Below are 222635 nucleotides of genomic sequence, written 5' to 3' on the forward strand. Positions count from 1 at the left end.
CCCCTTCAGCGTCAGCGCGAGGGAGGCGATCGCGGTCGGGTCGTCGAGGGACGTCGAGAGGCTCATGTTCTCGACGGCCGCGCGCGCGATGCCGTAGAGCTTCGCGGGGTTGGTGAGCGTGTCGGTGCTGGTGATCGTCCGGACCAGCGCGCTGAGGAACACCTGCTGGTTGCTGATGCGGTCGATGTCGCTGTGGTCGCCGATGCCGTAGCGGGTGCGGAGGAACTGCACGGCGGTCTCGCCCTGCAGCACCTGCGGGCCGGCGCCCAGGTCCAGATCGGTCCTCTTGTCTTTGATCGGGTTCGCCAGGCAGACGGTGACGCCGCCCACGGCGTTCGACATGGCGACGACGCCGTTGAACTGGACGACGCCGCCGTAGGGGATGTCGAGTCCCGTGATGGACTCCACCGTGCGCACGACGCAGTCCAGCCCGCCCTTCGACAGCGCCGAGTTCATCTCCGCACCGCTATCGGCGGCTCCTCCCGGCGAGGTGCCGGATGCGGGGCACGCCGGGCGATCGATCAGCATGTCGCGGGGGAACGACACGACGGTGGCGCGCGAGTGGTCCTTGCTGATGTGCAGGAGCATCGTCACGTCGTTGTTGTTCGCCCCTCCGACCTTCCTCAGGTCGCCGTACCCGTCCCCCTGGTCCTTCCGGCTGTCGCTGCCGACCAGCAGGATGTTCGCCCCGCCGTCGATCCCCCCGATGGACGGCGGCGGCGCCTTCCCGTCCGAGATGTCGACCGAGTTCGCCTGCACCGTGCGCGCCAGGTCCCATGCGGCGAACGCGGCGACGGATCCCGTGCTCGCGATCACCACGGCCGTCACCGCGGCGAGGGCCTTCACCGCGGTGCGCACGCCGCTCGGCCTCCGCAGCCGGCCGTGCCGGGCGATGCCGTGCGCGAGGCGCCGGTCGGGTCGCGTCTCGTCGGACATGCGGGCTCCTCGGCGTGGGGCAGGGGCCGTCCGGGTCGGATCGGCGGTGCCTGCCACCATACGGACGTGGCGGCGCGAGCGGTTCCCCCGAGCGATGTAGATCCGCACCCCCGAACCGGGCCGCCGACGCGGAACGGCCCGACCCCCTGCGCGGGGATCGGGCCGTCCGGATGGAGCGGGACCTACGGGGCGAGCCGGTTCGGCCCGCGGAAGAGGTAGGTGACCTCACGCAGGTTCGACTGGTGCAGCAGGAGCATCAGCACGCGGTTGAGGCCCATGCCGAACCCGCCGTGCGGCGGCACGCCGTAGCGGAAGAAGTCGAGGTACGAGCCGAGCTCCTCGGGGTCGAGGCCCTTCTCTCGGGCCTGCGCCTCGAGCACGTCGACGCGGTGCTCGCGCTGCGCGCCCGTGGTGATCTCGACGCCGTTCCAGATGAGGTCGTAGCTGTTCGTGATCGTCGGGTCCTCGGCGTTCCTCATGTGGTAGAACGGCCGGATCGTCGACGGGTAGTCGGTGAGGAACACGAACTCGTGGCCGGACTCCTCCATCACGTGCGCCGCGATCTGGCGCTCGCCCTCGGGGTCGAGGTCGTCGTCGGCGCGGTCGATCACGTGGCCGCGCTTCGCGACGATGTCCTTGGCCTCGAGCAGCGGGATCCGCGGGAACGGGATGCTCGGCACGGTCACCTCCACGTCGAACAGCTCGCGGATCTCGTCGCCGTGCTTCTCCTTCACCGCGGTGAGCGCGGCGACGATGAGCTCCTCCTGGAGGCGGGCGACGTCCTCGTGGCTCTCGACCCAGCTGATCTCCGCGTCCACCGAGGTGAACTCGGTCGCGTGGCGCGAGGTGAAGGAGGGGTCGGCGCGGAACGCCGGGCCGACCTCGAACATCTTGCCGAAGCCCGCGGACTGCGCCATCTGCTTGAAGAACTGCGGGCTCTGCGCGAGGTACGCGACGCCGTCGAAGTAGTCGACCTTGAACAGCTCGGCGTTCGACTCGGAGGGCGTGGCCATGAGCTTGGGGGAGAAGACCTCGATGAAGTCGTGCTCGACCCAGTAGGTGCGCAGCGCGTGGACCAGCGTGGTCTGCACGCGGAAGATGAGCGAGTTGCGCGGCGCGCGCAGGTCGATGAAGCGCCAGTCGAGGCGCTTGTCGATGGAGGAGTCGGCCGCGATGGGCGTCTCCGGGATGGCCGCGGCCGCGACCTCGATGCCGGACAGGCCGATCTCCAGGCCGCCGAGCTTCACGCGCTCGTCGTGCTTGAGCGTGCCGGTGGCGGTGAGGAAGGTGCCCGCCGCGAGGCCCGAGATGGTGTCGGCGGTCGCGTCCTCGTCACCCTGGCGCTTGTAGGTGAGCTGCACCGCGCCGGACTCGTCGCGGAGGATCACGAACTGGATCTTCTTCTGATCCCGGACGGTCTCGACCCAGCCGGAGACGGCCACGTCCCCGTCGTCGAGGGCGGCCAGGTTCTTGATGAGAGTTCGGGTGGTCACGGTCGTCGAGTCTATCCGCGCCGCTGTCGGGCCGGTCGCCCCGCGGGCCGCTTAGCCTGGTGGGGACGGCCTCGCGGCGAGCGGTGGCCGCGCCCGGTGCAGGGGAGACGCCATGCAGATCGACCTCAACAGCGACCTGGCCGAGTCCTTCGGCCGCTGGACCCTCGGCGACGACGACGCGATGCTCGACGTCGTCTCGAGCGCCAACGTGGCCTGCGGCTTCCACGCGGGGGATCCGCTCGTGATGCTGCACGCGCTCGAGCGCGCGGCGCGGAACGGCGTCGCGGTCGGCGCGCACGTCGCCTACCGCGACCTCCAGGGCTTCGGGCGCCGCGACCTCGACGCATCGCCCGCCGAGCTCACGGGCGACGTGCTCTACCAGCTGGCGGCGATCTCCGGCATGGCCCGTACCGTCGGCGCCCGCGTCTCCTACATCAAGCCGCACGGCGCGCTCTACAACCGCATCGCGCACGATCCCGTGCAGGCGCAGGCCGTGGTGGACGCGGTCGTGGCGCTGGATCCGACGCTGCCGGTGCTGGGGCTGCCGGGCTCCGAGATCCTCCGGCTCGCGGCGGCGGCGGGCCTGCCGACGCGCGTCGAGGCGTTCACCGACCGCGCGTACACGTCCGAGGGCGCCCTCGTGTCGCGGCGGCAGGAGGGCGCGGTGATCCACGACCCGGCCGAGGTCGCGGCCCGCTCCGTGCGCATGGCGACGGAGGGCACGGTCGTCGCGATCGACGGATCCGTCGTGCGGCTCGACCCCGACTCCCTCTGCCTGCACAGCGACACCCCAGGAGCCGTGGGGCTGGCCCGCGCGGTGCGCGACGCGCTCGAGGCGGCGGGCGTCGAGATCCGGCCGGTGCCGGACGCGACGGGCGCCGACGCGGCATCCTTCCCGGAGCACCGCGTCCTCCCCGCCCGCGACCGGCGCGCCCTGTGACCCTCCGGCCCCTGCCGTGCGGCGACGCCGCCGTCATGCTCGACCTCGACTCGCTCGACGAGGTGCTCCGCCTGCAGCCGGTCCTCGACGCGACGCGACCGCGCGGCGTCGTCGACATCGTGCCGGGCGCGCGCAGCATCCTCGTCACGGTGGATCCGCACGTGCTCCCGCTCGCCGCCGCCCGCTCCTGGGCGCTCGCCGCGCGTCCTGCCGACGAGGCCGGCGCCCGCGGCGGCGCGCCCGTCGAGATCGACGTGGTCTACGACGGCGAGGACCTCGCCGACGTGGCCGTGCTCCTCGGCATCGGCGTGCGCGAGGTCGTGGAGCGGCACACCTCCGGCACCTGGACGGTCGCGTTCGGCGGCTTCGCCCCCGGCTTTGGCTACCTCGCGGGCGTCCCCGGCCTCGAGGTGCCGCGCCGCACGTCGCCGCGGCCACGGGTCCCGGCCGGCGCCGTCGCGCTCGCGGGCGAGTTCAGCGGGATCTACCCGCGCGTCTCGCCGGGCGGCTGGCAGCTCATCGGCACGACGCGGGCGGTGCTGTGGGATCCGGGGCGCGAGCCGGCGGCGCTGCTGCAGCCCGGATCCGCCGTGCGCTTCCGCGAGGTCGACGCGTGAGCGGCGCGGCCGCCCCTCGCCGCGGACGCCGTGCCGAGGCGACCGCCGCGGCCGGCCTCGTCGTCGAGCGCACCGGCCCGCTCATGCTGGTGCAGGATGAGGGCCGACCCGGCCACGGCGGCATCGGCGTCTCGCCGTCCGGCGCCCTGGATCCGCGTGCCCTCGCCGACGCGAACCTCCTCGTCGGCAACGAACAGGGCGCGGCGGGCCTCGAGATCGTGCTCGGCGGCGCGGTGCTCCGCGCGACCGCCGCCGTGTTGGTCGCCGTGACGGGCGCGGTCGGACCGCTCGTGCGCACGGTGGGCCGGAGGTCGCGGCCCGCGCCGTACGCCGCCGCCGTGCTGCTCGACGCCGGTGACGCGCTCGAGATCGGCGCGGCCGTCGCCGGGATCCGCTGGTACGTCGCGGTGCGCGGCGGGATCGACGTCGCGCCCGTCCTCGGCTCGCGCGCCACCGACCTGCTCTCCCGCGTGGGACCCGCGCCCGTCGCGGTCGGCGACGTGCTGCCCGTCGGATCCGCGCCCGCTCGGCCCGTGCCGCCGGTGGACTCGCTCGCCGTCTCCGCGCCCGCGGAGGGCGAGGTGCTCCTCCGCGCGACGCCGGGCCCGCGCCTCGACTGGTTCGTCGAAGGATCCTGGGCCGCCCTCCTCGACCGCGCGTGGGAGGTGACGGCCGAGGCCGACCGGGTGGGCGTCCGCCTCGACGGCGCACCGCTCGAGCGGCGGATCCCCGGCGAGCTCCCCAGCGAGGGCGTCGTCACGGGCGCGCTCCAGGTGCCGCCATCGGGCCGGCCGATCCTGTTCCTCGCCGACCACCCGATGACGGGCGGCTACCCGGTGATCGGCGTGGTCGCGCGCGATGACGTGCGGCTGGCCGCGCAGCTGCGCCCCGGCCAGCGCATCCGCTTCGTCTGAGCGGACGCGCCGACCGGGGCGCGGGACGTACGGCGGGCAGGCCGCCTGCGGATCAGAAGCCGCGGGTGCCGTACATCTGCATCGTCGAGGAGACGAGCTCGAAGCCCTTGACGAGCGAGACGAACACCATGATGACGTTCAAGCCGATCCACAGCCAGACGGGCGAGAGCGCGGAGGCCGGCGACCCCTCGATACGGCGGCGGACGACGATCGACCGGCCGATGAGGTAGACACCCCCGGCCACGGGGATGAAGGCCCACGCCCAGTGGAACGGGCGCACGATTCCGCGGCGCAGGAGCGTGCGCCAGTCGAAGTACGCGAGCACGACGGTCCCGGCGTACACGAGGAACTGGACGAGGTTGGTGAGCGCGGACGCGATCGCGACGTCGGCCCGAGGTCCTCGCGGGCCCATGTCGAGGAAGCTCCGGTAGTCGAGGCTCACGGCGATGATGACCGAGATGACGGGCAGGGCAGCGAGGGCCCAGACCTGCCAGGTGAACGGCGACGTGCCGGCCGCCACTGTGGGAGGCGGGGTCGGGGTCGGGTACCCGGCCTGCGCGTACGGCTGCTGGGAGTAGGGCTGCTGCGAATACGGCTGCTGCGCGTACGGCTGCCCGGGCGCCTGCTGTCCGTACGCGGGCGGCACCGCGGCGGGGGTGGCGTGAGCCTCCGGGGCGACGTGGCCGGACGCCGGAGCGGCAGCGTGCTGCTCGGCGGATCCGTGCGCGTCACCCTGCTGCCCCGCGGGCGTCGTCGCGGCGCTCGCCGCCGGCGCGTCCGTCAGGTGGTCGGTCCAGCGCGTGCCGTCCCACCAGCGCAGGCGGTCGGATCCCGCGGGGTCCGCGTACCAGCCCGCGGGCGTGGAGGGTGTACCGGTCGAGTCAGTCACGAGGTGCTCCTAGGAAGAGGTGCCGGATGCCGATGGGCGTCGCACGCGCCGGGGCGCGACCGCCAAGAGGTCACACTACCCACGTCGCGCTGGGCCCGCGCCGTCCCGGGCGCCCGGCCTCACGAGGCGTCGAGCCGCCGCGCGAGGTACGGCGCCGTGCGGCTGCCGGCGGTGTCGGCGACCTCGCGCGGGGTGCCCTGCGCGACGATCCGCCCGCCCTGGTCGCCGCCGGACGGGCCCAGGTCGATCACCCGGTCGGCGTCCGCCACCACGTCCATCTCGTGCTCCACCACGACGACCGTGTTGCCCGCGTCCACGAGCCCCTGCAGCTGGCGGAGGAGGAGCACGACGTCCGCCGGGTGGAGGCCCGTCGTCGGCTCGTCGAGCAGGTAGAGGGTGTGGCCGCGCGGGGCCCGCTGCAGCTCGGTGGCCAGCTTGATCCGCTGCGCCTCTCCGCCCGACAGCTCGGTCGCCGGCTGGCCGAGCCGCAGGTAGCCGAGCCCGACGTCGCGGAGCGTCGCGAGGGCGCGCGCGGCGAGCGGCACGTCCTGGAGGAAGCCGTGCGCCTCGTCCACCGTCATCGCCAGCACGTCGGCGATCGACCGACCGTGGTACTCGATCTCGAGCGTCCCGGGCTCGTACCTCGCGCCGTGGCAGGTGGGGCACGGTCCGTAGGAGCCCGGGAGGAAGAGGAGCTCGACGGTCACGGATCCCTCGCCCTGGCAGGTCTCGCAGCGCCCGCCCGCGACGTTGAAGGAGAACCGCCCGGCGCCGTAGCCGCGGGCGCGCGCCTCGTCGGTGGCGGCATAGGTGCGGCGGACGGCGTCGAAGAGGCCCGTGTAGGTCGCGAGCGTCGAGCGCGGCGTGCGGCCGATGGGGCGCTGGTCCACGGACACGAGCCGGTCCACCGCCTCGGCGCCCTCGACACGTGCGATGCGGGCGGGCCCCGACGCGTCGTCGACCTCGTCCGCCTCATCCGCCTGCTCGATCACCACGCGGTCGGGCGCGAGCGAGGCCCGCAGCAGGTCCGGCAGCACGCGGCTGACGAGCGTCGACTTGCCGGATCCGGAGACGCCCGTCACCGCGACCATCACGCCGAGCGGGATCTCCACGTCGAGGTCCACGAGGTTGTGCAGCGTCACTCCCGTCGCCCGGATGGTCCCGGTCGGCGTCCGCGGCGTGCGCTCCGCCCGGGCCGGCGCGAGGTCGGGGAACAGGTGCGGCCGGGTCGCCGAGGCCTCCACCTCGCGGAGCCCGTCGACGGGACCGCTGTAGACGACGGATCCGCCCGCCTGCCCCGCGCCCGGCCCCACGTCCACGATCCAGTCGGACCGCCGCACGACGTCCATGTCGTGCTCGACCACGAACACCGAGTTGCCGGAGTCGCGCAGCTGCTCGAGCACCTCGAGCAGCGGCTCGGCGTCGGCCGGGTGCAGCCCCGCCGACGGCTCGTCGAGCACGTAGACCACGCCGAAGAGCCCCGACCGCAGCTGCGTCGCGAGCCGGAGCCGCTGCATCTCGCCGGGCGACAGCGTCGTGGTGACGCGGCCGAGGCTGAGGTAGCCGAGCCCGAGGTCCACCAGCACGGCGAGGCGCGCGACGAGGTCGGTCGTGATCGTCACGGCCACGTCGCCCATGCCGTCGGCCGGCGCGATGGCCGTGGCGAGGTCCGCGAGCGTCAGCGCGTTGAGCTGCTGGATGCTGCGGCCCGCGAAGGTCACCGCAAGCGCCTCGGGCGTCAGCCCGCTGCCGCCGCACCGCTCGCACGTGCCCGAGACCATGTGCGCGAGCGCCGCCTCCCGGAGCCGGGGGCTCGCCGAGTCGGCGAGCGTGTGCAGCACGTAGGAGCGCGCGCTCCAGAACCGCCCGTTGTAGGGCTTCGCCACCCGGTCGCGCTGCGGCGTGATCTGCACCACCGGCTGCTCCTCCGTGAAGAGGATCCAGTCCCGTGCCTCCCGCGGCAGCTCCCGCCACGGCACGTCCACGTCGTACCCGAGCGCGATGACGATGTCGCGCAGGTTCTTGCCCTGCCATGCGCCCGGCCACGCGGCGATGGCGCCCTCGCGGATCGTGAGGGACGGATCCGGCACGAGCGAGCCCTCGGTCACGGTGTGCGCGACGCCGAGGCCGTGGCACACCGGGCAGGCACCCGCGGCGGTGTTGGGGGAGAACGCGTCGGAGTCGAGCCTGCCCTGGCCCGCGGGGTAGGTGCCGGCCCGCGACATCAGCATCCGCAGCGAGTTGGACAGCGTGGTCACGGTGCCGACGGTCGAGCGCGTGCTCGGCGCACCGCGTCGCTGCTGCAGCGCGACGGCGGGCGGCAGCCCGGTGATGCTCTCGACGTGCGGCGTCTGCTCCTGCCGGATCAGCCGGCGCGCGTAGGGCGCGACCGACTCGAAGAACCGGCGCTGGGCCTCGGCGTAGACGGTGCCGAACGCGAGCGACGACTTGCCGGATCCCGAGACGCCCGTGAAGGCGACGATCCGGTCGCGCGGGATGTCGACGTCCACGTCGCGCAGCGTGTTCTCGGACGCACCCCGCACGCGGACGAAGCCGTCGGAGCGGTCGTCGGGGGATGCTGCGGTCGGGCGGATCTCGGAGGAAGGCACCTGCTCGACCCTAGGCCTGCGCACGCGGCATCGTCGATCCGGTGCGTGCGCACCCGCGAGGTGCTACGGGTCACGGGCGGGTGGGCGCCTCGCCCGCCCGCGGGCCGGATCAGCCGAGCGCGGCGCGCGCCTCCTGGAGCGTGGGGAAGTCCCCGACGTCGCGGCCGAGGCGGTCGGTGACATGGAAGCCCGCGCCCCACCTCTCCTCGCTCATGCCGGCGAACTCGTCGCCGCGTCGGGCGACCCAGAGCCCCGCCGCGACGGGGGACCAGCTGATCCCGGGGATGTCGGTCTTACCGGGTGCGGTCTGCGTGAGAGCCATCGCTCCCCTTCTCCGCGGCTCGTCGTCGAGCCGCGTGCTGTCGCCGTCGTCGTGGATGCGCGTCGTCGGCGTCTCTCGGATGGTGGACCTCGACTGTATGCGCACTAATGACTAGTGGACACCCTTCTGAGGGGATCCGCAGATTCACGAGATCCGTCCGCGCGTCAGGCGACCCGCGCGCACGACGGAGGGCCGCCCGCGCGTGGCGGACGGCCCTCGACGGATGCGGCGGGATCAGCCGCGGATGTACGTCTCCAGCTCCGGGATGCGGAGCTTCGCGAGCACCTTCTTCTCGATCTGGCGCACGCGCTCGCGCGTCACGCCGAGCTGCTGGCTCACGAAGGCGAGCGAGCGCGGCTCGAGACCAGCCAGTCCGAAGCGCATCCGCACGACCTCGGCGTCGCGCTCGGCGAGCCCGTCGATGAGGCGCGTGACGTGCGCAGCCATGAGCTGCTGCGTCACCACGTCGATGGGCTGCGTGACGTCCGCGTCCTCGATGAGGTCGGCCATCTCGGTGTCGCCGTCGCCTCCGCTGCCGCCCACCAGGACCTGCAGCGACATGGGCTCCTGCGCGCGGTCGAGCAGGTAGCGCACCTTGGTGACGGGCGTGTCCGACTCGCGTGCGATCTCCTCCATGGAGGGGTCGCGGCCGAGCTCCACGGCGAGCTCGCGCTGCACTGCGTTGATGCGGTTGATGTGCTCGACGGTGTGCACGGGGATGCGGATGGTGCGGCTCGTGTCGGCCATGCCGCGCGTGATCGACTGCTTGATCCACCACGACGCGTAGGTCGAGAACTTGAAGCCGGCCTGGTAGTCGAACTTCTCGACGGCGCGGACGAGGCCCATGTTCCCCTCCTGGATGAGGTCCAGGAACGGCAGGCCGCGGCCCGTGTAGCGCTTGGCGATGCTGACGACGAGCCGCAGGTTGGCGTTCACGAGGTGCTGCTTGGCGCGCATCCCGTCCTGGGCGAGCGTCTGGTACTCCCGGCGCTCCGCGGGCGTGAGGTCGGTGCGCGTGTCGAGCACCTCCTGCGACAGGACGCCCACCTCGATGCGACGGGCGACGCTCACCTCCAGCTCGGCGGTGAGCAGCGGCACGCGGCCGATCTGGCGCAGGTAGTCCTTGACGGCGTCGGTGCTGGCGCCCGGGGTGACGAGCGAGGGCTCGGGGAGGTCGGAGTCCGCGTACGGATCGACGGGGCTGACGGACTCGACCTGGTCGAGCGCGGTGTCGGTGGTGGTGTCTGCGGCCGTGGGCCGGGTCGGTGTCATCGTCATGGTGCCCGTTCCTTCCGTGCCGTCGCGGACGGCATCGTCATGCGGGCCCGCGTCCGTTCGACGGGGGTCTCTGCGGGGTCCCGTGCTCCACGGGGCTCCCGCCCGAGACCGGATCACGGCCTCGAGCGCCTAACTTAGCGCGCGATTCCTTTGGGGCCCAAACGTTCGTATACGCACGTAACATCCGGTCGGCACCGGTCCCGAGAGGCCGGCCCCCACCGGTGCACCCGATCGTATTGGGGACGAATGATTAGCGCAGGGGGTTGCGCCCGATCCTCGGCGGTTGTACATCTCCTCGCCACCTACACTTGACGGGTGGTCGCCTCACGAATCCATCTCGTCCGTCACGGCGAGGTGCACAACCCGCACGGAGTCCTCTACGGACGGATCCCGGGGTACGGCCTCTCCGAGCTCGGCCACCGCATGGCGGACGCCGCGGCGCGCGCGCTCGAGGAGGAGGGCGCTCCGGTCAACCGCGTCATCGCCTCCCCTCTGCAGCGCGCGCAGGAGTCCGCCGCCCCGTGGGCCGAGCGCTTCGCCCTCGAGGTCGCCACCGACGAGCGCGTCATCGAGCCCACCAACCGCTTCGAGGGATCCAAGTTCCCCTCGCCCGCGCGCATCGCGCGCTCGCCGCGCCTCTGGCCGCTGGTCGTCGATCCGGTGAAGCCCAGCTGGGGCGAGTCCTACCGCTCCATCGCCGCGCGCATGGCGGAGGCCGTGAAGGCCGCGTATCGCTCCGTGCCCGACGGCGACGTCGTCATCGTGAGCCACCAGCTGCCCATCTGGATGGTGCACCTCTCCCTCGCGGGCGAGCGCCTCTTCCACGACCCGCGCCAGCGCCGCTGCGCCCTGTCGAGCATCACCACGGTCGAGCGCGTCGGCGACCGCTTCGTCGAGACGGGCTACATCGACGCGGCCGCGGGGCTCGCCGCGGACGCCGTCGATCAGGGGGCGGTGTGATGCCCGGCGTCAGCCGTCGCAGCATCCTCGCCGCCGCCGCGTCCTCCGTGCTGGCCGCTGTCGCCCTCTCGGGCTGCACCGAGGATCCGCTGGCCGCCGAGTTCAAGGCCGGCGACAACAAGCGATACATCGCCGGCGACGGCACGTTCACCGAGATCCCGCTCGCCGAGCGCGCGGCCCCCGTCGACTTCTCCGGCACGCTGTCGGACGGCACGGAGATCACCTCCGCCGACTACCGGGGATCCGTCACGGTCCTCAACTTCTGGTACGCCGAGTGCCCGCCCTGCCGTCTCGAGGCGAAGGACCTGCAGGCCGCGAGCGAGGAGCACGCGGCGGACGGCGTGAAGTTCCTCGGCGTCAACACCCGCGACCAGCGCCCGAACGTCGACTCCTTCGACAAGACGTACGGCATCACCTACCCGTCCGTCCTCGACGTCGAGGACACCTCCATGCAGCTCGCGTTCGCCGGCACCATCGCGCCGAACGCCGTGCCCGCCACCCTCGTGCTCGACCGCCAGGGGCGGGTCGCGTCGCGCGTGCTCGGGAAGATCGACCCCGGGGTGCTCCGCACGCTGGTCAAGGACACCGTCGCCGAGGCGGCGGGGTAGGTGGACCAGATCCAGAGCGTCCTCTCCGGCCAGCTCCTCGTCGCGGTGCCGCTCGCGCTGCTCGCGGGCCTGGTCTCGTTCGCGTCGCCCTGCGTGCTGCCGCTCGTGCCCGGCTACCTCGGGTACATCGGCGGCATGGCGGAGGCCAAGGGCGGATCCGCGACGCGTCGTCGCCTGCTCCTCGGCACGGCGCTGTTCGTGCTCGGCTTCTCGGCGGTGTTCATCGTGACGACGCTCGTCTCCGCCACGGCCGGGTTCTGGCTCATGCGCTGGCAGGACGTCATCACGCGGATCCTCGGGGTCGTCCTCATCGTGATGGGCCTCGTCTTCTCGGGCCGGCTCGGGTTCCTGCAGCGGCAGGTGAAGAGCTCGTGGCGCCCGGCGACCGGGCTCGCGGGCGCTCCGCTGCTCGGGATCGTGTTCGGCGTCGGCTGGGCTCCCTGCATCGGCCCGACCCTCGCCGTCGTCATCTCCATGAGCCTCACCTCGGCCGACGCGGGCCGCGGCGTGCTGCTCGGCGTCGCCTACTGCATCGGGCTCGGCGTGCCGTTCCTCCTCGTGGCCCTCGGCCTCGGCTGGATGACGCGCACCGTCGGGTTCCTCCGCCGCCACATCCGCACCGTCAATCTCGTCGGGGGAGCGCTCCTGGTCGTCACCGGCGTGCTCATGGTCTCCGGACTCTGGTCGGCGTGGATGCTCCAGCTCCAGGGGGTGATCGCCACGTATGTCCCGGCCATCTGACCACGTCGACTCCCCGCGGCAGGCGCCGCGCGAGGGTGCGCCCATCACGCAGCCGAAGCTCGGCTTCCTCGGCACGCTGCGCTGGTTCTGGCGGCAGCTCACGAGCATGCGCACGGCGCTGTTCCTGCTGCTGCTGCTCGCGTTCGCGGCGATCCCCGGATCCCTCGTGCCGCAGCGCAGCTCCGACCCGAACGGCGTCACGCAGTTCCGCGCCGACAACCCGGACCTCTACCCGGTCCTCGACAAGCTCCAGGTGTTCGACACCTACAGCTCGGTGTGGTTCTCCTCCATCTACCTGCTGCTGTTCATCAGCCTCATCGGCTGCGTCGTGCCGCGCGCCAAGCACCACTTCGACGCGCTCCGCCAGGCGCCGCCCAAGACGCCGGCCCGGCTCTCCCGCCTCGCCGGGTACACGACGCGCACCACCACCGCGGATCCGGTCGACGCCATCCGCCAGGCCCGCGCGCTGCTCAAGCGCCAGCGGTACCGCACGGTCCTCGTCGACGACGCGTCGGCCGCGGGCGGCGTGCTCTCGGTCTCGGCCGAGCGCGGCTACCTGCGCGAGACCGGCAACCTCGTCTTCCACTCGGCGCTCGTCGGGATCCTCATCACCGTCGGCATCGGCGGCGGCTTCGGCTACTCCGGGCAGAAGGTGCTCGTGGAGGGCCAGTCGTTCGTCAACACGCTCTCGACGTTCGACTCGTTCAACCCGGGCCGCTTCTTCGACGACTCGTCTCTCACCCCGTACCGGGTCAAGCTCGACGCGCTGCACGTGCAGTACGAGCAGCAGAACCCGAACGCCATCGGCCAGCCGCTCGACTTCACGGCCGACGTGACGGCGGACGTGCCCGGCGGCCAGCCGCAGGACCGCGAGGTCAAGGTCAACGACCCGCTCGCCATCGGCGGCACCGACATGTACCTGCTCGGCAACGGCTACGCGCCGCACGTGACGGTGCGGGATCCCGCGGGCACCGTCGTCTACAGCGCCGACGTGCCGTTCCTCCCGCAGGACGCGAAGCTCACCTCGCTCGGCGTGGTCAAGGTGCCGGACGGCCTCCGCGAGCAGGTCGGCATGCTGGGGTTCTTCTACCCGACGCAGGGCGCGGAGAAGGCGCCGTTCTTCTCCTCCTACCCGGACCTCGACAACCCGCTGCTGACGCTCAACGTCTACACGGGGGACCTCGGAATCGACGGCGGCGTGCCCACCTCGGTGTACACGCTCGACACGGGGAACCTGACGCAGCTCACCGGCGGCAAGACCGGCGTGCAGTCCATCGAGCTCGCCCCCGGCCAGACGATGGACCTGCCCGACGGGCTCGGCAGCGTGAGCCTCGATGCCGTGCCGCGCTTCGTCTCGTTCGACGTGCACCACGACCCGACGCAGCGCTGGGTGCTGCTGTTCGCGATCCTCATCCTCGGCGGTCTCCTCACATCGCTCTTCGTGCCGCGCCGGCGCGTGTGGGTGAAGGCGGTCCCGCAGGCAGACGGATCCACGACCCTCGAGTACGCGGGGCTCGCCCGCGGCGAGGACCCCACGCTGGAGGCCGCCGTCGCGGCCCTGGCGGACAAGCACGCGGCCGGCCTCGCGCCGGGCGCGGTGTCAGATGCAGAAGTTAGGCTCCACTCGTGAACACGGCCATGCTCGACGACGTCTCCCTCATCGCGCTCCTCGTCGCGATGGGGCTCTACGCGGCCGCGTTCATCGCGTTCGCCCTCGACCTCGCGCGGCGGTCCGCGCTCGTGGCGGACGCGGCCACCGCCGCGGCACGCCAGCCCTCCGCGGTCGGCGCCACAGCGGCCCGCCGCGGCGGCACCGCCACCATGGAGCGCGAGCCCGCGTCGTCGGGTCGCGACGGCGTCGCCTCCGGGCCGGACGCGCCCGTCGCCGCCGGCCGCTCGCTCAGCCTCAACGTGGCCATGGTGCTGCTCGTCGTCGGATTCGTCGCCCACGCCGTCGCCACCGTGCTCCGGGGCCTCGCCGCATCGCGCGTGCCGTGGGCCAACATGTACGAGTTCGCCATGACGGGCACGCTGCTCATCCTCAGCGTCTACCTCATCGTGCTCACGCGCCGCGACCTGCGCTTCCTCGGCACCTTCGTCACCGGGCTCATCCTCATCCTGCTGGGCATCGCCGTGGTCCAGTACCGCGTCGAGGTGGCGCCGCTGCCGCCGTCGCTGCAGTCGTACTGGCTCGTGATCCACGTCTTCGTGGCGGCGCTCGGCACGGGCTTCTTCGCCCTCGCCTTCGCGCTGTCCGGCGTGCAGCTGCTGCAATTCCGGCGCGAGTCGCTCGCCGCCGACGCCCAGGCCGCGAAGATGCGCTTCCTCGCCACGCTGCCCGACTCCGTCACGCTCGAGTCGATGGCGTACCGCCTCAACATCGTGGGCTTCATCTTCTGGACCTTCACGCTCATGGCCGGCGCCATCTGGGCCGAGCGCGCGTGGGGACGCTACTGGGGGTGGGACACCAAGGAGGTCTGGACCTTCATCATCTGGGTGCTCTACGCCGGGTACATCCACGCGCGGGCCACGCGCGGCTGGCGCGGATCGCGGTCGGCGTGGCTGGCCATCATCGGATTCTCCGCCGTCATGTTCAACTTCGGCGTCGTGAACGTGTTCTTCAAGGGCCTGCACACCTACAGCGGTCTGTAGGCCGCGCTCGGCCGGCTGACGTCCGCCGCCTCAGGCGCGGGCGAGCACGGCGTGCGTTCGGCGGATCCGGTCGAGCCACCACTCGCGGCGTTCCGCGTCCGCGGCGTGCGCGTCGAGGAGCCGGGCGTCGGGCGTGACGCGCCGCACGGGGATCCGGCCGTCGACCGGAACGAGCGGCTCGGTCATCACGTCCTCGACGAAGAGCGAGACCGTGCCGAGGCCGCAGTCGTGCGGCAGGTCGGGGATCGCGGCCGCGAGGTACGCAGCCATGGAGATGCCCACGCTCGTGTCGAGCGCGCTCGAGACCACGACGGGCAGGCCGGCCTCCTGGGTGATCCGCAGCGCGCGGTGGATCCCGCCGAGCGGCTGCGCCTTGATCACGAGCAGGTCGGCGGCGCCGGCACGGGCGACCCGGAGCGGGTCCTCGGCCTTGCGCACGCTCTCGTCGGCGGCGATCGGCACGCCCAGGTGGCGGATCCGCGCGCGCAGCTCGGCGAGCTCCTCCACCGACGCGCACGGCTGCTCCACGTACTCGAGGTCGTGCTCGGCGAGGGCGTGGATCGCGTGCTCGGCCTCGTCGACGTTCCAGGCCGCGTTCGCGTCGATCCGCACCCGGCCCTCGGGGCCGAGCAGGCGGCGGACCTCGGCGACGCGCGCCACGTCGTCCGCGAGCGTCGTGCCGCGCTCGGCGACCTTGACCTTCGCCGTGCGGCAGCCGGGGAACCGCGCCAGGACCTCGGCGACGCGGGCGGCCTCGACGGCCGGGATCGTCGCGTTCACGAGCACGTGGTCGCGGAGCGGCGCGGGCGGATCCGTCCAGCCGAAGTCGATCGCGGCCGCGAGCCAAGCCGCGGACTCGGCGTCGTCGTACTCGACGAACGGCGAGAACTCCGTCCAGCCGAGCGGGCCCTCGATCAGCGCGGCCTCGCGCACGTCGAGGCCGCGGAAGCGCGTGCGGAGCGGGAGGGCGACGACGCGTGCGGTGGCGAGGAGGTCGTCCAGGGCGGGGAGCATGGATCCAGCCTCGCACCCGCGGGCGGCCGAGCAGTGGGTAAGCCCGCTGTGTCCGTGGTCCTAGGTAGAGTTCAGGCATGCATGACCACACCAACGTCACCTCCATCTTGGCGTCCCGACCCAGGGCGCTGGAGTTCTTTGCGGGAGTGGGGTTGGCACGTATGGGGCTTGAGCAGGCGGGTTTTCGAGTGGTCTGGGCCAATGACTACGAGCCAGACAAGAAGATGATGTACGCCGCTCACTTCCGTGACGAAGAGCAGCACCCTGATCATGCATACGAGCTAGGCGACGTGTTCGACGTCGATCCTGACACGTTGCCCGTCGGTACCTCTATCGCATGGGGGTCTTCACCGTGCACGGACTTGTCGCTGGCGGGTAGCCGTGGCGGCATTCGTGCGGGCGAGTCTAATGCGTTCTGGGGGTACATTAAAGCGTTAGATGCGCTCGGGCAGGGGCGTCCGCCCGTCGTAGTGCTGGAGAACGTCGTTGGCCTAGCAACGAGCCACGGCGGCGACGATTTGGCGGCCGCGATACGGGCATTCAACGAACTCGGTTACTCGGTCGACGTACTCATGATCGATGCTCGCCGGTTCATTCCGCAATCGCGCCCTCGTCTGTTCTTGGTAGGCGCGATGACACCGCCGCAGGAGACCGACAGCTCCGTGTCGATGCTGCGTCCGCCCGCCATCTCGTGGGTATTCGAGGACGTCTCCCTCAGAACCCACCGCGCAGCATTGCCCACTCCGCCCGATCTCTTGGCGTCCGGCCTCGCGGATGTCGTGGAGACGCTGTCGGACGACGATGATCGCTGGTGGGACGAGCAGCGCACGCAGGCATTCGTCAAATCCCTATCCGCTATCCAGGCTTCCAGGGTGGAGACGCTTCTCAACAGTCGGGCCACGACATATAGAACCGCCTACCGGCGCACGAGGAATGGGGTGGCGATATGGGAGGTCCGCCCTGATGAGATTGCCGGGTGCCTACGGACGGCTCGTGGTGGATCATCCAAGCAGGCTGTTGTGCAGATCAGCGGCAATGGTATCCGCGTTCGTTGGATGACTCCTCTCGAGTATGCCCGGCTCATGGGGGCGGGGGAGTACAACATCGCGGGAATCCGGGACAACAAGGTCCTCTTCGCTTTCGGTGACGCCGTAGCGGTACCGGCCGTGGCGTGGTTGGGGAAGAACTACCTCATGCCCCTCGTTCGCGCGCAGGCAGTCCGCGAAGAAGTCGGGATCTCTCTTGCCCAGTGATGTCCCTGATCGGGCACTTACTTCTCGTCCGGCGAAGAGGTCGCTCCCCGCGAGCGACGTGCGTGAGTTCCGCGAATCACTTGACAGGTTCCAAGGGGCCAGGGATGTCCAGAGCAGGCGATGGGCGGACGCCAAATGGGGAGTGTATGCGTTCTACGACTACGACGGCGAGCCGATCTATGTCGGGCAAACGAACGAACAGCTGCGTACGCGGATTCGTAGGCATTTGACGAATCAGCGAACCGACGCGGTGGCCATGAGAATTCTCGATGTGTTCGAGGTCGCCGAGGTGGAGATCTGGCCGCTCTGGGAGCTTCAAAGCACTCGAGGCGGCGATGCGGAGGCCAAACAGCTCCTCAACTCGCTCGAGTACAGCGTATATCTGACTGCAATCGAGAAGTCTCGATTCCACGCGATTCTCAACGAGAAGATCCCGCCTGTCTCGCCGAGGGTGGAGGTCCCGAGTTCCCTGCGGTGGCAACTGGTGGATGCGAAGATGCGGCAGGAGCGCGGCCATCCAGACATTCGACTCGCGCGCCGGGCGGAGACCATCGCGCGCTTGGCAGCCGTGTCTCGGGAACGCGGAGAGGTGACGGCCGGACTGCGTCGAGTGTTGGTGATCCAAGCTGTTCGTTTGGCTTACATCGCTGCGGCTCGTCTCTCGGAGGCAGAAGGGCGGCAGCTTCCGAGCCCTTCAGCGATCGACATGGATGCGCTGGTAGGCAACGTCCTCGCGGAATCTGACGACAGCGACCTCGACGAGGAAGGCCTGTAGGGAGTCCTATCGCGATCGACCCAGCCCAAGGTGGCTCTCGTAGGACGGTCGTCTCGCTCGCACCCGCGGGCGGCCGGCGGGGCGCCGCCTAGGCTGGACGCATGGTGAAGCAGGTCTCCGACATCCACGATCCCACCCGCTGGCGCGACGTCCCCCTCGCGGAGGGCTTCACCGACATCACGTACCACCACGACCTCACGGGCCGCATCGCGCGCATCGCGTTCGACCGGCCGGAGGTGCGCAACGCCTTCCGCCCGCGCACGGTCGACGAGCTGTACCAGGCGCTCGACGACGCCCGGCAGGATCCGCGCATCGGCGTCGTGCTCCTCACCGGCAACGGCCCGAGCCCGAAGGACGGCGGCTGGGCGTTCTGCAGCGGCGGCGACCAGCGGATCCGCGGGCGCGACGGCTACAAGTACGCGGAGGGCGAGACCGCGGAGGGCGTCGACCCGGCGCGCGCCGGACGGCTCCACATCCTCGAGGTGCAGCGGCTCATCCGCTTCATGCCGAAGGTCGTCATCGCGGTCGTCCCCGGTTGGGCTGCGGGCGGCGGGCACTCGCTGCACGTCGTGTGCGACCTCACGATCGCGTCCGCCGAGCACGGCCGCTTCAAGCAGACCGACGCCGACGTCGGCTCGTTCGACGGCGGGTACGGATCCGCGTACTTCGCCCGCCAGGTCGGCCAGAAGGCGGCACGCGAGGTGTTCTTCCTCGCCGAGGAGCACAGCGCCCAGCGCATGTACGAGATGGGCGCCGTGAACCGCGTCGTTCCGCACGCCGAGCTCGAGGCGACCGCGCTGGACTGGGCCGAGACGATCCTCGGCAAGTCGCCCACGGCGATCCGCATGCTCAAGTTCGCCTTCAACGCGGTCGACGACGGCATGGTCGGCCAGCAGGTGTTCGCGGGGGAGGCCACGCGCCTCGCCTACGGCACCGACGAGGCCGTCGAGGGGCGCGATTCCTTCCTCGAGAAGCGCGCGCCCGACTGGTCGCCGTTCCCGTGGCAGTTCTGATCCGCGTGAGCGTCCGCCCGTGAGGCGGCTCGAGCGGCTGACCGCGTCCGGCGCCGACGTCCTGCCGCTCCTCCGCGCGGCGCTCGCGGGCGACGGCCCGGCCCTGCTCGCGCGGCCGGTGGACGCTCCCGTCGCCGCCGGGGATCCGCCGCCGCCCGCCGAGGTCGAGCGCCGCGTCGCGCTCGTGGTCGAGACGTCGGGCACCACCTCCCGGCCCAAGCGCGTCGCGCTGTCGTCGGACGCGCTGCTGGCCAGCGCCGCCGCGTCGCAGGCGGCGCTCGGGGCGCCCGGGCAGTGGATCCTCGCGCTCCCCACCCACTACATCGCGGGCCTGCAGGTGCTCGTCCGCTCGATCGCGGCGGGCACGGCGCCCGCGGTCCTCGCGCCGGGGAGCTTCGACCCGCGCGCGTTCGCCGAGCTGGCCGCGTCGCTGGACGCGCGCGTCGCCCGCTACACGTCGCTGGTGCCGACCCAGCTGCACCGGCTGGTCGAGGCAGCGGAGGGCAGCGCGGGGGACGACGCCCGCCGCGTCCGCGACGCCGTCCGACGCCTCGACGCCATCCTCGTCGGCGGCCAGGCCACGCCCCCGCACCTGGTCGACCGCGCGGCCGCGCTGGGCTGGCGCGTCGTGCGCACCTACGGATCCAGTGAGACCGCGGGCGGCTGCGTGTACGACGGCGTGCCGGTCGCCACGGCCGAGGTCGCGGTCGTCGACGGCCAGGTCGAGCTCGCCGGCCCGATGCTCGCGGAGGGCTACCTCGGCGACCCGGGAGCGACGGACGCGGCGTTCGGCGAGCACGACGGCCGCCGCTGGTACCGCACGGGCGACGGCGGCGAGGTCGTCGACGGCGTGCTGCGGATCACCGGGCGGCTCGACGACGTCGTCATCTCCGGCGGCGAGAAGCTGCGGCTGGCCGCGGTCGAGGAGGCGGTGCGGTCGCTCGCCGCGTGGGAGCCGCGCCTCGGTGAGGCCGTGGCGGTGCCGGGCGAGCATGCGGGCTGGGGGCAGCGGCCGGTCGTCTTCGTGCCGGGACGCGTGGGTGCGGAGCTCGCGGAGCGCGTCCGGCGTGAGCTCGCCGCGCGCCTCGGCCGCGTGGCGGGATCCGCCGTCGTCCGCGGGATCGACGCCATGCCGACGCTGCCGTCCGGCAAGCCCGACCGCCGGGCGCTGCGGGCGCTGGCCGACGCGGATCCGGTCGCCTGAGCCGCCACGCCCGGCCCGGTCCCCGGGCATGACGAAGGGCCGGGTGCTCGGCACCCGGCCCTTCGCCTCTCGGGACGGACGTCCCTGGAGGAAGTCCTACTTCCTGAAGACGTCCTTCACGTTCTCGCCGGCCTGCTTGGCGCTTGCCCCGGCCTGCTTCGCTTCGCCCTCGGCGACCTTGCTGTCGTCGCCGGTCAGCTTCCCGAAGGCCTCCTCGGCCTTCCCCGCGAGCTTCTCGCCGGTGTTCTGGGCCTTGTCATCCGCACTCATATGCGCTCCTTCGTTCGGTGGATGGGACGCCTCCGACGCTACGCCCACGCGCGTCCGGCGTCACCCCCTCGCACCGGACGCACGGGCGGGCGCCACCCGGGGAAGCGCCGCCGCCCGTGGGAGGATGGGCGCATGGCCACCCGCACGCCCGACGCCCGCGCCAAGGGCCTGCTGTCTTGGCTCATCCTCGCGGTCGGGCTCGTCATCGCCGCGTTCACCGTCGCGATCCTCGTGGCCGCCGTGCAGGTCGACGGCGTCGGCGAGGTGACCGGCACGCTCGTCGCGGGCGGCATCGCGACCGTGGTGGCCGCCGTCGCGTTCGTCGACCAGCGCCGCAAGGTCCGCACGACGCGAGCGGCCGAGCTGGCCGCCGGACTCCGCGCGACCGCCGAGGACGCCGCCGTGCCCCCGGCCGATGCCCCGACCCCCGGGGACGACGCCGTCAGTCGATGAGCCGGAGCGCCACGAGGCGCTCCAGCGCGGCCTGGCCGGCGGGCGGGCAGCGGTCAGCGTCCGCGGATCCCACGAGCTCGACCTCGGCCACCTCGCCCGACGGCACCGGCTCCTGGCTCGTGCCCTCGCGCGGTTCCGCGCGATAGACGGTCATGCTCACGAGGCGTCCCGCGTGCACGCCGTGCGCGTCGGCCAGGACGGTGAAGAGGTCCTCGATCGTGGCGGGGTCGATGTCGAGCCCCACCTCCTCGGCGGCCTCGCGCACGAGCGCCTGCCGTGCTCCCTCGCCCGGCTCGATCTTGCCGCCGGGCAGGTAGAGCACGTCGTGCCCGGCGACGCGCACCATCAGCACGCGGCGGTCGCGGATGAGGGCGAGCGCGGCCACGCGCAGCGGCCGCTCGTCGGGGCCGCGACGCAGGGCCGCGTCCCCGGGTCCGTCGAGGTCGAGCCCGTCCAGCTCGTCGAGGTCGTCGTCATCGTCGTCGTCGATGACCGGGACGACGGGGCGTCCTGCCGGGTCGGGGGTCGATGTCACGCGGTCCTCCTACAGCCCGTCGAGGCTCGTGCGAGCCGCCCACTCCACGTCGAGCAGGGCGACGACAACGGTATCGGCCCACGCCCCGCCGACCCACCTGTCGTGCACCATGAGCCCCTCCCGCCGCATGCCGAGGCGCTCGGCCAACCCGAGCGCGGTCGCGTCCGCCGCGTCGACCCGGCACGCGACGCGGTGCACGCCCACCTCGGCGAAGGCGAGCTCGAGGATCCGGTCCGCCGCCTCCGCCGCGAGGCCGGCGCCCCGCACGTCCTCGTGCATGACCACGCCGAGCTCGGCCTGCCGTGCCCCGGGATCGCGCAGCAGCAGGTGCACCTCGCCGACCACGCGCGCCCACCGCTGGCCCTGCGCGGGCAGCTCGATCGCGAGGGCGAGCCGGTCGCCCACCTCCGCCAGCCGGGTCCAGCCGAGGCGGTCGGCGAGCATGCGCCCGGGGTCGGACGCGGATCCGGCGAGGTGAGGCCGCGCGCCCGGGGACGCCGCGTAGGCCTCGATCGCGACCACGTCGTCCGGCGCGAACGGCCGCAGCACGAGCCGGGCCGTGCGGACGGGACCGCGCACCTCGACCGGGTCGAGCGCGGGCAGGTCGCCGTCCACGGGGATCCGCCGGTCAGGTGGCGGCGGGCGTCATCGTCGCCCACTCGTCGGCCAGCACGGCGTAGTAGAGGCTGTCGACCCACTCGCCCTTCACGAGGTGCTCCTCGCGGAAGTGCCCCTCGCGGCGCATGCCGAGGCGCTCGGCCATGCGGGCGGACGAGGTGTTGCGGGCGTCGAGCTGCGCGAGGACGCGGTGGGCGCCCGCGCGCTGGAAGGCGATGTCGAGCATGGCGCGGCTGGCCTCGGTGGCGTAGCCGCGGCCTGCGAAGTCCGGGTTCATGACCCAGCCGATCTCGAGCTGGCGCGAGGCCGCGTTGCGGAGGAGGAGGGAAACGTCGCCGACGACGCGGCCGGATCCCGCGCGCGGGTTGAGGCTCGGCTCGTCCGGCAGCTCCACGGCGAGCCCGAGGAAGTCGTTGGACTGCTCGAGCCGGGTCTTCCGGCGGCGGGCGGCGAGGTGGCGCTTCGACGCCTCGCGGTCGCGGAGGGGCCAGAACATGTACTCGACCACGTCGGGTCGGCGCTGGATGTCGGCGTAGTCGTCCAGGTCGTCCGCCGTGTAGGGCCGGATCACCAGGCGCTCGGTGCGCACGGGCTCCGTCATCCTGAGCGGCGCGTCGAGGCGCGGACCGCGGAGGATGCGTGGCCTCACGACGCCTGGCCCGCCTCGGCCGTGCGCGGGAGCGCGACGGCGACGGGGGAGGACACCGCGGCGGGCATCTCCACGTCGAGGCCGAAGAGCGCCTGGACGGCGTCCACCACGCGGGCGCCCTCGCCCTGGCGCGCGAGCTCGCGGGCGCGCACGGAGGGCTGGTGGACGAGGACGCTCACGAGGTGCCGGAGCGCCTTCTCGGTGGCGTCGGAGGAGTCGCCGCGCTTGCGCACGCGCTCCAGCTCGCCCTCGAGCACGTCGAAGATGTGGGTGCGGAGCGCCACCACGGCGGGGGCCACCTCGTCCTCGGCGCTGGCGGCGCGGAACTCGGCGGCGGCGGTGCTGACGATCTCGCGCGCGTCGTCCGTGGCGGTGAGGTCGCGCAGCGGCGCGTGCAGGCTGATGGTCTCGAGGTCGAGCAGCTCGACGCCATCGACCGTGACGACGTCCGGATCCACGTTGCGGGGGAGCCCGAGGTCGATGACGAGGCGGCGGCGTCCGTCGCCCGACACCGCTGCCGCGCCCTGCATGTGGTGCGCGGCGAGCACGGCGGTGGGCGCAGTGCTGCAGGTGACGACCATGTCGGACGCGGCGAGCGCCTTCAGCAGGTCGCGGCCCTCGACGGCGGGGATCCCGTGCGGGCCCGCGAACTTCTGCGCGCGGCCCGAGGGGGAGTAGACGTGCACGTCGACGACGCCGCGGTCGCGGAGCGCGGCGAGGCTCGCGCCCGCGTACGCGCCCGTGCCGACGAGGAGGACGCGGGTGGCCGACCAGTCGGCGATGCGGCTCTCGGCGAGATCCAGCGCGAGGCGCACCATGGACCGCCCCGCGCTCTGCAGGCCCGTGCGGGTCTTGACGCCGCGCGACGTGTTGGACGCGGTCTGGAAGAGGCGCTCGAGGCCGGTGCTCGTGGTGCCGCCGGTGCGGGCGCCCTCGAGCGCCCGGCGGACCTGGCCCGCGATCTCGCCCTCGCCGACGACGACCGACTCGAGGCCCGAGGAGACGGCGAAGAGGTGCTCGGCGACCGCGTCGCCGCACTTCACGTCGACGCTGCTGCGGACGTCGTCCCGGGCGATGCCGCTGGCGCCGCTGACCACGTCGACGGTGGCCTCCACGGCCAGCGCGCGGGCCGCGGTGAGGGGCTCCTCCACGTCGAGGTAGGCCTCGAAGCGGTTGCAGGTCGCGAGGACGACGGCTCCCGCGATGAAGTCGTTCTGCTCCATGAGCGCGCCGGCGACGGAGGGTGCGGCCACGGACAGCTTCTCGAGGACCTCGAAGCTGGCGTTGTGATGACTCGCCGTCAGACATATGAGCACGCTCCATGGTAAACCTCCCCGCCGTGTGCTCCGGGTCGGTGAGGGCACCCTGACTACGAGCGGCCAGCCTCCCCAGCCGAGCGGGCGCGCAGGCGGGGGATGCGATGATCTCCTCCGTGATCACGCCCATCTCCGCCGCCGCCTCCGCGCCCTCGTCCGCCGTCGTCCCGCTCCCCGCGGAGCATCCGCTCAACACGCGCACCGCGTCGTCGCTCCTCGTCGAGGCCTACCGCGGCCATCGCGGCGAGCGCGCCCCCGTGTGGTTCATGCGCCAGGCCGGCCGGTCGCTGCCCGAGTACCGCGAGCTGCGCGTGGGCACGCGCATGCTCGACGCGTGCCTCGACCCGGAGATGGCCAGCGAGATCACGCTGCAGCCGGTGCGCCGCCACCACGTGGACGCGGGCATCTTCTTCAGCGACATCGTCATCCCGCTGAAGCTCGCGGGCGTCGGCGTCGACATCGTCGCAGGCCGCGGGCCGGTGCTCGAGAAGCCCGTCCGCACCGCGGCCGACGTGGCCGCGCTGCCGTCGCTGGACCCGGCCGCCCTCGAGCCCATCCGCCAGGCCGTCGCGCGCACGGTCGCCGAGCTCGGCGACACCCCCCTCATCGGCTTCGCGGGCGCGCCGTTCACGCTCGCCGCGTACCTCGTGGAGGGCGGCCCGAGCAAGGACCACATCGCGGCGCGCGGCCTCATGCACGCGGATCCCGACGCCTGGGACGCCCTCATGCGCTGGTGCGCCGAGATCACGGGCGTCTTCCTGCACGCGCAGGTCATGGCCGGCGCCAGCGCCGCGCAGCTCTTCGACTCGTGGGCCGGCGGCCTCTCGCTCGCCGACTACACGCAGCGCGTCGCGCCGGCGTCCGCCCTCGCGCTCGACCACGTGCGGACCATCACCGCCGCCGACGGCCGCACGGTGCCGCTCGTCCACTTCGGCGTCGGCACGGGGGAGCTGCTCGGCGCGATGCACGACGTGGGCGTCGACGCGGTGGGCGTCGACTGGCGCATCCCGCTCGACGAGGCGTCGCGCCGGCTCGGCGGATCCGTCCCCGTCCAGGGCAACGTCGACCCGGCGCTCCTCGCGGCCCCGTGGCCCATCCTCGAGGCGCACGTCCGCGACGTGCTCGAGCGCGGGAAGGCGGCGCCCGCGCACATCCTGAACCTCGGCCACGGCGTGCCGCCCGAGACCGACCCGACCGTGCTCACCCGCATCGTGGAGCTCGTCCGTGAGTAGCGACCCGAGGCAGGCGGCCGGCGAGGTCGACCCGACCGACGTCGTCGTGATCGGCGGCGGCATGGGCGGCCTCATCGCCGCCCGCGCCTGCGCCCTCGCCGGGAAGCGCGTGATCCTCGTGGAGGCGTCGCCCGCGCTCGGCGGCACCGTCGGCTCCCACGTGGTCGACGGCCTCCGCCTCGACAGCGGCGCCGAGAGCTTCGCCACCCGCCGCGGCACCGTCGCCGCGTTCGTGGGCGAGCTGGGCCTGGCGGACCTGATCGTGCAGCCGAACCCGGACGGCGCGTGGGTGCAGCTCGCCGAACGCGCCATCCAGCTACCGCGCACGGGACTGCTCGGGATCCCCGCGCACCCGTTCGACGCCACCATCGCCACCGCGATCGGCCGGGCCGGCGTCGCCCGCGCCAAGGCCGACCTCGTCCTCCCCGCCTCCGTCGGGGCGAAGGAGCGCACGCTCGGCGGCCTGGTGAGGGCGCGCATGGGCGACCGCGTCGTCGACCGGCTGGTCGCGCCCATCGTCTCCGGCGTCCACAGCGCCCACCCCGACGAGGTCGACGCCGACGCGGTCGCGCCCGGCCTCCGCGCGGGGCTCGCGGAGCAGGGGTCGCTGGGGCGCGCGGTCGCGTCGATGCGCGCGGCGTCTCCTGCGGGATCCGCCGTCAGCGGCGTCGTCGGCGGCGTGCACCTGCTGGTCGACGCGCTGGTCGCCGACCTCGCGCGCCTCGGCGTCGACGTCCGCACGTCGCTCGCGGTCGAGTCCGTGCACCGGCACCGCTCCCACGAGGGCGCGGCCGCGTACGACGACTGGCACGTCGAGCTCGCCGACGGCCGCGGCGTCGACGCCGCGGGCGTCATCCTCGCCATCCCCGCGGCGGGCCTCATCCACCTCTTCTCCGGGCTCGCGCCGCGCGCCGTCACGGAGGGCTGGCCCGCGCCGTCCTCCGTCGAGCTGGTCACGCTCGTCGTGCGCGCGCCCGAGCTCGACGCCGCTCCCCGCGGCACCGGCGTGCTCGTCGCGGCCGACGCCCCGGGGATCCGCGCCAAGGCCCTCACGCACGCCACCGCCAAGTGGCCGTGGCTGAAGGAGCAGGCGGGCGACCGCCACGTGCTGCGCCTCTCCTACGGGCGCGCGGGCGGCGACGACGACACCGCGGGCGTCCCCGACGACGAGCTCACCGCGATCGCCGTGCACGACGCGTCGGCGCTACTCGGGGTCGACCTCTCCGGCCGCGTCACCGGGTCAGCCCGCGTGCGCTGGACGAACGCCCTCCCGTTCGCCGCATCCGGCCACCGCGAGCGCGTGCAGGCCGTGCGCGACGAGGCGGCCGAGCACCCGGGGCTCGAGATCACCGGGTCCGCCGTCGCGGGCACCGGGCTCGCCTCCGTGGTGGCCGACGCCCAGGCCGCCGCGGCGCGCCTCCTGGCCCGCTGATGCGCGGTCGGGGCCCCGCATGGCCGGGCACCGACCACCCCGCGGCCACCGACCACGCGTCCACGCCGGAGGGATACGCTGGACCGACGTGTGCTGCACGTGCCCCCTCAACGATCGGAGATCTCCCATGAAAGGCAAGCTTCTCTTCGTCGCCGGAGCCGGTGTCGGCTACGTCCTCGGCGCCCGCGCCGGTCGCAAGCGCTACGAGCAGATCCGCACGAACGCCAAGAAGGTCTGGGACGACCCGAAGGTCCAGCGCCAGGTCGACAACGCGGCCGGCTTCGTGAAGGACCACACCCCCGACGTCGCGCACGCGGTCGTGGGCGGCGCCAAGAAGGTCGTCGGCACCGTCACCGGAGGCAAGAAGGACTCCGCGAGCGGGTCCACCCCCTCGAGCGCCTCGGGCACGCACTACCCGACCATGGACCCCGCCTCGCCCGAGCCGAACGGCTCCGGCACCTCCCGCTGACCCGCCCGCCCATCCCCAGGAGGGAACCCCGCATGACGGATCAGGATCTCAATCCGAAGAGCAAGCGCTCGCTCGTCCGGCTCGTCGCCGACCTGCCGACGCTCATCGTCCAGCTGATCAAGGACGAGATCGAGTCGTTCAAGAACGAGCTCGTCTCCAAGCTCAAGCACGCGGGGATCGGTGCCGGCTTCCTCGTCGTGGCGCTGTTCTTCGCGCTCATCGCGTTCCTGGTGCTCGTCGCCGCCGCGATCCTCGGCCTGTCCGAGGCGTTCTCGCCGTGGCTCTCCGCGCTCATCGTCGCGGGCGTCTTCCTCCTCATCACGGTGGTGCTGGCGCTGCTCGGCATCCGCTGGATCAAGAAGGGCGTCCCGCCGACGCCCGAGGAGACGGTGGACAGCCTCAAGGAGGACGTCGACGCGGTGAAGGGGACCGGCAAGTATGACCACTGACCGCCCCCGCCCCACGGGACCCCGGTCCCGCACCGAGCTGAAGCTCGACATCCAGCACACCCGCGAGGAGATCTCCGCGACGCTCGACGCCCTCGAGGCCAAGCTGAACGTCCGCCGCCGGGCGAAGGACGGCATCGCCGACCTGCGCCGCCGCATCCGCCGCACGGCCGACGAGGACCCGCTGCTCCTCGTGGCCGTCGGGGTGGGCGCGGTCGTCGTGGTCGGCGGAGTGGTCTGGGCCGTGGCCCGCGCCGCGCGCCGCTGACCCGCCGGTCGAGCGTCCGTCATGGCCGAGGGGGAGTCCGTGCGTCCGCGCCGCCGCGAGGCACGTGATCCGGGATCCCTGGGGGCGCACCCGCTGCTGCTGCCCGGGATCGTCGGGCTGGTCGGCTCGCTCCTCCTCCTCGCGGCCTCGTTCGTCGTCGGCCACGCGCCGGCCGAGTCGGAGCTGTCCCGCACCCCGGTGATCGGCGCCCTCCGCGTCTCGCCCGTCGGGACGAGCGTCGGGTCCGTCGCGGTCGTCGTGGGCGGGCTCATGCTCACCGCCGCGTGGCTCCTCCTGGGCGCGCTGCTCCCGCGGCTCGGCCCGGCGGGCCTGCGCGCCACCCTGCGGCTCGCGGTCATCTGGACGGCCCCGCTCCTGGTGAGCGCGCCGCTGTTCAGCCGCGACATCTACTCGTACATCGCCCAGGGCCGCGTGCTCGGCGCCGGCCTCTCGCCGTACGAGCACGGGCCCGCCGTGCTGCCCGACTGGCGGAGCACGGGCGTCGACCCGCTGTGGGCCCACAACCCCGCGCCCTACGGCCCGCTGTTCCTCGCCATCGAGCGCGTCATCGGCGCGATCGACGACGCCCTCGGCGTCGAGGTCGCGGTCCTCGCGGCGCGCGGCGTCGCCGTCGTCGGCGTCGTCCTGATGGTCGCGTGCGGCCTCCGCATCGCCCGCCGACGCCGGATCGACCCCGTGCGCACCGCGTGGTTCCTCGCCGCCAGCCCGCTCATCAGCTTCAACTTCGTGGTGGCCGCGCACAACGACGCGCTGATGATGGGCCTGCTGGTCGCCGGCCTCCTCGCCGCCATCGACTCGCGGCCCGTGCTCGGCGTCCTGCTCGTCACGTGCGCGGTGGCGGTCAAGCCCATCGCGCTCGTCGCCCTTCCCATCATCGCGATCGTGCACGCGGAGATGCGCGCCCGTCGCGTGGACGACCGTGCGCCGGAGGGCGTGGCCGTCGACGGGTCGGCCGGCGGGGTCGTCGGCCTCCGCCCGCCCACGCGCGACCCGCGGGTCTGGGCGGCGTGGACCGCGTCCGGCCTCGCCGCCATGGGCCTCCTCGCGCTCGGCGGTGAGCTGCTCGGCGTCGGCCTGGGCTGGATCTCCGCGCTGTCGAGCCCCGTCTCCGTCGTCTCGTGGTTCATGCCGTTCGGCGTGGCCGCGGGCGCGTTCGGCCCGCTGGTGGATGCGTTCGGCGGACCGGGGGACGCGGTCGAGGGCGGCATCAAGACCGCGGGCATCCTGCTGGGCTTCGCGGGCGCCGCCTGGTGCATCCTCACGACCCGCACGCTCTCCGGCGAGGCCCGCCTCGCGCTGGCGTTCGCGTGCATCGTCGCGATGTCGCCCGTCGTCTACCCCTGGTACGGCCTGTGGGTGCTCGTGATCCTCGCCGTCGTCGGCATCGCGGACGGCGCGGCCATGTCGCTCGCGGTCTCGGCGACCGTGTTCCTCGTCGGCGTGAACCTGCTGGAGCCCATGGCCGTCGTGCACTCCGTCGCGTCCGGCTGGCCGCGCCTGCTTGTCGTCGTCGTGGCGGTCGTGGGGGTCCTCGGGATCCTCGCGCCGGGGCTGCAGGGGCTCGCGGGCACGGATCCGTTCCGGGCGCTCCGCGCGCCGCGCCACCACTTCTCGGCCGCACGGCAGCCCCCGGCCTGATCCGCGCTCCCGCGCCGCCGAGGCGCGCGGGAATGCGGGCGAGGGCCGCCGACGTTCCCCGAGCACACCACCGACGGGAGCTCGACCATGGACACCGACCTCGACTGGCACGACCTGATCCGCCGGGCCCACGGCGGCTTCGCCGACCGCCTCGCCGCCGTCACCGACTGGACGGCGCCCACGCCCGACGTCGAGTGGGACGTCCGCGAGCTCGTGGCGCACGTCATCGAGGAGCAGCAGTGGGTGCCGCTCCTCCTCGCCGGCCACACCGTGCAGACCGGCCAGTCGCTCATCCGCGACCTCGACGACGACCTCGTGGCCGAGTGGGGCCGCTACTCCCGCGAGGCGCTCGCGGCGTGGGAGGGCGTCGACCCGGAGCGTCCCGTCCTGCTGTCGACCGACCGCGTGCCCGCCCGGGAGTACCTGCGCGAGCAGCTGTCCGACGTCGTGATCCACGGCTGGGACCTCGCGCGCGCGGTCGGCGCCGACGAGCGCATCGACGACGAGCTCGTGCGCGCCACGTGGACGGTGTTCGCCCCGCAGAAGGACACGCTCGAGGCCAGCGGGCTGTTCGCGTCGCCCGTGCCGGTCGCCGAGGACGCGCCGCTGCAGGTGCGGCTGCTCGCGCTCACGGGCCGCGACGCCCGGTAGCCCGCGAATGATCTGACGGCCGTCCGTCCGATGCAGGGGAGGGGTCCCCGCGAGACGTACCATGGAGATCATGAGCATCCCGGCTGCCGAGTCGGCGGCATCTCAGGTCCCCCCGATCGAGTCCCCCGGAGAGGCCCGTCCTGATGACGGGCCCACCCCCGAGGCATCCCCCAGCGGCTACGCCCTCTGGGCCGTCCTCCGCCGCGATCCCGCCCGCCCCGACGACCTCGACGGTCGCGAGGTCCCCGGGGCCGTCGACGAGCTCGACGGCATCGTCCACATCGTGGAGGCGGAGGGCGTCAGCGTCCGCGGCTTCTACGACGTCTCGGGCATGCGCGCCGACGCCGACCTCATGGTCTGGATCCACGGCCCCCAGATGGAGACCCTCCAGTGGGCCTTCCGCGAGATCCGCCGCGCGCGCCTCATCCGCGCCCTCATCCCGTCGTGGAGCGCCGCGGGCGTCCACCGCGACGCCGAGTTCAACCGCAGCCACGTGCCCGGCTTCCTCCGGGGCGAGGAGCCGCGCGACTGGCTCTGCGTCTACCCCTTCGTCCGCTCCTACGAGTGGTACCTGCTGCCGCCCGAGGAGCGCGGGCGCATGCTCGCCCAGCACGGCCGCCAGGGCGCTGCCTTCCGCAGCGTCGTCGCCAACACGGTCTCGTCGTTCGGCCTCGGCGACTACGAGTGGATCCTGCCGCTCGAGTCGAACGAGCTCGTCGACCTGGTCGACATGATGCGCGACCTGCGCAACACGGACGCGCGCCGTCATGTGCGCGAGGAGGTCCCGTTCTACACGGGCCGCCGCATCAGCACCGCCGAGCTCGTGGAGGTCCTCCAGTAATGGCCGCAGTCAACCTGGGTCGCAAGCCCGCCCCCGCCACCGACGCCCCCCGGGCGCCCGGCGCCCTCGTCTCCGCCGCGAGCGAGGCCGCGAAGATGGGCCCCGCCCACGTGGAGGAGCCCGTCGCGTACGACGCGATCCTGCTCGCGTCCTTCGGCGGCCCCGAGGGCCAGGACGACGTCATCCCGTTCCTCCGCAACGTCACCGCCGGTCGCGGGATCCCGGAGGAGCGCCTCGAGGAGGTCGCCCACCACTACCGCGCGTTCGGCGGGATCAGCCCCATCAACGAGCAGAACCGCGAGCTGAAGGCGGCCCTCGAGGCGCGCCTCGCCGAGCGCGGCATCGACCTGCCCGTGCTGTGGGGCAACCGCAACTGGGGCCCCTACCTCAACGACGCGCTGCGCGAGGCCGAGGAGAAGGGCTACCGCCAGCTCATCGCCGTCGCCACGAGCGCGTACAGCTCGTACTCCTCCTGCCGCCAGTACCGCGAGGACTTCGCGGACGCGCTCGAGGACACGCAGCTGCAGGGCGTCGTCCGCATCGACAAGGTGCGCCAGTTCTTCGACCACCCGGGCTTCGTCACGCCGTTCATCGAGGGCACGCGCGACGGGATCCGCGACGTCATCGCGCACTTCGAGGCCGAGGGCGCGCCCGTCGACCTGTCGACGGACGTCGAGATCCTGTTCTCCACGCACTCCATCCCGTCGTCGGACGCCTCCAAGTCCGGACCCGCCGAGCGCGGATTCGACGAGGACGGCGCGTACGCCGCGCAGCACCTGGCCGTCGCCGAGGTCGTGATGCACGAGGTGAAGGAGGAGCTCGGCATCGACCAGGACGTGCCGTGGCAGCTCGTCTACCAGTCGCGCTCCGGCCCGCCCTCGATGCCGTGGCTCGAGCCCGACGTGAACGACGCGATCGGCGAGCTGCCCGCGCAGGGCCGTCGCGCCGTCGTGATCGTGCCGCTCGGGTTCGTGAGCGACCACATGGAGGTCAAGTGGGACCTCGACAACGAGGCCACCGAGTCCGCCCAGGAGAACGGCCTGTACTCGGTGCGCGTGCCCACGCCGGGCGTGCACGCCGCGTACGTGGACGGCCTCATCGACCTCGTGCTGGAGCGCCGCGACGGCATGAAGGCGGCCGACCGCCCCCACATGACCGACCTCGGACCCTGGTACGACGTGTGCCGGCCCGGCTGCTGCGAGAACGTGCGGCTGGGCTTCAAGCCCGCCGTCTCCGGGCTCGCACCGTGACGGACGGTCCCACGACGTCGGCTCCGACGACCACGCTCCGCATCGGGACCCGGGGGAGCGCGCTCGCCCTGGCCCAGACGCGGGCGATCGCCGCGGAGATCACCGGCGCGTCGGGACTCGAGGTCGAGCTCGTGCCCGTGACCACGCACGGCGACACGTCGCGCGAGTCCCTGTCGAGCCTCGGCGGAACGGGCGTGTTCGCCAGCGCGCTCCGCGAGTCGCTCCTCCGCGGCGAGTGCGACCTCGTGGTGCACTCGCTGAAGGACCTGCCGACGGCGCCGTACGCGGGCCTCACGGTCGCGTCGGTGCCGGTGCGAGAGGATCCGCGCGACGTGCTGTGCGCGCGCGACGGCCTCACGCTCGCGACCCTGCCGCGCGGCGCGCGCGTCGGCACCGGATCCCCGCGCCGCCGCGCGCAGATCCTCGCCGAGCGCCCGGACCTCGACGTGGTCGACATCCGCGGCAACATCGACACCCGCCTCTCCCGCGTGACCGCGGGCGACCTCGACGCCGTCGTGCTCGCCGCGGCCGGCCTCGAGCGGATCGGCCGCATCGACGCCGCCACCGAGCACCTCGAGCTCGACCGCTGGCCGACCGCGCCCGGCCAGGGCGCGCTGGCGCTGGAGATCCGCGCGGAGGACGCCGAGACGCAGTCGGTGGTCGGCCGCGCCGTCGAGGCCGTCGACGACCCGTTCACGCACGCCGCCGTCCTCGCGGAGCGCGGCGTGCTGGCAGCGCTCGAGGCCGGGTGCGCCGCGCCCATCGGCGCCTGGGCGACCGTCACGAGCGCCCGCCTCGCCCTCACCGCCGTGGTCTACCGGCCCGACGGCACGCAGCGCATGGCCGCGAGCCACGAGCTCGACACGGCGGGGCTCGACCTCGCGCACCTGGGCGCATCCGCCTCCGCGCTCTCGGGGCCCGTGTCCCGCGAGCTCCTCGACGCCGGAGCGGCCGATCTCGCGCCGCTGGGAGGGACCCGATGACCTCGACAGACCAGAAGCCCCTGAAGGGCTGGCGCGTCCTCGTGCCCCGCGGCGGACCGTGGGGCGACGGCGTCGCGTACGACCTCCGCGCGCAGGGCGCCACGCCCGTCGTCGCGCCCATGATCAACTTCGCCGCGACGCAGGACGCCCAGGCGCTCGAGTCGGCGCTCGCCGACCTGGCCGCGGGATCCTTCGACTGGCTCACCGTCACGAGCGCCACCACGGTCGACGTGCTCGCCTCGCATCGCGCCGTCGTCCCCGAGGGCACGCGCATCGCGGCCGTCGGCGAGACCACGGCCGCCGCGCTCGTCGCCGCGGGCTACACCGTCGACTTCGTGCCGTCCATCGACTCGTCGGCCACCGCGCTCCTCGAGGAGTGGACGGAGATGGCCGCCGGGTCCCCGCGCCACCGCGTGCTCACGCTCCGGTCCGAGATCGCGAAGCCGACGCTCACCGACGGCCTCATCGCGCGCGGCCATGACGTGCGCTCGGTCGTCGCCTACCGCACGGTCGGCGTGCCCGTCAGCGACCGGATCCGCCAGGACGTCTCCTCCGGCCGCGTCCGCGCGATCCTCGTCACCTCGGGCAGCGTCGCGGAGCAGGTGCACGAGCAGCTCGGCGACGTGCCCGACGGCGTGCTCATCGCCTGCATCGGCCCGCGCACCGCGAAGGACGCCCGCCGCTCCGGCGTGCGCGTCGACGTGGTCGCGTCGGAGCGCTCGGCCGCGTCGCTCATCCAGTCCCTGGTCGAGATCGCCCGCCACGAGGAGCCGCGTCCCGACACGGCGGGGCTCACCGGCCTCGCCGACCTCCTCGATCGGAGCACCACCGAATGACCTCCCCCTACTACCGCCCGCGTCGCCTGCGCACCTCGCCGGCGATGCGCCGGCTCACCGCCGAGACGCGCCTGCACGCCGCCGACCTGGTGCTGCCGATGTTCGTGCGCGAGGGCCTCACGGAGGCCTCGCCCATCACGTCCATGCCCGGCGTCTCCCAGCACTCGCTCGACAGCCTGCGCCGCGCGCTCGTCGAGGCGGCCGAGGCGGGCATCGGCGGCGTGATGCTGTTCGGCGTCCCCGAGGTGCACGACGCCGAGGGCTCCGGCGCGAGCGACCCCGACGGCATCCTCAACGTCGCCACGCGCGTCGCGGTCGAGGAGGTCGGCGACGCCCTCGTCGTGCAGACCGACCTGTGCCTCGACGAGTTCACGGACCACGGCCACTGCGGCGTGCTCGATGCGCACGGCGTGGTCGACAACGACCGCACCCTCGACCGCTACCGCGCCATGGGCCTCGCCCAGGCCGAGGCGGGATCCCACCTGATCGGCCTCAGCGGCATGATGGACGGCCAGGTCGGCGCCGTCCGCGAGGCCCTCGACGACGCCGGTCACCACGACGTCGCGATCCTCGCCTACGCAGCCAAGTACGCGAGCGCGTTCTACGGCCCCTTCCGCGAGGCCGTCGACTCCCAGCTGAAGGGCGACCGCCGCACGTACCAGATGGACAACGGCAACCGCCGCGAGGCCCTGCGCGAGGTGGAGCTCGACATCGAGGAGGGCGCCGACATCGTCATGGTGAAGCCCGCCATGAGCTACCTCGACATCCTCGCCGACGTCGCCGCGACGAGCAGCGTCCCCGTCTGGGCGTACCAGGTCTCCGGCGAGCACGCGATGATCGAGGCCGCCGCGCGGAACGGCTGGATCGACCGGGAGCGCGCCATCGACGAGAGCGTCCTCGGCATCAAGCGGGCCGGCGCCGACGCGATCCTCACCTACTGGGCCGTCGAGCTCGCCGAGCGTCTCGCCCGGCGCTGAGCCGCCCACCTCCCTCCTCCTCGCCGGACGCGTCCGGCCCACCTTCCGAGCGGATCCCCGCCCGGCACCGAAGGACATCACCGTGACCCACTCCCAGGACCTCTTCGACCGCGCCCGCGACGTCATCCCCGGGGGAGTGAACTCGCCCGTCCGCGCGTTCGGCTCCGTCGGCGGCACCCCGCGCATGATGGTGAAGGCGGCCGGCCCCTACGTGACCGACGCCGACGGCGTCGAGTACGTCGACCTCGTCAACTCGTGGGGCCCCGCGATCCTCGGCCACGCCCGTCCCGAGGTCGTGCGGGCCGTGCAGGACGCCGCCGCCCTCGGTCTCGGCTTCGGCGCGACGACGCCCGCGGAGACGGAGCTCGCCGAGCTCGTCACCGAGCGCGTGCGGGTCGCGGGCGTCGACGGATCCCCGGACCGTCGCCCCATCGAGAAGCTCCGCCTCGTGTCCACGGGCACCGAGGCCACCATGACCGCGATCCGCCTGGCGCGCGGGTTCACCGGCCGCGACCTGCTCGTGAAGTTCGCCGGCCACTACCACGGCCACTCCGACAGCCTCCTCGCCGAGGCGGGCTCGGGCGTCGCCACGCTCGCGCTGCCCGGCTCCGCGGGCATCCCCGAGGCCATCGCCGCGCAGACCATCGTGGTGCCGTACAACGACCTCGACGCCGTGCGCGCCGTCTTCGCCGAGCACGGCCCGCGCATCGCCGCCGTGATCACCGAGGCCGCCGCCGCCAACATGGGCGTCGTGCCGCCGCTGCCCGGCTTCACCGCCGAGCTCGCGCGCATCGCCCACGAGAACGGATCCCTCCTCATCTCCGACGAGGTCCTCACGGGCTTCCGCGTGCACCCGGCCGGCTACTGGGGTCTCGACAACGCCGGCCTCGCGGCCGACCACGCCGACGCCTGGACGCCCGACCTCGTCACGTACGGCAAGGTCATCGGCGGCGGCCTCCCGGTCGCCGCGCTCGGCGGCCGGGCCGACGTGATGGATCACCTCGCGCCCCTCGGCCCCGTCTACCAGGCGGGCACGCTCTCCGGGAACCCGGTCGCCGTCGCGGCGGGCCTCACCACGCTCCGCCTCGCCGACGCCGGCGTCTACCGCGCGCTCGACATCGCCGCCGACATCCTGATCTACGCGGTCGAGCTCGCCTTCGACCGCGCCGGCCTCGCCTACTCGGTGCAGCGCGCGGGCAGCCTCTTCAGCTTCACGTTCGGCACGCCGCCGGAGCACGGGATCACCGACTACGCCACCGTGCAGGCGCAGGAGACCTGGCGCTACCCGGCCTTCTTCCACTCCATGCTCGACCAGGGCGTGAGCCTGCCGCCGTCGGTCTTCGAGGCGTGGTTCGTCTCGGCCGCCATGGACGAGGCGTCGCTCGACCGCGTGATCCGCGCCCTCCCGGCCGCCGCACGCGCGGCCGCCGCGGCGACCCCGCCCGCGTAGTCCCCTCGCGCACGAGGACGGGCCCGGCCGGTCGGCCGGGCCCGTCCTCGTCGTGCCGGGTGCTGTTCCTCAGAGCGTGATCGCCGCGAACCGCTCCAGCTCGACCCAGCCGTCGCGGCCGTCCGCGGGGGTTCCGGCCCGCGCGGTCGCGGGCACGCCGAGCCTGTCGGCCGCCGCGAGCTGCGCCACGTCGAAGCCCGTCAGCGCGCCGATCTCCGACACCGCCACCTGGTAGGTGCGGTAGGGCCCGAGCTCGGGCGCGTCCGCGGTCGCTGACTGCCGGTCGAGGTCGCCGAGCTCCGGCGCCTGGTCGAGCAGGTACGCGGTCGCCGCGAGCTCGTCCCCGGATGCCCAGGCCGCGATCTTCCAGAACATGAGCGGGATCCGCACGCCACGGTAGATCGGGTCGTCGTCCGAGAACACGGGCCCGGTGAGGACCGTCATGCGCCGGTCGCCGAGGTCGGCGTTGTCGAGCACGTAGTCCTCGAGGCCGAGCCACAGCTCCTTGGACTGGTTGAACTCCGCCGCCTGCGGGGCCGCGTTCGTGTAGGCGAACGTGTCGGCGCTGGCGCGCGCGGCCTCCGCGATGCCGCCCCACACCGGATCCCGCCGCCGCACCAGGTGCCCGCGGTCGATGTCGTTGCGGGCGTACAGCTCGGGGCCGCACTGCTGGTCGGCCGGGAGGCGCGGATCCAGGTGCCAGTCGTCGGAGCGCTCCACGTCCACGAGGCGCGCGCCGTCGATGTTCACGGCAGTGAGGGCGGCGAGGCGCCGGTCGGTGTCCATGAGCACCGTGAAGTGCAGGTAGTCGAGCCGCACGGGCTGGGCGTCGGCCGGAGCCTCCAGCAGCGGGAGGGCGATGGGCAGGAAGTCGAGGTCGTAGCCGTCCATGTCCGGAGCCTATGCCCGGCCTCGGACGCTCGGGCGGGGGCCGGGTGGACGCGCAGCGGACCGCGGGCGACGGGAGGGTCGGATCAGGCCAGACGGAGGGGAGCCGTGGCGCGCCCGCGTGCGAGCTCGGCGAACACGTCCGTGGTGAGCCGGTACGCGTTCTCGACCTCGGCGACGACGCGGGCGCGCTCGGCGTCATCCCACGGCGCCTGGTCGAGCGCCTCGCGGTAGGTGCTGCAGAAGCGTCGGGGCTCGGCGATCTCCGCGAAGAGGTAGAGGCCCACGCCGTTCGTGTCGAAGCCGAACTGGCGCTGCAGGAGCGAGCGCAGGAGGCGCCCGCCGGACAGGTCGCCGAGGTACCGCGTGTAGTGGTGCGCGATGAAGCCGCCGACCCAGACCGAGGCGACCTGCTCGATCCGCTCGACGTACGCGGCCGTGCTCGCGAGCGGCCGCACGACGTCGCGCCAGCCGTGCCCGACGAGGTAGTCGAGGTCGGCCTCGATGGCGGGCAGGCGCGTGAGGCGGGGGCTGATGAAGCGCGCGGCCACGGGATCCGCCGCCATGCGCTCGGTCGCCGCCTCGATGGCGCGGTAGACGAAGTAGTGCTGGGCGACGAGCGCGACGTAGTCGTCGCGGCAGCCGCGGCCGGTGACGAGCGCGGTCATGAACTCGTCCGCGTCGGTCGCCTCGGCACGCGGTCGTGCCCGGTCGCGGAGGGCCTCGGTGAGGGGGACGACGTTCATGATGTAGGTGAGCCTAACCTCATCTGCCGCTCGCGCGGAAGAGGGCGGCGGGCCGGATCGCGGCGCTCACGCGCCGCGGTCGCGCGGCCGCGACTCAGGAGGCGGCGGCGAAGAAGACGAGGCCGAGCAGCGGCGGCACGCCCTGGATCAGCGCGGGGACGAGGTACTTCTTTCCCGTGCTCGCGATGATGATCGACGCCAGCACCATGCACGCGGTCGTGAACAGCACGAGCGTGAGGCCGGCGGGCACGTTGCCGACGAAGTAGAGGATCAGCCCGAGGCCGGCGCCGAGCGCCAGGAAGAGGTTGTAGAAGCCCTGGTTGTAGGCCCACGGCTTGATGATGAGGGCCTTCTCCTGGTCGGCGACGCCGAAGCGCTTCCAGGCGAACGGCTTCTCGAACCAGACGCTCTCCAGGAGGAAGAAGAACACGTGCAGCAGCGCCGCGAGTCCGACGAAGATGGTGCCGGTGGTAGCGACTGCGGTCATGATCCCTCACTCCGGCGGCACGGTGCCGCACGGGGCCCAGGGTAGCGCGGGCGTGGTCGCCGCGGTGCCGGGACCGGCGGGTGCTAGGCGCGGACGTCCACCACGACGCGGCCGCTCGAGGTGCCCGCGAGGATCCGCTCGCCCGCGGCGATCGCGCCGTCGAGCGGGACGGTGGTGGTGATCATGTCGAGGAGCGCGGGGTCGAGGTCGCTCGCGAGCCGCGCCCACGCCTCCTCGCGCAGCGCGGCCGGCGCCTCGACGGAGTTGATGCCCGCGAGCGTGACGGCCCGGAGGATGAACGGGAGCACGGTGCCCGGGAGGTCGGGGCCCTGCGCCAGGCCTGCTGCCGTGACGACGCCGCCCCACCGGGTCTGCGCGAGCACGTTGACCAGGGTCGCGCTGCCGACGCTGTCGACCGCGCCCGCCCAGCGGATGCGCTGCAACGGCTTCCCCGGCTCGCCGAGCTCGGAGCGGTCGATCACCTCGGCGGCGCCGAGCGCGCGCAGCCGGTCGCCGAGCTCGTCGACGCGGCCGGTCGACGCGACCACCCGGTGACCGAGGCGCGCGAGGAGCGCGACGGCGATGGACCCGACCCCGCCGCCCGCGCCCGTGACGAGCACGTCGCCGGATCCGGGCTCCACGCCGCCCCGCTCGAGCGCGAGCACCGAGAGCATCGCCGTGAACCCGGCGGTGCCGATGGCGGCGGCGCGCCGGGCGTCGAGGCCCGCGGGCACGCGCACCAGCGACGCGGCCGGCACGCGCACGCGCTCGGCCAGCCCGCCGTCGCGGCTCTCGCCGAGGCCCGCGCCGCCGAGGACGACCAGGTCGCCGGGGGAGAAGGCGTCGGATCCGCTCGCGGCGACCGTGCCCACCGCGTCGATCCCCGCGACGAGCGGGCTGGTGCGCGCGATGCCGGGCCGACCGCCGAGCAGCATGCCGTCCTTGTAGTTGACGCTCGAGTAGAGGACGTCGAGCGCGACCTCTCCGTGGCCGGGCCCGTCGGCGCCGCCCGTCGCCCGCTCGTCGGGGAGGTCGCGCAGCGCGACCTCGATGCCTGTCGTGCCGTCGTCGGCGACGGTCTGCTCGGCCACGAGCGCGCGGTACGTCATGCCGTCACGCTACGCCCGGGGTCGGGCGCGACCTAGCCGAAGAGGATCGCGGCCTCGTCGTAGCGGTGCTGCGGCACGGTCTTGAGGCGGCCGAGCGCCTCCTCGAACCCCACATGCACGATGTCGGTGCCGCGCAGCGCGACCATGCGGCCCCAGTGGCCGTCGCGCACGCTGTCGACCGCGGCCAGGCCGAGGCGGGTGGCGAGCACGCGGTCGTAGGACGACGGGGTGCCGCCGCGCTGGATGTGGCCCAGGGTCGTCGCGCGGGTCTCGATGCCCGTGCGCTCCTCGATGATGGGCGCGAGCTGCTCGCCGATGCCGCCGAGCCGCGGGCGACCGAAGGCGTCGAGCCCGCGCTCGCCGTGCGCGTCGGACGCGTGCTCGGGCACGAAGCCCTCCGCGACGACGACGAGCGGCGCGCGCCCGCGGTCGTAGGCCGAGCGGACCCAGGCGATGATCTCGTCCATCGACGTCTTCTGCTCGGGGATGAGGATCGCGTGCGCGCCCGCGGCCATGCCGGAGTGCAGCGCGATCCAGCCGACGTGGCGGCCCATGACCTCGGCCACCATGCAGCGGCTGTGCGAGTCGCCCGTGGTGCGGAGGCGGTCCATGGCGTCGGTCGCGATCTGCACCGCGGTGTCGAAGCCGAACGTGTAGTCGGTGGCGTCGAGGTCGTTGTCGACCGTCTTGGGGACGCCGACGATCTTCAGCCCCGCGTCGGTGAGGCGCTTGGCCGCCGCGAGCGTGCCCTCGCCGCCGATGGCGAGGATCGCGTCGATGCCGAGGCGGTCGAGGTTCTCCTGGATCCGCTCCACGCCGCCGTCGCCCTCGAACGGGTTCGTGCGGCTCGTGCCGAGGATCGTGCCGCCCTGCTTGCCGATGCCCTGGATGTCGCGGCGCGCGAGCGGCATGACGTCGCCGTCGACGACGCCCCGCCAGCCGTCGCGGAAGCCCACGAACTCCTGCTTGTGGATGGTCGTTCCCTTGAGCACCGCCCCGCGGATGACCGCGTTGAGTCCGGGGCAGTCTCCGCCTGAGGTGAGGATTCCGATGCGCACACGTCCATCATGGGGCACGGGTCCGCGAGACTGGCGGGATGGACTCCGGACCCGACGGCCGCCCGCTTCCCGCACCGCCCGAGACGGGCGACCTCGATGCCCTCGCGCGCCGCGCCATCGGCCTCGTGCGCGACGGGCGCCGGGCGATCCTCGCCATCGCGGGCAGCCCCGGCGCAGGCAAGACGACCCTCGCGCGGGCGCTCGTGGCGCGCGTCGACGAGCTGGCGGGCGACGGCACCGCGGCCTGCGTGCCCATGGACGGCTTCCACCTCGCCAACGCGACGCTCGACCGGCTGGGCCGCCACGACCGCAAGGGCGCGATCGACACGTTCGACGGCTGGGGCGTGCTCGCCCTGGTGCGGCGCCTCCGCGTCGAGACCGACCACGTCGTCTACGCGCCGTCGTTCGACCGGGCGGTCGACGAGGGCGTCGCGGGCGCCGTCGCGGTGGATCCCGGCACCCGCCTCGTCGTGCTGGAGGGCAACTACCTGCTCGTCGACGAGGATCCGTGGGGGCAGCTGGCCGCCGAGCTCGACGAGGCGTGGTTCTGCGCGACGCCCGGGGCAGAGCGCTTCGCCCGGCTGGTGGACCGGCACACGGCCGGCGGGCGCGCGCCGAGCGCGGCCGAGGCCTGGGCCCGCGAGGTGGACGGCGCGAACGCCGCGCTCATCGAGGGGACCCGCGGCCGCGCCGACCTCGTCGTGGACGGCACGGCCGCGGGGGTGCCAGGGGCGATCAGCGGCTAGCGCGCGCGGATCAGAGCTCGACGGTGCCGTGCTCCCCGACGTCCTTCGGGCGCTCGCCCGTGATGGCGGCCTTCGCGTACTTGATCAGCGCGATCGGCTTCGGGGTGTCCTGGTACCAGTACTCGGCGGCGTCGGCGTGCACGCGGATCAGCGCGACCGTCGGGTCGTCCTTCCCGCCCTCGAACCACGCCTCGGCGCCCGCCGACCACAGCTCGTCGACGCGCGCGCGGTCGCGGGTGATCTCCGCGGTCCCGGCGATGGAGAGGAACCCGTCGCCGGACTGCAGCGACACGTTGACCTGGTCGTTCGCGCGGATCTCGGCGGTCTTGTCGCTCGGATCCTGCGTGAAGAACCAGAGGTCGCCGTCGAAGTCGCGCTCCTGGCTGGCGAGCGGGCGGCTGACGAGCTGTCCGTGGGCGTTGACGGTGGTGAGCAGCGCGATGCGAGCGCTCTTCACGAGCTCGGCGACGCGCTCGCGGTCGTCCTGGTGGTCGTTCGTGGTCTCGGTCATGCGGCCGACGCTACGCGCGCCCGGCACGGCCGAGGAGGGTCGGCGGCCGTGCGTACCCTGAGGGGATGGACCAGGGCGGCGCGGAGGTGACGGCTCCCGACGCGCGCACGACCTACCTCCCCGACCGCGAGGTCGACCTCCGGCTCGTGCTGCGCCCGCTGTTCCGCGGCGTCGTGGATCCGACCTGCCGCTGGGACCCGGCCCCGCCCGGATCCCGCCGCGTCGGCGTCTGGCGCACGGCCCGCACGCCGCTCGGCGACGCGTCGCTCCGACTGGATCCGCGAGCGGACGGCGGCGTCGACGCGCGCGCCTGGGGCCCCGGCGCCGAGTGGGTGATCGCGGGCGTGCCCGAGCTCCTCGGCGAGGGCGACGACTGGTCCGACCTCGACGTCTCCGCCCACCCGCTGCTCCGCGACGCGCACCGCCGACTGCCCGCGCTGCGCCTCATGCGCACCAACCACGTCTTCGAGGCCATGGCCTCCGCGGTGCTCGAGCAGAAGGTCACCGGGCTCGAGGCCAGGCGGGCGTGGCGGCAGCTGATCCTCGCGCACGGCGATCCCGCGCCCGGTCCGGCACCGGCCGGCATGCGCGTGCTGCCGTCGCCCGAGCGCTGGCGCCTCGTCCCGTCGTGGGAGTGGCACCGCGCGGGCGTGGACCCGAAGCGGTCGCGCACGCTCATCGCCGTCGCCACCTCTGCGGCCGGCCTCGAGCGCACGCTCGCGCTCGGGCGGGGGAGCGAGGAGATCACGCGGCGGCTGCGCTCGATCCCGGGCGTGGGGATCTGGACGGCGGCGGAGACCACGCAGCGCGCCCACGGGGATCCGGACTCGGTGAGCGTGGGCGACTACCACGTGCACGACATGGTCGGGTGGGCGCTCGCCGGCCACGCGGTCGACGACGACGGGATGCTCGAGCTGCTGGAGCCGTGGCGCGGGCAGCGTCAGCGGGTGATGCGGCTCATCGAGTCGAGCGGGTTCCGGAAGCCGCGGTTCGGCCCGCGCATGACGGTGCAGGACCACCGCGCGCACTGAGCGCCGCGCGGCGGCCGGCGCCCGTGGGATCAGCTGTCGGCCGCGATGCCGTCGGGCAGCTGCGCGCCCGCCTTCGTGAGCGCGTCCACGAGGTCCTGGCCGGCGACGGTCGTGATGATGTCGCCCTGGATGCGCAGCGTCGGCGTGCCCGTGACGCCCGCCGAGGTCGCGTCGGAGGTGTTGCTCGTGATCCACGACGAGTACTTCCCCTCGGCCACGCACGTGCGCGCCGCGTCGGCCGTCACGCCCTGGGTGGTGAGCCAGGTGACGAAGTCGGCGTGGGTCCACGAGTCGGTGATCGTGGAGTGGTTGTCGAACAGGGCCGAGTGCACGGCCGGCCACTTGTCGGGCTCCTCGGCGAGGACGCACGCGGCGGCGCTGCCCGCGACGACCCCGTACTTCGTGACGATCTGGATGGGGTGGTAGACGATGCGCACCTGGCCCGTGGCGGCGATCCGGTCGAGCAGCGGGCCGGTCTCGGCCTCGTACTGCGCGCAGTGGGGGCACGAGTAGTCCTCGTACACGTCCATGGTGACGGGGGCGTCGGCCGCTCCCACGCTGACGCCCGTGGGCTCGGTCGCGATGCGCACCTGGTCGCCCGTGGACAGCGCCGCGGTCGTGTCCTGGGAGGGTCCCGCGGCGCTCGCCGACTGGGACTGGCCGAGGAGGTACACGCCGCCGGCGATGGCCGCGATGACGATGACGAGGCCGCCGGCGACGGAGAACTGGGCGATGAGGCGGCGGCGCTTGCGGCGCCGGTCGTCGAGGGCGCGCTCGATGCGTGCCTTCTCGCGGATCGCGCGTACCTTCTCGTTCTCATGCCGGGCCATGGCCACGATCCTAGGGATCCGCATGCCCGCGGCCCTGGGAGGCGCCACAGCGCCGCGTATGGATAGGCTCGGCGCGTGCCCGACGACGTGACGTACGTACCCCGCCTCCCCACCGGCCAGCAGCACGAGCTCACCGCGGAGGTCGACGGCCGCTTCCAGCGCCTCGTGATCGCCGAGGTCGGCGCCGCGCTCCGCGTGCTGCAGGTCGACGGCACGGACCTCGTGCAGTCCTACCCGGACCACGCGCGGCCGCCGTTCTGCAGCGGCATCGTGCTCGCGCCCTGGCCCAACCGGATCCGCGACGGCATCTGGGAGCAGGACGGCGTCACCCACCAGCTCGACATCACCGAGGTCGACCGCGAGAACGCGATCCACGGTCTGCTCCAGCACTCGCCGTACCGCCTCGCCGAGCGCGACGAGGTCTCCGTCACGCTCGCCGCCGACGTCCACCCGCAGCGCGGCTACCCCTTCGCCCTCGAGACGAGCGTGCGCTACGAGCTCACGGGCTCCGGCGTGCGCGTCACGCACGTGATCCGCAACGTCGGCTCAGCCGACGCGCCCGTCGCCGTGGGCACGCACCCCTTCCTCCGCGTGGGCGACGTGCCCACCGAGGACCTCGAGGTCGTCATCGACGCGCCCACCCACATCGAGGTGGATCCCGTGCGCCTCAACCCCACGGGCGTCCAGGCTCCGGTCGACGGCACCCGCTACGACCTGCGCCAGGGCGTGCGCGTCCGCGACGCGCAGCTCGACGACGCGTGGGCCGACGCCCGCGTGGTCGACGGCGTCACCCGCCACGGCGTGCAGGCGCCCGACGGCCGCCGCACCGAGATCTGGGCCGACGGCGAGTTCACCTACTGGCAGGTCTTCGTCACGCCGTGGTACCCCGTCGCCGACGGGCACGTGTGGGCGGTCGCGGTGGAGCCGATGACGGCGCCGGCCGACGCGTTCAACTCGGGCGACGGCCTCATCACGCTCGCGCCCGGATCCGAGTGGTCGGGCACCTGGGGCATCGACCTGCACGACTGAGCGCGTCGGGTGGCGACCGTCCGGCCGTCCGCCGGGAGCCGTGGTCGGAAACCGAAGCGACCCGGGACGCCCGGCGCGGACCGTCCTAGCGTCGGAGCATGACCGACACCAGCGCGACCACCGCAGCCCTCGACTCCATCACCGGCGTGCACCACGTGCGCCTCTCCGTCACCGACCTCGGCCGCTCGCGCGCCTTCTACGAGGGCGTGCTGGGCCTGACCCCCGCCATCGAGAGCGAGGGCGACGCGAGCGACCCCGCCGTGCGCGAGGATCCCGCCCAGTACTTCGGCGGAGTGATCTACGGCGTCGGCTCGCAGCTGCTCGGCCTCCGTCCCATCGCGGACGGCGGGGCCGCGGACGGTGGGGCCGCGGACGTCGGCGCCGCGTTCGACCCCGCGGCCCGAGGCCTCGACCACGTGAGCCTGCAGGTCGGCTCGCGCGACGACCTCGTGCGCGCGGCCGCGCTGTTCGAGGAGCGCGGCATCGCCCACGGCGAGGTCATCGACTTCCCCACGGGCATGTCGATCCTCTCCGTGCAGGACCCGGACGACATCAACGTCGAGCTCGTCGTCGCGGGCTGATCCGCGACCCTGCCGGCGGCGGTGCGCACGAGCGCGTGCCGACAAGCGCACGACCCGGTCGAGGAGGACACGATGACGACGACGGACCCCCTGGCGCTCGAGAGCCAGGTCTGCTTCCAGGCGGTGGTCGCCGCCCGCACGGTCGTGGCGGTCTACCGGCCGATCCTCGAGCCGCTCGGGCTGACGCACACGCAGTACCTCGTGATGCTCGCGCTGTGGGAGCGGGACGACCGCTCGGTCTCGGACCTCGGATCCGCGCTGCAGCTGGAGCCGGCGACGCTGACGCCGCTGCTGAAGCGCCTGCAGGCCGCCGGCTTCGTCGGCCGGGCCAGGAGCGCCGCGGACGAGCGCGTCGTCGTGGTCTCCCTCACGGAGGCCGGCCGTGAGCTCCGCGGCCGCGCCGTGGACGTGCCCGCGCAGGCGGCCGCGCGCACCGGCCTGACCGTCGCCGAGCTCGAGGCGCTGCGCGACGCGCTCGACGACGTGGTGGGGCGGCTCACGGGCGCGCTCCCGGACGGCGGGGCGGCCTGATCCGCTGCTCCCGTCCGCGGATCAGCCCGTGCCGACGGTCGCCGGGCCCTGGCGGGTGAAACTGAAGACGTCGCCGGAGGACGCGACGAGGTCGGCCTCCACCGAGGCCGGGGCGGCGGGATCGACCGAGACGCTGACGCGGTCGCGGGTGATGTCGACGCCCCATCCCGTGAGCCAGCCCGCGCGTCCCGCCGGGGTCGCGTCGAGGGCGGCACCGATGTCCATGAGCTGCTGCTCGGTGCGCTCCGCGGTCGTGACCCGCAGCGGGTCCGCGCCCGCGATCTCCGCGATCCTCTCCCGGACGTCGGGCCCGACCTCGCCGACGATCGCCACGACCATCACCTGCGGCTCGGCGACCGGGTTCTCGACCCACACGCCGCCGGACGCGCCGAGCGGGGCGAGGATCGCGCGCATCTCCTCGAGCTTCGCCGGCAGCGTCTCCTGGCGCGCGAACTCGGCGGCCTCGGCCGGCGTGAGGCGGAGGCCCGTCCAGTCGCTGGACACGGTGTCGGATGCGGCGGCCACCTTCTCGACGTAGGCGCGATCGGAGCGCAGGGCGAAGATCCGGCGCTTGTCGATCTGCCGGTCGATCGCGTCGGGCTCGGCGGAGGGGGTCGCGGTCGGCGCGGCGGCGGCGGCCTCCCGGACCGCCGGACGCTCCTCCGGCTGCATGGCCGTCGCGACGGCGAGGGTCCCCGTCGCGATGACGGCGGCGGCCGCGACGACGACGACGGCACGGGTCCGGCGCGTGGGCGTGCGGGGCATGGCGGGCGACCTCTCCGCGGAGGGCGCGTCCGCAGGGCGATCCTCCCGCGCGGTCGTGCCCGCGGGCAAGGGCGCCGGGATGGCCTGTCCGCTCAGCGGCCGCCGTCGAACGGTGCCCAGCTCGCGTCGGTCACCCGCGTCGTCCCGTCCACGGCCTCCACGGAGAGGCCGGCGCCGTCGAGGGTCCCGACCGTCGCGCTCGTGAGGACGGCGGCGTCGCCGTCGACGAAGGCCTCGAGCGTGCGGTCGTCGAGGACGAGGTCGAGCGTGACCGGATCCCCGGGCGCCGTGTCGGGCAGCGGCGCGGTCGCGGGCCGGTCGTAGGAGTCCGGCATGATCCCGTCCGGGTCGTCGTCGCGCACGACGAACGCCTGCCGCCTGGCCGCGTCGTACCCGACCGTGACGGTGCCGCCCTCGGGGGAGGCGAGCCGCACGCGGGCCTCGCGCGCGGGATCCGCGGGGTCGGGCATGAGCGTGAGGCGGAGGCGCGAGGGGCCGCGGGGTGCGTCGGCGAGCGGGGTCGCGGCGTCGATCCGCGCGTCCGGGATGGCCCGGGCATCGCCCTCGCGCGCCGCCAGCGCGTCGAGGGGAGCCGAGCGCAGGGCCCAGCCCGCGCCGTCGGGCACGAGCCGCAGCTCCCGCACGAGCGACTGGCCGCCGCCCGCGCCTCCGTCCCGCAGCGGCAGCCGCCCCGCGTAGGCCCAGCTGCTCATCCAGCCCATCGCGTAGCGGCGGGTGGGCGCCGTGCCGTCGGCCGGATCCGCCCAGGTGACCCCCGCGTAGAGGTCGGCGCCCTGGTCGAGCCAGCGCGGGGCGTCGTCGTCGGTCGTGAAGCGCTCGCCGTCAAAGTCGCCGACCCAGTACGCGTAACCCGTGCCGCGGCCCTCGGCGGCGCCGTCCGCGCCGACGCCGAGGACCCAGCGGACGCGGTCGGGATCGCCAGCGCTCGCGATGGGGAACACGTCGGGCGTCTCCATCGTGCCGAGGTCGTCGCGCGCGAAGTCGGAGCGGTAGGTCCAGTGGATGAGGTCGGGCGACGTGTAGAAGCCGATCCGGCGGCCCTCCGCGAGCGCCATGCTCCATCGCCCGTGCTCGCCGTCCCACACCACCTTCGGGTCGCGGAAGTCGGGGCTGCCCGGGTTCTCCATGACGGGGTTGCCCGCGAGCGGCCGGAAGCGGTAGCCGCCGTCGGTCGAGTAGTAGAGGGACTGCCGCTGCACGCCCTCGGACTGCTGCGTGAGGATCGCGATCACCGTGCCCGCGCCGAGCCCGGACGTGTTCCCCGTGTCGACCACGACGCTGCCGGTCTCGGCGTCGCCGAGCGGCGTGTCGTACTTGTCGATGGCGACGCCCTCGTCGTGCCACGTGACGAGGTCGGCGGACGTGTAGTGCCGCCACGAGGATCCGTTGCCGCCCGGGTGGTCGGCGTTGACGAGCGCGTAGGCGTGCCAGACGCCGTCGAGCAGGAAGGGGCGCTGCGGGTCGTTCATGAACTCGCCCGAGGGGCGGATGTGGATGCCGTCGTCGGCGGCGCGGGGCGCGGGCGGCGGGGGCTCGACGGGCCCGCGGTCGGCACCCGTGATGCCGCGCACGGCGACGACGAGGGCGGCGACCAGGAGGATCGCGACGGCCACGACGAGGGCGCGGCGATGGCGGCGGGCGAGCGGCCGGATACGGTCGCGCACGCGTCGCGCGAGCCCGGCAGCAGGCGGGCGGGACGGGGATGCGGTCATGTCGTCGGTCTCCTCGCGGTGGGCGATCGGGGGCAGACGGGTGGCGGAGCGGAGCGGGAGAGCATGCACCGCCGCACGACCGATCCGGCGACCGTACACGGCGAGCCGGGCCGCGTCCACCCCGTTCGGGGGACACGCCCGGGATCCGCCCGCGACCCCGCCCGGGGGCGCGCCGGGACCCCATCACCCCCTAGGCTCCCCGACCGGGGGAGTGTGCACCGCGCGTCGCGATCGGTCTCATCGATACGAGAACGAGAGTGAGAACAGGTGACCAAGAGAATCAGGCGCGGGCTGTCCGCGTCCGCCGCGGCGACCCTGGTGGTGGCGTCCGCGCTGCTCGCCGGCGGATCCGCCCAGGCCGCGGGCACGACGCCGCCCCGGCCCACCGTCCACACGCAGAAGGCGTACGCGCCGGAGGACGACTTCACGGCCCACTGGACCCGCGCGGACGCCAAGCAGATCGCGAAGCTGTCCGATCCGACCGCGCCGCCCCGGACGAACTCCATGCCCGCGGCGCAGACCATGCCGCAGGTGCCGCAGGACTTCCCGACGATGACCGACAAGGCGTTCGTCTGGGACACCTGGCCGCTCACGGACTCGTCCGGCCAGACCTACAGCGTCGACGGCTACGACGTGATCTTCGCGCTCACTGCCCCGCGCACCCTGTCGTTCGACGACCGGCACACGTACGCCAAGATCGGCTACTTCACGCGGCCCACGGGGATCCCGTCGGAGCAGCGCCCGGAGAACGGCGGCTGGACCTACCAGGGCAACGTGTTCGAGGACGGCGTCACGGACGGGATCTTCCCCGACCAGTCGTTCACCCAGCAGGCCGAGTGGTCCGGCTCCGCGCGGATCATGGCCGACGGCACGGTCAAGCTGTTCTTCACCGACGTGGCGTTCTACCGCGACGCGAAGGGCCAGGACGTGAAGCCCGCCGACCCGGTGATCTCGCTCAGCCAGGGGCGCATCGAGAAGACGGACGGCGCGGTGAAGGTCGCCGGCTTCGAGACGGTGACGCCGCTCCTGCGCCCCGACGGGCAGAGGTACCAGACGAACGAGCAGAACTGGTCCACCAACTTCCGCGACCCGTTCACGTTCACGGATCCCGACCACCCGGGCAAGACCTACATGGTGTTCGAGGCCAACGTCGCCGGGAAGCGCGGCGAGCAGGAGTGCGACGAGACCGACCTCGGCTACCGGAAGGGCGACCCCGCGGCGGAGGACCCGAAGGAGGTGACCGCGAGCGGCGCGAACTACCAGATGGCCTCGATCGGCCTGGCGGTCGCGGACGACGCGGACCTCACGAAGTGGCACTTCCTGGATCCGCTGCTCGAGTCGGCCTGCGTCACCGACCAGACCGAGCGGCCCGAGGTGATGATCGAGAACGGCAAGCACTACCTGTTCACGATCAGCCACCGCTCGACGTTCGCGAAGGGCATGGACGGCCCCGAGGGGGTCTACGGCTTCGTGGGGAACGGCCTGCGGAGCGACTACAAGCCGATGAACGGCGGGTCCGGCCTCGTGCTCGGCAACCCGACCAACCTCAACTACGCGGGCGGCACCGCGTACGCGCCCGACTACAACCAGACGCCGGGCGCGTTCCAGGCGTACTCGCACTACATCCTCCCGGGCGGGCTGGTGGAGTCGTTCATCGACGCCGTCGGCACGAAGGAGTCCTTCCGCCGCGGCGGGACGCTTGCGCCGACCGTGAGGCTCGAGTTCGACGGCGACACCTCGGAGCTCGACCGGGGCTACGGCGAGGGCGGGCTCGGCGGGTACGCCGACATCCCGACGACCCGGGTCTTCGACCCGGCGCACCCGCCGCAGTAGGGCGAGGCGCGGCGGCGGCGGTCATCCCGTCGTCGCCGCGTCCTCCCGGGCCGCTCATCTACACTCGCTGTCGATGCCCGCCCCGTCCCCGACCCCGATCCCGCCGCGCGTCCAGCGCGTGATCCGGGGGCTCGCCGCATCCACCACCGCCACGTTCGTGGCCGCCCTCTTCCACGAGGCCGGCGGCGGGGCCGCCCCGTCGTGGGCCGTCGTGGCGTTCGGGCTCGCGCTCGCGTCGCTCGCGGCCATCGCGCTCGCCGGCACGCGCACGTCGCTGTGGCGCCTCGTCGCCGCGGTGGGCGTCAGCCAGCTGCTCTTCCACGGCCTGTTCACCGCAGCGGGCGACGCGACCGGCCAGGCCGTCGCGGCGGATCCGCACGCGGGCATGGGGCACGGCGCGTCGGCGCTCGCGATCCCGGGCCTCGACGCCGCGGCCGGCGACGCCGGCGCGTTCGACCCCGGCATGCTGCTCTCGCACGGCGCGGCCCTCGTCGTCACCGTGCTCGCGCTGCGGCACGGCGAGGCGGCCATCCGCGCGCTCGTCGACGCCTCCGCGCTCCGTGTCGTGCGCGCCCTCGCGATCCCGTTCCTCCGGCCGGAGGGGCGGCGCGACACCGCGCTCGCCCTGGCCGTCCGGGCGCCCCTGGCGCTGCGCGACCTCTGCGCCCGGCTCGGCCGCCTGCGGCACCGCGGCCCGCCGCACCCGCGCGCCCTCCCCGCAGCCTGACGCGCCGGCCGGATCCCGCGACCTGCGGATGCCGGCCCACCGCGCGAGCCCGCTCGCGCCGCGGACGCGATGCCACGCATCGCCCGCCCCCTCTCCTCCCTCACCGGACGCCGGCACCGCCGCGTCCGCTCCCGGGGCCGCCCCGCGCGGCCCGGAACAGGACACCAGCCATGATCACCTCAGCCCCCTCCGCCCCCCGCCGCCGGATCCTCCGCTCGGCCACCGCGCTCGTCGGCGGCATCGCGCTCGCCGTCGCCGTGCCGCTCGCGGCCTCCGCGCACGTGCGCGTCTCGCCCGACCAGGCGGCCGCCGGCAGCTACAGCACGCTGACCTTCAAGGTCCCGACCGAGTCCGCGACCGCGACGACCACGAGCGTCACCGTCGACCTGCCGAAGGACGCCCCCTTCTCGAGCCTCTCCACCGAGCCCGTGCCCGGCTGGACCGCCAAGGTCACGACCGAGAAGCTCGACACCCCGGTGAAGACGGACGACGCGACCATCACGGACGCGCCCGTCGAGGTCACCTGGACCGCCGACGACGGCGTGGGCATCAAGGCAGGCGAGTTCCAGCGCTTCACGGTCTCCGTCGGACCCGTGCCCGACACCGGCAGCATCATGCTCCCGGCGCACCAGGGCTACTCGGACGGATCCGTCGTCGACTGGGACCAGGCGACCCCGGCCTCCGGCGAGGAGCCGGAGCACCCCGCGCCCACGCTCTACGTGGACGACGCCCCGCCCGCCGACTCCATGAGCGCGATGACGACCACGGCGGCGCCCGACGCGACGGTCGCGACGGCGGCCTCGGACACGAGCGCCACGAGCAGCGCGGTCGCGGTCGGCCTCGGCGTGGGCGGCCTCGCCCTCGGCGCGGTGGCCCTCGTGGTCGCGGTCTTCGCGCTCACCCGCGTGCGCCGCGAGGGCGGCGGCCAGGCGTGACGCCCGGAGACCGGATCCCGGCCCGCGCCGGCAGGCGCCCGCTCCGGCGGCTCGCCGCGGCGGTCGCCGGCGCCGCGCTCGCGACCGGAGCGCTCGCGCTCGCCGGGCTCGCGCAGGGGAGCGGTCCCGACGGCGCGCTGTCGGCGTCCGCGCACAACTACCTCGTGTCGAGCTCGCCCGCGGCCGGATCCACGATCGACGCTCCGCCGTCGGAGGTCACGCTGACCTTCAACGACGTGATCCTCGACCTCGCCGCGGCGGGCGGGGGAGGCGGCGACGCGTCGACCGGTTCCGCGCCCGCGGGCGGCTCGTCCGTCGTGCAGGTGACGGGACCCGACGGGCAGGGAACGCACTTCGAGACCGGCTGCGCGACGGACTCCGGGCGCACGGTCTCGGTGCCGGTCGCGCTCGGCGGATCCGGGCAGTACACGGTCACGTGGCGCGTGGTCTCGGCGGACGGGCACCCGGTCTCCGACTCGATCGCGTTCACGTACCAGGCGCCCGCGGGCGCGACGGCCGCGGCGGGCACGCCCGATGGGCCGGGCTGCGCGGCGGCGCAGGAGGGGGCGGCCGGATCCGGCGCGACCTCGTCGGGTGGCGCCGGAGCGTCCGCCGCCGATCCGGGCACCGCAGCCGGCCAGGAGCAGGGCGTCGCGCCCTACCTCGGCGTCATCGTCGGCGTGGGCATCGGGATCGTCGTGCTCGCGGCGGCAGCGGTCGTCCTCATCGTGGTGACCGGTCGGCGGAAGCCGGGCGCGACGGCCGCGACGGCCGCGACGGGTGACGCCGACGCCGTCGGCCCGCGCGAGGGCGGCCCACCCGCCGCCTGACCGCACGCGACTCGCGACGACGGGCCCGGATCCCTGCGGATCCGGGCCCGTCGTCGTCCGCGCGGGGAGCCGGGTCAGCCCGCGCCGGGCCCCATCACCTCGACGGCGCGGGCGAGGGCGTCGCGGCAGGCTCGGATCCCCGGCCGGTCGAGGCTGCCCACGCGCGACGACGTGAACACCGTGCGCCGCGGCGAGCCCGGCAGGCCGATCAGCCGCACGTCGGGCTCGCGGCCGGCCCACACCAGATCCGGCAGCACGGACGCCGCGTGCCCGCCGCGCACCAGGTCGATGTGCGCCTGCAGGTCGGCCGTCACGTACCGGACGTCCGGCTCGAAGCCCGCGACCCGGCACACCTGCTCGGCGAAGTGGCGCGACGCCGTGCCCGCGGGCTCCATCACCCACGGCAGGCGGCGCGCGTCGGAGATGGAGCGGACGTCGTCTCGGCCGGGCGGGAGGCCGAGGCGGAGCGGATCGACGCACAGCTCCTCGCGGTCGAGGTCGGCGGGCCGCGGCGCCGCGTGCGCCGGGTACTGCTCGGCGATGACGAGGTCGTGGTCGCGCGCCCATACGTCGTGCAGGCCCGACTCGGGCTCGCGCATCGTGATCTCGACCCGCAGGTCGGGGTAGTCGTCGCGGAGGATCGTGAGCGCCGGCGGCACGAGCGCGAGCAGCGCCGACTGGAACGCGGCCACGCGGATGGTGCCGGACACGTTCGCGAGCGACGCGTTGACCTCCGTCTCGGCGCGCTCGAGCCGCTCGAGCAGCGCCGTGGTGTGCTCCACGAGGATCTCGGCCTGCGGCGTGAGCACCACCCGCCGGCCGACGCGGCGCAGGAGCGGGACGCCCGCCTCGCGCTCCAGCTGCGCGAGCTGCTGCGACACCGACGACGGGCTGAATGACAGCGCGTCGGCGACCGCGCCGATCGTGCCGCGCAGCTTGAGCTCGCGCAGGAGCCGCAGCCGTCGCATCTCGAGCACGTGCGCCTCCCCGGGATCTCAGGCGAGCGTGGAATCATCGGCAGGGCCGCACGATGATCATCGGAAACGTTCAGCGCATCCGATGAGAGCATGGTCGCACACTGGGAGGACGCGCCCGCAGCGCGGCCGACGCCGGGGCACATCGCCCGACCCGAGACGAAGAGGTTCCCGCATGACCGCCGAGACCGCATCCGCCCCCGAGACCGCACCCGCCTCCGAGACGGCGCAGTTCCCGACGGTCGAGGGCACCGCCGCAGCACCCGACCGCGAGGCGCTCGCCGACCGGTCCGTCGCGCTCGTGCGCACGTGGCTCGCGGAGGCGGCCCAGCACCCCGCGGATCCGTCGGCCGAGCGCCTCGCGGGCGTCCTCAAGGACGAGAACGGCCTCGACTTCACGATCGGCTTCGTCGACCGCGTCGTCCGCCCCGAGGACCTGCCCGTCGCGGGCAACAGCCTCGCCGCGCTCACCGCCAAGACCCCCGGCTTCCTGCCCTGGTACATGCAGGGCGCGATCCGCGCGGGCGGCATCCTCGGCCCCGTCCTCCCGCAGGTCGTCGTCCCCGTCGCGCGGCGCGTGCTGCGCGAGATGGTCGGCCACCTCATCGTCGACGCGACGAGCGAGAAGCTCGGCCCGGCGATCCAGAAGCTGCGCGAGGGCGGATCCCGCCTCAACCTGAACCTGCTCGGCGAGGCCGTGCTGGGCGAGAAGGAGGCCGCGCGCCGCCTCGCCGGCACGCGCGAGCTGCTCGCCCGCGACGACGTCGACTACGTCTCCATCAAGGTGTCGAGCGTCGTCTCGCAGCTGTCGATGTGGGCGTTCGACGAGGCCGTCGACAAGGTCGTCGAGCGGCTCACCCCGCTGTACGAGCTGGCGTCGAAGGCCGCCACCCCGAAGTTCATCAACCTCGACATGGAGGAGTACAAGGACCTCGACCTCACCATCGAGGTGTTCACGCGCGTGCTCGACCAGCCGCAGCTCAAGGACCTCGAGGCCGGCATCGTGCTGCAGGCGTACCTGCCCGACGCGCTCGCGGGGCTCCAGCGGCTGACCGCGTGGGCGCAGGAGCGCCGCGCGGCGGGCGGGGCGCCCATCAAGGTCCGCATCGTCAAGGGCGCGAACCTCGCGATGGAGCAGGTCGACGGCCGCATGCACGACTGGCCCGTCGCCACCTGGGCCACCAAGGAGCAGACCGACACGCACTACAAGCGGATGCTCGAGCACGCGCTCCAGCCCGCCGCGGCCGACGCCGTGAAGATCGGCGTCGCCGGCCACAACCTCTTCGACGTCGCGTACGCGTGGCTGCTCGCCGAGGAGCGCGGCGTCACCGACCGGATCGAGTTCGAGATGCTGCTCGGCATGGCGACCGGCCAGGCCGAGGCCGTGAAGCGCACGGTCGGCGGGCTCCTGCTCTACACGCCCGTGGTGCACCCGACCGAGTTCGACGTGGCCATCTCGTACCTCATCCGCCGCCTGGAGGAGAACGCGAGCCAGGAGAACTTCATGTCGGCGGTGTTCGAGCTGAGCACGTCGTCCGAGCTGTTCGCGCGGGAGGAGTCGCGGTTCCGGGCGTCGCTCCAGGGCGTCGACGACGCGATCCCGGCGCCGAACCGCACGCAGGACCGCCGCTTCCCGCCGGAGCTCGACGACGTGGATCCGCTCGCCGAGCCCGAGACGCCCGAGGAGCCCGAGGAGGAGGTCGACCCGCAGCTCACGAGCGTGGTGCAGGGCTTCACGCGCGGATCCCTGCTGACGCCCGACGCGCTCGTCGACCCCGACGCCTCCGCGACGCCGTTCCACAACGCGGCCGACACGGATCCGGCGCTGCCGACGAACCGCGCCTGGGGCCGCGAGATCCTGTCGCGCGTCGAGGCCTCGCAGCTGGGCGTCGCGACCATCGAGTCCGCGCGCATCGACTCCACCGGGCAGCTGGACGACATCATCGACGGCGTCCGCACCGCCGCGGCCTCCTGGGGCGCCCGACCCGGCGACCAGCGCGCGGCGCTCCTGCACCGCGTCGGCGTCGCGATCGAGCGCAACCGCGCGCGCCTCATCGAGGTGATGGCGTCGGAGACCGGCAAGACCATCGCCGAGGCCGACCCCGAGGTCAGCGAGGCCGTGGACTTCGCGCACTACTACGCCGAGCGCGCCCGCGACCTCGACCGCGTGCAGGGCGCCCGCTTCGTCCCGTCGCGCGTCACCGTCGTGGCGCCGCCGTGGAACTTCCCCGTCGCGATCCCCGCGGGCAGCATGCTCGCGGCCCTCGCATCCGGCAGCGGCGTGGTCGTGAAGCCCGCAGGCCAGGCCCGCCGATCCGGCGCCGTGCTCGTCGAGGCGCTCCGCGAGGCCGGCGTGCCGCGCGAGCTGCTCGCGCTCGTCGACGCCGGCGAGGCCGAGTTCGGCGAGCACCTCATCTCGCACCCGGCCGTCGACCGCGTGATCCTCACGGGCGGCTACGAGACCGCCGAGGTCTTCCGCTCCTGGCGCTCGGACCTCCCGCTCCTCGCGGAGACCAGCGGCAAGAACGCCATCATCGTGACCCCGAGCGCCGACCTCGACCTGGCCGCGGCCGACGTCGTGAAGAGCGCCTTCGGCCACGCCGGCCAGAAGTGCTCGGCGGCGAGCCTCGTGATCCTCGTGGGCTCGGTCGGCAAGTCCCGACGGTTCCTCACGCAGCTCACCGACGCCGTGTCGTCGCTGCGCGTGGGCTACCCGTCGGATCCCACCACGCAGATGGGCCCGATCATCGAGCCCGCCGCCGGCAAGCTCAAGCACGCGCTCACGCAGCTCGGCGTCGGCGAGAAGTGGCTCGTGGAGCCCGAGGCCAAGGACGAGACCGGGCGCCTCTGGTCGCCGGGCGTCCGCGACGGCGTGAAGCCCGGGTCGTACTTCCACCTCACCGAGTTCTTCGGCCCCGTGCTCGGCGTGATGCGCGCCCGCACCCTCGAGGAGGCGATCCGCTTCCAGAACGCCATCCCCTACGGCCTCACCGCGGGCCTGCACAGCCTCGACGCGCGCGAGCTCGAGCAGTGGCTCGAGACCGTGGAGGCGGGCAACCTCTACGTCAACCGCGGGATCACGGGCGCGATCGTGCAGCGCCAGCCGTTCGGCGGGTGGAAGCGCTCCTCGGTCGGATCCGGCACGAAGGCCGGCGGCCCGAACTACCTCATGGGCCTCGGGTCCTGGGTCGCGGACGCGGGCCGGCACTCGAGCTCGCTGCACCTGCGCGGGCTGTCGCCGCGGGTGACGGAGCTCATCGAGTCGGCGCAGCCCGCCATCCGCTACGAGGACTTCGACCTCGTGCGCCGCTCCGCCCTCAGCGACGCGGTCGCGTGGCATGACGAGTTCGGCCAGGTGAAGGACCCGAGCGGGCTCGGCGTGGAGCGGAACCTGTTCCGCTACCGCCCGCTGCCTGTCACGGTGCGGCTCACGGAGTCGGGCGCGCTCGCCGACCTGCTGCGCGTCCTCGCGGCCGGGCGGCTGGCGCGTGCGGAGATGCACGTGTCGGTGCCGGGGATCCTCCCGGCCGGCCTCGGCCAGGTGCTCGACGACCTGCCGAGCGTGCACGTGACCATCGAGACCGACGATGCGTGGCTCGCCCGGGTCGCCGCCGACGGGATCGCGACGGAGCGCGTGCGGCTCGTCGCCGCGCGCGACTCGCGGCTCGTGGAGGCGCGCGCCCTGTCCGACGCGCTCCGCGGCACGCCCGACGTGGCCGTCTTCGCGGACGAGATCACCGCCGCCGGCCGCGTCGAGATGCTCACGTTCCTGCGCGAGCAGGCCATCAGCATCACGGCCCACCGCTTCGGCAACCCGGACGACTGGAGCGAGGCGGTCATCTAGGCGACGGCCATCGAGGTCCGCGCGCTCCAGGCCGCGGAGACGGACGGGACGCGGGCGCAGCGCCGGGGATGATCCGCTCGCGGGCCTCCCGGATCCGCGACCCTGGGCGCATGCAGACATCCGTGGCCGTCGACCGCGCCCGCGCGCTGTGGGACGGCGGCCGGCGGAGGGACGCGATCGTCGAGCTGCGGGCCCGCGTGCGGAAGGAGCCCGGCGACGCGGTCGCGCGACTGCTGCTCGCGTCGTGGTACCGCGAGGTGCGCGCGCCCGACCAGGCCGGACGCTGGGGGATCGCCCTGCCCGGCTGGACCGCCCCGCGCGAGCGCGAGCTGCTGGCGCGGCTGATCGCGTCGTCCGGCGTGCCAGACGACCGCCTCGGGCGCTTCCTCGCGCTGCCCGCGGGCGAGCGGCCCGCCGAGCTCGACGAGGTCATGGCGATCGTGGACGGTCTCCGCGCCCCTGACGGCTGGCGCGGCGCGAAGCCGCTGCGACCGTGCGACCTGCGGAGCCGGATCGCGCATGCCGTCCACGTGCTCGGCTGGCTGCTGCTCTCCGGCGCTCTCCTGATGTCCGGGCTCGTCGCGCTGACCGGCGACGACGCCACGTCCCCCGCGCGCGGCGGCGTCGCGGTGGGGCTCGTCCTGCTCGCTGTGGCCGCTGTCGTGGAGGGCACACGGGCCCGCCGGGGCTGGTGGTGGATCGGCCCGTCGGCGGTGCTGCTCGCCGCTGCCCTGATGGCGGCCGCCGTGACGCTCGTGCGGATGGCGGTCTGACCGCCGCCTAGGGTCGACACGTGATCCCCGCTCCCGCCGTCATGCACGTCGCGGTGGCGCGGGTGGCCGAGACCGCCGACCGCGCGGCCCGCACAGCCGCCGGCCGCGTCGCGCTGCGGACGCTCGTGGCGGGGGTCGCCGGCGCGGATCCCGCCGACGTCACCGTGCGCGCCCGCTGCGCGACCTGCGGCGGAGAGCACGGCCGTCCGGTGCTCGGCGGATCTCGCGCGCTCGACGGACTGCACGCGAGCGTCGCGCACGCGGGCGACGCCGTGGTGGTCGGGGTGTCGACGGACGGCCCGATCGGCATCGACGCCGAGCCGCGCGGTCGCGAGGCGCCGCCCGGGACGACGCTCGCGGAGTGGGTGCGGATCGAGGCGGTGCTGAAGGCCGACGGCCGCGGGCTCGCGGTGGATCCGGCGCGCGTTCGGTTCGCGGGCGACGCGCGCGGGACCGTCGCGTGGATCGACGGCGAGCCCGCGCGCTACCGGGTGGTCGACGCGGAGCTCGGGAGCTGGCTGGTCGTGGCGGTCGCGCGGCGCGGCCTCGGCCAGGTGGTCGTGCGGATCCGGGACCCGGACGGGCCGGGATCCGGCGCCTGACGCCTCAGCGCCGCCCGACCCGCGGCAGCGCAGGCAGCGGCGCGTCCGCGAGCCACGCGCGCAGCAGCGCGCCCGCGTCGCCGGCCGCGCCCACGAGGTCCGCCGTGGTGCGCGGCGCCGTCCACGCCGGATCCGTCCAGCGCAGCAGCAGCTGCCGCCACGCCGCGTCGCCGAGGGTGAGCCGAAGCGCGTGCACCGCGAGGGCGCCTCGCTTGTAGACGACGTCGTCGAACATCGACTCGGGGCCGGGATCGCCGATGCCCATCTGCGTGCCGTAGCGGTCGAGGCGCGCGTGGTGCTGGCGCGCGAGCTGGTCCGCGGTGGGCCCGCCGGACTCCTCCGACCACAGCCACTCGGCGTAGCAGGCGAAGCCCTCGTTGAGCCAGATGTGCTGCCACGACGCGAGGCCCACGGAGTTGCCGAACCACTGGTGCGCGAGCTCGTGGGCGACGAGCCGCTCGGATCCGCCCGTGCCGTCCGCGTGGTTGGAGCCGAGCACGGCCATCGCCTGCGCCTCGAGGGGGATCTCCAGCTCGTCGTCCGTGACCACCACCCGGTACTCGTCGAACGGGTACGGCCCGAACAGCGTCTCGAAGAACGCCATCATGCGGGGCACGAGCGCGAGGTCCTGCAGCACGCGGGCCTCGCGGGGCTTGGGGTACGCGAACACGGCCTGGGTGGATCCGGCGGGCACGCGCTTCTCGGAGTACCGGCCGATCTGCACGGTCGCGAGGTACGGCGCGGTGCGTGCGTCCTGCTCGTACGTCCAGGTCGCGCGGCCCGAGCGCTCGAGGCGGGAGACGAGCCGGCCGCTCGCGATCACGGTGTAGTCGACCTCGCACGCGATGCGGATCCGGAACGCGGCCCGGTCGTCCGGCCGGTCGTTGCAGGGGAACCAGGTGGACGCGCCGCTCGGCTGCGACGCGACGAGCACGCCGTCGCCGAGCTCCTCCCAGCCCAGGTCGCCCCAGACGGTGCGGCGGGGGCCGGGCTCGCCGGAGTAGGCGACGTCGACCGTGAAGGTGGTGCCAGCGGGGATCGGCGCTGCAGGTGTGACGACGAGCCGTCCGCCGCGCTGCACGTGCCGGGTCTCGCGGCGGCCGTCGACGCGCACGTCGCCCGCGCGGAGGCCGGTGAGGTCGAGCTCGAAGCGGGCGAGCGGCTCGCGCGCGACCGCGGTGATGACGGCGCGCGCCTTGAGCCGGTTGCGGGCCACGCGGTAATCGAGATCGAGGTCGTAGCGCTCGACGGCGTACGCGGAGGATCCGACCTCGGGGGTGTAGGCGTCGCCGGACGCGGGGCCGGCCGTGGCCCTCACCGGCGACCGGCGGTCGCGCGCGCGGCGGTGTCGGCGGGAGCGGTGGCGGCGGTGTCCGTGGTCGTCGCGGCGGCGCCAGCGGGCAGGTAGCGGCCGGTCTTCACCTCGCGCCACGGGCCGATCGGGTTGCCGCTCCAGCGGCTGGCCTCGGGCACGAGCTCCCCGCGCATCACGAGGCTCGCGGGCCCCACGGTGGCCTGCGGGCCGATGCGCGCCGCGGGGAGGATGACGCTGTGCGGCCCGAGGGTCGCACCGGCGTCGAGGGTGACGGTGTCCATGCTCATGATCCGATCATGGAACAGATGCGTCTGGACGACACATCCGCGGTTGATCGTGGATGCGTCGCCGAGCGTCACGAGGTCGGCCTCGGGCAGCCAGTGCGAGTCGCACCAGACGCCGGATCCGATGCGCGCTCCGAGGCTCCGCAGCCACCAGACGAGCGCGGGCGTTCCCGCCGCCGACGACGCGAACCAGGGCGCCGCGACCATCTCGGTGAAGACGTCCGACACCTCGCTGCGCCACACGAACGACGACCACAGCGGGTGCTCCTCGGCGCGGATGCGGCCGATGAGGATCCACTTGGCCGCCGTCGAGATCGCCGCCGCCACCGCGCCGGCGACCAGCAGCACCACGCCGCCGAGCAGGAATGCGACGAGCGGACCCCACGCCTCGGTGAGCGCGGCGAGCGTCACGAGGACGGCCAGGCCGATCGCGCAGGTGACGAAGACGGGCACGACGCGGAGCAGCTCCCACAGGATCCGGGCCACGCGCAGCCGGGTCGGCGGCCGGAACGTGCGCGAGTCGTCGGCGGCGGCGACCGTGCGCCGGAGCCGGACGGGCGGGGAGCCGAGCCATGAGGATCCGGACTTCGACTTCGTGGGCGCCGCCGAGAGCACGGCGACGAGGCCGTCCTTCGGCACCTTGTGGCCGGGGCCCGCCATGCCGGAGTTGCCGAGGAACGCGCGCTGGCCGATCTCGGCGCGGGCGACGCGCATCCAGCCGCCGCCGAGCTCGTAGCCCGCCACGAGCGTGTCGTCGGCGAGGAAGGCGCCGTCGCGGATGGTGGTCATCGCGGGGATGAGGAGCACGGTCGACGCCTCGACGTCCTTGCCCACGCGGGCGCCGAGGAGGCGCAGCCACACGGGCGTGAAGAGGCCGGCGTAGAGCGGGAAGAGCACGGTTCGGGCGAGGTCGAGCAGGCGCTCGGTCGTCCACAGCTGCCAGCCGACGCGGCTCCGCACCGCGTGGATGCCCTCGCTGACGCCGAGGCCGAGGAGGCGCACGGATCCGACGACGAGGAGCGCGAGCACGAGGCCGGTCATGAGCACGGCGGGCACGAGCGCGCCGAGGCCGCGCCACCACACGTCGCCGAGGTCGGCGGATCCGCGGATCGCGGCCGCGAGGATCCCGCCGCCCGCGACGAAGCCGACCACCGGCACGAGGGCGGTCGCGACGGAGGCGGCGCCGTACGCCGTGACCCAGCGCGTGTTGCGCGGCGGCCGGTGGTCGGGCCACCAGACGCGGGCCTTGCCCTCGCGCGCGGCCGGGGATCCGGCCCAGCGCTGGCCCGACGGCACCCGGCCGAACACGGCCGAGCCCGGCGCGATCTCCGCGCCCTTGCCGATGCGCGTGCCCGGCAGGAGCGTCGAGCGCGTGCCGACCGTGGACCCCGCGCCGATGCGGACCGCGCCGACGCGCACGGTGTCTCCGTCGATCCAGTACCCGGAGAGGTCGACCTCCGGCTCGACGGACGCGCCCCGGCCGATGCGGAGCATGCCCGTGACCGGCGGCAGCGTGTGCAGGTCGACGTCGTCGGCGATGCGCGCGCCGAGCGCGCGCGCGTAGTACGTGATCCACGGCGCGCCCGCGAGCCCGACCGCGCCGATCTGCTGCGCGATCTGCTCGGCCAGCCAGATCCGCAGGTGCCAGCGGCCGCCGCGCGGGTGGTCGCCCGGCGTGAGGCCGCGGAGGAGGAGGCGCGCGGCGACCGCGGAGATCGCCATGCGGCCGAACGGCGTCGCGAAGAGGAGGAGGCCCGGGATCAGCAGCCACCACGAGACGTCGGGCAGCGCGTCGAAGCCGCCGAGCGGGCGCAGCAGCGCGCTCGCGGTGAGGAGGAGCGCGAGCCAGCGGAGGCTCTGCAGGGCGAGGAGCGGCGCGCCGAGGAGGGTCTGGATCCACTGCGTGCGGCGCGGCGTCGGCGTCACGTCCACGCGCGGCCCGCTGCGCTCCGCCCGCGGCGCGCGACCGGCGATGGCGGCGTGCATCGCGCCCAAGCGCGGGTGGGCGTAGACGTCGGCGACCGTGAACTCCGGGTCGATGGTGCGGATCCGGGCCACGAGCTGCGCGGCCGACAGGGATCCGCCGCCCAGGTCGAAGAAGTTGGCGTCGGCGCTCGCGACGGGCGTGCCGAGCGCGGCCGACCACATCTCGGCGAGCGGGCGCAGCTCGGCGTCGAGGTCGGCGCCGTCGTCGCCCGCGGCGCCCGGGAGCGGCCAGGGCAGCGCGGCCCTGTCGACCTTGCCGGACGTGCGCGTGGGCAGCGACTCGACCACGCCGATGAGCGGCACGAGCGCGGCCGGCAGCGCGACGCGGAGGCGCTGCACGGCGTCCTCGCGGGAGAAGGCGGCGGGATCCCGGGGCACGAGGTAGCCGACGAGCACCTGGTTGCCCGCGCCCGTGGTCTGCACGGCGACGGCCGCGCCCTGCACGTCGTCGAGGCCCTGCAGCGCCGCCTCGATCTCGCCCAGCTCGATGCGGCGGCCGCCGACCTTCACCTGGTCGTCGGCGCGGCCCTGGAAGACGAGGCCCTCCGCCTCGAAGCGCACGAGGTCGCCCGAGCGGTAGGCGCGATCCCAGCCGAGCGCGGGGAACGGGGCGTACTTCTCGGCGTCCTTGGCGGGATCCAGGTAGCGGGCCAGCCCGACGCCGCCGATGATCAGCTCGCCCACGCCGCCCTCGGGCACGCGCGCGCCCTCGGGGTCGACGACCGCGAGGTCCCAGCCGTCGAGCGGCAGGCCGATCCGCACGGGGCCGGGGCCGCCGAGCGGTGCCGCGCACGCGACGACGGTCGCCTCGGTGGGGCCGTACGTGTTCCAGACCTCGCGCCCGTCGGTCGCGAGGCGCTGGCCGAGCTCGGGCGGGCAGGCCTCGCCGCCGAAGATGAGCAGCCGCACGTTCTCGAGCGACTCCGCGGGCCACAGCGCCGCGAGCGTCGGGACGGTGGACACGATCGTCACGCCGTGCGTGGTGAGCCAGGGCCCGAGGTCCATGCCGCTGCGGACGAGGCTGCGCGGCGCGGGCACGAGGCACGCGCCATGGCGCCAGGCCAGCCACATCTCCTCGCAGCTGGCGTCGAACGCGACCGAGAGGCCGGCGAGCACGCGGTCGCCCGGGCCGATCGGCTCCTCCCGGAGGAAGAGGCGCGCCTCCGCGTCGACGAAGGCCGCGGCCGAGCGGTGCGAGACCGCGACGCCCTTGGGGGTGCCGGTGGATCCCGAGGTGAAGATGATCCACGCGTCGTCCTCGGGCGCGGGCGGCGCCACGAGCGGCAGCGCGGAGGTGGAGGCGTGCGCGGCGGCGGCGGGGAGGATGCGGAGCGCGGCGGATGCGGCGGATGCGGCGGCGGCCTCGGCGGTCTCGGCCGTCTCGGCGGCGGTGGCGTCCGCGGCGCGCGGCGTGAACTCGCCCGTGCCCGTCACGACGCCCGCGACGCGCGCCTCGCCGAACACGAGCCGGGCGCGCTCCTCGGGGTCGTCCGCGTCCACCGGCACGTACGCGGCGCCGGCCGCGAGCACGCCGAGCACGGTGACGTAGAGGTCGCGGGATCCGGACGGCATGCGGATCCCGACCCGGTCGCCCTTCCCCACGCCCGCCTCCCGCAGCGACGCCGCGACCTGCACGACGCGCGCCATGAGCTCGCGGTAGCTGAGCGCGCCGTCGCCGTCCTCGATGGCCGACGCGTCGGGATGCGCGGCGACGGTCGCGCGGAGCACGTCGACGAGCGTGCGCGGGGGAGTGACGGCGTCGGCCCGGTCGAGGACGCGCTGCGCGGCGTCGGCGTCGGCGTCGGCGTCGTGCGGCGTCGCCGCGTCCGGGGAGGACTCGGGCATGTGATCTCCGATCGGGACGGGCGGCGTGCGTACTGTCGGGCCTCCGGGTGAACGGGAGGTGGAATCGTGGCGACCCCGGGCCTCCGGAGCCCGCGGCCGGAGTCAGCCGGCCGCGAGCGCCTCGTCCACCAGACGGCGCGCGTCGGCGTCGGAGGCGCCGAGCCGCCGCGCGAGCTGCGCGTAGGCGACGGCGGATGCCCGGAGCGGCGCCGGCACGTCGTCCTGCGCCGCGACGAACGACCCGGCACGCCCGCGCGTCTCGATGACGCCGTCGGCCTCGAGCTCCTTGTACGCGCGCGCCACCGTGTTCACGGCGACACCCGCCTGCTCGGCGAGGGCCCGCACGGTCGGCAGCCGCGCACCGACCGGCAGCTCGCCGTCGGCGGCCCGGCGCGCGACCTCGGCGCGGAGCTGCTCGTAGGGCGGGACCGCGGAGCCCGGGTCGATGCGGTAGCCGGGCGCGGGATCCATGGGCCGAGGCTAGCGAGCCGCGGGCCGCCGCCGGGCGCGACATGCACGGCGACATGCGCGGGGCCGCGGCGCGCGAGAGGATGGGGGAGCGGCACGCCCGGCCGCCGACAGGAGGTCCCGCATGTCCGAGCTCGAGCTGATCACGATGTGGTCGCGCGCCCGCAAGCAGATGATCACGAGCCAGCTCGGCCCGATCTTCCTGCTCACCTCCACCGTGGTCCTGCTCCGCACGGGCCTCGCCGAGGCCGATCTCGGCACGCGCCTCGCGGCCGCGCTCATCCTCCTCGCGACGGGCGCCCTCGGATCCGCCGTGCAGTTCTCCGTCAACTCGCAGGCCATCGCCATCGCCCGCGACCTCCGCGAGTCGGGCGCCTCGTCGCACGCGGCGCGCGTGGTCATTGCCGCCGAGGGCCTCACGAACCTCGTCCGCTACGCGATCCCGGCCCTCTTCGTGGTCATCTACGTCGTGATCCTGGTGGCGCTGTTCGCGTGACCCACGTCCCACCCGGCCGCGGCCGCTGATCCCTCAGGCCGAGACGGCACGCGGGATGCTCGCACGGAGCGCCACGAGCGTCGGCCCCAGCGTCGCCAGCAGGAGGCCGAGGAGGCCGGCGCCGAGGAGCAGCAGCATCGGGACGGCACCCACGGAGAGCTGCGTCTCCGGTGCCGTCCGCCGCAGGGCGTCCAAGACGACGACCGAGGCGACCGTCACGATCACGACGCCGAGCAGGAACGCGGTCCCGGCGTAGACGACGGCCTCCAGCGCCGCGGCCCTGCGCACGAGCCGCGGGGTCGCGCCCGCGGCCTGCACCAGGGCGAACTCGCGGTCCCGGGCCCGCCCCGTCATGAAGACGCTGACGGCGGAGGCGATCAGCGTGAGCACGAGCGGCGCCCCGAAGAGGAGGAGGTCCGCTTCGCGGTCCGGCGCGGCGGCCGGCATCCCGGAGAGGGAGGCCCGCGCGCTCGCGAACATGTCCGTGACGCTCGTGGCCGAGCCCACGAGCACGATGCCCAGGGTGAGCGGCACCACGGCCGAGGTCGACTGGGTGATGCGGTGCGCGCACGCGTGGCGGGCCAGGTACCAGGCGGGCCGTCCGCGTGCGGGGATCAGGGCGGTCCAGGCGCGCAGCACGGGCCGCACCGCCAGGGGGGCGATGGCGGCGAGGGCGACCATCATCGCGAGTCCCACGAAGAGGCCGTTCTGGCCGATGCCCGTGAGTGGGAGGTCCTGCATGCCGACTCCCATGGCGGCGGCGGCGGCGGCCCCCGTCGCCGCCAGGATCCAGCGGAGCACGGTCATCCGGATCCGCGGGTCCTCGGGCGTGCGCAGGGCGGCGATCGGCGGGACCCGGGACGCCTGACGGGCCGCGCGGCGGCCGCCGAGGAGCATCAGGGCGGTGATGAGGACGACGACGGACGCGGCGCTCAGGGGATCCTGGCTCGCGCGCGCGCCCTGCAGCGTCGGCACCCGGGACGTCAGCCAGCCGAACACCGGTTGCGTGAGGGCGGCGCCGATCGCGATGCCCGCCACGGCGGCCGCGACGGCCAGCACGGCGAGGAGCCCGAGGATCGTGCGGCGGACGCGACGCGGGGTCATGCCGGCCAGCTGCCACCTGGCGTGGTCCTGCCGCTGTGCCGCGACGGACAGCTCGGCCGCCCCGCCGACGACGATGATCATGGTGATGCCGCTGAGGAGGACGGGCGTGGCCGTGAAGCCGATCACGCCCTCGAGGTCCGCGTCGGAGATGCGGCCGGCGCCGGCGAGGCGCAGGGCGCTCGACACGATGCCGGCCATGATCGCGAGGATCGCGGCGGCCGCGCCGGCGATGACGGCGGAGCCGATCCAGAGGCGCAGGTCGTGACGCAGCTCGGCGACGACGAGGCGGATCACCGGGCATCCCGGACATGCGCCGGCCGGGCCGCGGCGATCGCCGTCGAGACCTCGTCCGCTGTCGGCCGGATGAGCTCGGCGTGGATCGTCCCGTCCCGCAGGACGAGCACGCGGTCCGCGACCGCCGCCGCCTCCGCGCTGTGGGTGACGAGCACCACGGACCGCGTGCCCGCCGCCATCTCGCGGAGCAGCGCCAGCACGTCCGCGCCGGTCCGGGAGTCCAGGGCCCCCGTCGGCTCGTCGGCGAAGAGCAGCTGGGGCCGGGTCGCCAGGGCGCGGGCCACGGCCACGCGCTGCTGCTGCCCGCCCGACAGCTCGCCGGGCAGGTTCCCGCCGCGGTCCCGGAGCCCCACGGACGCCAGCGCCGCGTCGATCGAGGCGGGATCGACCTTCCTCCCCGCGAGGCGGAGGGGGAGGGCGATGTTCTCCCGCGCGGTCAGCGACGGGACGAGGTTGTACGACTGGAAGACGAACCCCACCTGCTGCTGGCACATGCGCGCGAGGTCCTCGGCGCGGGTCGTGCGGGGGTCGCGGCCGAAGAGGGAGACGGATCCGCCCGTCACCTGCTCCAGGCCCGACAGGCAGTACAGCAGCGTGGACTTCCCCGAACCCGACGGCCCGACGATGGCGACCATCTCCCCGGGACGGATGCCGAGGGATATGCCGTCGAGCACCCGGACCTCGTCCATCTTCCGCGTCCCCGGGAACGCCTTCGTCACCTCGACCGCGCGTACGTGCACCTCATCGCTCATGCCCTCAGCTTGGTGGGCGGCGGCGCCGTGCGCAGTGGGGAGAACCCCACTGTCCTGCGGGTGCCGTTACTCCAGCGTCCGGTTCACCAGCCGCGACAGCACGATGGCGCTGCGCGTGTGGTCGACGTTCGGGGCGAGGCGCACCTTCTCGAGGGCGTCCTCGAGGCTCGGGATGTCGCGGGAGCGGATCCGGACGATGGCGTCCGCGTCGCCCGTGACGGTGCCCGCGTCGACGACCTCGGGGACGCCCTGGAGGATCCGGCGCAGCTCGTCGGGCGCGACCGTCCCGCGGCAGAACAGCTCCACGTAGGCCTCGGTGCTGAGGCCGTCGACCGCGGGGTCGACCTGGATGGTGAAGCCGCGGATCACGCCGTCGGCCACCAGCCGGTCGACCCGCCGCTTCACCGCGCTGGCCGAGAGGCCCACCGTCCCGCCGATGTCGCCGTAGCCGGCCCGCCCGTTCTGGCGGAGGAGGTCGATGATCCGGTGGTCCAGGTTGTCCATGCCCCGAGCCTATGGCGGGATCGTGCGTGGGACCGGGCCCCCACGCGCGGAATCCGCGTCGCACCCTCTCGAACGGGCGCGATGCGCCTGCCAGGCTGTGCGGAAGGCGTCCCCTCGGGGCTCTGGGACATCGTCCGCCTCCACGACCGCGCCGCGAGGCGCGCCGCACGAAGCAGGAGCACCATGCCCTCCACCCTCTCCCGATCCGCGGACACGACCGCCGGCCGCACGCCCGTCGCGAAGCGCGTGCTCATGTGCCGGCCCGACCACTTCGACGTGGTCTACAAGATCAACCCGTGGATGGATCCCGCCGTCCCGACCGACACGTCGCTCGCGGTGCGCCAGTGGCAGACCCTCTACGACACGTACGTGGGCCTCGGCTTCCAGGTCGACCTCATCGACGGGATCGCCGGGCTGCCCGACATGGTCTACGCGGCCAACGGCGGCTTCACGCTCGACGGCATCGCCTACGGCGCCGCCTTCCAGCACGCGGAGCGCCAGCCTGAGGGCCCGGCCTACATGGACTGGTTCCGCGAGGCGGGCTTCGACGTGCGCGTGCCCGAGCAGGTCAACGAGGGCGAGGGCGACATCCTCCTCGTCGGCGACACGATCCTCGCGGGCACCGGCTTCCGCAGCGACAGCACCAGCCACGCCGAGGTGGCCCGGATCTTCGACCGCGAGGTCGTGACCCTCCGCCTCGTGAACCCGTCGTTCTACCACCTGGACACCGCGATCGCCGTGCTCGACGACACCAACATCGCCTACCTGCCGAGCGCGTTCGACGCCGACAGCCTCGACGAGATCGAGCGCCGCTTCCCCGACGCGGTCGAGGTCAGCGAGCAGGACGCCTCGATCCTCGGCCTCAACTCCTACAGCGACGGCTACAACGTGGTCATCGCGGAGAAGGCCGTCGGCTTCGAGGCGTCGCTGCGCGAGCGCGGGTACAACCCCATCGGCGTCGACCTGTCCGAGCTGCTGCTCGGCGGCGGCGGCGTGAAGTGCTGCACGCTCGAGCTGCGGAAGTAGGCCCGCCATGACCGACACCATCGACCGCCCCGCCGCATCCGACGCCGGCGCCCTCGCGATCCACGCCGAGGAGGCGCACGCCGCGCACAACTACCACCCGCTCCCCGTCGTGGTCGCGTCCGGCGAGGGCGCGTGGGTCACCGACCTCGACGGCCGGCGCCTCCTCGACTGCCTCGCCGCGTACTCCGCGGTGAACTTCGGGCACTCGCATCCGGAGCTGGTGCGGGTCGCGACCGAGCAGCTCGGACGGATCACGCTCACGAGCCGCGCGTTCCACAACGACAAGCTGGGCCCGTTCGTCACGGCGCTCGCCGAGCTCGCCGGCAAGGACATGGTCCTGCCGATGAACACGGGCGCCGAGGCCGTGGAGTCCGGGATCAAGGTCGCGCGCGCCTGGGGCTACCGCGTGAAGGGCGTGGCAGCGGGCCGCGCGAAGATCATCGTCATGGCCGGCAACTTCCACGGCCGCACCACCACCATCGTGAGCTTCAGCGACGACGAGGAGGCGCGCGCCGACTTCGGGCCGTTCACGCCCGGCTTCGTCACCGTGCCGTACGGCGACGCCGCGGCGCTCGAGGCCGCGATCGACGCGGACACGGTCGCGGTGCTCGTCGAGCCGATCCAGGGCGAGGCCGGCATCGTCGTGCCGCCCGCGGGGTACCTCGCCGACGTGCGCCGGATCTGCTCGCGCGAGCGGGTGCTGATGATCGCCGACGAGATCCAGTCCGGCCTCGGCCGCACGGGCGCGACCTTCGAGTGCGACAACTCCGACGTCGTGCCCGACCTGTACCTGCTCGGCAAGGCGCTCGGGGGCGGCATCGTGCCCGTCTCCGCGGTCGTCGGGGATGCGGACGTGCTGGGCGTCATCCAGCCGGGGCAGCACGGATCCACGTTCGGCGGCAACCCGCTCGCCGCGGCCGTGGGCCACGCGGTGGTCGACATGCTCGCGACGGGCGAGCCGCAGGAGCGCGCGCGTCGCCTCGGCGCCGTGCTGCACGCCCGGCTGGCGGATCTCGTCGGCCACGGCGTCCTCGAGGTGCGCGGCCGCGGCCTGTGGGCCGGCATCGACATCGACCCGGCGCTCGCCACGGGCCGCGCGGTATGCGAGCGGCTCGCCGAGCGCGGCGTGCTCGCGAAGGACACGCACGGCTCGACGATCCGGCTCGCGCCGCCCATCGTGGTGGAGGAGGAGGACCTCGTCTGGGCCGTCGGCCAGCTCGCCGAGGTGCTCGCGGAGCTCGGGGCGCGCTGACCTCGACACCGCGCTGACCCGATCCGCGCCCGGCCGCCCTACGACGCGGCCGGGCGCGTCCGCGTCCGCGCCCGGGGGCCGCGCGGCCGGCGGGGCGCCGCGGGTCCCGCGGGCGCGCGCGTCGCGATGGCCACGCCCGCCGCGACGCACACGACCACGATCGCCCCGAGCTGGATCGGCGACAGCGACTCCCGCAGCACCATCACGCCGAGGATCGCCGCGACCACCGGGCTGAGGCTCGTGAGCACCGCGAACAGGCGCGGGGTGATGCGGCGGAGGATCACCGTGTCGAGCGAGTACGGCACCGCCGACGACAGCAGGCCGATCGCCACGAGCAGGCCGAGGATCCGCCCGTCGATCGCACCGACGTCGAGCGTGAGGAGCGCCCACGGCACGAGCACGACGAGGCTCACGATGCTGGCGACCGCGATCCCCTGGAAGCCCGGCAGCCGTTCGGCGACCCGGCGCGTGAAGACGATGTAGCCGGCCCAGGTGACCGCGGCGGTCGCGCCGCAGACGAGGCCGAACGCATCGATCCGCCCCTCGAGCCCGGTGAGCACGACGACGCCGGCGGCCGCGACGAGCGCGCACGCGGCGTCGAGCAGGCGGCGCGAGGCGAGCAGCGCGATCGACAGCGGGCCGAGGAACTCGATGGTCGCCGCGATGCCGAGGCCCAGCCGGTCGACGGCCGCGTAGTACGAGAGGTTCATCAGCGAGAGCGCGAGGCCGAGCATCACGGCGGGCACGAGCTGGGCGCGCGTCATGCGGTGGATCCGCGGCCGCGCCACCGGGAGCACGAGCGCCGCCATCATCACCTGCCGCGCGGCGACGACGAGCACGGGGCCGACGACGGGGATCACGAGCCCGGCGAGCGACGACCCGTAGCTGACGCTCACGATCGTGCCGACCTGGAGGGCGGCGCCCGCGGCGGTGCTGCGGGCCCCGTGGGCATCCGTCGCGCCGACGACCGCGCCCTCGACGCCGGCCGGGGTGGTGCCGGGGGCGGATCCGGGGTGCGCGCCCGCGGGCTCGGCGCGGTCCCCGGGGCTGGTCACCTCGCGAGCGTACCGACGCGGGTGAGCGGCGACCGGGTCGCGCGCGCGGGCGTGCGGCGGATCAGCTGACGAGGTCGCCGAACGGCTCGGGCGGCGGGGGCAGCCGACCGGCTGCCGCGAGGACCGCCTCCTCCAGGTGGTCGGCCACGTCCTCCCATCGGTCGTCGCACGCGTCGCAGCCGCAGGGCGGGAATGCCTCGGCCATCCGCTGGTCCACGTGCAGCAGGACGCCGGGGAACGCCGTGAGCTCCAGGGTGAGCGTCGGTCCGGCCCCGTCCCGCGGAGCGATGCGGACGGAGCGGACGGCGTCGGGGTGCGGATCCGCGAGGGCCGGATCCGGGCCTTCCACGACCGTCACCTCGTGCGTCGCGGCGAGGTGCGCCACCAGCGCGTCGGCCACCGCATGCAGCGGCGCGAACCGCTCGAGGTGCGAGGTGCGCGAGTACGCGGCCTCTGGCAGGCCGTCGGCGTCGTCCCACCGCGATCCGTAGGGCACGCCGTCGTCGTCGATCGCGGGCGGCCGGTCGATGGCGGGGCGGACGTAGTGGGGCATGGCGCGGGCGGATCCGCCTAGCGCGGCAGCGCGTTCCCGTCCGCGTCGAGGTGGTCGCGCCAGCTGCGCGTCGGCTCCCAGCCGAGCAGGCGGCGCGCCTTCGCGGTCGAGATGCCCGAGGAGTCGACCCGCTCGATCGCGCGCAGCTCGATGGCGTCGCCGTAGTGGCGGTGCAGCTCGGCGGCGAAGTCGTGGCCGCCCGCGTTGTCGGCGGCCGCGATGTAGAAGACCTCGTGGCCGGGCAGGTCGGACGCGACCGAGAGCACGATCGCGTCGGCCAGGTCGTCCGCGTCGATGTAGCTCCAGAGGTTCGCCGTGAGCACGGCCGCGTCGCGCACCTGCTCGCCGAGGTTCGACGCGTAGTTGTCCTCGTTGTGCACGGTGCTCGGGCGGAGCGAGATCACGCGGATGTCGGAGCGGCGCACGGCCGCGTCCATCAGCTGCTCGCCGAAGGCCTTGGAGAGGGCGTACGGATCCTGCGGGCGGAGCGGGTGCTCCTCGTCGACGGGCGCGTAGTCGGGCAGGAACGGCCGCTCCGGGAAGAAGTTGCCGACGATGCTCTCGCTCGAGATGTTCACGAAGCGCGGGACGCCGAAGCGCACCGCGGCCTCGATCATGTGGAACGTCGACATCAGGTTCGTCTGCAGCACGACGTGCGCGGGGTTGCCCGTGGGCTGCGGGATCGCGGCGACGTGGACGACCGCGTCCATGCCGGCGACGACCGCGAATGCATCGCCCTGGTCGGTGAGGTCGGCCATCACGTACCGGCCCGGCACCACGACGCCGGCGTCGAAGACGGGGCGGACGAGGTCGACGCCCGTGACGTCGTGCCCGGCGGCGACGAGCGCCTCCACGGCGGCGCGGCCGACCTTGCCGCGGGATCCGGTGACGAGGACCTTCACGCGCCGACCCCCGCCTGGCCCTCGGGCGCCTTCATCACGACGGGGACGAACGGGTCGTCCTCGAGCCGCTCGGAGAACCACGTCTCGTCGACGTAGCCCTCCGACCACAGCTTCAGCGGCGTCGCGACGGTGGGCGTGAACAGCTCCCACCGGGTCCAGAGGCGCGCCTCCTCGGTCATCATGCGGCCGACCTCGCGCGTCCAGCTGACGACGACGTGGTCGGCGGGCAGCAGGCGCTCGAAGGCTGCCTGCGCCTCGGCCAGGCGGGCGGACCTCGTGCCGTCGCCCGAGACCTGCTCGGCGCTCAGCGCCAGGACCAGCGTCCAGGTCGTGCTCTGCAGCTCGGGGTCGCGGGGCGCGACGGCGGCGTCGGCTCCGGCTCCGGCTCCGGGCGATGCGGGGGTGGTGTCGTGGCTCATGCGGCGTCGCGCTCCTCGTGTCGATCGAGTCTGTCACGCGGCATCGCGCGCGTCCGGAGCGCGAGGTGCACCAGGACGCCGGCCACGAGCGCGCAGAACGCGGCGCCGAGCCCGCCGACCGTGATCCCGGACGCCGCCACCACGAACGTCGCGACCGCGGGCAGGTGCGCCCCCGGATCCCGCACCGCCGACGCCAGGCTGGACGCGAGCGACGGCGCGAGCGCGAGCCCGGCGGCGGCCGCCACGACGCCCGCCGGACCCGCGACGATCACGGCCGCGAGCGCCGCCGACGCCAGCCCGAGCACGAGGTTGGTCCACCCCGCCGCGCTGGCTGCGCGCCACCGCTCGTCCGGGTCCGGATGCGCGGAGGGCGCGGCGGAGAGCGCGGCCGACAGCGCCGCGAGGTTCACGGCGTGCCCGCCGAACGGCGCGCTCACGAGGGTCGCCGCCGCGGTCGTCGTCATCGCGGCGCGCCACGGCGTCTCGTAGCCGAAGCTCGCGAGCACCGCGACGCCCGGCAGGTTCTGCGACGCCATGGTCACGACGAACAGCGGGATCCCGAGCGCCACGGCCGCGGCGACGGTGAACACGGGGGCCGTCAGCTCGATCCGCGGCACGAGGTGCGCGAGGTCGAGCGACGCCCCGGTCGCGGGCCCTGCGACCGCGAGCGAGACGCCGACCACCACGAGCGCGGCGGCCAGCGCGGTCGGGGCCGCCCAGCGCGGGGCGAGGCGGGCGGCGGCGAGCCAGGCGAGGACCACGGGCAGCACGACGAGCGGGGAGGCGACCGCCGCCGTCACGGTCGCGACGCAGAGCGGGAGGAGCACGCCCGCGAGCATCGCCGCGGCCACGCTCGCCGGGATGAGGCGCACGAGCCGGCCGAGCAGCGGCCAGAGCGCGGTCGCGAGCACGAGGATCCCGCAGACGAGGAAGGCGCCGACCGCCGCGGCCCATCCGCCCTCGACCGCGCCGGATCCGATGAGCAGCGCCGCCCCGGGCGTCGACCACGAGAGCGTGATCGGACGGCGGAAGCGGTGCGCGAGGAGCACGGTGCCGAGCCCCTGCGTGACGCACAGCGCGAGCAGCCCGGACGCGGCCTGGGACGGCGACGCACCCACCGCGGTGAGGCCGGTGAGCACGACGGCCGACGTGCCGGCGAACCCGACGACGGCGGTGACGATCCCGGCTCCGCGGGCCTGCGCCCGGCCGCCGGGCACCTCGATGGCCGTCATGCGCGCTCCCGACCGGACGCCGGTCGTCCTGCCGCCCGATCCTAGGGTCGGCTCCGCGCCGGTCCGTCATCGCCCAGCGGATCTCCTCACCCGCGGAAATAGAAGGGGATGGTGATGTTCGGCTCTATTTCGGCTACCGTCGAAAGGTCCGCGCTCCACCGACCTCGACGAGGCCCGCCATCTCCCGCACCGCACGCACCTCCCGCCCCGCCGACCGGCGCCCGCGGAACGCGACCGCGCCGCGCCTGCGGATGGCCGCGACCATCGCCGCCTCGGCCCTCCTGCTCGGCCTCGGCGTCCCGTCCGCGCAGGCCGCGGAGGAGTACCCCACCTGGTCCGAGGTGCAGGCCGCGCGCTCGAGCGAGCAGGCCACCGCCGACCAGGTCACGCGCATCACCTCCCTCATCTCCGGCCTCTCCGCCGAGGTCGAGGCCGCCACGGCCCTCGCCCTCCAGCGCGCCGACGAGCACGCCGCCGCGGTGGACGCGCTCGACGAGGCCACCGGCGAGCTCCAGGCCCTCGAGTCCAAGGCCGAGCGGGCGCAGGCCGACGCGGACGAGGCGAAGCGCCAGGTCGGCCAGCTCGTGGCGCAGCTCGCGCGCAGCGGCGGAGGCGGCGACGTCTCGCTCCGCCTCTTCACGAGCGGCGGCGAGGACGCGGACGCCCTCCTCGCCCGCATGGGCACGGCCACCAAGCTCGCCGACCGGCAGGACACCGCGTTCACCGCCGCCGTCACCTCGGCCCGCACGGCCGCGTCCCTCGGCAAGCAGGCGTCCGTCGCGAAGGAGGCGCTCGCCGTCCTCGCCGCCGACGCCGAGGCCAAGCTGCAGGAGGCGTCCGCGGCGCAGTCCCGCGCGGATCAGGCGCTCGCCGAGCAGGAGGCCCGCAGCTCGGAGCTCCAGGCGCAGCTCACCACGCTCCGCGACTCCCGCATCTCCGTCGAGGAGGGCTTCGCTATCGGCGAGCGGAAGCGCCAGGAGGAGGCGGCCGCCGAGGCCCGCCGCCAGGCCGACGCGCGTGCCGCGGCCGCAGCTGCCGCCGCCGCCGCGAACGCCGCCGCGCGTCCGCCGGCCAACGCGCCCCGCCCGCCGTCGTCGGGCGGCCAGCCCTCGTCGTCCGGCTGGACGATGCCCATCCGCAGCTACGGCTTCTACCAGTCCTACGGCATGCGCCTGCACCCCATCGCGAAGGTCTGGCGCCTGCACGCGGGCGACGACTTCGGGACCGGGTGCGGGACGCCCATCTACGCGGCGGCCGCCGGCACGGTGCAGTTCGCGGGCGGATCCAGCGGCTTCGGCAACGCGATCACCCTGAACCACGGCGGCGGCGTCACGAGCGTGTACGGCCACATGTACTCGTACGGCGTGATGGTGCGCACGGGCCAGACCGTGCAGGCGGGGCAGCAGATCGGCGCCGTCGGCAGCGCGGGGTACAGCACCGGCTGCCACCTCCACTTCGAGATCCGGCAGGGCGGCGTCGCGACCTCTCCCATGCCCTTCCTCCGCAACCGCGGCGTCTGACGCGCCGACTCCGCGGGGCGCGTCGATGACCGGAGGCTGCGACGCATGACGGGGCGCATCCGACGCGTCGCGCAGGCCGTGGCCCGGCCGGCGATCTTCGTGCAGTACGTCGCCCTGCGCACGGGCCTCCAGGGGTCGGTATTCCCGCGTGACGCGGAGTCCGGCGTCGTGCCGGGCGACTCCCCGCACCGCGTGCTGGTCATCGGGGAGGCGACGGCCGTCGGCATGGGCGTCCTCTCGCACGAGCTCGGCATGGCCGGCCACTTCTCTCGGCAGCTCGCGCGTCGCACGGGCCGCGGCGTCGAGTGGGCGACGCGCCCATTCTCCGACCTCACGATCCACACCGCCGCCGGCACCGTCCGCGACCGGCCGCTCCTCGCGGGCGTCGACGTCGTGCTGCTCATGGTCGGCGCCGGCGACAGCATCCGCCTCACGCCGCAGCGCACGTGGCGGAGGCTGCTCTGCACGGCCATCGACGACCTGATGCGCGGGCTGCCGGAGGGCGCGCGCGTGCTCATCCCCGAGGTGCCGCCGCTCAACGCGAGCGTCGGCATCCCCTCGCCGTGGCGCGCGGTCGCCGCCCGTCACGCGCGGCTGCTCAACCGCGTGACGGCCGAGATCGTCGCGTCCCGCGCCTCCGTGGACGCCGTGCCGTTCCCGGGGGAGAGCGTGATGGCGCTGGGGGATCCGGACGCAGCCCAGGCGTCCCGCGTCTACGCGGAGTGGTCGCGCGCCGGCGTCCGGCGGATGCTCGAGCCGCCCCGTGCCGCCGAGGCGTGACCTGCGCTTGAACGTTCCCTGTGCATTCCTCGGGTGCCGGATACCCGGTCGGGCCCGGGCGTAGCGTCTGAGACGTGCCCGCGCCGGTGTCCACATCGACGCCCGGGCTCTCGGATCGCACGACGATCCGACCCCACGCACCGAATCCGAACGAGGAGAAGCAATGCCCCGAGTAATCGAGACCGTCGACGTCAACGTCCCCGTCAGCACCGCCTACAACCAGTGGACCCAGTTCGAGTCGTTCCCGAACTTCCTCAGCTACGTGGAGTCGATCACGCAGGTCACCGACACGCTCACCGAGTGGAAGGTCAAGATCGGCGGCATCGAGCGCACGTTCGAGGCCAACATCACCGAGCAGCACCCCGACGAGCGCGTCGCCTGGAACTCCACGGGCGGCGACGAGGACCACGCCGGCGTCGTCACGTTCCACAAGCTCAGCGACACCGAGACCCGCGTCACCGTCCAGCTGGACTGGGAGGCGAAGGGCCTCGTGGAGAAGGTCGGCGCGGCGATCGGCGTGGACGACCACGTCATCAAGGCCGACCTCAAGAACTTCAAGGAGTTCATCGAGAAGCGCGGCTCCGAGGACGGCGCCTGGCGCGGGGACGTCCAGGCCTGATCATGGACACCTCCGAGATCGTCTGGAACCAGGAAGCGCGCGACAAGATCCTCACCGACAGCGACCGCGTGCTCCAGGAGGCCGTGCTCACCGCGGCGAAGGAGCTCGAGGGCGAGGACTGGGAGACCGTGTACCAGCGCCTCTTCGAGCAGCTCAAGGGCCGGTTCATCGACTTCGAGCCGGGGCCGGACCTCCGCAAGTACGCCGAGGCCGTCTCCCGCGGGGAGATCCAGGGCTGACGCGAGCGTCACCAGCACGACCGGGAGGGCCCGGCATCTGCGAGGGTGCCGGGCCCTCTCCGCGTGGTCCGGGCCATCCCCCTGCGGACGCGCCCGGGGCGCCGCGAGCCTGACGAGGGCCTGGGAGAAGGATCGGCCGCGGAATGCCGACCCGGGCGGATCGGGTTGCCCCAGCGCGGTCCGCACGGGCCGCTGGCCCCGCCTCCCTCCCCGACGCGATCCGTCGCGGTGCGCGCCGGCCACCCGCGAGACGAAGGATCTCCCACGTGAAGCTGTTCTCCCCCGTCGCCCTCGGCGCCCTCGAGCTCCCCAACCGCGTCGCCATGGCGCCCCTGACCCGCATGCGCTCCGACGAGCACGGCGTGCCCGGCGACATCGTCGTCGAGTACTACCGCCAGCGCGCGTCCACCGGCCTGATCGTCTCCGAGGGCGTGTTCACGAGCGAGCGCAGCAAGGCGTACCCGGGCCAGCCCGGCATCGTCACGGACGAGCAGATCGCCGGCTGGCGTCGGGTCACCGACGCGGTGCACGAGGCCGGCGGCCGCATCGTCATGCAGCTCATGCACGGCGGCCGCGTCTCGCACGAGGAGATCACGGGCGGCCTGCCGCTGCTCGCGCCGAGCGCCATCGCAATCCAGGGCGAGGTGCACACGCCCACCGGCAAGGCTCCGTACCCCGTGCCGAGCGAGCCGGAGACCGACGAGGTCCCGCTCATCGTCGACGAGCTGACGGTCGCCGCGCGCAACGCGGTCGACGCCGGGTTCGACGGCGTCGAGATCCACTCGGCCAACGGCTACCTGCTGCACGAGTTCCTCTCGCCCGTCTCGAACGTCCGCACGGACGCGTACGGCGGATCGCCCGAGAACCGCGCGAAGCTCGGCATCGACGTGGCGCACGCGGTCTCGCGCGAGATCGGCGCCGAGCGCGTCGGCATCCGCATCTCGCCGTCGCACAACATCCAGGACGTCCTCGAGGAGGACGCCGACGAGACCCGTGCCACCTACGAGGCGCTGCTGTCCGGCATCGCGCCGCTCGGCCTGGCCTACGTGAGCATCCTGCACGCGGAGCCCGCGGGCGAGCTCGTGCAGGGCCTCCGGAAGACGTTCGGCGGCCCGCTCATGATCAACAGCGGCTTCGGCGTGCAGACCGAGCGCGACGAGGCGCTCCAGCTGGTCGAGGAGGGCACGGCCGACGTCGTGGCCGTCGGCCGCATGGTCATCGCCAACCCCGACCTCGTCGAGCGCTGGGAGCAGGGGCTCGAGACGAACGAGCCGAACCCGGCCACGTTCTACGGCCCCGGCGCCGTGGGCTACACGGACTACCCGGCGCTCGCGAGCTGATCCGCATCGCCTGACCGGCTGCGGCCGGCACCGCCCGAGGCCGGGCTCACTCCGACGGGGCGAGCCCGGCCTCGTGCACGAGCACGGCGACCTGCACGCGGCCCTCGACGCCGAGCTTGTCCAGCACGTGGCCCACGTGGGTCTTCACGGTCGCGATGCCGAGGTGGAGGTCGGCGGCGATGCGCGCGTTCGACCAGCCGCGCGCGATGGCGAGCGCGACCTCCTGCTCGCGCTCCGTGAGCGTCGCGAAGCGCTCCCGCTCGGCCGTGCGGTCCGCGCGGTCGCGTTGCGCCGCCACGCCGATCACGGTGTCGAGCACGGACGGCGAGAGGATCGACCGACCCGCCGCCACCTGCCGCACCGCCTGGACGAGCTCCACCGGCGGGGTGTCCTTGAGCAGGAAGCCGCGGGCGCCCGCCCGGAGCGCCCCCAGCACGAGCTCGTCGGCGTCGAAGGTCGTGAGGACGATGACCGGCAGGTCGGGGCGGCGGGCGACCTCGCGGGCGGTCGCGGTGATCCCGTCGCAGACCGGCATGCGGATGTCCATCAGCACGACGTCGGGCGCGGTGCGCGCGATCACTGCGCCGGCCACGAGCCCGTCGGCCGCCTCGCCCACCACCTCGAGCCCGTGCCCGCCGCCCAGCAGCATCGCGAGGCCCGCGCGGACGAGCGCGTCGTCGTCGACGATCACGACGCGGATCGGCGGGCCGCCCGCGGGCACGACGCCCGGCAGATCCGTGCCCGCCGCCCGCGGGTCCGGGGTGCTCACTCCGTCCACGGGAGCACCGCCTCGACGACGTGCTGGCCGTCGCGTCGGGCGACGTCGAGCGTGCCGCCCACGGCGTGGGCGCGCTCGGCGATCCCGGCGAGGCCGTGGCCGCCGGTCGGGACGGGACCCTCGGGGGCGGGGTTCTGCACGACGATGCGCAGGCGTCCGCCGGCCCGCCCTCCGAGCGACACCTCGACCGGCACGCCCGGTGCATGCCGCCGCGCGTTCGTCAGGCACTCCTGGATGGCGCGGTAGGCGTGCCGGGAGGTCGTCGCGGACAGCCGAGGCAGGTCGTCCCGGGTGCCGGGGTCGACGTCCGCGTGCACCTCGACGCCGAGGGCGCGGGCCTCGTCCAGGAGCGCGGGGAGGTCGGCGAGCGTCGGCTGCGGGGGCACCACGGCGGGCGCTCCCGACGGATCGCGCAGCACCCCCAGCACGCCGCGCAGCTCGGTGAGCGCCGTGCGGGCGTTGTCGCGCACCACGCCCGCGGTGGCCCGGACCTCGGACGCGTCGAGGTCGTCGCGGTACTCCAGCGCGCCCGCGTGCAGGGCGACGAGGGAGAGCCGGTGCGCGAGCACGTCGTGCATCTCCCGCGCGATCCGGGTGCGCTCGTGGTCCGCCGCCTGCGCGGATCGGAGGACCTGCTCCTCCTCCGCGAGCCGGGCGCGCTCCCGGAGCGACGCCAGCAGCTCGCGGCGGCCGCCGACGTAGAGCCCGAGGAGGATGAGGAGACCGAGCACCACGAGGATCAGCGCGGCCGTGAGCGGCAGCTCCTCCGGCGTCACCGGCAGGTAGGAGAGGCCGGCGAGCTCCCACGTGCCGACGGCCGCGATCCAGACGGCGGCGGCGACGGCGATCTCCTTCGGCCGGCGGCGGATCGCGAGCGACACGAGCGCGACGGCCGAGGCGAGGAGCCCGAGGCTCGACACCGCCGCGACGATCCCGAGCGTGACGGCGACCGCGAGGGGCGCCCGGCGGCGCAGCGGGAGGATCGCGATGCCGAGGAGCCCGGCGGCCGCGTCGAGCAGGAGGAGCAGCTCGATCCGGATCCCGGTGGCACCTGCCTCGTCCACGAGCGTCAGCATGGCGCCGAACGAGAGCGTGCCGACCACGAGCGACAGCAGCACAAGCGCCGCCTCCCGTCCGATGGCGCGGGCGCGGCGGGCGGGCCCGATGCGGGGGACGAGCGTGGAGGAGGGCATGCCCCGACCCTACGGAGCGCGGTGCGCCCGCCGGATCGACCGGAAGGGGGAGATGAGCGGGCCGGTCAGCGCGTGGTGCGGGCCGCGCGACGCTCCGCGCGGGAGGCGCGCCAGCGGCGCCAGGCGTCCCAGAAGCGATGGAGCTGGCGCTTGAGGAAGACGTTCACGCGGTGGGCCGCGGGGAACTCGGTGCCGAGCACGGCGATCCCGAGGAAGACGATGAGCCAGCCGGGTCCGGGCAGCGGGATGAGCACGATGCCGACGAGGACGATGGCGATGCCGAGGAGTCCCACGAGGATCCGGTAGAGCCAGCGGGCCTTGGGGTGCAGCTCGATCCAGGCCCGGCAGCGACGAAGGAACCGCCGGAGCGGATGCGCGTGGCTGGAGCCCGCCTCGTACTCGCGGGTCAGTGTGTCGGACATGGGTTCACGCTACGGGCGGGGCCTGGGAAGCGTCTCCCTCATCCGGGGAATCCGCAGGATGGCGTGACGACCAGGGGCCGTGCGCCGTCGTCGGCGGCGGGGCGTCAGGGCGCGGCCGGCGCCGTGATCCGCCGGGCCGCCTCGACGACGGCCGCGCGGTCCGCGGCGCGCGCCCGGGGCGAGTCCGCGTGCATCGCCGGGTACGGGGACTGCACCCACGCCTGCGCGAGCGCGAACAGCATCGTGAGGAGGCGCTGCGGATCCCACGACGGGTCGATGTGCCCCTCCTCCTGCCCGCGGCGCACAGCCTGCACCTTGGCCGACGGCGACGTCGCGCTGTGCGGCACGTCGAGCTCCAGCCCGTCGAGCCGCGCCCACGCCAGCATGCGGCGGTGCTGCGGGTGCTCGTACGCGTGGTCGAAGAGCTGGCCGACGAAGCCGGGAAGGTCGGCGGGATCCAGCGTCACGGCGGAGAAGAACTCGACGCCGTTGAGCTTCAGCACGGCGTGGAACAGCGACTCCTTGTCGGTGAAGTGCGCGTACAGCCGCTCCTTGCTCGCGCGGCCCGAGCGGGCGATGCGGTCGACCCGTGCGCCCGCCAGCCCGTGGGCGGCGAACTCCTCGCGCGCGGCCAGGAGGATGCGGTGCCGGACGTCGTCCTGCTTCTCGTCGGTAGGTCGGGCGGACCCCGTCGTCTCTGCCATGTGAACAGCGTATGTCAAACGAACCGGTTCGTTTGACTCCGTCCACGACGTCGCCCTAGATTGGACCGTCCTCGCCCGCCCGGGCGCCGCACGACCATCCAGGAGCACCAGATCTCGCACGCACGCACCCCTGAGGACGCACCGCCGTCCACGTCCTCCGCATCGCTCGCCAGCCCCGCCGCGCCCGCCGGCCCCGCCGCTCCGGCCGCGCCGTCCGCCCGCAGCAAGTGGATCCTCCTCGCCGTCGTCGCCCTCGCCCAGCTGATGGTCGTGCTCGACGGCACCATCGTGAACATCGCCCTGCCCGCCGCCCAGCGCGACCTGGGCATGACCGACGCCGACCGCACCTGGGTCGTCACCGTCTACGCGCTCGCGTTCGGGTCGCTCCTCCTGCTCGGCGGCCGCATCGCCGACTACTGGGGCCGCAAGCGCTCCTTCCTCCTCGGCATGGTCGGCTTCGCGGCGGCCAGCGCCATCGGCGGGTTCGCCGTCTCGAGCGAGATGCTCCTCATCGCGCGCGGCCTGCAGGGCGTCTTCGCGGCGCTCCTCGCGCCCGCCGCGCTCGCGCTGCTGTCGGTGACGTTCCCGTCCGGCCCCGACCGCGTCAAGGCGTTCGCGGTCTACGGCACCATCGCCGGATCCGGCGCGGCCGTCGGCCTGCTGCTCGGCGGCGTGCTCACCGAGTACCTCAGCTGGCACTGGTGCCTGCTCGTCAACGTGCCGATCGCGATCGTCGCGATCGTCGCCGGCATCCCGCTCGTGAAGGAGAGCCGCGCCGACGGCGACCGCAGCTACGACGTGCCCGGCGCGCTCCTCGTCACCCTCGGCCTCGCATCCATCGTCTACGGCTTCTCCCGCGCGGAGAACGGCTGGGGCGAGCCCGACACCATCGGCTTCCTCGCGCTCGGCGTGGGGATCATGGTCGCGTTCGTCTGGTGGGAGTCGCGGGCGCGCAACCCGCTGCTGCCGCTCCGCGTGGTGGCCGACCGCACCCGCGGCGGCGCGTACCTCACCTCCGTGATGGTGGGCGCGGCGCTGCTCGGCGGGCTGCTCTACCTCACGCTGCACTTCCAGATCGTGCTCGGCATGTCGCCGCTGATCTCGGGCCTCGCGTCGCTGCCGATGGCCGCGACCATCATGCTCACGGCACCGCAGGTCGCGCGGCTCCTGCCGCGGGTCGGCCCGCGCGTCCTCATGACGATCGGCCCGCTCCTCGCGGCGGCGGGGCTGCTGTGGTTCAGCCGCATCACGGTCGACGGCGCGTACGTCGTGCAGGTGCTGCCCGGCCAGATCCTCCTCGGCATCGGGCTCGCGTTCGTGTTCGTGCCCATGCAGAACGTCGCGCTCTCCGGCATCGAGCCGCGGGACGCGGGCGTCGCGGGCGCGGCGCTCACCGGCACGCAGCAGATCGGCGGATCCATCGGCACGGCCGTCTTCACCGCCCTGTTCGCCTCGGCGGTCACCGCGTCGGTCACCGACGGCGTCGCGAACCCGCTGCAGCAGCAGGTCGATGGGTACCACGTCGTGTTCCTCGCGGCGGCCATCGGCGTGGCGCTCGCGTCGCCCATCGCCTTCTCCATGGTGCGCGTGCCGCTCTCGCGCTTCCGCGAGGGCGCGTCGACCGAGGCCGTCAGCATGCACTGATCCCGTCCCGGGTCACGACGACGCCCCTCCCGCACGGACCCTCATGGTCGGGCGGGAGGGGCGTCGTCGTGCGTGCGCCGGGTCAGGCGGCCGGCGACCAGCCGAGGGCCGGGCCGAGGCGCTCCGCGATGTCGGTGAGGATCTGCTCGAGGTCGGCCTCCCCGAACGTGAACGGCAGGGCGAACGCGACCTCGTCGACCGCCTGGAACGCGGGGTCGGCGTGAAGGGTCGCGGCGATCTCCTCGGACGTGCCGACCAGATCCGCCGCGAAGAGCATCTTCCGCGGTCCCATCGGCACGCCCACCCGGTGCGCGCGGGAGGCGGCGTACGCCTCGTACCGGGCGACCTGCTCGGGCGTCGCGCGGTCGGTGGGGATCACGACGAGGCCCTGCGAGACGCGCGCCGCCGCGCCCGCCGGATGGGCGGCGCGGTAGGCGTCGATCTGCGCCCGCTGGTTCGCGCCGAAGTCGTTCCCGAGCTCGCCCTGGATCACGCTGGAGGTGAGCAGGTGGAAGCCGTTCTCGCCCGCCCAGACCGCGGACCGCGTGCTCGCGGCGCCGTACCAGATCCGCTCGGCGAGCCCGGCGGCGTGCGGCTGCACGGTGGATGCGTACTCCTCCTGGCCCTCGCGCGCGGCGGCGTCGCTGACGGTGTCGCCGCGCACCAGGTCGCGGAAGCGGAGGAGGCGGTCGTAGCCGAGGTCCTCGAGGTCGGCGGTCGCCGGGTAGATCGCGTCGCGGTACGTCTCGAACCGCATGGGCGTCCCCACCGAGAAGCCCGGCTGCACGCGGCCGCCGGTGAGGAGGTCCACCGTCGCGAGGTCCTCGGCGAGGCGGAACGGGTTCTCCGCGCCGATCGGCGTGACGGCCGTGCCGAGCTGGATGCGGCTCGTGCGCTGCGATGCCGCGGCCATTACGGCGACGGGGGAGGAGATCCCGTGCTGCAGGTGGCGGTGCCGCAGCCACGCGCTGTCGAAGCCGAGCTCCTCGCCGCGCTCGATGACGCGGAGCGTGGTCTCGTGCCCGGCCGCGGGATCCCCCGGGTCGAACGTGCCGATGGTGAGGAAGCCGAGGCGCGAGAGCGGGGTACCGGATGCGGGCATGGATCGAGGGTAGGCGGCCCGGGATCCTGGCGGCGAGCGGAGTCCGCAGCGGGCGGTCGTCGGGTCGTCGGCGCGCGGCGGGGGATCAGGCGGACGCGGGCGACCAGCCGAGCGCCGGGCCGAGGTGCTCCGCGACGTCGGTGAGGATCCGCGCGAGGTCGCCCGCGGGCAGCCCGGCCGGGAGCGCGATGGCGAGCTCGTCGGCGGCCTGCATCGCGGGATGCGCGCGGAGCGCGGCGGCGAGCTCGTCGGACGGGCCCACGAGGTCCGGGGCGCGGACCATGCTCGACGCGGCCCCGGCTCCCTCCGCCTGGTCCGCCCGCGCGGCCCGCTCGGCGCGCGCCGCCGCGTCGGCCGCGTACCTGGCCCGCTGCTCAGCCGTCGCGCCGTCGGTGGGGACCACGACGAGCGCCAGCGTGACGTGCGCGGCCTCCGGGCTGGGGTGGGCGGCGCGGTAGGCGTCGATGAGCGCGCGCTGGTCCTCCGCGAAGCCGCGGGCGCCGGATCCGCGCTCGGTCACGTCCGACGCGAGCAGGCGGAAGCCGTGCGCGCCCGCCCAGGCCGCGGTGCGGAGCGTCGCCGCGCCGTAGCCGAGGCGGTCGGCGAGCCCGGGCGACGCCGGCTGGACGGTGGGGGTGAGGGCCTCGTCGTCGTCGGATCCGTCGGGCTGGTCGTCAGCGCCCGGCACCCTTCCGCCGCGCAGCAGCTCGCGGAAGCGCAGCAGCCGCTCCCGGCCCGGCTCCTCGAGCTCGGCGGTGAGCGGGTGCACCGCCCGGTCGACGGCCGCGACGCGCTTCGGGCTGCCGACCGAGAGTCCGGGGCGGAGGCGTCCGCTGGAGAGGAGGTCGACGGTCGCGAGGTCCTCGGCGAGGCGCAGCGGGTTCTCCGCGCGGACGGGGATCGACGCGGTGCCGAGCGCGATGCGACGCGTGCGCTGGGACGCGGCCGCGAGCATCGCGACGGGGGACGAGATCGCGTTCCGGAGATGGTCCGGACGGAGCCATGCGGTGTCGAGGCCGAGCGCGTCGCCGAGCTCGACGAGCCGGAGCGCGTCCTCGAGGCCGGTCGCGGGGTCGGCCGGGTCGAACGGGCCGGTGGTGAGGAAGCCGAGGCGCTTCAGCGCGGATCCGGGTGCGGGCATGCGACGAGGGTAGGCGGTGCGGATCCGGGCCGGCTCAGGGGATGAGGACGATCGACCCCGTCGTGCGCCGCGCCTCGAGGTCCTCGTGGGCGCGCGCCGCGTCGGCGAGCGGGTACGTCGCGCCGACGCGCACGTCGAGGGATCCGTCGAGCACGGCGGCGAACAGCTCGCCCGCGCGCCAACGCCGCTCCTCGGCGTCGAGCAGGAAGTGGGCGAGCGTCGGCCGGGTGACGGACAGGGATCCGCCGGAGTTGAGCCGCTGCAGGTCGAACGGCGGGACCTGCCCGCTCGCGCCGCCGAAGAGCACGAGCGTGCCGCGGATGCGCAGCGAGTCGAGCGAGCCGTCGAACGTGTCGCGGCCGACGCCGTCGTAGACCACGTCGACGCCGCGCCCGTCCGTCAGCTCGCGGACGCGCACCGGCACGTCGTCGTAGGCGAGGACGTGCGTCGCGCCGGCCGCGTGCGAGAGCGCGGCCTTCTCCTCGGTGGAGACCGTGGTGATCACCTCGACGCCGCGGTCCCGGAGGAGCTGCGTGAGGAGGAGCCCCACGCCGCCGGCGCCCGCGTGCACGAGCGCGCGATCCCCGGGGCCGGCCGGGTACGAGCTCGTCGCGAGGTAGTGCGCGGTGAGGCCCTGCAGCGGGAGCGCGGCGGCGACCTCCATGTCCACGCCGTCGGGCACGGGCAGCAGCGTCTCGGCGCGGACGAGCGCGTGCTGCGCGTACGTCCCGGACGCCTCGGCGGTCGCGACGCGGTCGCCCACGTGCACGCCGCCCACGCCGTCGCCGAGCGCCTCGATGACGCCCGCCGCCTCGGATCCCGGGACGTACGGGTGCGCCATCGGGTAGACACCGCTGCGCCGGTAGGTGTCGATGAAGTTGACGCCCGCGGCGTGCACCCGGATCCGCACCTCGCCGGGCCCGGGATCCGGCACCGGCCCGTCCGTCAGGGTCATCACCTCGGGCCCGCCGGGCCCCTCCACCTCGATGCGCGCGCTCATGGGTCCAGCCTGCCGGAATTCCCCCGCGTCACACGCGGTTGGGCTCCCATAGGCTCGATGACGAGCAGGTGCGCGCGGCCCGGCCCCGCACCGATCAGGATCACGACGAAGGTGGAACCCATGGCAGGTCGCGTCTACGACGACATCACCCAGCTGGTCGGCGGCACGCCGCTCGTCCGGCTCAACCGGCTCACCGAGGGGCTCGACGCGACCGTGCTCGTGAAGCTCGAGTCGCACAACCCCGCGTCCAGCGTGAAGGACCGCATCGGCGTCGCGATCATCGACGCGGCCGAGGCTGCCGGCGCGCTGAAGCCCGGCGGCACGATCGTCGAGGGCACGAGCGGCAACACGGGCATCGCGCTCGCGATGGTCGGTGCGGCACGGGGGTACAAGGTCGTCCTCACGATGCCCGAGACCATGAGCGTCGAGCGCCGGCTGGTGCTGCGCGCGTACGGCGCCGAGATCGTGCTGACCCCCGGCCCCGAGGGCATGCGCGGCGCGGTCGACCGGGCGAAGCAGATCGTCGACGAGACGCCCAACGCCATCTGGGCGAAGCAGTTCGCGAACGCGGCCAACCCGCAGAAGCACCGCGAGACCACGGCCGAGGAGGTCTGGGCGGACACCGACGGCGCCGTCGACGTGTTCATCGCGGGCGTCGGCACGGGCGGCACCATCACGGGCGTCGGCCAGGTGCTCAAGGAGCGGAAGCCCGGCGTGCAGATCGTCGCGGTCGAGCCGCTCGACTCGCCCATCCTCAACGGCGGCAAGCCCGGCCCGCACAAGATCCAGGGCATCGGCGCGAACTTCGTGCCCGAGATCCTCGACACCGAGATCTACGACGAGGTCGTCGACGTCTCCCTCGAGGACTCCATCCGCGTCTCGCGCGCGCTCGCGACCGACGAGGGCATCCTCTGCGGCATCTCGTCCGGATCCATCGTCTGGGCCGCGCTCGAGATCGCGAAGCGGCCGGAGAGCAAGGGCAAGACCATCGTCGCGATCGTGTGCGACTACGGCGAGCGGTACCTCTCCACCGTGCTGTTCGACGACCTGCGCGACTAGGCGTGGGGATCGTCGCCCGCGTCATCGAGGACCTCCGGACAGCACGCGCCCACGATCCGGCCGCGCGCGGGTACCTGGAGATGGTGCTCGGCTACCCGGGCCTGCACGCCGTGTGGCTGCACCGGGTGTCGCACGCGCTGTGGCGGCGGCGTCTGCGCTTGGCAGCGCGGCTGCTCGCGCAGGCCGGGCGGGCGCTGACCGGGGTGGAGATCCACCCGGGCGCGCGCATCGGCCGGCGGCTGTTCATCGACCACGGCATGGGCGTCGTCATCGGCGCGACGGCCGAGGTCGGCGACGACGTGCTCATGTACCACGGCGTCACGCTGGGCGGGAAGAGCCTCGTGCACGGCAAGCGGCACCCGACCGTCGGCGACGGCGTGACCATCGGGGCCGGCGCGAAGCTGCTCGGGCCCATCACGGTCGGCGCGGGAAGCGTCATCGGCGCGAACGCCGTCGTCGTGAAGGACGCGCCCGCGGGATCCGTGCTCACGGGCATCCCCGCGGTCGAGACCGGGAAGCGGGCCGGGCGCGCGCCGGACGCGCACGTGGATCCGGCGTTCTTCGTCGATCCCGGGATTTACATCTGATGGCCGAGCCCGACGGGTCGGAGCCGACGCCGACCGTCGAGCCCGCGCCCACCCACGAGCACAGCACCCACGGCGTCGGACCCTGGCCCGGCGGCCCGGACGCGTGGCCCGACGAGCCGCACCTGGATCCCGAGCTGCTGGAGCGCGGCGACACCCGCAACGTGATCGACCGCTACCGGTACTGGCGCATGGACGCGATCGTCGCCGACCTCGACCAGCACCGGCACCCGTTCCACGTGGCCATCGAGAACTGGCAGCACGACATGAACATCGGGTCGATCGTGCGGAGCGCCAACGCGTTCGCGGCCGACACCGTGCACATCGTCGGTCGCCGCCGCTGGAACAAGCGCGGCGCCATGGTCACCGACCGGTACCAGCACGTCGTGCACCACGCGACCATCGCCGACCTCGTGGAGTGGGCGCGCGGCGAGGGCCTGCCCATCATCGCGATCGACAACGTCGACGGATCCGTGCTGCTCGAGACCACCCGCCTCCCCGAGCGCTGCGTGCTCGTCTTCGGCCAGGAGGGCCCGGGCCTCAGCGACGAGGCGGTGGCTGCGGCCGACATGACCGTCGCGATCTCGCAGTTCGGATCCACCCGCTCCATCAACGCGTCGGCGGCGGCCGCGGTCGTGATGCACGCGTGGGTCACGCAGCACGTGTCGTTCGGCTGACGGGCGACGCCACGCCTGGCAGGATGTCCCGGTGATGGACGACCGCGACCGCCGCCGACCCGATGTGACCGAGGTGGAGATCGTGGGCGGGCGGACGCCGCTCACGGTCGGGTTGCAGGCGCACGACCCCGCCTGGTCGGACGCCTACCGCGAGCACCGGGAGAGGATCACCGCGGCGCTGGGCGACGACGCGCTCGCCGTCGAGCACATCGGCTCCACGTCCGTCCCGGGCCTCGCCGCCAAGCCCATCGTCGACATCGTGGTCGTGGTGGCCGACATCACGGCCGAGGAGGACCACGTCGAGCGGCTCGTCGCCGCGGGATACGACCTGCGCGTCCGCGAGCCGGGGCATCGCCTTGTGAAGACGCCCGAACGGGACGTCCACGTGCACGTCTACGAGCACGGTGATCCCGCCGTCGAGGCGTACCTGCTGTTCCGCGACCGGCTGCGCTCCGACGAGTCCGACCGCGAGCTCTACGAGCGCACGAAGCGGGAGCTCATGACCCGGCGGTGGGAGTCGATGGACGCCTACGCGGACGCGAAGTCCGAGGTGATCCAGGGGATCCTGGCCCGCGCGCGCGTGGCGGCTCGCTAGCCGAACGGCCACTCCGCGTGCGTGTGCGGCACCGCGACCACCTGCACGTCGTCCTCGTAGACGATGCGGCCCGGCGTCCGGGTGCGCAGCTCCTGCCACGGCACGTCGTGCCGGTCGAGCAGAGCGAGGTAGTCCCGCGTGACCCCGAGGAGGTCGACGGCGTCGACGCGGAACCAGGCGCGCGCCCGCGGATTGAGCGTGCGGTCGTAGCAGTCGGGGATCACCGTGGACGGATCCGCGTACGCCTCGTTCATGTGCGCGTTGGAGGCCGTGATCCAGGCCATCTCCTCCTCGGACAGGCGGCCCTCGTCCCGCAGCCCGTTCGCCAGGGCGAAGACGCCGGGGAAGGTGCCGTGACGGTTGGGGGCCGCGCTCTGGAAGCGCACGAGCTCGGGCATCACGCGAGGGTAGCCCCGTGCGTGCGGCGTGGGATGGCGATGCCCCCAGGCCCGCGCTGGCCATCGGTGTCCGTCCGCCGTCGCGCCGTGGCCGCGCACCCGCAGCGCGCGGCGCGCTAGCGGAACGGCCAGTCGTCGACCGTGTGCGGCACCGCGATGACCTGCACGGGATCGGCGTAGACGATGCGGCCCGGCGTCCGGGTGCGCAGCTCCTGCCACGGCACGTCGTGCCGGTCGAGCAGGGCGAGGTAGTCGGCCGTGAAGGACAGGAGGTCGACGGCGTCGGCGAGGAACCAGGCGCGGGCGCCGGGGTTCCGCACGCGGTCGTAGCAGTCGGGGTCGACGGAGCGCGGATCCGCGTAGGCCTCGGCGGCCCGCGCGTTGGCGGCGTCCATCCACCCGCCCTCCTCCGCGGAGAGCATGCCGCTCAGGCGCAGGCCGTTCGCCAGCGCGAAGACGCCGGGGAAGGTGCCGCGGCGGTTGGGCGCGGCGCTCTGGAAGCGGACGTAGTCGGGCACGCGGCGATGCTAGGGACGGCTGCTGCGGATCCCACCTCTCGAGGGGCGGAGTGGATAGCGGGCCGCGCTGGATGGACAGCCGGGGCGCTCCGCGGACATCCGGCTGGCGCGCGCGGATGGGAGGCTGGGGCCGCCGCGGGGCCGCCCGCGCGAGACGGGAGACCCATGACCGCCGTGACCCTGATCCGCTCCGCCGCCCTCGCGGACGCCGCCGAGTACGCCTACGCCGCGACCGCGCCCGCCGACGCGCGGCTGATCTTCCTCGCGGGATCCTGCCCGCTCGACGGACGACCAGCTCGTCGAGGTCGAGGCCGTCGCGGCCGTCGTCGACTGACCGGGGGTCGGGCCGGGGATCCGAGCGCGGTCGCGGCCGTCGTGGACTGACGGGGGAGCCTCAGAAGTCGCGTCCCGTGTCACCGGGCGCACGGGATCCCAGCCGGGTCAGGTGCACGCGGCGGCGCAGCCGGATGAGCGGACGGATCATCAGCTGGACGCTGCCGACCAGGAACAGCCACGTCCCCGCCGTGGTGGTCGACTCGGAGAAGAAGAGGACGCTGCCGACCACGAACCACGCGGCCACCATGATGTCGTTGACGATGCTCGCGACCTCGTACTTGCGGCGGATGACGAGCTCCTCGTGCCCGATCGTGAACGTGAGGGAGCGGCTGTCGTCGGGATCCTCGTGCGGCGTCATGCTCCGATCCGATCATGGACGCGGCGCCGGGCGTCCTGTCGCGACGGCACCCGGACGGCGGACGACGGCATGGTGCTCCGCCTCACAGCGCGGACGCGCGCCAGGCGTCCACCGCGGCCAGCAGCTCGGCGCGGCGGTCGTCGGGGAGGAAGGACGCCTCGAAGGAGTTGCGCGCGAGGAGCGCCAGCGCGTCGTCGTCGAACGCATGAGCCTGGCGCAGCTGCCGGAGGTTCTCGCCCAGGTAGCCGCCGAAGTACGCGGGATCGTCGCTGTTGACGGTCGCGAGCACGCCGCGCGCGAGGAGCTCGGGCAGCGCGTGCTCGTCGAGCGACTCGTTGACCCCGAGGCGCACGTTGGAGAGCGGGCAGACGGTCAGCGGGATCCGCTCGGCGACGAGGCGGTCGACGAGCGCGGGATCCTCGAGGCAGCGCACCCCGTGGTCCACCCGCTCCACGCGCAGCAGGTCGAGCGCCTCGTGGATGTAGGCCGGCGGGCCCTCCTCGCCGGCGTGCGCGACCGCGTGCAGGCCCAGCTCGCGGGCCCGCCCGAAGACGTCGACGAACAGGGACGGCGGGTAGCCGACCTCGGCCGAGTCGAGCCCGACGGCGAGGATCTCGTGCGCGCGGCCGGCGACCGACTCGAGGGTCGCCATCGCCTCGTCCACCGGCCGGTCGCGGAGGAAGCTGAGGATCAGGCCGCCCGAGATGCCGTGGCGCACGCGCGCGTCGCGGAGGGCGTCGAGCAGGCCGTCGAGGACGTCGTCGACGGGCACGCCGCGCATCGTGTGCGCCTGCGGGTCGAACGACATCTCGACGTGCCGGATCCCGTCGGCCGCCGCCCGCTCGAGGTACGCGGCGGCGAGGTCGTGGAAGTCGCGGCGCGTGCGGAGGACGGCCGTGCACGCGTAGTAGAGGTCGAGGAACGACTGCAGGTCGGTGAACGCGTAGCGCGAGCGGAGGTCCTCGATGCCCTGGTACGGCAGCTCGACGCCGTTGCGCTCGGCGAGCTCGAACACCAGCTCGGGCTCGAGGGTCCCCTCGACGTGCAGGTGCAGCTCGGCGGTGGGCGGGAGGGTGGAGATCATCCGTCCACGGTAACGGGCGGGTGCGGGGCGACCGGCGGGTCGGCCGCTCGACGGGCGGCCGCTCGTAGGCTCGGGGGATGGAGGCGTTCGAGGTCACGGTGCTCGGGGAGCGGTGGCGCATCGCCGAGCGCGAGCCCGGGGGAGCGACCCCGACCTACGACCTCGACTGGCTGGACGGGCCGGCGGACGGCACGTACGGGTTCACGGTCGGGGGAGCGCCGCGCACGCCCGAGCAGCTGATCGCCGAGGCGACCGCGTTCGTGGAGGGCTTCTCCGAGCCGGGCGGGATCGGCGAGGACTTCGCGGGCTTCGTCCCGGCCCGCTTCCGCGACGCGGGCTGAGCTCGAGGGGCGGCCGGGGCCCGCGACGCGTCTGCGAGCATGGCCGCATGGATCCCGACGCCGAGCCCGACCTCGTCCCCGAGCTGCTGGTCACCGACCTCGCCGCGAGCCTCGCGTTCTGGCGCGACCTCTGCGGCTTCGCCGTCCAGTACGACAGGCCCGCCGAGGGCTTCGCGTACATCGCCCGGGGCGGGGCGCACCTCATGCTCGAGCAGACCGGCATCATCCGGAACTGGGTGACGGGCCCGCTGGAGCGGCCGTTCGGGCGGGGGATCAACTTCCAGATCGCCGTCGAGGACGCCGACGTCGTGGCGGAGGCGCTCGCCGCGGCGGGCGTCGCGCTCTTCCTCGAGCCGGAGACCACCTGGTACCGGATCGGCGACGAGGAGGCCGGGGTCCGGCAGTTCCTCGTGCAGGATCCCGACGGGTACCTCGTGCGGTTCCAGTCGTCGATCGGGCAGCGGCCGGCGGAGGATCCCGCGGCCGGCTGACGCGGGCGGCGCCCGGAGCGGCGTCCGCAGCGGCAGCCGGCGCGAGCGGCCGGGAACTCATCCCTCCGGTCGAGCCGCGCGGAGGATCCACCGGCCACGCTGGGAGCATGCCCTCCGACGCGACCGTGATCCACCGGGACGAGCCCGCCACCCCGAGCCGCGACCGGGTCTCGCCCGCGGCCGTCCCCCGGGACGCGTCATCGCTCGGCCCGCGTGCGATCGTCCTGATCCACGCGGCGCTGCTGATCGTCACCGTCGTCGTGTTCGGCACGGTGCTCCTCGGGCTCCTGCTCATCCCCGGCGCCCGCGCGGCATTCGTCCCGGTGATGGCGGCGGCGCTGCTCGTGCACCCGGCGTCGATGCTCCTGACGCTGCACGTCGGTCTCCGCCGGGCGGGGAGCGGATGGCGCGCGATCGGGCTGAGGCGGCCCACCGTCCGGATGCTGCACCTGCTCTGGCAGGTCCCGACGATCCTGGTCCTGCTCCTCCTGGTCCAGGGGCTCGCCCTGCTCCTGACCGGGGATCCCACGACCGAGGGGCGGGCGGTCGACACGCTCGTCGGGGACACAGCACCCGTCGTCGTCGTCGTCGTCCTCATCGGCGTCGTGCTCCTCGCCCCGCTCTGGGAGGAGGTCGTCTTCCGCGGCCTCGTCCACGGCGGGCTCCGCCGACGCCTCGGCCCGGTGATGGCGTCCCTGCTCGGCGCCGCGATCTTCGCGGCGTGCCACGGGGTGCCCGTGCTGCTGCCGTACATGCTGATGCTGGGCCTGTCGCTCGCATACCTGCGCGAGTTCCACCGCACCCTGTGGGCGCCGCTGTGCATGCACGTCGTCGTGAACGGACTGGCGACGGGAGTCGCGCTGGCCGCCGTCCAGGCGTGATCCCCGAGGGCGCCGTCCGCTCCGGGCGGCCGGGCCTAGGCCGTCGGCTCGCCCGTCGGGCCGGACGGGGCGTCGTCGCCCACGCCGCTCGCGGGCTCGCCCTCCCAGGACTCGAGGGTCCAGTCGCGGCCGGATCCCTCGAGCACCACGACGCCGGTGTTCTCCAGGGCGTGGTCGGCGACGAAGGCCGCGTCGAGTCCGCGGGCCCGCATCCCCGCCCAGCAGCGGATGGCGGCGCCGTGGCTGACGAGCGCGACCGTTCCGTGGCCCGAGTCCTCCGCCTCCGCGACAACGGCGTCGAACCGCGCCGCGAACTCGCGCCCCGTCTCCCCGCCCGCCAGGCGCAGCTCGTCCTCGCCGGCGACCCACCGGATCATCGTCTCCAGGTACTCCACGACCGCCGCCCGGTCGCCGCGCATCTCCAGCCCACCCGCGGCGATCTCGCGGATGCCTGCGCGCTCGACGGGAGCGAGGCCGAGAGCCCGGGCGAGCGGCGCGGCCGTCTCGTGGGTGCGGACCATGGTCGAGACGTGGAGGGCGCCGATCGCCTCGCCGCGCAGCGTCTCCGGCAGTCGCGCCGCCTGCGCGCGCCCGAGGTCCGTGAGCCCGGGGCCGGGGATGCGGGTGTCGAGGACTCCCGCCACGTTGGAGCTGGTCTGGCCGTGGGCGGATCAGGATCAGGCGCATGCCCCGACGGTAGCGCGGAGCCCATGTGCACTCAGCCCGGGTCGCACGGGTCCGACACGGGAGGATGGCCCGTGCGCGCCCTCCACCCCATCACCCCGGCCCAGCTGCCGGACGTCCTGCTCCGTGTCGCGCTCGCGCGACCCGTCCACCTCTGGGGGGCGCCGGGCATCGGGAAGTCGACCATGGTCGAGGCGTTCGCGCGGGACCTCGGCATGGACTGCGTCACGCTCATGGCGACGCAGCTCGCGCCCGAGGACGTCGCGGGCGTGCCCCAGCTGATCACGCGCGAGGACGGCGTGACCTTCTCCCGGTTCGCCCCTCCCGAGATGCTCGTGCGCACGGAGCCCTTCGTGCTCTTCCTCGACGAGCTGAACGGCGCGCGGCCCGAGGTGCAGAAGTCGCTGTACTCGCTGGTCCTCACCGGCCGCGTCGGGGATCACCGGCTCCCCGCCGGCAGCGTCGTGATCGCGGCGGGCAACCGGGCGACCGACCAGGCGGCGATCAAGCCCATGCCGGCACCCCTCGTCAACCGATTCGTGCACGTGCACCTGCGCTCGTCGGTGGACGACTGGCTGGCCTGGGCCGTCGACGCGCAGATCCACCCGGCGGTGGTGGAGTACATCACCCAGCGGCCCGACCACCTCCACGTCGAGCCGCCGAAGACCGAGGAGGCGTTCTCGACGCCCCGGTCGTGGCACGCGCTCGCCGACGCGCTGACATCCTGGGGCGCGGATCCCGACGTGGACGTCGTCGCGATGCTCGCCGCGGGCTGCGTCTCGGCCTCCCACGCCGCCTCGTTCGCCGCCTGGTGCAAGATGCGCGAGCGGGCGTACGACCTCGACGCCATCATCCGCGGCGACCTGCGTTGGCCGTCCGAGGTTGCCGACCGCGACCTCCTGCACTTCCACGCCCTCTCCCTGCGCGCCCGGCTCGCGAAGGAGCTGCCCGCCGACATCCGGCACGCGTCGCCGGCCGGACGGCAGTTCGCGGTCCGCTCCAAGGACCTCCTGATCGAGCTGGCCGACATCTCGCTGGAGATCGGGCAGATCGTGGTGGCCCCCGACGACACGGGCGCGCCGGTCCTGCCGGCGTGGTTCCTGGTGGAGCTCGTGCGGGACGTGCCCCGTCTGGCGGAGAAGCGCTCGGCGTGACGCCCCGGAGGAACGCGACCGGACCGAAGGACCCGGGGCTCGCGGCGGTCATGCTCGGCTGGAGCAGCGTGCGCCTGCACCCGATGTTCTCCCACGTCGCGGAGGAGCTGGACGTGATCCGGCGCGACGGGATCCGCCCCGACGACGGGTGGGCGCAGGTGGACTCCGAGACGTGCGACATCGTCGTCGACCCCGTCCGTCGGGCCAGCCCGGAGGAGTGGGCCTGGGTCTTCGCGCACCTGGTGCTGCACCTCGGATTCGGACACCTCGAGCCGCGCCCGCCGTCCTCGTCCCGGGTGGAGGCCACGGCGGCCGACGTCGAGGTGGACCGCTTCCTCGCGTCCCTCAGGTTCGGCCGGAGCCCGTTCGCGCTGCCCGTGATCTGGCCCGTCGGATCGCCCGAGCGCCTCGTCGCCGAGTGGCGGCTCACGGGCGTCCCGGCCGGGTTCGAGACGTGCGGCACCGCGGGTGCGGCCTCGTGCGTGACGCAGGGCCGGCGTTCGTACAGCGGTCCTCCGGACTGGCGCCAGCTCTTCGCCTACGGCCTCACCGACGCGGTGTCGGCCGCCATGGACGTGGCCGGCGGTGCGCGGCTCTCGCTCAGCGACCGATCCGCGCCCCTGCCGGTGTGGGAGCGCGCCCGGCGCTGGTTCCTGTCGGCCTATCCGCTGCTCGGCGCGACCATGTCCGCGCTGACGCTGGTCGCCGACGCGGAGCTCGCCCGCGGCTGGGACATCCCCATCGCGGCGGTCGACCCGGTGGCAGGGGAGCTGTACGTGAACCCGCTCGCGGTGCTCACCGAGCGGGAGTGGCGGTTCGTCCTCGCGCACGAGTCCCTGCACGCCGCGCTCGCCCACCACACGCGCACCGGCGGTCGGGATCCCTACCTCTTCAACATCGCGACGGACTTCGTCATCAACGGCTGGCTGCTCGAGATGGGCGTGGGGGAGATGCCCGCGGGCCTCCTCCACGACCCGCTCTTCGCCGGGCAGTCGAGCGAGGAGGTGTACGACCGGATCGCGACCGACGCGCGCCGGTACCGAAAGCTCTCCACCCTGCGCGGCCGCGCGCAGCCCGACGTCCTCGACTCCGGCGGGCGGATGCCGAGCGCCGGTGCATCCGTCGACCTCGACGAGGTCCTCCGGCGGTCGCTCGGGACGGGGCTCGACCTCCACCTGGGCGAGGGTCGCGGCCGCCTGCCGTCCGCGCTGGTGTCGGAGATCCGCGCGCTGGCGCAGCCGCCGCTCCGCTGGGACGTCGAGCTCGCGCGGTGGTTCGAGGAGATGTTCCCCGCGCTGGATCCGGTGCGCACGTACGCCCGTCCCTCCCGCAGGCAGGCCGCGACGCCCGACATCCCGCGGCCCGGCTGGCTCACGCCCGAGGTGCCGACCGTCCTGCGGACCTTCGGCGTCGTGCTCGACACCTCGGGATCCATGGACGCCCGCCTGCTCGGGAAGGCGCTCGGCGCCATCGCGTCGTACGCGCGCGCCCACGACGTGCCCGCCGCCCGGGTCGTGTTCTGCGACGCCGCGGCCTACGACGCCGGCTACCTCGACGTCGACGACATCGCCGGCCGCGTGCGCGTGCGGGGTCGCGGCGGCACGGTGCTGCAGCCGGGCATCCACGCGCTCGAGCACGCCGCGGACTTCCCCGAGGACGGCCCGATCCTGATCATCACGGACGGCGCGATCGACGTGCTGCGGATCCGCCGCAGCCACGCGTTCCTGATCCCCGTGGGCGCGACCCTGCCCTTCCGCCCGAAGGGGCCCGTGTTCCGCTTCTCCTGAGCGCGGGCCGGGCTCGGGTCCCTACGGCGACGCGGGATCGTCGGCCAGCACCGGCATGAGCTCGATGACCGCCGGGTGCAGCTGGGGGCGCCTCGGCTCGCGGAGCAGCGCGACGACGGGCTCGTAGGTCATGAGGAAGGCCTGGAAGTTCACGATCCCGAACAGCGCGAGGTCGTGGTCGTCGAGCGGGTCACCGCGATGCAGCCGGATCAGGGACTCGCGGGCGCCCAGCGCGTCCACGATGATGCTCAAGTTGATCTCCCCGTCCTCGTCACCCGCGACCCACTTCCGCGGCGGGTCGTCCCACGGCCCCGGGTTGACGATCATCCGGCCCGTGCCGCTGGGCGTCACGTGAGCGCCCCCGGATCCTCGGCCGCATCCGCGGCGGCCTCCCTGGCACGCAGCCGCTTCAGCTCGGCGAAGGGGGAGAAGCCGATCCAGGCGACGGACGCGATCGCGGCGCCCATGATCATCGAGGGGATGTCCATGGCATCGACGCTACCGACGGCCCCGCCGAGGCCGCGTCCGTCGCGCGAAGGACCCTGCGGCGGTGGCGCGCGCCTACGCTGGCAGCACGCTCGGCTCCGCTCGGAGCGGTCCACCGGAAGGCCCTCCCGTGTCGCGACGCCCCGCCCTCCCGCCCGCGGCCTCGTTCGGGGTGGCGGCCGGCGTCCTCGCCCTCTCGCTCGGGGCGAGCGGGGCTCCCGCGATGCTGTACCCGGCGTTCTCGGCGCTCTGGGGCACGGGGCCGGTGGTCACCACCGCGCTGTTCGCGGTCTACCCGGTGGCGCTCGTGGTGGTCATGCTGGCGGGCGGCGGGCTGTCCGACCGCTTCGGCCGGCGGCGGCTGATGCTCGCCGGCGTCGCGGTGGTCGCGGTGGGGACGGTCCTGTTCTCGCTCGCCGACGGGCCCGCGTGGGCCTTCGCCGGCCGGATCATGCAGGGCGCGGGAGTGGGGCTCGCCATGAGCGCCGCGAGCGCCGCGCTGGTGGAGTTCGACCGGTCCGGGAACCCGACGCGGGCGAGCGCCGTGAACGCGGCCGCGACCTCGCTCGGGGCGACCGCCGCGATCCTCGTGGGCGGCTGGCTCGTGCGGAACACGGCGGATCCGACGCACCTGGCGTTCTGGATCCTCCTCGCCGCCGTGCTCGCGCTCCTCGTCGCGCTGCTGTTCCTGCCCGAGCCGGCGCGGACCGTGGCCGCGCGGCCGACCGCGGCGGTCGGTCGCCGCGCGCTGCTCGCCGTGCCGCGGGAGGGACGGCGGCCGTTCCTCGTGGGCACGGCCGCGGTGACCGTGGCGTTCGTCACCGGCGCGGTCTTCCTCGCCCTGGGCGCGCAGATCATCCGCGACGTCGTCGGCACCGCGGACGCCTTCCACGCGGCGGCGACGCTCGCGACCTGGCCGCTGGTCGTGGTGCCGACCACGCTCCTCGCGCGCCGGATCCCGACGACCGCGGCCGTGCGGATCGGAGGCCTGGTCGCCGCCGTGGGCCTCGCGCTGCTGATCGCGGCCGGCGTCGCGGACTCGCTCGCCGTGTTCCTCGCATCCGCGGTGCTCTCCGGCGTCGGCTACGGCTTCCTCATGTACGGCGGGCTCGGGCTCGTCACCGCCGCGGCGGACGACGGGCGCCGCGCGAGCACGTTCTCGACCATGTACCTCGTCGCCTACCTCGCGCAGGGCAGCGCGGCCGTCCTCGTCGGCGCCCTCGCGACGGCGACGAGCCTCGACACGGCCGTCCTCGTGGCGGTGCCGGTCATCGCGGTCCTCTGCCTCGTCACGAGCGCGACCGCCCGCGGGTCCGCCCCGCGCCCCTGATCGCGTGGCCGGACCCCACGCTCACACCCCGGGTGGGCTGACCGCCGACGAGCCGGCCGCCGCCCGCAGGAGGTGCCCGTGCAGGAAGTCGGCGGTGCGCTCGAGGGCGTCGGTGCGCGTGCTCATCTCGGCGAAGTCGTGGCGGCCCCCCTCCACCAGCACGAGCTCGTGCTCCACGCCCTGCTCCGCCAGGGTCGAGGCCAGGGAGAGGCTCTGCTCGACGGGGACGACCCGGTCGTCCGTGCCGTGCAGGAGGAACGCCGGCGGCGAGGCGGGGGTGATGTGGTCGCCCGGCCGGAACCACCGCGCGCCGTCCTCGTCGGGTGCGCCTAGCGCGGCCCGGAGCGGCGAGCCCGCCGCGCGGAGACCGGCGGAGATCAGCGGATCGTGCATGCCGTACCAGCTGGCCACGGCGCAGATCCGCTCGGACTCCGCCGCTCCGACGATGGTGGCGATCGTCGCGCCGGCCGAGTTCCCCCACAGCGCGACGGCCGCGGGATCGAGGTTCAGCTCCGACGCGTGCGCGCGGAGATGGCGGATGGCCTCGCGGACGTCGTCGAGCGGCGCGGGGAAGCGCGCCTCGTTGCTCGTCCGGTAGTCGACGCTGGCGACCGCGACGCCGCGCTCCGCGAGCCGCACCAGGGCGGGGAGGTAGCGGACGCGGTGGACGTCGCGGAATCCGCCGCCCTTGATGAACACCACCAGCGGTGTGGGGGATGCGGACACCGGCTTCAGGAGGTCGAAGCGCAGCTTCCGTCCGCCGGGGAGGAGATGCCCGTCCTGGTACTGCGCGTAGACGAGGTCCGGGTAGTGCTCGACGAAGGAGCGCGTCGGGTCGGAGAGGTGCACGGTGGTGGTGTGGTCCACGCTATCCCGCCCATCGGGGTGTCGACGACCGTGCGCTCCGGCGAGTCGCCCCGGGTGAGGAGGACCTCACGGGAGCATCGTGCACCGGCGCGCTGGGAGGCGGTCGGCCGCCACCGTGCGCCGGTCCGTTACGGTGCGGGGATGCCCGCGAACGCGACCCGCCCCCGCCTCCTCTACGTGAGCGACCTGGGCTACCAGGCGAAGGGCCGCCGCTACTGCGACGAGGACATCGACCTGTCCGTGCGCCTCGGCCGGGACTTCGACATCGCGATCTGCCACCCGTCGGCGGCGACCAGCCTCATGGACCGCTTCGACGTCGTCGTGGTCCGCAACAGCGGGCCGGTGATCGGCGACATGGCCGGCTACGAGGCGTTCCGCGCGGCAGCGCGCGAGAGCGGCGTCCCGGTCTTCACCGACCTCCGTGGCAAGGCCGACCAGGTCGGCAAGCAGTACCTGCTCGACCTGTTCGCCGCCGGGTATCCGGTGATCCCCACGATCGATGACCTCGCGCACCTCGACCGGCTCCCGGCGGTGGACGCCTTCGTGGTGAAGCCGCGGTTCGGCGCCGACTCCCTGGGCCTCGAGTTCGTCACGCGCGACGACCTCGCGACCGTCGACCTCGGGGGCCGGCTCCTGCAGCCCCGCATCGACTTCGCGCACGAGATCTCGTTCTGCTTCGTGGATCGCGCGCCGCAGTACGCGCTGTACGCCCCGGATCCCGCCGCCAGGTGGCAGCTCGAGCCGTACGCCGCCAGCGCCGAGGACTGGGACTTCGCGCAGCGCTTCGTCGACTGGAACGACGTCGAGCACGGCATCCAGCGGGTGGACGCCTGCCGCACCCGCGACGGGGAGCTGCTGCTCGTGGAGCTGGAGGACCTCAACCCGTACCTCTCGCTCGACCTCGTCGACGAGGGGACGCGGGACGCGTTCGTCGCCAGCATGACCCGGTCGCTGCATGCCCTGCTGCGTGTGCCCGCGCAGCCCGCGCCCGGACGCGGAGAGGCCCCGCGGATCGACTGATCCGCGGGACCCTCGTCTGCGCGTGAGCGCGGTGTGGTCACCTTCGCCGCCCGAGGCTTCCCCTGCGTGTTCGCGAACGAAGGCTTCCGGACCAGCTTCTCGCGATCGCCGCAGATCGCGACGAGTGGGAAGCCGGCGAACGGCGCCACTTCTCCCAAGCGGCCATGCTTCATCCGTCCACCATGGACAATCCCACCGAGATCATCGACGAAGCGGTGGCGCTCCTCGAGATATCCTCAGACATACCACTGATCCGCGCGGTGTTGAGAGAATCCATCACTCCGCGGAACGTGACCGACACTGCGTAGCATGAGCGTGGTGAAGCCAGATCCGATACCCGCGACGCAACCGAAGCGCCTCGTGCCCACCGCGTTGTTGTTCTCCGCTGGAATCATGGGTGGGCTGGAAGATCTCATCGACTTCTTGCTCCCCCTGTGGGCGGGTATAGCGCTCGAGCTCTCCCCATCCGTGATCGGCATCATTCTGGCTGTGGAACTGGCCGTCGCATTCGCATTGCGTCCGGTGGCGGGCCGCGCAGTCGACCGCGGTGCTGGACCCTTACTCGCCGCGGGTGGGGCGGCCCTCTACGCGGGCGGCATCACGTTGATGGCATTCGCGCACGGTCTCGATGCCTTCCTGCTTTCCGCCCTCTTGCTCGGAGCCGGATCCGCATTCTTCTGGGTACCGCTGCGAGCGCACGTCGCGGCGCAGAGGGAAGCTCACTCGAGCTTCTCGGCACTCACGTCAGCGGAGGGGACCGGTGTCTGGGTGGCCTATGTCCTCGCGCTGTCCCTGCTGCCGGTGCTCGATTACCGAGGAGTGCTCGCGCTGGGGGCAGCAGCGGCCGCAGTCGCTGCCTTGTTCATCCTGAGAGCATCTGGCGCACGCGGGATCAGGAACGATCCGCCGACACCCCGGGCGCGAGCATCCGGCGACGATGGTCCTGTCAGCGGTCTCGCTGCACAGCGCCGGCGCCTCTTGGTCGTGGTGGTGCTCGTGTCGTTCGTCGAAGCGGCGGCGTCGGTCTATCTGCTGTTGAGGCTTCAAAGCGCCTTCGGGCTGGACATCATGCAGATCGCATGGGTCTACTTCCCTGGCCTGGTCGCCTACTCGATAGCGCCATTCACAGGACAGATCGTGATTCGCGTGCTCGGGGAACGGTCCGCAGTCGTGGTCGCTCTGCTGCTGTCAGCAGGGGGAATCCTGCTCGTGACTCTCAGCGCTCGCGAGATCGCGCTCGCGGCGGGCTGGGCGATGATGTGCTGGTCATGGGGCTGGCTCAACCCCGTCCAGCAGGCGACGACCGTGATGATCCACCCCGGCGCGGTCGGACGTGCGCTGGGGCGCTACGAGAGCTGGACATTGATAGGCGGCGCGGCGGGGGCTGTCGGCGGCGGGTTCGCCGTGGACTCGAATTCCCCTGGGTGGGTCGCTGGGGCTGCGGTCACGGTCTGCCTGGTGTGCGTCGCGGTCGTTCCCGGCCTATATCGCCGTCGAGTCGGTTCGAAACGCGCACCGGAGTCGCTGAGGGGCTCGCGAAGAATTGCGGATGAGAAGATCGTCCGCTCCGATCAGCTCGATCGTGACGGCCGTCAGGTGGCGGCCCCGGGCGATGACCCGGCACCCATCGCCTCACGGCTTTCGATGAAGGACGAGCGGAGATCCCCGGCCTCCGGCGCTCTCATCCACGCCACGATCTACGGGTTGGCGCAGATCCCCCTCATCACAGCTGATCTGTCCTGGTATCGCGACATGTTCGCTTCCGGCGGATTCGTGTGGGGACGAGAATCCCATGCCGACACGCTGTCCAATGCTCTCTACACGGGGAACATGGTCTGGGGTGCCGTCGTGTCGTTCGATCTGGCATGGGCGGTGGTCCGCCGCGTCGCGATGGCGCGTGATGGTCGACGGGGGTCGCTGTGAGAGCATCTGCGGTCGTTGCACGCGCTGGTCCGCGGGGACTGGCGCCGGGGCTCCCGGGCGGCCGGGCGGCCGGCCGCGCGCCCGGACGCGGGAAGGCCCCGCGGATCACGAGGATCCGCGGGGCCTTCCGACGTGCTGTCGCGGCTTACGCGAACGTCTTCGCGTCGATGACGAAGCGGTAGCGCACGTCCGACTTGAGGACGCGCTCGTAGGCCTCGTTGATCTGCTCGGCCGAGATGAGCTCGGTCTCGGGCACGATGCCGTGCTCGGCGCAGAAGTCGAGCATCTCCTGCGTCTCGGCGATGCCGCCGATCATGGATCCGGCCCAGCTGCGGCGCGCGGGGATGAGCGCGAACGCGGGGATCTCGAGCGGCTCCGACGGGGCGCCGACGTTGACGAGCGTGCCGTCGATCGCGAGCAGGCCGATGTACTTCGACATGTCGAGCTTCGCGGAGACCGTGTTGATGATCAGGTCGAACGAGCTGGCGAGCTCCGTGAAGGTCGCGTCGTCGCTGGTGGCGAAGTAGCGGTCGGCTCCGAGGCGGAGGCCGTCCTCCTTCTTGGAGAGCGTCTGCGAGAGCACGGTGACCTCGGCGCCCATCGCGTGCGCGATCTTCACGGCCATGTGGCCGAGGCCGCCCATGCCGACGACGGCGACCTTCGTGCCGGGGCCCGCGTTCCAGTGGCGCAGCGGCGAGTAGGTGGTGATGCCGGCGCAGAGCAGCGGCGCGACCTTCTCGATGTCGAGGGACTCGGGGACGCGGAGCACGAAGTCCTCGTCGACGACGACGGCCTCGGAGTAGCCGCCCTGCGTGATGGTGCCGTCGGCCGGGTCGGTGCCGCCGTAGGTCTGGATGTTGCCCTTCAGGCAGTACTGCTCCTGGCCGGCCTTGCACTGCTCGCACTCCTTGCAGGAGTTGACCATGCAGCCGACGCCGACGAGGTCGCCGACCTGGTGCTTGGTGACGTCGGAGCCGACCTCGGTGACGCGGCCGACGATCTCGTGGCCGACGACCTGCGGGTAGGCGATGGGGCCCCACTCGCCGCGGACGGTGTGGATGTCGGAGTGGCAGACGCCCGAGTAGGCGATGTCGATGGAGACGTCCTTCGGGCCGACGTCGCGGCGCTCGATGGTGGTCTTGACGATGGGGTCGGTGGCGGACGGGGCCGCGTAGGCGTTGACGGTGCGCATGGGTTCTCCTTGTGCTGTCCGGTGGGGGAGGGGAGGGATCGGGTCGATCCGGCCGCGCCCTCTTCGGAGGCGGTACCCCTCGACGGTACGCCCGCCGACGCGGTTCCCCGAAACCGCGCGGCTTATCCTCGGTCGCCGGATAGCGTGGCCGGATGCCCGCTCCCACCGTCCCCGGCCCGACTCCGACGCGATCCGGGCCGGTGACGGGAGTCCGCGACGGCGACGTGATCCGGTACCTCGGCATTCCTTACGCGACGGCGGAGCGCGGCGTCCCGCCCGTGTCGGCGGTGCCCGTGCGCGGATCGGACGGCTCGCCGGTCCTGCTCGCGGCGGTGGATCCGGCGCCCGCGTGCCCGCAGCCCTCGTCGCGGATCCTCGACACGCTCATGCAGGGCGCTCTCGACGGGATCGGGCGCTCGGAGGGCTGCCAGCGGCTCTCGATCACGCTGCCCGCGGACCTCGCTCCCGGCGAGGTGCTGCCCGTGATCGCGTGGTTCCACGGCGGCGGCTACACGACGGGCGCGGGCGACCTCGCGATCCACGACTCGCGCGCGCTCGTCGTGGAGCAGCGGGTGATCGTCGTGGCCGTGACCGCGCGGCTCGGGTACCTCGGGTTCGGCGGCGGCGGTCCTGGCGCCCCGCCCGCGAACCTCGGCCTGCTCGACCAGCTGGAAGCGCTGCGCTGGGTCCGCGATTCCATCGCCGCGTTCGGCGGCGACCCGGACTCCGTCACCGCGATGGGCCAGTCGGCCGGCGGCGACGCGATCCTGCACCTCATGATCAGCGACGGCGCGCGCGGGCTCTTCCGGCGGGCCATCGTGCAGAGCCCGCCGGTGGGGATCACGGGCGGGCGCGAGCGCATGTTCCGGGCGATGGCGCGGGTGACGCGATCGCTCCCGGACGATGCGCCGCTGGCCGAGGTCATGCGGCGCCAGGCGCGGGCCGAGCGCGCGTCGTGGGCGTCGGGGATCCGCGCGGGCCTGCCCTGGGGACCGCGCTACGGCCACGCGCCGCTGCCCGCCGAGGCCGACCGCGACGGCGCATGGCGGGCCGTCGCGCCCGAGGTCGACCTCCTCATCGGCACGACGCGCGACGAGACGGCGATGTACCTGCCCGCGCTGCCGCTGATCGCGCCGCTGCTCCGCGTACCCGTGCTCGGCCGGGCGCTGCGGGCGATCCTCATGCGCACGGTCGTCGGGCCCACCACCCGCGCCGTCTACACGCGACCCGTCCGCGCGTTCGCGGCACGCCACCGCGCCGCGGGCGGCCGGGCCGTGCGCTACGTCCTCCGGGCGGCGCCGCCGTCGAGCCCGATCGGCGCGGGCCACACGTCCGACGTCCCGCTGATCCTCGGCACGCGCGAGGCGTGGACCCGCATGCGCCTGGTCCCCCCGGAGGCGTGGCCCGAGGTCGCCGCGCGCGGCCGGGCCGCGCGGCGGGTGTGGGCCGACTTCGCGCGCACGGGCACGGTGGCGGCGGATGCGGACGCGCGCGCCTGCGGGATGCGGTTCGACCGCGGCTGACGGCCGGACGCGACGACGGGGCGCCGGTGTCCCGGCGCCCCGTCGTGTTCCGCGCGTGCGGATCGCCCGCCGCGATCAGGCCTTCCGGCGTCGGGCGACCAGTGTGAGCACCACGCCGAGGGCGACGAGCGTCAGGCCGCCCGCGACCCACGGGAGCGCCTCGAAGCCGGTCGTCGCCAGTCCGCCGCGACCGGTCGCCGCGGGGGCTGGCGCGGGGTCCGCACCCGACGCGGATCCGGGCGAGGGCACGGTCCCCGGGGCGGGTGCCGCCGTCGGCGCGGCGGTCGGCTCGCCCGGGCCGGGCGTGGGCGCGGGCGTCGGCTCCGTCGGCGCCGCCGCGAACGACAGCCCCGCGCGGTACGCGAACAGCGGCGACGCCGAGTCGTTCGGCACGTCGTACAGCTGCGCGGCGACCGCGTCCATGGTGGACGGCAGCTCGAAGGGCAGGCGCCCCTCGGGTTCGGCGGCCCCCGTGATCACGTTCAGCAGCGCCTCGTCCGACACCCCGTACGACGCGAGCACCGCGTCGCTGTTCGCGACGACGTTCCCGAGGATCAGCGGACGCGTGAGCTGCGGCACCGCGATGGTGCGCGCTCCCGCGTCGTGGGCCCGGACGAGCGCCTGGTAGTCGGCCTCGGACCCCGTGAAGCCGAGGTCCGTGAGGTCGTCGCCGCCGCGCGGGTCGGCGAGGCGCACGATCGCGACGTCGGCGTCGGCCGGGTCGTCGACGACGGTGAATCCGGCGGATCGGGCGGCCGACGCCTGCACGCCGCTCAGCCACGCGGTCATGCCCGGCTCGACGCGCACGGGGAGCGCGGGGGACCCCGCGACGCGCGCGACGCGGGCCTCGGAGGCCGCGGGGGTCGCGTCGCTGAGCAGAGTGAGGCTGCGCTGCTGCGCGTCGAGGCCGGCGGCGCGCGAAGCGGCGCTGCCCACGATCGCGTCCGCGGCGGCGGGGTCCACGTACGGGTCCTCGAACAGCCCGAGCTCGAACTTCTGCTGCAGCACCCGCTGCCCGGCCTCCATCACACGGGCCTCGGTGAGGAGCCCCTGCTCCACGGCCTGGAGGATGTGCTGCGGCTGGTCGCTGCCGCCGATGATGTCGACGCCCGCGGAGATCGCGCTGGCGTAGCGGGCCGGGAGGGTCAGGTCCTCGACGCCCCACGGCATGCCCGCGCCCCACGGCCCCACGAAGAACGCGGGCGGCCGGTTCTCGCGGCACGCCTCGGGGCAGTCGTTGGCGATGCCCCAGTCGCTCGTGATCACGCCGTCGAAGCCGTAGCGCCCGCGCAGGAGGTCCTGCAGCAGGTGCTCGTTGTGGTTCGCGCCGACCTGCTCGATGACGCCGTCGCCGAGGTCGAGGTCCTTCAGGATCGAGTACGTCGGCATGATGCCGGCCGCCTGGTTCCGGAAGGCGCCCTCGTACGGCGTGATGTGCTCCGCGAAGTTCCCGCCGGGGAACGCGGCGTAGCGGCCGTAGTAGTAGTGGCTGTCGTAGCCGTCCACCTGGGCGCCGTAGCCGACCCAGTGCTTGACGACCGTGGCGACGCCGTCTGGGGTGATCCCGTCGGTGCCGCCCTGCAGGCCCTCCACGTACGCGGCGACGTGCGGCGCGACGTCCGCCCCGACGCTGCCGAACGTGCCGTCCTGCCGGGTCCAGCGCGGCTCGGTGCTGATGTCGGCCTGCGGCGAGAGCGCCTCCGTGATGCCCACGGCGCGGTACTCGGCCGCGATGATGCGGCCCATCTCGAGCGTCGTCGCGGGGTCGTCGATCGCGCCCATGCCGATCGGGTCGGGGAACGGCGAGAAGTCGCCGTTCGACACGGTCTGGCCCTCGGTGACGGTGAAGCCGTGGCGCGGATCCGTGCTGATCTTCAGCGGGACGCCCCAGCGCTCGGCCTCCGCGGCCTCCTGCAGGGCGTTGTGCTCGCGCGCCAGCGTGGGGGCGTCGGCGCCGAGCCGGGAGATGTACGTGGTGATGTGCCGCTCCGCGAGCAGGGGATCGAACGCCGCGCGGTCGTACGCGTTCCCGACGTTCGTGAGGCTCGCGTGCATCAGCAGGCCGGCCCGCTCCTCGGGCGACATGCGGGCGACGAGGTCGGCGGCGCGGTCGTCGGACGACAGGCGCCAGTCCTCGTAGGGCGTGAGCGCGCCGTCCTTGTCGAGGTCGCGGAACCGCAGGCCGTCGACCGTGATGATCGGCGCGGATCCGGCCGACTCGAGCTCCGGCTGCGCGGCCTCCTCCGGCGCGGCGACCGCGGCCGGGACCCCCGCCGCTCCCAGGGCGACGGCCGCCAGGAGCGCTCCCCCCGCCGCCGTCCCGATCATCCGCCGTCGTCGAGACGCCCTGCGGGGTCCGCTCATGTCCACTCCCTCGTGTCCGCGCACCCTCTCCATCGAGGGCGCAGCTTGAGCTTGGCCGGGTGGGGAAATTGTGTCAAGCGGACTTAAGAGACTGCGGATCCAGTGTCGTCGAGTCGCGCGCGGACGAGGGCCACCATGGTGGCGAACTCCCGCTCGACGTCGACCGCGGACCCGGTGAGCGACTGGTACTGCAGCCCGTCCATCACCGCGAGCAGCAGTCGTGCGAGGCTCTCGGCCTCGTCGGCGGGGAGCCCGGATGCCCGCTCGCCGATGCCGTCGAGCGTCGCGGCGAGGTTCCGCGCGACGGTGTCGTAGCGCTCCGCCATGCGGGCGCGGACGGGGTGGTCCGGCGCGACGGACTCGCCGAGGAGCGTCGAGAAGAGGCGCGCCCACTCGGGCTCCGACTCGTTGCGGCGGACGAGGGCGCGCAGCCGGTCGAGGGCGTCGCCGCCCGCCTCGTCCGCGCGGCCGCCGGTGACCTCGGCCGCGCTGAGGAGCTCGGTCTGGCGACCGCTCTCGTCGGCGAGCACGGCCTCCAGCAGGTCCTCCTTGGTGGCGAAGTGGTAGAGGAGACCGGCGTGCGTGACGCCCGCGCGCGTGGCGATCGCGGCCATGGTCGCCCCGCGGTAGCCGTCCACGGCGAACGCCGAGCGCGCCGCAGCGATGATCTCCGCCCGGCGCCGCACGCCGCGGGCGTTGAGCATGCCGTCCCGCACGAGCACCTCCGTCGCCCCGCGTCGGACGGGTCGGGCCGATGCTATCCGGCGCTCCCGGGCGCCGCCGGGCGCGCGCCGGTCGGCGTCCGCTCGATGCGGTCGTCACCGCCCGGCCGATCGGGAGCGCTCAACCGCCCTGCACCCGCACCGGCCCCGCGCCGCGGTCGCCGAGCGCGTCGTCCGGGTTGAGGAGGCCGCAGGCGCGCATCGACAGGCAGCCGCAGCCGATGCAGCCGGTCAGCTCGCGCTCCAGCCGCTCGATGCCCTGCCGCCGCTCCTCGAGCAGGCGCTTCCAGCGACGCGACGCCCGCTGCCAGTCGGCGTGGCTCGGCGGGCGGTCGAGCGGCACGTCGTCGAAGGTCGACTGCACGTCGGCGAGCGGGATCCCGAGGCGCTTGGCCACCGTGATCAACGACACGCGCCGGAGCATGTGCCGCGCGTACCGGCGCTGGTTGCCGGCCGTGCGCTCGGCGGCGATGAGGCCGAGGTCCTCGTAGAAGCGGAGGGCGGATGCGGCGACGCCCGTGCGGCGGGTCATCTCGCCGACCGTGAGCAGCTCGCCGGGCGCGTGCCGGGGCGTCGCCGCGACGGCCGTCGGCTCCTGCGCATCCGCCACGACGTCTCCCCTCGATTGACCTCAAGGGTACGTGAGGTTCTAACGTGGACACCATGCGCATGACCCGCCCCGCCGTCACGACGGCCCCCACCCGTGGAGACGCCCTGTGACCTACGTGATCGCCCTGCCGTGCGTCGACGTGAAGGACCGCGCCTGCATCGACGAGTGCCCCGTCGACTGCATCTACGAGGGCGAGCGCTCCCTCTACATCCACCCCGACGAGTGCGTCGACTGCGGCGCCTGCGAGCCGGTGTGCCCCGTCGAGGCCATCTACTACGAGGACGACCTGCCCGAGAAGTGGTCGGACTACTACACGGCCAACGTCGAGTTCTTCGCCGAGATGGGGTCGCCCGGCGGCGCCGTCAAGGTCGGGACCGTCGCGTACGACCACCCGGTGGTGGCCGCCGTGCCGCGCCAGGGCGAGACCGCGTGAGCGCCGACCCCGACCTCTTCAAGGCCGCCTTCCGCGGGCACCCGGCGGGCGTCGCGCTGATCACCGCGCGCACCGCCGACGGGCCGTCCGGGCTCACGGCGTCGAGCGTCGCGTCGCTGTCGGTGGATCCGCCCGCGCTGTCGTTCTCGGTGACGCGCGCCACGGGATCCGCCGGCGCGATCCTCTCCGCCGACAGCTACGTCGTGCACCTGCTCGCGGGGCAGCACGCCGCGCTCGCCCGCGCGTTCGCCGTCTCCGGGTCGCCGCGGTTCACCGAGGAGCAGGGCTTCCAGGAGCTGCCGACCGGGGAGCCGCTGCTCGCCGACGCGCGCGCCGCCCTGCGCTGCCGCACCATCCAGACCGTGCCGGTCGGCGGATCCGTGCTGGTCGTCGCCGAGGTCCTCGACGTGATCCTCGGCGAGCCCGCCCCGCCGCTCGTCTACCGCGACCGCCGCTTCCACCTGCTCGAGGACGACCACCCGGAGCTCTGACGCCGCACGGCCGTCCGCCGCTCACGCGGCCCCGCGTCAGGCGATCATGAACTCCGACGGCTTCAGCGCCCGCTCCACGATGCGCACGTCGCCGATCGACGCCGGCAGCACGTGGTCGAGCTTCCCCGCGTAGAGGTTGGCGCCGAGGAGCCACGAGGTCGCGGGGGACGCTGCTGCCAGCCCGCGGTTCGTCGTCGACGGGTTCCGCACCACCGGGCAGCCGTCGACGTACATGGTCGTGTGCTGGCTGTCGTTCACGACCGCGACGTGCCACCACGTCGCGGCGGGCAGCTCGTGCGACCAGTTCGTGAGCGACCCCTGCTGGGTCGTCGGGTAGACGCACCACTGGATCTCGCGGCTGCCGGAGACGCTGAGGGTCGCGGCGGGCTCGTCGGGGTCGCCCGCGTCGCCGGGGGTCTTGCCCGAGTCCTTCGCGGATGCGGCGCGGGAGAGGATCGCGCTGAAGCCGTCGGCGTCGCCGTCGAAGTCGGCCGGGATGCGGACGAACGCCTCGACCGTGTACCCCTGGCGGAAGGTCGCGGCGTCGAGCGGGGCACCGTCGACGGTGCGGAGGTAGTCGCCGCTCTTCTTGCCACCCGTGAGGGTGAGGCTTCCGAAGCCGGGCTGGTCGTCGTGGTGCGCGGATGCGAAGCGCAGGGATCCGGGTGCCGCTCCCGCGCGGTTCGCGACCACGAGGTCGTTGCCGCGGCCGGACGCGTCCCGGATGCGGGTGGCCGTGCCGAGCGCGGATCCGTCCGCCTGCCCGTCGAACCGCCAGTACGCGACCGTGCCGGGCACGAGCATCTGCGCGGCGGGCCGGGCGGCCCGCACGGGGGCGGGCGCGAACCCGGCGAAGCGCTGCTCGAAGTCGATGCTGACCGTGAACCGGTCGACGTCGCCGGAGAGGGCCGCCTCCTCATCCGCGAGCTCGTTGCCCGCGCCGAGGCCGCCGCCGAGGATGAACGGCGACAGGGTCTCGACGTCGATCGCGTTCCGCTCGAGGTCCACGTGGTAGAGCCGGATCATCGCGGCGCCGCCGTAGTAGCGGTCCTGGTAGTTCACGAGGTGCATGGCCACGTCGTGGCCCGCGCGGTTGGTCATGGTCGTGCGGCCGGGCTTCCAGTAGTGCCCGTTGAGGGTGAGGAAGATCTGGTCGTGCTGGCTGATGAACGAGTCCCAGAGGCCCTGGCCGTAGTCGTCGAGCACGGCGGATCCGTCGGGCTTCGAGTCGACGATGTCGTGCGCCGTGAGGATCACCGGCAGCGTCGGGTGCGCCTGCATCACGCCGCGCGCCCACTCCACGCCGCGGGCGCTGGTGCGCCAGTCGAGCGCGAGGACGAGCCAGTCGCGGCCGCCCGCCGTGAAGGTGTGGAACGAGTTGTAGCCGTCGGGGCTGGATCCGCGGTAGCTCGGGGACTTCTTGAACCGCTTCGGGCCGAACGCGTCGAGGTAGGGCGTGCGTCCGCGCTGGTCGTCGGTGGAGGAGGGGACGTCGTGGTTGCCGGCGAGCACGCTCCACGCGGCGCCCGCCTTGTCGAGGAGCGTGAACTGCGCGCTCGCGGCCTGGATCTCCTTCGCGGCGCCGTTCTGGGTCACGTCGCCGAGGTGCGCGAGGAACACGATGTTGTGCCGGTCGCGCTCGGCGAGCACGTAGCGGAGCGACGCCTCGAGCGGCTCCGGGTGGATGGCGGCGCCGTCGAAGAGGTACTGCGTGTCCGGCAGCACGGCGATCGTGAAGCGGGGCGACGCGGGGTCGGGCTTCCATCGGGCGCCGGATCCCGGCTGCGCGGCGGGCGCCTTCACGGCGCTGGCGCCGAGCGCGTCGTCGGATGCGGTCGCTGCCACCGCGGGCAGCGCCCCGCCGAGGCCGGCCACGCCGAGCGCGCCGGCCGCGCCGCTCGTGATGAGGAAGCCGCGTCGGGAGAGCGCGGAGGAGGGAGACGTCGTCGGGTCCTGGGTCACGGGGGACGACCGTAGGCGCGGCGGGTGAACGCGACACGGCACCGCGGTGGACGGGCGGCGCAGGTCAGCCGACCGGCGGCTGGATGAGGTCCCACGGCGCGCCGTACGGGTCCTCGAAGACCGCGACGGTGCCGTACGGCTCGTGACGCGGCTCCTCGCGGAAGACGACGCCGTGCGCGAGCATCCGCGCGTGCTGGGCGGCGAAGTCGTCGGTCTCGAGGAAGAACACGACGTCGTCCCCGGCCTGCCGGCCCACGCGGTCGGCGTCGTCGCTGAGCGCGAGGACGAAGCCGGCGCCCGGGCCCTCGGGTCCCACCACCACCCGGCGCCATCCGGTCGCGCTCGTCTCGTCCTGCCGCACGACGAAGCCCAGCGCGTCGACGAAGAACGCGAGCGCCTCGTCGTGGTGGCGGACGAGGTAGGTGACGTCCTTCAGCCGGATCATGCGAGAACCGTAGCGCCCGCCCCTACGGTGGATCCGTGACCCGATCCCTGCGCCTCCTGCTCGTCGTCGCGACGCTCGCCGTGGTGGCCGGAGCCGTGACCCTCGGCGTCGGGCTGCTGCAGCCCGCCGCCTCCGGCTGGTTCGCGTACGCGCCGCTGTCCGGCGAGTCGTTCGTCCCGGCGGGCGTGCACCTGGTGTCGACGGCGGCGATCGTGTCCGCCGCCGTGCTCGCCCTCGGCGTCGTCGCCCTCGCGCTCTGGTGGGGGATCCGGATCGGCCGCCGTCGCGACGACGCCTGACGGGGATCCGCCCGTGTCACAGTGGTCCATGCGCATCGCCGACTTCCCCGTGCCCGACACGGTCGCCGCCCGCGGGGCCCTCGAGCTCGCCACCTCGTACCAGTCCGCCGCCATCACGGCCCACGCGCTCCGCTCCTGGCTCTGGGCCGAGGCGTTCGCGGTGGTCGAGGGTCTGGCGGACGTGGACCACGAGATCCTCTACGTCTCGGCCGTGCTGCACGACATCGGCACGGTCACGGAGTTCGACGCCCACACGGTGTCGTACGAGCACGCGGGCGGTCACGTCGGGGTCGCGCTCACGGCGGGCGCGGGCTGGCCGGCCGCCCGCAGGCAGCGCGTGCTCGACGCGATCGTGCGGCACAACTGGCCGTCGGTGGATCCGGAGCTCGACGTCGAGGGGCACCTCCTGGAGGTCGCGACCGGCCTCGACATCTCCGGCGCCCGGGCCGACGCGCTCCCCGAGGAGTACCTGCGAGAGGTGCTCGCGGTGCATCCGCGCGGTGACCTCGCCGCCGAGTTCGGCGCCTGCGTCGTCGACCAGGCGGAGCGGAAGCCGGCGACGGCCGCGCGTCGCCTCGTCGACGGCGGCATCATCGCGAAGCTGGCGGCGAACCCGCTCGAGGCGCTCCGATGAGCCGCGCCGGGATGCGCGTGCTGCTCGCCGTGGCGGTGCTCGCGACCGCGGGCGGGGCGATCGCCCTCGTCGTCGCGCTGTCGCAGCCGGTCGTCATTGCCTCGTTCGCGGCCGTCGGCCCCGGGAACCCCTTCCGCGGATCCGGGGTGCACTTCCTCACGACGACCGCGATCGTGGGCGCGGTGGTGCTCGTCGCGGGTCTCGCGGGCCTGGCGCTCGCGCTCGGGATCCGGCTGGGCGGCCGCGCCCGTCGCGACGACCGACCCCCGCGCGCCCGCCGCTGAGGGCAGCCGGCGCGCCCGGATCAGCCGATCAGCGACGGCCGCAGGTCGCGCAGCGTGCGGTGCGAGGTGATGCGGATCGCCCCGGCCAGCGCCACCGCGAGCCCCGCGACCAGCCACAGCGCGAGCACGCCGGCGTCCTGCGCCGCCTGGCCGAGGTCGCCGCCGTACATGAGCTGCCGCAGCGCATCCACCGCGAAGCTCATCGGCAGCACGTGGTGCAGCGCGGCGAGCGGCCCGGGCAGGGTCTGCCAGGGGAACGTGCCACCCGCGGTGACGAGCTGCACGACCATGAGCACGAGCCCGAGGAACTGCCCGACGCTGCCGAGCAGCACGTTGAGCGCGAGGATGATCGCCGCGAACGTGATCGAGGCGAGCACCATCGTCCCGTACATGGCGAGCGGGTGGGCGATGCGGAAGCCGAGCGCGCCGGCGACGATCGCGTAGAGGCCGGCCATCTGCACGATGCCGAGGAGCGCGGGCGTCAGCCACCCTGCGAGCGTGATCCTCAGCGGCGACCTGCGGGCCGTGATCGCGCGGCGCGACAGCGGCTTCACGATGAGGAACAGGGCGTAGATCCCGATCCACGCGGCGAGGCTGATGAAGAACGGCGCGAGCCCGGCGCCGTACTCGCCGGCCTGCGTCACCGCGTCCTGGCGGAGCGCGACCGGGTCGCCGATGGTGTCGGCCTGCGCGTTCCGCTGCGCGTCCGTGGAGGCGGGGATCTGGTCGAGCCCCGAGTCGAGGCCGTCGCGCAGCTTCGTCGTGCCGTCCTGCAGCGTGCCGAGCCCGGACGCGAGCGAGGTGGCGCCGTCGGCGGCGGAGTGCGCGCCGGTGGCGAGGGTCGCGCTGCCGTCGGCGGCCTGCGCGATGCCGTCCGCGAGGGCGGGGGAGGCCTTGGCGAGCGCGTCCGCGCCCGTCGCGACCTGCGAGCTGCCGGACGCGAGCGTGCCGGCTCCGGTCGCGAGCGCGGCGGATCCGGTCTGCAGCTTCCCGGCGCCGTCGGCGACCTGGGCGCTGCCCTGGGCGACCTGCTCGCTGCCGGTCGCGAGCTGCTGCAGCTGCGTGTTGAGGCCGTCGGCCCCGGACGCGGCTCCCGTGATGTCGGTGCCGAGCACGTCGAGCTTCGCGAGGGTCGCGTCGATGTCGGCCTGCGGGATGCCCGCCTTCGCCATGCGGTCCTGGATGGCGGTCCGAAGCGCGGGCACCCTCCCCGCGAGCTGGTCGACGCCGGCCGTGGCGGTGGATCCCAGGGCCGCGATCTGGGCGTTCCCGTCCGCCACCTGCCGCGCGCCCTCCGCCGTCTTCTGTGCGCCCGGCGTGAGCGCCGCGGCACCGGTCGAGAGGTCCGTCGCGCCGGTCGAGAGGGTGGACGCGCCCGCGGCCACCTGGTCGGCGCCGGTCGCGAGCTTCTGCGTCTGCGCGGGCAGCTGCGCGGTGCCCGTGCGGAGCTGGCCGAGGCCGGAGGAGAGCGTGTCGGCGCCCGTCGCGAGCTTCCCGGTCCCGTCCGCCAGCGCATCGGCGCCGGAGCGGGCGGACGCGGTGCCGTCGACGAGCTGCTGCGCGCCCGAGGCCGCGTCGCCGAGGCTCGAGCGCACGTCCGCGAGGCCGAGCAGGAGCTTGCCCGCGGCCTCGGTGCCGACGCGCGAGGCGACCGACTTCGTGATCCGCGCGCCGGCCTGCTGCGCGATGGTCGTGGCGAGGTAGCTGTTCGCGTCGTCGGTGGCCATGACCACGCGGGCCTGCTGCGGATCCGTGCCCGATGTCGACGAGAGCGCAGCGGAGAAGCCGGACGGGATGGTGAGCGTGAAGTCGTACGTGCCGTCCTCGAGGCCCGTGCGCGCCTCGGCGGAGGAGACCTCGTGCCAGTCGAACGAGGCGTCGTCGAGCACGTCCTTCGCGACGTCGGTGCCGTAGTCGACCGGCTTCCCGTCGACCGTCGCGCCCTGGTCGGCGACGACGAGCGCGGCGGGGACCTTGTCGAGGGCGCTGTACGGATCCTGGTTCGCCCAGAGGTACAGGCCGCCGTAGAGCACGGGCACCAGCACGAGCGCGACGAGCGCGATCTTGGACATGGTGGTGGCGGTGAGGCGCGTCAGCTCGGCGCGCACCAGGGGGATCAGTCTCATCGGGTCTGCGTTCCGTCGTTCGAGGGAGTGGGTTCGGGGATGGCGCCGGATCCGGCGTCGGCGGGGAGCGCGGCGATCGCCTCGGCGGCGGCCTCGCTCGTGACGACGAGGACGCCGGTGCCGGTGCGGGCGAGGTCGCGGAGGACGCGCATCCACTCGGCCACCGCGCCGCCGTGCCGCTCGGGCGAGGTGACGACGACGGCCTCGACGCCGTCGCCCGAGGCGGCGAGCGTGGTGAGGAGGCGGATCCGCGCGACCGCGGGGACGGCCGAGAAGGGGGCGCGGGCGAGGTCGGCGAGGCCCTGATCGTCGAGGATGACGCCGACCTCGTGCCGGCCGGAGCGGTGCCCGGCGAGGGCGAGCTCCTCGGCGACGACCGCGCGGAGCGTGACGTCGTCGGCGGGCTCGTTGATCCGCGGGGTGTCGACGAGCGCGACGCGCTCGGCGACGCGCAGGGCGACGCCGGCCGAGTCGTCGCCGTCGAGGGCGATGGATCCGCCGTCGATCCGCATGCGGCCGGACGCGACGAGGGAGAGGACGGTGGGGCGCAGCTCGGTCTCGGCGATCGCGATCACGGGCTCCGGGCCGCCGTAGGAGAGCGAGATCGCGGGCAGGGCGGGCGCGGGGCCGTCGCCGACGCGCGCGTCGGTCAGCGTGACGATCATGACGCGGCCTCCGTGCGGGCCGCCGCGGCGGGCGCGGCGGCCGCGTGGGGCGTGCACTCGCGGAGCTCGGGGGTGGCGGCGATGAGCTCGCCCGCCGCGCGCCAGTCGAGGCCGCAGAGGGCGAGCGAGGTGAGGATCACGAGCGAGTGGCCCTCCTCGCGGCCGATGTCGCTGCGCGTCGCCTCGTCGAGCACCGCGAGCGCGCCGCCCTCGACCAGCCGGGCGAGCGTCGCCGCGGGGATGTCGCCGCGCAGCTCGCCCGCGGCGATGCCGCGCTCGACGACGCGCAGCAGATCGGCCCGGATCGGCGCGAGCTCGGACCCGATCTCGCGCGCGAGAGGTCCGCGGACGGCCACCCGGGCCATCACGCGCACCTGCTCGACCTCGACCCAGAGGCGCGCGCCGATCAGGGCGACGTGGATCCGGCTGTCGTCGTGCGTGATCCCGGCCAGCGCCTCGACCACGCGCCGGGCGCCGCGCTGCAGCACCTCGCGCACGAGGTCGTCTCGCGTGGCGAAGTGCCCGTAGACGGCGCGGCGGCTGAGCCCGGCGACGGCGGCGATGGTCTCGAGGGAGGCGTCCGGGTCGCGGTCGAGCGCGACCACGGCCGCGTCGACGAGGGCCTGGCGGTTGGTCGCGGCGTCCTTGCGGGGCGCGCGCGCGGAGGCGAGGGAGGTCATGCGACCAGGCTAGCTATCCTGCACACGTGTGTGCAACTTAGTCCGGCGAGCTCCCAGCTCTCGCCCCGTCCCGCGTGCGCGCGCCCGTTCGGATCAGCTGCGCAGGGTCTCGCTCGGCAGCTCTCCGAACACGCCCGCGTACGACGCCGCGAACCGGCCGAGGTGCGCGAAGCCCCACTCCTCGGCGACGCTGCGGACGGTCGTGGTGCTGGGCGTCGCGTCCAGGAGCTGCGCGCGCACCCGGCGGAGGCGGATCCCGCGCAGGTACTCGGTGGGCGTCTGGCCGTGGTGGCGGCGGAGCGCGAGCTGGAGCACGCGCGTGGAGATGCCGGCGGCGGCCGCGGCCTCGGCGGGCGTGATCGGCAGGTGCGCGTTGTGGTGCAGGTACTCCACGGCCACGCGGATGTGCGCCATGCGCGGCGCGCGCAGCTCGGCGGGCAGCTCCACGTCGTCCCAGGGGAAGAGGCGGAGGGTCGCGCGGGCGAGGGACAGGTCGGCCTCGAGGCGCATCAGGGGCGACGCGTCCGGATCCGTGATGATCGGGGCCGCTGCGGCGACCGCCTGCCGCCAGACGGCGGCCGTCTCGGCGCTGGGCACGCTGCGGTGCTCGAACAGCAGCGGACGCGCGGGGCCGTGGTGGAACTCGGTCGCGGTCTGCTCGAGGAAGCCGGCGTCGAGGTGGACGCAGTTCTGCCGCGTGGAGCTCGCCTGGTACTGGAACGGGCGTCCGGTGGGGAGGAGGAACGGGAGCTGGCCGCGGGAGGTGACGGCGCGGGATCCGCGGTCGACCGTGATCTGCCCCTCGAGGAACCAGGTGACCACGTGCTCCGGGAGCTGACCGCTCTCGGCCCACTGCGTGCCGGCGATGCGCGAGGTGCGGAGGGTGACGCGCTCGCTGCCGAGGATCGCGTAGCGGTAGGAGAAGGCCTTCGTGCGGCGGTCCGGGGCGAAGCGGATCCCCTCGAGGATCGAGCCGAAGCTCGTGGTGGCCTCGTCGATGTCGGCGCCGGCCATGACGGCGCGGAGGAACGGCTCGGTCGACGCGGCGGCGGGAGCGGGGGCGGTGGCTGTGTCGACGGGCGCCGCGACGGCGTCCGCCGCGGCGGGCATGGCGGTCGTCGCGGCGGCGGCGCGGGAGTCGGCGGCCATGCCCATCACGGCCGCGCCGGCCCCTGCGACGAGCGAGAGGGGTCCGGTTCTCAGCGACGCGGTGTCGGGGGTCGCGTCGGAGGGGGACGCGATGGAGGATCCGCCGCTCGGCGACGGCGCGAGGAGCGACGCGGCGTCGGACGCGGCGGTCGGCGATGCGACGAGCGCTGCCTCCACCCCCGCGGGGTCGGCGTGCAGCGTGCGGGCGCGGAGCGAGGCATCCCTCGTCCCGATGGGGGGCAGCGTGGTGGTCATGGTTCCTGCGGTCTCTGGGCGTCGGTCGTCTCCGCCCTCCCGCTCATCATGCATCGTGCACTCGCGGTCAGGCCCCTCCCTCGTGCCGGGAGATGACAGTCCTTCGGCGCGGCCCCGCCGGAGAGCGGGTCGTCGCTCCGCGGATATCCGGTGAGCGAAGATGCGTCCCCCGGGCGCTTGCGACGGCCTGGGTCGGCGGCTCCCCGGGTGCGCCCCATCCGCGCTCGGGAGACGCACCGCGGGCGTCCCGGGCACGCACCGGATCCGCACGGCCGGGCCGCCTAGGCTCAGACTCCGCGGCCGGCTTCCCCCACCGCATCCGCACTCCCGAGAGGCGCCGCATGACGAGCGACCGGTCCCTGGCCTTCATCCTGCTGCGCTCGTGCCTCGTGATGGTCGCCCTCGGCGTCGTCACGGTGCAGACCGGAGGCGGGCTCGGCGTCGTGGGCGTCGTCGCGTTCGTGCTCGCCGCGGGCCTCGGCGGCGGCGCGACCTTCTACTGGCGTCGGCACCTGGCGGCGAAGCGGCGCGATCCCTTCAGCTGAGGCGCGGGCCCTTCAGCTGAGGCATCCGGGGCGCGCGACCCGTCACGCCGGGTCGGCGACCGTCGAGGTGAGGGTCGACGACCCGTCGGCTCGCCGCCGCACCTCGATCCGGTCGGCCACGCGCTGCTTCAGCTCCTCCACGTGGCTGACGATGCCCACCGTGCGGCCGCCCGAGGAGAGCCGCCCGAGCTCGGACATGACGGCGTCGAGGGTCTCGGGGTCCAGCGTGCCGAAGCCCTCGTCGACGAACAGCGTGCCGAGCTGGAGCCCGCCCGCCTCCGCCTGCACGACGTCGGCGAGGCCGAGCGCGAGCGCGAGCGACGCGTAGAAGGTCTCGCCGCCGGAGAAGCTCGCGGGCTCGCGCACGCGGTCGACGACGTGGTCGCGGATCTGCAGGGCGAGACCCGTCTTCCGCGACCTGCTCGTCGCCTCCCGCTCCTCGCTCACCTCCAGCTCGTAGCGGCCGCTCGACATGATCCTGAGGCGCGCGTTGGCGGCCTGCACCACGTCCTCGAAGCGGCGGAGCAGCACGTAGGTGCCGAGCGTCGTGCCACGCGTGTTCTCGGGGGTGATGGCGTTCGCGACCTCGGCCATGCGGATCGCGGCGCGCGCCTGGTCGCCTGCGCGGGCGCTCTCGCGGCGGGCGGCCTCGTGCCGGGCGAGGGCGGATGCGCTCCGGTCGGCGCGGTCGCGCGCGCGGGCGGCGCGCTCGGCGCTGGCGCGCGCCGCGGCCTGGGCGGCGTCGAGGGCGGCGCGGGCGGCGTCGGGATCCGGATCCTCGGCGCCCGTGAGCGACGCGACCTCGGGATCCACGAGCCCCTCCGCGACGACCGCCTGCTCCCGCTCGTGCGCGGCGACCCGCCGGGCGGCCGCCTCGAGCTCGGCCGGCGGGAGGGCGGCGGCGCGCGCGTCCTCCTCGGTCGCGAACGACCGGTCGGCGAGCGCCTGGTCGAGCTCGGCGGCGCGCGCGGCGGCCTCGGCGGCCGTGCGCTCGCGCGCGGTGCCGAGGGCGATGAGGCGGTCGACGAGTGCGCGTTCCGCGGCGCGGTCGGCGACGAGGGCGGCGACGCGAGGGACGGGCGCGGTGTCGTCGTCGGTGTCTGCGCCGTCCGTGTCGTCCGCGTCCCGCTCCGCGAGCGCCGCGCGCACGGCCGCCTCGTCCTCCGTCAGGAGCTCGCGCGCCCGGATCACCCGCTCGCGCAGCCCCGAGAGCGCGGCGCGGGCGTCGTCGCGGCGGGTGCGGATCCGCTCGGTCTCCGCGTCGTGCGCGACGACCGCGGCCTCCGCAGCCCGGAGCGCGCCGCCCGCCGCCTCGGCCTCCGCGAGACGCGCGGCCCGGGCGACGACCTCGGCGTCGGCGGTCTCGGCAGTGATCCCGTCGAGCGCCGCCGCAGCCACCTCGTGCCGCGCGGTCTCGGCCGAGAGCGCCGCCACCGCGTCACCCTGCGCCGCCTCCGCCCGGGCGCGCGCCTCCGCGGCCCGCTCGATCTCGTCGTCGTCCGGGTGCCCGGGCGCGCTCGGCGCGGGATGCGGGTGGTCGGCCGCGCCGCACACCGGGCACGGGACGCCGTCCTCCAGCTCCGCGGCCAGCTCGCCCGCGAGCCCCCGGATCTTCCGCTGCCGCAGCTCCGCCTCGTGGCGCACGGCGGTCGTCGCGGCGGCGGAGCGCACGTCGAGGGCATCCCGGGCCGCGCGGATCCGCGCCTCCAGCCCCTCGAGCTCGGCAACGCGACGCCGGGTCGCCTCCGCCTCGGCGACCGCCGCCCGCGCCTGGTCGACGCCGCCGGCCGCGGCCGCCGCGGCGTCCCGGGCCTCGACCAGCGGGATCCGCTCGGCCGGCCGCTCCGCGAGCGCCGCCTCCGCCGCGTCCGCCTCCGCCTCGCGTGCCGTGACCGCGTCCTCGGCGGCCCGCACGTCGGCGCGACGCCGGGGCAGCCCGCGCTCGCGAGCCTCCGCGTCGGCCAGCGTCGCCAGCTCGGCCACGAGCGCGTCGCGCCGCTCGGCCAGCGCCGGGGCGGTCGCGCTCGCGAGGGCGGCCCGCTCCGCCCGGCATGCCGCGCGGGCGTCGTCGTCGTCGACCTCGGCCGTCGTCTTCTCCGCGTCCGCCCGGTCGCGCGCGGCCAGCTGGCCCGCGACCGCCGCCGCCCGCCGTGCCTCCTCGACGCGCCGCGCAAGCCCGGTGATCTCCTCGGCCGCCGCGCGCACGGCCTCCTCGCGCGCGATCAGCGCCCGCCGCCTGTCGAGCGCGCGCGTCACCCGCTCCGCGTCGGCGAGCGCGATCGCCGCGTCCTGGCGCGCTCCCTCGTCCTCCGCGCGCGCCGCCTCCGCCGCGTCCGCCAGCTCGGCCAGCAGCCGCACGGTGTCGGGAGCGTCGGCGATCTCCAGCGCATCCACCCGCGTCGCCTCGCGCAGCCCCGTGAGCGCCTCGGCGACCTTCGCGTCGGCGGCGTCGGTGCGCGCCTTCGCGGCCTTGCGCATCTCGCCGAGCTGCGCGGCGGTCCGCTCGTACACGGCCGTGCCGAAGAGCGACTGCAGCACGAGCCGCCGCTGCTCGCCCGTCGAGCGCAGGAACTCCGCGAACTCGCCCTGCGGCAGCACGACCGTCTGCACGAACTGCGCGCGCGTGAGGCCCACGATCCGCGCGACCTCCGTGCCGACCTCCTGCGTGCTGGTGCCGACGACCTCGCCCGCGTCGGCGTCCGGCGACGAGAGCCGCACGAGCGTGGCCGTCGCGTTCTGGTTCGTGGTGCCCGTGCCGCGGGCCTTCGGGCGCTGGTGCTGCGGGCTGCGGCGGATGCGGTGGATCCCCGCGGCCGTCTCGAACACCAGCTCCACGTACGGCTCCACGCCGGGCGTCGCGTGGTGGCTGTGCAGCCGGTCGCGGCTCGAGCCCTCGCTCGCGAGCGACCCGTAGAGCGCGAACACGACGGCGTCGATGAGCGTCGACTTGCCGGATCCGGTCGGCCCCTCCAGCAGGAACAGCCCCGACCGCCCGAGCTCCGCGAGGTCGATGACGTGCTCGCCGGCGAACGGCCCGATCGCCTGGAGCGTGAGCCGGTGCAGGTCCATCAGGCGCTCCGGTCCGCGGCGAGGGCGTGCTCGTACGCCTGGCGGAGCACGAGCGCCTCGGCCTCGGTGGGCGGCGCGCCGGTCGCGTACTCGACGAAGTCGGCGGCGACCTCGAGCGGATCCGTCGTCGCGTCGACCACGCGCGACCGCACGCCCTCGACCCGTCCCTCGGGCTCGTGCAGCACGACGAGCGCGTGCGGCAGCGCCTCCCGCACACGCGCGACGAGGTGCGGCGGGTGCACGGGATCCGTCACGTGCACGCGCAGCCACGCGTCGACGAGGTCGGCGTGCCGCCCGTCGACGATCTCCGCGAGCGTCCCCGTGACCTCCGCCAGCCGCCGCGGCACCGGCGCCGGGATCAGCTCGACCGTGCTGGATCCGTCGGCCGCCAGCTCCACGAGCGCGCTCGACTTCCGCTGCATCCGCTCGCCGAAGGAGAACGCGAGCGGCGAGCCGGAGTAGCGGACGACCGGCCGCGCGGATCCGCCCGCCCGCACCTCCTGCGCCCCGTGCAGGTGCCCGAGCGCCACGTAGTCCGCGCCCCGGAACACCGACGCCGGCACCTGGTCGAACCCGCCCACGCGGATGTCCCGCTCGCTCTCGCTCGGCGCAGCACCCGTGACGAACGCGTGCGCGACGACGACCACGCGCGCGTCGGGCCGGGCGGCGGCGTCCGCGCGCACCCGATCCATCGCGGCACCCAGCACGGCCTCGTGCGAGCGCGGGAGGGGAGGCGACCCGGGCGCGGCGAGCGTCGCGCGCACGGCATCCGGATCCAGGTACGGCACCCCGTAGAACGCGACCGGCCCGCCGGCGTCCTCCACCACGATGGGCTGATCCAGCGTCTCGGCCGACGCCAGGATGTGGAGCCCGTCCCGCAGCAGCGCCGATGCGAACCCGAGCCGCGCCGCGGAGTCGTGGTTGCCGGGCGTGACGATGACGGTCGCGAGCGCGCTCAGCCGCGCGAGCGCGTCCCCGAGCAGCCGCACGCTCGGCACGCCCGGCACCGCGCGGTCGTAGACGTCGCCCGCGACGAGCACGACGTCGACCTCCCGCTCGCGCACGACATCGACGATGTGGTCGAGGAACGCCGCGTGATGCGCGTGCAGGTCCTCGCCGTGGAGGGTGCGCCCGAGGTGCCAGTCGCTCGTGTGGAGGATGCGCACGCGGGTCCTTCCTCGGGGCGAGCGGCGGTTCCCGTCACGCTACCGGAGGGCGCCGACACGGCCGGGGCTCACGGCTGCGGCGTCGGGAACGACGTGTCGGGGATGACGGGCTCGCCGTGCGTGTCGCAGGCGCGCATGCCGCACTCCTGGATCGACAGGTAGCTGCGTCCGGAGAAGATGACGACCATGAACCTGTTCGTCACGTGCTCGCGCGCTTCGAGCGCGGATGAGAGGGACGACAGATCGAGGCGAGGATCCTCTCGGACCGCGGTGCCGCCGCCATGTTCGGACAGCCTGTCGGTGTCCTCCTGCATGGCGACGGAGTCGCTCCGGCCGAAGTAGACGTCGACGCGTTGGGAATCGCACAGGTACCCCACCTGCACGATCGATGCGGTCGGGTCGGTGTCCAATCGGGCTAGGTCCTGCTCCGAGAGGGTCGCCGACGCCGGCTCGCTGGTGCTGCAACCCGCCTGTGTCATCGCGGCCTCCGCGGCCTGGACGGCCGATCGCGCCGTCTCCTGGCCGGGCAGCGCGTAGGCGGCCTCCGCGGTCACGCTGCACCCGTACTCCCGGGGACGGTGATCGGGGAAGATCTGACCCTCCGGACCGTCACCGCCCACCCCGCAGCCGGCCGTCACCCGGAGCCCGGCCCTCGTGAGGCCGGGCGGGGTGACGGTGGCGGTCACCAGCTCGGTGGCATGCGGGAGATTGCCGTCTCCGAGGCGAGGTGATACCTCGACTCCGGAAGGTGCGCATCCGGCGATGCTGAGAGCGCCGGCGAGCATGACGGCGATACTCCATGCGGGCAGACGGCGAGTGCGAGTGTGCTCCGGTAGACCGGTCGCGGCATGTGGCATGAACGTCATTCCGTCCGAGGAACAGGCCGCTCGGCACACATCACTTCAGCGCATCGGTCATGGCACGAGCGTAGGCCGCTTGGCCCAGTGCATTGGGATGCACGCTCTGCGCGGAGGTGACCCCGGTGTGGAACGGGTAGGGGCCGAGGTTCGGATCGTCTCCGGGAGAGAGGTCGGTCCTGATGCCGTTGAGGTAGTTGTCGCTCGTGCACACCTCATGGCCGGCGAAGTAGGGCACAGGATCCTGAAAGGTCGCGAAGATGCTGCCGAGCGCTGAGTTCGCGGCCGAGGTGCCGTCCTTGAGCGCCTCGTTCACCTCGAGGGAGGCGCCTCTCAGCCAATCGCCCTCCTCCTTAGGTATGCCCATGCAGGCGATGACATCTCCTCCGAACACGTTGGGATATCCCATGACGAGCACCTTCGCATTCGGGGCCTTCTTGTGGATCTGGGAGAGGACGGTCGTCACCGCCGGTGTCACGTCCTTCGCGGCGCGCTCGGCGGTCGCCTGGGGCATCTTCTCCGTGTCGCCGGGAAGCGACTGCGTCTCGCAGTCCGTGAGGAGACTGACGCATGCGGCCACGATCTCGGAGAACCTGGCGTCGTTCCCTCCGATGGAGATGGTGACCAAGGTCGTGTTCTCGTCGAGGAAGCCTGAGTCCAATTGACTCACCTCGCGGTACTTGCCGAACTGCCCGTTGAGGGTGTTGTTCCTGTAGACGACCGACGGAGCTGCGGAAGGCGCCACGGAGTAGTACGGCAGCACATGCTGCGTCAGCGCCCCCGAGCAGGCGATGAGGTGGTAGTCCATCGAGCTGTCGTAGGTGTCGGCGAGATCGCCGATAGGCGAGGCGTTGCCTGGGAGCGTCGCTTCGCGGGACCAGGCGCGGTCGGAGCGGTGGCAGGCGTTCCTGGAGCGGTTGTTCGCCACGTCGCTGTCGTACGCCGGGGCGCTGGAGGTCGAGTGGGCTCCGTAGAGGTCGGTCTCCCGGTAGAAGTTCCCGCCGCCGCTCTCGGAGCTGCCCTCACCCGAGGAGTAGGAGTCGCCCATCGCGACCACGATGTTGTCCGGCTTGGCCGCCAGCGGCTGGAAGGCCACCGCGTCCCAGGCGATGTCGTCGACGCCGTCGCCGTCGTGCGTGAGGTTCGAGAGCGACACGGTGGGGATCCCGTTCATCGGGAACACGCCGAGCGAGACCCAGGCGTTGGTCTGGGTGCGCTGCGGGATCACCCTGTTCTTGATGGTGCCGTCGCCGAGGCCGATCGCGTAGGAGGCCTGTTGGGTCCACGCCCCGTGGTCGGGGAGGTGCACGAAGACCCGCGTCCACTTCCCTGCGAGCGACCGGTCGAGAGTCCATCGGCCCGTCACGTCGAGTGCGCCGTGGAGGTCGCTGTCCGTCCCTGCCTGCCGCGTGTGCGCGAACCAGAAGTGCGAGTTCCACCCGGCGCCGAGCTGATGCGTGTCGATCTTGCTCGGGTATCCGCCGGCACCGGCGCCGAACGTGAACTGGAAGGTCCCGTGGGTCGACTGACGCGTGCAGGGACGGATGGGTGCCACCGTGGTGTCATCGACCACGAGGGCGGAGCTCGGGAGGGTGTCCCGGGACTGAGGGGACCCGGCACGGGGTGCCTGCACCGCGCAGTCGGGCGAGAAGGCGGTGCCGTCCGCCTGCTCCGCGTATCCGGCGGAGAAGCGCAGGGAGCCGTGGCCGCAGGTGCTCGCGCAGTCGCCCTTCCATGTCACCGAACCGTGCATCCAGCAGCGGAGGTCGAGCTGACCATTCGCGTCAGTGTGGGTGCACGGACCGGCGGGCTCCCCGGACAGGCCAGGGGCTGTGGGCTTCTGGCTCGTCGACGGATCGCAGTCGTCGACGCTCGCCACGCAGAACAGGTCCACCGGCGGCTTGACCTCGGTCCGTGCCTTCTCGGTGTTCCACCAGGACGGCACGAATCCGGTCACCGCCTTGGTGGCGTCCTCGTAGAGCTGCAGCGACCAGGCGGCGAAGCCGAGCACCTTCTCCGGATAGGGCCAGTTCTGGGGTCGGGACGCGTCGGCGGCACCGAGCTCGAGGAACGGGGCGCGGTTCTGCGCGTACTTGGGGTTCGCCGGGTTGTTCGACCAACCGACGCCCCATGCCCCGCCGTTGGCCGCCTTCTCGGACTCCGGGTGGAAGCCGGAGTTGTAGGCCCAGATCGCGTAGAACCAGTTCTCGATGTAGGCGGGATTCCCGTCGTTGACGACGAGTCCGGCCGCCCGGGTGTCGTTCCACTTCTGGCTGATGATCTGCAGCCCGGCGGCGACGTTGGAGGCGTAGTCGAGCGCGATCGCGCGCTGCGCCTGGGCAGGACGAGCGGTCTGCCCTGTTCCGGCCTTGCGCATCCCGTCGGTGATCTGCGCGACGCCGTATCCGCAGTCGGACTTGGAGAAGTCGGCGGTCCAGCTGAAGCTCGCGGAGCTCACGTCGTTGCCGTAGAAGTTGCCGACGAGGGGATTCCCGGTCACGCCGGGCGTGGTGTACCGGGACGCCTGCCAGAGGTTCGACTCCTGCGCGATGATGCCCAGCATCACCTGCGCGGGGACGTTCCCGCCCCCGGCGAGCGCCACGCGAGGGAACATGCCCTGCGGTGTGGAGCCGTTGAGGCCGGCGGCGGCGAGGTACGCGGACGTCCGGGGCTTGTCGAGGGTGCCCGTCACGGCCTGGTCGACCGCCCACTCGACCTGCCTCGGCTTCGGCTGCATCGCCTGGTCAGCGGGGTTGTTGCGGGGGATGGCGCAGGTGGCCTCGGACTCGATGGGGTTGTGCGGGTCGCCCACGACGGCCGCGGCCGACCGGCCCAGGCTCTGGGTGCGCACGCGTCCCGCTCCTGCGGCAGGTGCGGATCCGCCCGGCGAGCCGGCGGAGTCGGGCTGCCCGGGCGGGACGACGAAGGCGAGGTCCTCCTGGGTCACGGCCGAGGTCGCGTCCACCTTCACCGGGGGGATCTCGTCCGTGCTGTCGGTGGTCGCGCCGCTCGTGTCCGTGGTGCCCGTCACGATCAGCTGGCCGGTCGACGAGATGCCGGCGGTGGTCGGGGACCGCAGCAACGATGTCCCCGTGGGGAGGTCGCCTGTGACCGTGGGGGTCTTGCCCGTGACGTACGCGTGCCCGGCCGCGTCGCGCTCGATCCCGAGGTCGGCGACGGGACCGGTCGCGAGCGGAGCGGGATGGCTCGCCTCGCCGGTGGGCTCGGAGGGAACCGACCGGACCGACGCGGTGGCGTCCTGCTTGTCGACGAACAGGACATCGTCTCCATCCGTCGTGGTCATGTCGTACGGGACTCCTGAGGCCGCGGCGAGCGTCGTCGTCGTCCCGTCCGGTGACACGTGCACGACCGAGCCGGAGGCGCCCGCGACGATCCCGGACGCCACGGGGATCGCGGAGGCCGCCTCGAATGGGAGCGCCGTGATCGACTGCTTCTCCGGCGCCGACGCGTCCACGCGCACCAGCCGCGTCTGCGCGTCCTCGGTGAAGGCCGTCATGACCACGTCGTCGCCCGTGCCGCAGCCGGGGTCGAAGTACGCCAGCGAGAAGCCGCGCCCGAGCTGCGTGACCTGCCCGTTCGCCATGTCCACGATCGCACCCCAGGCCCCTGCATCGAAGAGCCGCGGGTCGTTCGTCATGGCGCGCGTGCCGTAGACCACGCCCATGCGGGAGCCGTCCTGCGTGAGGCAGGTGTTGCCGATCCAGCGATCGGTCTCGACGCCCGGGACAGAGAGCGTCGCCACGGGCGCCCAGGCGTACCCGGCGGATGCGTCCGCTGCGTAGATCGTGAAGCCGTCCGGGTTCCCGATCGCCGTCGTGGCGCGGTCCCGAGAATCCTTCCACCCGGTGCCGAGCAGGCGGTCGCGATCGACCGGCGCGACCTGGGAGGCATCGTCCTCCGCGGGGAGGGCTCCTGCCGTGCGCGCTGCCGTCGGACTCGGGGCCGCGTCGGAAGCCGTGGCGCCCGTCCCGGTCAGGAGTCCGGCGGCGACCGAGACGGCGAGCGTCACGGAGATCCAGCGGCGTGGTCGGCGTGCAGACGAAGGGCGGAGTGCGTGCGCCAACGGGGGCTCCTCGGATCGTGGTCCCGGTGAGAGCCGCGATCGGGGAGGGAAGTTCGCTCACGGGACTCGGTCAGCATGGCGGTGGTATGGGCACGTCGGGCGATCCATGCACATGCTCGGGATGGGCCGCGCGAGCCGACGCGTCGGCTCGGCGGATCGCGCCGCCCGGGCCTGCAGGCGGCACCGCCCACCCGGCCTGCCCGGAGAGCCGCCTTGGTAGGATCGAGTGTGACTGGAGAGAACCTGCTCGGCGTGCCCGAGACGCGCCTGGCCGACGAGCCCGAGGTCGCTGCCCGCATCCAGGATGCCGACGGCCACCACGACACCCTCGGCGCCATCGCCGCCGACCACCCGCAGTCGTCGCTCGTCTGGGCGCTGCTCGCGGATTCCGCGTACGTGCAGGGCGACCGCATCGCCTCCTACGCCTTCGCGCGCGTCGGCTACCACCGCGGCCTCGACTCCCTGCGGAAGTCCGGCTGGAAGGGCCAGGGCCCCGTGCCGTGGAGCCACGAGCCCAACCGCGGCGTGCTCCGCTCCCTCTACGCGCTCCGTCGGGCGGCCGCCGCCATCGGCGAGGAGGACGAGGTCTCGCGCCTCAGCGCCTTCCTGCGCGACGCGGATCCCACGGCCGCCGGCCACATCGAGGCGATGACGGCCGGGGCGCTCCCGCCCACGGAGGCCATCGTCATCCGCGGCCAGGACTGACCCACCGCACCACCGCACCGCCCGCACCACCGCACGCCACCCGATCCACCCCGACCGACCCGCCCCCGACGAGGAGTGAGCCATGCCCGCAGTAGTGATCATCGGAGCCCAGTGGGGTGACGAGGGCAAGGGACGCGCGACCGACCTCCTCGGCAGCCGCGTCGACTACGTCGTCAAGTTCAACGGCGGCAACAACGCCGGCCACACGGTCGTCGTCGGCGACGAGAAGTACGCGCTGCACCTGCTGCCGTCGGGCATCCTCACGCCGGGCGTCGTGCCCGTCATCGGCAACGGCGTCGTGGTCGACATCGAGGTGCTCTTCCACGAGCTGGACGCGCTCGCCGCCCGCGGCGTCGACGTGTCGAAGCTCCGCGTGAGCGCCAACGCGCACGTCATCACGCACTACCACCGCACCATCGACAAGGTCACGGAGCGCTTCCTCGGCAAGCGCCAGATCGGCACCACCGGCCGCGGCATCGGGCCCACGTACGCGGACAAGATCAACCGCGTCGGCATCCGGATCCAGGACCTCTTCGACGAGAACATCCTGCGCCAGAAGGTGGAGGCGGCCCTCGACGCCAAGAACCACATGCTCGTCAAGATCTACAACCGCCGCGCCATCTCGGCCGAGGAGATCGTCGAGAGCCTGCTCTCCTACGTGGAGCGCCTGCGCCCGATGGTCGGCGACGCGTCGCTCGAGCTGAACGCCGCGCTCGACGCGGGCAAGACGGTCCTGTTCGAGGCCGGCCAGGCCACCATGCTCGACATCGACCACGGCACGTACCCGTTCGTCACGTCGTCGAGCGCCACGTCCGGCGGCGCGGCCACGGGCTCGGGCGTCGCGCCGAACCGCCTCGAGCGGATCATCGCGGTCGTCAAGGCGTACACGACCCGCGTCGGCGCCGGCCCGTTCCCCACGGAGCTCCACGACGAGTCGGGCGAGTACCTGCGCGCCAAGGGCTTCGAGTTCGGCACCACCACGGGCCGCCCGCGCCGCTGCGGCTGGTACGACGCGCCCATCGCGCGCTACACGGCCCGCATCAACGGCGTCACCGACTTCGTGCTCACCAAGCTCGACGTGCTCTCGGGCCTCGCGACCATCCCGGTCTGCGTCGCCTACGACGTCGACGGCGTGCGCCACGACGAGGTGCCCGTCTCGCAGTCCGACTTCCACCACGCGACCCCCATCTACGAGGAGTTCCCGGGCTGGCAGGAGGACATCACGGCCTGCCGCCGCTTCGAGGACCTGCCGAAGGCCGCGCAGGACTACGTGACGGCCATCGAGCGCATGAGCGGCGCCCGCATCTCCGCCATCGGCGTGGGCCCGGAGCGCGAGCAGGTCGTCGTGCTGCACGACCTCCTCGAGGCCTGACCCTGATCCACGACGGCTGGGCCGACGACGCCCGCCTCGGCACGGACGCGTCGGACCTCGCGCGCTTCCTCAGCCGCGCGGACGCCCGCACCATGAACCGCGCGCGCCTCCAGGCGGACCTCGACATGGGCCAGGAGCAGTACGTCGCGGCCTGGCGCGAGCTGCACCGCTTCGGCTACGTGTCGTCGGCGGAGCTGCGGCGGCTCGTCGTCGACCGGTAGGGCAGGTCCGGAGGGCGGCACGCTACCGCTGGAGCGGATCCGCGGGGCGGAGCAGGTGCTCGTCCACCGGGAAGGGCACGGTGTACGACAGCTGCGTCGCGGTCGTCTCGCCCCACTCGTCCTTCGTCACCCTGATCTCCTCGGGCGACACCTCGGCGATCCGCACGCGCAGCCACGAACCGTCCTCGAGCATCAGCTCGTGCGGGTCGGCGAGGTAGCCCAGGCCGAGCGCATCGAGGGTCTCCTCGGCGACCAGCCAGTCCACGACGCCCTACCGGCGGGCCGTGGCCGCGGCCGCGGCGGTCGCGTAGCCCAGCTGCGCGGGAGCCCGCCCCGCCACGATGCCGCGGGGTCGGGCCGCTCGGGCCGAGGTCGCTCTGCGGCCGCGGTCCGATTGCCGCGACCGGGAGAGTACCCGGGGCGTGTCCCCCGAAGCGACTACAGAGGCCGGGTGATCCGGCCGGTACGGTGATCACAGGCGGTTCCTCGGACACCGCGATGGCCGCCACGGTCGGCTGGTGAGAGCACGGAAGGGTGTGAGGAGGTCTCCCATGGGTCACGATCGGAACCGTCTGCGCACAGCCCTCTTCATCGGTTCGGGCATCGCGCTCGTCGGCGTCTTCCTGGCGTGGATGCTCATCCGCAATCACGAGGCGGTGCAGTCCATCGTCGGCAAGGACAGCGCTGCGGGCTGGGCGACTCAGGTCGCCGCGGTCCTCGTCCTCCTCGCGGGGGTCGCCCTGCTCGCTCGCGGCGCGTTCGTCCGCGATTCCGATGACACCGAGGAAATCGAGCGATAGCAGTTGCTGACCATCACATCGCTGGATCTCGGAGAAGCCCGTGACCTCGCGGTGACGCCCGGGTGGTCGCGCCTCAGGCCCGGCCTCCGCGCAACGACCGCACCATGCTGCGCAGGATCCGCGTCGCCGCTTCCCGTTCGGCGTCGCTGAGGTCGCCGAGCATCCGTAGCTCGACCTCGCGCACGGCGGCGCTCGCCTTCGCCAGCTGCCGGCGGCCCGCCGCCGTGAGGCGCGTCGGCTGCATACGGCCGACCGCCTCCTCGGCCGGTCGCGTGACGATCCCGTCGCGCTCGAGGGTCTGCAGGAGCACGTTCATCGACTGGCGCGTGACGAAGGCGCCGCGGGCGAGGTCGGAGTTCGAGGATCCGGGGCGCTGGGCGAGGAGCTCCAGGCACGAGTAGTGCGTGATCGTCATGCCGAGGGGGCGCAGCGCCACCTCCATGGCGGCGCGCAGGGCGCTCGCGGCCTCCTTGAGCAGGTAGCCGAGCGAGGTCGGGAGGTCGATGCCGTCGGCGCCTTGACTCATGTCAGCAGTCTGACATACACTCCTCCATGTCAGTCATCTGACATTGAACACAGGAGGCACCATGCCCGTCACCGGCCCCGACTTCATCTCGCTCCAGGTCACCGACCTCGACGCCTCGCGCGTCTTCTACGAGCGGTTCCTCGGCCTCGTCCGCTCGCCCGCCGGACCCCCGCACGCCGTCGTCTTCACCACGACGCCCATCGCGTTCGCGCTCCGCGACGTCGTGCCCGGCACCGACATCGCGGGTACCCCGCAGCCCGGGATCGGCGCGGCCCTGTGGCTGCACGCCACCGACGTCCACGCGATCCACGACGCGCTCGTCGCCGACGGCCGCACCATCGTCGCCGCGCCGATCGACGGCCCGTTCGGCCGCACCTTCACCTTCGCCGACCCCGACGGCTACCACGTGACGCTGCACGACAGGGCGTGACCCGTGCGCTGTGCGGCCAGGATCCCGCGAAGATCTGCGCCGTGCGAGCTGAGCCTCACATCCGGGAGAGCAGCACGTCCACCTCGCATCCCGGCAGCGCCGGGTCGAAGCCGTGCTGGACGAGCCAGCGGATCGCGGTGAGGCAGCGTCGAGACCAGAGTGCACGGATCACGTCCGGATCGACGTCCGCCCCGTAGCCGACGAGCACGTCAGCGAGGCGGCCCTCGTGTCCCAGCGTGAGCGTGGCCAGGTCGGCCAGCGGATCTCCCGGGCCGGCCTCGCTCCAGTCGATGACGCCGGTCACCGTCGTCTCCTCGACGAAGACGTGGGCGATCTGGAGGTCCCCGTGCGCGAAGACGGGCTGCCACGGGCGGAAGGACGCTTCGCAGATCCGGTGGTTGCGCTCGACGACGGCGGCCGGGAGGATGCCGCTCTCGACGAGCCACGCGCATTCTCGGTCGAGCCGCGCGCGCACCGCCGGGTCGGCGGGCGCCTTCGCAGGCCACGGCGGGAGCGGTGCGTCGTGCAGTCGACGGATCTCGGCGCCGGCGGCGCTCCATGCCGCGGCCGGTGCCGTGGCCTCCACGCCGAGTCGTCCGAGCGCATGGCCGGGCACGCAGGCTAGGGCGAGGACCGGCGGCCGATGCCAGAGGACCGGCGGGGTCGGCAGGGGCGCCAGGCCCATGGCGGCGACCTCGCGGTCGAGCCGTCGGCCGTCGGCGTCGATCTTCAGGAACGTGTCTCCGACGCGATCGTGGCCCGCTCACTGTGGGCGACCAGCACCCGGACCTCATCCACGTCGTCGAGTGTCGCACGGCGCTGTCGGCGGCTTCCTGCGTCGTCAGCTCCCGAGCACCGCCTCCGCGATCCGATCGGCGGCCCGCTCCGGGGTGATCCGCGACGTGTCGACGACCTCGGCCTCCGCGTGCAGCCAGGTGCGCGCGGCCTCCTCGTAGGGCTCGACGCGGGAGAAGCGGAAGGCCGACGGGCCGAGATCCTGGTCGTGCTGGATCCGGTCCCGCAGCGTCGCGGTGTCCGCATGCAGGACGAAGTGGCGGATCGGGATGCCGTGCGCGGCGAGCCCGGCGCTGATCTCGCGCCAGTACGCCTCGACGAGCACCGTCATGGGCATCACGAGCGTGCCGCCCGCGTAGTCGAGCACGCGGCGCGCGGTCTCGACGACGAGCGGCCGCCACGGCGTCCAGTGCTGGAAGTCGTCCAGCTGCGGGAGCGGCGGCCGGATGTCCATGAGCACCTCGCCGACCTTCTCTGCGTCGAGGACGCGGCTGTCGGGGATCCGCTCCTGCACGAGCCGCGCCGTCGTCGTCTTGCCCACCCCGTGCGTGCCGTTCAGCCAGATGATCATGGCCGGAAGCTATCGGGGACGCCGCGCCGACGGCATCGGCCGGACGATGGATCCCTGGTCGCCCTGGTCGCAGCCGCGCCGGAGGACCAGGCTGGAAGGGCGGCGGGATCCGGTCCCGCCCGAGGACGCGCCCCCGAGCGCGCGGAAGGACACCATGCTCTGCATCGTCTACTCCAGCACCGCCGAGCGGTCCTTCGACGACGTCGACCTCGCGCAGCTCCTCGCGCAGAGCCGCGCGACCAACGCGGCGCACGGGCTCACGGGCCTCCTCGTCCACCGGCAGGGGCGCTTCCTCCAGCTGATCGAGGGCGAGGACGCCGACGTCCGGGAGCGCATGGACGCGATCCTCGCCGACGACCGCCACGGTCGCATCTCCACGCTGATGGAGGAGCGCATCACCGAGCGGCAGTTCCCCGACTGGACCATGGGCATGGCGAAGTACGACGCCCGCGTGGCCGAGCGGATCCCCGGCTACCGCGACACCTTCGACGACCTGCAGGGCGAGCGTCCGGACGACGCCATCCGGCCCGCGCTCCTCGAGCTGATCCGGTGGTTCCAGGAGGACACGGGCCGGCTGTCCTGACGCGCGTGCTCTACCGGCTGTCGGGGATCCGCTCGGTCACGCCGTAGGCCGAGCGGCGCGCTGGCGGTCGAAGGCCGCGCGGATCGGGGCCGTGTCGTAGACGATGTGCAGCTGCGCGATGCGGCCCTGGTCGTCGAGCTCGGCCACGTCCACGACGGTGAAGGGCGCGGGATCGCCGTTCGCGAGCACCCACGCGAAGTCGAACCAGAACGCGACCGTCGGGGCTCCGTCGTCGTCGCCGCGCATCACGCGCCGCAGGGTGAGCCGCGATGCGGCCGTGTCCGCGAACAGGGCCGGGTAGAAGTCCGTGGCGGGGAGGGTGCCGTAGAGCGGCGAGTGGACGATGCCGCCCGGCGCGAAGAGGGCGATCGCCGCTTCGGCGTCGGCAGTCTCGAGGGCGTGGAGGTAGCGGGTGACCAGCATGGGCGCGAAGGTACCAGAGGGCGGTCGGCGGGCTACTGGGCGATCAGGCGTCGGGCGCCGCGCCCCGCCAGAAGTCCGCGAGGAGGTCCGCGCTCGCCTGCGGCTGGTCGACCTGGGCCGAGTGGCCCGCATCCGCGACCACCTCGTAGCGGGCGCCCGCGCGCTCGGCCATGTCGCGCTGCCAGTCCTGCGGCCACGCGTCGTCGGCGTCGCCGTGGGAGACGAGCACCGGGATCCCGGTGGCGCGCAGCTCGTCGACGCGGTCGGTCTGCGCCTGCATGATCTCGAGCGCGCCGAGCAGCTGCGCGGACGCCGTGCCGAAGAGGCGCGTACGGAACCAGGCCACCTCGGGGTCGTCGCCGTCGAGCTGCTCGGGCAGGAACCACAGCGGCCAGAGCCCGGCGCTGCCCGACGCGCGGACGGCGGCGATCTGCTCGGAGCGCTCGCCGCGGCTGCGGGGGCCGGAGTTCCAGTGCGTGTAGCTGGCGAAGCGGCCGGGGTCGCGGATCACGGCCTGCAGCCCGACGACGCCGCCGAAGCTGTGACCGAGGAGGTGCACGCGGCCGAGCGGAGCGGCGGGCGCGGCATCGGTCGCGACGTGACGGCCGCCGGATCCGCCGCGTCCCGCGAGCGCGTCGACCACGTGGTGCACGTCCTGGCCGAGGGTCTCGAGCTCGTAGCTGGTCGCGTCGACGGGCGGCTCGGCCTGGCCGGGGCCGGTGGATCCCCACTGCCCGCGCTGCGAGAACGCCACCACCGTGAAGCCGCGGTCGGCGAGCGGGCCGAGCAGCGGGAAGAAGTCCTCCTTGGATCCCGTGAAGCCGGGCACGAGCAGCGCGACGGGAGCGGTCGCCGGATCCCCGGTGCGGGCGGGCACGCGCACGGCCGACAGTCGCGCCGCGGGGACCTCGATGGTCAGGTCCTCCGCGTCCTCGGGCCGGTGCTCGGACAGGGTGCGCGGGGCGCGGGCGTCGGTGCTCATGTCGTCAGCGTAGGCCGGAGGCTGCCGCAGGGTCGGCTCGCGAGAGAGGGCGGCGGACCGGTCGACGGGCTTGTGTATGGTTACACAATGCCCCGCAATCGATCGGCCTTCCCCCTCGCGATGCTCGCGGTCGCGGCCTTCGTCTACAACACGTCGGAGTCGTTCCCGGTGGGAGCCCTCCCGGAGATCGCGTCCGGGCTCCGGGTGGGCGAGTCGCAGGTGGGCGCCCTGCTCACCGTCTACGCCCTCGTCGTCGCCGTCACGGCCATCCCGTTCGTCGTCATGACGACCCGCGTCGCGCGGAGGAGGCTCGTGATGATCACGATCGTCACCCTGGCCGTGTCGAGCCTCGCCATCGCCGCGGCGCCGAGCTACGAGGTGCTCCTGCTCGCCCGGCTCCTGTCCGCGACCACCCACGGCGTCTTCTGGTCGGTCCTCGCCCCGACGGCCGCCATGCTCGTGCCGGCGGGGCGCCGGGGGTACGCGACGGCCGTCGTGTTCGCCGGCAGCTCGCTGGCCCTGGTCGCCGGCACGCCGCTCGTGGCGGCGATGAGCACCACGGTCGGGTGGCGAGCCGCTGCCGCCGCCCTCGGGGTCGTGTCGCTCCTCGCGGCCGTGGGGCTCCGCGCCGGCCTGCCCCCGCTCCTCGTCGAGGCGGAACCCGAGAAGCGGCACGGGCGTCCGTTCGCCGGGCTGCTCCGGGACCGTGGTCTGGCGCTCGTCTGCGCGGCGACGATCGTCGTCGTCATCGGCTACTTCGCCACCTACACCTACGTCAGCGTCTTCCTCGGGCGGTACGCGGGGCTCGACGGCCGCGCCCTGTCCGCTGTCCTCGCCGGCCTCGGCGTCGCCGGCCTCGCCTCGGTCGCCGCCGTCGGCAGGTTCGAGGACCGGAGGCCGCGTCTGACCGTCGGCGTCTGCTTCGCGGTGCTCGCGGCGGGGCTCGGCGGGCTCGGTGTCTTCGGCTCGGCGATCCCGGCGCCCGGGTTCGTCGTGGTGTCGGTCGTCCTCGTCGGCGGGGCGTTCGCGGCCGTCCCCGTGTGCCTGCAGGCCGCGGTGCTCCGCGTCGCTCCCGCCGCGAGCGACGTCGCGTCATCCATCTACGTCGTCGCGTTCCAGGTCGGGATCGCGGGCGGGTCGCTGTCCGGCGGGATGCTCCTCGACGGCGGGCGGATGGACGCTGTGCCGTACCTGTCGGCGGCGGCGACCCTGGCCGCCCTGCTGCTGGTCCTCTCCGCCGCCCGCCCGCGGAGCCCGCGTGACGACGCGCGCGCAGCCTGCGAGGGCGCTGGACGGTCGATCCCCTGAGGGGCGGTGTCCGTCCGGCTGCCGGGTGCGGCCGGGGTCGCCGGCGAGGGCCGGTGCGCGGCCGCTCAGCGTGACCGCGTGGTCCCTCTCGCCACGACGTGCCATCCGGCCCCGGATCCGGCGTCGGTAGGGGTGAGGCCCGCCGCGATCTGCCCGCACGCCCGTCCCTGGTCGAGCATCGACTGGTGGAGGGAGGTGAGGCCGAGCTCGGCGGCTCGGGGACCGTCGTCCCAGCCCACGACGCTCAGGTCGTCGGGGACGCGCAGGCCGGCCTCGGCTGCGGCCTCGAGGGCGCCGATCGCCGTCTCGTCGCTCATGCAGAGGAAGGAGTCCGCGGGCCGGCCATCTGCCAGGAAGGCGGAGACGGCACGTCGCGCCTCCTCCCGTCCGTTGCGCGCGAGGGCGACGACCGGGACGGCCGAGGGGTCGAATCCGGCCACGGTGAGCGCGTCGCCGAATCCACGCAGCCGCTCTCTCGTGACCGGCATCGTCGCCTGCTCGAGAGGCAGCCCGTCCCCCTGCCACGCGGTCCGCGATCGGTCGAGCGGGAAGCTCACGATGAGGGGGGATCGGCTGCCGACCAGCCCGAGAGCCCCCAGCTCCCCGGCCGCGCGCCGGTCGTCGGGGCCGATCCGGGTCATGCCGTCGACGTCGGGGCCGCCCTGGATCGCGCAGGGCCGTCCGGTCCCGACGGCCGCCGCCAGGGAGGGGTCGTCGTCGGACGTCGTCCAGAACACGTATCCGTCGACGGCCGCTGCGGCGACACGGTCGCGGTCGCCGGGCCCGCCGGTGGTCGGGATGAGCGTGAGGCCGAGGTCGTTCTCCGTGCACACGCCGGAGACGCCGGAGAGGAACTCCGCGGCCTGCGGATCACGGAACGCGTAGGCCAGGTGCTCGCCGAAGACCACGCCGAGGCTGTGGGACCGGCCGGTGCGCAGGGAGCGCGCCCACGGATTGGCCCCCTGGTATCCGAGCTCGGCGGCGGCGCGCATGACGCGCTCCCGCGATCGATCGGACACGCGTCCCGGATCGTTGAACGCGTAGGACGCGGTCATCACCGAGAGGCCCGCCCGCTCGGCGACGTCGCTGAGCGTGACCCTCCTCCGACCCTGTGCCACCACGTGAGGACTCTACTGAGCCCGGCTCGACCAGCTGCGCTCCGTCTCCGTCCCCGTCTGCTCCTCTGCGGGGCGACGTCCGCCGCGCACGGGATCAGGCGTCGGCCGGGTGCTCGGCGCAGACGCAGGACGAGACGCCGGATCAGCCGCCGCATCCACCACCGGCAGCGTCAGACGGAAGCGCGCGCCGGCGCCCGGCTCGGCGGGCAGGCACACGAGGTCGCCGCCCTGGGCGCGGGCGAGCGCGCGGGCGATGGAGAGGCCGAGGCCGGCGCCGCCGTGCTGGCGGTCGCGGCCGTCGTCGAGGCGCACGAGGCGGTCGAAGATCCGCTCGCGGTCGGCATCGGGGACGCCCGGGCCGTCGTCGACGACCGTGATGCGCACGGATCCGTCGTCGGCGCCCTCGGCCTCGACGCGCACCTCGGACGCGGCGTAGCGGGCCGCGTTCTGGAGGAGGTTGTCGAGGATCTGGGCGAGCCGGTCGGGATCCGCGCGCACGGCCGGGGGAGCGCCCCGGACCTCGGCGACCACGCGCGTGCCGGGCATGCGCGCCTGCTGCTGAGCGACCGCGGCCTCCACCACCTGCGGCACCCGCACCGGCCGGCCCTCGACGGAGAGGCCCTCGTCGAGCCGCGCCATCATGAGCATGTCGTCGACCAGGCGGCCGGCGCGGATCGCCTCGCGCACCACGTGCACCGCGAGCCGCTCGCGCTCCTCGGCGGTCGGGTCCGTGCGCACGAGCGCGTCGGCGGACGCGCGGATACCGGCGACGGGCGTCCGCAGCTCGTGCGCCGCGTCCGCCACGAAGGCGCGCATGCGAGCCTCGGCGGCGAGGGCCTGGTGCTCCGCGTGCTCGAGGTCGTCGAGCATCTCGTCGAACGCGGTCGCGGTGCGGCCGAGCTCGGTGCCCGGCCGGGTGGGTCGGAGCCGGCGTCCGCGGTCGCCGCGGCCGATGGAGCGGGCGACGCCCGTCATGTCCTCGAGCGGCTTGAGCGTCCGGCGCACCACGACGACCAGCGCGATCGCGGCGAGCGCGAGGAACGCGACGGAGGCGACCGCGAGGATCCCGCGGAGGGAGGCGAGGGTGCCGTCCACGGATCCGGTGCCCGCCGACAGCTCGAGCACGGTGCCGTCGCTGAGGTCGGAGCGGAGGGTGATGCCGCCCGCGGAGGAGCTCACGGAGCTGGAGGCGACGGTGACGGCGTCGGCGCGCGGCGTCGCGGGGGTGCTGACGGACCCGGGCCCGGGTTCCTCGCCGAGCGGATCCGGCCCGGGCAGCGTCGCGCCGAGCGGATCCCGCCCGGGCCGGGCAGAGACCGCGCCGCCGTCCGGGCTCGTGATCTGCACGGCCACGCCCTGCGCGCTCAGCCGCTCGGCGAGCGCGTCGTCGTCGAGCACGCCCACGAGCGCGGCGGCGGCGGATGCCCGGTCGGCCAGGCGATCCTGGATCTGCTGCCGGAGCTGCGACCCGAGGATCGCCTGCACCGTGAGCGAGAGCGCCACGAGCAGCACCGCGAGCAGCGCGAGCACCGCGAGCACAGTGCGGCTGCGGAGGGATCCGGTGCGCAGCGGCGCGTCCGGCGCGGTCGCTGCCGGGCGCCCGGGCACGAGCCGCCGCGCGCGGGTGATCGCGCTCACGCCTCCACCCGGTAGCCGAGCCCGCGGACGGTGTGCAGGAGCCGCGGCCCCCGCGCCTCCATCTTCTTGCGCAGCGCGCTGATGTGGACCTCGACGAGGTTCGGGTCGGCCTGGTCGTAGCCCCACACCTGCGTGAGCAGCTGCGTCTTGGAGAGCGTCCGGCCGCGGTGCGCGGCGAGGTACGCGAGGAGCTGGAACTCGATCGAGGTCAGCTCGAGCTGCTCGCCGCCGCGCCGGGCGAGGCCGGAGTCGGGATCCACCAGCAGGTCGCCGATCTCGACCACCGACGCGAGCCGCCCGCGCCGCCGCAGCACCGCGGTGACGCGGGCCACGAGCTCCGCGAGCGCGAACGGCTTGACGATGTAGTCGTCGACGCCCTGGCCGAAGCCGCGCAGGCGGTCCTCGACGGCGTCGCGGGCGGTGAGCATGATGACGCTCGCGTCGCTCCAGCGGCGGATCCCCTCGGCCAGCTGGATCCCGCTCGGCCCGGGCAGCATCCAGTCGAGCACCACGAGGTCGGGCAGGAAGCCCGTGACCTCCTCCTCGAGCTCGACGCCGGACGCGAGGCCGCGGACGACGAAGCGCTCGGCGGTGAGGGTCGAGACGACGGCGGCGCGGATGGCCTCGTCGTCCTCGACCACGAGGACGCGTGCGGGAGGGAGCATGTGCCGACTGTAGGAGCCGCGGATGGGCGCTCCCGGCCGCATGTCCGCTCGGGGCGCGGAACTTAAGGAGGACTTCAGATCCGCTGCCGAACCTGGATCCACGACCGACGGCGCGCACCGCGCCGCGGCGGACACGGAAGGACCACCATGGACGACACCATCACCGTCTTCGAGAAGCGGCCGGGCGCGCGGAAGCCCGGCGCGCCCACTCCCGCGCCGCGGAAGCGCCGCACGGGCATCGCCGTCGGCATCGCGGGCGCCTCCCTCGGCCTCGTCGCGCTGTTCTCCTCGCCGGCGTTCGCCGACGGGAACGGCGGCGACACGAGCGGCCAGGCCGGATCCGGGAGCGGCACCTCCGCGACCTGCCCCGCCCCGCCCGCGCTGCCCGACGGCACGACGCCGCCCGCACCCGTGACGCTGCCCGACGGATCCACGCCCCCGGCCCCGCCGACGAACGCGGACGGGACGCCGGCGACGCCGCCCACGCCTCCGACGCCGCCGACGAACGCGGACGGATCCACGGCCACGGTGCCTGCGCCCCCGACGAACGCGGAGGGCACGCCGGCGACGCCTCCGACGCCGCCCACCCCGCCCACGAACGCGGACGGCACTCCTGCGACGCCGCCCACCCCGCCCACGAACGCGGACGGCACTCCCGCGACCCCGCCCGCGCCGCCTGCCGACGGCTGCGCCCCGCCCGCCCCGCCTGTCGGCGCGGACGGCAAGGCACCGACCCCGCCCGCCGGTCCCGCGGCTCCCGCCACGACGCCCGGATCCTCCGAGGGCTCGACGTCCGGTGGCGCTCCCGCCACGACGCCCGCGCCGACGTCGACGTCCGGCAGCTAGACCGGATCCACCGCCCGGCCGGGGCCCGCGACCACCGCGGGTCCCGGCCGCGCGTCTGCCACCATGGCCGGGTGACCGCCACCGTCCCCGCGCCCGCCCCGCTCATCGGCACCCACGTCCGGCTCGACCCGCTCACGCCGGATCACCTCCCCGCCCTCCGCGCCGCCATCGCGCACCCGGCCGTCTTCTCGGGCGGCTTCGGCGGCGGGTCGGCCGGCCTCCGCACCGACCCGGCGGAGTTCGACGCGTGGGCCCGCGGCTACTTCCGCTGGGACGACCTGCCGTGCGCCGTGATCCTCGTCGGCGGCCCGCACGACGGCGAGCTCGTCGGCACCACGAGCCTCACCGAGCTCGACACGCGCCGCGAGCGCGCGCACCTCGGCTGGACCGCGTACGACCCGCGCGTCTGGGGCACGGTCGTCAACGCGGAGGCCAAGCGCCTCCTCCTCGGCCTCGCGTTCGAGTCCGGCTTCGGGCGCGTCAAGCTGCAGGCCGACGCGCGCAACGCGCACTCCCGCGGCGCCATCCTCAAGCTCGGCGCGACCTTCGAGGGCGTGTGCCGCCGCGATCAGCTCCGCGCCGACGGCACCTGGCGCGACGCGGCGATCCACTCGATCCTCGCCGAGGAGTGGCCCGCCGTCCGCGCAGGCCTCGACGCGCGCATCGCCGCGCACGAGGGACGACCGGTCCTCTTCCGGACGCCCGCGGCCTGAGGCGACAGGCGACGAGCACGGGGACGGCGGCGGCTCAGTCGGCGGACGAATACGCGTCGCCGGCCTCGACGGGGTAGTGGAACTGCATGCCGACGGAGTCGATGCTGCCGGTCCACACCATGTCGCCGCCGACGCAGTGCAGCGGGGGAGCCGTGGAGTCGATGACGTCCGCGAGGCCGAGCTCCGCGATCCAGTCCTCGATGATCTCCCGTCGCGCCGGGCGCGAGTAGGCGTCGGCGCTGCCGATGAAGTGCACGAAGTCCTCGTCGCCGAGCTCCCACGCCAGCGGGCGGAGGCCACGCTGCTGCCCCTCGGCGTTCCAGGCGATCGCGACCATGAACTCGATGTCCCCGCGTCGCATCGAGCGGCTGCCGAGCGGGATGGGGGCCTCCGCTGTCATGGGCGTCTCCTGGATCGTCGTACGTCGGCGGGCGGGCACGTGCGCGAGCTGATCCGGCGCCCGCCGTGCGGGCCGAGCGGGGAGGCGGAGATGGGGGCCGTCACCGAGCCCGAGCCCGACGAACGCGCGACCGCGCGTCGGGCCCTGCTCCCAGGTGCTCGGATCGGGCGGGCACCTGGTGTGATCGATGTCGCATCGCCGGACCGTCGCGTTCCGGCGATGCCACACGACGTCCCCAGCGACGGGTGAGCATTCGGGACTGGTGCGAACGCAGCCCCTCAGCTGAGGGATTGCCAGGGGCGGGCCCATTCGGGGGCGCTGCTCCCGCGCGCGGCCCCGCGGCCGTCGTCCCGCGTCGCGGGCCGGAGGTCTACGCGGCGTCCGCCTTCGCGATGTCCGCCTGCGCGGCGTCCTCCGCCACGAGCGTCCCGGTCGTGCGCGGGGTGGGGACGCCGTCGTCCGCCTCCTCGCCGGGGTGGATCCGCGTGACGCGGAGGGAGTGCACGTTCAGCCGGGCGTCGTCGGGGCCCTCCGCCACGCGGATCACGCCGGGTCCGCGGCGCATCTGCACGGCGAGGACCAGCGTCCGCCGGGTGGCGCCCTCGGCGAGCGGCGGGTAGCGCACGGTGCGGGTCTGCGCGCGGTCCAGGGCGAAGCCGAGGGTCAGCGGCGCGGATCCGCAGTGGTCGTAGGTGACGGAGACGGCGTGCGGGCCGTCGTGCTCGGCGACGACGGCGAAGTCGAGGTAGCTGCGGCTGCCGGGATCGGCGTCCTCGGGCGGCGGTGCGCTGGCGTGGACGCGAGAGGCGTCGACGGCCGGGTAGCAGCGGGCGTGGGGGATGGAGTGCCTCCGGGCGGTGCACATCGGTGTGTCGGGACGCAGCGTCGGGACCGGCCGGGAAACCGTGCCCGGTCCTGCGGGGGCGGCGCGTCGGGCCGGTGTCGGCGGCGGCGCGTGCATCGTGGACCATCTCGCGCACGTGACGAAAGGGGACGTCGGGTCGGCGCGTCGTTCGGCCCCGACGATCCGGGGCGACGGGCTCACCATACGGCGTCCGGGCGCGGCGCGCGCGGGCCGCGCCCCCGTCTCCGCGCACCGTCCCGCGCGGCCGCGTCCCCCGCACGGCGGACGCGGTCGCGGCATCCCCTCCGTACCGTGGAGCGACGACGCGACGACGGGAGACGCACGATGCAGAGCAGGTGGGCGGCCGCGATCCTCGGCGACCGGGAGGATCCGCGCGCACGGCTGCACGCGATCTTCGGCGGACCCGCCGCCACGAGCGGGCAGCCGCCGGCCGCCGCCCTCGAATGGGCGGAGCGGACGCTCGCGGAGGCCGACCCGGCGCACGAGGCCGACTCCGTCGCGGCGACCCGGATGCTGCGCCGGGCCGAGCGGCGGCTCACGCTCGGGCCCGCCGTCTTCCTCGCGGAGCACGCCGTCGCGCGTCGGCGCCCCGCGTGACGACCCGCGGATCCCTCCACCACGTGGAGCTGCAGGTGCGCGACCTCGACGCGGCGCTCCGCTCCTGGGGCTGGATCCTCGGCGAGCTCGGCTACGCGGAGGACGCCAGCTGGGCCGACGGCCGGAGCCTCCGCCTCGGCGACGCGTACCTCGTCATCGCCCGGGCCCCGCGCGACGCCCCGCACGACCGACGCACGGCGGGCCTCAGCCACCTCGCGTTCCACGCGGGATCCGCCGCCGACGTCGACCGGCTCTGGGCCGACGCGCCCGACCACGGCTGGGCGCGCCTCTACGCGGACCGCCACCCGTTCGCGGGCGGGCCCGACCACCGCGCCGCGTTCCTGGAGGACGGCGAGCGGTTCAAGATCGAGCTCGTCGCGGACGCGTAGCCGCCCGGCCGTCGACGCCCGTCGCCCCGCGCCTGCGACTCGAGTCGCAACCCGGGTGCCGACTCCCGCGCCCTGTGCGGGAGCGCCCCAGCCGGGAGCGTTGCAGGCATGGACACGACACCCCGATCCACCCCCGCCGCCCCGACCCGCGGCCGCCGACCCCGGCGCCTCGCCGCGACCGTCGGCGTGCTCGCCCTGGCCCTCGCGATCCCGCTCGCCGCGGGCGCCGCCACCGCCGCGACCCCCGCGGATCCGCCGCCCCCGGCCCCGCCGCAGCACCAGCCCGGAGGCCACGACCTCACGCAGGCCGACGTGGACACCTGGCTCGACGGCGTCGTCGGCTCCGCGCTGCAGACGACCGGGATCCCCGGCGCCGCCGTCTCCGTCGTCGCCGACGGGCAGGTGCTCACCTCCCGCGGCTACGGCCTCGCCGACACCGGGACCGAGGGGAGCCCCGCTCGGCAGGTGGATCCCGACGAGACGCTCTTCCGCGTCGGCTCCGTCTCCAAGGTGGTCTCCGCCACGGCCGTCATGCAGCTCGTCGAGGAGAGCCGCCTCGACCTCGACGCCGACGTGCAGCAGTACCTCGACTTCGACCTCGACACCCCGAAGGGCGCCGTCACCCTGCGGCACCTCCTCACCCACACGTCCGGGTTCGAGGAGGTCATCACGGGCCTCATCGGCGTGGCCGGCAGCGAGCGCGCCCTCGGCGACGTGATGAGGACGGATCCGCCGGAGCAGGTCTTCGTCCCCGGCACCACGCCCGCCTACTCCAACTACGGCGCGAGCCTCGCCGGCTACGTCGCCGAGCGCGTGGCCGGGAAGCCCTTCGTCGACCTCGTGCAGGAGGAGGTGCTCGACCGCGCCGGGATGACCTCGTCGTCCTTCGCGCAGCCGCTCCCCGCCGACCTCGACGCGCGCCTCGCCAAGGGCTACCCCGACGACTCCCAGCCCTCCTACCCGACGGAGGTCGTAAACGCGGCGCCGGCCGGCGCGCTCTCGGCCACCGCATCCGACATGGCCCGGTTCATGCTCGGCCACCTCGGCGACCTGCCCGAGGACCAGGCCCTGCTGGATCCCGCCACCCTCGACGAGATGCACCGCCCCGCCCTCGGCGCCGACCAGCTCAGCACCCTCGCGGCCGGCCAGCGCATGGACCTCGCCTTCTTCGACGACAGCACGCCCGGCGTCCCCGCCTTCGGCCACGACGGCGACACCAACGTCTTCCACACGGCGATGCGCATGTTCCCGGACAGCGACGCCGGCATCTTCGTGACGTTCAACGGCAACGGCCGCGACGCGGTCGACACCCTCGAGCTGCGGACGACCGTGCTGCAGGGCTTCGCCGACCGGTACCTGCGCGATGCCTCCTCCGCCGTCGGATCCGCCGCCGCGCCTACGGGCGATCCCGAGGCCGCCGCCGCGCTCGCCGGCACCTGGCTCTCCTCCCGCTCCCCGTTCTCGAACCCGGGCGCGCTGCTGAACCTCAGCGGGCAGACGGAGATCGTCCCGCGCGCCGACGGCACCATCGCGGTCACCCCGAAGCCGCTCGGCGTCACGACGGGCGTCTACGAGAAGGCGGGCGACGACCTGTGGCGCGAGGTGGGCGGCGACGCCGTGCTCGCGACCCGCGCCTCCGCCGACGGCGCACCGGTCGACGCGATCTCGTGGGGCGCGTCCTTCACGATGCTTCGGGCGGAGCCCTGGCAGGTCGCATCCGTCGCGATGCCGCTGCTGCTCGCGGCCGTGGCCGTGCTGCTCGTGTCGGTCATCGCGTGGCCCGCCACCGCGATCGCCGGCTTCGGCCGACGCCGCGCCGCCCGCGCGCAGGCCGCGGACGCCGCCGTCACCGCCGCACCGCGACCCCGCCGCAGCCGCGCCCGCCTGCTCTCCCGCATCGGCCAGGCCGTGACCCTCGTGGCGCTCCTCGGCTGGTCGGCCGCGGCCGTCCAGGCGCTCTCGTTCGTCGACGTCCCGGCCGCCGCGCTCCGCACCCTGCAGGGCCTCCAGCTCCTCGGCGCCCTCGCGGTGATCCCCGCCGCGCTCGCCGCGTGGCAGGCCGTGCGGACCCGGCGCGGGGCGTGGATCGTCGCCGGCCGGATCCTCGTCCTCGTCGCGCTGATCGCCGTCGCCGCCTTCGCGGTCGGCTTCCGTCTGCTCGCGCCGAGCGTGAGCTACTGATGCGCGACGACGCGGGCGCGGGCCGGCCGGGCTGCCATGCTCGGAGCGTGACCCACCCGACGCCCGACGCCGCCGCGAGCGCCCGCGTCGCCGCCCGTCCGCGCGGGGCGCTCGCCGAGGGGATCCGCAACGGCCTCGCCCGCGTCGGCATCCGCACGGACGCCGGGCGCGACGCGGCGGCCGCCGCGGCCTGGGCGGTCCTCACGCTGCTGCTCCTCGGCGTGCTCGCCGCGCTCGTCTGGGCGGACGGCACCTCGCGCAGCATGTCGACGGCGCAGGGCGCGCTCATCGGGATCCTCGCGGTCGCGCAGTGCGCGCCCCTCGCGTTCCGCCGCCGGCACCCGCGCTCGACCCTGCTGGCGGTGTCGCTCCTGCAGGGCGCGCTCGTGGCGGTGATCCCGCCCCACTTCGGATTCTGGGCGGCCGCACCCGTCGTCGCGGCCTACACGGTCGGGGCGCTCCTGCCGCCGGCCTCCGCGATCCGCCTGGTGGCCGCGGCCATCGGCATCGAGGCCGTCGGCGCCTACCTGGCCGCCACCGGCCAGGTGAGGGCGCTGCTCGTGCCCACGGCCGTGCACGCGGGGATCAGCGTCGACACGGTCATCGCGGCCGTGTCGATCCTCGTCAGCGGCCTGCTCATCGCCGCCGCGAGCGCCGCCGTCGGCTCCTGGGTGGCGCTCCGCCGCCGCCACGACGGGGACGTGCTCGCCCGGGCGGCCGAGACTCTCGAGCACCAGGCCGCGCTCAGCCGGGCCGCGGTCGCCGCCGAGCGCACGCGCATGGCCCGCGAGCTGCACGACGTGGCCGCGCACCACCTCACGGCGCTCGTCGTGCAGGCGGGCGCCGCCGAGCGCCTGGTCGACCTCGACCCGGAGCGCGCCAAGGACTCCCTCAGGGGGATCCGCCGCCAGGGCCGCGAGACGCTCGACGCGCTGCGCTCCATCGTCGGGATCCTCCGCCAGGGCTCCGACGGCGAGGGCGGCGGCGACGCGGGCACCGCCCCCGTGCCGGGCCTCGCCGACCTGCCCGGCCTCGTGGCCGCCGCCCGCACGTCGGGCACCGAGGTCGAGGAGCGCACCACCGGCGAGGCACCCGCGCTCGCACCGCTCGCCGACGTCACCGCGTACCGCACCGTGCAGGAGTCGCTCGCCAACGCGCGGCGGCACGCGCCCGGATCCGCCGTCACCCTCACGACGGAGGCCGGCCCCGCGCGCATCGCCCTCACCATCGAGAACGCGCTGCCGGCCGCGGCCCCGGCGACCGTGCCCGGCTACGGCCTGGTCGGGATGCGCGAGCGGGCCGGGCTCGTCGGCGGCCGCCTGGAGGCGGGCCCCACCGGATCCGGCACCTGGCGCGTGCGCCTCGAGCTCCCGGTCGAGCCGATGCCGGTCGAGCCGATGCCGATGCCGGCGCCGAGGGCCGACGCGTGATCCGCGTGGTGCTGGTCGACGACCAGTCCATCGTCCGCGCCGGCTTCCGCGTCGTGCTGGAGACGGCCGGCGGGGTCGAGGTGGTCGGCGAGGCCGCGGGTGGCCGTGAGGCCGTCGAGACAGTGCGTCGCCTCGCCCCCGACGTCGTGGTGATGGACGTGCGCATGCCAGGCGGCGACGGCATCGAGGCGACCCGCGCGATCACCGGCGCCGACGCGGACGCCGCCGACCACCGGCCAGGCGCCGATCGGCCGCCGCCCGCCGTCCTCGTCGCCACCACCTTCGACCTCGACGAGTACGTCTTCGGCGCGCTCGAGGCCGGCGCCCGCGGCTTCGTGCTCAAGGACGCGGAGCCCGAGGAGTTCATCCAGGCCGTGCGGGCGCTCGCCGAGGGCCGCGCCGCCCTCGACGGCGTCACCACCCGGCGCGTGATGGCCGAGTTCACGCGTCGCCGTGCCGCGTCCGCCGTGCACCCGGGCACCGAGGTGCTCACGCCGCGCGAGCAGGACATCGTGCGGCTCCTCGGCGACGGCCTCTCCAACGACGAGATCGGCGGCCGGCTCGTGATCGAGACCAGCACCGTGAAGTCGCACCTCACGCGGATCATGACCAAGCTCGGCACCCGCGACCGCCTGCAGACCGTCGTGTGGGGCTACCGCTCGGGCCTCCTGCCCTGACGGGCGGCCGGCCGCCGCGGGTCGCCACCGGTTCGCCGACCGGGCCGCGAGCGCGTCCGCCGCGACGCGCCCGGGCGGCCCGCGGACCCCACCCGGGTGCCCCGCCGCGTTCGCCCGTGATCCACCGTCCGTGCCGCGAACGTCCACGTGCCGCGACGAGCGCTCCCAGGCTCGTCGTGGTCTGATGGATCCATGGAACCCATCTACACCGCTATCGCGCACGCCTCCGGCGGAGGACGCGACGGACACGTCCGCAGCGAAGACGACCGCATCGACTTCGACACCCGTCCCCCCAAGGAGATGGGCGGCTCGGGCGAGGGCACGAACCCCGAGCAGCTCTTCGCCGCCGGGTACAGCGCCTGCTTCCTCGGCGCCACCCACCTCGTGGGCAAGAACGCCGGCGTCGACACGAAGGACGCGGGCGTCTCCGCCAGCGTCTCCATCGGCGACAACGGCCAGGGCGGCTTCGGCCTCGCGGTCGAGCTCGACGTCTACCTCCCGAACGTGGCGCCCGAGCGCCGCCAGGAGATCGCGGACGCGGCCCACCAGGTCTGCCCGTACTCCAACGCCACGCGCGGCAACATCGACGTGAAGGTCACCATCGTCGACTGATCCACCCGCACGACACGAGGCGGGCGTCCCCATCGGGGACGCCCGCCTCCGTCGTACAGGCACGGATGGGTAGGGTCATCGCATGCCTGAGAACACCGGCCCCGCAGGGGCGCCCCTCGACGACGACGCCCGTGCCGCCCTCGAGGAGCTGGGGGAGATCCGCGGGAGCATCGACAACATCGACGCCGCCCTCGTGCACCTGCTCGCCGAGCGCTTCAAGTTCACGCAGTCGGTCGGCCGGCTGAAGGCCGCGCACGGGCTGCCCGCGGCGGATCCCGAGCGCGAGCGCCGCCAGATCCTCCGCCTCCGCGCGCTCGCCGAGGAGTCGCGGCTCGACCCGGCCTTCGCGGAGAAGTTCCTGAACTTCATCGTCGCGGAGGTCATCCACCACCACACGCGGATCGCCGAGGACCAGGGCGCCGCCACCTCCGCGGTCGCGCCGGAGGACGGCCGGCCGGCGGCCTGATCCGTCAGGCCACGGGGGCTCAGCCCTCCGGGTAGGCCTCCCGCAGCACGCGCTCCAGGAGCTCCGCCACCGCGCCCGGGCCGGATGCGTCCGCGACCGCCTCGACGCCCGCGTTGTAGTTGGTGTTCGTGTTCACGTCGTAGGTCACGAGCCTGCCGTCCGCGGTCTCGATGAACTCGATCCCGGCGACCTCGATCCCGAGCCCGGCGAGGAACGCCACGTACGCCTCCACGAGCGGGTGCTCCGCGGTGATGTCCTCCCGCAGCGAGAAGATCGTGTCTCCCGGCTGCTGCGCGATGGTCGCGCCGGGCGGCATCACGAGGGCGCCGGTCGTCGGGTCGATCGCGCACGCGTCCGCGGGGCACAGCTGGTACCCGCCGCGCGCGGTGTCGGCCTGGATCGCGTAGACGAAGCGCCCGCCGACGATCTCCACGCGCGTGACCCGCGGCGTCGCCGCCTCGAGGAACTCCTGCAGCAGCGTGATCCCGTCCTGCGGCTCCTCGAAGTCGGGCCCGTCCACGTAGGCGGCCAGCTCCTCGACGCTGTCGAACCTGCGGACGCCGAGGCCCTTGCCGCCCTGGTTGTGCTTGGTGATGAACGGCGTCGGCAGTCCGCGCGCCGCCTCGACGATGCGGTGGCTGCCGATCACGGCCCGCGTGCGCGGCACCTCGATGCCGGCGGCGCGCAACGCCGTGAGCTGGTCGACCTTGCTCACCTCGAGCTCGATCGTGCGGCGCCCGTTGACCGTGCGGCGGCCGTGCGCCTCGAGCCACGACATGAGGCCGCGCGTGTAGTCCTTCGAGAGCGCGTGGTCGCGCGTGTGGGCCGAGGCGCTGATCCGCGACCAGAAGATCCCCTCGGGCGGCGCCTCGTCGATCTCGAGCACGCCGTCGGTGAGGAGCCACTCCTCGTACGGCACGCCGCGCGCGTCGAGCGCTGCGGCGAACGGCCCGAACCACTCGGGGTTCTCGTGGATGGCGAATACCTTCGGTGCGGTGGTCATCACCCCAGGCTACGAGGCGCGGGCGCCGCGGACGCACGCGTGACGGCGGGTGTCAGCCCACTCGGCGGAGTCAGCTCAACCGCACCAGCGCCTGCACGGGCAGGTGGTCGCTCATCATGCGGCCGCGCCAGGCGAAGTCGTTGACCGCGGCGGCGCGGACGTCCACCCGCTCGCTCACGAGGATCCAGTCGATGCGCGGGCCGTCGACCACCGGCGGCCGGTAGTCGGGGAACGTGCCGAACGCGGGGCTGGCCTGGCGCGCGGTGTCGAGCCAGGAGTCGCGGAGACCGGCGCGGCGGGTGAGGGCGTCGTAGGGGAACGAGTCGACGGGCGCGTTGAAGTCGCCCATGAGCACGAGCGGCAGCCCCGCGAAGCGCGTGCGCACGAGCTCGGCGATGGCCTCGGCGGCGCGGTCGCGGGCCTCGGCGACGTCGTGGTCGAGGTGCGTGTCGAGCACGACGAGCGGGTGGCCGGTCGCCTCGTCCTGGAATCGGGCCCAGGTGAGGATCCGCGGCATGGGGTTGCCCCACGTCATGCTGCCGATCACGTCGGGGGTGTCGGAGAGCCACATCACGTCGTGCTCGAGGAGCGTGAGGCGTGACGCCTGGTAGAAGATCGCGCCGTGCTCGCCGTGGCTTCCGCCCTCGCGGCCCTGGCCGACCATGCGGTACGACGGCGGGAGCGCCTTCTCGATGGCCTGGATCTGCGGCCACAGCGCCTCCTGCACGCCGAGCACCGTGGGCCGCTCCTGCTGCAGGAAGCGCGTGAGCACATCCTGGCGCTCGGGCCAGTGGTCGGCCTCGCCCTCGCGGGTGCCGTGCCAGGGCATGCGCACGTTGAGCGAGATCAGGTGGATGTCGTCGCCGGTCGTCGGGCCGATCGCGGGGGTCATGACGACCATTCAACCCCGTGCGGCTGACCGCCTGGCCACGCAGGGTCGATCGCGCCGGGAGTCGGCGTCAGCAGCCGGGCGTGACGAGCGCCTTGACGAAGGCGCCGGTCTGGTACGTGTACTGCGAGACCCACTGGCGGAGGCTGAAGTCCACCGGGTCCTCGACCACCATGAGGTCGCCCGTGAAGCAGCGCGAGAAGATCAGCTGCGTGCGGGTCACGTGCGGGGTCCACGTGATGACGATGGCGCTCGTCCAGCCGTTCTCCTCGGACTTCTCCTTGAGGTATCGCGCCTCGCCCTGCGTCGTGAAGGGCGACGGGGTGTCGCACGTGACGGCGTAGGGGTACTCGCCGTTGCAGGCCGCGAGCTCGGCGGCGGACTGCGGGCCGGTGGCCGGCACCGAGAAGACGACCGTGTCGGAGTAGCCCTCGTCCACCAGCTTCGCCGCGAGGTCGCGGCGCGTGGGGTTGGGCGGGCCGATGACGTAGATCACGTCGGCCTTGTCGGGCTGGCTCGCCGGCGGGAAGACGAAGAGCGGGATGCCGGCCAGGAGCCAGGCGAGCAGGAGCACGAGGAGCGCCAGGAGGGTGCGCACGATCCAACGACGGACGCGGTGCGCCCGGCGGGGCGTCGTGGTGGTGGTGCTGGGTGTCAACGTGTGCTCTCGGCCTGGAGGATCCGCGGGGGCGGCGTGCGGGCGTGCGGGGGCGGTGGAGTCCCCCTGCGGCTCATCGAGCCTATGGGGAGCTCTGACGGTCGCGAAGCCCCCATCCGGGGCGGGCGGCGCGGCGTCGTGGCGGCGGGCGGCGGATCAGCCGCCCGTGGAGCAGGGGACCTGCGTGATCTCCGACTCGAGCGGGCGCACGAGGGGCGTGTGGCGGACCTCGAGCGGGCCCTGGTCGTCGGACGTCGGCATGGTGAACGTGACGTCGACGGTCTTGGTGTCCTGCGGCGCGAGCTCGGTGCGGATGCGGATCATGCCGCGCCCCATGTCGGTGCCGCGCGCCTCCTCCGTGGTGAGGTCGGCGTCCGTCTTCCAGTCGGCGACCGTGGAGCCGACGGGGCCGTACACGAGCAGGTCGTCGAACTGGCGGCCCTTGGCCTTGCCGTCGAGGCCCGTGACGTAGCGCGGCAGGCTCGTCACGGCGTCGACCGGCGCGATGCTCGTCATGTCGACGGACACCGTGTAGGTGGTGGTGTCGCCGCAGGTCTCCGCCTGGATGCGGGATCCGGAGCGCAGGTAGTAGCTCATCTTGGATCCCGAGCCGATGTCGTTGAAGTACAGCCCGATCGCGGTCTGGTCGGTGTTGTCGTCCGGCAGCGCGCCGCTCAGCGGCCCGCCCTCGATGAGCGCCTGCTCCTCCGGCACCGTGCTCCACAGCAGCAGGCGGCGCTCGTCGATGGCCCGGTCGATGGCGGTGACCAGCGGGACGACGGGCGGGGTGTCGGTGACGAGCTTCGCGAAGATCGTGCTGGCGGCGCTCGCGAAGTAGCGGTCCTGCGCGAGGTAGTCGGGGTACTGGCTGTAGACGGCGCCGAGGAGCGTGGGCACCGCGTTCTCCGCGTTCAGCTGGTCGCCCGTGGCGAGCGTGATCGGCCCGGTCGCCTCCAGCAGGTAGCTGAGCGCGATGGGGTCGAACGACAGCACGCCGTCGACCCGGTCGCCGATGTTGGCCTCCCAGTACGACTTGGCGAGGGCGCCCGACGTGGGGAAGTCGGGGAACATCGTGATGTTCTGCTCGAACCGGTCCGAGCGCGGCTCGATGAGGCGCACGGTCTCGTCGGGCACGTCGCCCTGGCGCACGTTCCGCGGGAAGTCGTTGCTCGACGCCTGCTTCGCGATCCGCACGGTGCCGTCCTCGACGGTCAGCAGCACGAGCGCGGCCGGGTTGCCGCCGGTGGAGCGCACCTCCGCGTTGTTCTGGAACATCAGCAGGTAGTTGCGCGCGCCGTCGGCCCCGAGCAGGTCGGGGAGGACCCCGGTGACCTCGCGGAAGGTGCCCGCGGTGTCCTCGGTGCTCGTGAGCGTGTCGTCCATCAGGTCGACGTCGTCGGCCACCTGCGCCCAGAGGCTGTCGCGGTCGATCGTGTCCAGCTCGGCGCGGGCGCCGGCCAGGCCGTCGCTCGCGGTCTGCACGGTCTGGCCGAGCGAGCGGATCCCGTCGAGGTCGATGCGGCCGAGCACGGGCGTGAACGCCGAGAGGGAGACCTCGGTGGCGGGCGTGACGACGTCGGTCGCGAGCCGGTCGCTCGTGGCGGCCAGCACGCGGGCGGCGTGGAGGTTCGGGCCGACGAAGGGCAGCCACTCGTAGGCGCCGAGCACGCCGTCGTCCGCGGCCTCGGCGGCCTTCGCCGTGTGGTCGCGGAGCTCGGCGGCGCCCGTCTTCGCGGTGTCGATGTCGCCCGCGAGGAGCGCCGTCTGCACCTGGTCGGAGAGCGGCAGCGCGTCGCGGAGCTCGGACTGGACCGTGTCGACGCGGGGGAGGATCAGCGCGGCGGAGACCGCGGTGCCGATCACCAGGACGCCGATCACGCCGACCGGGATCCAGAGGCGCTTGCGCTTCCACAGGGGGCGTCGGGTGGCGTCGCGATCCGCGCGGTCGGCACGGCGGCTGCGGCGGCCGGTCGAGCCGTCGGATCCGTCCGAGCCGTCGGCCGGGGGCAGGATGTCGTCGATGCCGCTCACCGGTCGGGCGTCCAGTTCACGGCCGGCTTGCCGGCCGGGAAGGCGCGGCCGTTGCCGATCGCGGGGCGCGCGTCCGCGGGTGCAGGGGCGGATCCGCCGACGGCGCCGAAGCCGGCGGCGCCGGCGCCGATGAGCGCCTGCTCGCGGACGGCCGCGGGCGCGGTCTCGTCGGGCAGGGGCACGGGTGCGCTGACGGGCCCGGTGACCTGCTTGCGGGTGGAGGAGATCCAGAAGAACGCGAGGAGGATCACGAGCGACGCGATGCTCGTCGACATGCCCTGGTACGCGTCGCCGCGGATCAGGGAGAAGAGGTACGGCGTGACGACGACCGCGATGGCCGCGCCGAGGAGCCCGCGCCGGCGCATGCGGGCGCGGATGAACAGGCCGGCAACGAGCCCGAGGAGCGCGCCGACGGCGACGACCCCGGGGATGCCGAAGTTCGAGAAGGCCTCGCCGATCGCCGACAGGCTCGTCTCGACGCGGTTGACGCCGTAGAACCGGGGCACGTACGTCGACGTGAACCACGTGTTGCCGCCGCCGAACGGCTTGTCCTCCCAGAGCCCGCGGGGCACGAACCAGGCGGGCACCGCGGCGTACGTGGCGCCCCACTGGTAGACGAAGTCGGGCAGGGAGGCGACCTCGTTGAGGCGGATGAGCACGTCGAACGGGCGGGTCTCAATGCCGCTGGTGAGGCGGTCGAGGAGCACGCCGACCGGGTCCTGCGTGAGGCGGTCGAGCGAACGGCCGTTGTCGAACGTGGACTCGCGGATGACGATCGAGTAGACCATCGCGACCACGGCCGTCACGCCGCCGATGAGGGCGATGCTGCGGAAGCGGAAGGGCTTCGGGCCGACCTGCTTGAGGATCAGGAACGGCAGGAACACGCCGATGATGAGCGGGCCGCGGCCGCCGGCGGACCCGGCGCACACCACGAGCACCAGCACGGCGACCAGGTTGACCCAGTTCCAGCCCTCGAGGCCCTTCTGGCGGCGCGCGAGCACGTTGTAGACGATCGCGATCTGCACCGGGATGTAGGAGAGGCCGATGAACGACTTGCCGGAGAGGAAGTCGCTCCGGTTGGCGAGGCCCGTCGTGTACGCCTGGATCCCGCCGGAGGAGAGCACCAGGTACACGAGGAGCCCGAGGGCCACGACCGAGGAGATGACCACGAGCGCCTGCGCCACCGACGTGTTGAACACGCGCTGCCAGCGCACCTGCGTGTCCGGGTCGACGAAGGCGGGGCCGCCCGCGAGGGCGTTGTCCTCGAGGGCCTTGGCGTCCTCGCCGCCGCGGGCGATGCGCCGGGCCTCCCGGGCCACCGAGTAGTAGTAGATGACGAAGAAGGCCGAGAAGAAGATCAGCGCCTCGATGAGCGCGGAGCTCGCCGCGAGCTGCAGCGTGGGGGAGAAGAAGCGGGTGTCGGCGATGGCGCCGGGGCTCGTCTCCATGCTGTTGGCCACCGTGAGCGGGCGCAGCACGAACAGCAGCAGGCCCGTGAACGCGACGATGCCGCCGGGGGTGATCGGATCCCCGTTGGAGACCGTCTCCTTCACGAGCACGCCGACGAGCAGGATCGCGAGCACCGCGATCATGAACGGGTAGGAGAGCTCGTTGCCGAGCAGCGCCACGCCGCCGAGCGCGGCGAGGACGGTGAGGACCACGGCGGCCGCGAAGACCGCCGGGGTCGCTAGGCGGTACGTCGGACCCATGTGGTCATCTCCTCGAAAGCCGCGTCCAGGCGGGCGGTGGCGGCGACGAGAGCCGCCGCGGTGGTGGATGCGGCGTCGGCGTCGGCCGGCGCTGCGATGGCGGTGCGGACCGCCCGGTCGAACGCGGGCTCCGTGCGCGTGCCGAACTCGGTCGTGAACGCCCCGACCTTGGTGGCGCCACCCACGGCGACCACGGGCGTCGTCAGCATCGTACCGAGGTACATGGCGTGCATGCGAGAGGCGATGACGACCTCGCGATCGGCCATGAGCTCGGCCGCGCGGCGCCAGCCGTGGTCGCCGGGCTCGGTCGTGAGCCGGGCGCGGACATCGGGGGCCAGGGCGCCGGCGTCGGAGTCGTCGCCCTGGTCCATCGACACGAAGACGACCTCGCCGAAGCGCTCCTCGAGGGCCTGCACGTGCGCGAGGGTGACCTCGGGGGAGTGCTTCGCGTTGAGCGCGACCACGGCGCCGCGGCGGCGGCCGGCGGGCGCGGCCATCCGGGCGAGCTCGGGGGCGGCGAAGAGGCTGACGTCGGCGGCGACCTCGACCGGGAGCTTCGAGTACCCGGCGGCGCGGCCGGCGGAGTCGGGGTCGCGGGTCCAGACGCGGGCGCCGTCGAGACCGGCGCGGAGGGCGAGGCGCGCGCGGCGGCGGGTGACGGGATCCGCGCCCACGCCGAACACGGCGAGCGGCGTGCGTCCGGTGCGCGCGATGAGCCCGGTGACGGCCATGAGGCGGGGGAGGCCCGCGAACGGGCGAGCCGGCTGGTCGTCGGCGAGGAGCGTGCCGCCGCCGACGACGACCGCGTCCACCTGGCGCACGAGGTCGGCGAGCGCGCGCACGCCGGAGACGCGGGCGCGCTCCTCGGTGGAGTCGACGCGCGCGGTCTGCCCGAAGTCGGCGATCACGGTCTCGTGGCCGGCCCGGCGGAGGCGCTCGGAGAGCGCGTCGGTGAGGAAGGCGTCCCCGAGGTTCTGGGGGTGGCCGGACGCGAGGGTGCGGTCGGCGGAGACGATGAGGGTCCTCATGCGTCCTCCTTCCTGACGGAGCGGTGGCGGTGGCGGATGAGGAGCGCGGCGATGGCGGCGCTCAGGACGAGCTCGGCGACGAGCGTGACGCCGGCGAGGAGGGCGGGGCCGCCCGTGAGCGCGGCGGCGAGCGTGAGGACCACGGCGACGACGCCCGTGACGATGGTCGCGGTGAGCCGCACGCGCACGAGGCCGGAGCCCATCGCGTAGGCCATGAGCGCGTAGTTGACGAACTTGGGGGCGACCGAGAGGAGGATCACGAGGAAGATCGCCTGGTCGAACGCGTCGCCGCCGAGGACCCGCTCGACGGGCTCGCGGATCAGCGCGAGGATCCCGGCCAGCACGAGGCCGCCGAGCGCGAACCGCCACCAGTAGGCGCGCGCGGGGCGGCCGGCGGCGCGGATCCGCGGGATCAGCTGCTGCGAGAGCGTCGCGGGCAGGACCTCGAGCGGCTGCACGATGCGGTACGCGAGCGCCAGCGGCACGACGGCATCTGCCCCGAGGATCGCCGTGCCGAGCACGAGCGGCGCCTGCGAGTAGAGCGCGCTGAGGGATCCGGAGAGGCCGAACTCGAGGATCTGCGGGAACACGCGCACGGGCTCGTCGCCGGTCGTCGCGAGGCCGCGGCGGACGGCGATCCAGGTGCCCGCGGTGACGATCAGCGACACCACGGGGAACGCGAGCAGCACGAGGATCTCGGGCACGACGGACGCGATGACGAGCGGCACGGCCTTCAGCACGACGAGCGCGAGGTCGGGGAACGCGTAGGAGGCGTCGCGGCGGCCGACGAGCAGGGGCGCGCGGATCGTGCGGGTGAGCGAGTCGAGCACCTGGCTGACGCCGAGCGCGACGAGCAGCAGCACGGCCTCGCCGGGCATGGACGAGGCGGCGGCGACGGTGATCAGCACCGCGACGGCCGCGCCGAGCGACCCGAGGCCCGCGTGGAACGCGACCGCGCGCGCGTGCACGCTCCGGGTCAGGCGCGTGCGCGGCAGCGACAGCAGGAAGTTCGCGGCGCCCGAGTCGGTGATGATCGCGAACGAGCTGAGCAGCGCGAACCCGGTGACGAGCGCGCTCTGCGCCGACCCCTCGGACAGGCGCGTGAGGACCACGAGCAGCACCAGCTGGAGCACGCGCGTGAGCCCTGCGGCTCCCGTGGGGAGCAGCAGCCCGATCCGCCTGATCATCGCGTCCCGATGCTCTGGTAGGCGTCGTGGACGGTCTGCGCGGAGGTGCGCCAGTCGAAGCGGCAGGTGACGGCGCGGCGGATCCGGGCGGCCTCCTCCTCGTCGAGCGGGTCGGCGGCCGCGAGCCGGGCGAGCGCCTGGGTGATGGCGGACGTGTCGGCGGGCGAGAAGTACGTGGCGTCGTCCCCGCAGATCCAGTGGAAGACGTCGATGTCGGAGACGGCGAGGCGCGCGCCCGCGACCATCGCCTCCACGAGCGGCAGGCCGAAGCCCTCCGCGAGGCTCGGGAAGACCACGCCGCGCGATGCCGCGTAGAGCACGGCGAGCTCGTCGTCGGTCACGTAGCCGGCCAGCTTGATGTCGTCCGACTCGGCCATGTCGACGTCGCCGAACACGGCGCTCTTCGCGCCGACGAGCACGAGCGGCGCCTGGGCGCGGGTCTCCGCGGGCAGCTCGAGGTACGCCTCGGTGAGGCGCTTCAGGTTCTTGCGCGGATCCATGCTGCCGACCGCGAGCAGGTACCCGCCGTCCGTCACGCCGAACCGCTGGAGCACGCGGGCGCGCTCCTCGGCGTCGCGCGGCTCGCCGAACACGGGGCTCGGCGCGTTGGGCGCGACCACGACGGGCGCGCTGGAGAGGCCGAGCTCCCGCACCTGCTCGGCGACGGGCTCGCTCACGGTGACGATGACGCGCGCGTCGCGCAGGTTCGCCCGCAGGAGCGGCACGTGGGTCACGACGTACTCCCGGCTGTACCACTCGGGGTTCGTGAGCACGAAGAGGTCGTGCACGACCACGATGTGGCGGCGGTGCACGAGCGGCGCGCGGCTCGTGAGCGACAGCAGCACGTCCTGGCGCGTGATCCACGGCAGGGTCGTCTGCACCCAGAGCCAGCTGCGCGCGCCGGACGACGCGATGCCATCGGACGGTGTGGCGCGCGTGACGCCCTGCTTGCCCTGGAGCGCACGGGCGATCTCCGTCGCGTAGCGCTGCTGGCCGGTGACCCGCTGCCCCGCGTACGCCTCGTTGACGACGAGCCGGCGCATCACGCGGCCGCTCCGTCGAGGCGCGCGCCGTCGTGGCGGACCCAGGAGGCGATGCTGCGCTCGAAGACGGCGGCGTCGAAGTCGGCGGAGCGGCGGACGCTGTCGGCCGGGTCCAGCGCGGCGGCGCGCGCCACGGCGTCGGCGAGGCCGGCGCCCTCCCAGTCGTGCACGTGCACGCCCGTGACGCCGTCGACGACGCTCTCGGTCGCGCCGCCGACGTCGCTCACGAGCACGCGCGCGCCCGCGGCCATCGCCTCGACGGGCATGATCCCGAAGTCCTCGACCGCGGGGAACACGTACGCGAGCGAGCGCTGGTACAGCGTGTAGAGGAGCGCGTCGCTCGGCCGCGGGACGATCGTGACGGGCACGCGCGCGGCATCCGCCTGCGCCCGCAGCTCCTCGGCGAGCGGGCCGGATCCGGCGAGCACGACGGGGACGTCGGCCGCCTCGCCCGCGCGGATCACGAGGTCGAGCCGCTTGTACGGCACGAAGCGGCTGGCACCCAGGAGGAAGCGGTCGGGCAGCGACGCGGCGAGCTCGGCGTCGGATCCGGTCAGCTCGCCCTCCCACGACGCGGTGTCGCGGATCGCGGTGGCGTCGACGGGCGGGTGGATCACGCGCGCGTCCACGTCCCAGGCCTTGCGGATGCGCGCACGCACGAACGCGCTGTTCGCGGCGAACTCCGCGTGCGACGCCTGCGCGCGGCGCCGGTCGAGCGCGCGGAGCGGGGGAGCCGCGGCCTTGACGAGCGGGTTGGCGCCGCGCTGGTCGAGGTCGGGGGTCCAGAGGTAGCGCGCCGGGCTGTGCACGTAGACGTGCTGGCGGGTCGCGCGATCCCCGTGGCCGAGGTGGTGCGCGAACAGGTGCGAGCTCGAGAGGGTCCACTCGTACGCGTCGAGGTCGAGCGAGCTCCACGTGAGCGGCATGAACGGCAGGGCCAGCGGCTTGCGCTTGCGCAGCGGCGTGCGGGCGATCCAGCTCTCCCGCACCGGGCGGTCGCCGAAGCGGCCCGGGTCGTCGTTCCAGAGCGTGAAGAGGTCGGCGTCGGGGAAGGCGTGCGCGAACGCGTCGAACACCTTCTCGGATCCGCCGGACTTCTCGATCCACTCCTGGACCAGCAGCCCGCCCATCAGACGGCCCCGTCCGCGCCGAAGACGGCCTTGAACGTGCGCGCGAGGATGATGATGTCGCCCGTGAGCGACCAGTTCTCCACGTAGTAGAGGTCGAGGCGGATGGCGTCCTCCCACGAGAGCGACGACCGGCCGGAGACCTGCCACAGGCCCGACATGCCCGGCTTGATGAGGAGGCGGCGGCGCGCGGCGCTGTCGTAGAGCGCGACCTCGCCCTCGCGCTGCGGGCGCGGGCCGATGAGGCTCATGGATCCGAGGAGGACGTTGAGGAACTGCGGCAGCTCGTCGAGCGAGTAGCGGCGGAGGACGCCGCCGACCTTCGTGATGCGCGGGTCGTCCGTCACCTTGAACAGCGGCGTGTCCGCCGTGCCCTGCTGCTCCAGCAGCGCGAACAGCTCGGCGTCGGCGTTCATGCGCATCGAGCGGAACTTCAGCATGTGGAACGGCTCGCCGTTCAGGCCGATGCGCTCCTGCTTGTAGAAGACGTCGCCCTTGCTCGTGGCCTTGATGAGGATCGCGAGGATCAGGAACACGGGGCTCAGCACGATGAGCGTGATGCCGGAGACGACGATGTCGAACAGGCGCTTGGAGAGCAGCTTCCGGCCCTCGAAGCGCGGCGTCTCCACGTGGATGAGCGGGAGGCCGGCGACGGGGCGCGTGTGGATGCGCGGGCCGCCGATGTCGGTGAGGCCGGGCGCCATGACGAGGTGGTGGCGGCCGGGCTCGAGCGACCAGCTGAGCTCGCGGATCCGCTCGGGGGGCAGCTCGTCGCTCGAGGTGAGCACGAGCGTGTCGGCGCCGAGGCGCTCCAGCTCCACGAGCACGTCGTCCGCGTTGCCGACCACGGGCACGTCGAGGCCGGGGAGGCGCGAGGGCCGCGCGTCTCCCGTGAGGCACGCGCCGACCACGCGGTAGCCGGCCTTGGGGGCGCGGGCGAGGGTCGTGGCGGTGTGGGTGGTGCTCTCCAGGGATCCGACCAGCAGGATCAGCGAGGAGAACTCGCCGCGGCGGCGCTGGGCGGAGAGCCAGACGCGCCAGAGCGCGCGCGACAGCAGCAGGAGCACGAGGCCGAGCGGCAGGCCCGTGACGATGTAGCCGCGCGCCAGGTCGATTTTCACGAGGAAGGCGACGATGGCGATGATCCCGAAGAGCCGCAGCGTCGCATCCGCGACCTGCTTGTACTCCGCCGTGCCGGTGCCGACGATGCGGTAGTCGCGCGTGCTGTAGACGGTGAGCACGAAGAGCCACGCGAGGATCAGCACGACCGAGACCATCGTGTAGGTCACGGCCACGCCCTGGGCGTTGCCGCCGAGGTCGACTGTGCCGGCGGTCGTGCCGAACCACAGGAACTGCACGCCGAAGGTCGTGAGGATGATGACGATCGCGTCGCTCAGCGCCAGGCGCCGGGCGTAGACGACCCGCCAGCGCGACCCCTCCTGGGCCTCGTCCGTGCGTCGTGTCTGTTGCGTGTCCACTGGTCCCCCGGGGCAGGCGGCTCCGCGCGGGAGCCGGTGGTGTGTGATCGAGCGGCGAGCGCTCGCGTGTGCGGTGGCGGGCTGGTCGGGTCAGCCCCGGAGGCGGGGCGCGTCGGTCCGGGTCACGGCCCGCACCGACTCGAGGATCGACTCGATGGCGCCCCCGGCCTGCTCGCCCGAGGCGTCGTAGGTGGCCTGCGAGCGGCGGTAGGGGTCGACCACGTCGTAGTCGTCCTCCTTCGCGGGCGGCAGGGTGACTCCCCGCTGCGCCGCCACGAGCGGGATGAGCGCACGCAGCTGCTCCGGCACGTCGCCGTCGCAGGCGATGTGCTTCTCGTCCGCCGACACCTCGACGAGGTGCTCGAAGAGCGCGGCGAACTCGCGGATCGTGAAGGTGAAGCGGTTCGCGCGGGGCACCGCGCGCACGACGGCGCTGCGGTGCTCGCGCGCCATCGTGAGCACCAGGTCGACGCCCTGGATGATGCCGGGCGTGAGGAACCTCGCCTGGTGCTCGCTCGGGTCCCCGCCGTAGCGGACGGACAGCTCGGCCGCCTGCTCCGGCATGCGCTGCCCCTCGGCCGCGATCGTGCCGGCGCTGGAGAAGCGCACGACCGAGTCGGCCTCGGCGGCGTGGCCTCCGAAGATCGCCCGCACCCGGGCCCGGAGGACCTGCTCGGCGAGGGCGGAGCGGCAGATGTTGCCCGAGCAGACGAACAGGACGCGGAACGAGCCGTCGTCGACGCCCTCGGAGGATGCGTCGCCGAGGGCCGCGCGTGCGGCCCTGCGGCTCGTGGGGGGGAGTTCCGACATGGAGGAGAGCTACGCCTTGATCTTCTCGATGGGCGCCTTGGACTTGTTGCCGTCCTCGTCCTCCGTGTACCCGTACCCGTATCCGTAGTGGCCGTAGCCGTACGCGTCCGGGCCCTTGGTGGGGAGCATGGTGATCACGAGGCCGAGCACGTCCGCGCCCACGTTGGTGAGGTTGGCGATGGCGCTCTTCAGCTGCGTGCGGTGCGTGCGGCCCGCGGCGACGACGACGATCGCGCCGCCGGCGTTCTTCGACAGGATCGCCGCGTCGGTGACGGGGAGCAGCGGCGGGGCGTCGATGAGCACCACGTCGTAGCGCGCCTCGAGGTCCTGCAGCAGTCGCGCCATGCCCTGCGAGCCGAGCAGCTCGGACGGGTTCGGCGGGATCTGGCCGGCGGGGAGGATCGAGAGCATGCCCGAGCCCCAGGGCTGGATGACGTCCTCGATCTCGGCGCGGCCGATGAGGATGTCGGTGAGGCCCACGGCGCCCTCGAGGCCCATGTAGGAGGCCAGGCGCGGGCGGCGGAGGTCGGCGTCGATGAGGACGACCTTGATGCCGGAGTCGGCCAGCGCCAGCGCGAGGTTGGAGCTGGTGGTCGACTTGCCCTCGCCCTGGATGGACGAGGTGATGACGAAGCTGCGCGAGCGGCCGCCGAACTCCAGGAACTGGAGGTTCGTGCGGAGGCTGCGGAAGGACTCGGCGCGGGGGCTCCGCGGGTCGTCCTGCACGATGAGGGGACGCTCGGTCGCCTTCGGGTCGTACGCGATGCCGCCGAGGATCGGCTTGGTGGTGACCAGCTCGACGTCGCGCTCGCCGCGGATGCGGTTGTCGAGCGTCTCGCGGAGGAGGCTGACGCCCACGCCGATCAGCAGGCCGATGAGCGCGCCCACGATGATGTTGACGGGCAGGTTCGGCGACGACGGCGACTCGGGGATCTCCGCCTGCTCGAGCTGCGTGATCTGCACCTGCGGCGTGCCCTCGATGGTCTCGGGGACGAGCGTGCCGACGACCGTCTTGAGGCTCTCGCCGATGGCGTCCGCGAGCGTCGCGGCGTCCTGGCGGGACTGGTCCTTGACCGTGATGTCGATGATCGTGGTGTCGAGCGGCGCGGAGGCGCGGACCGACTCGGCCAGCTCGCGCGACGTGACGTCGAGCCCGTACTGGTCGATGACGGGCTGGAGGACGGCGCGCGTGGTGACGACGTCCGCGTAGCTCTTCACCGCCTGGGTGATGAAGTTGTTGCCCTGCTGCAGGTCCTGCACGTTGGAGGAGCTGCTCTGCGCGACGTACATCTTGGTGGACGCCTCGTACTCGGGCGTCTGGAGGAGCGAGAAGGCCGCTGCGGCGCCCACCCCGACCAGGAGCGTCAGGATGATGAGCACCGCGCCCCTACGCAGCATCCGAATGAAGTCACGGAGCGCCATAACTTAGAACCCTTCCCCAAAAGCACACAGGCGCGGAGTGTCCGCATACGTGGGATATCCACAGCCTCGGCTGTCTATCATCACACAGCTCAGGAGTGGTGCTAGCAGCCCGGAACGCCCCCGTCCGGGGCATGGTAGGGCCTGTGACGCCCTGTTAGGGTCGCTCAGACAGCAGTGCTGCACGGCGGTACACGAGTGAGTAGGGACCTGGGCCATGAGCTCGCAGACATTTCGCCGGGGCACGCCCGCGCTCCCGGATCCGTCGGAGCTCCGCTCCGCACCGGACGACAAGAACCCACCACCTGAGGGGGATTCGCCGACGGTGAACCGCGGCTTCCGCCCGGACGTCGAGGGCCTGCGCGCCCTCGCGGTGGTCGCCGTCATCGTCGACCACCTCTTCGACTGGCCGTCCGGCGGCTTCGTGGGCGTCGACGTCTTCTTCGTCATCAGCGGCTTCCTCATCACGGGCCTGCTGCTCAAGGAGTACGAGCGCACCAAGACGATCTCGTTCCTCGACTTCTACAAGCGCCGCGTCCGCCGCATCATGCCGGCCGCGCTGCTCGTGCTCGTGGTCTCGACGGCGGTCTCGTTCCTCGTCTTCAACGTGGTGCGCGCCCAGGCCAGCCTGTGGGACGCGATCTGGTCGGCCCTCTTCGTCTCCAACTGGCACTTCGCGAGCGCCGGCACCGACTACTTCGCGTCCGACGGCCCCATCTCGCCGTTCCGCCACTACTGGTCGCTCTCGGTCGAGGAGCAGTTCTACCTCGTCTGGCCCGTGCTGATCTTCCTGGTGATCACGTTCGCCCGCCGCCGCACCCCCAAGAACCGCGTCAAGCGCGCGCGCCTCTTCACGCAGACGATCGGCATCACGGTCGGCGTCCTCATCGTCGCGTCGCTCGCGTGGGGCTTCTACGAGACCTCGGCCCGCCCGACCGTCGCGTACTTCTCCACGTTCTCCCGCGCGTGGGAGCTCGGCATCGGCGCGCTCCTCGCGATCTTCGCTGCGCGGCTGGCCACGCTGCCCGCCGCGATCCGCCCGGTGCTCGGCTACGTCGGCCTCGCGGGCATCATCGCGTCCTTCTTCCTCGTCTCCGGCGACGAAGCGTTCCCCGTGCCCTTCGGCCTGCTGCCGGTCGTCGCGACCGCGCTCGTCATCGCGTCGGGCATCGGCGGGGTGTCGAAGGCCATGGTGCCGATCACGAACCCGGTGACCACCTACATCGGCCGGCTGTCGTTCTCGCTGTACCTCTGGCACTTCCCGGCGATCATCCTGCTGGCGTCGCTGCTCGGCACCGGCACCCTCGAGTACTACGGCGCCGCGATCGGCGCGACCCTCGTGCTCGCCATCGCCTCGTTCCACCTCGTCGAGGACCCGATCCGCCGCTCCAGCTGGCTCGACCCGAAGAAGGCCGGCCGTCGGTCCTCGGGCGCGCAGCTGAAGATGACCGTCGCGGCGCTCTCCGTCGTCGCGGTCGCCGTGGTGGGCGTCGTGGCCGTGGCCGTCGTCCGCGACGAGCCCAGCGGGCAGAGCCAGCTCGGCAGCGGTCAGAACGGCACGGGCGGCACCGCGACCCCGCCTCCGGCCACAGGCAACGCGCTCGAGGTCCGCGGTGAGCAGGTCACCGCGGCGCTCGCCGCGGACGAGTGGCCGGCCCTGGATCCCGCCGTCGAGTCGTTCGGCGACTTCGGCCGCGACGTCATCGCGCCCGAGTGGGCGAAGGAGGGCTGCCTCGGCGCCGACCTGGCCAAGGACAAGGACGCGATCAAGAACACCGAGCACTGCGTGTACGGCAACGCCGCCGCGGGTCCGGAGAAGACCGCGGTCATCTTCGGCGACTCGCTCGCGATCAGCTACGCGCCCATGCTCCGCACGAGCCTCGGCGACGACTGGAAGGTGCGCGTGCTCACCATGGCGCGCTGCCCCGCGTCCACCGTCACGAGCACGGACACCGACGGCTCCGAGTACACGGAGTGCACGGACTTCCGCAACTGGGCGCTCAACGAGATGAACGCGACGAAGCCCGCGCTCATCCTGATGAGCGAGGCCGTCGACAACTCCTACCTGTCGAGCAAGGCCACGGGCGGCGCCGCCGACCGCGAATGGCAGGCCGGCGCGCTCACCACGATGAACTCGCTGAAGACCGCGGCGTCCAACGTGATCGTCCTGTCCCGCCCGCCGGCAGCCACGGCCCTCGTGGAGTGCAAGACGCCGACGAGCTCGCCGAACGACTGCCAGTCCACGGTGTCGCCCTCCTTCATCAGCCACGCGCGCACGATGGAGGCGGCGGCGACGGAGGTCGGCGCGCCGGTCCAGTTCATCAACACGCAGGGCTGGTTCTGCAGCCAGGGCACGTGCCCCGCGTTCGTGAACGGGATCCCCGTGCGCGGCGACACGTCGCACCTCACGGCCCGCCAGTCGCAGGACCTCGCGCCGATCATGGCGGACATCCTCTCCCCGCTCGGCATCGGCGCGGCCCCGGCTCCGGCCGCCGGCTGATCCGCCCGCACCACCGCACGCCACGACGGGCGCTCCTCCTCCGGGAGGGGCGCCCGTCGTCGTGCGCCCGGCGGCGCGGGCGTCCGCGCGGTGGGCGAGGACGAGCGCCGACCGACGGGAGCACGACCTGTCCCTCGCGCAGGTGGCGAGCACTGACGGGTCCGGCGCTCGTCGCTCGGTCGTGGACCACGCCCTGAGCACGACGGATCACCGTGCGGAGGATCCGGGCTCAAATGCGGGCCCGCCCGTGCGCCGTCAGCGCTCTGGACGCGGTCAGCGCGCCCCGGGGAGCGCGGCTGGCAGCATCATCAGCCCCGCGGCGCCTTCGCGGCCTGCGAGCGGCTCGTGAGGCGGCGGGCGACGCCGATGAACGGCACCTCCACGAACCGGTGGACGAGCCAGGAGACGACGAGCGTGACGGCGATGGCCGCGATGACGCGCACGATCCCCTCGGGCACGTCGACGGCGCGCACCACGCGGTAGGCGAGCGGGTGCAGGAGGTACGCGGCGTAGGAGATCGCGCCGAGCCAGATCAGCACGCGCGAGTGGGCCGCCCGGCGCGACGCGTAGAACGCGAAGAACAGGCCGAGGCCGAGGAGGAAGGACACGGCGTAGTCGAACGGCGGCCATGCCGCGTCCTGCCCGCCGTTGAGGTACGTGAACAGCGGCACGCCCACGACGCCGGCGACGAGCAGGCCGCGCCAGGCGGTGGATCCATCGCGGTCGCGCAGGTGGATCGCGTGCCCGAGCGACGCCGTGTAGAGCAGCAGCGGCAGGGTCCAGGGCAGCTCGCGCTCGAGCACCCGGCCGGCGATGGCCGCGGCGACGAAGCCGGCGAGCCAGACGTAGCCCATGACGACGCTGCGGTCGAGGCGGCCGATGAGCTTCGCGACGAGGGACTGGCCGTAGAAGATCAGCTCGATGCCGAGGGTCCACGCCGTCGGCACGATCGTGAAGATGCCCACGGCGCCCTGCACCATGAGCACGTTCGCCATGATGACGAGGGGGCCGCCGAGCTCGCCGTCGCCCGTGGTCCCGATCCACAGCATCATGAGGCCGAGCACGAGCCAGTAGAGCGGGAAGAGCCGGTAGAGGCGACGCACGAGGAAGGTGCGGGTGTCCTGGCGCTGCAGGCTGAGGGGGATGACGTAGCCGCTGACGAGGAAGAACGCGACGACGCCCACGCGCCCCGCGTCGATCCACTGGCGGCTGAAGTCCTCGAACGCCGGGTACTCCGCGGCGATGAGGTGCTGCAGCACCACGATGAACGACGCGACGCCGCGGACCGCCTCGAGGAACTCGATCTTCCGACCGGTCTCGCTCTTCACTGTCACGGTGCTGGTCACGCGGGCTCTCCTCTGGTGCGGGCGCGACGCTCCCGAGGCACCGCTTCGACCCTAACCGCCGGGCTGCGCGCGGTAGGGCGGGGGGATGCCCCTACTTCTGGGCGCTGTCGTCGAGGACCTCGGTGCGCACGAACTTGCGCACCTCGGCGCCCATGAGCTTGTAGCCCGTCATGTTGGTGTGGATCCCGTCGCGGAAGAACTCGGTCCGCCACTTCATGTCCTTGTTCGTCAGGTTCTTCCACGGGTTGAAGAAGTGGTACCCCTGCGCGTCGGCGAACTGCTCGAGGTGCGCGTTGACCTCGGGCGGCGTCTCGGGCGAGGCGTTCTGCGGCGGGATCCCGAGGATCACGGTCTCCTTGGGCGCGAGCTTCTCGACCGTCTGGAGGATGTCCGCGTCGAGCTGCGTGTCCGGCACGCCCGCGATGCGGTTGTTCGTGCCGATCATGATGAGCGCCACGTCGACGTCCTCGACGGTGGGCGTGTTGGCCGCCATGACGGTGCTCGTCGCGCCGTCGGTGCCCCAGCCGCCCGCGAAGGTCAGCGGGTCGCCGACGACGTAGTCGACGTAGGCCATGCCCTGGTCGATGCCCTGGGGCAGCGTGCCGACGAAGCCGTTCGTGTTCGAGTCGCCCATCACGACGATGCGGGTCATGTCCTCGGGCGCCGTCGTGGCGGACGCCTCGGGGGCGGGCTCGCCCTCGGTCGCGGTGGGGGCGGGCTGCGGCCCGCTGGTGCACCCGGCGAGCAGGAGGACGGCGGCGAGGGCGCCGAGAGCGCCCCGGGCCATGCGACGTGCGGGCATAGGTGTTCATCCGATCGTGGAGGGGTCCGCGGCAGCGGCGAGCCGGTGACCCCGTCAGCCGCTGCGATCACGGGGCCGCTCGGAAACCATTGTGGCATGCGGTTTCCGTCGGTCCGGTGGCGGCGTGGCGCGCCGCCGATCCCCGGAGGGCGTGATCGGGCGCCCGACCGGCTGGCGACCGGGGTTCGGATCGGCGCGGGTCAGGCGGTGCGCGCGAGGCGCACGAGCGCCTGGACGGCGGCGTGATCGGAGGGCGAGCGGCCCTCGAACGTGTACGGGTTGATGGCCGAGTCGACCACCTCGACGCCGCGGCCCGCGAGGATCCAGTCGATGCGCTCGCCCTCGGGCACCGGGGCGCCGTACGCCGTGAACGTGCCGATGTCAGGGGTCGCGTGGTGCGCGGCCGTGGTCCAGGTGTCGGCGAGGCCGGCGTCGCGCGTGAGGATGTCGTACGCCGCGGATTCCTCGGCCGGCGCGTTGAAGTCGCCCGTGACCACGATGGGCGCGCCGGACGCGACCTCCTGCAGCCGCTCGGTGATGAGGTCGGCGCTCTTCACGCGCGCGAGCTCGGACTCGTGGTCGAGGTGCGTGTTCAGGTGCACGAACTCGGCGCCGCTGCGGCGGTCGCGGAAGCGCGCCCACGTGGCGATGCGGGTGGTGCTGCAGCCCCAGGAGCGGGATCCGATGAGCTCAGGCAGGTCGGACAGCCAGAACTGGTCCCACGCCACGACGTCGAGGCGGCGCTCGTCGTAGAAGATCGCGCTGTACTCGCCGCCGGAGCCGCCGTCGCGGCCGTAGCCGAGCATGCGGTGGTGGGGGAGCGCCCGGGCGATGGCGGGCAGCTGGGCCGCGAGGGCCTCCTGCACGCCGAGGACGGTGGGCTGCTCGAGCTGGAGGAAGCGGGTGAGCACGGGCTCGCGGTCGGCCCAGTGGTCGGGATCGCCCGGCTCGGTGGTGGGGCGGGCCAGGCGGATGTTGCAGGTCATGACGTGCACGAGGTCGCCCTCGGCCGAGCCGATGGTCGCCTGCTGGGGCGGGGCGGGAGCGGTCTGCGCCGCTGCCGCCTGACGAGACGGAGGGGGGTCGGCCTCCGCGGTGCCGTCGGGCCCGTCCGTCGTCGTGGTCGTCTCGTCCGCGCGCGGGCGCTCGAGGAGCGCCGTGCCGGAACCTCGGGTGGGCCGCCCGACGCCGGGATCGGAGGATCCGGCACCGTCGAACAGGTCGCGTCGGCTGAATCCGCCGCTGGCCATCATGGAGATCTCCTCGGGTCGCACGTGTCTCGCATGATCAGCCTGCGCGACGGGACCCCTGCGGGGACCAACGGCGCATGGCGGATGCGTGAACTGCACGGACAGGTCTACGCGAGGGGTGCGGGGATGGCAACCCGAGGGCGGCGTGTCGGCGGGTCGCGGAGGGATCCGCCAGCCGGCGCATGGCCCGCTGGCAGACGCGCGCGCCGCCGGCGGGTGCCGGCGGCGCGCGGATCGAGGTGGAGGAGCGTCAGCCCAGGTACTCGGCGAGGAAGTCGGTGAGCGCCCGCCACGAGCGGCGCTCGGCGCGGTCCTGGTACTGCGCGCCGTGCTCCGGGGAGTCGACGCCCGGGACGGAGAACGCGTGCATGGCACCGCTGTAGGTGACGACCTGCCAGTCGATCGCGGGACGCGTGCGCATCTCGTCCTGGAACGCGGCGACCTTCTCGTCGGGGACCATCGGGTCGTCCGCGCCGGTGAGCACGAGGATCGCGGCCTTGACGTCGGCGACGTCGGCCGGCTCGTGCACCACGAGGCTGCCGTGCAGGGAGATCGCGGCCTTGATGTCGGCGCCCGCGCGGGCGACCTCGAGCGACGCGCTGCCGCCGAAGCAGTAGCCCATGACGGCGATGCGGGACGGGTCGACGTCGGGCTCGGCCGCCAGGCGGTCGATGCCGGCCTGCACGCGGGCGCGCATGAGCGGGAGGTCGGCGTAGAAGGACCCGGCGACCTGGCCGGCCTCCTCCGGGCCGGGGCGCACGTCGCGGCCGTAGACGTCGGCGGCGAACGCGACGTAGCCGAGCCGGGCGAGCATCTCGATCCGCGCGGCCACGTGCCCGCCGACGCCGAACCAGTCGTGGATCACGAGCACGGCCGGGCGGCGGCCGCTCCGGGCGGCGTCGCGCGCGAGGAGCCCCTCGAGCTCGGTGCCCTCGTGGTCGTACAGCACGGGGCCCATCCGGATGTCGGCGCCCGCGGGCAGCGGCACGCGCTCGGTGAGCTCGGCGAGGGACGGCGACCAGAAGGGGGTCGATGCGGGGTCGGTCATGCTCATGCCTCCACGGCGGTGCCGAAGCGCGCGGGGAGCGTGGCGCGGTGGATCCCGCGCAGCTCGTCCACGGACAGGGTGAAGAGACCCTGCAGCTCGAGGCCGGGTGCCTGCGCGTCCGTGACGCCGATGCGGAGCACCGGGTAGCCGCGGCCCTCGCAGAGGCCCTGGAACTTCACGTCGTCCTCGCGGGGCACCGTGACGAGCATGCGGCCGGTGGACTCCGAGAAGAGCGCGGTGGCCGCATCGACGCCGTCGCGCTGGACGATGCCGTCGAGCCACACGCGGGCGCCGACGCCGAAGCGCATCACGGCCTCCGCGAGCGCCTGGCCGAGGCCGCCGTCCGAGAGGTCGTGCGCGCTCGCGATGAGCGACTGCGTGGCGCCGGCCGCGACGAGGGACGCGAGGTCCTTCTCGGCCGCGAGGTCGACCACAGGCGGGACGCCGCCGAGGTGGTCGTGTACGGTGCCGGCCCAGGCGGATCCGTCGAGCTCCTCGCGCGTGACGCCGAGCAGGTAGATGTTGTCGCCCTCGTCCTGCCAGCCGGAGGGGATGCGGCGCGCGACGTCGTCGATCACGCCGAGCACGCCCACGACGGGCGTGGGGTGGATGGCCTGCGTGCCCGTCTGGTTGTAGAGGGAGACGTTGCCGCCCGTGACGGGGATCTCGAGCTCCAGGCAGCCGTCCGCGAGGCCCTCGACCGTGCGGCTGAACTGCCACATGACCTCGGGGTCCTCGGGGCTGCCGAAGTTGAGGCAGTCGCTCACGGCGACGGGCGTGGCGCCGGATGCGGCGACGTTGCGGTACGCCTCCGCGAGGGCGAGCTGCGCGCCGCGGTACGGGTCGAGCTGGCAGAAGCGGCCGTTCGCGTCGGTGGCGACCGAGAAGCCGAGGCCGCTCTCCTCGTCGACGCGGACCATGCCGGCGTCGTCGGGGAACGACAGGGCCGTGTTGCCCATCACGTAGCGGTCGTACTGGTCGGTGATCCACGACGCGTCGGCCAGGTTCGGGCTGCCGAGCAGCTGCAGGAACTGGTCCTTGATGTCGTCGGGCGCGGTGGGGCGCGCGAGGCGCGACGCGGAGTCGGCCTGGAGGGCGTCGATCCACGTGGGGTAGGCGACGGGCCGGTCGTAGACGGGGCCGTCGACCGCGACCGTGCGCGGCTCCACGTCGACGATGCGCTCGCCGTGGTGGTCGATGACGAGGCGGCCGGTGTCGGTGACCTCGCCCAGCACGCTCGTCTCGACGTCCCACTTCGCGACTACCTCGAGGAAGCCCTCGAGCTTCTCGGGCTTCACGACCGCCATCATGCGCTCCTGGCTCTCCGACATGAGGATCTCCTCGGCCGTGAGCGACGGGTCGCGCAGCAGCACCTCCTCGAGCCGGATGTGCATGCCGCCGTCGCCGTTGGACGCGAGCTCGCTCGTGGCGCAGGAGATGCCGGCGGCTCCCAGGTCCTGGATGCCCTCGACGAGGTCCTTCGCGAACAGCTCGAGGCAGCACTCGATGAGCACCTTCTCGGCGAACGGGTCACCCACCTGCACCGCGGGGCGCTTGGTCGGGCCGCCGTCGGCGAAGGTGTCGCTCGCGAGGATGGACGCGCCGCCGATGCCGTCGCCGCCCGTGCGCGCGCCGAACAGCACGACCTTGTTGCCGACGCCGCGGGCGTTGGCGAGGTGGAGGTCCTCGTGGCGGAGGACGCCGACCGCGAGCGCGTTCACCAGCGGGTTGCCCTGGTACACGCGGTCGAAGTAGGTCTCGCCGCCGATGTTCGGGAGGCCGAGGCAGTTGCCGTAGAAGCTGATGCCCGCGACCACGCCGTGCACGACGCGCGCGGTGTCGGGGTCGTCGATGTCGCCGAAGCGCAGCGCGTCCATCACGGCGACGGGACGCGCGCCCATCGAGATGATGTCGCGGACGATGCCGCCGACGCCCGTGGCCGCGCCCTGGAAGGGCTCGATGTAGGAGGGGTGGTTGTGGCTCTCGATCTTGAAGGTGACGGCCCAGCCCTCGCCCACGTCGACGACGCCCGCGTTCTCGCCCATGCCGACCATGAGGTCCTTCTTCATGGACTCGGAGACCTTCTGCCCGAACTGGCGCAGGTACTTCTTCGAGGACTTGTAGGAGCAGTGCTCGCTCCACATGACCGAGTACATGGCGAGCTCGCCGCTCGTGGGGCGGCGGCCGAGGATCTCCCTGATCTTCAGGTACTCGCCCTCCGTGAGTCCGAGCGCCGCGTACGGCTGCTCCTTCTCCGGGGTGCGCTCGGCCATCTCGACGGTGTCGGCGACGTGGCGGCGTGCGCTGCGTCCCTCTCCCGCGGGGGTCTCGGTGGGGACGGATGCGGGATCGGGGTGGACGCTCACTGCGCGAGGACTCCTTCGAGGACGGACGTGAAGAGACGGAGGCCGTCGACACCGGAGCGCATGGCGGCCGGGGTGTCCGGTCCGAAGCCCTCCTCGACGGCGTGCTCGGGGTGGGGCATGAGGCCGACGACGTTGCCGCGGGCGTTGGTGATCCCGGCGATGTCGCGCAGGGATCCGTTCGGGTTGCCGCCGAGGTAGCGGAAGGCCACGCGGCCCTCGCCCTCGAGGCGGTCGAGCGTGTCGGCGTCGGCGATGAAGCCGCCCTCGCCGTTCTTGAGCGGGATGGTGATCTCCTCGCCCTCGGCGAAGGCGCTCGTCCACGCGGTGCCGGTGGCCTCGACGCGGAGGCGCTGGTCGCGGCAGACGAAGGCGCCGGCCTCGTTGCGGATCAGCCCGCCGGGCAGCAGGTGCGCCTCGGTGAGCATCTGGAAGCCGTTGCAGATGCCGAGCACCGGGACGCCGCGCTCCGCCGCGTCCACGACCTCGCGCATGATCGGCGCGAACGCGGCGATGGCGCCCGCGCGCAGGTAGTCGCCGTAGCTGAAGCCGCCGGGGAGCACGATCGCGTCGACGCCCTGGAGGTCGTGGTCGCCGTGCCAGAGCGCGACGGGCGTGGCGCCCGCGAGGCGGACGGCGCGCTGCGCGTCGCGGTCGTCGAGGGATCCCGGGAAGGTGATGACCCCGACGCGCATCAGCGCTGCTCCGCCGCGGCGGAACCGTGGGGGAGCGGGTGCGCGGCGACGTCGGTGTCGGCCGTGCCGCCGTCCGCGATGGTGTGGTCGTCGGTGACGTTGCCCGTGGCCATGTCGGCCTCGGCGCTGATGCCGAACCCGTCGAGCCCGGCGACGTGGACGCTGATGACGTCCTCGATGACGGAGTTGGAGAGCATGTCGGCGGCGAGCGACTGGACGTCGGCGAGCAGCGCGTCGTCCACCTCGCCCTCGACGGTGAGCTCGAAGCGCTTCCCGATGCGGACGCCGGTGAAGCGGTCCTCGCCTAGGCGGGCCAGGGCGCCGGCGACGGCCTTCCCCTGGGGGTCGAGCAGCTCGGCCTTGGGCATCACTTCGACGACGATCGTGGGCACGATGGGACTCCGGATTCCTGGAGGCGGGTGGATGCGCTCAGCGTACCGGACGGCCGCGCCCCGCCGGGCGGGTCCGACGGGGCGGGCGCGCGGTGGCGGCGGGTCGGTCGCGGGACGGGATCAGCCGATCGCCTCCGGCAGCAGCTCCACGCGGTACGCGGCGTCGATGGTCTCGCCCGTGGCGGGATCCTCGAGCTGCACGCGCCAGCGCGACGCGAACTGGTCGACGCCCGGGACCATCGCGACGGTGCCCGAGATGAGCACGGTGCCGGGGACGCGCAGGCCGCGCCGCTCGAGCACCTCGAGCCAGTGGTCGGGGGTGAGGAGCGCGGCGAGCGTGGAGTCCTGGATGAGCTCCTCGGCGCCCTCCTCGCCGACCCAGCCGCGGAGGCGGATCGCGTCGAGGCGGTCGCGCACGTCGGCGAGGCGCCAGGCCTTGCGCCCCAGCACGTCGGGTCCGGCGTTCTTGCTCCACGCGACGCCGTGCACCTCGAGCGCGCGGTCGGTGTGGTCGCACGCGACCGTGAGGAGCACGTCGTCGTCGGTGATCACGAGGGCCCACTCGGCCTCGCCCGAGGTGCGGCCGTGCTGCGCGGGCACCGTGTCGGCCTGCAACGCGAGGTACGGCGCGACGGGGTAGAGCGCGGGCGTGGTCTCGGGTCCTGGCACGCCGAGCTCGGCCAGCTCGTCGATGTGCGCCTGCACCTCGGCCTGGTCGCGGCCCGCGTAGCCGGCGTTGAGGAGCGACACGACCTCGACGCTCGTGGTGGATCCGTCGGGCAGCTGGAAGCGCAGGGTGGTCATCGATCCTCCGGTGGTGTTTCGAGCGTGTGAAGAGATGCGGATCCGGGTGCCCGACCCTGGTGCCGGGGCTCCGGTATGCCTACTGTATACAACACACCGACCGGACGCCGGGCGGGATCCGATCGCCGGATCCGCCGCCCGGCTCCCTCACCCGAGGAGCCCCATGGCCGACGACCCCACCGCCTCCCCGGCGACGACCGCGCCCGCATCCGGCGCGCACGCGGCACCCGCCGCGCCCGAGAAGCCCACCCGCCGCGAGCTCGTGAAGGCGTTCACCGCGAGCCTCACCGGCACCTCGCTCGAGTGGTACGACTTCGCCGTCTACTCGGCGGCCAGCGCCGTCGTGTTCCCCGTCGTCTTCTTCCCGTCGTCGGATCCGTACACGGCGACGATCCTCGCGTTCTCCACCTACGCGGTCGGCTACGTGTCGCGCCCCGTGGGCGGGTTCGTCTTCGGGCGGCTCGGCGACAAGATCGGCCGGAAGCCCGTCCTCGTGCTCACGCTGCTGCTCATCGGCATCGCGACGTTCCTCATCGGCGTGCTGCCGGGCTACGCGACCATCGGGCTCGCGGCGCCGATCATCCTCGTGCTCCTCCGCTTCGCGCAGGGCGTGGGCGTCGGCGGCGAGTGGGGCGGCGCGGTACTGCTCTCGAGCGAGTTCGGGGATCCACGGAAGAGGGGATTCTGGTCGTCGGCCGCGCAGGTCGGCCCGCCCGCGGGCAACCTGCTCGCCAACGGCGCGCTCGCGCTGCTCACGGTGCTGCTCACCGAGGAGGACTTCCTCGACTGGGGCTGGCGCGTGGCCTTCCTCCTCTCGGCGCTGCTCGTGGCGTTCGGCCTCTGGATCCGCCTGAAGCTCGAGGACACCCCCGTGTTCAAGGCGCTGCAGGAGCGCGGCGACCGGCCGAGCGCACCCGTGTCCGAGGTGTTCCGCACCCAGCTGCGCCCGCTAGTCGCGGCGATCCTCAGCCGCGTCGGACCCGACGTCCTCTACGCGCTCTTCACGGTCTTCACGCTCACCTACGGCGTCAACTCGCTCGGCTTCGAGCGCAGCCAGGTGCTCGTGGCGGTGCTCGTCGGATCCGCCATGCAGCTGTTCACGATCCCGTTCGCGGGCGCCGTGAGCGACCGGATCAACCGGCGTGCGCTCTACGCGGCCGCCGCGGTGGGCGCGGCCGTCTGGGCCTACGTGTTCTTCGCGATCACCGACGGATCGTCGACCTTCGTGCTCGGCGTGGGCATCGTGCTCGGGCTGTTCTTCCACTCCTTCATGTACGGGCCGCAGGCGGCGTACATCATCGAGCAGTTCTCGCCGCGGCTGCGCTACACGGGCGCCTCGCTCGCCTACACGATCGCCGGGGTGATCGGCGGGGCCATCGCGCCGCTGATGTTCACGATCATCTACGAGGAGACCGGCAGCTGGGTCGGCATCGCGCTGTACCTCACCGCCGCGGTCGTCCTCACGCTCGTGGGCCTCGCGATGGGCCGCGACTCGGACGTCTCCGAGGACGAGGAGTACGTGCGCACGGGCGCCGAGGGCGTGCCTGCCTCGCGCGTCTGACGCCCTCCGCGACCGGCCGACGCCCGGATCCCCGCAGCGGGGGTCCGGGCGTCGGCGCGTCCGAGGGGAGGCGCGCTCCGGGATCGCCGGCCCTCCGCCTCCGTCGCGGCACCGGGCCGGTCCCGCGCGGCAGGGCCGCGCGTCGTGATCACTCGGCTCTGCGCTGGGCCTTCATGCGCTTCCGCGCCGCGCGGACGGTGAGCACGGAGAGGTAGTCCTGCACGGTCGCATCCCGGAGCGTCGCCAGCTCCTCCTCCACCACCGTGCGGAGCTCCGCCTCAGAGCGATCGGGGAACTTCGCCCGCAGCTGCTCGGTGGAGTCGCGGACGATCTGGTCGTAGTCGACGTCGGTTGTCATGGTCGCATCATCCTCCACGCGGGTGGACGCTCCGTGGCTCAGGGGCCGGGAGCGGAGCGGGAGCCTGCGGGGCCGCGTCGACGAGCTCCTGCGGGCCCCTGGCTGAGCGATCCGCGTCAGGCGCGCAGCAGCACGTCGAGCGTGACGGCGAGGTGCCGGTCGATCGCGTCACGTGCCGCCTCGGCGTCGCCCGCGGCCAGCGCGTCGACGATGCCGCCGTGCTCCTCGCACACGCGGTCCTGCCGGTCGGTGGCGCGGTAGAGCGCCTCGACGCCGACGAGGATCTGCCGGGCGCGCAGCTTCGCGTAGGTGCGGCTCATGAGCTCGCTGCCCGCGGCGTCGACGAGGAGCTGGTGGAAGCGGCGGTCGTGCTCGATGAACTGCCGCCCGCTCTCGCGCGGCGGCGTCGCGACCATGGCGCGCTGCTGCTCGAGCACCTCGCGCATCGCGTCGAGCGGCGTCCGGTCGTGCTCCACGGCGCTCGTGGCCGCGTGCCGCTCGAGCACGCCGCGCAGCTCCATCAGCTCGGCGATCTGGCGGCCGGTGATGACGGGGATCCGCGCACCGCGCTTCGGGATCATCTCCACCAGGTCGTCGGCGGCGAGCAGCAGCAGGGCCTCGCGGACGGGCGTGCGGGAGACGCCGATGCGCTCCGCCAGCTCCTGCTCGTTGAGGAAGGCGCCCTGCTGGTCCGGGTCGGTGAGGACGTGCGCGTGGAGGAACTCGTAGGCCCGCTCGCGGCCGGAGAGGGCGCTCGCCGAGGTGCCTGGATCGCCCGCCCGTTCTCGCATACGCTATGTATACATCACGAGGAGGACCATGAAGATCGCGCTCGCACAGATCATCAGCTCGCCGGATCCCGTAGAGAACCTCGCACGCGTCACCGCGTTCGCGGAGGACGCCGCGCGGCAGGGCGCCGAGCTCGTGGTGTTCCCGGAGGCGGCGCAGCGCGCGTTCGGGAACCCGCTGCCCGAGATCGCGGAGCCGCTCGACGGGCCGTGGGCATCCGCCGTGCGGGCGGTCGCCGACCGACTCGGCGTCGTGATCGTCGCGGGCATGTTCACGCCGGGCGCCGGCGGCCGGGTGCGTAACACGCTGCTGGTCGCCCGGCCGTCCGGCGCGGAGGCGGTGGGCGCCGGCTCCTACGACAAGATCCACCTCTTCGACGCGTTCGGGTTCCGCGAGTCCGACGCCGTCGACCCGGGCGATGCCGTCGCCGTGATCGAGGTCGGCGGCACCCGCGCCTCGCTCGCCACCTGCTACGACGTGCGCTTCCCCGCCCTCTTCCTCGCGGGCGCCGATCGCGGTGCCGCCGTCAGCATCGTGTGCGCGAGCTGGGGCGCCGGCCCCGGCAAGGCCGACCAGTGGGACCTGCTGCTCCGTGCGCGCGCGCTCGACTCCACGACCTTCGTCGTGGCGGTCGGCCAGGGGGATCCCGCAACGCTGCCCACCGGATCCCGCGGCCACGACCGCGCGAGCGGCGCGCCCACGGGCATCGGCCGGAGCGCCGTCGTCTCCCCGCTCGGCGAGGTGCTGCACCGCCTCGGCGGCGAGGAGGAGCTGCTCGTCGTCGACATCGACCCGTCGGCCGTCGAGGCCGCACGCGGCACGCTGCCCGTGCTCGCGAACCGGCGCCGGGGGCTCGAGCAGCAGGTGTGATCGCCGTCACTCGGTGAGGGCACGACGCGGGCCCGGCCGCCGAGGCGACCGGGCCCACGGGCGTTCGACGGGATCAGCGCCCGACAGGACCCATGTCCGCGTACCGGTCGCCGACCGGGGTGGGCAGCGACGAGAGGCGCGCGAGCTGGTCCGAGGAGAGCGTCACGGCGTCGGCCGCCATGTTCTCGTCGAGGCGCGTCACGCGCTTCGTGCCGGGGATCACGGCGATGTCGTCGCCCTGCGCGAGGATCCACGCGAGCGCGACCTGGGCGGGCGTCGCGTCGAGCTCGCCCGCGACGTCCTTGACGGCGTCGACGATGCGCATGTTCTGCGCGAACGCCTCCTCCGCGAAGCGCGGCGACGAGGAGCGGTAGTCGGCCTCGGACAGGTCGGCGACGCTCGAGATCGCGCCGGTGAGGAAGCCTCGGCCGAGCGGCGAGTACGCCACGAGACCGATGCCGAGCTCGCGCAGCACCTCGAGCACGGCGCCCTCGGGGTCGCGGGTCCAGATGGAGTACTCGCTCTGCAGCACCGAGATGGGGTGCACGGCGTGCGCACGGCGGATCGTGTCGGGCGCGGCCTCGGAGAGCCCCAGGTGCATGACCTTGCCCTCCTCGACGAGCTCCTTCATCGCGCCGACGGTCTCCTCGATCGGCACGGCCGGGTCGACGCGGTGCTGGTACAGGACGTCGATGCGGTCGGTCCCGAGGCGCTGCAGCGAGGCCTCGACGGCGATGCGGATGCTCGTGGGCGAGCTGTCCATGCCGCGCTCGTAGTCCTCGGCGTCCTTGCCCGGCGCGTGCTTGAGCAGGCCGAACTTGGTGGCGATGACGATGTCGTCGCGGCGGTCCTTCAACGCGGATCCGACCAGGCGCTCGTTGGTGAACGGCCCGTACGCCTCGGCGGTGTCGAAGAGCGTGACGCCCTGGTCGACGGCGCGGTGGAGGGTGCGGATGGACTCCGCCTCGTCCTGCCCGTGGCCGTCGTAGAACGCGCTCATGCCCATGCAGCCGAGGCCGATGCGGCCGACGTCGAGGCCCGTGCCGGTGTGGATGTGCTTCATGCGGTGCTCCGTTCTCCTGCGGCCGGATGGGCCGCACTTCGAGCCTAGGCACGCTCCTGCCCGCGACGCGCCGCGTTCACGCGTTGTTTTGAATGGATCAAGGGAACTGTGCTTGACTCGGGCGCATGCCCACCGACCACGCGCACCACCACGCGCCGCCCCTCGACGCCGACGCCCTGCGCGTCGCGCTGCGGGAGGCGGGCCTGCGCGTGACCCGGCCGCGCGTGGCCGTGCTCACGGCCGTCGACGCGGCACCGCACTCGGACGCCGACGAGGTGCTCCGCGCGGTGAAGGGCGAGCTGCCCGGCACGAGCATCCAGGCGGTCTACGGCGTGCTCGGCGCGCTCGCGGCCGCGGGGCTCGTGCGTCGCATCGAGCCCGCGGGATCATCCGCGCGCTACGAGCGCCGGACGGGCGACAATCACCATCACCTCGTCTGCACAGGTTGCAGGACGATCGTCGACGTGGATTGCGCGGTGGGGGAGTCCCCCTGCCTCACGCCGTCCGACTCGGCGGGGTTCCTCGTGGCGAGCGCCGAGGTGACGTACTGGGGCCTGTGCCCCGCCTGCCGGACCGCATCCGCGGATCCCGGTTCCACCGTCGCGACCTAGCGGTCGCCACCGGCCCGCCCCTCGGCCGGATGACCCGAGCCAGCACCTCCCCGTTCCACCGCTGACAGGAGAAACACCATGACCGACCAGAAGTTCACGACCACCGACTCAGGCGCCCCGGTCGCCAGCGACGAGCACTCGCTCTCCGTCGGCCCCGACGGCGCCATCCCGCTGCACGACCACTACCTCGTCGAGAAGCTCGCGCAGTTCAACCGCGAGCGCATCCCGGAGCGCGTCGTCCACGCCAAGGGCGGCGGGGCGTTCGGCACCTTCCGCGTCACGGGCGACGTGAGCGCGTACACCCGCGCCTCCCTCTTCCAGCCCGGCGCCGAGGTCGAGATGCTCGCGCGCTTCTCCACCGTCGCTGGCGAGCAGGGCAGCCCCGACACGTGGCGCGACCCCCGCGGATTCGCGCTGAAGTTCTACACGGACGAGGGCAACTACGACCTCGTCGGCAACAACACCCCCGTCTTCTTCATCCGCGACGGGATCAAGTTCCCCGACTTCATCCGCTCGCAGAAGCGCCTGCCCGGCTCGCACCTCCGCGACCACGACATGCAGTGGGACTTCTGGACGCTCTCGCCCGAGTCGGCCCACCAGGTCACGTGGCTCATGGGCGACCGCGGCCTGCCCTCTTCGTGGCGCCACATGGACGGCTTCGGCTCGCACACCTACCAGTGGATCAACGCGGCCGGCGAGCGCTTCTGGGTGAAGTACCACTTCAAGACGCAGCAGGGCATCGAGATCCTCAAGCAGGAGCAGGCCGACCAGATCGCCGGCGAGGACGCCGACTTCCACATCCGCGACCTCACCGAGGCCATCGACCGCGGCGACTACCCGGAGTGGAAGCTCGAGGTGCAGATCATGCCCTACGAGGACGCCAAGTCGTACCGGTTCAACCCGTTCGACCTCACGAAGGTCTGGTCGCAGAAGGACTACCCGCGCATCGAGGTCGGCACCATGACCCTGAACCGCAACCCGGAGAACTACTTCGCGCAGATCGAGCAGGCCGCGTTCGCGCCCTCGAACTTCGTGCCCGGGATCCAGACCAGCCCCGACAAGATGCTCCTCGCGCGCATCTTCAGCTACGCCGACGCGCACCGCTACCGCGTGGGCACCAACCACGCGCAGCTGCCGGTGAACGCGCCGAAGTCGCCCGTGCACAGCTACTCGAAGGACGGCCAGGGGCGGTTCACGTTCCAGGACGCCGGCACGCCCGTCTACGCGCCCAACTCGCATGGCGGCGCGCACGCCGACCCGGCTCGCGCCGCGGAGAGCGCCGGCTGGGAGCAGGACGGCGAGCTCGTCCGCGCCGCGGCCACGCTGCACGCGGAGGACGACGACTTCGTCCAGGCCCGGATGCTCGTCAACGAGTCGATGGACGACGCCCAGCGCGAGCGCCTCGTCGGCAACATCGTCGGCCACGTGAGCAAGGTCACCACGGCCGAGCTGCGCGCCCGCGTCATCCAGTACTGGACGAACGTGGACGCCTGGCTCGGTGCGGCCGTCGCCGCGGGCCTGCCGCCGCTCGCCGGTGACGCGCCCGTCGCCGAGGCCACCCCCGGCCCGACGCGCGACGCCGAGGAGGTCGGCGTCGCGGCCCACTGAGCGGTGGCGGTGATCCGCTGAGCGCACGACTCGACGCCCGTCCCCTCGCTGAGGGGGCGGGCGTCGTTGCGTGATGAAGACAAGGAGTGTCGTTTCGAAGATTACATTCGACTTCGTTTCGAGCAGGGCCGCGTCGTCGTGTCGTCGAATCGTGCGTGCGCAGGGGGTGCTAATTCAGGACAAGCTGGCAACAATAGCGGTTAAGCGAGCAACGTCGCTGTTCCATTCTCGAACGCGGACCGCATTAATCCACGATGCCCTCGTTCGCCCATGTAAGACGTCTGAAGTCTCCTTGTAGACATAACCCGCTTGCCGGGCGGCCTTGAAGGCATTGCGACGGCTTTCGGGTGGCACTGAGGCAACGATGAGAACCAAGCGGCGTTCAATAGCTGTTTTTGCCATGCCCTCTCTTGGCAAGGCCGACGCCGAGGCCCAGAAATCCGTGGCAAGGACTTCAATCTCACGGCGCACTTTAAGTGCTGCGCGTTTAACTTCGAGTGCCTGCATCAAAACCAGCTAACGTGATCCATGTGGGCGACGGCTGAACTTGCCGTAGAGACATCATCGTCAAGTTGCTGGTAATCAACTGCGGCAGCAGAGGCATGTATGCCAGTCGACCAACGCTTCACGGGTGTGGACAGGATTTGCCAAGCGTTTGTGAGATGAATGAGCTGCGAAGGACTGTCTCCCAAGAAGCCACGCAACACATCTTTCCGTTCTGCGGTGGTCATTGCAGAAGCAAACTCCGCCCGTGCTTGCTCGACCGCGGCGACAGGGAGTCGAGCAAGGTGGCGCAATGCGATTTGCTCAAAAGACTCGTCAACAGCCATTCGGAGCAAAGCGTTTACCTCGCCTTGCCCTTCGGTCGCTTGTCGATTACGCAAGTCTTTTGCTAATTCCTTTGCAAAATTAATGAGCTCGCGAGGCGGGTCTAGTGTTGGCGTCAGTGTAACCTCGCCATCTGGTGTTCGGTGCGTTGAGAGAACGGAAAACTCAGATCTGCCATGAACCCTTAAGTACTCCACGAATCGAGCATCGTGAGTGGTGATGATGAGGCTCTGTTTGCTGCCAACCTTTGAAAGCGTGGACGAGAGCTTGTCAACTCGGAAGTCATCAAAGGCATGAACCGGATCGTCCAGTATGGCAAACCCGAATATCCCGGACTCTGCCGTGGCTATCACCGGACCCAAGATAAGGGCATTCCTCTGGCCCGCGCTTAAATGGGCTAGTGCAACGGGCTCGCCTTTCGCGTTTTCAAGCTCAAGTCTACTTTCTGACTTAGTGATGTCGATTGCTTTCACGGATATACCAACGTCTTCGAGGAGGGAAGCGACGGCGGGGCCAACAAGGGACTGCAGCGTGGAGCTTCTATCTTTTCGCATATGAGCTAAATGAGAGTTCCATTTCGTACGAGCCTTTTTGAGGATCGCGAGTTGGCTAGCATCTTTTATTTTGGCATTGAAGATTGTGAAGTAGTCCGATAATGCGTTCCACCGCTGGCTCCGCCATTGGTGCTCGAGGCCTGACTCGGCAACCGCTGCTTCCATAAATATTTGGGCATCTGCTGACAGTGCCCAATTCGCCAGGCTGTCAAGACGGGCTAAGAGTTGGACGTCAAGAGGGCCGGCGGCAGGCGAAGTCTTTTCAAGGTCGGATATCAGCGCAGCAAGTGTTATTGCACTTTGCGTGTCGCTGTGCTTTGGGAGAACGGCTAGCGCGGCTTTGAGGGGATGTGCGAGTTTCGCTGAGTATTCGCGAACCAGGTTGCGGAGAGCAGCGGCAGCAGTTTTGGCAGTTTGCAGCCGTTCAACTTCCGATCTGAGGTGCTCCCTCCACCGTGTCTCCACCGTCCCGCACACGGGGCACATGTCCTCATTGCTGCCTTGGCGGGACTCAATAACGTGCTTGTGCATCTCGATTACAGAGTCCGTCACCTGTGGTGTAAGGAGGGCCTTCGAGGACTCGGATGACCAGGATGCCAATGCCTTGCTGTACATACGAGAATATTCAAGAACGGTCTCCATAAACGACTTCTCGAACTGATCCTCGAGCGCCTTTCGCTCGCTAAGTTTGTTTAGCACGAGCCACTCGCGCAGCTCTTTCTCGGAATTGAAGTCCGTCCAGACGAGAGGCTGAATCTGCCCTAGGCCATTTTGTCTTGCTTGCGCGTCAACGTCTTCAATCTTCGATACGCTAGTTGCTTTCGCCGTACTAATTAGCCGTGCGGCGTCTGTTGCTGCGTCCACGTGCACTTTGACGTAAGAATCGAAAACACGCGTCGCGTTGTCCATGGCCAAGCATGACGTCAACCAGTTTTGTAGGTCTCGCTTCTTTTGAAGCTCATCTGCCAGCTCGGCATACGCCAGTACGGGAGGAGACGCTCTCAGCGCCTCGATCCATGGTTGCCATGCGGCTGAGTCCTCCGCAACGGTCTGGTCTACCCCATTAGATGTAAGTAGACCGGTTCTTCGTACCCCTGCGGCGGTAACGACTGCCGTAATACTCAACTGGTCATTCGTGGTTTCGTCCATCAGGTGAACCATTATTTTGGCGGATTCGGCGCCACGGCTTCTTTCATCGGAACTACCCCACAGTTCATGAAGGGTTCCGTTCGCCCCTAAGTGCGTTGCGCCTGTCCGCCCTTCTAGAGCGACTCTAACTGCCTCCGCGAGGCTGGATTTTCCTGAGCCATTTTGCCCGTACAAGACGGTAACGCCGGTTGCGTTTGCTACTTTCAGTTTCACTTCCTGCTTGGCGCCGCGAAATCCTTCCACGCTAAGGCGTTGAAGAAGCCATCGGCGATCTTTGATTAGGTAATTGTGTCCGTCGCCGCGATCTAGTCCCTCTGCCAGCCGAACTAAAGTATTCCAGGCCCCTATATCGTTTGGCTCGGATAAGTCCGTTTGTGCGCGTAGTGAGGAGGTAAGTTCGTCGAGCGTCAGTTCTTGGAGCGCGGTCACAATTCGTTCCTTACGTGGTGGGGCGCCGAATCTGACGCTGGCGAGTGGGAGCTAACCACCTAAGCATTGGCTAAACGCTGGATAGAGGAAAGGTCCCAATGCAGGGGGTGTCGGCATCCCCTTGAGGCGGGGCGTCGCCGTACCAGTGATCCGGCTTGGAGGCGATGCGATCGTGCCCAGTTCTTGCCTGTCGGTGATTGGAAGTTGAGGCAAGCTCGTCTGTGGTTAAAAGATCCAGGATGTGAAAGGAGATGCTTGTGTGCCGCGTAGTGTCGTGATGCGACTTGCGCATGCATGTATGCATGCATGCATGCACGCCGTCGTACTTTTCACGCCAGCGGCAGCTCCATCTCCAGGTCCTTCTGCGAGCGATCGAGCGCGTACGGCACGCTGTGACCCGTGAGGACGAAGCCGCGGCGCTCGTAGTAGGCGCGGGCGCGCGGGTTGTCCTCGTGGACCTCGAGGCGGACGGCCTGCGCGTTCGGGCGGTCGCGGGCCCAGGCGATGACGGCGTCGAGGAGCAGGTCGGTGACGCCCGCCGCGCGACCGCGAGCCGACGGCGTGATGTAGACGCTCACGAGCATCACGCGCGTGGGATCCGCGGCGACGAACGCGTTCATGGCGCCGAGCCAGCGGCCGGTGGTCGGATCCACGGCGACGTACGCGGTGCTCCCGGGCTGGTTCGCGCGCCGCGTCCGCGCCTGCCAGTCGGAGTCGGGCCGGCCGAGCGCGCTCTCGAGCGTCTCGAGGTAGGCGAGCGGGGTGTCCTCGAGCATCTCGAGGCGGAGGGCGCGGTACTCGCGCCAGTCCTCGGCGCGGAGGCGGTGGATCACGGCGTCCATCGCGGTCAGACCAGCTGCCCGTTGACGTGCAGGTCGCCCGCGGGGAACGCGTCGGCGGCCGCGGTGACCGGCAGCATCATCCAGCCGTGGTCCTGGTGCACGACGCCGGCGGCGCCGAGCAGGGTGAAGCCGTTGTAGTGGCCGGTGCGGCCGTCGAGCGGCAGCCAGCCGTGCCGCGCGTAGTAGCCGGACGTCGACTCGCCGGTCTCGAGGACGCCGAAGGGGACGGCGAGGCGGGCCAGCGCGCCGCGGATCCCGTCGGCGAGCAGCGTGCCGAGGCCCTGCCCCTGCCGGCCGGGGTGCACGGCGACCATGCCGGTGGATCCGACGAGCAGGTCGTCGGCCGGGTCGCCCTGGCCGTCGCCCACCTCCACGAAGATGCGCCGGATCCCCGCGTGCGCCACGAGCTCGTCGCCGTCGCGCACGAGGATCCGCAGCTCGGGCTGCGCGCCCGCCCAGCTGCGCGCGCCCGTGTAGCCCGCGGCGAAGTCGGGGAAGGCGAGCGTGAGGAGCGCCGCGATCCCCTCGTGGTCGGCGACGTCGAGCGCGCCCTCGCGGACGACGGTGAGGCGGGGTCCCATGGGTCGAGGTTATCGGCCGGTCACGCCGGTGTCCGGGCCCGGCCACGGCCCGGTCGCGCGGCCCGCCCGCCCGTAGGGTGGAGCGCATGACCACCCCGCAGTCCGTCTGGCAGGACAAGCTCGGCCGCCTCTCCATCCGCTGCGTGCAGATCCTGGCGGTCCTCGTGGTCGCCATCGCGATCGTGTACGCCGCCATCTCGCTCAAGCTCGTCGTGATCCCGGTGATCATCGCGCTGATCCTCGCCTGCGCCGTGCGCCCGATGGTGCTCTGGATGGAGCGCCGTGGAGTGCCCGACGCTCTCGCCGCGGTCATCGCGCTCCTCACGGGCCTCGTGCTGTTCGGCGGCGCGATCACCCTCGTCGTCTTCGGCGTGCAGAGCCAGTGGCCGACGCTCGTGAAGGCGACGAGCGAGGGCGTCGACCAGCTGCAGGCGTTCATCCAGGAGGGCGGGCTGCCGATCGACTCGGCGCAGATCGACTCCTTCCGCAAGCAGGCCGTCGACTTCCTCACCAGCAGCCAGTTCGGCTCCGGCGCGATCGCGGGCGTCTCGGCCGCCGCCGAGGTCGTCACGGGCGGCGTGCTCGGGCTCGTCGTCTTCTTCTACTTCGTCAAGGACGGGCCGCGCATCTGGGCCTTCCTCATCCGCCCGTTCCGCGGTCGCGGCCGCAAGCGCGCCGTGCGCGTGGGCCACGAGGGCTCGAAGGTGCTCGGCGGCTACATCCGCGGCACGGCGACCGTCGCGCTCGTCGACACCGTGTTCATCGGAGCGGGCCTCCTGATCCTCCAGGTGCCGTTGGCGCTGCCGCTCGCGCTCGTGGTGTTCATCGGCTCCTTCGTGCCGATCGTCGGCGCCACGGTGGCCGGGATCCTGGCCGCGTTGGTCGCGCTCGTGACCAACGACCTCACGACCGCGCTCTGGGTCGTCGCCATCGTGATCCTCGTGAACCAGCTCGAGGGGAACTTCCTGCAGCCGGTCGTGCTCGGCAACGCGCTCAAGCTGCACGGCCTCGTCGTGCTGCTGGCCCTGACCGCCGGCACGATCCTCGGCGGCATCGTCGGCGCGATCCTCTCGGTGCCGCTCACGGCCGTCGCCTGGACGGCGTGGAAGATCATCATGGAGCCAGACGAGGAGGAGCCCGAGCCACCGGCGCCCGAGCCCCTCGAACCGGTGAAGAAGGCGGCGCGCGGCCTCACCGCGAAGCTCACGGGCCGCCCCGCCACCGCCACCCGCGCCGACCGATGAGCGCGACCGGCGCCGCGGCGGGCCTCCAGCGCTCGCCCGGCTTCGCCGTCGCCGCGCGCCTCGGGCACGCGGTCAACGGCCTGCTGCACCTGCTGATCGGCGTGGTCGCGTTCCGCCTGGCGACCGGCGGCGGGGGCGGCGAGGCCGACCAGTCCGGCGCGCTCGGCTCCATCGCAGGATCGCCCGGCGGCCGAGTGCTGCTGTGGGTCGTCGTGGTCGGGCTCGTCGGGCTCGGCCTCTGGCAGCTCGTCGAGACCGTGCTCGCGCGCGGCGAGGACGCGAAGCGCACCTGGGCGGCGCGCGCCAAGGAGCTCGGCAAGGCCGTCGCCTACCTCGCGATCGCGGCCACCGCGCTGCGCTTCGCGACGGGCGGATCGAGCGACTCGTCCGAGCAGACCCAGTCGCTCAGCGCGCGCCTGCTCGAGGCACCCGGCGGCGTCGCGCTCCTCGTGATCCTCGGGCTCGCGGTCGTCGCGGTCGGCGTCTACTTCGGCTTCAAAGGCGCGACGAAGCGCTTCCAGGACGACATCTCCGTGCCGTCGGGCTCGCTCGGGCGCGGGATCACCGCGCTCGGCGTCGCGGGCTACATCGCCAAGGGCGTCGCGCTCGTCGCGGTCGGCGTGCTCTTCGTCGTCGGAGCGGTGACGGCCGACCCGAGCCGCGCGACGGGCCTCGACGGCGCGCTCCAGTCGCTCGCGGGGCTGCCCGCGGGCGTCGCCGTGCTCGCGATCACGGGGCTCGGCCTCATCGCGTACGGCCTGTACTGCGGCGCCCGCGCGCGCTACGCGAAGCTCTGATGGAGCGTGCGGTCGACGCGCTCGACGGCGTGCGGCCGGACGAGGTGCACGTGGTGCGGGTCTTCGCGGATGCGGACGGCGCGCACGGCAACGAGCTCGGGATCGTGCTCGCGTCCGCGCGGACCGACGGCCGGGAGCAGGAGATCGCGCAGGCGCTCGGCTTCAGCGAGACGGTGTTCGTCGACGCGGTGGACGCGCCGGGCGCGGATCCGCGAGGCGCGTCGATCCGCATCCTCACCCCCGCGCGCGAGCTGCCCTTCGCCGGGCACCCGACCGTCGGCACCGCCTGGTGGCTGGCGTCGCGCGGCGTGCCGGTCGACCACCTGCGCGTGCCCGCCGGGATAGTGCGCGTCACCCGCGTCGGCGACGAGGTGCGCGTGACCGCCGATCCCGAATGGGGCCAGGAGTTCACGTGGCAGCAGCACCCGACGGCCGACGCGCTCCGCGCCCTCGACGCCGACGCCGTGGACCCCGGGGTCGACCACCTCTACGCCTGGACCTGGACGGACGAGGCCGCGGGAGAGCTGCGGGCGCGCATGTTCGCGCCCGCGCTCGGCGTCGTCGAGGATGAGGCGACCGGATCCGCGGCGCTCCGGCTCACGGCGCGCCTCGGCCGCGACCTCCGCATCACGCAGGGCCGCGGCAGCGTGCTCGTGACGCGCCTCCGCGACGACGGCCGCGCCGAGGTCGGGGGCCGCACGGTGCCGGACCGCGTGATCCCGCTGCCCTGACCGGCGCCGCGGCCGCCGCCTTCCCGCGCTAGGCGGTCGCGGCGTCCGCGTCCTCCGTCGCCGGTTCCTCGCGCGGCACGACGAGGATCTCGGAGATCCGCCGCCTGTCGAGGGCCGTCACCTGCAGGGTCACGCCGTCGACCTCGACCGAGTCGCCGACCTGCGCGAGCCGGCCGAGGTTCTCGATGACGAAGCCCGCGACCGTGTCCGACGCGGAGTCGGGCAGCTTCACGCCCGTCGCCTCCTCGAAGTCCTGGAAGTTGAGGCGGCCGTCGATCGTGCCGCCGTCCTCCGCGAGGTCGCGCGCGGCGGAGTCGGTGTCGTACTCGTCGAAGATCTCGCCCACGACCTCCTCCACGAGGTCCTCGAGCGTGACGATGCCGTCGGTGCCGCCGTACTCGTCCACGATCACGGCGATCTGGTGGCCCTCGGCGCGCATCATCGTGAGCGTCGGCAGCACGCGCGCGGTCGCCGGGAGGTAGGGGATGGGGCGGAGGATCTCGGAGACGGGCCGCTCGGGATCCACCGCGATCGCCTGGTACAGGTCGCGCACGTGCACGAACCCGATGACGTCGTCGATGGTCTTGTCGACCACCGGGTAGCGCGAGTACGGCCGGTCCTGCACGTCTATCCCCGCCTCGCGGACCGTGCCCGTGCCGTCGAGCGCGGCGATCTCGGGGCGCGGCTTCATCACCTCGCTGAGCTGGCGGTGGCGGAGGGAGAGCACGTCGTCGAGGATCCGGCGCTCGTCGTCAGGCAGGCCCTCGTGGCTGGAGACGATGTCGCGGAGCTCCTCCTCGCTCATCTCCTCGCCGGTCTTGTGCGGGTCGCCGCCGAGGAGGCGCACGACCACGTTCGTCGAGGCGGAGAGCAGCCAGATCACCGGGCGCATGAGGTTCGCGAAGCCGTTGAGCACGGGGGCGACGCCGTACGCGAAGCCCGCGTTGCGCTGGATCGCCAGGCGCTTGGGCGCGAGCTCGCCGAGCACGAGCGAGAGGTAGGCGATCATCAGCGTGAGCAGGAGCGTCGCGATCGTGGATGCGAGGCCCGACTCGAGGCCCCACGACTCCAGCAGCGGCACGACCGACGGCGCGATCGACGAGGCGCCGTACGCGGCCGACGCGAAGCCGGCGACGGTCACGCCGATCTGCACCGCCGCGAGGAAGGTGTTGGGGTTCCGGGCGAGCGCGGCGACCTTCTCGCCGCGGCGTCCGCGGGCGGCGAGGGCGTTGAGCTGGCCCTCGCGGAGGGTGACGAGCGCCATCTCGGTGGCGGCGAACACGCCGCCGACGAGGACGAACACGACCACCAGGACGATGTTGAGGACGAGGTCGCCGTTCACGAGCGGGTGCCGGTCGGGTGGGCGCCGGTCGAGCTGGTGCCGGTCGCGCGGGCAGCCGGGAGACGGGTGGCGCGGAGGGTGCGGGGCATGCCCGGGGTCGTCCGGGCGCCGGGACTGTGGCTGTCGGGAGCGGGCTCCCGCGCGGTTCTGTGCATGGATCGAGGGTAGTGGAGCAGGTGGGGAAATAGCCGGGGTCGTCGTCCGGCGGCGGCCGTGCCCTACGGTCGGGGCATGGATCAGACAGTGCTCGACGGGTCGTGGCTCGGCAGCTCAGGGTGGGTCACGCTCGCCCTCGTGAACGCGGGGCTCGCGGAGCAGAAGGGGCGATCCCGGTGGAACTGGTTCCTCGTCTCGATCGTCCTCGGGCCGATCGCGACGTTCTTCATCGTGACGTGGGAGCGCGTGCCCGAGCATCCCGTCGAGGAGCTCGGGGACGGCCTGACGAACGGGCTCCTGGCAGTGGGGATCGGACTGGGCGTGCTGGCCGTCGCCAGCGCGGTCGTGGCGGGGATCGGCGGGGACACCGGGGTATGGGTCCTCGCGGCCGCGCTCGCGCTCGTCGCGGCCGCCTTCGTCGTCCTGCACGTCCTCGCGCATCGGCGCTGGGCGGCGAGGCAGGCGGCGGCAGAGGCCGGGTCGCGGGCGGTGTCCGTCCCGGAGGACTGACCGCCGCCCGCGATCCGGCGTCGGCTCAGCCCGCCGTGAAGCCGCTCGGCAGCTGCGCGCCCGCCTTCGTCACGGCGTCGACGAGGTCCTGGCCGCCGACCGTCGTGATCGTCTCCCCGCCGATGCGGAGGGTCGGCGTGCCGGTCACGCCCGACTGCTGCGCGGCGTCGGTGTTGGCCGTGATCCAGTCGACGTACGCGCCCTTCTGCGTGCAGGAGAGGGCGTCCGGATCCGTGACGCCCCGGCCCTCGAGCCACGTGGAGAAGTCCTTCCCCGTCCACGAGTCGGTGGCGGCGGAGTGGTTCGCGAAGAGCGCCGAGTGCACGCCGGGCCAGGCCGACGGATCGTGCGCGAGCACGCAGGCGGCCGCGCTGCCGGCGACCCGGCCGTAGTTCGTCACGATCTGGATGGGGTGGTACACCACGGCCACCTGGCCGCTGCCCGCGAGCCGGTCGAGCAGCGGGCCGTTCTCGGCCTCGTACTCCTGGCAGTGGGGGCACGAGTAGTCCTCGTAGACGTCGAGGGTGACGGGAGCGTCCGCGGCGCCCACGCGCACGCTGTCGGGTCCCGTCGTCACCTGCGCCTGGTCGCCCGAGCCGAGGGCGACGGTCGCGTCGGCCGTGGGCGGCTGGGCCCCGGCGCTCGCCTGGTCGCGGAGGAGGATCGCGCCGCCGGCGATAGCCGCGATGAGGATCACGACGACCCCGGCGACGCCGAGCTGGGTCAGCAGTCGCCGACGCTTGCGCTTGGCCTCCTCGATGCGCCTCTGCGCGTTCGCCTTCTCGCGGATCTCACGCGTGCGGTCGCGGTCGGCTGCGGTCTTCTTGCTCATCGGTCCTTCTCTCGTGTGCGGGGTGGGATCGTGCGGGGTCGGGTCGTGCGGTGTCCGGTCGTGCGGTGCGGGGGCGGGGCGCCCGGGGAGGGCGCGGGATGCGGGGCGCGCGTCATGCGGTCGGCTCCGCGCCGCGATCGTGCCGGTGGATGGCCTGCAGGTTCGCGTTGTAGGCGCGCAGCTCCGCGTCGTCGTCGCGGAGGGCGGCGCGGTCGTAGCGTCGGGCGGCGCGCGTCTCGGACGTCGACCACTGGCGCACCACCATGAGCGCGACGAGCACGACGGGCAGCTCTCCCGCGCCCCACGCGATCCCGCCGCCCGCGGCCTGGTCCGCGAGCAGCTGGGCGTCCGTCTGGATGCCGAGCTGGTGCCAGAAGTCGATCGCGAGGATCGACGTGCCCGACATGATCGACAGCCCGAAGAACGCGTGGAACGCCATGGTCGCGAGCAGGATGATGAGCCGGATCGGGTAGGGCGGCCGGCGCGGCCCGGGATCCACCCCGATCAGCACGAAGAAGAACAGGTATCCGCTGATGAGGAAGTGCACGCACATCAGCAGGTGCCCCTGGTGGGTCTGCAGCGACCACTCGAACCAGCCGGTCCAGTAGAACGCGACCAGGCTGCCGGCGAAGACGACGGCCGCGACGACCGGGTGCGTCACGAGCGCCGAGTAGCGGGAGTGCGTGGCGGCGAGCACCCACTCGCGGACGCCGCGGCTGCCGTCCCTCCGGGCGGGGACGGTGCGGAGCAGGAGCAGCACGGGGGCGCCGAGCACGAGCAGCGGCGGCACGTACATCATCAGCAGCATGTGCTGGATCATGTGCGTGCTGAAGTGCACGGCGCCGTAGACACCGGGCCCGCCGCTGGTCGCGTAGACGAGGAGCGCGCAGCCGGCGAGCCACGGCACCGTGCGGGCGGGCGACCACGCGTCGCCGCGGACCCGCAGCCGGCGCACGGCCACGAGGTACAGGCCGGCGAGCACGACGGCCCCGGCGAGGAAGAGGTAGTCGGGATGGAACGACGTCAGCATCCGCTCGGTCGTCACCGGGTCGGGGAACGTGAAGCCGATGAGCGAGGCGCGCGGATCCACGTCGGCGACGGAGGTCTGCGGGACCGGCGGCGCGCTCCGGCTGAGCGCCACGGACACGCCCATCGCGACGGACATGGCCACGACCTCGCCGACCGCGAGCCGGAGGAACGCGGTGCGGCGGGTCGCGTCGCGGACGAGGCCCGGGATCACGATGCGGCGGTGGGCCCATCCCGCGAGGCCGAGCCCCATGAGGAGCGTCGTCTTGAGGAGCAGCAGCACGCCGTACGGGGTGGTCACCAGGTCGAGCGGCCCGCCCAGGCGGAGCGACGCGTTGATGATCCCGGAGAGCGCGACCGCGACGAACGCCCACCCGGCGAGCGTCGAGTAGCGGCGGACGACCGCGGGCAGCGCGCCGCGCACGTGCCGCTGGAGGAGGATCACGGCAACGAGGCCGCCGGCCCAGACCGTGACCCCGATGAGGTGGATCCCGAGGCTGTTCACCGCGTTCGCGTGCTCGTAGGTGCCCGCCGCGTGGCCGGAGAGCGAGAGTGGGAGGAGCGCCAGCATGGCCGTGCCCGCGGCGATGCCGATCCCCGTGACGCGCTGGGTCCACATCGTGACGCCGAGCACCACCGCGATGCACGCCAGGGACGCGACGAGCGTCTGCCCGAGCTCCAGCCGGGTCGTGAAGTAGGCGAACTGGCCGCGGAAGGTGGGCGACGTGAGGGGCACGCCGATCACGTTCGCGCCCGAGAGGGCGAGCACGGCGATGCCGGCGGCCAACCACACGGCCGCGGCGCGCGACGCCCAGCGCGTGGCCTTCCACTGCGCGAAGCTCGCCATGCCCGGCCGCTTCGCCTGCCCCGGGAGGGCGAAGGCCGCGACCACGAGGAGGCCGATGGTGACAGCGGCGGCGGCGTCGTGGATCACGCGCGCGATGGGCAGGCCGTACCGGACGACCTCGCCGGGGTCGACCAGCAGGGTCGTCGTCGTGGCACCCGTGAACAGGGCGCTGAGGAGCATCACCGCGACGGCGAGCGGCAGGCACAGCCAGAGGAGCGCCGATCGGCCCGAGACGCGCGGCAACCGCAGCTGGGCGGTGCGCGTCTCGAACGCGATGTCGTCGAGGTCGTCGGGCGCGGGGGCCCGCGGAGTCGCGGCGGTGGGCAGGGGGGAGTTCGGGGGCACGGGGATCCGTCCGTGAGGCGCGCCGATGGGCGCGGGCGGGGCCGTTCGCGTGATCGCGGCACGGCGGAGGCGCGTCTGGCGACGCGGGAAGCCGCGCGGCCGCCTCGGGCGGACGCGCGAGAGACGGGCGCGAGGGCCTCGCGCCCGGACGGGCTCGGATCAGGCGGAGGCGGGCGGACCGCGGCGGGGCATCGACGACAGCGCGACGCCCGTGTCCGGCAGACCCGGGTGCCACGCGGCGGGCACCCGGTGGCGGAGCTCGCCGGCAGGTGAGGCGAGGAGCGCCACCGCGTGCAGCACCACGACGAGGGCGGTGCGCGCGAGCGCGACGAGGTCCCAGAAGGCGCGCTCGCCGAAGCGCAGGGCGACGCAGGTGACGGCGGCGGCGAGGACGTGTGCCGCCCACATGCCGGGGCCGTGGTGCATGCCGGCCATCGCTGCGGTCTCGGTGCCGCCTCCCGCGACCGTCGTGAGGACGGATCCGCCCATGCCGTGGTGCCCGCCGACCATCCGGGTGCTCGCGGTCGTCGCGGCGCCGACGGAGAAGAGGAGGTGGAACGCCCCCTGGCTGAACGCGACGGCGATCGCGAGACGCAGGACGGAGATGGTGCGTCCGGCGAGGAACGTGCTGACCGGGAGGGCGAAGGCCGCGGCGATGACGACGCCGACGACGCCCGGAGCCTCACCGCCACCGGCCATGTGGGAGACCGCGGCGACGAGGATCGCGACGCCGGACGTGACGACGCCCCGCGCGACGCGCACGCCGCGCGTGCCCATCACCTCGGTCCCGCGCTCCATCGCCGTCGAGCCTACGCGGTGCATGCTGCGGGACCGCGGGGACCGCATGCGGCGCCCGCCCCGCCCCTCAGCCGCGCAGCCGCGGGTAGGCGGCGAGCGTCGGCACGTGGCGCGCGCTCGTGAGGAGGAACCGGTCGGCGATCCCGCGCACGGGCCGGGACGCCGCGACCCGCACGGCGCCGCGCATCGCCCGCTGCCCGAGCGCGGACGACGGGTGGCTGAGGCGGGCCCCGCCCGGCGGCAGCCCCTGCGCGCTGTCGGCGTAGCGGCGCAGCTGCCCCTCGTAGCGCGCGAACGCGGCGGCGAAGGTGTCGGCCGGATCCGCGAGCGCGCGTCCCAGCTCGCCCGCGAGCACGTGGGCGGCGACCAGCGAGAGGGTCGTGCCCATGCCGGTGGGGCCGGATCCCCAGGCCGCGTCGCCCAGGAGGGCGATGCGTCCCTTCGACCACGTCGAGACGATCACCTGCTCCATGCGCTGCGTGTAGAACTCGTCCGGTCGGGCCTGGAAGCCGTCGAGGATCCGCTCGACCTGCCAGCCCGTGCCGCGGAAGCGCGCGCGCAGCACGGTCATCTGCGCGTCGAACGGCAGCTGCTCGAACCCGGACGGCTCCGACTCGAACGACAGGCTCGCGCGGATCGTGCCCTCGTCGTCGGGCCGGATGGTGGCGTTCCGCGCGCCGCGTCCCGTGAGGAAGTCCCAGTAGCCCGTGTCGCCGGGGATCCGGTCGATCGTCCCGTAGGCGATGCTCACGCCGTGGTCGCGGAGGGTGGTCTCCTCGGCGAACGCCAGCCGACGCGTGCGGGAGCTGCGGCCCTCGGCGACGAGCAGGAGGTCGTAGCGCTCGCGGGATCCGCTCGCGAGCTCGACGTCGACCCCGGTGGCGTCCTGGCGCACCCCCGTCACGAAGTCGCCGTAGCGGAGCTCGACGTCGTCCCGCACGAGGTCCACGAGGATCCCCGCGAACCGGCCGCGCAGGATCTCCACCTCCGCCGTCGGCCCGTCCTTCCCCACGGCGCGGGGGAACGTGGCGACGACGCGGCCGTCCTCGTCGACGAAGCGCGTCCCGTCCTCGCCGGTGAGGTTCGCCATGACGGCGTCCTCGATGCCCATGCGTCGGAGGACGTCGCGGCCGAGGCCACGCACGTCGATGTTCTGCCCGGCCTGGCGCTGCTCGGCGGAGCGCTCGAGCAGGGTCACGTCGAAGCCCTCGCGCGTAAGCCCCCAGGCGAGCGCCGGTCCGGCGATGCTGGCTCCGGTCACGAGGACCCTCGGGCGGTGGTGGGCGGTGTCGGCCATGGATGATCTCCTCGTGTCGTCGAGCTGGCCCGTGATCTCGGGCACGAGTAGACTCTATGGCGTAGATGCTTCATGGTGAAGCAATCGGGTCGACTCGGAGGAACACGACATGTCCCACACCATCGCGATCCCGGGCGACCGCTCCGACGTGCTCGAGCGGCTGCGGGACTACACGACCGCGTTCGACGAGTCGGTGCGGCAGCTGGCCGCGGCGGTCGGGCTGCCGACGACGGACACGACGGCGCTCGCCGAGGTGATCTGGGCGGACACCGCCGGCCGGGCGCTGTCCCCGGCCCGCCTCTCGGAGAAGCTCCACCTGACCTCGGGGGCGACGACGGCGCTCATCAACCGGCTCGAGGGCGGCGGGCACATCGGGCGGAGCCGCGAGAGCGCCGACCGGCGGGTGGTCACGCTGCGGCCGACCACCGCGTCCCGAGAGCATGTGATGGACGTGCTGCAGGGCGCGCAGGCCGAGGTCGACCGGGCGCTCGACGGGTTCACCGCCGAGCAGCTCCGCACGGCGGCCGCCGTCGTGCGCGCGGTCGCGGAGGGGACGGCGGCGGGGACCCGCGGGATGACGGGCGACGGCGCGGCGCGCGGCTGAGGGGCGACCGCCCGGTCAGCCCGCCGGCACGCAGGGGCTGTCGCAGCCCGCGGCGCGCTGGCGCTCGATCTCCCGCTCGCGTGCCCGCTCCAGCAGCGACACGTGCAGGTATCCCGCGTATCCGCCCGGCGTGCGCCCCTCGCGGCGGCTCGACGTGAGCACCTCGCCGGCCGCCGACGCCGTGATCCGCGCGTCGAGCGCCCGGAGCCTGCCCACCAGGTCGACGTCCTCGTGCTCCGCGACGGCCGGGAAGCCGCCGGCCGCGACGTAGGCGTCGGCGCGCACGCCGAGGTTCGCGCCGTGCACGTGCCCGTTGGCGTGGCCGGGCACTCGGGTCGCGCGCCAGGCGGCGACCTGCGCGGGGCTGAGGTCGTGGAGCTCGGGGCGGACGGTGCCCACGACCACGTCGGCACCCGCGTCGGCGAGCTCGAGCTGGCTCGTGATCCACGCGGGCGGCACCGCGGAGTCGGCGTCGGTGCACGCGATCCAGTGCTCGGCGTCGTCGCCGTCCCAGCCCGCGCGGGCGGCGTCGACCCCCTGGGCGCGCGCGGCACCCACGCGCCCGGCGGCGCTCTCGATGACCTCGACGCCCGCGGCGCGCGCCACCTCCGCGGTGCGATCACGGCAGTCGTCGGCCACGAGGATCACGCGCACGCGCACCCCGGCGGCCCGTGCGCGGGCCGCGGCGACCTCGACGGACGCGAGGCAGCGGCCGACCAGCTCCTCCTCGTCGCGCGCCGGGATGACGACCGTGACCGCGCGGATCCGCGGGGCCGGCTCGACCCCGACCGCCGCGGCCGACCCGCTCGTCACCGCAGCCCCGTGCGCACGGCGACCGAGCGCGGATCCGCGGACAGCACCTCGAGCAGGAAGTCGTCCTCCTCGTGCCGCATCAGCACGTGCAGCCCGGGGACGGCGGCGAGCCGCGCGTGCACCTCGTCGCCCGTGCGCCGGAAGTCGCCCTCCGGGTGTCGCCAGTGGCAGGCCACCAGCGAGCCGTCGGCGCCGAGTGCGCCGGGCAGGGCGGCGAGCACGCGGTCGAACGCGGCGTCGTCGAGGTAGTAGCCGACCTCGCTCATCACGACGAGGTCGAAGGCGCCCTCCGGCCAGTCGGCGCCCACGTCGCGCACCTCGACGCGCACGTGCGGCGTGTCGGCGAGGCGGACGCGGGCCCGCTCGACCGCGGTCGGGGCGACGTCCACGGCCAGCAGCTCGTCCACGCGCTCGGCGAGGCCCGCCGTCGTCACGCCGATGGAGCAGCCGATCTCGAGCGCCCGCCCGTACCGCTCGTCGGGCAGGGCCGCGAGGGTGGCGAGGCGCTTGCGGCGCTCGTACCAGCGCGTGGTGACGCGCCACGGATCCTCGGCGCGGGCGTACGCGGCGTCGAAGCGCTCGGCGGCGGTGGGCGTCGCGGACGCGTCGTTCCCCACGATCAGCACCTCCCGGTCGCGGTCGGCGTGCCGGAGGAACCCGGGCTGCAGCACGGCCGCGTCCTCGGGGGCGGCGGAGAGCGGATCCACCTGGCTGGCATGCGCCCGGATCGCAGCCCGCTTGGCGTCCCGGGTGCGCGCGTCGAGCGGCAGGGCGCGCATCGCGGCCCACGGCACGCGCGCATCGTCCGGCGTCGCCCAGTGCCACATCCACACCGGGTACTCCGCGAGCCGGATCCCGCGCTCGGCGGGCAGCGCGCCCACCAGCTCGGCCACGACCTCGCCCGTGACGCGGTGGTCCCGGTGCCCGTCGCCGCGCCAGGGAGCCGCGACCCAGGTGCCGGGCGCGGCCTCGTCCAGGAGCGCGCTGAGGTCGTCGCGCACGGCGTCGCGGCGCTCGCGGATCCCGCCGTCGGGGTGCCCGAGGAGCACGAGCCGCGCGTCGGGCGCGACCGCGTCGAGGGCGGCGCGGGCCTCGTCCCGGCGGACGGCCACGAGCTCGTCCGGCGTGCGCGTGGGGGATCCGGGGTGCGAGGCCGCGCCGTCCGTCACGATCACGAGGGTCACCGGCACTCCCCGCGCGGCCGCGGTCGCCATGAGCCCCGCGGCGCCGATCGACTCGTCGTCGGCGTGCGCGGAGACGACGAGGAGCGCGGCCATCCCGGAGAGGTCGGGCGCGGCGAGCGAGTCCCAGCGCGGATCCGCGTCCCAGGCGCCTGCGTCGGTGCCGGGCTCGCGCGCGTCGAAGGCCACGCCCGCGGCGGGCATCGCGTCGGTCCCGGTCCCGGTCCCGGTCGCGGTCGTCGCCTGGTCCGTCGCGTCCGCCTCAGCCGCGCGTCGCCGCACGGCCTCCGCGAGCGCCCCGCCGAGGGACGCGTCGTCGCGCTCCGCGTGGTGCTGTCGCACGTACAGCCCGAGGTCGGCCACGCGCTTGGCGTGGTCCGCGTCCTGCGCGAGCGGCGCCGGCCCGAGCGCGTGCGCCACATGGGTCAGGGTCTCGTCCACCGCGCGGGCGACGACGGCGCGCACCCGCTTCGCGAGCAGGCGCCCCTCCTCGCCCGAGGCTCGCCCGCGGTCGACCAGCAGGGCGGCCTCGGCGAGCGATGCGCGCGCGCCGTCGAGCGCCGCGTCGACCGCGCCCAGGTGCATGAGCAGGAGGCGGTCGGCGCCCTCGCGGGACGCGGCCCGGAGCAGCGTGCGCGCCAGCCCGACCGCGCCGCCGTACCAGCAGGCCGCGACCTGGATCCCGCCCCAGTGGAACCCGGGCCGCTCCAGGTACCAGCCGGGTGCGCCCACGCGTCGCGCCGAGACGTCGCGCAGGCGCAGCGGCCCGCTCGGCACCTCCACGAGCCCGCGGGCGACCCACGCGCCGGGAACGACCTCGACGCCGTCCTGCCGGAGGTCCACCGCGAAGAGGCCGCGCGAACCGTCGTCGACCGCGGCGGTGATGAGCGCGTGCGTCAGCGATCCGGCCAGCGAGCACCACGGCTTGGTGCCGGACAGCCGCACGGTCTCGGATCCGCTCGTGTCCGACACGGCCGTCAGCGGGTCCCCGCCGCCCTCGGCCGCGAACACGCCCCACGTGCGCGCCGCGGCGTCGCCCGGGTGCGCGTCGTCACGGCTCGCGCCGTCCCCGCCCGCGTCCTCGCGCTCCTGATCGAGGATCGCGAGCGCGTCCAGGTGCGGCTCGACCGTGCGCGCGATGCCGAGGTCGGCCGCGGCGAGCGTCGCGAGCGCCTCCCAGAGGTCCGCCGTGCCGCCCGCGCCCGGCCGGGCGCCGCCGCTGCCGAGCGCGACCGCGAGCGCCAGCGCCCGCTCCGTCGTCCACGCCGGCCCCGGGGGCGTCTCCGCGAGCGCCGCGCGCACGAGCGCGACGGCGGGTCCAGGCCCGTCATCGCCCGACGGCACCGCGCCGGATGCGAGGCGGACGCGCGCGGGATCGTCCGCGTCGAGGGGCTGTGCGGGCTGGGGGCCGGATGTCACGTGGTGGGGCGCCGAATCGTCGAGGGATGAGCCGGGCGGGGCCCGGTCGTCCTTCGAACCTACAAGCGTCCGAGTCCGGCTGCCCGGGGGCGGCGCGACACCGCGATCGTGTGGCATCCTGGCCGCCTCGGATCCCCCGGCCATGCGGGTGTGGGACCCTGACGGCAGGGCTGGGGCGCGATCCGCACCGCCCACGCACGACAGAGGGGATCCACCATGGACCAGCACACCGACCCGCATGCCCGCGAGCACGCCCCCGAGGGTCCGGCCGAGGAGCCGACGCCCGAGGCGGTCGAGGAGTTCGAGCGCCTCGCCGTCCTGAGGATGGGCGGCCAGGACATCGAGGGAGCCCTCGACGAGCTGCCCGACGCGGACGCCCGCGAGGTGGCGGAGGTCGCCATCGATCGCGTCGTCCGCGGCTACGAGCACCTGTAGCCGGATCCGCACGGGGCCCGCGCACCGCCGACGCAGCGCGCCGGAGCACGGCACGGCCCGCCCCGGCAGCAGGCGGAGCCGGCGGCCCTAGCGCCCGGTGAGCCGCGCGATGAGCTCCCGGTACCGCTCCGCCGTGCGCTCCACGATCTCCTGCGGCAGCACGGGCGGCGTCCCGGTGCGATCCCAGTTCGCCGCGAGCCAGTCCCGCACGATCTGCTTGTCGAAGCTGTCCGTGCGGTTGCCCGTCGCGTACGCCTCCGCGTCCCAGTACCTCGACGAGTCGCTCGTGAGGACCTCGTCCGCGAGCGTGGTGATGCCGGTGCGCGGATCGATGCCGAACTCGAACTTGGTGTCCGCGAGGATCACGCCGCGCTCCTCCGCGATGGCCGACGCGCGGCGGTACACGTCGAGCGACAGGTCGCGGAGGCGCGCCGCCTCCTCGTGCCCCACGAGCTCCTCGGTGCGCGCGAAGGTGATGTTCTCGTCGTGCTCGCCCTGCGGCGCCTTCCAGGCGGGCGTGTAGATCGGCTCCGGGAGGCGGTCGCCCTGCGCGAGGCCGGCTGGCAGCGGGATCCCGCACACCGTGCCGTGCTGCCGGTACTCCTCCCAGCCGGATCCCGCGAGGTAGCCGCGCACGACGCACTCGATGGGCAGCATCTCGAGCACCCGGCAGAGCATGGCGCGCCCGCGCACCTGCTCCGGGATGCCGATCCGGTCGAGGGTGGCGCCGTCGACGAGGTGGTTCGGCACGTCGAGCCGGTCGAACCACCACAGGCTGAGCTGCGTGAGGAGCTCGCCCTTGCCGGGGATCCCCGGCTCGAGCGCGAAGTCGTACGCGCTCACGCGGTCGGTCGCGACGACCAGCACATGCGGCTCGCCCTCGAGCGCGCGCTCCTCCGTGTCGTCGATCGCGGGGCTGAACAGCTCGCGGACCTTGCCCGAGTACGCGTGCTCCCAGCCCGGGAGGTCCCAGTCGGCGGCGTGGCCCACGGGCGTCCCGGTGCTCATCGGATGACCTGCGCGGCGATGTCCGTGCGGTGCTGCGACCCGTCGAGCGACAGCCGCCCGACGGCCTCGTAGACGCGCGACCGCGCCTCCACGAAGGAGGCCCCGGTCGCGACGACGCTGAGCACCCGCCCGCCCGTGGCGACGAGCCCGGCCTCCGACTCCGCGGTGGCGGCGTGGGCGATGCTCACGCCCTCGACGCGCTCCGCCTCCTCCACGCCCGAGATGACGCGCCCCGTCCGGGGCGACTCCGGGTAGCCCTCGCTCGCGACGACCACGGTGACCGCGACGTCGTCGGAGAACTCCGGCCGCGCGACCCCGCCGAGCTCGCCCGACGCGGCCGCGAGCAGCAGCTCCGAGAGCGGCGTGACGAGGCGGGGCAGCACGACCTGCGTCTCCGGATCCCCGAAGCGCGCGTTGAACTCGATCACCCGGATGCCGTCGGCGGTGAGGATCAGGCCGCAGTAGAGCAGCCCGATGAACGGCGTCTGCTCCTCCGCGAGCTTCCGCACGGTGGGCAGCGCGATGGTGTCGATGACCTCGTCGACGAAGCCGGTCGGCAGCCACGGCAGCGGCGAGTACGCGCCCATGCCGCCCGTGTTGGGCCCCGCGTCGCCGTCGCCCAGGCGCTTGTAGTCCTGGGCGGGGGAGAGGGGGAGGACGTCGTGCCCGTCCGAGAGCAGGAAGAGCGACACCTCCTGCCCGGCGAGGAACTCCTCGACGAGCACCGTGCCCTGGCCGAGGTAGTGCCGCGCGTGCTCGAGGGCCAGCGTGCGGTCGGCCGTGACCAGCACGCCCTTGCCCGCCGCGAGGCCGTCGGCCTTGATGACGTACGGGGCGCCGTACTCGTCGAGCGCGGCCTCGACCTCGTCGACCGTGCCGGCCTGGGCGGCGCGGCCCGTGGGCACGCCCGCCTCCTCCATGATGCGCTTGGCGAAGGTCTTGGATCCCTCGAGCGCGGCGGCCGCGCGGCCCGGCCCGAAGACCGGGATGCCGCGCGTGCGCAGCGCGTCCGCGACCCCGGCGACGAGCGGCGCCTCGGGCCCCACGACGACCAGCTCGAAGCCCTCCGCGAGCGCGTGCTCCGCCACGATGACCGGGTCGTCTATGTCCATCTTCACCACGGGCACGGCGCGCGCGATCCCCGCGTTGCCGGGCGCCGCGACGATCTCGTGGCCCGCGTCCTCCCGGAGCAGGGCCGTGACGATGGCGTGCTCGCGCGCACCGGAACCGAGTACCAGGATCTTCACGCCCCCACCCTATCGACGCCGACCCCACCGGCCCGGGCCCCTGGGGGCGCCGGCGAGCGCGCCGCATCCGCGCACCGGGGAGAGGGGCGGAGGGCGGGAGGCCGACCCGCCGCGGGTACGGCGCGGGTCGGCTCCCTGCCCTCTCCGGCGTTCTTCGGGTCCGCCGGCGGGCGCATCGTCCCTGCCCTCCCGAGGCCGGGGGAGGCCACGGGAGGGAGGACGTCCTCCCGTGCCGCGCGGGTCGTGTCACCGCGGGGCACTTCCATACACGGTAATGGATGTCCCCCAAAGCGCGGACCCGGCGCGACGCCCCATTAGGAGGGGCGCGGCGACGCCGGACGGGCTGACCGACCCCGCCGCTCTGGCATCCTGGGACGATGGCCAAGGCGCGCATCCATCCCACCGTCGGACAGCCCGCCGTGCGCGCCGCGCTCGCCCAGGGCGCCGTCGCCGACCGGGAGACGCGGGCCACCGCGGTCCGCTTCCTGCTGCAGTCGCTGGCGGATCTCGCGCCCGGCGGCACCGTCGAGGTGCGCGTCCCGCCGTTCGGCGCCGTCCAGTGCATCGAGGGCCCGGGCCACACGCGCGGCACGCCTCCGAACGTCATCGAGACCGACCCCGCCACGTGGATCGCGCTCGCCACGGGCGGCACGACCTGGGACGCGGGCGTCGAGGCGGGCGCCGTGCGGGCGTCCGGGCTCCGTGCCGACCTCCGCGGCCTCCTCCCCGTGCCGTGGGAGCTCCCAGCCGACCGCTGAGCGCCGGCCGGCGCGTCCGCGGTTCGCCGCGCGTCCGCGGCGCGGGGGATGATGGACCCATGACCGACGCCCGCCCCCAGCCCGACGACGAGCGCCGCACCGAGGTCCTCGTGCGGCGGTCCCCCCGCTACTTCCGCTTCATGGGCGTCGGCGCGGTGCTCGGGATCGTCGTGGCGATGGTCCTGACGCTCACCTTCCCGCCGAACCCGGAGTTCTCCGAGGCCCAGGTGCTGGCGTTCCTCGCGCTGTTCGCGGTCGTCCTCTTCGGCGGGCTGGCCGCGCTCCTCGCGCTCGCGCTGGACCGCGCGGCCTCGCGCCGGTCCCGCGTCCTCACGGCCGAGCGCGAGCGGGGCGAGCCGGGCGCCTGACCCGGAATCCGGAGACCGGCCGGAACCCGGCCTCCGCCCGGCCCGGCACGCGGATCAGCTGAGCTGCGTGCGCTCCAGCCAGGACAGGTACTCCGGCGTCACGTTGCCGGTGATGTACTCGCCCGTGAAGCAGCTCATCTCGAGGTCCTCCACGCCGGTGGACCCCTCGAGGATCGCGTCGCGCATGTCCGCGACCTCCTGGTAGATGAGGTGGTCGGCGCCGAGCTCGGTCGCGATCTCGGGGATCTTCCGCCCGTGGGCGATGAGCTCCTGCCGCGACGGCATGTTGATCCCGTACACGTGCGGGTAGCGCACCGGCGGCGCGGCGGACGTGAACGTCACCTTGTTGGCGCCGGCCTGCCGGGCCATCGTGACGATCTCGCGGCTCGTCGTGCCGCGCACGATGGAGTCGTCGACGATGAGGATGTTCTTCCCTTGGAACTCGGAGCTCATCGCGTTGAGCTTCTGGCGCACCGACTTCTTGCGCTGCGCCTGCCCCGGCATGATGAACGTCCGGCCGACGTAGCGGTTCTTGTAGAAGCCCTCGCGGTACTCGATGCCGAGCGTCTGCGCGACCTGCATGGCCGACGGCCGCGACGAGTCGGGGATGGGCATGACCACGTCGATGTCGCCCGCGGGGCTGTGCTCGGCGATGGTCGCCGCGAGCCGGTTGCCCATGCGCAGGCGCGCGTCGTAGACGCCGATGCCGGACATGACCGAGTCGGGCCGCGCGAGGTACACGAACTCGAAGGCGCAGGGGATGAGGCGCGGCGCCGGATGGCACTGGCGCGCGTGCATCTCGCCGTCCATCGTGATGAAGACGGCCTCGCCGGGCGCGACGTCGCGCACGATCTCGTAGCCGAGCGACTCCATGACGAGCGACTCGCTCGCCACGACCCACTCCATCCGGCCGCCCGCGAGCTCGCGACGACCGAGGGTGAGCGGGCGGATCCCGAACGGGTCGCGGAACGCGAGCATCCCGTGCCCGGCGATCATCGCGATCGACGCGTACGAGCCCTGCACGCGCTCGTGCACCCGCTCGACGGCCGTGAACACCTGCTCGGGATCCAGCGCCAGGCCCGAGACCTGCGACTGCAGCTCGTGCGCGAGGACGTTGACGAGCAGCTCGGTGTCGGAGCTCGTGTTGGTGTGGCGGCGATCCACGTGGAAGAGCTCCTGCGCCAGCTCCCGCGTGTTGGTGAGGTTGCCGTTGTGCACCAGCACGATGCCGTAGGGCGCGTTCACGTAGAACGGCTGCGCCTCGTCCTCGTCCGCTGCGCTGCCGCGGGTCGCGTACCGCACGTGGCCGAGGCCCATCGTGCCGAGCAGCGAGCGCATGTCGCGCGTGCGGAACGCCTCGCGGACCTGGCCGCTGAGCTTCTTCACGTGGAAGGTGTTGCCCTCGGCGGTGGCGATGCCGGTGGAGTCCTGACCGCGGTGCTGCAGGAGCAGGAGGCTGTCGTAGACGAGTTGGTTGACGGGTTCGGACGATACGACGCCGACGATGCCGCACATGCTTCGGCTGACTCCTGAAGAGTAGAAGAGGTGGGGGAGCGGCCAGTCTCCCACACGGGAGCGACGCGCCCGGCCGCTACCCTGTACGCGTGACCACCAAGAGCTCGTATGCAGAGGCCGGCGTCGACACGGAGGCCGGCGATCTCGCGGTCCAGCTGATGAAGGAGGCCGTGTCCCGCACGCACGGCCCCGAGGTCATCGGCGGGTTCGGCGGATTCGCGGGCCTGTTCGACGCGAGCGCCCTCACCCGCTTCCGCCACCCGCTCCTCGCGACCTCCACGGACGGCGTGGGCACAAAGGTGGCCATCGCGCAGGCGATCGACAAGCACGACACCATCGGCCAGGACCTCGTGGGCATGGTGGTCGACGACATCGTCGTGGTGGGCGCGCGTCCCCTCTTCATGACCGACTACATCGCGTGCGGCAAGGTCGTGCCCGCGCGCATCGCCGACATCGTCGCCGGCATCGCGCGGGCCTGCTCCGACACCGGCACCGCCCTCGTCGGCGGCGAGACCGCCGAGCACCCGGGCCTCCTCGGCCCGGACGACTACGACGTGGCGGGCGCCGCGGTGGGCGCCGTCGAGGCCGACTCCGTGCTCGGATCCGAGCGCGTGCGCGACGGCGACGTGGTGCTGGCGCTCGCCTCGAGCGGCCTGCACAGCAACGGCTTCTCGCTCGTGCGCCACATCCTCGCCACCGCCGGCATCGGGTTCGGCGACACGTCGGCCGAGCTCGGCGGTCTGGTAGGCGAGGTCCTCCTCGAGCCGACGCGCCTCTACACGACGCCGCTGCTCGACGTGCTCGCGCAGCCGGAGCTCGGCCCGGCCGTGCACTCCATCAGCCACGTCACCGGCGGGGGCATCGCGGCGAACCTCGCGCGCGTGCTGCCCCGCGGATCCTTCAGCGAGCTCGAGCGCTCCACGTGGTCGCCGCCCGCGGTCTTCCGCGCGCTCGCCGGCATCGCGGGCTCGACGCTCGAGAGCGCGGAGGGCACCTGGAACCTCGGCATCGGCATGATCGCGGTGGTCGACGCCGCGGCTGCGGACGGCATCGCGCGCGCGCTGACCGCCGCGGGCATCCCGACGTGGGAGGCCGGCCGCGTGACGATCGGCGACGCCCCCGTGGGCGCCGGATTCGAGCAGGGCGCCAAGGGCGTCGACGGCGGGGCCGTGCGCCTCACCGGCCGCTACCGCGACTGATCCGCGTCACGCCCGGCACGTCCGCCCGCGACCCGGCGCCGGGCGCGGGCGGACGCGTGACACGCGGGCGCACATGAGGAGACCCGCCTCACGAGGAGGCGGGTCCGATGCTCGTCCGACCGGGGCCGGCGACGGATCAGGCGCGCTTCTGCTCGTCGCCCGGGACGTAGGCGTCCGGCTCGTCCGCGTACTCGTCCCACTTGGCGGCCTCGGCCGCGTACTGCTCGTCGACCGCCCCGTGGGTGGTCAGCTCGCGCTCCAGCTGCGTGTAGTCCACATTGGGACTGAACGACTTCAGCTCTCGCGCGATCTTGGTGTGCTTAGCTTTTTGACGGCCGCGCCCCATGCGAGACCCCCTCACGACTCAGGCCCCGACGGGCGGTGACAACGCTGGAATCAGCGGACAGGGATTGGAGAAAACCTAGGGGCTACCCTAACATGTGGCCCTCGTCGTCCCGGGCGTGTCCTCCCCGTCCGAGGAGCGTGCACGGGCATCGTACGACCTGGATCCGTGCTGGCCATGCGCCGCGTAGCGGGCGCTAGCCTGGTCGTCCCATGACCCCCCAGCCGGCAGAGACCCAGGTCGTGGTCATCGGTGCCGGACAGGCCGGGCTCTCCGTCGCGTACCACCTGCAGCGGCTCGGCCTCCGCATGGGCGAAGACGCCGTCGTCCTCGACCGCGGGCCCGGGACCGGCGGCGCCTGGCAGCACCGGTGGGCGGCCCTCCGCCTGGGATCCGCGCACCGCGTGGCCGACCTCCCCGGCATGTCCGAGCTCGGCATCTCGTTCGCGACGGCCGATCGGCGCCTGCCCGCGCGCGACGTCGTCCGCGACCACTACGCCCGCTACGAGCAGCACTTCGACCTGCTGGTCGCCCGCCCGGTGGAGGTGCGTGCGGTGCTCGACGCGGAGGCGCCGCCGGCCGTCGCGTCGCGGCGCCGCGCCGCCCACCCCTCCGACTCCGCCCGCCCGCTCCTCGTGCGCGCGACGGACGGCGACCGCGTCGCGCGGTTCGTCGTCAACGCCACCGGCACGTGGGGCGCGCCGTTCATCCCCTCGTACCCCGGGCTCGCGACGTTCCGCGGGCGGCAGCTGCACACGTCCGGCTACCGGGCCGCCGCCGACCTGCGGGGGCTCCGCGTGCTCGTCGTGGGCGGCGGCACGTCCGCCATCGGCTTCCTCCTCGAGCTGGAGGGGGTGGCCGCGCGCACCATGTGGTCGACCCGGCGACCCGTCGACTTCCTCGAGGCGGGCGAGCTCGACGTCGAGGCCGCGGTGCGCGCGGTGGACCTCCAGGACCGTGCGGCGCGCGCCGGGGAGGCGCTGCCGAGCATCGTGAGCGGCACGGGGGTCCCGCGCACGCGGCGCATCGTCGCGGGGATCCGTCGCGGGGTGCTCGACAGCCGGGGACCCGTCGCGCGCTTCGAGGAGGACGCCGTCGTCTGGGCGGACGGCGAGCGGGACCAGGTGGACGCGGTGATCTGGGCGACCGGCTTCCGGCCCGAGATCCGGCACCTGGCGCCGCTCGGCCTGCGGGAGAAGGAGGGCGGCGTGCGCGTCGAGTCCGGGGTGTCGGCCCGGGATCCGCGGGTGTTCCTCGCGGGCTACGGTCCGCAGGCGTCGACCATCGGCGCGAACCGCGCGGGTCGTCGCGTGGCCAGGCAGGTCGTCGCGGCCCTCGGCTGAGACCCGGCGTCGCCGCGCGCAGGGCATCCGCGGAGGAGGGGTCGTGGGGGCCCGCGCCGTCCGCGGGAACTCGCGGCGTGGCCCCCACGTCCGTCCGGATGGCTCGGGTCGGTCCGGACGTGATCCGACCGGCACGAGGTGCGCCGACGCTGGGGCACCCCTCGATCCGGTCGACCTGCACGAGCTCTCGGGGGAAGAGTTCGTGCACCAACGAGTCTACAGCCGTGTCCTCCTTTTCGAGGACACGAGTCCATGACGGGCCGTGGCCTACGGCGTCCGGCGTCCGCTGGTGTGCTTGACGGGGGTGGTCGGCGGCGGGCCGGAACGGCGGACCGCGGGGCGCACGGGCTCGCCGCGGCGATCCTGCCCGGGCACCGGGCGGGACCGGCGGCCGTAGATGAGCTCCGACGAGTCGAGCAGCCACGGCACGAGCGCCAGCGTGACGCCGTGCACGAGGAGCAGCTTCTGGCGGATCCGCCTGGCCTTGTGGTTGTGCAGCAGCGTCTCCCACCAGTGGCCGACGATGTAGACGGGCGTGTAGACCGTGATGATCTCGCTGCCGTGCTCCGCGCGACGGGACTTCAGGTACTTGATGAGCGGGAAGCTGATGTCGCGGTACGGCGAGGCGACGATGCGCAGCGGCATCTCGATCTCCATCTCGACCCACTGCCGCTCGAGGAGCTTGGTCGCCTCGTCGTCGACGGAGACGTGCACCGCCTCGATGCTGTCGTGGTTCGCGGCGATGGCGTAGTCGAGGGCCTTGAGGACCGGCTTCTGCATCCGGCCGACGAGCACGACCGCGTGGTCGCCCGTGGAGCCGAAGACGGTGACCGGGTCGACCTCGATCTCCTTCTCCACGTCGCGGTAGTAGCGGTTCACGCCGAGCATGAGGAGGAACAGCACCGGCATGATCGCGAAGACGAGCCAGGCCCCGTGCGTGAACTTGGTGATGGTGACGACGATGAGCACGAGCGCCGTGAGCAGCGCGCCGAACGCGTTGATGGCGAGCCCGCGGATCACCTCGCCGCGGTTCGCGCAGCCCTCGCGGAGCATGCGGGTCCAGTGCACGACCATGCCCGTCTGGCCGAGCGTGAACGACACGAAGACGCCGATGATGTAGAGCTGGATGAGCTGCGTGAGGTTGGCCTGGTAGACGACGAGGATGAGCGTCGCGCCGAGCGCCAGGAGCAGCATGCCGTTGCTGTAGACGAGGCGGTCGCCGCGCGTGAGCAGCGACTTGGGCGCGTAGGCGTCCTTGGCGAGCACGGAGCCGAGCAGCGGGAAGCCGTTGAACGCGGTGTTGGCGGCCAGCAGGAGCACGGCGGCGGTCGTGGCCTGCAGCAGGTAGAACATCACGCTGCCGTTGCCGAAGGTCGCTGCCGCGACCTGCGCCATGAGGCTCTTCTGCGGCTCGGTCGCGCACTCCGCCCAGCCCTGGAGGTCGCACGGGTGCTCGCCGTAGTGCACGCGCGCGATGAGGGCGAGGGTCGTGAGGCCCACGAACAGGACGATGGCGGTGCCGCCCATGATCACGAGGGTGGCCTGCGCGTTCTTGACCTTCGGGGTGCGGAACGCGGGCACGCCGTTGGAGATGGCCTCGACGCCCGTGAGCGCCGAGCAGCCGCTCGAGAACGCGCGGAGCAGCAGGAGGATGAAGGCGACCTGCGACAGGGTCGGCGTGTCCACCGTGTACCCCGCCGACTCGGCGACGGGCGGGTCGCCGAGCGCGGTGCGGGTGAGGCCCACGACGATCATCACGCCGACGCTCGCGATGAAGAGGTACGTCGGCACCGCGAACGCCTTGCTCGACTCGCGCACGCCGCGGAGGTTCACGGCCGCGAGGAGCGCGACGAAGAAGACAGCGATCTCGACGCGGAACGGCGCTATCTCCGGGATCGCGCTGATGATGTTGTCGACGCCCGAGGCCACCGACACCGCCACGGTGAGGATGTAGTCGACGAGGAGCGCGGACGCGACGACGAGGCCGGCCTTCTCGCCCAGGTTCTTGTGCGCGACCTCGTAGTCGCCGCCGCCCGACGGGTACGCCTTGATCAGCTGGCGGTAGCTGAGGACCACGACCACCAGCAGGATCACGACGCAGGCCGCGACCCACGGCGCGAAGCTGAGGAACGCGAGGCCGCCGAGCGTGAGGATGAGCAGCAGCTCCTGCGGGGCGTACGCCACCGAGCTGAGCGGGTCGCTCGCGAAGATGGGGAGCGCGAGGTGCTTGGGGAGCAGCTGGCCCTCGAGCTTGTCGCTGGCGAGCTTCTCGCCGATGAGCAGCCGCTTGGCGGGGCTGCTCTCGGGAGCCTGGGGGTCCGGAGTCACGAGCGGCCACGATACATGGCGACGCGCCCGGGACGCGACGGCGCTGGGCGCGGCCCGTGACCCCGCTGGATCCCCGTCGCCCCGCGGACTACCCGACCGTCGCGACCGGGCCGGTGGGGAGGGTGCCTGCGGGGTCCTCCGGGGCGGCGCCGCGCGTGCGACGGCGGGGTGCGCGGGTGGGCACGGGGAGGTCGAAGAGGGGAAGCGTGCGCTGCACGACGGGGCCGATCAGCAGCGCGAACGCGAGCGTCCCGACCCCCACGTTCCCGCCGAGCGCCCAGCCGATCGCGAGCACGACCAGCTCGATGCCGACGCGCACGCGCCACACCGGCCAGCCCGTGCGGCGGTGGATCCCGGTCATGAGGCCGTCGCGCGGGCCGGGACCGAAGTGCGCGCCGATGTAGAGGCCCGTCGCGACGCCGAGGAGCACGAGGCCGGCGGCGAAGAGCGGGACGCGGATCCAGAGGCTCTCGACGGCCGGCACCACGGCGAGCGCGACCTGCGCGCTGTAGCCGACGAAGACGACGTTGAGGACGGTGCCCCAGCCGGGGCGCTGGCGGATGGGGATCCAGAGCAGCAGCACGAGCGCGCCGATGATGTTGGTGGCGACGCCGAACGGGATGCCGGTCTTCAGCCCGAGGCCCTGGCTGAGCACGTCCCAGGGGGAGACGCCGATGGCGGCCTGGAGCATCATGCCGATGGCGAAGCCGTAGAGGAAGATGCCGATGGCGAACTGGACTGAGCGACGGAGCATGTGGGAGATCCAATCGCGGCCGGGGGTTGCGGGACAAGAGGCCAATCGACAGGCTGTGGCCTCATGACCCTCGCTGGATCCGCGCCCTCCGCCGTGCTCGGCCCGACCGCCCTCACGACGCTGCTGGGGGAGTGGGCGCGACCCGGGAGCCCGGCGTACCAGGCGCTCGCCGACGGGATCCGGCACCTCGTGCTCGACGGGCGCGTGCCCGTGGGCGCGCGCCTGCCCGCGGAACGCGAGCTCGCCGCCGCGCTCGGCCTCAGCCGCACCACCGTCGCGGCGGCGTACGCGGCGCTGCGCGGGACCGGCCACCTCGCGAGCCGCCGCGGCTCGGGCAGCGTGACGCGGATCCCCCGGAGCCCGCTCCGCGCGGAGGGCGGCGGCCGCGAGGTCGCGGACATGAGCCGCGCCGCCGTGCCCGCGGCGCCCGCGCTCGCCGAGGCCGCGATGCGCGCCGCCGCCCGGCTGCCCGCGCACCTCGAGGGGCACGGCTACGACGTCGAGGGGCTGCCGGAGCTGCGCGAGGCCATCGCCGCCCGCTACCGGGCGCGCGGCCTGCCGACCGAGGCCGACGACGTCATGGTCACCGTCGGCGCGCAGCACGCGATCGGCCTCCTCGCCTCCGTGCTCGTGCACCGCGGCGACCGCGCGCTCGTCGAGCAGCCGAGCTACCCCCACGCGATCCAGGCGCTGCGCGACGCCGGCGCGCGGCTCGTCGGGGCGGGCGTCGGCGCCGACGGCTGGGACGAGGACGTGCTCGAGCAGACGATCCGCCGCACCCGGCCCGCGCTGGCCTACCTCATGCCCGACTTCCACAACCCGACGGGCCGGACGATGCCCGAGGACCAGCGCGCGCGGATCGTGGCGCTCGCCGAGGCGCACGGCGTCACCGTGATCGCCGACGAGACGACGGCCGAGCTCGACATCGACAGGCCGACCGCGCATCCGCCGCTCGCCGTGCACGGGTCGCCGGGCGCGGTGGTCCTCGTCGGCTCGGTGGGCAAGACGGTGTGGGGCGGGCTCCGCGTCGGCTGGATCCGCGCCGGCCGGCCGCTCCTGCGCGACCTCGCCCGGGCGCGTTCGGCCCGCGACCTCGGCACGCCCGTGCTCGAGCAGCTGGTGGTGGCCGAGGTCCTGGGCGGGATGGACGGGATCCTCGCCGAGCGCGGCGCACGCCTGCGCGAGACGCGCGACCACGTCGAGGCGGAGCTCGCGCGACGGTTCCCCGGCTGGGAGGTCCCCCACGTCGACGGCGGGCTCGCGGTGTGGGTCGGGATCGGCGCGCCCGTGAGCACCGAGCTCGCGCTGGCCGCCCGGTCGCGCGGCCTGGCGATCACGGGCGGGAGCCGATTCGGGCACGACGGCGCGTTCGAGCGGTTCCTGCGGATCCCCGTCACGGCGACGCCGGCCGCCACCGACCGGGCGCTCGACATCCTCGAGGACGCGTGGCGCGGCCTCGCGCCCGAGGTCGGCCGGCCGGACGCCGGCCGCGAGCACGACGTCGTGGACCGGTCGGTCCTGGTCTGAGGATCGCCGCCCGGCCTTGGGGACGCGGCCGACGGCCAGGCGGCGCATCCCTCTACCGTCCAGGGGTCCGCGCGTCCCCCGAGGGCTGTCCGTCTCGACCTCCGCGTCGGCGAGCGACGTCCCCGCCGGGGTCGCGAGCCGATCGATCCGGAGGAACGAAATGCGCATCCGATCCACCACCGCACCCGCCCCGGCGGGTGCATCCGCCCCCCGTCCCCGCTCCCGTCGCGCGGTCGCCGCGCTGGCGCTCGCCGGCGGCCTGGCCTCGGCCGCCGTCCTCGCCGTGCCGGTCGCGGCCTCCGCGCAGGACGCGTCCGTCGTCGTCGCGTCCGCGTCCGCCGATCACGCCGCGGCCGTTGCGCACTGGACGCCCGCCGCCCGCGCGGCTGCCCTGGCCGCCGATGCGCCGTCGGTCGCCGGGTCGGCCTCCGCGTCGGGGTCCACGCGGTCCGCGACCCTCTCCGCATCGGACGACGCGAGCGCCGCGTCCGGCGCGCCGGTCCCGCACCCCGACGAGCCGTTCGTCGGCGTCCTCTTCTACGTCTCGGGCGGTCGGAACCACGCGTGCACCGCCAGCGTCGTGGACACCCCGAGCGGCGACACGATCGCGACGGCGGCCCACTGCCTCGCCGACCGTCGCACGGGCGCCGCGACAACGCTGGCCACCTTCATCCCCGGAGCCCAGGGCGCCTCGGCCCCGCACGGCATCTGGCCGGTGCGCGTCGCGGCGGTCTCCTCCGCGTGGACCGCGACCGGCCGCGCCTCGGACGACGCCGGGTTCGCGCGCGTGAGCGGCCCCGCCGGCGAGGTTCTCGCGGCCTCCGTGGGCGCCGCCGAGCCCGTGTTCGGATCCGCGCTCGTCCCGGCTACGGTACAGGCGCCGAACCTGGCCGTCCTCGGCTACCCGACCGCCGGATCCGCCACCGCGTCCCTCGAGGCGTGCGAGGGCCGCCCGCGGCACGACACCGGCGGCCAGACCTCGCTGCCGTGCACGCTGGGCACGGGTGCCGCCGGAGCCCCGGTGCTGACGTTCACCGGCGAGCAGCACGCGGTCGTCGCGCGGCCCTCCGCGGGACGCGGCGTGCTCCTCGCCCCGTGGGGTGCCGACGCCGAGCGCGCCTTCTCCTCGCTCCAGGGGCGGTAGCCGATCCCCGGGCAGCGGTCCGCCCGAGCCGGCGAGCGACGGTCTCGGACCGCTGCCTGGGGAATCCCCTTCGTGCACGAACGGGTACGACGGGCGCGAGCATACTGAACCGGTGACCATCGACCTGCCTCCCGTCAGCCGTTCCTACATCAGCCGCCCCTACCCGCTCGGCGCGACCGTCGTCGCCCGCGACGGAGGGCTGCCCAGCGGCCTGAACGTCGCCGTGTACTCCGAGACCGCCGAGGCCATCGAGGTCTGCGTCTTCGACGACGACGGCACCGAGTCCCGCACCCGCCTCTCCGAGCGCACCGGCCACGTGTTCCACGGCCTCGTCGAGGGCGCCGGCATCGGCACCCGCTACGGCCTCCGCGTCCACGGCGAGTGGGACCCCGCCCGCGGCCTCCGCCACAACCCCGCCAAGCTCCTGCTCGACCCGTACGCCATCGCGATCGAGGGACACCCCACCTGGGGCGAGGAGGTCTTCGCGCACACCTTCGCGGATCCGTCCGCCATCAACGAGGTCGACTCCGCCGCATCCATGCCCCGCTCCGTCGTGGCCGACCGCCGCTTCGACTGGGAGGACGACGAGGCCCCGCGCACCCCGCTCGACGAGACCGTCGTCTACGAGGTGCACGTGAAGGGCTTCACGCAGCAGCTCGAGTCGGTGCCCGAGGAGATCCGCGGCACCTACGCCGGCCTCGCGCACCCCAGCGCCATCGAGTACCTCACCGACCTCGGCGTCACGAGCGTCGAGCTCCTGCCCGTGCACCACTTCATGCAGGACTCGCACCTCGAGGAGAAGGGCCTCCGCAACTACTGGGGCTACAACTCCATCGGCTTCCTCGCGCCCTACTCCGACTACAGCTCCGCGGGCGACGGGGGCCAGCAGGTCGCCGAGTTCAAGGAGATGGTGAAGGCGCTGCACGCCGCGGGCCTCGAGGTGATCCTCGACGTGGTCTACAACCACACCGCCGAGGGCAACCACATGGGCCCGTCGCTGTCGCTCAAGGGCATCGACAACGCGTCCTACTACCGGCTCGTGGAGGGCGACGAGGCGTCGTACTTCGACACCACCGGCACCGGCAACAGCCTCAACGTCGGCCACCCGGCCGCGCTCGCGCTCATCATGGACTCGCTCCGCTACTGGGTCGAGGAGATGCACGTCGACGGCTTCCGCTTCGACCTCGCCACGACGCTCACGCGCCAGGACGGCGACGCCGAGCTGCACAGCGCGTTCCTCACCCTCATCCACCAGGACCCGGTGCTCGCCCCCGTGAAGATGATCGCGGAGCCGTGGGACACCGCCGGCTACCAGGTCGGCGGCTTCCCCGCGGACTGGTCGGAGTGGAACGGGAAGTTCCGCGACGACGTGCGCGACTTCTGGCACAGCGGGCAGAACGTGCTCGGCGCCCTGGCCCAGCGGATCACCGGCAGCCCGGACGTGTACGAGTCCGGCCGCCGCTCGCCGCTGTGCAGCGTGAACTTCATCACGGCGCACGACGGCTTCACGCTCGCCGACCTCACCTCGTACGACGAGAAGCACAACGAGGCCAACGGCGAGGACAACAACGACGGCGAGAGCGACAACCGCTCCTCCAACGCCGGCGTCGAGGGGCCGACGGACGACCCCGAGATCAACGCGATCCGCGACCGCCAGCGCCGCAACATGCTCGGCACGCTGCTGCTGTCGTCCGGCGTCCCGATGGTGCTCGGCGGCGACGAGATCGCGCGCACGCAGGGCGGCAACAACAACGCGTACTGCCAGGACGACGAGATCTCGTGGTTCGACTGGGCGAACGCGGACCGCGACCTGCAGGACTTCACGCGGAAGCTGATCCGCCTGCGCCGCGGCAACCGGGCGCTGCGTCCGATCTGGTTCCGCGGCGACGACGTCGAGGGCGCCGAGGAGGCCGTGCGCTTCATCCGGGCCGACGGCGCCACGCTGAACCCGGAGGACTGGACGGACCCGAACGCCTTCAGCATCGGCGTGATCATGAAGGGCAAGGACAGCGACGCGTTCTTCGTCGCGTTCAACGCGGCCGAGGGTCCGGTCGAGTTCCAGCTGCCCGAGGGCCTGGGCGTCTCGTGGCACCTCGCCATCTCCTCGGACTCCGAGCAGAACACGGACGAGGACGCGACGAGCATCCTCGTGCGCGACCGCTCGTTCACCGTGCTGCGGGCCGCGCGCTCCTAGCCGCCCCGCGAGATCGGCCGACGCGCCCCCGGGAGACCGGGGGCGCGTCGCCGCGTCCGGGGTCGGCGCCGGGCGGGCGTACCGTGGGGACGCCCCGTCTCCGCTCCCGGGGAGATCGGATCCCGTGTGACCTCATCGCCCGCCCCGCGGCCGCCGTCGACCCGGACGCTCGACCTCGAGGCCGCGATGCGCGCGAGCGTCGGCCTCCTCGTGCCGCTGGTCGTGCTGCTCGCGATCGACCGCCTCGACCTCGCGCTCTACGCGTCGTTCGGCGCCTTCACCGGGCTCTACGGGCGGAACGAGCGGTACCGGCTGCGGCTCGCGAGCGTCGGCGCCGGGGCCGCGATGATGCTCGTCGCGATCTCGACGGGCGTGCTGCTCTCGCTCCTCGACGCCCCGCTCGGGCTCGAGGCGGTGGGTCTCGCGATCGTGCTGGGCGGGGCGTCGCTCGTGTCGACGGCCATGAGCCTGGTGCCGCCGCATCCGCTGTTCCCCGTGTTCGGGCTCGTGGTGTGCGCGGCCGTGCCAGTGGATGCGGCGCAGGCGCGCGAGGCGCTCGTGACGGCGGTCGCGGCGATCCTGTTCTCCGCCGGCGTCTGCATGTCCGGCTGGCTGCTCCGCCGCTGGACGCCCGACGCGCACGCGCACCGCTTCCGCGCGCTGCCCCGGATCCCCGTGCGCGATGCCGGCGTGCATCGCGACCTCGCCGCGTGGACCGCCGTGGTCGCGAACGTCGTCGGCGCGCTCGTGGCGGGCGCGATCGCCGTGGCGCTCGGGCTCGGGCACCACTACTGGGCGGTCGTGACGCTCGTCGCGGTGCTGCCCGTGGTGCGCGGCCCGCTGTCGTTCACGCGCGTGGCGCACCGGGTGCTCGGGACGCTGGCCGGGTCGGTGGTGGCCGCGGGGATCCTCGCGCTGCACCTGCCGGCGCCCGCCGTGATCGCCGTCGCGGTCGCCTGCCAGTTCGCCGCCGAGATCGCGGTGGGGCGGCACTACGGGGTGGCGCTCGTCTTCATCACGCCGCTCGCGCTCGTGATGGGCGGCCTCGGTCGCACGCTGCCCGTGCTGCCGCTCGTGGCGGACCGGGTGGTCGACACGGTCGTCGGCGCCGCGGTGGGCGTGGTCGTGATCCTCGTGCTGCGCGCGCTGGCAGCGCGGCGTCAGCGGCCGGCGGCGGTGGGGACGGCGTAGCGGCGGACGACGCAGAGGATGCCGCCGGTCAGCGCGAGCGCCGCGACCGCGCCGGCGAGGAGCGCCCGCCGACCGAGCGCCTCGTGCTCGGGAGAGGTCGCGGTGCCGAGGTCGGGCGATGGCAGCTCGTCGACGAGGATGGCGCTCTGCCCCAGCGCGACGGCGCCCAGCAGCGCGGCGGCGGCGAGGATCGCGAAGCAGAGGACGGCACCCGCGACCAGCAGCCGGTCGCGGGAGCGATCGGGGCGGGCGGATGCGGCGGCCATGGCGCACGGGCCTAGGGGAGGACCGTGGTGCTCCAGCCGTAGATGCGGCCGTTCGCGCCGAACAGGTTCCATCCGTCGGCGCAGGTGACCGTCGCGGGGTCGATCTCCGGCGGCCACCAGGTGTCCTGGATGGTGGGCATCTGCAGGTCGGTGCAGCCGCCGGGGGCGGGGGCGGGCGTCGCGGTCTGGACGGCGACGATGCTGCCGGCCTTCGCCTCGGACTTGGTGCGGATGAGCGTGCCGTCCGCCGGGATCCACGTCGGCATCGCCGCGCCGAGCGCGGTCTGGGCGTCCGCCGTGGTCGCGTAGATCTCCGTGGTGGGCGACGTGAACTGCGCGCTGGCCCCGCATCCGGACAGGAGCGCCGCGCTCGCGACGGCGGCCAGGACGGTGAGGGTCGGTCGATGCATCCCCCTAGTGTGCCTCGTCAGCGACGGCGGCGGATCCGGATGGGCCCCTTGGCGGTGGAGGGATCGACGACCGAGCCCTTCTGGGTGATCTCCACCTCGCCCGCGTCGACGAGCCTCCGGGCTGCGCGGCGGGCGGGCTCCATGAGCTCGCGCCAGTCGTCGGGCGACTCCGCGCGCGCGGCCTCCGACGGGCAGATGGTGGCGCCGCCGGCGCGGTGCGCGAGGAGGTCGAGGATCCGCCGCTCGAGCCGCTCGTCGACGTCGCTGACACCGCGGCGACGGCACGCGTCGCTGCAGTAGCGCACCTCGTCCCAGTCGCGCTCCCACTTCCTCCGCCACTCGATGGTGCGGCCGCACGAGGCGCAGGTCTTGGGCTCGGGGACGCGCTCCTTCGTGCTCGATGCCCGGTGCGCCATCCCTCCAGCATGCTCCGCGGAGAGGGGCGTCGGCTGGATGCGGTGATCCGGTACTGAAAACCCGGCGCGAGCGGGGATTTCCCGACGCCGGGTGCGATACTTCCCCCACGGGGCGGGTTCCCGGTGCGGGCGATCAGCGGTCCGAGCGACCGCCGCACCCGCGGCCCGCGTCCCACAAGGAGCACCCCCTGCATCTCCTCTCCGTCTTCAGCCTCCGCAACCGGGCACTGATCGCGCTCATCACGATCGTCATCGGGGTGTTCGGCGGCATCGCGCTGACGACGCTCAAGCAGGAGCTCATCCCTTCGGTGTCGTTCCCGCAGCTCGCGGTCGTCACGGCGTACCCGGGCGCGTCGCCCGCGGTCGTGGACACCGACGTGTCGACGCCCATCGAGCGCGCGATCCAGGCGGTGCCCGGCCTCGAGTCCTCCACGGCGACCTCGCGCACCGACTCGTCCGTCATCTCCGCGTCGTTCACCTACGGGACCGACCTCGCGACGGCCGAGCAGAAGATCGACCAGGCCATCAACCGGATCCGCACCACGCTGCCCGACGGCATCGACCCCGTCGTGATCGCGGGCAGCATCGACGACCTGCCGGTGATCCAGATCGCCGTCACGAGCGACCTCAGCCCGCAGGACCTCACGGCCGCGCTCGAGCGCTCGACGCTCGGGGACATCCGGAAGCTCGCGGGCGTGCGCGACGCGAGCCTGCTGGGCACGGTCGGGCAGCGCGTGGTCATCACGCCGGATCCCGCCGAGGTGCAGGCCGCCGGCCTCACGAACCAGGCGATCCGCGACGCGCTCGACGCGAACGGCTCGCTCCTGCCCGCGGGATCCGTGACGGAGGACGGCACGACGCTGTCGGTGCAGTCGGGCACGCGCCTCGGATCCACCCAGGACCTCGCCTCGCTGCCGCTGCTGGGCGCGGCGGGCGGTCGCGCGCTCACGATCGGCGACGTCGCCACGGTCGAGCTCGGCCAGGATCCGACCACCGGCATCTCCCGCGTCGACGGCCAGCCGTCCCTCACCATCGCGGTGACGAAGACGCCCGCGGGCAACACGGTCGACGTCTCGCATCTCGTGACCCAGCTCCTGCCGCAGCTGTCGGACGACCTGGGGAGCGACACGAAGTTCACGGTCGTGTTCGACCAGGCGCCGTTCATCGAGCAGTCGATCTCGAGCCTCACCACGGAGGGCCTGCTCGGCCTCGTGTTCGCGGTGCTCGTGATCCTCGTGTTCCTGATGTCGATCCGGTCCACGATCGTGACCGCGATCTCGATCCCGGCGTCCGTGCTCATCACCTTCATCGGCATGCTCGCCTCGGGCTACACGCTGAACATCATCACCCTCGGCGCGCTGACGATCGCGGTCGGGCGCGTGGTGGACGACTCGATCGTGGTCATCGAGAACATCAAGCGGCACCTCTCCTTCACGCCCGACCGGCTCGACGCGATCCGCGCGGCCGTGCGCGAGGTCGCGGGCGCGGTCACCGCGTCGACCGCCACGACCGTCGCGGTGTTCCTGCCGATCGCGCTCGTGGGCGACATCACCGGCGAGCTGTTCCGGCCGTTCGCGCTGACCGTGACCATCGCGCTCGCCGCGTCCCTGTTCGTCTCGCTGACGATCGTGCCGGTGCTCGCGTACTGGTTCCTGCGGCCCGAGGGGGAGTCGCGTCGGTCGCGGAGGAAGGCGGCCGCCGCCGCGGCTGCGGAGAGCACGCGCACGGGAGCGCACGCCGCGGTCCGCGGATCCGTCGACGACCGCGGGCGATCGGGCCGGCGGGCCCGCGGATCGCACGCCGCCGACGGCCAGAGCGAGGGCCAGAGCGGCGGCGAGGGGATCGGCGCGCCCACGCGCCTCCAGCGCGGCTACCGGCCGATCCTCGCGTGGACGCTCAAGCACTCGGCCGTCACGCTGGTCCTCGCGATCCTCGTGCTCGGCGGCACGGTCGCGCTCATCCCGAGCATGAAGACCAACTTCCTCGGCGACAGCGGCCAGAACACGCTGACCGTGTCGCAGGAGCTGCCGAGCGACACCAGCCTCGAGGCGCAGGACACCGCGGCCACGAAGGTGGAGCAGGCGCTCATCGACGTCCAGGGCGTCGACACCGTGCAGACCTCGATCGGCTCGGACAGCACCTCGCTCACCTCGGCGTTCGGGGGCGGCGGCGGCATCACGTTCGCGCTCACCACCGACGCGGACGCCGACCAGGACGCCATCCGCGAGCGCGTGCGCACCGCGGTCGACGGCCTCACCGACGTGGGCGACGTGTCGCTGGCGGCGGCGTCGGGCGGGTTCTCCTCGAGCGACATCACGGTGGAGATCACCGCGAACGACTCCGACGACCTGAAGACCTCGGCCGACGCGGTCCTCGCGGCCGTCAAGGACATCCCGTCCATCGAGCAGGCCACGAGCAACCTCTCGGAGACGCAGCCGTACATCGCGGTGACCGTCGACCGGGCCAAGGCCGCGGCCGCCGGGCTCAGCGAGCAGGCCGTGGGCGGCATCGTCACGGCGAGCAGGCTGCCGGCCGCGGTCGGTCAGGTCGTGATCGACGAGAAGACGCTGTCCATCTACATCCAGGACCCGGACGCCGCGCAGAGCCTGCAGGGGCTGCGCGACTTCCGGATCCCCACCGCGCGCGGGTCCGTGCCGCTCAGCGACCTCGCGACCGTCGAGGTGGCCGACGGCCCCGCGACCGTCACGACCACGGGCGGCTTCCGCAGCGCGACCGTCAGCGCGACGCCCGGCAGCGACGACGTGGGCTTCGCCTCGTCGGAGGTGTCGCAGGCCGTCGCGGGCGTGCAGCTGCCGGCGGGCGCGCAGGCCTCGCTCGGCGGCGTCGCGTCGCAGCAGTCCGACGCGTTCGGGCAGCTCGGGCTCGCGGTGCTCGC

General features: G+C 73.6%; 220 protein-coding genes and 1 pseudogene (2 of these 221 only partly in view). 104 read left to right on the forward strand and 117 right to left on the reverse strand.

What is annotated here, in order from left to right:
* Nucleotides 1-936: the 5' portion of an LCP family protein gene (locus KYT88_RS02720; RefSeq protein WP_043585304.1), read on the reverse strand. It extends 288 nt beyond the left edge of the window; 936 of the gene's 1224 nt are visible here — the first part of the coding sequence; it begins with the start codon at nucleotides 934-936; the stop codon falls past the left edge of the window.
* Between the two features lie 182 nt (nucleotides 937-1118).
* Nucleotides 1119-2429: an aspartate--tRNA(Asn) ligase gene (gene aspS / locus KYT88_RS02725; RefSeq protein WP_043585302.1), complete on the reverse strand. Its 1311-nt coding sequence runs from the start codon at nucleotides 2427-2429 to the stop codon at nucleotides 1119-1121.
* Nucleotides 2430-2541: 112 nt separating this feature from the next.
* On the opposite strand from aspS, the gene KYT88_RS02730 reads away from it, so the two are divergent.
* The 3 genes from KYT88_RS02730 to KYT88_RS02740 are packed head-to-tail and all read left to right on the forward strand — an operon-like array spanning nucleotide 2542 to nucleotide 4900.
* Nucleotides 2542-3369, forward strand: a complete 828-nt coding sequence (locus KYT88_RS02730) for a LamB/YcsF family protein (protein WP_043585300.1) — start codon at nucleotides 2542-2544, stop codon at nucleotides 3367-3369.
* Entirely contained in the window at nucleotides 3366-3986 is a 621-nt protein-coding gene (locus tag KYT88_RS02735) for a 5-oxoprolinase subunit B family protein (RefSeq protein WP_043585298.1), read from the forward strand. The genes KYT88_RS02730 and KYT88_RS02735 overlap by 4 nt, the downstream gene beginning before the upstream one ends.
* Nucleotides 3983-4900, forward strand: coding sequence for a 5-oxoprolinase subunit C family protein (locus KYT88_RS02740; protein ID WP_043585296.1), 918 nt, complete (start codon nucleotides 3983-3985; stop codon nucleotides 4898-4900). Before KYT88_RS02735 ends, KYT88_RS02740 begins: the two co-directional genes overlap by 4 nt.
* A 52-nt stretch (nucleotides 4901-4952) precedes the next feature.
* Here KYT88_RS02740 and KYT88_RS02745 read toward each other — a convergent pair whose 3' ends face one another.
* The 4 genes from KYT88_RS02745 to KYT88_RS02760 all read right to left on the reverse strand — a co-directional run bounded on the left by KYT88_RS02745 (nucleotide 4953) and on the right by KYT88_RS02760 (nucleotide 9998).
* The gene (locus tag KYT88_RS02745) at nucleotides 4953-5789 is read right to left on the reverse strand and encodes a DUF2510 domain-containing protein (RefSeq protein ID WP_043585293.1); all 837 of its coding nucleotides are present in this window, start codon (nucleotides 5787-5789) and stop codon (nucleotides 4953-4955) included.
* A 119-nt stretch (nucleotides 5790-5908) separates the two neighbouring features.
* Nucleotides 5909-8398 carry an excinuclease ABC subunit UvrA gene (locus KYT88_RS02750; RefSeq protein WP_043585291.1) on the reverse strand — a complete coding sequence of 830 codons (2490 nt, stop codon included), beginning with the start codon at nucleotides 8396-8398 and terminating at the stop codon, nucleotides 5909-5911.
* Between the two features lie 109 nt (nucleotides 8399-8507).
* Nucleotides 8508-8720 (reverse strand): hypothetical protein, encoded by a 213-nt coding sequence (locus KYT88_RS02755; RefSeq protein WP_043585824.1) that lies wholly within the window; start codon nucleotides 8718-8720, stop codon nucleotides 8508-8510.
* A gap of 234 nt (nucleotides 8721-8954) precedes the next feature.
* Complete coding sequence (locus tag KYT88_RS02760; RefSeq protein ID WP_043585288.1) at nucleotides 8955-9998, reverse strand: sigma-70 family RNA polymerase sigma factor; 1044 nt, start codon at nucleotides 9996-9998, stop codon at nucleotides 8955-8957.
* A gap of 315 nt (nucleotides 9999-10313) precedes the next feature.
* Here KYT88_RS02760 and KYT88_RS02765 point away from each other — a divergent pair, with 315 nt between their 5' ends.
* Genes KYT88_RS02765 through ccsB form a run of 5 tightly spaced genes read left to right on the forward strand, consistent with a single transcriptional unit; the run spans nucleotide 10314 to nucleotide 14959 of the window.
* Nucleotides 10314-10958, forward strand: coding sequence for a histidine phosphatase family protein (locus KYT88_RS02765; RefSeq protein WP_011931788.1), 645 nt, complete (start codon nucleotides 10314-10316; stop codon nucleotides 10956-10958).
* Nucleotides 10958-11566 carry a TlpA family protein disulfide reductase gene (locus KYT88_RS02770; RefSeq protein WP_043585822.1) on the forward strand — a complete coding sequence of 203 codons (609 nt, stop codon included), beginning with the start codon at nucleotides 10958-10960 and terminating at the stop codon, nucleotides 11564-11566. Before KYT88_RS02765 ends, KYT88_RS02770 begins: the two co-directional genes overlap by 1 nt.
* The gene (locus KYT88_RS02775; RefSeq protein ID WP_043585286.1) at nucleotides 11567-12307 is read left to right on the forward strand and encodes a cytochrome c biogenesis CcdA family protein; all 741 of its coding nucleotides are present in this window, start codon (nucleotides 11567-11569) and stop codon (nucleotides 12305-12307) included. It abuts the gene before it with no gap.
* On the forward strand, nucleotides 12291-13937 hold the full coding sequence (gene resB / locus KYT88_RS02780; protein ID WP_043585284.1) for a cytochrome c biogenesis protein ResB: 1647 nt from the start codon (nucleotides 12291-12293) through the stop codon (nucleotides 13935-13937). Before KYT88_RS02775 ends, resB begins: the two co-directional genes overlap by 17 nt.
* Complete coding sequence (gene ccsB / locus KYT88_RS02785; RefSeq protein ID WP_081840919.1) at nucleotides 13934-14959, forward strand: c-type cytochrome biogenesis protein CcsB; 1026 nt, start codon at nucleotides 13934-13936, stop codon at nucleotides 14957-14959. Before resB ends, ccsB begins: the two co-directional genes overlap by 4 nt.
* Before the next feature lie 30 nt (nucleotides 14960-14989).
* Here ccsB and KYT88_RS02790 read toward each other — a convergent pair whose 3' ends face one another.
* On the reverse strand, nucleotides 14990-15973 hold the full coding sequence (locus KYT88_RS02790) for an o-succinylbenzoate synthase (protein ID WP_043585282.1): 984 nt from the start codon (nucleotides 15971-15973) through the stop codon (nucleotides 14990-14992).
* Between the two features lie 77 nt (nucleotides 15974-16050).
* On the opposite strand from KYT88_RS02790, the gene KYT88_RS02795 reads away from it, so the two are divergent.
* The 4 genes from KYT88_RS02795 to KYT88_RS02810 all read left to right on the forward strand — a co-directional run bounded on the left by KYT88_RS02795 (nucleotide 16051) and on the right by KYT88_RS02810 (nucleotide 20218).
* Nucleotides 16051-17226 carry a DNA cytosine methyltransferase gene (locus tag KYT88_RS02795; RefSeq protein ID WP_051629294.1) on the forward strand — a complete coding sequence of 392 codons (1176 nt, stop codon included), beginning with the start codon at nucleotides 16051-16053 and terminating at the stop codon, nucleotides 17224-17226.
* Between the two features lie 142 nt (nucleotides 17227-17368).
* Nucleotides 17369-18001, forward strand: coding sequence for a GIY-YIG nuclease family protein (locus KYT88_RS02800; RefSeq protein ID WP_237583754.1), 633 nt, complete (start codon nucleotides 17369-17371; stop codon nucleotides 17999-18001).
* Nucleotides 18002-18102: 101 nt separating this feature from the next.
* A complete protein-coding gene (locus KYT88_RS02805; RefSeq protein ID WP_043585277.1) occupies nucleotides 18103-19014 on the forward strand; it encodes a 1,4-dihydroxy-2-naphthoyl-CoA synthase in 912 nt (303 codons plus the stop codon).
* A 19-nt stretch (nucleotides 19015-19033) separates the two neighbouring features.
* Complete coding sequence (locus KYT88_RS02810) at nucleotides 19034-20218, forward strand: AMP-binding protein (protein WP_043585275.1); 1185 nt, start codon at nucleotides 19034-19036, stop codon at nucleotides 20216-20218.
* A 96-nt stretch (nucleotides 20219-20314) separates the two neighbouring features.
* Here KYT88_RS02810 and KYT88_RS02815 read toward each other — a convergent pair whose 3' ends face one another.
* The gene (locus tag KYT88_RS02815; protein WP_011931801.1) at nucleotides 20315-20488 is read right to left on the reverse strand and encodes a CsbD family protein; all 174 of its coding nucleotides are present in this window, start codon (nucleotides 20486-20488) and stop codon (nucleotides 20315-20317) included.
* Nucleotides 20489-20620: 132 nt separating this feature from the next.
* Here KYT88_RS02815 and KYT88_RS02820 point away from each other — a divergent pair, with 132 nt between their 5' ends.
* On the forward strand, nucleotides 20621-20941 hold the full coding sequence (locus KYT88_RS02820; protein WP_043585273.1) for a hypothetical protein: 321 nt from the start codon (nucleotides 20621-20623) through the stop codon (nucleotides 20939-20941).
* Here the strand turns inward: KYT88_RS02820 and KYT88_RS02825 are convergent.
* Genes KYT88_RS02825 through KYT88_RS02840 form a run of 4 tightly spaced genes read right to left on the reverse strand, consistent with a single transcriptional unit; the run spans nucleotide 20931 to nucleotide 24059 of the window.
* Nucleotides 20931-21476 (reverse strand): NUDIX hydrolase, encoded by a 546-nt coding sequence (locus KYT88_RS02825; protein WP_200871145.1) that lies wholly within the window; start codon nucleotides 21474-21476, stop codon nucleotides 20931-20933. The two genes, KYT88_RS02820 and KYT88_RS02825, sit on opposite strands and share 11 nt — an antisense overlap.
* A 9-nt stretch (nucleotides 21477-21485) precedes the next feature.
* Nucleotides 21486-22091, reverse strand: coding sequence for a GNAT family N-acetyltransferase (locus KYT88_RS02830; protein ID WP_043585271.1), 606 nt, complete (start codon nucleotides 22089-22091; stop codon nucleotides 21486-21488).
* A gap of 13 nt (nucleotides 22092-22104) precedes the next feature.
* On the reverse strand, nucleotides 22105-22683 hold the full coding sequence (locus tag KYT88_RS02835) for a GNAT family N-acetyltransferase (RefSeq protein WP_237583755.1): 579 nt from the start codon (nucleotides 22681-22683) through the stop codon (nucleotides 22105-22107).
* A gap of 56 nt (nucleotides 22684-22739) precedes the next feature.
* Nucleotides 22740-24059 (reverse strand): glutamyl-tRNA reductase, encoded by a 1320-nt coding sequence (locus KYT88_RS02840; RefSeq protein ID WP_043585268.1) that lies wholly within the window; start codon nucleotides 24057-24059, stop codon nucleotides 22740-22742.
* A gap of 104 nt (nucleotides 24060-24163) precedes the next feature.
* Here KYT88_RS02840 and hemE point away from each other — a divergent pair, with 104 nt between their 5' ends.
* From hemE to hemL, 13 genes are all read left to right on the forward strand, one after another.
* Nucleotides 24164-25291: a uroporphyrinogen decarboxylase gene (gene hemE, locus KYT88_RS02845; RefSeq protein ID WP_043585266.1), complete on the forward strand. Its 1128-nt coding sequence runs from the start codon at nucleotides 24164-24166 to the stop codon at nucleotides 25289-25291.
* Nucleotides 25284-26723, forward strand: a complete 1440-nt coding sequence (gene hemG, locus KYT88_RS02850; RefSeq protein ID WP_043585264.1) for a protoporphyrinogen oxidase — start codon at nucleotides 25284-25286, stop codon at nucleotides 26721-26723. The genes hemE and hemG overlap by 8 nt, the downstream gene beginning before the upstream one ends.
* Nucleotides 26724-26850: 127 nt before the next feature.
* The gene (locus KYT88_RS02855) at nucleotides 26851-27192 is read left to right on the forward strand and encodes a hypothetical protein (RefSeq protein WP_012300075.1); all 342 of its coding nucleotides are present in this window, start codon (nucleotides 26851-26853) and stop codon (nucleotides 27190-27192) included.
* Between the two features lie 32 nt (nucleotides 27193-27224).
* Nucleotides 27225-27641, forward strand: coding sequence for a phage holin family protein (locus tag KYT88_RS02860; RefSeq protein ID WP_043585261.1), 417 nt, complete (start codon nucleotides 27225-27227; stop codon nucleotides 27639-27641).
* Entirely contained in the window at nucleotides 27631-27906 is a 276-nt protein-coding gene (locus KYT88_RS02865; RefSeq protein ID WP_043585258.1) for a DUF3618 domain-containing protein, read from the forward strand. Before KYT88_RS02860 ends, KYT88_RS02865 begins: the two co-directional genes overlap by 11 nt.
* 39 nt (nucleotides 27907-27945) lie before the next feature.
* The gene (mptB, locus tag KYT88_RS02870) at nucleotides 27946-29565 is read left to right on the forward strand and encodes a polyprenol phosphomannose-dependent alpha 1,6 mannosyltransferase MptB (protein WP_237583756.1); all 1620 of its coding nucleotides are present in this window, start codon (nucleotides 27946-27948) and stop codon (nucleotides 29563-29565) included.
* Between the two features lie 87 nt (nucleotides 29566-29652).
* The gene (locus KYT88_RS02875; RefSeq protein WP_043585254.1) at nucleotides 29653-30216 is read left to right on the forward strand and encodes a TIGR03086 family metal-binding protein; all 564 of its coding nucleotides are present in this window, start codon (nucleotides 29653-29655) and stop codon (nucleotides 30214-30216) included.
* Between the two features lie 70 nt (nucleotides 30217-30286).
* Nucleotides 30287-31057 carry a hydrogen peroxide-dependent heme synthase gene (gene hemQ / locus KYT88_RS02880; protein WP_081840934.1) on the forward strand — a complete coding sequence of 257 codons (771 nt, stop codon included), beginning with the start codon at nucleotides 30287-30289 and terminating at the stop codon, nucleotides 31055-31057.
* Nucleotides 31057-32307, forward strand: coding sequence for a ferrochelatase (locus KYT88_RS02885; RefSeq protein WP_043585250.1), 1251 nt, complete (start codon nucleotides 31057-31059; stop codon nucleotides 32305-32307). The genes hemQ and KYT88_RS02885 overlap by 1 nt, the downstream gene beginning before the upstream one ends.
* A complete protein-coding gene (gene hemC, locus KYT88_RS02890; protein WP_043585248.1) occupies nucleotides 32304-33290 on the forward strand; it encodes a hydroxymethylbilane synthase in 987 nt (328 codons plus the stop codon). The genes KYT88_RS02885 and hemC overlap by 4 nt, the downstream gene beginning before the upstream one ends.
* The gene (locus tag KYT88_RS02895; protein ID WP_043585246.1) at nucleotides 33287-34126 is read left to right on the forward strand and encodes a uroporphyrinogen-III synthase; all 840 of its coding nucleotides are present in this window, start codon (nucleotides 33287-33289) and stop codon (nucleotides 34124-34126) included. The genes hemC and KYT88_RS02895 overlap by 4 nt, the downstream gene beginning before the upstream one ends.
* Nucleotides 34123-35103 carry a porphobilinogen synthase gene (hemB, locus tag KYT88_RS02900; RefSeq protein WP_043585245.1) on the forward strand — a complete coding sequence of 327 codons (981 nt, stop codon included), beginning with the start codon at nucleotides 34123-34125 and terminating at the stop codon, nucleotides 35101-35103. Before KYT88_RS02895 ends, hemB begins: the two co-directional genes overlap by 4 nt.
* An 82-nt stretch (nucleotides 35104-35185) precedes the next feature.
* Entirely contained in the window at nucleotides 35186-36553 is a 1368-nt protein-coding gene (hemL, locus tag KYT88_RS02905; RefSeq protein ID WP_043585242.1) for a glutamate-1-semialdehyde 2,1-aminomutase, read from the forward strand.
* Nucleotides 36554-36622: 69 nt separating this feature from the next.
* Here hemL and KYT88_RS02910 read toward each other — a convergent pair whose 3' ends face one another.
* The 5 genes from KYT88_RS02910 to KYT88_RS02930 all read right to left on the reverse strand — a co-directional run bounded on the left by KYT88_RS02910 (nucleotide 36623) and on the right by KYT88_RS02930 (nucleotide 40841).
* Nucleotides 36623-37444 carry a DNA/RNA non-specific endonuclease gene (locus KYT88_RS02910; protein WP_043585240.1) on the reverse strand — a complete coding sequence of 274 codons (822 nt, stop codon included), beginning with the start codon at nucleotides 37442-37444 and terminating at the stop codon, nucleotides 36623-36625.
* Nucleotides 37445-37527: 83 nt separating this feature from the next.
* The gene (locus tag KYT88_RS02915; protein ID WP_043585239.1) at nucleotides 37528-38187 is read right to left on the reverse strand and encodes a biliverdin-producing heme oxygenase; all 660 of its coding nucleotides are present in this window, start codon (nucleotides 38185-38187) and stop codon (nucleotides 37528-37530) included.
* A gap of 94 nt (nucleotides 38188-38281) precedes the next feature.
* Nucleotides 38282-38674, reverse strand: coding sequence for a DUF1304 domain-containing protein (locus tag KYT88_RS02920; protein WP_043585237.1), 393 nt, complete (start codon nucleotides 38672-38674; stop codon nucleotides 38282-38284).
* Between the two features lie 83 nt (nucleotides 38675-38757).
* Entirely contained in the window at nucleotides 38758-39783 is a 1026-nt protein-coding gene (locus KYT88_RS02925; RefSeq protein WP_119374034.1) for an MDR family oxidoreductase, read from the reverse strand.
* Between the two features lie 32 nt (nucleotides 39784-39815).
* Nucleotides 39816-40841, reverse strand: a complete 1026-nt coding sequence (locus KYT88_RS02930) for a 6-phosphofructokinase (RefSeq protein WP_043585234.1) — start codon at nucleotides 40839-40841, stop codon at nucleotides 39816-39818.
* Nucleotides 40842-40879: 38 nt separating this feature from the next.
* Here KYT88_RS02930 and KYT88_RS02935 point away from each other — a divergent pair, with 38 nt between their 5' ends.
* Nucleotides 40880-41587, forward strand: coding sequence for a nucleoside/nucleotide kinase family protein (locus KYT88_RS02935; protein WP_043585232.1), 708 nt, complete (start codon nucleotides 40880-40882; stop codon nucleotides 41585-41587).
* Nucleotides 41588-41597: 10 nt separating this feature from the next.
* Here KYT88_RS02935 and KYT88_RS02940 read toward each other — a convergent pair whose 3' ends face one another.
* Entirely contained in the window at nucleotides 41598-42098 is a 501-nt protein-coding gene (locus KYT88_RS02940) for a pyridoxamine 5'-phosphate oxidase family protein (protein WP_043585813.1), read from the reverse strand.
* Between the two features lie 65 nt (nucleotides 42099-42163).
* Between KYT88_RS02940 and KYT88_RS02945 the strand changes: the two genes are divergently transcribed.
* On the forward strand, nucleotides 42164-43129 hold the full coding sequence (locus KYT88_RS02945) for a DNA-3-methyladenine glycosylase family protein (RefSeq protein WP_051629293.1): 966 nt from the start codon (nucleotides 42164-42166) through the stop codon (nucleotides 43127-43129).
* A 29-nt stretch (nucleotides 43130-43158) separates the two neighbouring features.
* Here the strand turns inward: KYT88_RS02945 and KYT88_RS02950 are convergent, their stop codons facing one another.
* Nucleotides 43159-43959 carry a DsbA family protein gene (locus tag KYT88_RS02950; protein WP_043585231.1) on the reverse strand — a complete coding sequence of 267 codons (801 nt, stop codon included), beginning with the start codon at nucleotides 43957-43959 and terminating at the stop codon, nucleotides 43159-43161.
* Nucleotides 43960-44034: 75 nt separating this feature from the next.
* Between KYT88_RS02950 and KYT88_RS02955 the strand changes: the two genes are divergently transcribed.
* The 3 genes from KYT88_RS02955 (at nucleotide 44035) to KYT88_RS02965 (ending at nucleotide 46100) form a co-directional block, all read left to right on the forward strand.
* A complete protein-coding gene (locus KYT88_RS02955) occupies nucleotides 44035-44988 on the forward strand; it encodes an aldose 1-epimerase family protein (protein WP_043585229.1) in 954 nt (317 codons plus the stop codon).
* 98 nt (nucleotides 44989-45086) lie between these two features.
* Nucleotides 45087-45569 (forward strand): VOC family protein, encoded by a 483-nt coding sequence (locus KYT88_RS02960; RefSeq protein ID WP_043585227.1) that lies wholly within the window; start codon nucleotides 45087-45089, stop codon nucleotides 45567-45569.
* 72 nt (nucleotides 45570-45641) lie between these two features.
* On the forward strand, nucleotides 45642-46100 hold the full coding sequence (locus KYT88_RS02965; RefSeq protein ID WP_043585225.1) for a MarR family winged helix-turn-helix transcriptional regulator: 459 nt from the start codon (nucleotides 45642-45644) through the stop codon (nucleotides 46098-46100).
* Between the two features lie 21 nt (nucleotides 46101-46121).
* Here KYT88_RS02965 and KYT88_RS02970 read toward each other — a convergent pair whose 3' ends face one another.
* A complete protein-coding gene (locus KYT88_RS02970) occupies nucleotides 46122-46865 on the reverse strand; it encodes an alpha-lytic protease prodomain-containing protein (protein ID WP_043585223.1) in 744 nt (247 codons plus the stop codon).
* 92 nt (nucleotides 46866-46957) lie between these two features.
* A complete protein-coding gene (locus tag KYT88_RS02975; RefSeq protein WP_237583757.1) occupies nucleotides 46958-48598 on the reverse strand; it encodes a glycoside hydrolase family 32 protein in 1641 nt (546 codons plus the stop codon).
* 267 nt (nucleotides 48599-48865) lie between these two features.
* Between KYT88_RS02975 and KYT88_RS02980 the strand changes: the two genes are divergently transcribed.
* The 4 genes from KYT88_RS02980 (at nucleotide 48866) to KYT88_RS02995 (ending at nucleotide 52923) form a co-directional block, all read left to right on the forward strand.
* Nucleotides 48866-50431 (forward strand): glycoside hydrolase family 68 protein, encoded by a 1566-nt coding sequence (locus tag KYT88_RS02980; RefSeq protein WP_043585221.1) that lies wholly within the window; start codon nucleotides 48866-48868, stop codon nucleotides 50429-50431.
* Nucleotides 50432-50504: 73 nt separating this feature from the next.
* Entirely contained in the window at nucleotides 50505-51158 is a 654-nt protein-coding gene (locus tag KYT88_RS02985) for a hypothetical protein (protein WP_237583758.1), read from the forward strand.
* Nucleotides 51159-51328: 170 nt separating this feature from the next.
* Nucleotides 51329-52093 carry a YcnI family copper-binding membrane protein gene (locus KYT88_RS02990; RefSeq protein ID WP_043588079.1) on the forward strand — a complete coding sequence of 255 codons (765 nt, stop codon included), beginning with the start codon at nucleotides 51329-51331 and terminating at the stop codon, nucleotides 52091-52093.
* Nucleotides 52090-52923: a copper resistance CopC family protein gene (locus tag KYT88_RS02995; protein ID WP_237583759.1), complete on the forward strand. Its 834-nt coding sequence runs from the start codon at nucleotides 52090-52092 to the stop codon at nucleotides 52921-52923. The genes KYT88_RS02990 and KYT88_RS02995 overlap by 4 nt, the downstream gene beginning before the upstream one ends.
* A gap of 74 nt (nucleotides 52924-52997) precedes the next feature.
* Here KYT88_RS02995 and KYT88_RS03000 read toward each other — a convergent pair whose 3' ends face one another.
* Complete coding sequence (locus KYT88_RS03000; RefSeq protein ID WP_043585217.1) at nucleotides 52998-53900, reverse strand: LysR family transcriptional regulator; 903 nt, start codon at nucleotides 53898-53900, stop codon at nucleotides 52998-53000.
* Between the two features lie 172 nt (nucleotides 53901-54072).
* Here KYT88_RS03000 and KYT88_RS03005 point away from each other — a divergent pair, with 172 nt between their 5' ends.
* The 3 genes from KYT88_RS03005 (at nucleotide 54073) to KYT88_RS03015 (ending at nucleotide 59116) form a co-directional block, all read left to right on the forward strand.
* The gene (locus KYT88_RS03005) at nucleotides 54073-57741 is read left to right on the forward strand and encodes a proline dehydrogenase family protein (protein ID WP_043585215.1); all 3669 of its coding nucleotides are present in this window, start codon (nucleotides 54073-54075) and stop codon (nucleotides 57739-57741) included.
* A gap of 110 nt (nucleotides 57742-57851) precedes the next feature.
* A complete protein-coding gene (locus tag KYT88_RS03010; protein WP_237583760.1) occupies nucleotides 57852-58514 on the forward strand; it encodes a hypothetical protein in 663 nt (220 codons plus the stop codon).
* A gap of 20 nt (nucleotides 58515-58534) precedes the next feature.
* A complete protein-coding gene (locus KYT88_RS03015; RefSeq protein ID WP_043585211.1) occupies nucleotides 58535-59116 on the forward strand; it encodes a 4'-phosphopantetheinyl transferase family protein in 582 nt (193 codons plus the stop codon).
* Between the two features lie 4 nt (nucleotides 59117-59120).
* On the opposite strand, the gene KYT88_RS03020 is transcribed toward KYT88_RS03015, so the two are convergent.
* The 3 genes from KYT88_RS03020 to KYT88_RS03030 form a co-directional block, all read right to left on the reverse strand.
* On the reverse strand, nucleotides 59121-60434 hold the full coding sequence (locus KYT88_RS03020; RefSeq protein WP_043585805.1) for a M1 family metallopeptidase: 1314 nt from the start codon (nucleotides 60432-60434) through the stop codon (nucleotides 59121-59123).
* Complete coding sequence (locus KYT88_RS03025; RefSeq protein WP_043585209.1) at nucleotides 60431-64546, reverse strand: Pls/PosA family non-ribosomal peptide synthetase; 4116 nt, start codon at nucleotides 64544-64546, stop codon at nucleotides 60431-60433. The genes KYT88_RS03020 and KYT88_RS03025 overlap by 4 nt, the downstream gene beginning before the upstream one ends.
* Before the next feature lie 102 nt (nucleotides 64547-64648).
* Nucleotides 64649-65017 (reverse strand): GntR family transcriptional regulator, encoded by a 369-nt coding sequence (locus tag KYT88_RS03030; RefSeq protein WP_043585207.1) that lies wholly within the window; start codon nucleotides 65015-65017, stop codon nucleotides 64649-64651.
* 121 nt (nucleotides 65018-65138) lie between these two features.
* On the opposite strand from KYT88_RS03030, the gene KYT88_RS03035 reads away from it, so the two are divergent.
* Nucleotides 65139-65510, forward strand: coding sequence for a hypothetical protein (locus KYT88_RS03035; RefSeq protein ID WP_043585205.1), 372 nt, complete (start codon nucleotides 65139-65141; stop codon nucleotides 65508-65510).
* Between the two features lie 33 nt (nucleotides 65511-65543).
* On the opposite strand, the gene KYT88_RS03040 is transcribed toward KYT88_RS03035, so the two are convergent.
* From KYT88_RS03040 to KYT88_RS03050, 3 genes are all read right to left on the reverse strand, one after another.
* On the reverse strand, nucleotides 65544-66908 hold the full coding sequence (locus tag KYT88_RS03040) for an FtsX-like permease family protein (protein WP_043585203.1): 1365 nt from the start codon (nucleotides 66906-66908) through the stop codon (nucleotides 65544-65546).
* A complete protein-coding gene (locus KYT88_RS03045; RefSeq protein ID WP_043585201.1) occupies nucleotides 66905-67660 on the reverse strand; it encodes an ABC transporter ATP-binding protein in 756 nt (251 codons plus the stop codon). The genes KYT88_RS03040 and KYT88_RS03045 overlap by 4 nt, the downstream gene beginning before the upstream one ends.
* 66 nt (nucleotides 67661-67726) lie before the next feature.
* Nucleotides 67727-68164: an Lrp/AsnC family transcriptional regulator gene (locus KYT88_RS03050; RefSeq protein WP_011931848.1), complete on the reverse strand. Its 438-nt coding sequence runs from the start codon at nucleotides 68162-68164 to the stop codon at nucleotides 67727-67729.
* A gap of 183 nt (nucleotides 68165-68347) precedes the next feature.
* On the opposite strand from KYT88_RS03050, the gene ddaH reads away from it, so the two are divergent.
* Nucleotides 68348-69190, forward strand: a complete 843-nt coding sequence (ddaH, locus tag KYT88_RS03055) for a dimethylargininase (protein ID WP_043585199.1) — start codon at nucleotides 68348-68350, stop codon at nucleotides 69188-69190.
* Nucleotides 69191-69197: 7 nt separating this feature from the next.
* The gene (gene rocD, locus KYT88_RS03060; RefSeq protein ID WP_043585197.1) at nucleotides 69198-70442 is read left to right on the forward strand and encodes an ornithine--oxo-acid transaminase; all 1245 of its coding nucleotides are present in this window, start codon (nucleotides 69198-69200) and stop codon (nucleotides 70440-70442) included.
* Between the two features lie 38 nt (nucleotides 70443-70480).
* On the opposite strand, the gene KYT88_RS03065 is transcribed toward rocD, so the two are convergent.
* The 5 genes from KYT88_RS03065 to KYT88_RS03085 form a co-directional block, all read right to left on the reverse strand.
* Nucleotides 70481-71497, reverse strand: a complete 1017-nt coding sequence (locus tag KYT88_RS03065) for an EamA family transporter (RefSeq protein ID WP_237583761.1) — start codon at nucleotides 71495-71497, stop codon at nucleotides 70481-70483.
* Between the two features lie 61 nt (nucleotides 71498-71558).
* Entirely contained in the window at nucleotides 71559-72050 is a 492-nt protein-coding gene (locus KYT88_RS03070; RefSeq protein ID WP_051629292.1) for a DUF6226 family protein, read from the reverse strand.
* A 17-nt stretch (nucleotides 72051-72067) separates the two neighbouring features.
* Nucleotides 72068-72952 (reverse strand): NAD-dependent epimerase/dehydratase family protein, encoded by an 885-nt coding sequence (locus KYT88_RS03075; protein ID WP_043585193.1) that lies wholly within the window; start codon nucleotides 72950-72952, stop codon nucleotides 72068-72070.
* Nucleotides 72949-73371 carry a hypothetical protein gene (locus tag KYT88_RS03080; protein ID WP_043585191.1) on the reverse strand — a complete coding sequence of 141 codons (423 nt, stop codon included), beginning with the start codon at nucleotides 73369-73371 and terminating at the stop codon, nucleotides 72949-72951. The genes KYT88_RS03075 and KYT88_RS03080 overlap by 4 nt, the downstream gene beginning before the upstream one ends.
* Complete coding sequence (locus tag KYT88_RS03085) at nucleotides 73368-74603, reverse strand: benzoate/H(+) symporter BenE family transporter (protein ID WP_043585189.1); 1236 nt, start codon at nucleotides 74601-74603, stop codon at nucleotides 73368-73370. Before KYT88_RS03085 ends, KYT88_RS03080 begins: the two co-directional genes overlap by 4 nt.
* Nucleotides 74604-74854: 251 nt before the next feature.
* Here KYT88_RS03085 and KYT88_RS03090 point away from each other — a divergent pair, with 251 nt between their 5' ends.
* The 5 genes from KYT88_RS03090 to KYT88_RS03110 all read left to right on the forward strand — a co-directional run bounded on the left by KYT88_RS03090 (nucleotide 74855) and on the right by KYT88_RS03110 (nucleotide 79101).
* Nucleotides 74855-76123 carry a M23 family metallopeptidase gene (locus tag KYT88_RS03090; protein WP_043585187.1) on the forward strand — a complete coding sequence of 423 codons (1269 nt, stop codon included), beginning with the start codon at nucleotides 74855-74857 and terminating at the stop codon, nucleotides 76121-76123.
* Between the two features lie 45 nt (nucleotides 76124-76168).
* Nucleotides 76169-76903, forward strand: coding sequence for an SGNH/GDSL hydrolase family protein (locus tag KYT88_RS03095; protein WP_043585185.1), 735 nt, complete (start codon nucleotides 76169-76171; stop codon nucleotides 76901-76903).
* A 163-nt stretch (nucleotides 76904-77066) separates the two neighbouring features.
* On the forward strand, nucleotides 77067-77522 hold the full coding sequence (locus KYT88_RS03100; protein ID WP_043585183.1) for an SRPBCC family protein: 456 nt from the start codon (nucleotides 77067-77069) through the stop codon (nucleotides 77520-77522).
* Nucleotides 77523-77524: 2 nt separating this feature from the next.
* Nucleotides 77525-77761 carry a hypothetical protein gene (locus KYT88_RS03105; protein WP_011931861.1) on the forward strand — a complete coding sequence of 79 codons (237 nt, stop codon included), beginning with the start codon at nucleotides 77525-77527 and terminating at the stop codon, nucleotides 77759-77761.
* A 266-nt stretch (nucleotides 77762-78027) separates the two neighbouring features.
* Nucleotides 78028-79101 carry an alkene reductase gene (locus KYT88_RS03110; RefSeq protein ID WP_043585181.1) on the forward strand — a complete coding sequence of 358 codons (1074 nt, stop codon included), beginning with the start codon at nucleotides 78028-78030 and terminating at the stop codon, nucleotides 79099-79101.
* Nucleotides 79102-79147: 46 nt separating this feature from the next.
* Here the strand turns inward: KYT88_RS03110 and KYT88_RS03115 are convergent, their stop codons facing one another.
* The 4 genes from KYT88_RS03115 to KYT88_RS03130 form a co-directional block, all read right to left on the reverse strand.
* Nucleotides 79148-79870 carry a response regulator gene (locus KYT88_RS03115; RefSeq protein ID WP_370644802.1) on the reverse strand — a complete coding sequence of 241 codons (723 nt, stop codon included), beginning with the start codon at nucleotides 79868-79870 and terminating at the stop codon, nucleotides 79148-79150.
* On the reverse strand, nucleotides 79867-81072 hold the full coding sequence (locus tag KYT88_RS03120; protein ID WP_043585179.1) for a sensor histidine kinase: 1206 nt from the start codon (nucleotides 81070-81072) through the stop codon (nucleotides 79867-79869). Before KYT88_RS03120 ends, KYT88_RS03115 begins: the two co-directional genes overlap by 4 nt.
* 65 nt (nucleotides 81073-81137) lie before the next feature.
* Nucleotides 81138-81494, reverse strand: coding sequence for a TIGR02611 family protein (locus tag KYT88_RS03125; RefSeq protein ID WP_043585177.1), 357 nt, complete (start codon nucleotides 81492-81494; stop codon nucleotides 81138-81140).
* A 104-nt stretch (nucleotides 81495-81598) separates the two neighbouring features.
* Complete coding sequence (locus tag KYT88_RS03130) at nucleotides 81599-82198, reverse strand: TetR/AcrR family transcriptional regulator (RefSeq protein WP_051629291.1); 600 nt, start codon at nucleotides 82196-82198, stop codon at nucleotides 81599-81601.
* Between the two features lie 60 nt (nucleotides 82199-82258).
* On the opposite strand from KYT88_RS03130, the gene KYT88_RS03135 reads away from it, so the two are divergent.
* Complete coding sequence (locus tag KYT88_RS03135; protein WP_043585175.1) at nucleotides 82259-83842, forward strand: MFS transporter; 1584 nt, start codon at nucleotides 82259-82261, stop codon at nucleotides 83840-83842.
* 82 nt (nucleotides 83843-83924) lie between these two features.
* Here KYT88_RS03135 and KYT88_RS03140 read toward each other — a convergent pair whose 3' ends face one another.
* The 3 genes from KYT88_RS03140 to KYT88_RS03150 all read right to left on the reverse strand — a co-directional run bounded on the left by KYT88_RS03140 (nucleotide 83925) and on the right by KYT88_RS03150 (nucleotide 87085).
* Nucleotides 83925-84944, reverse strand: a complete 1020-nt coding sequence (locus KYT88_RS03140; RefSeq protein WP_043585173.1) for an LLM class flavin-dependent oxidoreductase — start codon at nucleotides 84942-84944, stop codon at nucleotides 83925-83927.
* A gap of 85 nt (nucleotides 84945-85029) precedes the next feature.
* Nucleotides 85030-86085: an LLM class flavin-dependent oxidoreductase gene (locus tag KYT88_RS03145; protein WP_043585171.1), complete on the reverse strand. Its 1056-nt coding sequence runs from the start codon at nucleotides 86083-86085 to the stop codon at nucleotides 85030-85032.
* Between the two features lie 34 nt (nucleotides 86086-86119).
* Nucleotides 86120-87085: a quinone oxidoreductase family protein gene (locus KYT88_RS03150; RefSeq protein WP_043585169.1), complete on the reverse strand. Its 966-nt coding sequence runs from the start codon at nucleotides 87083-87085 to the stop codon at nucleotides 86120-86122.
* A gap of 120 nt (nucleotides 87086-87205) precedes the next feature.
* On the opposite strand from KYT88_RS03150, the gene cysK reads away from it, so the two are divergent.
* Genes cysK through KYT88_RS03170 form a run of 4 tightly spaced genes read left to right on the forward strand, consistent with a single transcriptional unit; the run spans nucleotide 87206 to nucleotide 90000 of the window.
* Nucleotides 87206-88144 (forward strand): cysteine synthase A, encoded by a 939-nt coding sequence (gene cysK / locus KYT88_RS03155; RefSeq protein ID WP_043585167.1) that lies wholly within the window; start codon nucleotides 87206-87208, stop codon nucleotides 88142-88144.
* Between the two features lie 2 nt (nucleotides 88145-88146).
* A complete protein-coding gene (epsC, locus tag KYT88_RS03160; protein WP_043585165.1) occupies nucleotides 88147-88731 on the forward strand; it encodes a serine O-acetyltransferase EpsC in 585 nt (194 codons plus the stop codon).
* A complete protein-coding gene (locus KYT88_RS03165) occupies nucleotides 88731-89405 on the forward strand; it encodes a TrmH family RNA methyltransferase (RefSeq protein WP_043585163.1) in 675 nt (224 codons plus the stop codon). Before epsC ends, KYT88_RS03165 begins: the two co-directional genes overlap by 1 nt.
* 34 nt (nucleotides 89406-89439) lie before the next feature.
* Nucleotides 89440-90000 carry a GrpB family protein gene (locus tag KYT88_RS03170; protein ID WP_043585161.1) on the forward strand — a complete coding sequence of 187 codons (561 nt, stop codon included), beginning with the start codon at nucleotides 89440-89442 and terminating at the stop codon, nucleotides 89998-90000.
* On the opposite strand, the gene KYT88_RS03175 is transcribed toward KYT88_RS03170, so the two are convergent.
* Together KYT88_RS03175 and KYT88_RS03180 are read right to left on the reverse strand one after the other, a co-directional pair.
* Nucleotides 89997-90398 carry a hypothetical protein gene (locus KYT88_RS03175; protein ID WP_043585159.1) on the reverse strand — a complete coding sequence of 134 codons (402 nt, stop codon included), beginning with the start codon at nucleotides 90396-90398 and terminating at the stop codon, nucleotides 89997-89999. The genes KYT88_RS03170 and KYT88_RS03175 overlap by 4 nt on opposite strands.
* Nucleotides 90399-90514: 116 nt before the next feature.
* The gene (locus KYT88_RS03180) at nucleotides 90515-90916 is read right to left on the reverse strand and encodes a hypothetical protein (protein WP_043585157.1); all 402 of its coding nucleotides are present in this window, start codon (nucleotides 90914-90916) and stop codon (nucleotides 90515-90517) included.
* Nucleotides 90917-91081: 165 nt separating this feature from the next.
* On the opposite strand from KYT88_RS03180, the gene KYT88_RS15965 reads away from it, so the two are divergent.
* Nucleotides 91082-91300, forward strand: coding sequence for a hypothetical protein (locus KYT88_RS15965; RefSeq protein WP_043585155.1), 219 nt, complete (start codon nucleotides 91082-91084; stop codon nucleotides 91298-91300).
* Between the two features lie 10 nt (nucleotides 91301-91310).
* On the opposite strand, the gene KYT88_RS03190 is transcribed toward KYT88_RS15965, so the two are convergent.
* Together KYT88_RS03190 and KYT88_RS03195 are read right to left on the reverse strand one after the other, a co-directional pair.
* Entirely contained in the window at nucleotides 91311-91610 is a 300-nt protein-coding gene (locus KYT88_RS03190) for a YrhK family protein (RefSeq protein ID WP_043585153.1), read from the reverse strand.
* Nucleotides 91611-91692: 82 nt separating this feature from the next.
* The gene (locus KYT88_RS03195; protein ID WP_043585151.1) at nucleotides 91693-92694 is read right to left on the reverse strand and encodes an adenosine deaminase; all 1002 of its coding nucleotides are present in this window, start codon (nucleotides 92692-92694) and stop codon (nucleotides 91693-91695) included.
* A 77-nt stretch (nucleotides 92695-92771) separates the two neighbouring features.
* On the opposite strand from KYT88_RS03195, the gene KYT88_RS03200 reads away from it, so the two are divergent.
* The 3 genes from KYT88_RS03200 to KYT88_RS03210 all read left to right on the forward strand — a co-directional run bounded on the left by KYT88_RS03200 (nucleotide 92772) and on the right by KYT88_RS03210 (nucleotide 94407).
* Nucleotides 92772-93035, forward strand: a complete 264-nt coding sequence (locus KYT88_RS03200; RefSeq protein WP_051629290.1) for a hypothetical protein — start codon at nucleotides 92772-92774, stop codon at nucleotides 93033-93035.
* Between the two features lie 47 nt (nucleotides 93036-93082).
* The gene (locus KYT88_RS03205) at nucleotides 93083-93526 is read left to right on the forward strand and encodes a bleomycin resistance protein (protein ID WP_043585149.1); all 444 of its coding nucleotides are present in this window, start codon (nucleotides 93083-93085) and stop codon (nucleotides 93524-93526) included.
* A 107-nt stretch (nucleotides 93527-93633) separates the two neighbouring features.
* Nucleotides 93634-94407, forward strand: coding sequence for a CPBP family intramembrane glutamic endopeptidase (locus tag KYT88_RS03210; RefSeq protein WP_051629289.1), 774 nt, complete (start codon nucleotides 93634-93636; stop codon nucleotides 94405-94407).
* Nucleotides 94408-94442: 35 nt separating this feature from the next.
* Here KYT88_RS03210 and KYT88_RS03215 read toward each other — a convergent pair whose 3' ends face one another.
* Entirely contained in the window at nucleotides 94443-95051 is a 609-nt protein-coding gene (locus KYT88_RS03215) for a histidine phosphatase family protein (RefSeq protein WP_237583762.1), read from the reverse strand.
* 114 nt (nucleotides 95052-95165) lie between these two features.
* On the opposite strand from KYT88_RS03215, the gene KYT88_RS03220 reads away from it, so the two are divergent.
* Nucleotides 95166-96245: an ATP-binding protein gene (locus KYT88_RS03220; protein ID WP_200871144.1), complete on the forward strand. Its 1080-nt coding sequence runs from the start codon at nucleotides 95166-95168 to the stop codon at nucleotides 96243-96245.
* Nucleotides 96242-98032: a vWA domain-containing protein gene (locus KYT88_RS03225; RefSeq protein WP_200871143.1), complete on the forward strand. Its 1791-nt coding sequence runs from the start codon at nucleotides 96242-96244 to the stop codon at nucleotides 98030-98032. Before KYT88_RS03220 ends, KYT88_RS03225 begins: the two co-directional genes overlap by 4 nt.
* 21 nt (nucleotides 98033-98053) lie before the next feature.
* On the opposite strand, the gene KYT88_RS03230 is transcribed toward KYT88_RS03225, so the two are convergent.
* Nucleotides 98054-98383 (reverse strand): hypothetical protein, encoded by a 330-nt coding sequence (locus KYT88_RS03230; RefSeq protein WP_043585147.1) that lies wholly within the window; start codon nucleotides 98381-98383, stop codon nucleotides 98054-98056.
* Complete coding sequence (locus KYT88_RS03235; protein ID WP_156032194.1) at nucleotides 98380-98520, reverse strand: hypothetical protein; 141 nt, start codon at nucleotides 98518-98520, stop codon at nucleotides 98380-98382. The genes KYT88_RS03230 and KYT88_RS03235 overlap by 4 nt, the downstream gene beginning before the upstream one ends.
* Before the next feature lie 128 nt (nucleotides 98521-98648).
* Between KYT88_RS03235 and KYT88_RS03240 the strand changes: the two genes are divergently transcribed.
* Nucleotides 98649-99848: an MFS transporter gene (locus KYT88_RS03240; protein ID WP_043585145.1), complete on the forward strand. Its 1200-nt coding sequence runs from the start codon at nucleotides 98649-98651 to the stop codon at nucleotides 99846-99848.
* A gap of 21 nt (nucleotides 99849-99869) precedes the next feature.
* Here the strand turns inward: KYT88_RS03240 and KYT88_RS03245 are convergent, their stop codons facing one another.
* Nucleotides 99870-100715 (reverse strand): alpha/beta hydrolase, encoded by an 846-nt coding sequence (locus tag KYT88_RS03245; protein ID WP_043585143.1) that lies wholly within the window; start codon nucleotides 100713-100715, stop codon nucleotides 99870-99872.
* A 141-nt stretch (nucleotides 100716-100856) separates the two neighbouring features.
* Here KYT88_RS03245 and KYT88_RS03250 point away from each other — a divergent pair, with 141 nt between their 5' ends.
* The 3 genes from KYT88_RS03250 (at nucleotide 100857) to KYT88_RS03255 (ending at nucleotide 103658) form a co-directional block, all read left to right on the forward strand.
* Entirely contained in the window at nucleotides 100857-101735 is an 879-nt protein-coding gene (locus KYT88_RS03250; protein WP_051629288.1) for an ATP-grasp domain-containing protein, read from the forward strand.
* A gap of 182 nt (nucleotides 101736-101917) precedes the next feature.
* On the forward strand, nucleotides 101918-102043 hold the full coding sequence (locus tag KYT88_RS15915; protein WP_255720072.1) for a hypothetical protein: 126 nt from the start codon (nucleotides 101918-101920) through the stop codon (nucleotides 102041-102043).
* A 1-nt stretch (nucleotide 102044) separates the two neighbouring features.
* A complete protein-coding gene (locus KYT88_RS03255) occupies nucleotides 102045-103658 on the forward strand; it encodes an MFS transporter (RefSeq protein ID WP_043585140.1) in 1614 nt (537 codons plus the stop codon).
* A gap of 145 nt (nucleotides 103659-103803) precedes the next feature.
* Here the strand turns inward: KYT88_RS03255 and KYT88_RS03260 are convergent, their stop codons facing one another.
* Nucleotides 103804-104850 carry an NAD(P)-dependent alcohol dehydrogenase gene (locus KYT88_RS03260; RefSeq protein WP_043585138.1) on the reverse strand — a complete coding sequence of 349 codons (1047 nt, stop codon included), beginning with the start codon at nucleotides 104848-104850 and terminating at the stop codon, nucleotides 103804-103806.
* Nucleotides 104851-105002: 152 nt separating this feature from the next.
* Between KYT88_RS03260 and KYT88_RS03265 the strand changes: the two genes are divergently transcribed.
* Nucleotides 105003-106373, forward strand: a complete 1371-nt coding sequence (locus KYT88_RS03265) for a carboxylesterase family protein (RefSeq protein WP_043585136.1) — start codon at nucleotides 105003-105005, stop codon at nucleotides 106371-106373.
* A gap of 75 nt (nucleotides 106374-106448) precedes the next feature.
* Here KYT88_RS03265 and KYT88_RS03270 read toward each other — a convergent pair whose 3' ends face one another.
* From KYT88_RS03270 to soxR, 3 genes are all read right to left on the reverse strand, one after another.
* Nucleotides 106449-108737, reverse strand: coding sequence for a glycoside hydrolase family 3 protein (locus tag KYT88_RS03270; RefSeq protein WP_162178070.1), 2289 nt, complete (start codon nucleotides 108735-108737; stop codon nucleotides 106449-106451).
* An 83-nt stretch (nucleotides 108738-108820) separates the two neighbouring features.
* Nucleotides 108821-109453 carry a TetR/AcrR family transcriptional regulator gene (locus KYT88_RS03275; RefSeq protein ID WP_147362440.1) on the reverse strand — a complete coding sequence of 211 codons (633 nt, stop codon included), beginning with the start codon at nucleotides 109451-109453 and terminating at the stop codon, nucleotides 108821-108823.
* Nucleotides 109454-109580: 127 nt separating this feature from the next.
* Nucleotides 109581-110069, reverse strand: coding sequence for a redox-sensitive transcriptional activator SoxR (soxR, locus tag KYT88_RS03280; RefSeq protein WP_043585134.1), 489 nt, complete (start codon nucleotides 110067-110069; stop codon nucleotides 109581-109583).
* Between the two features lie 106 nt (nucleotides 110070-110175).
* On the opposite strand from soxR, the gene fdxA reads away from it, so the two are divergent.
* Complete coding sequence (gene fdxA, locus KYT88_RS03285) at nucleotides 110176-110502, forward strand: ferredoxin (protein WP_043585132.1); 327 nt, start codon at nucleotides 110176-110178, stop codon at nucleotides 110500-110502.
* On the forward strand, nucleotides 110499-110993 hold the full coding sequence (locus KYT88_RS03290) for a flavin reductase family protein (RefSeq protein WP_043585130.1): 495 nt from the start codon (nucleotides 110499-110501) through the stop codon (nucleotides 110991-110993). Before fdxA ends, KYT88_RS03290 begins: the two co-directional genes overlap by 4 nt.
* 36 nt (nucleotides 110994-111029) lie before the next feature.
* Here the strand turns inward: KYT88_RS03290 and KYT88_RS03295 are convergent, their stop codons facing one another.
* Complete coding sequence (locus KYT88_RS03295; protein ID WP_051629285.1) at nucleotides 111030-112955, reverse strand: LamG-like jellyroll fold domain-containing protein; 1926 nt, start codon at nucleotides 112953-112955, stop codon at nucleotides 111030-111032.
* Nucleotides 112956-113019: 64 nt separating this feature from the next.
* The gene (locus KYT88_RS03300; protein WP_043585127.1) at nucleotides 113020-113400 is read right to left on the reverse strand and encodes a VOC family protein; all 381 of its coding nucleotides are present in this window, start codon (nucleotides 113398-113400) and stop codon (nucleotides 113020-113022) included.
* A 35-nt stretch (nucleotides 113401-113435) separates the two neighbouring features.
* Here KYT88_RS03300 and KYT88_RS03305 point away from each other — a divergent pair, with 35 nt between their 5' ends.
* Genes KYT88_RS03305 through KYT88_RS03315 form a run of 3 tightly spaced genes read left to right on the forward strand, consistent with a single transcriptional unit; the run spans nucleotide 113436 to nucleotide 114617 of the window.
* Complete coding sequence (locus KYT88_RS03305) at nucleotides 113436-113699, forward strand: heme-copper oxidase family protein (protein ID WP_043585124.1); 264 nt, start codon at nucleotides 113436-113438, stop codon at nucleotides 113697-113699.
* Nucleotides 113700-113712: 13 nt separating this feature from the next.
* Complete coding sequence (locus tag KYT88_RS03310; RefSeq protein WP_200871142.1) at nucleotides 113713-114333, forward strand: HD domain-containing protein; 621 nt, start codon at nucleotides 113713-113715, stop codon at nucleotides 114331-114333.
* Nucleotides 114330-114617: a hypothetical protein gene (locus tag KYT88_RS03315; protein ID WP_043585120.1), complete on the forward strand. Its 288-nt coding sequence runs from the start codon at nucleotides 114330-114332 to the stop codon at nucleotides 114615-114617. Before KYT88_RS03310 ends, KYT88_RS03315 begins: the two co-directional genes overlap by 4 nt.
* 20 nt (nucleotides 114618-114637) lie before the next feature.
* Here KYT88_RS03315 and KYT88_RS03320 read toward each other — a convergent pair whose 3' ends face one another.
* The 4 genes from KYT88_RS03320 to KYT88_RS03335 all read right to left on the reverse strand — a co-directional run bounded on the left by KYT88_RS03320 (nucleotide 114638) and on the right by KYT88_RS03335 (nucleotide 119492).
* Complete coding sequence (locus KYT88_RS03320) at nucleotides 114638-116743, reverse strand: YhgE/Pip family protein (RefSeq protein WP_043585118.1); 2106 nt, start codon at nucleotides 116741-116743, stop codon at nucleotides 114638-114640.
* Entirely contained in the window at nucleotides 116740-117408 is a 669-nt protein-coding gene (locus tag KYT88_RS03325) for a hypothetical protein (protein WP_043585780.1), read from the reverse strand. The genes KYT88_RS03320 and KYT88_RS03325 overlap by 4 nt, the downstream gene beginning before the upstream one ends.
* Nucleotides 117405-118088, reverse strand: a complete 684-nt coding sequence (locus KYT88_RS03330) for a TetR/AcrR family transcriptional regulator (RefSeq protein ID WP_043585117.1) — start codon at nucleotides 118086-118088, stop codon at nucleotides 117405-117407. Before KYT88_RS03330 ends, KYT88_RS03325 begins: the two co-directional genes overlap by 4 nt.
* A 93-nt stretch (nucleotides 118089-118181) precedes the next feature.
* Entirely contained in the window at nucleotides 118182-119492 is a 1311-nt protein-coding gene (locus KYT88_RS03335) for an AraC family transcriptional regulator (RefSeq protein ID WP_043585115.1), read from the reverse strand.
* A 341-nt stretch (nucleotides 119493-119833) separates the two neighbouring features.
* Here KYT88_RS03335 and KYT88_RS03340 point away from each other — a divergent pair, with 341 nt between their 5' ends.
* Nucleotides 119834-120037, forward strand: coding sequence for a hypothetical protein (locus tag KYT88_RS03340; RefSeq protein WP_011931895.1), 204 nt, complete (start codon nucleotides 119834-119836; stop codon nucleotides 120035-120037).
* 42 nt (nucleotides 120038-120079) lie between these two features.
* Here KYT88_RS03340 and KYT88_RS03345 read toward each other — a convergent pair whose 3' ends face one another.
* From KYT88_RS03345 to KYT88_RS03360, 4 genes are all read right to left on the reverse strand, one after another.
* Complete coding sequence (locus KYT88_RS03345) at nucleotides 120080-123106, reverse strand: AAA family ATPase (RefSeq protein ID WP_237583763.1); 3027 nt, start codon at nucleotides 123104-123106, stop codon at nucleotides 120080-120082.
* A complete protein-coding gene (locus KYT88_RS03350) occupies nucleotides 123106-124272 on the reverse strand; it encodes an exonuclease SbcCD subunit D (protein WP_043585113.1) in 1167 nt (388 codons plus the stop codon). The genes KYT88_RS03345 and KYT88_RS03350 overlap by 1 nt, the downstream gene beginning before the upstream one ends.
* A gap of 68 nt (nucleotides 124273-124340) precedes the next feature.
* Entirely contained in the window at nucleotides 124341-124826 is a 486-nt protein-coding gene (locus KYT88_RS03355) for a hypothetical protein (RefSeq protein WP_156032191.1), read from the reverse strand.
* Between the two features lie 343 nt (nucleotides 124827-125169).
* Complete coding sequence (locus tag KYT88_RS03360) at nucleotides 125170-129159, reverse strand: GDSL-type esterase/lipase family protein (protein ID WP_051629284.1); 3990 nt, start codon at nucleotides 129157-129159, stop codon at nucleotides 125170-125172.
* 282 nt (nucleotides 129160-129441) lie between these two features.
* Here KYT88_RS03360 and KYT88_RS03365 point away from each other — a divergent pair, with 282 nt between their 5' ends.
* The 3 genes from KYT88_RS03365 (at nucleotide 129442) to KYT88_RS15920 (ending at nucleotide 131511) form a co-directional block, all read left to right on the forward strand.
* On the forward strand, nucleotides 129442-129918 hold the full coding sequence (locus KYT88_RS03365; protein WP_043585109.1) for a DUF3151 domain-containing protein: 477 nt from the start codon (nucleotides 129442-129444) through the stop codon (nucleotides 129916-129918).
* An 82-nt stretch (nucleotides 129919-130000) separates the two neighbouring features.
* Nucleotides 130001-131290: an adenylosuccinate synthase gene (locus KYT88_RS03370; RefSeq protein ID WP_043585107.1), complete on the forward strand. Its 1290-nt coding sequence runs from the start codon at nucleotides 130001-130003 to the stop codon at nucleotides 131288-131290.
* Nucleotides 131291-131382: 92 nt separating this feature from the next.
* Nucleotides 131383-131511, forward strand: coding sequence for a hypothetical protein (locus KYT88_RS15920; RefSeq protein ID WP_255720078.1), 129 nt, complete (start codon nucleotides 131383-131385; stop codon nucleotides 131509-131511).
* A gap of 22 nt (nucleotides 131512-131533) precedes the next feature.
* On the opposite strand, the gene KYT88_RS03375 is transcribed toward KYT88_RS15920, so the two are convergent.
* On the reverse strand, nucleotides 131534-131776 hold the full coding sequence (locus KYT88_RS03375) for a hypothetical protein (protein ID WP_051629283.1): 243 nt from the start codon (nucleotides 131774-131776) through the stop codon (nucleotides 131534-131536).
* Between the two features lie 286 nt (nucleotides 131777-132062).
* On the opposite strand from KYT88_RS03375, the gene KYT88_RS03380 reads away from it, so the two are divergent.
* Nucleotides 132063-132311, forward strand: coding sequence for a hypothetical protein (locus KYT88_RS03380; RefSeq protein WP_043585105.1), 249 nt, complete (start codon nucleotides 132063-132065; stop codon nucleotides 132309-132311).
* Between the two features lie 73 nt (nucleotides 132312-132384).
* On the opposite strand, the gene KYT88_RS03385 is transcribed toward KYT88_RS03380, so the two are convergent.
* Entirely contained in the window at nucleotides 132385-132837 is a 453-nt protein-coding gene (locus KYT88_RS03385) for a MarR family winged helix-turn-helix transcriptional regulator (protein ID WP_043585103.1), read from the reverse strand.
* A gap of 61 nt (nucleotides 132838-132898) precedes the next feature.
* Here KYT88_RS03385 and KYT88_RS03390 point away from each other — a divergent pair, with 61 nt between their 5' ends.
* Nucleotides 132899-133267: a VOC family protein gene (locus KYT88_RS03390; RefSeq protein ID WP_043585101.1), complete on the forward strand. Its 369-nt coding sequence runs from the start codon at nucleotides 132899-132901 to the stop codon at nucleotides 133265-133267.
* A 55-nt stretch (nucleotides 133268-133322) separates the two neighbouring features.
* On the opposite strand, the gene KYT88_RS03395 is transcribed toward KYT88_RS03390, so the two are convergent.
* Both KYT88_RS03395 and KYT88_RS03400 read right to left on the reverse strand, forming a co-directional pair.
* Nucleotides 133323-133952 carry a phosphotransferase family protein gene (locus KYT88_RS03395; protein ID WP_370644805.1) on the reverse strand — a complete coding sequence of 210 codons (630 nt, stop codon included), beginning with the start codon at nucleotides 133950-133952 and terminating at the stop codon, nucleotides 133323-133325.
* Nucleotides 133953-134108: 156 nt separating this feature from the next.
* The gene (locus KYT88_RS03400; protein ID WP_043585099.1) at nucleotides 134109-134633 is read right to left on the reverse strand and encodes a P-loop nucleotide/nucleoside kinase family protein; all 525 of its coding nucleotides are present in this window, start codon (nucleotides 134631-134633) and stop codon (nucleotides 134109-134111) included.
* Nucleotides 134634-134787: 154 nt separating this feature from the next.
* On the opposite strand from KYT88_RS03400, the gene KYT88_RS03405 reads away from it, so the two are divergent.
* Complete coding sequence (locus tag KYT88_RS03405) at nucleotides 134788-135216, forward strand: BLUF domain-containing protein (protein WP_043585096.1); 429 nt, start codon at nucleotides 134788-134790, stop codon at nucleotides 135214-135216.
* A 36-nt stretch (nucleotides 135217-135252) separates the two neighbouring features.
* Here KYT88_RS03405 and KYT88_RS03410 read toward each other — a convergent pair whose 3' ends face one another.
* Nucleotides 135253-135639: a nuclear transport factor 2 family protein gene (locus KYT88_RS03410; protein ID WP_043585094.1), complete on the reverse strand. Its 387-nt coding sequence runs from the start codon at nucleotides 135637-135639 to the stop codon at nucleotides 135253-135255.
* Nucleotides 135640-135682: 43 nt separating this feature from the next.
* Nucleotides 135683-136621 (reverse strand): alpha/beta fold hydrolase, encoded by a 939-nt coding sequence (locus KYT88_RS03415; RefSeq protein ID WP_043585092.1) that lies wholly within the window; start codon nucleotides 136619-136621, stop codon nucleotides 135683-135685.
* Nucleotides 136622-136708: 87 nt separating this feature from the next.
* On the opposite strand from KYT88_RS03415, the gene KYT88_RS03420 reads away from it, so the two are divergent.
* Complete coding sequence (locus tag KYT88_RS03420) at nucleotides 136709-137929, forward strand: MFS transporter (protein WP_081840915.1); 1221 nt, start codon at nucleotides 136709-136711, stop codon at nucleotides 137927-137929.
* A 65-nt stretch (nucleotides 137930-137994) separates the two neighbouring features.
* Here the strand turns inward: KYT88_RS03420 and KYT88_RS03425 are convergent, their stop codons facing one another.
* The 3 genes from KYT88_RS03425 to KYT88_RS03435 are packed head-to-tail and all read right to left on the reverse strand — an operon-like array spanning nucleotide 137995 to nucleotide 141350.
* Nucleotides 137995-139050 carry a substrate-binding domain-containing protein gene (locus tag KYT88_RS03425; RefSeq protein ID WP_043585090.1) on the reverse strand — a complete coding sequence of 352 codons (1056 nt, stop codon included), beginning with the start codon at nucleotides 139048-139050 and terminating at the stop codon, nucleotides 137995-137997.
* Nucleotides 139051-139059: 9 nt separating this feature from the next.
* Nucleotides 139060-140685: a sensor histidine kinase gene (locus KYT88_RS03430; protein ID WP_237583764.1), complete on the reverse strand. Its 1626-nt coding sequence runs from the start codon at nucleotides 140683-140685 to the stop codon at nucleotides 139060-139062.
* Complete coding sequence (locus tag KYT88_RS03435; protein ID WP_043585088.1) at nucleotides 140682-141350, reverse strand: response regulator transcription factor; 669 nt, start codon at nucleotides 141348-141350, stop codon at nucleotides 140682-140684. The genes KYT88_RS03430 and KYT88_RS03435 overlap by 4 nt, the downstream gene beginning before the upstream one ends.
* 147 nt (nucleotides 141351-141497) lie before the next feature.
* Between KYT88_RS03435 and KYT88_RS15945 the strand changes: the two genes are divergently transcribed.
* Both KYT88_RS15945 and KYT88_RS03450 read left to right on the forward strand, forming a co-directional pair.
* The gene (locus KYT88_RS15945; RefSeq protein WP_043585086.1) at nucleotides 141498-142196 is read left to right on the forward strand and encodes a hypothetical protein; all 699 of its coding nucleotides are present in this window, start codon (nucleotides 141498-141500) and stop codon (nucleotides 142194-142196) included.
* Between the two features lie 71 nt (nucleotides 142197-142267).
* Nucleotides 142268-142909 carry a GNAT family N-acetyltransferase gene (locus tag KYT88_RS03450; RefSeq protein ID WP_043585084.1) on the forward strand — a complete coding sequence of 214 codons (642 nt, stop codon included), beginning with the start codon at nucleotides 142268-142270 and terminating at the stop codon, nucleotides 142907-142909.
* Between the two features lie 34 nt (nucleotides 142910-142943).
* On the opposite strand, the gene KYT88_RS03455 is transcribed toward KYT88_RS03450, so the two are convergent.
* Together KYT88_RS03455 and KYT88_RS03460 are read right to left on the reverse strand one after the other, a co-directional pair.
* Nucleotides 142944-143309: a hypothetical protein gene (locus KYT88_RS03455; protein WP_043585082.1), complete on the reverse strand. Its 366-nt coding sequence runs from the start codon at nucleotides 143307-143309 to the stop codon at nucleotides 142944-142946.
* Nucleotides 143310-143679: 370 nt separating this feature from the next.
* Nucleotides 143680-144174, reverse strand: a complete 495-nt coding sequence (locus KYT88_RS03460) for a hypothetical protein (protein WP_043585080.1) — start codon at nucleotides 144172-144174, stop codon at nucleotides 143680-143682.
* Nucleotides 144175-144465: 291 nt separating this feature from the next.
* Between KYT88_RS03460 and KYT88_RS03465 the strand changes: the two genes are divergently transcribed.
* From KYT88_RS03465 to KYT88_RS03495, 7 genes are all read left to right on the forward strand, one after another.
* Entirely contained in the window at nucleotides 144466-144771 is a 306-nt protein-coding gene (locus KYT88_RS03465) for a hypothetical protein (protein WP_147362514.1), read from the forward strand.
* Nucleotides 144768-145160: a VOC family protein gene (locus KYT88_RS03470; protein ID WP_043585075.1), complete on the forward strand. Its 393-nt coding sequence runs from the start codon at nucleotides 144768-144770 to the stop codon at nucleotides 145158-145160. Before KYT88_RS03465 ends, KYT88_RS03470 begins: the two co-directional genes overlap by 4 nt.
* A 108-nt stretch (nucleotides 145161-145268) precedes the next feature.
* A complete protein-coding gene (locus KYT88_RS03475; RefSeq protein WP_043585073.1) occupies nucleotides 145269-147341 on the forward strand; it encodes a serine hydrolase domain-containing protein in 2073 nt (690 codons plus the stop codon).
* 47 nt (nucleotides 147342-147388) lie between these two features.
* A complete protein-coding gene (locus KYT88_RS03480) occupies nucleotides 147389-148771 on the forward strand; it encodes a sensor histidine kinase (RefSeq protein ID WP_043585771.1) in 1383 nt (460 codons plus the stop codon).
* Nucleotides 148768-149448, forward strand: a complete 681-nt coding sequence (locus KYT88_RS03485) for a response regulator transcription factor (RefSeq protein ID WP_043585071.1) — start codon at nucleotides 148768-148770, stop codon at nucleotides 149446-149448. The genes KYT88_RS03480 and KYT88_RS03485 overlap by 4 nt, the downstream gene beginning before the upstream one ends.
* Before the next feature lie 192 nt (nucleotides 149449-149640).
* Nucleotides 149641-150060 (forward strand): organic hydroperoxide resistance protein, encoded by a 420-nt coding sequence (locus KYT88_RS03490; protein ID WP_011931929.1) that lies wholly within the window; start codon nucleotides 149641-149643, stop codon nucleotides 150058-150060.
* A gap of 82 nt (nucleotides 150061-150142) precedes the next feature.
* Nucleotides 150143-150526, forward strand: coding sequence for a chorismate mutase (locus KYT88_RS03495; protein ID WP_043585069.1), 384 nt, complete (start codon nucleotides 150143-150145; stop codon nucleotides 150524-150526).
* Nucleotides 150527-150545: 19 nt separating this feature from the next.
* Here KYT88_RS03495 and KYT88_RS03500 read toward each other — a convergent pair whose 3' ends face one another.
* The 12 genes from KYT88_RS03500 to KYT88_RS03555 all read right to left on the reverse strand — a co-directional run bounded on the left by KYT88_RS03500 (nucleotide 150546) and on the right by KYT88_RS03555 (nucleotide 164911).
* On the reverse strand, nucleotides 150546-151529 hold the full coding sequence (locus KYT88_RS03500; protein ID WP_043585066.1) for an ATP-grasp domain-containing protein: 984 nt from the start codon (nucleotides 151527-151529) through the stop codon (nucleotides 150546-150548).
* A gap of 70 nt (nucleotides 151530-151599) precedes the next feature.
* Nucleotides 151600-152421: an endonuclease/exonuclease/phosphatase family protein gene (locus KYT88_RS03505; protein WP_237583765.1), complete on the reverse strand. Its 822-nt coding sequence runs from the start codon at nucleotides 152419-152421 to the stop codon at nucleotides 151600-151602.
* A 67-nt stretch (nucleotides 152422-152488) separates the two neighbouring features.
* Complete coding sequence (locus tag KYT88_RS03510; protein ID WP_237583766.1) at nucleotides 152489-153016, reverse strand: YdcF family protein; 528 nt, start codon at nucleotides 153014-153016, stop codon at nucleotides 152489-152491.
* A 216-nt stretch (nucleotides 153017-153232) separates the two neighbouring features.
* Nucleotides 153233-155107: a DUF4012 domain-containing protein gene (locus KYT88_RS03515; RefSeq protein WP_043585061.1), complete on the reverse strand. Its 1875-nt coding sequence runs from the start codon at nucleotides 155105-155107 to the stop codon at nucleotides 153233-153235.
* Nucleotides 155104-156816: an O-antigen polymerase gene (locus KYT88_RS03520; RefSeq protein WP_043585059.1), complete on the reverse strand. Its 1713-nt coding sequence runs from the start codon at nucleotides 156814-156816 to the stop codon at nucleotides 155104-155106. The genes KYT88_RS03515 and KYT88_RS03520 overlap by 4 nt, the downstream gene beginning before the upstream one ends.
* On the reverse strand, nucleotides 156795-157844 hold the full coding sequence (locus tag KYT88_RS03525; RefSeq protein ID WP_043585057.1) for a polysaccharide pyruvyl transferase family protein: 1050 nt from the start codon (nucleotides 157842-157844) through the stop codon (nucleotides 156795-156797). The genes KYT88_RS03520 and KYT88_RS03525 overlap by 22 nt, the downstream gene beginning before the upstream one ends.
* Nucleotides 157841-159031: a polysaccharide biosynthesis protein gene (locus tag KYT88_RS03530; RefSeq protein WP_043585055.1), complete on the reverse strand. Its 1191-nt coding sequence runs from the start codon at nucleotides 159029-159031 to the stop codon at nucleotides 157841-157843. The genes KYT88_RS03525 and KYT88_RS03530 overlap by 4 nt, the downstream gene beginning before the upstream one ends.
* Nucleotides 159028-160074, reverse strand: a complete 1047-nt coding sequence (locus KYT88_RS03535; protein WP_237583852.1) for a glycosyltransferase family 4 protein — start codon at nucleotides 160072-160074, stop codon at nucleotides 159028-159030. Before KYT88_RS03535 ends, KYT88_RS03530 begins: the two co-directional genes overlap by 4 nt.
* Nucleotides 160074-161204, reverse strand: coding sequence for a glycosyltransferase (locus KYT88_RS03540; protein ID WP_043585050.1), 1131 nt, complete (start codon nucleotides 161202-161204; stop codon nucleotides 160074-160076). The genes KYT88_RS03535 and KYT88_RS03540 overlap by 1 nt, the downstream gene beginning before the upstream one ends.
* Nucleotides 161204-162679, reverse strand: coding sequence for a sugar transferase (locus tag KYT88_RS03545; RefSeq protein WP_043585048.1), 1476 nt, complete (start codon nucleotides 162677-162679; stop codon nucleotides 161204-161206). Before KYT88_RS03545 ends, KYT88_RS03540 begins: the two co-directional genes overlap by 1 nt.
* A gap of 90 nt (nucleotides 162680-162769) precedes the next feature.
* On the reverse strand, nucleotides 162770-163489 hold the full coding sequence (locus KYT88_RS03550) for an arsenate reductase/protein-tyrosine-phosphatase family protein (protein ID WP_043585046.1): 720 nt from the start codon (nucleotides 163487-163489) through the stop codon (nucleotides 162770-162772).
* 9 nt (nucleotides 163490-163498) lie between these two features.
* Nucleotides 163499-164911, reverse strand: a complete 1413-nt coding sequence (locus KYT88_RS03555; RefSeq protein ID WP_043585044.1) for a tyrosine-protein kinase domain-containing protein — start codon at nucleotides 164909-164911, stop codon at nucleotides 163499-163501.
* A 214-nt stretch (nucleotides 164912-165125) separates the two neighbouring features.
* On the opposite strand from KYT88_RS03555, the gene KYT88_RS03560 reads away from it, so the two are divergent.
* Entirely contained in the window at nucleotides 165126-167408 is a 2283-nt protein-coding gene (locus tag KYT88_RS03560) for an acyltransferase family protein (protein ID WP_043585042.1), read from the forward strand.
* A gap of 308 nt (nucleotides 167409-167716) precedes the next feature.
* Here the strand turns inward: KYT88_RS03560 and KYT88_RS03565 are convergent, their stop codons facing one another.
* From KYT88_RS03565 to KYT88_RS03600, 8 genes and pseudogenes are all read right to left on the reverse strand, one after another.
* A complete protein-coding gene (locus KYT88_RS03565; RefSeq protein ID WP_043585040.1) occupies nucleotides 167717-168754 on the reverse strand; it encodes an acyltransferase family protein in 1038 nt (345 codons plus the stop codon).
* A gap of 91 nt (nucleotides 168755-168845) precedes the next feature.
* Complete coding sequence (locus tag KYT88_RS03570; RefSeq protein ID WP_043585038.1) at nucleotides 168846-169556, reverse strand: SGNH/GDSL hydrolase family protein; 711 nt, start codon at nucleotides 169554-169556, stop codon at nucleotides 168846-168848.
* A gap of 200 nt (nucleotides 169557-169756) precedes the next feature.
* A complete protein-coding gene (locus KYT88_RS03575; RefSeq protein WP_043585034.1) occupies nucleotides 169757-170809 on the reverse strand; it encodes an endonuclease/exonuclease/phosphatase family protein in 1053 nt (350 codons plus the stop codon).
* Between the two features lie 247 nt (nucleotides 170810-171056).
* Nucleotides 171057-171854, reverse strand: coding sequence for a dienelactone hydrolase family protein (locus tag KYT88_RS03580; protein WP_237583768.1), 798 nt, complete (start codon nucleotides 171852-171854; stop codon nucleotides 171057-171059).
* Nucleotides 171855-171856: 2 nt separating this feature from the next.
* Nucleotides 171857-174220 carry a phosphoribosylformylglycinamidine synthase subunit PurL gene (gene purL / locus KYT88_RS03585; protein ID WP_043585028.1) on the reverse strand — a complete coding sequence of 788 codons (2364 nt, stop codon included), beginning with the start codon at nucleotides 174218-174220 and terminating at the stop codon, nucleotides 171857-171859.
* A complete protein-coding gene (gene purQ, locus KYT88_RS03590; RefSeq protein WP_043585026.1) occupies nucleotides 174217-174912 on the reverse strand; it encodes a phosphoribosylformylglycinamidine synthase subunit PurQ in 696 nt (231 codons plus the stop codon). Before purQ ends, purL begins: the two co-directional genes overlap by 4 nt.
* Nucleotides 174913-175064: 152 nt before the next feature.
* A pseudogene (gene purS / locus KYT88_RS15970) lies at nucleotides 175065-175304 on the reverse strand (phosphoribosylformylglycinamidine synthase subunit PurS); the annotation flags it as partial.
* Nucleotides 175305-175424: 120 nt separating this feature from the next.
* Nucleotides 175425-176108: a DUF2848 domain-containing protein gene (locus KYT88_RS03600; protein WP_043585024.1), complete on the reverse strand. Its 684-nt coding sequence runs from the start codon at nucleotides 176106-176108 to the stop codon at nucleotides 175425-175427.
* 163 nt (nucleotides 176109-176271) lie between these two features.
* Between KYT88_RS03600 and KYT88_RS03605 the strand changes: the two genes are divergently transcribed.
* Entirely contained in the window at nucleotides 176272-177669 is a 1398-nt protein-coding gene (locus KYT88_RS03605) for an MFS transporter (RefSeq protein WP_043585022.1), read from the forward strand.
* A 148-nt stretch (nucleotides 177670-177817) separates the two neighbouring features.
* Here the strand turns inward: KYT88_RS03605 and KYT88_RS03610 are convergent, their stop codons facing one another.
* Nucleotides 177818-178027, reverse strand: a complete 210-nt coding sequence (locus KYT88_RS03610; protein WP_043585020.1) for a three-helix bundle dimerization domain-containing protein — start codon at nucleotides 178025-178027, stop codon at nucleotides 177818-177820.
* A gap of 116 nt (nucleotides 178028-178143) precedes the next feature.
* Nucleotides 178144-178818: a GntR family transcriptional regulator gene (locus KYT88_RS03615; protein WP_043585017.1), complete on the reverse strand. Its 675-nt coding sequence runs from the start codon at nucleotides 178816-178818 to the stop codon at nucleotides 178144-178146.
* Nucleotides 178819-178846: 28 nt separating this feature from the next.
* Here KYT88_RS03615 and KYT88_RS03620 point away from each other — a divergent pair, with 28 nt between their 5' ends.
* Nucleotides 178847-179686, forward strand: coding sequence for a carbon-nitrogen hydrolase family protein (locus KYT88_RS03620; protein WP_043585015.1), 840 nt, complete (start codon nucleotides 178847-178849; stop codon nucleotides 179684-179686).
* Nucleotides 179687-179759: 73 nt separating this feature from the next.
* Here KYT88_RS03620 and KYT88_RS03625 read toward each other — a convergent pair whose 3' ends face one another.
* Nucleotides 179760-180749: an aldo/keto reductase gene (locus KYT88_RS03625; protein ID WP_043585013.1), complete on the reverse strand. Its 990-nt coding sequence runs from the start codon at nucleotides 180747-180749 to the stop codon at nucleotides 179760-179762.
* Between the two features lie 125 nt (nucleotides 180750-180874).
* Here KYT88_RS03625 and KYT88_RS03630 point away from each other — a divergent pair, with 125 nt between their 5' ends.
* Both KYT88_RS03630 and KYT88_RS03635 read left to right on the forward strand, forming a co-directional pair.
* On the forward strand, nucleotides 180875-181360 hold the full coding sequence (locus tag KYT88_RS03630; RefSeq protein ID WP_043585011.1) for a Fur family transcriptional regulator: 486 nt from the start codon (nucleotides 180875-180877) through the stop codon (nucleotides 181358-181360).
* A 78-nt stretch (nucleotides 181361-181438) separates the two neighbouring features.
* Entirely contained in the window at nucleotides 181439-182968 is a 1530-nt protein-coding gene (locus tag KYT88_RS03635; RefSeq protein ID WP_043585010.1) for a catalase, read from the forward strand.
* 174 nt (nucleotides 182969-183142) lie between these two features.
* On the opposite strand, the gene KYT88_RS03640 is transcribed toward KYT88_RS03635, so the two are convergent.
* The 4 genes from KYT88_RS03640 to KYT88_RS03655 form a co-directional block, all read right to left on the reverse strand.
* Nucleotides 183143-183475: a hypothetical protein gene (locus KYT88_RS03640; RefSeq protein ID WP_147362344.1), complete on the reverse strand. Its 333-nt coding sequence runs from the start codon at nucleotides 183473-183475 to the stop codon at nucleotides 183143-183145.
* Nucleotides 183475-185928 (reverse strand): AAA family ATPase, encoded by a 2454-nt coding sequence (locus tag KYT88_RS03645; RefSeq protein ID WP_162178069.1) that lies wholly within the window; start codon nucleotides 185926-185928, stop codon nucleotides 183475-183477. Before KYT88_RS03645 ends, KYT88_RS03640 begins: the two co-directional genes overlap by 1 nt.
* A gap of 329 nt (nucleotides 185929-186257) precedes the next feature.
* A complete protein-coding gene (locus KYT88_RS03650; protein ID WP_043585007.1) occupies nucleotides 186258-186770 on the reverse strand; it encodes a GNAT family N-acetyltransferase in 513 nt (170 codons plus the stop codon).
* Between the two features lie 5 nt (nucleotides 186771-186775).
* A complete protein-coding gene (locus KYT88_RS03655) occupies nucleotides 186776-187351 on the reverse strand; it encodes a GNAT family N-acetyltransferase (RefSeq protein ID WP_043585005.1) in 576 nt (191 codons plus the stop codon).
* An 86-nt stretch (nucleotides 187352-187437) separates the two neighbouring features.
* Here KYT88_RS03655 and KYT88_RS03660 point away from each other — a divergent pair, with 86 nt between their 5' ends.
* From KYT88_RS03660 to KYT88_RS03670, 3 genes are read left to right on the forward strand one after another with little or no spacing between them, the layout of a single operon-like run.
* On the forward strand, nucleotides 187438-188595 hold the full coding sequence (locus tag KYT88_RS03660) for an AI-2E family transporter (RefSeq protein WP_043585004.1): 1158 nt from the start codon (nucleotides 187438-187440) through the stop codon (nucleotides 188593-188595).
* Entirely contained in the window at nucleotides 188592-189392 is an 801-nt protein-coding gene (locus KYT88_RS03665) for a DUF1206 domain-containing protein (RefSeq protein ID WP_043585003.1), read from the forward strand. The genes KYT88_RS03660 and KYT88_RS03665 overlap by 4 nt, the downstream gene beginning before the upstream one ends.
* Nucleotides 189392-190123, forward strand: a complete 732-nt coding sequence (locus KYT88_RS03670) for a PhzF family phenazine biosynthesis protein (RefSeq protein WP_051629281.1) — start codon at nucleotides 189392-189394, stop codon at nucleotides 190121-190123. Before KYT88_RS03665 ends, KYT88_RS03670 begins: the two co-directional genes overlap by 1 nt.
* Before the next feature lie 28 nt (nucleotides 190124-190151).
* On the opposite strand, the gene KYT88_RS03675 is transcribed toward KYT88_RS03670, so the two are convergent.
* On the reverse strand, nucleotides 190152-191465 hold the full coding sequence (locus tag KYT88_RS03675) for a hemolysin family protein (RefSeq protein WP_043585001.1): 1314 nt from the start codon (nucleotides 191463-191465) through the stop codon (nucleotides 190152-190154).
* The gene (locus tag KYT88_RS03680; RefSeq protein ID WP_156032189.1) at nucleotides 191462-191620 is read right to left on the reverse strand and encodes a hypothetical protein; all 159 of its coding nucleotides are present in this window, start codon (nucleotides 191618-191620) and stop codon (nucleotides 191462-191464) included. The genes KYT88_RS03675 and KYT88_RS03680 overlap by 4 nt, the downstream gene beginning before the upstream one ends.
* Nucleotides 191621-191696: 76 nt before the next feature.
* Here KYT88_RS03680 and KYT88_RS03685 point away from each other — a divergent pair, with 76 nt between their 5' ends.
* The gene (locus KYT88_RS03685) at nucleotides 191697-192131 is read left to right on the forward strand and encodes a hypothetical protein (RefSeq protein ID WP_051629280.1); all 435 of its coding nucleotides are present in this window, start codon (nucleotides 191697-191699) and stop codon (nucleotides 192129-192131) included.
* A 25-nt stretch (nucleotides 192132-192156) separates the two neighbouring features.
* Here KYT88_RS03685 and KYT88_RS03690 read toward each other — a convergent pair whose 3' ends face one another.
* From KYT88_RS03690 to KYT88_RS03705, 4 genes are all read right to left on the reverse strand, one after another.
* Nucleotides 192157-192963 (reverse strand): DsbA family protein, encoded by an 807-nt coding sequence (locus KYT88_RS03690; protein ID WP_043584999.1) that lies wholly within the window; start codon nucleotides 192961-192963, stop codon nucleotides 192157-192159.
* A gap of 112 nt (nucleotides 192964-193075) precedes the next feature.
* Nucleotides 193076-195181: a bifunctional copper resistance protein CopD/cytochrome c oxidase assembly protein gene (locus KYT88_RS03695; protein ID WP_051629279.1), complete on the reverse strand. Its 2106-nt coding sequence runs from the start codon at nucleotides 195179-195181 to the stop codon at nucleotides 193076-193078.
* A 159-nt stretch (nucleotides 195182-195340) separates the two neighbouring features.
* On the reverse strand, nucleotides 195341-195979 hold the full coding sequence (locus KYT88_RS03700; protein WP_051629278.1) for a hypothetical protein: 639 nt from the start codon (nucleotides 195977-195979) through the stop codon (nucleotides 195341-195343).
* Between the two features lie 67 nt (nucleotides 195980-196046).
* Nucleotides 196047-197321 carry an FAD-dependent monooxygenase gene (locus KYT88_RS03705; RefSeq protein WP_237583769.1) on the reverse strand — a complete coding sequence of 425 codons (1275 nt, stop codon included), beginning with the start codon at nucleotides 197319-197321 and terminating at the stop codon, nucleotides 196047-196049.
* 64 nt (nucleotides 197322-197385) lie between these two features.
* Between KYT88_RS03705 and KYT88_RS03710 the strand changes: the two genes are divergently transcribed.
* Nucleotides 197386-197880, forward strand: a complete 495-nt coding sequence (locus KYT88_RS03710) for a MarR family winged helix-turn-helix transcriptional regulator (protein WP_043584997.1) — start codon at nucleotides 197386-197388, stop codon at nucleotides 197878-197880.
* Between the two features lie 15 nt (nucleotides 197881-197895).
* Here the strand turns inward: KYT88_RS03710 and KYT88_RS03715 are convergent, their stop codons facing one another.
* Nucleotides 197896-198693, reverse strand: coding sequence for a glycosyltransferase family 2 protein (locus tag KYT88_RS03715; protein WP_043584995.1), 798 nt, complete (start codon nucleotides 198691-198693; stop codon nucleotides 197896-197898).
* Entirely contained in the window at nucleotides 198690-201293 is a 2604-nt protein-coding gene (locus KYT88_RS03720) for a PIG-L family deacetylase (protein WP_237583770.1), read from the reverse strand. The genes KYT88_RS03715 and KYT88_RS03720 overlap by 4 nt, the downstream gene beginning before the upstream one ends.
* Before the next feature lie 216 nt (nucleotides 201294-201509).
* Between KYT88_RS03720 and KYT88_RS03725 the strand changes: the two genes are divergently transcribed.
* Nucleotides 201510-201728 (forward strand): hypothetical protein, encoded by a 219-nt coding sequence (locus KYT88_RS03725; RefSeq protein ID WP_043584993.1) that lies wholly within the window; start codon nucleotides 201510-201512, stop codon nucleotides 201726-201728.
* 87 nt (nucleotides 201729-201815) lie between these two features.
* Here KYT88_RS03725 and KYT88_RS03730 read toward each other — a convergent pair whose 3' ends face one another.
* Entirely contained in the window at nucleotides 201816-202736 is a 921-nt protein-coding gene (locus KYT88_RS03730) for a phosphoribosylaminoimidazolesuccinocarboxamide synthase (protein WP_043584991.1), read from the reverse strand.
* Nucleotides 202733-203983 (reverse strand): phosphoribosylamine--glycine ligase, encoded by a 1251-nt coding sequence (gene purD / locus KYT88_RS03735; protein WP_043584989.1) that lies wholly within the window; start codon nucleotides 203981-203983, stop codon nucleotides 202733-202735. The genes KYT88_RS03730 and purD overlap by 4 nt, the downstream gene beginning before the upstream one ends.
* A 377-nt stretch (nucleotides 203984-204360) precedes the next feature.
* Between purD and KYT88_RS03740 the strand changes: the two genes are divergently transcribed.
* Together KYT88_RS03740 and KYT88_RS03745 are read left to right on the forward strand one after the other, a co-directional pair.
* The gene (locus tag KYT88_RS03740) at nucleotides 204361-204741 is read left to right on the forward strand and encodes a sterol carrier family protein (protein WP_043584988.1); all 381 of its coding nucleotides are present in this window, start codon (nucleotides 204361-204363) and stop codon (nucleotides 204739-204741) included.
* A 59-nt stretch (nucleotides 204742-204800) separates the two neighbouring features.
* Nucleotides 204801-205109: a hypothetical protein gene (locus KYT88_RS03745; RefSeq protein ID WP_043584986.1), complete on the forward strand. Its 309-nt coding sequence runs from the start codon at nucleotides 204801-204803 to the stop codon at nucleotides 205107-205109.
* A 54-nt stretch (nucleotides 205110-205163) separates the two neighbouring features.
* Here the strand turns inward: KYT88_RS03745 and purF are convergent, their stop codons facing one another.
* On the reverse strand, nucleotides 205164-206624 hold the full coding sequence (gene purF, locus KYT88_RS03750) for an amidophosphoribosyltransferase (protein ID WP_043584984.1): 1461 nt from the start codon (nucleotides 206622-206624) through the stop codon (nucleotides 205164-205166).
* 89 nt (nucleotides 206625-206713) lie between these two features.
* Here purF and purM point away from each other — a divergent pair, with 89 nt between their 5' ends.
* Nucleotides 206714-207823 carry a phosphoribosylformylglycinamidine cyclo-ligase gene (gene purM, locus KYT88_RS03755; protein ID WP_043584982.1) on the forward strand — a complete coding sequence of 370 codons (1110 nt, stop codon included), beginning with the start codon at nucleotides 206714-206716 and terminating at the stop codon, nucleotides 207821-207823.
* Nucleotides 207824-207959: 136 nt separating this feature from the next.
* On the opposite strand, the gene KYT88_RS03760 is transcribed toward purM, so the two are convergent.
* Nucleotides 207960-208169 carry a DUF3073 domain-containing protein gene (locus KYT88_RS03760; RefSeq protein WP_012037444.1) on the reverse strand — a complete coding sequence of 70 codons (210 nt, stop codon included), beginning with the start codon at nucleotides 208167-208169 and terminating at the stop codon, nucleotides 207960-207962.
* 209 nt (nucleotides 208170-208378) lie between these two features.
* On the opposite strand from KYT88_RS03760, the gene KYT88_RS03765 reads away from it, so the two are divergent.
* Nucleotides 208379-209509 (forward strand): FAD-dependent oxidoreductase, encoded by a 1131-nt coding sequence (locus tag KYT88_RS03765; RefSeq protein WP_043584979.1) that lies wholly within the window; start codon nucleotides 208379-208381, stop codon nucleotides 209507-209509.
* Nucleotides 209510-209776: 267 nt separating this feature from the next.
* Here KYT88_RS03765 and KYT88_RS03770 read toward each other — a convergent pair whose 3' ends face one another.
* Together KYT88_RS03770 and yczE are read right to left on the reverse strand one after the other, a co-directional pair.
* Nucleotides 209777-211837: an APC family permease gene (locus KYT88_RS03770; protein WP_043584977.1), complete on the reverse strand. Its 2061-nt coding sequence runs from the start codon at nucleotides 211835-211837 to the stop codon at nucleotides 209777-209779.
* 88 nt (nucleotides 211838-211925) lie between these two features.
* A complete protein-coding gene (gene yczE / locus KYT88_RS03775) occupies nucleotides 211926-212591 on the reverse strand; it encodes a membrane protein YczE (protein WP_043584975.1) in 666 nt (221 codons plus the stop codon).
* 63 nt (nucleotides 212592-212654) lie between these two features.
* Here yczE and yczR point away from each other — a divergent pair, with 63 nt between their 5' ends.
* From yczR to KYT88_RS03795, 4 genes are all read left to right on the forward strand, one after another.
* Nucleotides 212655-214118, forward strand: a complete 1464-nt coding sequence (yczR, locus tag KYT88_RS03780; RefSeq protein WP_237583771.1) for a MocR-like transcription factor YczR — start codon at nucleotides 212655-212657, stop codon at nucleotides 214116-214118.
* 160 nt (nucleotides 214119-214278) lie between these two features.
* Entirely contained in the window at nucleotides 214279-215262 is a 984-nt protein-coding gene (locus KYT88_RS03785; protein WP_237583772.1) for a trypsin-like serine peptidase, read from the forward strand.
* A gap of 112 nt (nucleotides 215263-215374) precedes the next feature.
* Nucleotides 215375-217456, forward strand: a complete 2082-nt coding sequence (gene glgX, locus KYT88_RS03790) for a glycogen debranching protein GlgX (protein ID WP_119374160.1) — start codon at nucleotides 215375-215377, stop codon at nucleotides 217454-217456.
* Nucleotides 217457-217582: 126 nt separating this feature from the next.
* A complete protein-coding gene (locus KYT88_RS03795) occupies nucleotides 217583-218647 on the forward strand; it encodes an FUSC family protein (protein ID WP_043584973.1) in 1065 nt (354 codons plus the stop codon).
* Here KYT88_RS03795 and KYT88_RS03800 read toward each other — a convergent pair.
* Genes KYT88_RS03800 through KYT88_RS03810 form a run of 3 tightly spaced genes read right to left on the reverse strand, consistent with a single transcriptional unit; the run spans nucleotide 218617 to nucleotide 219739 of the window.
* On the reverse strand, nucleotides 218617-218913 hold the full coding sequence (locus KYT88_RS03800) for a hypothetical protein (RefSeq protein WP_043584971.1): 297 nt from the start codon (nucleotides 218911-218913) through the stop codon (nucleotides 218617-218619). The genes KYT88_RS03795 and KYT88_RS03800 overlap by 31 nt on opposite strands.
* Nucleotides 218914-218924: 11 nt before the next feature.
* The gene (locus tag KYT88_RS03805; protein WP_043584969.1) at nucleotides 218925-219323 is read right to left on the reverse strand and encodes a hypothetical protein; all 399 of its coding nucleotides are present in this window, start codon (nucleotides 219321-219323) and stop codon (nucleotides 218925-218927) included.
* 17 nt (nucleotides 219324-219340) lie between these two features.
* Nucleotides 219341-219739 (reverse strand): DUF2256 and DUF3253 domain-containing protein, encoded by a 399-nt coding sequence (locus KYT88_RS03810; protein WP_043584968.1) that lies wholly within the window; start codon nucleotides 219737-219739, stop codon nucleotides 219341-219343.
* Nucleotides 219740-219927: 188 nt separating this feature from the next.
* Here KYT88_RS03810 and KYT88_RS03815 point away from each other — a divergent pair, with 188 nt between their 5' ends.
* Nucleotides 219928-222635: the 5' portion of an efflux RND transporter permease subunit gene (locus KYT88_RS03815; RefSeq protein WP_043585750.1), read on the forward strand. It continues 559 nt past the right edge of the window; 2708 of the gene's 3267 nt are visible here — the first part of the coding sequence; its start codon is at nucleotides 219928-219930; its stop codon lies off the right edge, out of view.

The sequence above is a fragment of the Clavibacter sp. A6099 genome (genome assembly GCF_021919125.1).
GTDB classification, from domain to species: Bacteria; Actinomycetota; Actinomycetes; order Actinomycetales; family Microbacteriaceae; genus Clavibacter; species Clavibacter seminis.

Coding starts and splice junctions, on each gene's coding strand:
- KYT88_RS03550 (WP_043585046.1), bottom strand. CDS start 163,489: ATGTCGGAACTCCCCCCCACGAGCCGCAGGGCCGCACGCGCGGCCCTC.
- KYT88_RS03120 (WP_043585179.1), bottom strand. CDS start 81,072: ATGCCCTCCTCCACGCTCGTCCCCCGCATCGGGCCCGCCCGCCGCGCC.
- KYT88_RS03500 (WP_043585066.1), bottom strand. CDS start 151,529: ATGACCACCGCACCGAAGGTATTCGCCATCCACGAGAACCCCGAGTGG.
- KYT88_RS03070 (WP_051629292.1), bottom strand. CDS start 72,050: ATGCCCCACTACGTCCGCCCCGCCATCGACCGGCCGCCCGCGATCGAC.
- KYT88_RS03805 (WP_043584969.1), bottom strand. CDS start 219,323: ATGCATCGACCGACCCTCACCGTCCTGGCCGCCGTCGCGAGCGCGGCG.
- KYT88_RS03030 (WP_043585207.1), bottom strand. CDS start 65,017: ATGGATCCCGCGCCCGGCTACCGCATCGACCCGGGCTCCGCGGTCCCG.
- KYT88_RS02960 (WP_043585227.1), top strand. CDS start 45,087: ATGACCGACACCAGCGCGACCACCGCAGCCCTCGACTCCATCACCGGC.
- KYT88_RS03090 (WP_043585187.1), top strand. CDS start 74,855: ATGGCCGCGACCATCGCCGCCTCGGCCCTCCTGCTCGGCCTCGGCGTC.
- KYT88_RS03265 (WP_043585136.1), top strand. CDS start 105,003: ATGCCCGCTCCCACCGTCCCCGGCCCGACTCCGACGCGATCCGGGCCG.
- KYT88_RS15945 (WP_043585086.1), top strand. CDS start 141,498: ATGGACGACACCATCACCGTCTTCGAGAAGCGGCCGGGCGCGCGGAAG.
- KYT88_RS03105 (WP_011931861.1), top strand. CDS start 77,525: ATGGACACCTCCGAGATCGTCTGGAACCAGGAAGCGCGCGACAAGATC.
- KYT88_RS03300 (WP_043585127.1), bottom strand. CDS start 113,400: ATGATCCGGCTGAAGGACGTCACCTACCTCGTCCGCCACCACGACGAG.
- KYT88_RS02965 (WP_043585225.1), top strand. CDS start 45,642: ATGACGACGACGGACCCCCTGGCGCTCGAGAGCCAGGTCTGCTTCCAG.
- KYT88_RS02915 (WP_043585239.1), bottom strand. CDS start 38,187: ATGAACGTCGTCCCCCTCACCGAGGCCCTCCGCGACCGGGCACGACCG.
- KYT88_RS03010 (WP_237583760.1), top strand. CDS start 57,852: ATGCAGACATCCGTGGCCGTCGACCGCGCCCGCGCGCTGTGGGACGGC.
- KYT88_RS03005 (WP_043585215.1), top strand. CDS start 54,073: ATGACCGCCGAGACCGCATCCGCCCCCGAGACCGCACCCGCCTCCGAG.
- KYT88_RS03575 (WP_043585034.1), bottom strand. CDS start 170,809: ATGATGGCCAGCGGCGGATTCAGCCGACGCGACCTGTTCGACGGTGCC.
- KYT88_RS03635 (WP_043585010.1), top strand. CDS start 181,439: ATGACCGACCAGAAGTTCACGACCACCGACTCAGGCGCCCCGGTCGCC.
- KYT88_RS03625 (WP_043585013.1), bottom strand. CDS start 180,749: ATGAAGCACATCCACACCGGCACGGGCCTCGACGTCGGCCGCATCGGC.
- KYT88_RS03765 (WP_043584979.1), top strand. CDS start 208,379: ATGACCCCCCAGCCGGCAGAGACCCAGGTCGTGGTCATCGGTGCCGGA.
- KYT88_RS03580 (WP_237583768.1), bottom strand. CDS start 171,854: ATGACCGACCCCGCATCGACCCCCTTCTGGTCGCCGTCCCTCGCCGAG.
- KYT88_RS03520 (WP_043585059.1), bottom strand. CDS start 156,816: ATGGGTCCGACGTACCGCCTAGCGACCCCGGCGGTCTTCGCGGCCGCC.
- KYT88_RS03420 (WP_081840915.1), top strand. CDS start 136,709: ATGCCCCGCAATCGATCGGCCTTCCCCCTCGCGATGCTCGCGGTCGCG.
- KYT88_RS03680 (WP_156032189.1), bottom strand. CDS start 191,620: ATGCACAGAACCGCGCGGGAGCCCGCTCCCGACAGCCACAGTCCCGGC.
- KYT88_RS03390 (WP_043585101.1), top strand. CDS start 132,899: ATGCCCGTCACCGGCCCCGACTTCATCTCGCTCCAGGTCACCGACCTC.
- KYT88_RS02990 (WP_043588079.1), top strand. CDS start 51,329: ATGATCACCTCAGCCCCCTCCGCCCCCCGCCGCCGGATCCTCCGCTCG.
- hemQ (WP_081840934.1), top strand. CDS start 30,287: ATGAGCATCCCGGCTGCCGAGTCGGCGGCATCTCAGGTCCCCCCGATC.
- KYT88_RS15915 (WP_255720072.1), top strand. CDS start 101,918: ATGGACAATCCCACCGAGATCATCGACGAAGCGGTGGCGCTCCTCGAG.
- resB (WP_043585284.1), top strand. CDS start 12,291: ATGTCCCGGCCATCTGACCACGTCGACTCCCCGCGGCAGGCGCCGCGC.
- KYT88_RS03340 (WP_011931895.1), top strand. CDS start 119,834: ATGACGAGCGACCGGTCCCTGGCCTTCATCCTGCTGCGCTCGTGCCTC.
- KYT88_RS03600 (WP_043585024.1), bottom strand. CDS start 176,108: ATGACCACCCTGCGCTTCCAGCTGCCCGACGGATCCACCACGAGCGTC.
- KYT88_RS03650 (WP_043585007.1), bottom strand. CDS start 186,770: ATGGACGCCGTGATCCACCGCCTCCGCGCCGAGGACTGGCGCGAGTAC.
- KYT88_RS03660 (WP_043585004.1), top strand. CDS start 187,438: ATGACCACCCCGCAGTCCGTCTGGCAGGACAAGCTCGGCCGCCTCTCC.
- yczE (WP_043584975.1), bottom strand. CDS start 212,591: ATGCTCCGTCGCTCAGTCCAGTTCGCCATCGGCATCTTCCTCTACGGC.
- KYT88_RS15965 (WP_043585155.1), top strand. CDS start 91,082: ATGACCGCCGTGACCCTGATCCGCTCCGCCGCCCTCGCGGACGCCGCC.
- KYT88_RS02910 (WP_043585240.1), bottom strand. CDS start 37,444: ATGGACGGCTACGACCTCGACTTCCTGCCCATCGCCCTCCCGCTGCTG.
- KYT88_RS03130 (WP_051629291.1), bottom strand. CDS start 82,198: ATGGCAGAGACGACGGGGTCCGCCCGACCTACCGACGAGAAGCAGGAC.
- KYT88_RS03745 (WP_043584986.1), top strand. CDS start 204,801: ATGACCGACGCCCGCCCCCAGCCCGACGACGAGCGCCGCACCGAGGTC.
- KYT88_RS03615 (WP_043585017.1), bottom strand. CDS start 178,818: ATGCGAGAACGGGCGGGCGATCCAGGCACCTCGGCGAGCGCCCTCTCC.
- KYT88_RS03140 (WP_043585173.1), bottom strand. CDS start 84,944: ATGCCCGCATCCGGTACCCCGCTCTCGCGCCTCGGCTTCCTCACCATC.
- KYT88_RS03800 (WP_043584971.1), bottom strand. CDS start 218,913: ATGGCCGCCGCATCCGCCCGCCCCGATCGCTCCCGCGACCGGCTGCTG.
- KYT88_RS03045 (WP_043585201.1), bottom strand. CDS start 67,660: ATGAGCGATGAGGTGCACGTACGCGCGGTCGAGGTGACGAAGGCGTTC.
- KYT88_RS03530 (WP_043585055.1), bottom strand. CDS start 159,031: ATGATCAGGCGGATCGGGCTGCTGCTCCCCACGGGAGCCGCAGGGCTC.
- KYT88_RS03050 (WP_011931848.1), bottom strand. CDS start 68,164: ATGGACAACCTGGACCACCGGATCATCGACCTCCTCCGCCAGAACGGG.
- KYT88_RS03690 (WP_043584999.1), bottom strand. CDS start 192,963: ATGAGCAAGAAGACCGCAGCCGACCGCGACCGCACGCGTGAGATCCGC.
- KYT88_RS03205 (WP_043585149.1), top strand. CDS start 93,083: ATGGATCCCGACGCCGAGCCCGACCTCGTCCCCGAGCTGCTGGTCACC.
- KYT88_RS03380 (WP_043585105.1), top strand. CDS start 132,063: ATGGGTCACGATCGGAACCGTCTGCGCACAGCCCTCTTCATCGGTTCG.
- KYT88_RS02865 (WP_043585258.1), top strand. CDS start 27,631: ATGACCACTGACCGCCCCCGCCCCACGGGACCCCGGTCCCGCACCGAG.
- KYT88_RS03505 (WP_237583765.1), bottom strand. CDS start 152,421: ATGACCCCCGCGATCGGCCCGACGACCGGCGACGACATCCACCTGATC.
- KYT88_RS03195 (WP_043585151.1), bottom strand. CDS start 92,694: ATGATCTCCACCCTCCCGCCCACCGCCGAGCTGCACCTGCACGTCGAG.
- KYT88_RS02820 (WP_043585273.1), top strand. CDS start 20,621: ATGGCCACCCGCACGCCCGACGCCCGCGCCAAGGGCCTGCTGTCTTGG.
- KYT88_RS03760 (WP_012037444.1), bottom strand. CDS start 208,169: ATGGGGCGCGGCCGTCAAAAAGCTAAGCACACCAAGATCGCGCGAGAG.
- KYT88_RS03385 (WP_043585103.1), bottom strand. CDS start 132,837: ATGAGTCAAGGCGCCGACGGCATCGACCTCCCGACCTCGCTCGGCTAC.
- KYT88_RS03255 (WP_043585140.1), top strand. CDS start 102,045: ATGAGCGTGGTGAAGCCAGATCCGATACCCGCGACGCAACCGAAGCGC.
- hemB (WP_043585245.1), top strand. CDS start 34,123: ATGACCTCCCCCTACTACCGCCCGCGTCGCCTGCGCACCTCGCCGGCG.
- KYT88_RS03475 (WP_043585073.1), top strand. CDS start 145,269: ATGGACACGACACCCCGATCCACCCCCGCCGCCCCGACCCGCGGCCGC.
- KYT88_RS03525 (WP_043585057.1), bottom strand. CDS start 157,844: ATGAGGACCCTCATCGTCTCCGCCGACCGCACCCTCGCGTCCGGCCAC.
- KYT88_RS03620 (WP_043585015.1), top strand. CDS start 178,847: ATGAAGATCGCGCTCGCACAGATCATCAGCTCGCCGGATCCCGTAGAG.
- KYT88_RS03145 (WP_043585171.1), bottom strand. CDS start 86,085: ATGCCCGCACCCGGATCCGCGCTGAAGCGCCTCGGCTTCCTCACCACC.
- KYT88_RS03260 (WP_043585138.1), bottom strand. CDS start 104,850: ATGCGCACCGTCAACGCCTACGCGGCCCCGTCCGCCACCGACCCCATC.
- KYT88_RS03665 (WP_043585003.1), top strand. CDS start 188,592: ATGAGCGCGACCGGCGCCGCGGCGGGCCTCCAGCGCTCGCCCGGCTTC.
- KYT88_RS03235 (WP_156032194.1), bottom strand. CDS start 98,520: ATGGACATCCCCTCGATGATCATGGGCGCCGCGATCGCGTCCGTCGCC.
- KYT88_RS02730 (WP_043585300.1), top strand. CDS start 2,542: ATGCAGATCGACCTCAACAGCGACCTGGCCGAGTCCTTCGGCCGCTGG.
- KYT88_RS03740 (WP_043584988.1), top strand. CDS start 204,361: ATGGCCAAGGCGCGCATCCATCCCACCGTCGGACAGCCCGCCGTGCGC.
- KYT88_RS03175 (WP_043585159.1), bottom strand. CDS start 90,398: ATGCCCGAGCTCGTGCGCTTCCAGAGCGCGGCCCCCAACCGTCACGGC.
- KYT88_RS03200 (WP_051629290.1), top strand. CDS start 92,772: ATGGAGGCGTTCGAGGTCACGGTGCTCGGGGAGCGGTGGCGCATCGCC.
- yczR (WP_237583771.1), top strand. CDS start 212,655: ATGACCCTCGCTGGATCCGCGCCCTCCGCCGTGCTCGGCCCGACCGCC.
- KYT88_RS02940 (WP_043585813.1), bottom strand. CDS start 42,098: ATGACCGAGACCACGAACGACCACCAGGACGACCGCGAGCGCGTCGCC.
- rocD (WP_043585197.1), top strand. CDS start 69,198: ATGACCGACACCATCGACCGCCCCGCCGCATCCGACGCCGGCGCCCTC.
- KYT88_RS02790 (WP_043585282.1), bottom strand. CDS start 15,973: ATGCTCCCCGCCCTGGACGACCTCCTCGCCACCGCACGCGTCGTCGCC.
- KYT88_RS03095 (WP_043585185.1), top strand. CDS start 76,169: ATGACGGGGCGCATCCGACGCGTCGCGCAGGCCGTGGCCCGGCCGGCG.
- KYT88_RS02875 (WP_043585254.1), top strand. CDS start 29,653: ATGGACACCGACCTCGACTGGCACGACCTGATCCGCCGGGCCCACGGC.
- KYT88_RS03640 (WP_147362344.1), bottom strand. CDS start 183,475: ATGCAGGCACTCGAAGTTAAACGCGCAGCACTTAAAGTGCGCCGTGAG.
- KYT88_RS03085 (WP_043585189.1), bottom strand. CDS start 74,603: ATGACGGCCATCGAGGTGCCCGGCGGCCGGGCGCAGGCCCGCGGAGCC.
- KYT88_RS03400 (WP_043585099.1), bottom strand. CDS start 134,633: ATGATCATCTGGCTGAACGGCACGCACGGGGTGGGCAAGACGACGACG.
- KYT88_RS03325 (WP_043585780.1), bottom strand. CDS start 117,408: ATGATCGTCACGCTGACCGACGCGCGCGTCGGCGACGGCCCCGCGCCC.
- KYT88_RS03345 (WP_237583763.1), bottom strand. CDS start 123,106: ATGGACCTGCACCGGCTCACGCTCCAGGCGATCGGGCCGTTCGCCGGC.
- KYT88_RS03025 (WP_043585209.1), bottom strand. CDS start 64,546: ATGCCCGAGTCCTCCCCGGACGCGGCGACGCCGCACGACGCCGACGCC.
- KYT88_RS03455 (WP_043585082.1), bottom strand. CDS start 143,309: ATGACAGCGGAGGCCCCCATCCCGCTCGGCAGCCGCTCGATGCGACGC.
- KYT88_RS02755 (WP_043585824.1), bottom strand. CDS start 8,720: ATGGCTCTCACGCAGACCGCACCCGGTAAGACCGACATCCCCGGGATC.
- hemE (WP_043585266.1), top strand. CDS start 24,164: ATGATCTCCTCCGTGATCACGCCCATCTCCGCCGCCGCCTCCGCGCCC.
- KYT88_RS03125 (WP_043585177.1), bottom strand. CDS start 81,494: ATGTCCGACACACTGACCCGCGAGTACGAGGCGGGCTCCAGCCACGCG.
- KYT88_RS02885 (WP_043585250.1), top strand. CDS start 31,057: ATGGCCGCAGTCAACCTGGGTCGCAAGCCCGCCCCCGCCACCGACGCC.
- KYT88_RS02805 (WP_043585277.1), top strand. CDS start 18,103: ATGGTGAAGCAGGTCTCCGACATCCACGATCCCACCCGCTGGCGCGAC.
- KYT88_RS03555 (WP_043585044.1), bottom strand. CDS start 164,911: ATGGCGCTCCGTGACTTCATTCGGATGCTGCGTAGGGGCGCGGTGCTC.
- KYT88_RS03150 (WP_043585169.1), bottom strand. CDS start 87,085: ATGAGCGCGCGCATCGAGGTGGAGGGGCCCGGCGGGCCCGAGGTGATG.
- KYT88_RS03725 (WP_043584993.1), top strand. CDS start 201,510: ATGGACCAGCACACCGACCCGCATGCCCGCGAGCACGCCCCCGAGGGT.
- KYT88_RS03630 (WP_043585011.1), top strand. CDS start 180,875: ATGCCCACCGACCACGCGCACCACCACGCGCCGCCCCTCGACGCCGAC.
- KYT88_RS03700 (WP_051629278.1), bottom strand. CDS start 195,979: ATGGAGCGCGGGACCGAGGTGATGGGCACGCGCGGCGTGCGCGTCGCG.
- KYT88_RS03495 (WP_043585069.1), top strand. CDS start 150,143: ATGCCTGAGAACACCGGCCCCGCAGGGGCGCCCCTCGACGACGACGCC.
- cysK (WP_043585167.1), top strand. CDS start 87,206: ATGGCAGGTCGCGTCTACGACGACATCACCCAGCTGGTCGGCGGCACG.
- KYT88_RS03785 (WP_237583772.1), top strand. CDS start 214,279: ATGCGCATCCGATCCACCACCGCACCCGCCCCGGCGGGTGCATCCGCC.
- KYT88_RS03315 (WP_043585120.1), top strand. CDS start 114,330: ATGAGCCGCGCCGGGATGCGCGTGCTGCTCGCCGTGGCGGTGCTCGCG.
- KYT88_RS03190 (WP_043585153.1), bottom strand. CDS start 91,610: ATGACGCCGCACGAGGATCCCGACGACAGCCGCTCCCTCACGTTCACG.
- KYT88_RS03165 (WP_043585163.1), top strand. CDS start 88,731: ATGGCCGAGCCCGACGGGTCGGAGCCGACGCCGACCGTCGAGCCCGCG.
- KYT88_RS02925 (WP_119374034.1), bottom strand. CDS start 39,783: ATGACGTACCGCGCGCTCGTGGCCGAGCAGACCGTCGCCGACGACGGC.
- KYT88_RS02935 (WP_043585232.1), top strand. CDS start 40,880: ATGGACTCCGGACCCGACGGCCGCCCGCTTCCCGCACCGCCCGAGACG.
- KYT88_RS03685 (WP_051629280.1), top strand. CDS start 191,697: ATGGATCAGACAGTGCTCGACGGGTCGTGGCTCGGCAGCTCAGGGTGG.
- KYT88_RS03490 (WP_011931929.1), top strand. CDS start 149,641: ATGGAACCCATCTACACCGCTATCGCGCACGCCTCCGGCGGAGGACGC.
- KYT88_RS03270 (WP_162178070.1), bottom strand. CDS start 108,737: ATGAGCGGACCCCGCAGGGCGTCTCGACGACGGCGGATGATCGGGACG.
- KYT88_RS02945 (WP_051629293.1), top strand. CDS start 42,164: ATGGACCAGGGCGGCGCGGAGGTGACGGCTCCCGACGCGCGCACGACC.
- KYT88_RS02795 (WP_051629294.1), top strand. CDS start 16,051: ATGCATGACCACACCAACGTCACCTCCATCTTGGCGTCCCGACCCAGG.
- KYT88_RS03540 (WP_043585050.1), bottom strand. CDS start 161,204: ATGGGCGGGCTGCTGGTCCAGGAGTGGATCGAGAAGTCCGGCGGATCC.
- KYT88_RS02985 (WP_237583758.1), top strand. CDS start 50,505: ATGCCCGCCCCGTCCCCGACCCCGATCCCGCCGCGCGTCCAGCGCGTG.
- purF (WP_043584984.1), bottom strand. CDS start 206,624: ATGTGCGGCATCGTCGGCGTCGTATCGTCCGAACCCGTCAACCAACTC.
- KYT88_RS03415 (WP_043585092.1), bottom strand. CDS start 136,621: ATGAGCACCGACGCCCGCGCCCCGCGCACCCTGTCCGAGCACCGGCCC.
- KYT88_RS03320 (WP_043585118.1), bottom strand. CDS start 116,743: ATGAGACTGATCCCCCTGGTGCGCGCCGAGCTGACGCGCCTCACCGCC.
- KYT88_RS03710 (WP_043584997.1), top strand. CDS start 197,386: ATGTCCCACACCATCGCGATCCCGGGCGACCGCTCCGACGTGCTCGAG.
- KYT88_RS02895 (WP_043585246.1), top strand. CDS start 33,287: ATGACCTCGACAGACCAGAAGCCCCTGAAGGGCTGGCGCGTCCTCGTG.
- KYT88_RS02815 (WP_011931801.1), bottom strand. CDS start 20,488: ATGAGTGCGGATGACAAGGCCCAGAACACCGGCGAGAAGCTCGCGGGG.
- KYT88_RS03610 (WP_043585020.1), bottom strand. CDS start 178,027: ATGACAACCGACGTCGACTACGACCAGATCGTCCGCGACTCCACCGAG.
- KYT88_RS03405 (WP_043585096.1), top strand. CDS start 134,788: ATGCTCTGCATCGTCTACTCCAGCACCGCCGAGCGGTCCTTCGACGAC.
- KYT88_RS02970 (WP_043585223.1), bottom strand. CDS start 46,865: ATGCCCCGCACGCCCACGCGCCGGACCCGTGCCGTCGTCGTCGTCGCG.
- KYT88_RS03670 (WP_051629281.1), top strand. CDS start 189,392: ATGGAGCGTGCGGTCGACGCGCTCGACGGCGTGCGGCCGGACGAGGTG.
- KYT88_RS03460 (WP_043585080.1), bottom strand. CDS start 144,174: ATGTGCACCGCCCGGAGGCACTCCATCCCCCACGCCCGCTGCTACCCG.
- KYT88_RS03655 (WP_043585005.1), bottom strand. CDS start 187,351: ATGGGACCCCGCCTCACCGTCGTCCGCGAGGGCGCGCTCGACGTCGCC.
- KYT88_RS03810 (WP_043584968.1), bottom strand. CDS start 219,739: ATGGCGCACCGGGCATCGAGCACGAAGGAGCGCGTCCCCGAGCCCAAG.
- KYT88_RS02860 (WP_043585261.1), top strand. CDS start 27,225: ATGACGGATCAGGATCTCAATCCGAAGAGCAAGCGCTCGCTCGTCCGG.
- purQ (WP_043585026.1), bottom strand. CDS start 174,912: ATGCGCGTCGGGGTCATCACCTTCCCGGGATCCCTCGACGACCGCGAC.
- KYT88_RS03335 (WP_043585115.1), bottom strand. CDS start 119,492: ATGACCACCACGCTGCCCCCCATCGGGACGAGGGATGCCTCGCTCCGC.
- KYT88_RS02760 (WP_043585288.1), bottom strand. CDS start 9,998: ATGACGATGACACCGACCCGGCCCACGGCCGCAGACACCACCACCGAC.
- KYT88_RS03210 (WP_051629289.1), top strand. CDS start 93,634: ATGCCCTCCGACGCGACCGTGATCCACCGGGACGAGCCCGCCACCCCG.
- KYT88_RS03250 (WP_051629288.1), top strand. CDS start 100,857: ATGCCCGCGAACGCGACCCGCCCCCGCCTCCTCTACGTGAGCGACCTG.
- KYT88_RS03410 (WP_043585094.1), bottom strand. CDS start 135,639: ATGCTGGTCACCCGCTACCTCCACGCCCTCGAGACTGCCGACGCCGAA.
- KYT88_RS02770 (WP_043585822.1), top strand. CDS start 10,958: ATGCCCGGCGTCAGCCGTCGCAGCATCCTCGCCGCCGCCGCGTCCTCC.
- KYT88_RS03100 (WP_043585183.1), top strand. CDS start 77,067: ATGCCCCGAGTAATCGAGACCGTCGACGTCAACGTCCCCGTCAGCACC.
- KYT88_RS03560 (WP_043585042.1), top strand. CDS start 165,126: ATGAGCTCGCAGACATTTCGCCGGGGCACGCCCGCGCTCCCGGATCCG.
- KYT88_RS02950 (WP_043585231.1), bottom strand. CDS start 43,959: ATGGCCCGGCATGAGAACGAGAAGGTACGCGCGATCCGCGAGAAGGCA.
- KYT88_RS02975 (WP_237583757.1), bottom strand. CDS start 48,598: ATGACCGCATCCCCGTCCCGCCCGCCTGCTGCCGGGCTCGCGCGACGC.
- KYT88_RS03330 (WP_043585117.1), bottom strand. CDS start 118,088: ATGACCTCCCTCGCCTCCGCGCGCGCGCCCCGCAAGGACGCCGCGACC.
- KYT88_RS03080 (WP_043585191.1), bottom strand. CDS start 73,371: ATGAGCCACGACACCACCCCCGCATCGCCCGGAGCCGGAGCCGGAGCC.
- KYT88_RS03370 (WP_043585107.1), top strand. CDS start 130,001: ATGCCCGCAGTAGTGATCATCGGAGCCCAGTGGGGTGACGAGGGCAAG.
- KYT88_RS03435 (WP_043585088.1), bottom strand. CDS start 141,350: ATGCTCCCTCCCGCACGCGTCCTCGTGGTCGAGGACGACGAGGCCATC.
- KYT88_RS03535 (WP_237583852.1), bottom strand. CDS start 160,074: ATGCGCCGGCTCGTCGTCAACGAGGCGTACGCGGGGCAGCGGGTCACC.
- KYT88_RS03605 (WP_043585022.1), top strand. CDS start 176,272: ATGGCCGACGACCCCACCGCCTCCCCGGCGACGACCGCGCCCGCATCC.
- KYT88_RS02920 (WP_043585237.1), bottom strand. CDS start 38,674: ATGACCGCAGTCGCTACCACCGGCACCATCTTCGTCGGACTCGCGGCG.
- KYT88_RS03170 (WP_043585161.1), top strand. CDS start 89,440: ATGGACGACCGCGACCGCCGCCGACCCGATGTGACCGAGGTGGAGATC.
- KYT88_RS03730 (WP_043584991.1), bottom strand. CDS start 202,736: ATGAGCACCGGGACGCCCGTGGGCCACGCCGCCGACTGGGACCTCCCG.
- ddaH (WP_043585199.1), top strand. CDS start 68,348: ATGCCCTCCACCCTCTCCCGATCCGCGGACACGACCGCCGGCCGCACG.
- KYT88_RS03395 (WP_370644805.1), bottom strand. CDS start 133,952: ATGGGCCTGGCGCCCCTGCCGACCCCGCCGGTCCTCTGGCATCGGCCG.
- KYT88_RS03570 (WP_043585038.1), bottom strand. CDS start 169,556: ATGCCCGCACGTCGCATGGCCCGGGGCGCTCTCGGCGCCCTCGCCGCC.
- KYT88_RS02855 (WP_012300075.1), top strand. CDS start 26,851: ATGAAAGGCAAGCTTCTCTTCGTCGCCGGAGCCGGTGTCGGCTACGTC.
- KYT88_RS15920 (WP_255720078.1), top strand. CDS start 131,383: ATGAACCGCGCGCGCCTCCAGGCGGACCTCGACATGGGCCAGGAGCAG.
- KYT88_RS03035 (WP_043585205.1), top strand. CDS start 65,139: ATGTCCGAGCTCGAGCTGATCACGATGTGGTCGCGCGCCCGCAAGCAG.